General features: G+C 58.9%; 203 protein-coding genes and 5 tRNA genes (2 of these 208 cut by a window edge). 133 read left to right on the top strand and 75 right to left on the bottom strand.

Annotated features, from left to right (window positions below; genetic code table 11):
• From accC to AAF739_13725, 5 genes are all read right to left on the bottom strand, one after another.
• Nucleotides 1-809 carry the 5' portion of an acetyl-CoA carboxylase biotin carboxylase subunit gene (gene accC / locus AAF739_13745; protein MEM6383732.1) on the bottom strand. It extends 550 nt beyond the left edge of the window, so only the first 809 of its 1359 coding nucleotides appear in the window; it begins with the start codon at nucleotides 807-809; the stop codon falls past the left edge of the window.
• A gap of 10 nt (nucleotides 810-819) precedes the next feature.
• Nucleotides 820-1305: an acetyl-CoA carboxylase biotin carboxyl carrier protein gene (accB, locus tag AAF739_13740; protein MEM6383731.1), complete on the bottom strand. Its 486-nt coding sequence runs from the start codon at nucleotides 1303-1305 to the stop codon at nucleotides 820-822.
• 92 nt (nucleotides 1306-1397) lie between these two features.
• Nucleotides 1398-1835 (bottom strand): type II 3-dehydroquinate dehydratase, encoded by a 438-nt coding sequence (aroQ, locus tag AAF739_13735; GenBank protein MEM6383730.1) that lies wholly within the window; start codon nucleotides 1833-1835, stop codon nucleotides 1398-1400.
• Nucleotides 1836-1892: 57 nt separating this feature from the next.
• Nucleotides 1893-2780 carry a DsbA family protein gene (locus AAF739_13730; GenBank protein MEM6383729.1) on the bottom strand — a complete coding sequence of 296 codons (888 nt, stop codon included), beginning with the start codon at nucleotides 2778-2780 and terminating at the stop codon, nucleotides 1893-1895.
• A 34-nt stretch (nucleotides 2781-2814) separates the two neighbouring features.
• Nucleotides 2815-4155: a M48 family metalloprotease gene (locus AAF739_13725; GenBank protein MEM6383728.1), complete on the bottom strand. Its 1341-nt coding sequence runs from the start codon at nucleotides 4153-4155 to the stop codon at nucleotides 2815-2817.
• 394 nt (nucleotides 4156-4549) lie between these two features.
• Between AAF739_13725 and AAF739_13720 the strand changes: the two genes are divergently transcribed.
• Entirely contained in the window at nucleotides 4550-5725 is a 1176-nt protein-coding gene (locus AAF739_13720) for an aminotransferase class I/II-fold pyridoxal phosphate-dependent enzyme (GenBank protein MEM6383727.1), read from the top strand.
• Here the strand turns inward: AAF739_13720 and AAF739_13715 are convergent.
• Both AAF739_13715 and AAF739_13710 read right to left on the bottom strand, forming a co-directional pair.
• The gene (locus AAF739_13715) at nucleotides 5722-6144 is read right to left on the bottom strand and encodes an NUDIX domain-containing protein (protein MEM6383726.1); all 423 of its coding nucleotides are present in this window, start codon (nucleotides 6142-6144) and stop codon (nucleotides 5722-5724) included. The genes AAF739_13720 and AAF739_13715 overlap by 4 nt on opposite strands.
• A gap of 91 nt (nucleotides 6145-6235) precedes the next feature.
• The gene (locus tag AAF739_13710; GenBank protein MEM6383725.1) at nucleotides 6236-8851 is read right to left on the bottom strand and encodes an Rne/Rng family ribonuclease; all 2616 of its coding nucleotides are present in this window, start codon (nucleotides 8849-8851) and stop codon (nucleotides 6236-6238) included.
• A gap of 927 nt (nucleotides 8852-9778) precedes the next feature.
• Here AAF739_13710 and AAF739_13705 point away from each other — a divergent pair.
• From AAF739_13705 to prfB, 3 genes are all read left to right on the top strand, one after another.
• Nucleotides 9779-10999 (top strand): N-acetylmuramoyl-L-alanine amidase, encoded by a 1221-nt coding sequence (locus AAF739_13705; GenBank protein ID MEM6383724.1) that lies wholly within the window; start codon nucleotides 9779-9781, stop codon nucleotides 10997-10999.
• 400 nt (nucleotides 11000-11399) lie between these two features.
• Nucleotides 11400-13829, top strand: coding sequence for a penicillin-binding protein 1A (locus tag AAF739_13700; protein ID MEM6383723.1), 2430 nt, complete (start codon nucleotides 11400-11402; stop codon nucleotides 13827-13829).
• Nucleotides 13830-13864: 35 nt separating this feature from the next.
• Nucleotides 13865-14993 (top strand): peptide chain release factor 2 gene (gene prfB, locus AAF739_13695; GenBank protein MEM6383722.1). Its coding sequence is split into 2 segments (ribosomal slippage): nucleotides 13865-13933 and nucleotides 13935-14993, totalling 1128 coding nucleotides; the frame shifts between segments, so codons are not numbered across the junction.
• 48 nt (nucleotides 14994-15041) lie between these two features.
• On the opposite strand, the gene AAF739_13690 is transcribed toward prfB, so the two are convergent.
• The 3 genes from AAF739_13690 to AAF739_13680 form a co-directional block, all read right to left on the bottom strand.
• A complete protein-coding gene (locus AAF739_13690) occupies nucleotides 15042-16373 on the bottom strand; it encodes a M23 family metallopeptidase (GenBank protein ID MEM6383721.1) in 1332 nt (443 codons plus the stop codon).
• A gap of 94 nt (nucleotides 16374-16467) precedes the next feature.
• Entirely contained in the window at nucleotides 16468-17274 is an 807-nt protein-coding gene (locus AAF739_13685) for a ferritin-like domain-containing protein (protein ID MEM6383720.1), read from the bottom strand.
• A gap of 12 nt (nucleotides 17275-17286) precedes the next feature.
• A complete protein-coding gene (locus AAF739_13680) occupies nucleotides 17287-17763 on the bottom strand; it encodes a peroxiredoxin (GenBank protein ID MEM6383719.1) in 477 nt (158 codons plus the stop codon).
• Between the two features lie 222 nt (nucleotides 17764-17985).
• On the opposite strand from AAF739_13680, the gene AAF739_13675 reads away from it, so the two are divergent.
• Nucleotides 17986-21447 (top strand): DUF3971 domain-containing protein, encoded by a 3462-nt coding sequence (locus tag AAF739_13675; GenBank protein MEM6383718.1) that lies wholly within the window; start codon nucleotides 17986-17988, stop codon nucleotides 21445-21447.
• Between the two features lie 9 nt (nucleotides 21448-21456).
• On the opposite strand, the gene tyrS is transcribed toward AAF739_13675, so the two are convergent.
• Nucleotides 21457-22710 (bottom strand): tyrosine--tRNA ligase, encoded by a 1254-nt coding sequence (tyrS, locus tag AAF739_13670; protein MEM6383717.1) that lies wholly within the window; start codon nucleotides 22708-22710, stop codon nucleotides 21457-21459.
• Between the two features lie 146 nt (nucleotides 22711-22856).
• Here tyrS and AAF739_13665 point away from each other — a divergent pair, with 146 nt between their 5' ends.
• Nucleotides 22857-24002: an anhydro-N-acetylmuramic acid kinase gene (locus AAF739_13665; GenBank protein MEM6383716.1), complete on the top strand. Its 1146-nt coding sequence runs from the start codon at nucleotides 22857-22859 to the stop codon at nucleotides 24000-24002.
• On the opposite strand, the gene AAF739_13660 is transcribed toward AAF739_13665, so the two are convergent.
• On the bottom strand, nucleotides 23999-24652 hold the full coding sequence (locus AAF739_13660; protein ID MEM6383715.1) for an alpha/beta hydrolase: 654 nt from the start codon (nucleotides 24650-24652) through the stop codon (nucleotides 23999-24001). The two genes, AAF739_13665 and AAF739_13660, sit on opposite strands and share 4 nt — an antisense overlap.
• A gap of 183 nt (nucleotides 24653-24835) precedes the next feature.
• Here AAF739_13660 and AAF739_13655 point away from each other — a divergent pair, with 183 nt between their 5' ends.
• The 9 genes from AAF739_13655 to AAF739_13615 all read left to right on the top strand — a co-directional run bounded on the left by AAF739_13655 (nucleotide 24836) and on the right by AAF739_13615 (nucleotide 32314).
• Nucleotides 24836-25981 carry a cysteine desulfurase family protein gene (locus AAF739_13655; protein ID MEM6383714.1) on the top strand — a complete coding sequence of 382 codons (1146 nt, stop codon included), beginning with the start codon at nucleotides 24836-24838 and terminating at the stop codon, nucleotides 25979-25981.
• A gap of 225 nt (nucleotides 25982-26206) precedes the next feature.
• Complete coding sequence (gene sufB / locus AAF739_13650; GenBank protein MEM6383713.1) at nucleotides 26207-27721, top strand: Fe-S cluster assembly protein SufB; 1515 nt, start codon at nucleotides 26207-26209, stop codon at nucleotides 27719-27721.
• Nucleotides 27722-27725: 4 nt separating this feature from the next.
• Nucleotides 27726-27893: a hypothetical protein gene (locus AAF739_13645; protein MEM6383712.1), complete on the top strand. Its 168-nt coding sequence runs from the start codon at nucleotides 27726-27728 to the stop codon at nucleotides 27891-27893.
• Nucleotides 27890-28114 carry a hypothetical protein gene (locus AAF739_13640; protein MEM6383711.1) on the top strand — a complete coding sequence of 75 codons (225 nt, stop codon included), beginning with the start codon at nucleotides 27890-27892 and terminating at the stop codon, nucleotides 28112-28114. Before AAF739_13645 ends, AAF739_13640 begins: the two co-directional genes overlap by 4 nt.
• 2 nt (nucleotides 28115-28116) lie before the next feature.
• Nucleotides 28117-28872, top strand: coding sequence for a Fe-S cluster assembly ATPase SufC (sufC, locus tag AAF739_13635; protein ID MEM6383710.1), 756 nt, complete (start codon nucleotides 28117-28119; stop codon nucleotides 28870-28872).
• Nucleotides 28873-28882: 10 nt separating this feature from the next.
• Nucleotides 28883-30172, top strand: a complete 1290-nt coding sequence (gene sufD, locus AAF739_13630) for a Fe-S cluster assembly protein SufD (GenBank protein MEM6383709.1) — start codon at nucleotides 28883-28885, stop codon at nucleotides 30170-30172.
• Nucleotides 30173-30198: 26 nt separating this feature from the next.
• A complete protein-coding gene (locus AAF739_13625; GenBank protein MEM6383708.1) occupies nucleotides 30199-31446 on the top strand; it encodes a cysteine desulfurase in 1248 nt (415 codons plus the stop codon).
• A 148-nt stretch (nucleotides 31447-31594) separates the two neighbouring features.
• The gene (locus AAF739_13620) at nucleotides 31595-31936 is read left to right on the top strand and encodes an SUF system Fe-S cluster assembly protein (GenBank protein ID MEM6383707.1); all 342 of its coding nucleotides are present in this window, start codon (nucleotides 31595-31597) and stop codon (nucleotides 31934-31936) included.
• A gap of 27 nt (nucleotides 31937-31963) precedes the next feature.
• Nucleotides 31964-32314, top strand: coding sequence for an iron-sulfur cluster assembly accessory protein (locus AAF739_13615; GenBank protein ID MEM6383706.1), 351 nt, complete (start codon nucleotides 31964-31966; stop codon nucleotides 32312-32314).
• Nucleotides 32315-32409: 95 nt separating this feature from the next.
• Here the strand turns inward: AAF739_13615 and AAF739_13610 are convergent, their stop codons facing one another.
• The gene (locus AAF739_13610) at nucleotides 32410-33468 is read right to left on the bottom strand and encodes a GGDEF domain-containing protein (GenBank protein MEM6383705.1); all 1059 of its coding nucleotides are present in this window, start codon (nucleotides 33466-33468) and stop codon (nucleotides 32410-32412) included.
• A gap of 113 nt (nucleotides 33469-33581) precedes the next feature.
• Nucleotides 33582-35045: a DEAD/DEAH box helicase gene (locus AAF739_13605; GenBank protein MEM6383704.1), complete on the bottom strand. Its 1464-nt coding sequence runs from the start codon at nucleotides 35043-35045 to the stop codon at nucleotides 33582-33584.
• A gap of 469 nt (nucleotides 35046-35514) precedes the next feature.
• On the opposite strand from AAF739_13605, the gene AAF739_13600 reads away from it, so the two are divergent.
• Entirely contained in the window at nucleotides 35515-35967 is a 453-nt protein-coding gene (locus tag AAF739_13600; GenBank protein MEM6383703.1) for a fasciclin domain-containing protein, read from the top strand.
• Between the two features lie 72 nt (nucleotides 35968-36039).
• Here the strand turns inward: AAF739_13600 and parE are convergent, their stop codons facing one another.
• Entirely contained in the window at nucleotides 36040-38013 is a 1974-nt protein-coding gene (parE, locus tag AAF739_13595; GenBank protein ID MEM6383702.1) for a DNA topoisomerase IV subunit B, read from the bottom strand.
• A gap of 304 nt (nucleotides 38014-38317) precedes the next feature.
• Between parE and AAF739_13590 the strand changes: the two genes are divergently transcribed.
• Nucleotides 38318-39883, top strand: a complete 1566-nt coding sequence (locus tag AAF739_13590; GenBank protein ID MEM6383701.1) for an alkaline phosphatase — start codon at nucleotides 38318-38320, stop codon at nucleotides 39881-39883.
• A 131-nt stretch (nucleotides 39884-40014) separates the two neighbouring features.
• Here the strand turns inward: AAF739_13590 and glnA are convergent, their stop codons facing one another.
• Together glnA and AAF739_13580 are read right to left on the bottom strand one after the other, a co-directional pair.
• Complete coding sequence (gene glnA / locus AAF739_13585) at nucleotides 40015-41424, bottom strand: type I glutamate--ammonia ligase (GenBank protein MEM6383700.1); 1410 nt, start codon at nucleotides 41422-41424, stop codon at nucleotides 40015-40017.
• A gap of 104 nt (nucleotides 41425-41528) precedes the next feature.
• A complete protein-coding gene (locus AAF739_13580; protein ID MEM6383699.1) occupies nucleotides 41529-41867 on the bottom strand; it encodes a P-II family nitrogen regulator in 339 nt (112 codons plus the stop codon).
• 530 nt (nucleotides 41868-42397) lie between these two features.
• On the opposite strand from AAF739_13580, the gene AAF739_13575 reads away from it, so the two are divergent.
• The 48 genes from AAF739_13575 to AAF739_13340 all read left to right on the top strand — a co-directional run bounded on the left by AAF739_13575 (nucleotide 42398) and on the right by AAF739_13340 (nucleotide 96895).
• Nucleotides 42398-42482 (top strand) — tRNA-Leu (locus tag AAF739_13575).
• A gap of 86 nt (nucleotides 42483-42568) precedes the next feature.
• Nucleotides 42569-43921: a trigger factor gene (gene tig / locus AAF739_13570; protein MEM6383698.1), complete on the top strand. Its 1353-nt coding sequence runs from the start codon at nucleotides 42569-42571 to the stop codon at nucleotides 43919-43921.
• A gap of 275 nt (nucleotides 43922-44196) precedes the next feature.
• Nucleotides 44197-44829: an ATP-dependent Clp protease proteolytic subunit gene (locus AAF739_13565; protein ID MEM6383697.1), complete on the top strand. Its 633-nt coding sequence runs from the start codon at nucleotides 44197-44199 to the stop codon at nucleotides 44827-44829.
• 347 nt (nucleotides 44830-45176) lie between these two features.
• Entirely contained in the window at nucleotides 45177-46448 is a 1272-nt protein-coding gene (clpX, locus tag AAF739_13560; protein MEM6383696.1) for an ATP-dependent Clp protease ATP-binding subunit ClpX, read from the top strand.
• Between the two features lie 437 nt (nucleotides 46449-46885).
• Nucleotides 46886-49354 (top strand): endopeptidase La, encoded by a 2469-nt coding sequence (gene lon, locus AAF739_13555; GenBank protein MEM6383695.1) that lies wholly within the window; start codon nucleotides 46886-46888, stop codon nucleotides 49352-49354.
• Nucleotides 49355-49578: 224 nt separating this feature from the next.
• On the top strand, nucleotides 49579-49854 hold the full coding sequence (locus AAF739_13550) for an HU family DNA-binding protein (protein ID MEM6383694.1): 276 nt from the start codon (nucleotides 49579-49581) through the stop codon (nucleotides 49852-49854).
• Nucleotides 49855-50119: 265 nt separating this feature from the next.
• Nucleotides 50120-50195: transfer RNA gene (locus AAF739_13545), tRNA-Val, on the top strand.
• 203 nt (nucleotides 50196-50398) lie between these two features.
• On the top strand, nucleotides 50399-51781 hold the full coding sequence (locus tag AAF739_13540) for a DUF3422 domain-containing protein (GenBank protein MEM6383693.1): 1383 nt from the start codon (nucleotides 50399-50401) through the stop codon (nucleotides 51779-51781).
• Between the two features lie 120 nt (nucleotides 51782-51901).
• Nucleotides 51902-51978: transfer RNA gene (locus AAF739_13535), tRNA-Asp, on the top strand.
• Nucleotides 51979-52288: 310 nt separating this feature from the next.
• Nucleotides 52289-52654: an NADH-quinone oxidoreductase subunit A gene (locus tag AAF739_13530; GenBank protein MEM6383692.1), complete on the top strand. Its 366-nt coding sequence runs from the start codon at nucleotides 52289-52291 to the stop codon at nucleotides 52652-52654.
• A complete protein-coding gene (locus tag AAF739_13525; GenBank protein MEM6383691.1) occupies nucleotides 52645-53262 on the top strand; it encodes an NADH-quinone oxidoreductase subunit B family protein in 618 nt (205 codons plus the stop codon). Before AAF739_13530 ends, AAF739_13525 begins: the two co-directional genes overlap by 10 nt.
• A gap of 125 nt (nucleotides 53263-53387) precedes the next feature.
• A complete protein-coding gene (locus tag AAF739_13520) occupies nucleotides 53388-54023 on the top strand; it encodes an NADH-quinone oxidoreductase subunit C (protein ID MEM6383690.1) in 636 nt (211 codons plus the stop codon).
• 12 nt (nucleotides 54024-54035) lie between these two features.
• The gene (locus tag AAF739_13515; GenBank protein MEM6383689.1) at nucleotides 54036-55241 is read left to right on the top strand and encodes an NADH-quinone oxidoreductase subunit D; all 1206 of its coding nucleotides are present in this window, start codon (nucleotides 54036-54038) and stop codon (nucleotides 55239-55241) included.
• Nucleotides 55238-56251 (top strand): FkbM family methyltransferase, encoded by a 1014-nt coding sequence (locus AAF739_13510; protein ID MEM6383688.1) that lies wholly within the window; start codon nucleotides 55238-55240, stop codon nucleotides 56249-56251. Before AAF739_13515 ends, AAF739_13510 begins: the two co-directional genes overlap by 4 nt.
• 7 nt (nucleotides 56252-56258) lie before the next feature.
• The gene (gene nuoE / locus AAF739_13505; protein MEM6383687.1) at nucleotides 56259-57347 is read left to right on the top strand and encodes an NADH-quinone oxidoreductase subunit NuoE; all 1089 of its coding nucleotides are present in this window, start codon (nucleotides 56259-56261) and stop codon (nucleotides 57345-57347) included.
• 6 nt (nucleotides 57348-57353) lie between these two features.
• On the top strand, nucleotides 57354-58667 hold the full coding sequence (gene nuoF, locus AAF739_13500) for an NADH-quinone oxidoreductase subunit NuoF (GenBank protein MEM6383686.1): 1314 nt from the start codon (nucleotides 57354-57356) through the stop codon (nucleotides 58665-58667).
• A gap of 60 nt (nucleotides 58668-58727) precedes the next feature.
• Nucleotides 58728-59594 (top strand): hypothetical protein, encoded by an 867-nt coding sequence (locus AAF739_13495; protein MEM6383685.1) that lies wholly within the window; start codon nucleotides 58728-58730, stop codon nucleotides 59592-59594.
• A 3-nt stretch (nucleotides 59595-59597) separates the two neighbouring features.
• Nucleotides 59598-60047 (top strand): DUF3291 domain-containing protein, encoded by a 450-nt coding sequence (locus tag AAF739_13490; GenBank protein MEM6383684.1) that lies wholly within the window; start codon nucleotides 59598-59600, stop codon nucleotides 60045-60047.
• Between the two features lie 32 nt (nucleotides 60048-60079).
• Entirely contained in the window at nucleotides 60080-62152 is a 2073-nt protein-coding gene (gene nuoG, locus AAF739_13485) for an NADH-quinone oxidoreductase subunit NuoG (protein ID MEM6383683.1), read from the top strand.
• 13 nt (nucleotides 62153-62165) lie between these two features.
• The gene (gene nuoH / locus AAF739_13480; GenBank protein MEM6383682.1) at nucleotides 62166-63212 is read left to right on the top strand and encodes an NADH-quinone oxidoreductase subunit NuoH; all 1047 of its coding nucleotides are present in this window, start codon (nucleotides 62166-62168) and stop codon (nucleotides 63210-63212) included.
• 25 nt (nucleotides 63213-63237) lie between these two features.
• Nucleotides 63238-63726 (top strand): NADH-quinone oxidoreductase subunit NuoI, encoded by a 489-nt coding sequence (nuoI, locus tag AAF739_13475; GenBank protein ID MEM6383681.1) that lies wholly within the window; start codon nucleotides 63238-63240, stop codon nucleotides 63724-63726.
• Between the two features lie 125 nt (nucleotides 63727-63851).
• Nucleotides 63852-64466, top strand: a complete 615-nt coding sequence (locus AAF739_13470) for an NADH-quinone oxidoreductase subunit J (GenBank protein MEM6383680.1) — start codon at nucleotides 63852-63854, stop codon at nucleotides 64464-64466.
• Between the two features lie 66 nt (nucleotides 64467-64532).
• On the top strand, nucleotides 64533-64841 hold the full coding sequence (gene nuoK / locus AAF739_13465) for an NADH-quinone oxidoreductase subunit NuoK (protein MEM6383679.1): 309 nt from the start codon (nucleotides 64533-64535) through the stop codon (nucleotides 64839-64841).
• 7 nt (nucleotides 64842-64848) lie between these two features.
• Nucleotides 64849-66849 (top strand): NADH-quinone oxidoreductase subunit L, encoded by a 2001-nt coding sequence (gene nuoL, locus AAF739_13460; GenBank protein ID MEM6383678.1) that lies wholly within the window; start codon nucleotides 64849-64851, stop codon nucleotides 66847-66849.
• Nucleotides 66850-66852: 3 nt separating this feature from the next.
• Nucleotides 66853-68373, top strand: coding sequence for an NADH-quinone oxidoreductase subunit M (locus AAF739_13455; protein MEM6383677.1), 1521 nt, complete (start codon nucleotides 66853-66855; stop codon nucleotides 68371-68373).
• 18 nt (nucleotides 68374-68391) lie between these two features.
• Nucleotides 68392-69825, top strand: coding sequence for an NADH-quinone oxidoreductase subunit NuoN (nuoN, locus tag AAF739_13450; GenBank protein ID MEM6383676.1), 1434 nt, complete (start codon nucleotides 68392-68394; stop codon nucleotides 69823-69825).
• 6 nt (nucleotides 69826-69831) lie between these two features.
• Nucleotides 69832-70557 carry a biotin--[acetyl-CoA-carboxylase] ligase gene (locus tag AAF739_13445; GenBank protein MEM6383675.1) on the top strand — a complete coding sequence of 242 codons (726 nt, stop codon included), beginning with the start codon at nucleotides 69832-69834 and terminating at the stop codon, nucleotides 70555-70557.
• Nucleotides 70558-70599: 42 nt separating this feature from the next.
• Nucleotides 70600-72282 carry a ribonuclease J gene (locus AAF739_13440; protein MEM6383674.1) on the top strand — a complete coding sequence of 561 codons (1683 nt, stop codon included), beginning with the start codon at nucleotides 70600-70602 and terminating at the stop codon, nucleotides 72280-72282.
• Nucleotides 72279-72683, top strand: coding sequence for a methylmalonyl-CoA epimerase (mce, locus tag AAF739_13435; protein MEM6383673.1), 405 nt, complete (start codon nucleotides 72279-72281; stop codon nucleotides 72681-72683). Before AAF739_13440 ends, mce begins: the two co-directional genes overlap by 4 nt.
• Before the next feature lie 85 nt (nucleotides 72684-72768).
• Nucleotides 72769-73041, top strand: coding sequence for a DUF1467 family protein (locus AAF739_13430; protein ID MEM6383672.1), 273 nt, complete (start codon nucleotides 72769-72771; stop codon nucleotides 73039-73041).
• Nucleotides 73042-73923: 882 nt separating this feature from the next.
• Nucleotides 73924-75246, top strand: coding sequence for a proline--tRNA ligase (gene proS / locus AAF739_13425; protein ID MEM6383671.1), 1323 nt, complete (start codon nucleotides 73924-73926; stop codon nucleotides 75244-75246).
• Between the two features lie 207 nt (nucleotides 75247-75453).
• Entirely contained in the window at nucleotides 75454-76728 is a 1275-nt protein-coding gene (locus tag AAF739_13420) for a lipoprotein-releasing ABC transporter permease subunit (protein ID MEM6383670.1), read from the top strand.
• Nucleotides 76721-77431 carry an ABC transporter ATP-binding protein gene (locus tag AAF739_13415; GenBank protein MEM6383669.1) on the top strand — a complete coding sequence of 237 codons (711 nt, stop codon included), beginning with the start codon at nucleotides 76721-76723 and terminating at the stop codon, nucleotides 77429-77431. The genes AAF739_13420 and AAF739_13415 overlap by 8 nt, the downstream gene beginning before the upstream one ends.
• 287 nt (nucleotides 77432-77718) lie before the next feature.
• Nucleotides 77719-81255 (top strand): DNA polymerase III subunit alpha, encoded by a 3537-nt coding sequence (gene dnaE, locus AAF739_13410; protein MEM6383668.1) that lies wholly within the window; start codon nucleotides 77719-77721, stop codon nucleotides 81253-81255.
• 319 nt (nucleotides 81256-81574) lie between these two features.
• Nucleotides 81575-82450 (top strand): 30S ribosomal protein S2, encoded by an 876-nt coding sequence (rpsB, locus tag AAF739_13405; protein ID MEM6383667.1) that lies wholly within the window; start codon nucleotides 81575-81577, stop codon nucleotides 82448-82450.
• 194 nt (nucleotides 82451-82644) lie between these two features.
• A complete protein-coding gene (tsf, locus tag AAF739_13400) occupies nucleotides 82645-83571 on the top strand; it encodes a translation elongation factor Ts (GenBank protein MEM6383666.1) in 927 nt (308 codons plus the stop codon).
• Between the two features lie 139 nt (nucleotides 83572-83710).
• A complete protein-coding gene (gene pyrH, locus AAF739_13395; GenBank protein ID MEM6383665.1) occupies nucleotides 83711-84424 on the top strand; it encodes a UMP kinase in 714 nt (237 codons plus the stop codon).
• 86 nt (nucleotides 84425-84510) lie between these two features.
• On the top strand, nucleotides 84511-85062 hold the full coding sequence (frr, locus tag AAF739_13390) for a ribosome recycling factor (GenBank protein MEM6383664.1): 552 nt from the start codon (nucleotides 84511-84513) through the stop codon (nucleotides 85060-85062).
• A 106-nt stretch (nucleotides 85063-85168) separates the two neighbouring features.
• Nucleotides 85169-85975: an isoprenyl transferase gene (locus tag AAF739_13385; GenBank protein MEM6383663.1), complete on the top strand. Its 807-nt coding sequence runs from the start codon at nucleotides 85169-85171 to the stop codon at nucleotides 85973-85975.
• A gap of 76 nt (nucleotides 85976-86051) precedes the next feature.
• Nucleotides 86052-86978 carry a phosphatidate cytidylyltransferase gene (locus tag AAF739_13380; protein ID MEM6383662.1) on the top strand — a complete coding sequence of 309 codons (927 nt, stop codon included), beginning with the start codon at nucleotides 86052-86054 and terminating at the stop codon, nucleotides 86976-86978.
• Nucleotides 86978-88216, top strand: coding sequence for a 1-deoxy-D-xylulose-5-phosphate reductoisomerase (gene dxr / locus AAF739_13375; GenBank protein ID MEM6383661.1), 1239 nt, complete (start codon nucleotides 86978-86980; stop codon nucleotides 88214-88216). Before AAF739_13380 ends, dxr begins: the two co-directional genes overlap by 1 nt.
• 64 nt (nucleotides 88217-88280) lie before the next feature.
• A complete protein-coding gene (gene rseP / locus AAF739_13370; GenBank protein ID MEM6383660.1) occupies nucleotides 88281-89414 on the top strand; it encodes an RIP metalloprotease RseP in 1134 nt (377 codons plus the stop codon).
• Between the two features lie 225 nt (nucleotides 89415-89639).
• Nucleotides 89640-92036, top strand: a complete 2397-nt coding sequence (gene bamA, locus AAF739_13365) for an outer membrane protein assembly factor BamA (protein ID MEM6383659.1) — start codon at nucleotides 89640-89642, stop codon at nucleotides 92034-92036.
• A gap of 256 nt (nucleotides 92037-92292) precedes the next feature.
• Nucleotides 92293-93330, top strand: a complete 1038-nt coding sequence (lpxD, locus tag AAF739_13360) for a UDP-3-O-(3-hydroxymyristoyl)glucosamine N-acyltransferase (protein ID MEM6383658.1) — start codon at nucleotides 92293-92295, stop codon at nucleotides 93328-93330.
• Between the two features lie 140 nt (nucleotides 93331-93470).
• Nucleotides 93471-93944 carry a 3-hydroxyacyl-ACP dehydratase FabZ gene (gene fabZ / locus AAF739_13355; protein ID MEM6383657.1) on the top strand — a complete coding sequence of 158 codons (474 nt, stop codon included), beginning with the start codon at nucleotides 93471-93473 and terminating at the stop codon, nucleotides 93942-93944.
• Nucleotides 93941-94747, top strand: a complete 807-nt coding sequence (lpxA, locus tag AAF739_13350) for an acyl-ACP--UDP-N-acetylglucosamine O-acyltransferase (protein ID MEM6383656.1) — start codon at nucleotides 93941-93943, stop codon at nucleotides 94745-94747. The genes fabZ and lpxA overlap by 4 nt, the downstream gene beginning before the upstream one ends.
• 37 nt (nucleotides 94748-94784) lie before the next feature.
• Nucleotides 94785-95702 (top strand): UDP-2,3-diacylglucosamine diphosphatase LpxI, encoded by a 918-nt coding sequence (gene lpxI / locus AAF739_13345; protein ID MEM6383655.1) that lies wholly within the window; start codon nucleotides 94785-94787, stop codon nucleotides 95700-95702.
• Nucleotides 95699-96895 (top strand): lipid-A-disaccharide synthase, encoded by a 1197-nt coding sequence (locus AAF739_13340; GenBank protein MEM6383654.1) that lies wholly within the window; start codon nucleotides 95699-95701, stop codon nucleotides 96893-96895. Before lpxI ends, AAF739_13340 begins: the two co-directional genes overlap by 4 nt.
• Before the next feature lie 60 nt (nucleotides 96896-96955).
• Here the strand turns inward: AAF739_13340 and gltA are convergent, their stop codons facing one another.
• Together gltA and gltX are read right to left on the bottom strand one after the other, a co-directional pair.
• A complete protein-coding gene (gltA, locus tag AAF739_13335; GenBank protein ID MEM6383653.1) occupies nucleotides 96956-98248 on the bottom strand; it encodes a citrate synthase in 1293 nt (430 codons plus the stop codon).
• A 240-nt stretch (nucleotides 98249-98488) separates the two neighbouring features.
• Nucleotides 98489-99922 carry a glutamate--tRNA ligase gene (gltX, locus tag AAF739_13330; protein MEM6383652.1) on the bottom strand — a complete coding sequence of 478 codons (1434 nt, stop codon included), beginning with the start codon at nucleotides 99920-99922 and terminating at the stop codon, nucleotides 98489-98491.
• A 184-nt stretch (nucleotides 99923-100106) separates the two neighbouring features.
• Here gltX and AAF739_13325 point away from each other — a divergent pair, with 184 nt between their 5' ends.
• Nucleotides 100107-102380, top strand: coding sequence for a ComEC/Rec2 family competence protein (locus tag AAF739_13325; protein MEM6383651.1), 2274 nt, complete (start codon nucleotides 100107-100109; stop codon nucleotides 102378-102380).
• Here AAF739_13325 and lipB read toward each other — a convergent pair.
• Nucleotides 102377-103135: a lipoyl(octanoyl) transferase LipB gene (lipB, locus tag AAF739_13320; protein MEM6383650.1), complete on the bottom strand. Its 759-nt coding sequence runs from the start codon at nucleotides 103133-103135 to the stop codon at nucleotides 102377-102379. The two genes, AAF739_13325 and lipB, sit on opposite strands and share 4 nt — an antisense overlap.
• A gap of 74 nt (nucleotides 103136-103209) precedes the next feature.
• Between lipB and AAF739_13315 the strand changes: the two genes are divergently transcribed.
• Together AAF739_13315 and AAF739_13310 are read left to right on the top strand one after the other, a co-directional pair.
• Entirely contained in the window at nucleotides 103210-103500 is a 291-nt protein-coding gene (locus AAF739_13315; GenBank protein ID MEM6383649.1) for a FliM/FliN family flagellar motor switch protein, read from the top strand.
• 88 nt (nucleotides 103501-103588) lie between these two features.
• Nucleotides 103589-103675 (top strand) — tRNA-Leu (locus AAF739_13310).
• Nucleotides 103676-103724: 49 nt separating this feature from the next.
• Here AAF739_13310 and ggt read toward each other — a convergent pair.
• The gene (ggt, locus tag AAF739_13305) at nucleotides 103725-105515 is read right to left on the bottom strand and encodes a gamma-glutamyltransferase (protein ID MEM6383648.1); all 1791 of its coding nucleotides are present in this window, start codon (nucleotides 105513-105515) and stop codon (nucleotides 103725-103727) included.
• Nucleotides 105516-105638: 123 nt separating this feature from the next.
• Nucleotides 105639-106637 (bottom strand): ester cyclase, encoded by a 999-nt coding sequence (locus AAF739_13300; protein ID MEM6383647.1) that lies wholly within the window; start codon nucleotides 106635-106637, stop codon nucleotides 105639-105641.
• A 170-nt stretch (nucleotides 106638-106807) separates the two neighbouring features.
• On the opposite strand from AAF739_13300, the gene ugpC (AAF739_13295) reads away from it, so the two are divergent.
• The 11 genes from ugpC (AAF739_13295) (at nucleotide 106808) to AAF739_13245 (ending at nucleotide 117335) form a co-directional block, all read left to right on the top strand.
• Nucleotides 106808-107857: a sn-glycerol-3-phosphate ABC transporter ATP-binding protein UgpC gene (ugpC, locus tag AAF739_13295; GenBank protein ID MEM6383646.1), complete on the top strand. Its 1050-nt coding sequence runs from the start codon at nucleotides 106808-106810 to the stop codon at nucleotides 107855-107857.
• Between the two features lie 102 nt (nucleotides 107858-107959).
• Complete coding sequence (locus AAF739_13290) at nucleotides 107960-109204, top strand: extracellular solute-binding protein (protein ID MEM6383645.1); 1245 nt, start codon at nucleotides 107960-107962, stop codon at nucleotides 109202-109204.
• Nucleotides 109205-109314: 110 nt separating this feature from the next.
• Nucleotides 109315-110349, top strand: coding sequence for a sugar ABC transporter permease (locus AAF739_13285; protein MEM6383644.1), 1035 nt, complete (start codon nucleotides 109315-109317; stop codon nucleotides 110347-110349).
• Nucleotides 110350-110433: 84 nt separating this feature from the next.
• Nucleotides 110434-111285, top strand: coding sequence for a carbohydrate ABC transporter permease (locus tag AAF739_13280; GenBank protein ID MEM6383643.1), 852 nt, complete (start codon nucleotides 110434-110436; stop codon nucleotides 111283-111285).
• 134 nt (nucleotides 111286-111419) lie between these two features.
• Nucleotides 111420-111974, top strand: a complete 555-nt coding sequence (locus AAF739_13275) for an ester cyclase (protein MEM6383642.1) — start codon at nucleotides 111420-111422, stop codon at nucleotides 111972-111974.
• Nucleotides 111967-113031: an ester cyclase gene (locus AAF739_13270; protein MEM6383641.1), complete on the top strand. Its 1065-nt coding sequence runs from the start codon at nucleotides 111967-111969 to the stop codon at nucleotides 113029-113031. Before AAF739_13275 ends, AAF739_13270 begins: the two co-directional genes overlap by 8 nt.
• Complete coding sequence (locus AAF739_13265) at nucleotides 113028-114002, top strand: nuclear transport factor 2 family protein (protein MEM6383640.1); 975 nt, start codon at nucleotides 113028-113030, stop codon at nucleotides 114000-114002. Before AAF739_13270 ends, AAF739_13265 begins: the two co-directional genes overlap by 4 nt.
• Nucleotides 113989-114573, top strand: coding sequence for a DUF6653 family protein (locus AAF739_13260; protein ID MEM6383639.1), 585 nt, complete (start codon nucleotides 113989-113991; stop codon nucleotides 114571-114573). The genes AAF739_13265 and AAF739_13260 overlap by 14 nt, the downstream gene beginning before the upstream one ends.
• A gap of 5 nt (nucleotides 114574-114578) precedes the next feature.
• Complete coding sequence (locus tag AAF739_13255; GenBank protein ID MEM6383638.1) at nucleotides 114579-115559, top strand: cupin domain-containing protein; 981 nt, start codon at nucleotides 114579-114581, stop codon at nucleotides 115557-115559.
• 1 nt (nucleotide 115560) lies between these two features.
• Nucleotides 115561-116202, top strand: a complete 642-nt coding sequence (locus tag AAF739_13250; protein MEM6383637.1) for a class I SAM-dependent methyltransferase — start codon at nucleotides 115561-115563, stop codon at nucleotides 116200-116202.
• 11 nt (nucleotides 116203-116213) lie between these two features.
• Nucleotides 116214-117335, top strand: a complete 1122-nt coding sequence (locus AAF739_13245; GenBank protein ID MEM6383636.1) for a cobalamin-independent methionine synthase II family protein — start codon at nucleotides 116214-116216, stop codon at nucleotides 117333-117335.
• On the opposite strand, the gene AAF739_13240 is transcribed toward AAF739_13245, so the two are convergent.
• A complete protein-coding gene (locus AAF739_13240) occupies nucleotides 117332-118180 on the bottom strand; it encodes a fumarylacetoacetate hydrolase family protein (protein MEM6383635.1) in 849 nt (282 codons plus the stop codon). The two genes, AAF739_13245 and AAF739_13240, sit on opposite strands and share 4 nt — an antisense overlap.
• Before the next feature lie 161 nt (nucleotides 118181-118341).
• On the opposite strand from AAF739_13240, the gene AAF739_13235 reads away from it, so the two are divergent.
• Genes AAF739_13235 through AAF739_13225 form a run of 3 tightly spaced genes read left to right on the top strand, consistent with a single transcriptional unit; the run spans nucleotide 118342 to nucleotide 121006 of the window.
• On the top strand, nucleotides 118342-119106 hold the full coding sequence (locus AAF739_13235; GenBank protein ID MEM6383634.1) for a GntR family transcriptional regulator: 765 nt from the start codon (nucleotides 118342-118344) through the stop codon (nucleotides 119104-119106).
• Nucleotides 119106-120101, top strand: coding sequence for a TIM barrel protein (locus AAF739_13230; protein MEM6383633.1), 996 nt, complete (start codon nucleotides 119106-119108; stop codon nucleotides 120099-120101). Before AAF739_13235 ends, AAF739_13230 begins: the two co-directional genes overlap by 1 nt.
• Complete coding sequence (locus AAF739_13225; GenBank protein ID MEM6383632.1) at nucleotides 120101-121006, top strand: PfkB family carbohydrate kinase; 906 nt, start codon at nucleotides 120101-120103, stop codon at nucleotides 121004-121006. Before AAF739_13230 ends, AAF739_13225 begins: the two co-directional genes overlap by 1 nt.
• Nucleotides 121007-121028: 22 nt before the next feature.
• On the opposite strand, the gene AAF739_13220 is transcribed toward AAF739_13225, so the two are convergent.
• Nucleotides 121029-122069, bottom strand: coding sequence for an aldo/keto reductase (locus AAF739_13220; protein ID MEM6383631.1), 1041 nt, complete (start codon nucleotides 122067-122069; stop codon nucleotides 121029-121031).
• A gap of 128 nt (nucleotides 122070-122197) precedes the next feature.
• On the opposite strand from AAF739_13220, the gene AAF739_13215 reads away from it, so the two are divergent.
• Genes AAF739_13215 through AAF739_13205 form a run of 3 tightly spaced genes read left to right on the top strand, consistent with a single transcriptional unit; the run spans nucleotide 122198 to nucleotide 125579 of the window.
• Nucleotides 122198-123004, top strand: a complete 807-nt coding sequence (locus AAF739_13215; GenBank protein MEM6383630.1) for a BtpA/SgcQ family protein — start codon at nucleotides 122198-122200, stop codon at nucleotides 123002-123004.
• Complete coding sequence (locus AAF739_13210) at nucleotides 123001-124089, top strand: M42 family metallopeptidase (protein MEM6383629.1); 1089 nt, start codon at nucleotides 123001-123003, stop codon at nucleotides 124087-124089. Before AAF739_13215 ends, AAF739_13210 begins: the two co-directional genes overlap by 4 nt.
• Nucleotides 124086-125579, top strand: a complete 1494-nt coding sequence (locus tag AAF739_13205; GenBank protein ID MEM6383628.1) for an FGGY-family carbohydrate kinase — start codon at nucleotides 124086-124088, stop codon at nucleotides 125577-125579. Before AAF739_13210 ends, AAF739_13205 begins: the two co-directional genes overlap by 4 nt.
• Before the next feature lie 7 nt (nucleotides 125580-125586).
• Here the strand turns inward: AAF739_13205 and AAF739_13200 are convergent, their stop codons facing one another.
• The 3 genes from AAF739_13200 to AAF739_13190 form a co-directional block, all read right to left on the bottom strand.
• Nucleotides 125587-126507: a carbohydrate ABC transporter permease gene (locus tag AAF739_13200; GenBank protein MEM6383627.1), complete on the bottom strand. Its 921-nt coding sequence runs from the start codon at nucleotides 126505-126507 to the stop codon at nucleotides 125587-125589.
• A gap of 7 nt (nucleotides 126508-126514) precedes the next feature.
• Nucleotides 126515-127504 (bottom strand): sugar ABC transporter permease, encoded by a 990-nt coding sequence (locus AAF739_13195; protein ID MEM6383626.1) that lies wholly within the window; start codon nucleotides 127502-127504, stop codon nucleotides 126515-126517.
• 224 nt (nucleotides 127505-127728) lie between these two features.
• Nucleotides 127729-129405, bottom strand: coding sequence for a twin-arginine translocation signal domain-containing protein (locus tag AAF739_13190; protein ID MEM6383625.1), 1677 nt, complete (start codon nucleotides 129403-129405; stop codon nucleotides 127729-127731).
• Between the two features lie 339 nt (nucleotides 129406-129744).
• Between AAF739_13190 and ugpC (AAF739_13185) the strand changes: the two genes are divergently transcribed.
• From ugpC (AAF739_13185) to AAF739_13155, 7 genes are all read left to right on the top strand, one after another.
• Nucleotides 129745-130818: a sn-glycerol-3-phosphate ABC transporter ATP-binding protein UgpC gene (gene ugpC / locus AAF739_13185; GenBank protein ID MEM6383624.1), complete on the top strand. Its 1074-nt coding sequence runs from the start codon at nucleotides 129745-129747 to the stop codon at nucleotides 130816-130818.
• Nucleotides 130815-131462 carry an SGNH/GDSL hydrolase family protein gene (locus tag AAF739_13180; protein MEM6383623.1) on the top strand — a complete coding sequence of 216 codons (648 nt, stop codon included), beginning with the start codon at nucleotides 130815-130817 and terminating at the stop codon, nucleotides 131460-131462. The genes ugpC (AAF739_13185) and AAF739_13180 overlap by 4 nt, the downstream gene beginning before the upstream one ends.
• 20 nt (nucleotides 131463-131482) lie before the next feature.
• On the top strand, nucleotides 131483-131938 hold the full coding sequence (locus tag AAF739_13175; protein ID MEM6383622.1) for an RbsD/FucU family protein: 456 nt from the start codon (nucleotides 131483-131485) through the stop codon (nucleotides 131936-131938).
• Between the two features lie 19 nt (nucleotides 131939-131957).
• A complete protein-coding gene (locus tag AAF739_13170; protein MEM6383621.1) occupies nucleotides 131958-132890 on the top strand; it encodes a ribokinase in 933 nt (310 codons plus the stop codon).
• Nucleotides 132891-132956: 66 nt separating this feature from the next.
• The gene (locus tag AAF739_13165; GenBank protein ID MEM6383620.1) at nucleotides 132957-134288 is read left to right on the top strand and encodes an enolase C-terminal domain-like protein; all 1332 of its coding nucleotides are present in this window, start codon (nucleotides 132957-132959) and stop codon (nucleotides 134286-134288) included.
• A 23-nt stretch (nucleotides 134289-134311) separates the two neighbouring features.
• The gene (locus AAF739_13160) at nucleotides 134312-135061 is read left to right on the top strand and encodes an SDR family oxidoreductase (GenBank protein ID MEM6383619.1); all 750 of its coding nucleotides are present in this window, start codon (nucleotides 134312-134314) and stop codon (nucleotides 135059-135061) included.
• On the top strand, nucleotides 135054-136751 hold the full coding sequence (locus AAF739_13155) for a thiamine pyrophosphate-binding protein (protein MEM6383618.1): 1698 nt from the start codon (nucleotides 135054-135056) through the stop codon (nucleotides 136749-136751). The genes AAF739_13160 and AAF739_13155 overlap by 8 nt, the downstream gene beginning before the upstream one ends.
• A gap of 25 nt (nucleotides 136752-136776) precedes the next feature.
• Here the strand turns inward: AAF739_13155 and AAF739_13150 are convergent, their stop codons facing one another.
• Complete coding sequence (locus tag AAF739_13150; protein MEM6383617.1) at nucleotides 136777-138210, bottom strand: FAD-linked oxidase C-terminal domain-containing protein; 1434 nt, start codon at nucleotides 138208-138210, stop codon at nucleotides 136777-136779.
• 271 nt (nucleotides 138211-138481) lie between these two features.
• On the opposite strand from AAF739_13150, the gene mgtE reads away from it, so the two are divergent.
• Nucleotides 138482-139894 (top strand): magnesium transporter, encoded by a 1413-nt coding sequence (mgtE, locus tag AAF739_13145; protein MEM6383616.1) that lies wholly within the window; start codon nucleotides 138482-138484, stop codon nucleotides 139892-139894.
• 18 nt (nucleotides 139895-139912) lie between these two features.
• Here the strand turns inward: mgtE and AAF739_13140 are convergent, their stop codons facing one another.
• The gene (locus tag AAF739_13140) at nucleotides 139913-140386 is read right to left on the bottom strand and encodes an isoprenylcysteine carboxylmethyltransferase family protein (GenBank protein MEM6383615.1); all 474 of its coding nucleotides are present in this window, start codon (nucleotides 140384-140386) and stop codon (nucleotides 139913-139915) included.
• A gap of 193 nt (nucleotides 140387-140579) precedes the next feature.
• Here AAF739_13140 and AAF739_13135 point away from each other — a divergent pair, with 193 nt between their 5' ends.
• Nucleotides 140580-140945 (top strand): hypothetical protein, encoded by a 366-nt coding sequence (locus tag AAF739_13135; protein MEM6383614.1) that lies wholly within the window; start codon nucleotides 140580-140582, stop codon nucleotides 140943-140945.
• Between the two features lie 411 nt (nucleotides 140946-141356).
• Here the strand turns inward: AAF739_13135 and AAF739_13130 are convergent, their stop codons facing one another.
• The gene (locus AAF739_13130) at nucleotides 141357-141683 is read right to left on the bottom strand and encodes a metalloregulator ArsR/SmtB family transcription factor (GenBank protein MEM6383613.1); all 327 of its coding nucleotides are present in this window, start codon (nucleotides 141681-141683) and stop codon (nucleotides 141357-141359) included.
• Nucleotides 141684-141919: 236 nt separating this feature from the next.
• On the opposite strand from AAF739_13130, the gene AAF739_13125 reads away from it, so the two are divergent.
• Nucleotides 141920-142360, top strand: a complete 441-nt coding sequence (locus tag AAF739_13125; GenBank protein MEM6383612.1) for a DUF1489 family protein — start codon at nucleotides 141920-141922, stop codon at nucleotides 142358-142360.
• 4 nt (nucleotides 142361-142364) lie between these two features.
• Here the strand turns inward: AAF739_13125 and panC are convergent, their stop codons facing one another.
• On the bottom strand, nucleotides 142365-143198 hold the full coding sequence (panC, locus tag AAF739_13120) for a pantoate--beta-alanine ligase (protein MEM6383611.1): 834 nt from the start codon (nucleotides 143196-143198) through the stop codon (nucleotides 142365-142367).
• 227 nt (nucleotides 143199-143425) lie between these two features.
• On the opposite strand from panC, the gene AAF739_13115 reads away from it, so the two are divergent.
• Both AAF739_13115 and AAF739_13110 read left to right on the top strand, forming a co-directional pair.
• The gene (locus AAF739_13115) at nucleotides 143426-144007 is read left to right on the top strand and encodes a VWA domain-containing protein (GenBank protein ID MEM6383610.1); all 582 of its coding nucleotides are present in this window, start codon (nucleotides 143426-143428) and stop codon (nucleotides 144005-144007) included.
• Nucleotides 144004-144723 carry a DnaJ domain-containing protein gene (locus AAF739_13110; GenBank protein MEM6383609.1) on the top strand — a complete coding sequence of 240 codons (720 nt, stop codon included), beginning with the start codon at nucleotides 144004-144006 and terminating at the stop codon, nucleotides 144721-144723. The genes AAF739_13115 and AAF739_13110 overlap by 4 nt, the downstream gene beginning before the upstream one ends.
• A gap of 87 nt (nucleotides 144724-144810) precedes the next feature.
• Here AAF739_13110 and AAF739_13105 read toward each other — a convergent pair whose 3' ends face one another.
• Nucleotides 144811-146175 carry a D-alanyl-D-alanine carboxypeptidase gene (locus AAF739_13105; protein ID MEM6383608.1) on the bottom strand — a complete coding sequence of 455 codons (1365 nt, stop codon included), beginning with the start codon at nucleotides 146173-146175 and terminating at the stop codon, nucleotides 144811-144813.
• Between the two features lie 293 nt (nucleotides 146176-146468).
• On the opposite strand from AAF739_13105, the gene AAF739_13100 reads away from it, so the two are divergent.
• The 3 genes from AAF739_13100 (at nucleotide 146469) to clpA (ending at nucleotide 150042) form a co-directional block, all read left to right on the top strand.
• A complete protein-coding gene (locus AAF739_13100; protein MEM6383607.1) occupies nucleotides 146469-146801 on the top strand; it encodes a phasin family protein in 333 nt (110 codons plus the stop codon).
• A 352-nt stretch (nucleotides 146802-147153) separates the two neighbouring features.
• Nucleotides 147154-147573 carry an ATP-dependent Clp protease adapter ClpS gene (clpS, locus tag AAF739_13095; protein ID MEM6383606.1) on the top strand — a complete coding sequence of 140 codons (420 nt, stop codon included), beginning with the start codon at nucleotides 147154-147156 and terminating at the stop codon, nucleotides 147571-147573.
• Between the two features lie 9 nt (nucleotides 147574-147582).
• Complete coding sequence (gene clpA, locus AAF739_13090) at nucleotides 147583-150042, top strand: ATP-dependent Clp protease ATP-binding subunit ClpA (protein MEM6383605.1); 2460 nt, start codon at nucleotides 147583-147585, stop codon at nucleotides 150040-150042.
• A gap of 51 nt (nucleotides 150043-150093) precedes the next feature.
• Here clpA and AAF739_13085 read toward each other — a convergent pair whose 3' ends face one another.
• The 3 genes from AAF739_13085 to AAF739_13075 are packed head-to-tail and all read right to left on the bottom strand — an operon-like array spanning nucleotide 150094 to nucleotide 152510.
• A complete protein-coding gene (locus AAF739_13085; GenBank protein ID MEM6383604.1) occupies nucleotides 150094-150546 on the bottom strand; it encodes an HIT family protein in 453 nt (150 codons plus the stop codon).
• A gap of 27 nt (nucleotides 150547-150573) precedes the next feature.
• Nucleotides 150574-151749: a GNAT family N-acetyltransferase gene (locus tag AAF739_13080; GenBank protein ID MEM6383603.1), complete on the bottom strand. Its 1176-nt coding sequence runs from the start codon at nucleotides 151747-151749 to the stop codon at nucleotides 150574-150576.
• Complete coding sequence (locus AAF739_13075) at nucleotides 151746-152510, bottom strand: glycerophosphodiester phosphodiesterase family protein (GenBank protein ID MEM6383602.1); 765 nt, start codon at nucleotides 152508-152510, stop codon at nucleotides 151746-151748. The genes AAF739_13080 and AAF739_13075 overlap by 4 nt, the downstream gene beginning before the upstream one ends.
• Before the next feature lie 284 nt (nucleotides 152511-152794).
• Here AAF739_13075 and AAF739_13070 point away from each other — a divergent pair, with 284 nt between their 5' ends.
• Nucleotides 152795-153685 carry a DUF1849 family protein gene (locus AAF739_13070; protein MEM6383601.1) on the top strand — a complete coding sequence of 297 codons (891 nt, stop codon included), beginning with the start codon at nucleotides 152795-152797 and terminating at the stop codon, nucleotides 153683-153685.
• Here the strand turns inward: AAF739_13070 and AAF739_13065 are convergent.
• On the bottom strand, nucleotides 153613-154974 hold the full coding sequence (locus AAF739_13065) for a DNA polymerase IV (protein MEM6383600.1): 1362 nt from the start codon (nucleotides 154972-154974) through the stop codon (nucleotides 153613-153615). The genes AAF739_13070 and AAF739_13065 overlap by 73 nt on opposite strands.
• Entirely contained in the window at nucleotides 154965-155228 is a 264-nt protein-coding gene (locus AAF739_13060; GenBank protein ID MEM6383599.1) for a DUF3572 family protein, read from the bottom strand. The genes AAF739_13065 and AAF739_13060 overlap by 10 nt, the downstream gene beginning before the upstream one ends.
• Nucleotides 155229-155422: 194 nt before the next feature.
• Here AAF739_13060 and AAF739_13055 point away from each other — a divergent pair, with 194 nt between their 5' ends.
• Nucleotides 155423-155794: a response regulator gene (locus AAF739_13055; protein ID MEM6383598.1), complete on the top strand. Its 372-nt coding sequence runs from the start codon at nucleotides 155423-155425 to the stop codon at nucleotides 155792-155794.
• A 20-nt stretch (nucleotides 155795-155814) separates the two neighbouring features.
• Nucleotides 155815-157176, top strand: a complete 1362-nt coding sequence (locus AAF739_13050; protein ID MEM6383597.1) for a PleD family two-component system response regulator — start codon at nucleotides 155815-155817, stop codon at nucleotides 157174-157176.
• Nucleotides 157177-157483: 307 nt separating this feature from the next.
• Here the strand turns inward: AAF739_13050 and rpmG are convergent, their stop codons facing one another.
• From rpmG to topA, 4 genes are all read right to left on the bottom strand, one after another.
• Nucleotides 157484-157651 (bottom strand): 50S ribosomal protein L33, encoded by a 168-nt coding sequence (gene rpmG / locus AAF739_13045; GenBank protein ID MEM6383596.1) that lies wholly within the window; start codon nucleotides 157649-157651, stop codon nucleotides 157484-157486.
• Nucleotides 157652-157813: 162 nt separating this feature from the next.
• Nucleotides 157814-158464 (bottom strand): NUDIX hydrolase, encoded by a 651-nt coding sequence (locus AAF739_13040; protein ID MEM6383595.1) that lies wholly within the window; start codon nucleotides 158462-158464, stop codon nucleotides 157814-157816.
• The gene (rnr, locus tag AAF739_13035) at nucleotides 158454-160766 is read right to left on the bottom strand and encodes a ribonuclease R (protein ID MEM6383594.1); all 2313 of its coding nucleotides are present in this window, start codon (nucleotides 160764-160766) and stop codon (nucleotides 158454-158456) included. The genes AAF739_13040 and rnr overlap by 11 nt, the downstream gene beginning before the upstream one ends.
• Nucleotides 160763-163357: a type I DNA topoisomerase gene (topA, locus tag AAF739_13030; GenBank protein ID MEM6383593.1), complete on the bottom strand. Its 2595-nt coding sequence runs from the start codon at nucleotides 163355-163357 to the stop codon at nucleotides 160763-160765. Before topA ends, rnr begins: the two co-directional genes overlap by 4 nt.
• 352 nt (nucleotides 163358-163709) lie before the next feature.
• Between topA and AAF739_13025 the strand changes: the two genes are divergently transcribed.
• Nucleotides 163710-163949 carry a hypothetical protein gene (locus tag AAF739_13025; GenBank protein ID MEM6383592.1) on the top strand — a complete coding sequence of 80 codons (240 nt, stop codon included), beginning with the start codon at nucleotides 163710-163712 and terminating at the stop codon, nucleotides 163947-163949.
• Nucleotides 163950-163978: 29 nt separating this feature from the next.
• Here the strand turns inward: AAF739_13025 and dprA are convergent, their stop codons facing one another.
• The 7 genes from dprA to AAF739_12990 all read right to left on the bottom strand — a co-directional run bounded on the left by dprA (nucleotide 163979) and on the right by AAF739_12990 (nucleotide 172621).
• Nucleotides 163979-165145, bottom strand: coding sequence for a DNA-processing protein DprA (gene dprA / locus AAF739_13020; GenBank protein MEM6383591.1), 1167 nt, complete (start codon nucleotides 165143-165145; stop codon nucleotides 163979-163981).
• 40 nt (nucleotides 165146-165185) lie between these two features.
• Nucleotides 165186-165830, bottom strand: coding sequence for a glycerol-3-phosphate 1-O-acyltransferase PlsY (gene plsY / locus AAF739_13015; protein MEM6383590.1), 645 nt, complete (start codon nucleotides 165828-165830; stop codon nucleotides 165186-165188).
• A 79-nt stretch (nucleotides 165831-165909) separates the two neighbouring features.
• Nucleotides 165910-167244 (bottom strand): dihydroorotase, encoded by a 1335-nt coding sequence (locus tag AAF739_13010; GenBank protein MEM6383589.1) that lies wholly within the window; start codon nucleotides 167242-167244, stop codon nucleotides 165910-165912.
• Nucleotides 167244-168278 carry an aspartate carbamoyltransferase catalytic subunit gene (locus AAF739_13005; protein MEM6383588.1) on the bottom strand — a complete coding sequence of 345 codons (1035 nt, stop codon included), beginning with the start codon at nucleotides 168276-168278 and terminating at the stop codon, nucleotides 167244-167246. Before AAF739_13005 ends, AAF739_13010 begins: the two co-directional genes overlap by 1 nt.
• Nucleotides 168279-168376: 98 nt before the next feature.
• Nucleotides 168377-170524, bottom strand: coding sequence for a hypothetical protein (locus AAF739_13000; GenBank protein ID MEM6383587.1), 2148 nt, complete (start codon nucleotides 170522-170524; stop codon nucleotides 168377-168379).
• Nucleotides 170525-170635: 111 nt separating this feature from the next.
• Complete coding sequence (gene ruvX, locus AAF739_12995; protein MEM6383586.1) at nucleotides 170636-171118, bottom strand: Holliday junction resolvase RuvX; 483 nt, start codon at nucleotides 171116-171118, stop codon at nucleotides 170636-170638.
• 6 nt (nucleotides 171119-171124) lie between these two features.
• The gene (locus AAF739_12990; protein MEM6383585.1) at nucleotides 171125-172621 is read right to left on the bottom strand and encodes an AMP nucleosidase; all 1497 of its coding nucleotides are present in this window, start codon (nucleotides 172619-172621) and stop codon (nucleotides 171125-171127) included.
• A gap of 168 nt (nucleotides 172622-172789) precedes the next feature.
• Here AAF739_12990 and gatC point away from each other — a divergent pair, with 168 nt between their 5' ends.
• From gatC to AAF739_12960, 6 genes are all read left to right on the top strand, one after another.
• Nucleotides 172790-173077 (top strand): Asp-tRNA(Asn)/Glu-tRNA(Gln) amidotransferase subunit GatC, encoded by a 288-nt coding sequence (gene gatC / locus AAF739_12985; protein ID MEM6383584.1) that lies wholly within the window; start codon nucleotides 172790-172792, stop codon nucleotides 173075-173077.
• A gap of 90 nt (nucleotides 173078-173167) precedes the next feature.
• Nucleotides 173168-174646: an Asp-tRNA(Asn)/Glu-tRNA(Gln) amidotransferase subunit GatA gene (gene gatA / locus AAF739_12980; GenBank protein MEM6383583.1), complete on the top strand. Its 1479-nt coding sequence runs from the start codon at nucleotides 173168-173170 to the stop codon at nucleotides 174644-174646.
• Nucleotides 174647-174650: 4 nt separating this feature from the next.
• Nucleotides 174651-175454: a GNAT family N-acetyltransferase gene (locus AAF739_12975; protein MEM6383582.1), complete on the top strand. Its 804-nt coding sequence runs from the start codon at nucleotides 174651-174653 to the stop codon at nucleotides 175452-175454.
• On the top strand, nucleotides 175451-175678 hold the full coding sequence (locus AAF739_12970) for a hypothetical protein (protein ID MEM6383581.1): 228 nt from the start codon (nucleotides 175451-175453) through the stop codon (nucleotides 175676-175678). The genes AAF739_12975 and AAF739_12970 overlap by 4 nt, the downstream gene beginning before the upstream one ends.
• 35 nt (nucleotides 175679-175713) lie before the next feature.
• Nucleotides 175714-177207: an Asp-tRNA(Asn)/Glu-tRNA(Gln) amidotransferase subunit GatB gene (gene gatB, locus AAF739_12965; GenBank protein MEM6383580.1), complete on the top strand. Its 1494-nt coding sequence runs from the start codon at nucleotides 175714-175716 to the stop codon at nucleotides 177205-177207.
• Nucleotides 177208-177234: 27 nt separating this feature from the next.
• Complete coding sequence (locus AAF739_12960) at nucleotides 177235-177720, top strand: DM13 domain-containing protein (GenBank protein ID MEM6383579.1); 486 nt, start codon at nucleotides 177235-177237, stop codon at nucleotides 177718-177720.
• Between the two features lie 6 nt (nucleotides 177721-177726).
• On the opposite strand, the gene AAF739_12955 is transcribed toward AAF739_12960, so the two are convergent.
• On the bottom strand, nucleotides 177727-178389 hold the full coding sequence (locus AAF739_12955; protein MEM6383578.1) for a putative metalloprotease CJM1_0395 family protein: 663 nt from the start codon (nucleotides 178387-178389) through the stop codon (nucleotides 177727-177729).
• A 141-nt stretch (nucleotides 178390-178530) separates the two neighbouring features.
• On the opposite strand from AAF739_12955, the gene AAF739_12950 reads away from it, so the two are divergent.
• Nucleotides 178531-179226: a glutathione S-transferase N-terminal domain-containing protein gene (locus tag AAF739_12950; GenBank protein MEM6383577.1), complete on the top strand. Its 696-nt coding sequence runs from the start codon at nucleotides 178531-178533 to the stop codon at nucleotides 179224-179226.
• A gap of 6 nt (nucleotides 179227-179232) precedes the next feature.
• Here AAF739_12950 and AAF739_12945 read toward each other — a convergent pair whose 3' ends face one another.
• Nucleotides 179233-179820: a YqgE/AlgH family protein gene (locus tag AAF739_12945; protein ID MEM6383576.1), complete on the bottom strand. Its 588-nt coding sequence runs from the start codon at nucleotides 179818-179820 to the stop codon at nucleotides 179233-179235.
• 44 nt (nucleotides 179821-179864) lie between these two features.
• On the opposite strand from AAF739_12945, the gene AAF739_12940 reads away from it, so the two are divergent.
• The 15 genes from AAF739_12940 (at nucleotide 179865) to mazG (ending at nucleotide 195023) form a co-directional block, all read left to right on the top strand.
• Nucleotides 179865-180815, top strand: coding sequence for a protein-disulfide reductase DsbD domain-containing protein (locus AAF739_12940; GenBank protein ID MEM6383575.1), 951 nt, complete (start codon nucleotides 179865-179867; stop codon nucleotides 180813-180815).
• A gap of 88 nt (nucleotides 180816-180903) precedes the next feature.
• A complete protein-coding gene (locus AAF739_12935; protein ID MEM6383574.1) occupies nucleotides 180904-181392 on the top strand; it encodes a peroxiredoxin in 489 nt (162 codons plus the stop codon).
• A 258-nt stretch (nucleotides 181393-181650) separates the two neighbouring features.
• Nucleotides 181651-181923 (top strand): sel1 repeat family protein, encoded by a 273-nt coding sequence (locus AAF739_12930; GenBank protein MEM6383573.1) that lies wholly within the window; start codon nucleotides 181651-181653, stop codon nucleotides 181921-181923.
• 127 nt (nucleotides 181924-182050) lie between these two features.
• Entirely contained in the window at nucleotides 182051-182242 is a 192-nt protein-coding gene (locus AAF739_12925; protein ID MEM6383572.1) for a hypothetical protein, read from the top strand.
• Between the two features lie 67 nt (nucleotides 182243-182309).
• Nucleotides 182310-182402: transfer RNA gene (locus AAF739_12920), tRNA-Ser, on the top strand.
• 167 nt (nucleotides 182403-182569) lie between these two features.
• Entirely contained in the window at nucleotides 182570-183583 is a 1014-nt protein-coding gene (gene deoC / locus AAF739_12915) for a deoxyribose-phosphate aldolase (protein ID MEM6383571.1), read from the top strand.
• Between the two features lie 6 nt (nucleotides 183584-183589).
• Entirely contained in the window at nucleotides 183590-185968 is a 2379-nt protein-coding gene (locus AAF739_12910) for an aldehyde dehydrogenase family protein (protein ID MEM6383570.1), read from the top strand.
• 149 nt (nucleotides 185969-186117) lie between these two features.
• The gene (locus AAF739_12905) at nucleotides 186118-187614 is read left to right on the top strand and encodes a septal ring lytic transglycosylase RlpA family protein (GenBank protein ID MEM6383569.1); all 1497 of its coding nucleotides are present in this window, start codon (nucleotides 186118-186120) and stop codon (nucleotides 187612-187614) included.
• A 101-nt stretch (nucleotides 187615-187715) separates the two neighbouring features.
• The gene (locus AAF739_12900) at nucleotides 187716-188897 is read left to right on the top strand and encodes a D-alanyl-D-alanine carboxypeptidase family protein (protein ID MEM6383568.1); all 1182 of its coding nucleotides are present in this window, start codon (nucleotides 187716-187718) and stop codon (nucleotides 188895-188897) included.
• 2 nt (nucleotides 188898-188899) lie between these two features.
• On the top strand, nucleotides 188900-189718 hold the full coding sequence (tmk, locus tag AAF739_12895) for a dTMP kinase (GenBank protein ID MEM6383567.1): 819 nt from the start codon (nucleotides 188900-188902) through the stop codon (nucleotides 189716-189718).
• Between the two features lie 39 nt (nucleotides 189719-189757).
• The gene (locus AAF739_12890; protein MEM6383566.1) at nucleotides 189758-190801 is read left to right on the top strand and encodes a hypothetical protein; all 1044 of its coding nucleotides are present in this window, start codon (nucleotides 189758-189760) and stop codon (nucleotides 190799-190801) included.
• Nucleotides 190802-190836: 35 nt separating this feature from the next.
• Nucleotides 190837-192387 carry a methionine--tRNA ligase gene (metG, locus tag AAF739_12885; protein ID MEM6383565.1) on the top strand — a complete coding sequence of 517 codons (1551 nt, stop codon included), beginning with the start codon at nucleotides 190837-190839 and terminating at the stop codon, nucleotides 192385-192387.
• A 3-nt stretch (nucleotides 192388-192390) separates the two neighbouring features.
• Nucleotides 192391-193173 (top strand): TatD family hydrolase, encoded by a 783-nt coding sequence (locus tag AAF739_12880; GenBank protein MEM6383564.1) that lies wholly within the window; start codon nucleotides 192391-192393, stop codon nucleotides 193171-193173.
• Complete coding sequence (locus AAF739_12875) at nucleotides 193170-193979, top strand: MBL fold metallo-hydrolase (protein MEM6383563.1); 810 nt, start codon at nucleotides 193170-193172, stop codon at nucleotides 193977-193979. Before AAF739_12880 ends, AAF739_12875 begins: the two co-directional genes overlap by 4 nt.
• Nucleotides 193980-194213: 234 nt before the next feature.
• Entirely contained in the window at nucleotides 194214-195023 is an 810-nt protein-coding gene (gene mazG, locus AAF739_12870; GenBank protein MEM6383562.1) for a nucleoside triphosphate pyrophosphohydrolase, read from the top strand.
• A 29-nt stretch (nucleotides 195024-195052) separates the two neighbouring features.
• Here the strand turns inward: mazG and hflX are convergent, their stop codons facing one another.
• The 9 genes from hflX to dusB form a co-directional block, all read right to left on the bottom strand.
• Nucleotides 195053-196456 (bottom strand): GTPase HflX, encoded by a 1404-nt coding sequence (hflX, locus tag AAF739_12865; protein MEM6383561.1) that lies wholly within the window; start codon nucleotides 196454-196456, stop codon nucleotides 195053-195055.
• Nucleotides 196457-196534: 78 nt separating this feature from the next.
• Complete coding sequence (gene hfq, locus AAF739_12860) at nucleotides 196535-196780, bottom strand: RNA chaperone Hfq (GenBank protein ID MEM6383560.1); 246 nt, start codon at nucleotides 196778-196780, stop codon at nucleotides 196535-196537.
• 244 nt (nucleotides 196781-197024) lie between these two features.
• Nucleotides 197025-198425: a potassium transporter TrkG gene (locus AAF739_12855; protein ID MEM6383559.1), complete on the bottom strand. Its 1401-nt coding sequence runs from the start codon at nucleotides 198423-198425 to the stop codon at nucleotides 197025-197027.
• Nucleotides 198426-198493: 68 nt separating this feature from the next.
• Nucleotides 198494-199870 (bottom strand): Trk system potassium transporter TrkA, encoded by a 1377-nt coding sequence (gene trkA, locus AAF739_12850; protein MEM6383558.1) that lies wholly within the window; start codon nucleotides 199868-199870, stop codon nucleotides 198494-198496.
• A gap of 78 nt (nucleotides 199871-199948) precedes the next feature.
• Nucleotides 199949-201316, bottom strand: coding sequence for a sigma-54 dependent transcriptional regulator (locus AAF739_12845; protein ID MEM6383557.1), 1368 nt, complete (start codon nucleotides 201314-201316; stop codon nucleotides 199949-199951).
• Nucleotides 201313-203622, bottom strand: coding sequence for a PAS domain-containing sensor histidine kinase (locus tag AAF739_12840; protein ID MEM6383556.1), 2310 nt, complete (start codon nucleotides 203620-203622; stop codon nucleotides 201313-201315). The genes AAF739_12845 and AAF739_12840 overlap by 4 nt, the downstream gene beginning before the upstream one ends.
• A gap of 259 nt (nucleotides 203623-203881) precedes the next feature.
• Complete coding sequence (gene ntrC / locus AAF739_12835) at nucleotides 203882-205339, bottom strand: nitrogen regulation protein NR(I) (protein MEM6383555.1); 1458 nt, start codon at nucleotides 205337-205339, stop codon at nucleotides 203882-203884.
• 34 nt (nucleotides 205340-205373) lie between these two features.
• Nucleotides 205374-206552 (bottom strand): ATP-binding protein, encoded by a 1179-nt coding sequence (locus tag AAF739_12830; GenBank protein ID MEM6383554.1) that lies wholly within the window; start codon nucleotides 206550-206552, stop codon nucleotides 205374-205376.
• Complete coding sequence (gene dusB, locus AAF739_12825; GenBank protein ID MEM6383553.1) at nucleotides 206552-207670, bottom strand: tRNA dihydrouridine synthase DusB; 1119 nt, start codon at nucleotides 207668-207670, stop codon at nucleotides 206552-206554. Before dusB ends, AAF739_12830 begins: the two co-directional genes overlap by 1 nt.
• A gap of 121 nt (nucleotides 207671-207791) precedes the next feature.
• On the opposite strand from dusB, the gene ispF reads away from it, so the two are divergent.
• Both ispF and AAF739_12815 read left to right on the top strand, forming a co-directional pair.
• Nucleotides 207792-209087, top strand: a complete 1296-nt coding sequence (gene ispF, locus AAF739_12820) for a 2-C-methyl-D-erythritol 2,4-cyclodiphosphate synthase (protein MEM6383552.1) — start codon at nucleotides 207792-207794, stop codon at nucleotides 209085-209087.
• The gene (locus AAF739_12815) at nucleotides 209077-209583 is read left to right on the top strand and encodes a CinA family protein (GenBank protein MEM6383551.1); all 507 of its coding nucleotides are present in this window, start codon (nucleotides 209077-209079) and stop codon (nucleotides 209581-209583) included. The genes ispF and AAF739_12815 overlap by 11 nt, the downstream gene beginning before the upstream one ends.
• Here AAF739_12815 and AAF739_12810 read toward each other — a convergent pair.
• The 16 genes from AAF739_12810 to tpiA form a co-directional block, all read right to left on the bottom strand.
• Complete coding sequence (locus AAF739_12810; GenBank protein ID MEM6383550.1) at nucleotides 209569-210033, bottom strand: SRPBCC family protein; 465 nt, start codon at nucleotides 210031-210033, stop codon at nucleotides 209569-209571. The two genes, AAF739_12815 and AAF739_12810, sit on opposite strands and share 15 nt — an antisense overlap.
• A 153-nt stretch (nucleotides 210034-210186) precedes the next feature.
• Nucleotides 210187-211152, bottom strand: a complete 966-nt coding sequence (gene lipA, locus AAF739_12805; GenBank protein MEM6383549.1) for a lipoyl synthase — start codon at nucleotides 211150-211152, stop codon at nucleotides 210187-210189.
• A gap of 25 nt (nucleotides 211153-211177) precedes the next feature.
• The gene (locus AAF739_12800) at nucleotides 211178-211429 is read right to left on the bottom strand and encodes a GlsB/YeaQ/YmgE family stress response membrane protein (protein ID MEM6383548.1); all 252 of its coding nucleotides are present in this window, start codon (nucleotides 211427-211429) and stop codon (nucleotides 211178-211180) included.
• An 81-nt stretch (nucleotides 211430-211510) separates the two neighbouring features.
• The gene (locus tag AAF739_12795; protein MEM6383547.1) at nucleotides 211511-211960 is read right to left on the bottom strand and encodes a hypothetical protein; all 450 of its coding nucleotides are present in this window, start codon (nucleotides 211958-211960) and stop codon (nucleotides 211511-211513) included.
• A 44-nt stretch (nucleotides 211961-212004) separates the two neighbouring features.
• Nucleotides 212005-213444, bottom strand: coding sequence for a dihydrolipoyl dehydrogenase (lpdA, locus tag AAF739_12790; GenBank protein ID MEM6383546.1), 1440 nt, complete (start codon nucleotides 213442-213444; stop codon nucleotides 212005-212007).
• Between the two features lie 32 nt (nucleotides 213445-213476).
• Nucleotides 213477-213719, bottom strand: coding sequence for a YdcH family protein (locus AAF739_12785; GenBank protein ID MEM6383545.1), 243 nt, complete (start codon nucleotides 213717-213719; stop codon nucleotides 213477-213479).
• A 105-nt stretch (nucleotides 213720-213824) separates the two neighbouring features.
• The gene (locus AAF739_12780; protein ID MEM6383544.1) at nucleotides 213825-215174 is read right to left on the bottom strand and encodes a pyruvate dehydrogenase complex dihydrolipoamide acetyltransferase; all 1350 of its coding nucleotides are present in this window, start codon (nucleotides 215172-215174) and stop codon (nucleotides 213825-213827) included.
• Between the two features lie 9 nt (nucleotides 215175-215183).
• On the bottom strand, nucleotides 215184-216572 hold the full coding sequence (locus tag AAF739_12775) for a pyruvate dehydrogenase complex E1 component subunit beta (protein MEM6383543.1): 1389 nt from the start codon (nucleotides 216570-216572) through the stop codon (nucleotides 215184-215186).
• An 11-nt stretch (nucleotides 216573-216583) separates the two neighbouring features.
• On the bottom strand, nucleotides 216584-217675 hold the full coding sequence (gene pdhA / locus AAF739_12770) for a pyruvate dehydrogenase (acetyl-transferring) E1 component subunit alpha (GenBank protein ID MEM6383542.1): 1092 nt from the start codon (nucleotides 217673-217675) through the stop codon (nucleotides 216584-216586).
• Between the two features lie 395 nt (nucleotides 217676-218070).
• The gene (locus AAF739_12765) at nucleotides 218071-218385 is read right to left on the bottom strand and encodes a septum formation initiator family protein (protein MEM6383541.1); all 315 of its coding nucleotides are present in this window, start codon (nucleotides 218383-218385) and stop codon (nucleotides 218071-218073) included.
• Between the two features lie 366 nt (nucleotides 218386-218751).
• Nucleotides 218752-220023 carry a phosphopyruvate hydratase gene (eno, locus tag AAF739_12760; GenBank protein ID MEM6383540.1) on the bottom strand — a complete coding sequence of 424 codons (1272 nt, stop codon included), beginning with the start codon at nucleotides 220021-220023 and terminating at the stop codon, nucleotides 218752-218754.
• A 98-nt stretch (nucleotides 220024-220121) separates the two neighbouring features.
• A complete protein-coding gene (kdsA, locus tag AAF739_12755) occupies nucleotides 220122-220952 on the bottom strand; it encodes a 3-deoxy-8-phosphooctulonate synthase (GenBank protein ID MEM6383539.1) in 831 nt (276 codons plus the stop codon).
• Nucleotides 220949-221833: a VOC family protein gene (locus tag AAF739_12750; GenBank protein ID MEM6383538.1), complete on the bottom strand. Its 885-nt coding sequence runs from the start codon at nucleotides 221831-221833 to the stop codon at nucleotides 220949-220951. Before AAF739_12750 ends, kdsA begins: the two co-directional genes overlap by 4 nt.
• 21 nt (nucleotides 221834-221854) lie before the next feature.
• Nucleotides 221855-223486 carry a CTP synthase gene (locus AAF739_12745; protein ID MEM6383537.1) on the bottom strand — a complete coding sequence of 544 codons (1632 nt, stop codon included), beginning with the start codon at nucleotides 223484-223486 and terminating at the stop codon, nucleotides 221855-221857.
• Between the two features lie 135 nt (nucleotides 223487-223621).
• Entirely contained in the window at nucleotides 223622-224008 is a 387-nt protein-coding gene (gene secG, locus AAF739_12740) for a preprotein translocase subunit SecG (GenBank protein ID MEM6383536.1), read from the bottom strand.
• A 211-nt stretch (nucleotides 224009-224219) separates the two neighbouring features.
• On the bottom strand, nucleotides 224220-224999 hold the full coding sequence (gene tpiA, locus AAF739_12735) for a triose-phosphate isomerase (protein ID MEM6383535.1): 780 nt from the start codon (nucleotides 224997-224999) through the stop codon (nucleotides 224220-224222).
• A 194-nt stretch (nucleotides 225000-225193) separates the two neighbouring features.
• On the opposite strand from tpiA, the gene AAF739_12730 reads away from it, so the two are divergent.
• The 5 genes from AAF739_12730 to trpC all read left to right on the top strand — a co-directional run.
• The gene (locus AAF739_12730) at nucleotides 225194-227089 is read left to right on the top strand and encodes a peptidylprolyl isomerase (protein ID MEM6383534.1); all 1896 of its coding nucleotides are present in this window, start codon (nucleotides 225194-225196) and stop codon (nucleotides 227087-227089) included.
• Nucleotides 227090-227116: 27 nt separating this feature from the next.
• Nucleotides 227117-228637, top strand: a complete 1521-nt coding sequence (gene trpE, locus AAF739_12725; GenBank protein MEM6383533.1) for an anthranilate synthase component I — start codon at nucleotides 227117-227119, stop codon at nucleotides 228635-228637.
• A 136-nt stretch (nucleotides 228638-228773) separates the two neighbouring features.
• A complete protein-coding gene (locus AAF739_12720; protein MEM6383532.1) occupies nucleotides 228774-229400 on the top strand; it encodes an aminodeoxychorismate/anthranilate synthase component II in 627 nt (208 codons plus the stop codon).
• Between the two features lie 11 nt (nucleotides 229401-229411).
• Complete coding sequence (gene trpD / locus AAF739_12715) at nucleotides 229412-230446, top strand: anthranilate phosphoribosyltransferase (GenBank protein MEM6383531.1); 1035 nt, start codon at nucleotides 229412-229414, stop codon at nucleotides 230444-230446.
• A protein-coding gene (trpC, locus tag AAF739_12710; protein ID MEM6383530.1) for an indole-3-glycerol phosphate synthase TrpC crosses the window boundary here: on the top strand, nucleotides 230446-230686 show its beginning. The gene runs 560 nt beyond the window's last position; only the first 241 of its 801 coding nucleotides appear in the window; it begins with the start codon at nucleotides 230446-230448; its stop codon lies off the right edge, out of view. Before trpD ends, trpC begins: the two co-directional genes overlap by 1 nt.

The raw sequence follows: 230686 nt of genomic DNA, 5'->3' as shown, positions 1-230686 counted from the left end.
CCAGAATAGCCGAGCGCTGCGATGGCATCGGCCGCGATGCCGCCAATTTCCGCGCGTTGCTCGGCAGTGATCGCCGGTGAAAGCGCTTCTTCCCAGACCTTTTGGTGCCTGCGCTGCAGCGAACAATCGCGCTCGCCCAGATGGATACCCGCACCCTTTCCATCGCCAAAAACCTGCACCTCAATATGTCGAGGATTGCCGAGGTACTTCTCTAGATAAAGCGCATCGTCACCGAAGGCGGCGCGTGCCTCCGCTCGCGCTGTTTCAACCGCGTTCGCAAGGTCGTCAGCCGTGCGCGCAACCTTCATGCCGCGACCACCACCGCCAGCTGCCGCCTTGACGAGCACGGGGTAGCCCATGTCATCGGCGAGCTTCTTTGCGTCAGCAACCGAATGAATGGCCCCTTCGGAGCCAGGAACCACCGGTATTCCAAGGCGTTTTGCGGTCTCTTTCGCCGCAATCTTATCGCCCATGGTGTCAATGTGCTCAGCCGTCGGCCCAATGAAAGTGACATTGTGCGCGGCCAGGATCTCCGAGAAGCGCGCGTTTTCCGAAAGAAAGCCGTAGCCCGGATGCACTGCGTCTGCTTCGGTGATTTCACACGCCGCCAAAATCTGCGGGATATTCAGGTAGCTCTCGGCGGCCGCCGGTGGCCCGATACAAACGCTTTCGTCGGCCAAACGAACGTGCATGGCGTTGGCGTCGGCTGTGGAGTGAACCGCCACAGTACCGATTCCCATTTCCTTGCAGGCGCGCAGCACACGAAGCGCGATCTCGCCGCGGTTTGCAATCAGAACTTTTTTGAACATGGCCGTAGCCTCACCGGATCACGACGAGAGGCTCGCCGAATTCGACGGGCTGCTTGTCGTTGACCAGAATGTCCTCAATGACGCCCGCGCGCGGCGCCTCTATCTGATTCATGGTTTTCATTGCTTCGACGATGAGCAAGGTCTGCCCCTCGCGGACCTCATCGCCAACTTTGATGTAGGCGTCAGCCCCCGGCTCTGGAGACAAGTAGGCGGTGCCAACCATCGGTGACCGCACCGCTTCGCCATCAGCGCTCTGCCCTGCCGCTGGTTGATCGTTGGCGCTGGTTCCGGCTGCGGGCGCTGGCGCAGACGGAGCTGCCGGTGGTGCAATCGGTGCAGCCACATGGGTGGTCTGCGCGATAGGAGCCGGCGTGCGGGCGATACGCACCCGCATCGAATCCTGCTCAACCTCAATTTCCGTCAAATCCGTCTCATTGAGAAGTAATGCGAGCTGACGGATAAAATCGGGATCGAGCGTGGCTTTGGATTTCGACATGGGAACGAACAAACTGCTTGTTGAAAATCAGAACGAAGGCCACCCACCAGTGCGGTGAAGCTGACAGCTGGCGGGGTATAGCGACTTGCTCGCTAGCCGTCCACCAACTCAGCCATTGCTGTAAGTGCCAAGCGATAGCCTTCCGCGCCCAGTCCCAGGATTGCTCCGGTCGACGCTTGGGCAGTCAGACTGTGCTCACGAAACGCTTCGCGTGCGTGAATATTGCTCAGATGAACCTCGATGATCGGAATTTCGAGTGCCCTTAGTGCGTCATGAAGCGATATAGAGGTGTGGCTCAGTCCGCCAAAATTGCAGATCAAGCCATCGGCAACGCGCCGCGCCTCATGGACCCAGTCAATCAGGACACCTTCATGGTTGGATTGGCGAAAATCGACCTCCATATCGAGCGCCGCTGCGTGATCGCGGCACATGGCTTCGATGTCGTCCAGCGATTGATGGCCGTAAACGTCCGGTTCACGCTGTCCAAGCAGGTTGAGGTTTGGACCGTTGAGTATGGTGATGGTTGCCATGGCTGACCCTAATTCGTCGATCGGGTCAGGCGTTGGCGAGCCTCAGCCCGTTACCGATCAATTTGAACCGTCTTCGATAAGCGGTTCTGTACCCAGCGAAGCTTGCGCTGTTTGGATCGCCATTGCCAGCCGCTCGAAACCGACGGCTCCCATGATCAGTTCGTTGCCCACAACAAACGCAGGCGTGCCAGTGATACCAAGAAGCTCCGCAAGCCCATAGGATGCGCTGATGCCCTCCAATATGGCGTCATCTGTGGCGAGCGTTTCCAGCTCCCCCTGATCGGCACCCAGTGAAAGGGCGACCTCGGTTGCAAGGGTTGCGTCGGCTCGGCGATCTGTCTGCGCCATCATCGTGTCGATGAAAGCAAGCATATCGCCGCCACTCTGGCGGAAGGCGATTGCGACGCGCGCTGCTTCAAGCGAGCCTGGTCCCAACACAGGAAAGTCCTTCACAAGGACCCGCAGGTTGGGTTCGCTTTCGATCAGGGCCAGGACGTCTGCATGCGCCCTTTTGCAGAAGCCGCAATTGTAATCGAGAAACTCGACCAGCGTGACGGTACCGTCTGGATTGCCCAGAACACTCGCATGCTGTGTCGACAGAAGCGCTTCAGCGCTTTCCGCTATCAGCTCTGAACTGCGGGCTTCGGCCTCAGCGAAACGAAACGCCTCAAGGGCGTTGATCGCTTCCTCAAGAATGGAAGGGTCTGCTAGAAGGGCGTTGCGGACCAGCGCCATCGCGGCCTGGGGATCAGCCGCCGCCAGCGACGCCAATGCGCTGGGCTCGTCCAGCAAAGCGATTGGCGGCTCGCTGGTCTGGTTGGAAGGAGCATCCGCCACCGGCGCGCTGGGTTCGCGTGGATCAGATGCGGTAATAAGTATACCGGTCGCAACGGCGACGGGCACAACGACCGCAGCCACGGCGCAAATAGCGATCACAGCTCGCATACGCACTCCTTGGCCGGCTGGTCAAACGTCATCATTATGGATCATAGGCTATGATATCCTGCGCCCGTAACCAGCCCGACGAGCCGCGGCTCAGCCCCTGCTGGGCTCGACGTGCGAACCCCTTTGCGCCCTCGATGTCACCGCGAGCAAAGGCCTCCAATCCCGATGCCAGTTGGGCCATCGCTGTGTTGCCTTGGCGCGCATAAGCCTGGCCGAGGAAGCGGAAGCCGAAGGCAAGGCCTGGATCAGCACCCAGGCCTCTTTCGAGCTGCGCAATCGCGTTGCCAAGCAGACCGCTGTCGCCCGTCTCGGCTAGCGCGGCACCGTAATAGACCCGTAAGATCGGATTGTCAGGCGCAAGCTCCAAAGCCCGCGCCCAGCTTTGGGCCGCTTCTCTGGGATTGCCCGATTCAAATTGAACGGTGCCGCGTTGCTCCCAGAAAAATGGGTTGCTGGGTTGTTCGCGGATCAGCTGGTCAAACTCCCGGACCGCCTCGTTGGCTGGCCTTGTCTGCCCGGTAACGATGGCGCGCGCGTACCGTGCCGCCAAGGACCGATCGGAGTTCGGATAGCGTCGTGCGACTGTACGCGGACCATCGATCATTGCCGTCAGCCGAGCAACGGCGAGATCGTGGCGTTGCTGTAATTCGGGGGCGTCTCGCCGACCGAAGTGCGGGCTGCGCTGCACCAATCGCTCGATTTGAGAGATCCGATCCCGCGCCATCGGATGCGAGCGGATATACGGATCGACGAAGCGTCCAGTGAACATGGTTTGGTCGGCGAAGCGCTCAAACACCCGGAGCATACCTTCGCCAGACTGCCCGGTCGCATTCAGGTAAGAGATCGCTGCCCGGTCCGCCGCCAATTCTTCCTCACGCTGATAGGCCAGAAGCGTTCGGTTGGCGAGCTCACTGCCACCCAAGGCTGCGCCTTGAGCTGCACGCGCGGCTTGGCCGTCGCCAGATGCAACTGCCGCGCCGGCCGCTATCGCGCCAGCGATCATAGACGCCGCGGAAATCAGTTGTGCTCTCGCCACCTGTTGGCGTAGCCGTGAGAGGTGCGCGCCGGCCAAGTGGCCGGTTTCGTGCGCCAGCACGCCGATGATCTCGTTCGGCGTATCGGCCTGCATGATAGCGCCGACATTGATAAAGATACGGCGGCTATCAGCCACAAACGCATTGAAGTCACGATCGTTGACAATGACAACTTGGGTCGATCCTCCGCCCAGGTTCGCTGCCCTGAGAATTGGCCTCATATAGCTGTTGATCAGGGCTTCCACTTCAGCGTCGCGGAGCACAGAGATCCGAACCTGCGCATCGGCGCGGCTGACCCAGACCGAGGTCAACGATAGCGCCATGACGAGTGAGAAGATCACCGCCCTCGCGCAAGCCGCGCCCAAGCGATGCGCGATTGAAACCCGTGGGCTGGGGCCGGTCGTTGACCGTAGAGCCGATGCAGGGGAATGGCAGGATGCGCGATAAGTCTGTGTCATGCGTAGCGTTTTGTGACCGCCGAGTGGCCGTAATTAGGCACAAAGCGGCATTGTTCCTCCCAATGATCGTCCAAAGCTAACATCCACCTCGACCGCGTCAATCTCGCGCCGCTCTGCGAACGCACGTCGCCCGCTTCGTCATACCGGTTGCAAAGCCTGTATAGGTCAGCCATTCAAACCCATCTTCCGGAGCCCGCCTGTGCCAATCACTTGCGCACGTCACCAGGATGTCACCTTGTCTCGTACCCATCCCAACCCGCACCGCCAACACCGGCATATGAGTGTCCGCGCCGTCGCTCGCTCGCGTCGGGTGGAGCCGTTCTTGGCGATGGATATTCTAGCAGCTGCAAACGCACGCGAAGCCAAGGGCTTGCCGACGTTCCACCTCGAACTTGGCCAACCGGGCGTTGCTCCGCCGGAGGCCGTGCAGCAGGCAGCAGTTGAAAGGCTGCAAAGGGCACCTCTGGGGTACACTGAAGCGTCGGGCCGCGCCGACCTGCGTGCGCGCATCGCGCGTTTCTATCGTGAGCGGTTCTCCATGGATCTTGATCCGCAGCGGGTCATGGTCACCACGGGCTCATCGGCCGGCTTTTCACTGGCGTTTCTTCTGCTCTGCGAGCCAGGTGATCGGATTGCCTTGCCGCGTCCAGGCTACCCCGCCTACCGCAACATTGTTCAAGCCTTAGGCTTAGAGCCTGTCGAAATTGATTTGTCGGCCGAAACCGGCTGGGTGGTCACCCCTGAGGCACTGACGGCGCAGCATGAAAAAACACCGATCAAAGCGATTCTGATTGCCTCACCGAACAACCCGACCGGAACCGTAATGCCCGCCAATGCGCTGCGAGCACTTGCGCAAACCTGTCGAGATGCTGGTATCTGGTTCCTTTCTGACGAAATCTATCACGGGCTTGTTTTCGAAGGTGAGGAGCACTGCGCCCTCGAGTTCGATCCCGATGCGATCGTCATCAACTCATTCAGCAAATACTTCTGCATGACCGGCTGGCGGATCGGATGGATGGTGTTGCCCGAACGGCTGGTTCGTCCAGCTGAAGCCCTTGCCCAGAACCTGTTCATCTGCCCGCCAACGCTCGCTCAACATGCTGCGGAAGTCGCGTTTGAGATGACGGCTGACTATGAGCGCATAAAGGCCGGTTATGCGCGCAATCGTGCAACCCTCATGAAGGTTCAGGAACGCCTGCACATCCGCGGTAATCCTCCAGCCGATGGGGCTTTCTACCTGTATTGGCCGATCGAGCGCTTCCTACGCTCCGGTGAAACGTCAATCGAGCTATGCCATGCGCTTCTCAGCGAGACCGGTATCGCGATTACGCCCGGAGTTGATTTCGACCCGCGTTTTGGGGCGTCCGCTGTCCGCCTTTCCTATGCGGGGCCGCACGAGCAAATCGAACCGGCGGCCTTGATGCTTGCGGACTGGTTGGAAGCGCGGCTCTAGCGGACAATCCGTTCAAGCGGATCGTAGCGCGCGGTACCGACATCGAATGCCATGCGCGCAAGTGCGTCCGGCTTGTATCGAACGGCGCGCATCTCCTCTGGCGAGAAAAAGTGGCGTTTGGAGACGATTTGGTCAAGATCACGCCACGCAGGATCCAGTGCGCCCGCCGCAATGCGCGCATGGAAGAAGATCTCAACCTGATGGAATGAGCCGGCAGGATCGTGAAACTCGTTCACCCCTGCCAGATCGCCAACGTGAACCGTCAGCCCCGTTTCTTCATGGACCTCTCGCATCAGATTGTCGTGCAGTGATCCGTGAAGCTCAACGCCGCCGCCGGGCGCACACCAAAGGTCAGAATCGCCTTCGCGGTACGCGTTCACGAGCAGCAGCCGACCGTCTTGGACGATAAGGGCGCGCACTGCGACTCTCGGGCCAGTATTGGCGGGTAGCGCGTTCACGGTGAAACAAGTGGAACGGTTACGTCAAACACGAACGCGAAGGTCGAGCCTATCAGAAGAAGGATCGGCGCTGCCACCATCCTTTGCGCTTCGGTCCCTCATCCTCTGGTTGCGAGCTTTCAAGCACAGGCTCAGGCTGCCGTTCGGGAGCTGGCTCTGGCTCTGGTTCTTTTTCGGCTGGTTGCGTTTCCGCCACGGCCGATCCGTTTGTCTGCGCGTTACCAGCGTCCTCGGCGGCGACTTCCTCAGCCGCACTGTCTGTCTTGTCAGCTAGTGTGATCTCGACCGCATCGCCTTCGCTCGGCTCTGCGTCTGCCAAGCTGTCTTCAACCTGTGCGGCTGAGGCAGCGTCCCCGACCAGTTCCTCACTAGCCTGGACGTCGTCATCGGCTTCGCCAGCGGTCTCACCATTTGCACTTTGGGCACCACGACCCCCGCGACGGCGGCGACCACCACGGCGCGAACGGCGCTTACGTTTGGGTTCCGCCTCTTCGTCGGTGTCAGCGCTTTCTGCGTCCACGCTTTCGGTCGCGCCTTCCGGGTCCCCTGCTGCGTCGGCGACTTCCGTCGTTTCGGCTTCGGTATCCTCATTGCGACGACGTCTGCGACGCCTGCGTTTGCGGCGGCCATCTCCGTTTTCGCCGGTATTTGCGTCGTCGCTTCCTTCCACTTCCTCTGCCAGTTGTGCGGCTTCAGCAGCTTCTGCGGCGGCGTCAGCTTCCTGATCATCATAGTCCACACTCATTGGCTGGACGGCCGCGGTTGGGATCGCCTTGATGTCGCGCGGGTCGGCTGCTTCGCCGCGCGAGACGGTGAACGCATCAGCTGCGAGGCTGGGGTCAATCGAGAAATGGACCCGCCGGCCATAGCGCGCTTCAAGATCCGCCAGCATGTCTCTCTTTTCATTGAGAACATACACGGCAATTTCCGAGCGCAGGCTTACCTGCGCATGGTGCGCAGTATGCTTCAGAAGTTGGGACTCAGCCTGACGCAAGACCTGCAAAGCAACAAAGGACGGCGTGCGGATGAAACCCGTGCCGCCGCAATCAGGGCAGGGCTCCATGGTGCTTTCAAGCAGCGATGTGCGAATGCGTTGCCGAGACATCTCAAGCAGGCCGAAATGCGAGATGCGGCCAACCTGGATGCGCGCCCGGTCTGCCTTGAGCGCATCTTTCATGCGCTTTTCGACCGCTCTGTTGTTGCGCTTCTCCTCCATATCGATGAAGTCGCAAACGATGAGGCCGGCGAGGTCGCGCAGCCTTAATTGCCGCGCGATTTCGTCGGCAGCTTCGAGATTGGTTTGGACGGCGGTGTCTTCAATATTGTGCTCGCGCGTGGACTTGCCCGAATTGACGTCGATCGCGACCAGCGCTTCGGTCTGATTGATGACCAAGTAACCGCCTGATTTTAGCCGAACGGTCGGCTCGAACATCGTATCGAGCGCTTCCTCAACACCATGGGCGGTGAACAACGGCGTGGGTTCACGATAAGCTTGTACGTTCTTGGCGTGGCTGGGCATCAGCATGCGCATGAAGTCTTTGGCTTCGCGGTAGCCGTCTTCGCCAGCGACCAGCACGCTATCGATATCGCGCGAATACAGATCGCGGATTGACCGCTTGATGAGGCTGCCTTCCTCGTACACCAGCATCGGGGCTGCTGACTTCAAAGTCAGGTCGCGTACGGTTTCCCAAAGCCGCATCATGTACTCAAAGTCGCGTTTGATCTCGGTCTTGGTGCGGTTCGCTCCTGCCGTTCTCAGAATGACGCCCATCCCGTCCGGCACGTCGAGATCGCTGACGACCTCTTTCAGGCGCTTGCGATCCGATGCAGACGTAATCTTGCGCGAGATGCCGCCGCCCCGCGGCGTGTTGGGCATCAGGACCGCATAGCGTCCTGCAAGCGAAAGATAGGTCGTTAGCGCAGCGCCTTTGTTGCCGCGTTCTTCTTTGACGACCTGGACCAAGATGATCTGCCGCCGCTTGATCACTTCCTGAATTTTATAGTTGCGGCGCGTGTTACGGCGACGCGGACGCACTTCTTCAAGCACATCATCGGAACCCGCATCGTCGACGCTCTCGGCGGCTTGATCCGCGATGTCGTCCGAGGAGGTCAACTCAATATCGTCGATCCCATCGGCTTTCAGTTCGATGACGGTGTCGTCAGCGGGTTCATCTGTACCTGTCTCAGTCGCGTTTTCCTCTGCTGCGCCTTCCTCCGCTGCGTCTTGCTCGTCTGCGGCAGCCTCGGCCAGATCTTCTGTATCGTCGTGATCGTTGTCATCGGCGGGTTCGTCTGCGCCGCCTTCGTCTGCGGGCGAAGCATCGATCTCAGGCTCTTCTATCTCTGAAAAAGCTGTTGACGCATCCTCGTCCTCGGCTTGCTGCTGGCGCTCATACTCGAGCAACGCGTCGCGGTCGGCCTGGGGTATTTGGTAGTAGTCGGGATGAATTTCGGAGAAAGCGAGGAAGCCGTGCCGATTGCCGCCATAGTCGACAAACGCCGCTTGCAGCGACGGTTCGACCCGCGTGACTTTGGCTAGATAAATGTTCCCGCGAAGCTGTTTCTTCGCCTGGGTTTCAAAATCAAATTCCTCAACACGATTGGCGCGTTTGACCACCACACGGGTTTCTTCCCGGTGGGTGGCATCGATAAGCATTTTCGATGACATGAGATGGATAATCCTTGCGCCGCCGGGGCGGTGCGGCGTCTTTGAAGCCGCTTCCGCCGGGACGCTTGATGGGTGACATGTGGAAAAGTGCCGTGGTCGCCTGGGCGCGATGCTGTCGCATTCCCCAAGCGAACTGGGCACAAGTGAGATTGCCGGTGAAGTCGTGGCTGCTACGCAACGTGTACCGCACGATGCCGGAGACGGCATGCGGCTGCGCGCTACCCTCTCGCCGATATGGGCCATTCACATTTTGGCCGGCTGTCGCGCGGAAATCCGCCATTCAAAGTCCGGTTATTCAGGCGGCAAAGGTTCCCTATTAAACCTTGCCGCAAATCGTTTGGGCGCGAGCCCGTTTTCGTGTGTTGCATCCGCCTACCAATGGTTCGCAGAGACCTGCAAACACCGACGCTACACAAAACCTATGCTCAAGCGTCCACGTGGATGGTTGAGCTGGGCTATTGGCGACACTGTTGCCGATTGCGCAAGGTCGCTGCTTAGCCGTTTGAGCGTCGGGCAGTATCTGCGCCGATTCGTAGCGGAAAGGGCCACACCCTTAAACGGCAAAGTTTTCACTCCGCCAACTTCACATGTACGCCTGCGAAAACGCCAATGCAAGGCTTCGACCATACGGAAGGAAGCGTGACCCAATTGCCTCAGCGGGCTGGAACTCGAAATCGCGCACAAGCTGGTTGTCTGTTTCCCTTTGGTTAAGTTCCGGCGGACAGGATATGACTTTGCTCAGCGTTGCCTGCTGCCGCCCCAATTTCTGAAGAGAGCTTGAGAGAAACCGTGCGTTCTTGCGAACCCTTTGCCCGTTTGTCGCGGATTATGCGCGACAACTTGCGTGCGGAAAGTTCGACTGTTTCCGGGCTATGCGCACCAACAACTTCGTATTTCTTGCGTCTGCCGTCCTCGCTCCTTGTTGTCATGTTTGCGCTTCTTCTCTCAGTTGCGGCAGGTTCGGGCGTTCGAGCGCAAGACGCCGACGTGGAGCGCGAATTCGAGCAGTCGCCCGTGTCCCAGGCCTCGGGTGCTCGGATTGCTGGTGATGCGGAGCGGACGCGGTTGGTTGTCGATTTCGACGGCGAGCTCGATCCGCAGATTTTCTTTCTTGCTGAACCTCGGCGCATGATCATCGATCTTCCTGGTACCGATTTTGTGGCCATGGAAGGCGCCGATATTGAAGCGCGCGGACTGATTTCAGGCTTCCGCTTTGGGCCATTTGCGCCCGGTCGCGGGCGAATTGTCGTTGATCTCGCATCGTCAGTTGCGCTGGATGAGACGATTATTCTGCCCGCTTTGGATGACCAACCGGCTCGATTCGTTCTGGATCTCGTCGCAGCCGAGCCTGCTGGTTTCGCGGCCGAGGTGGAGCGCACACGATCTGTTTTCCTCGCCAGCGTCGAAGCGCCGAAGGGCGATCGCCTCGATTTCGCACCAACAGAAACGGGGCGCCCGACGATCGTGATCGATCCAGGTCATGGCGGCATCGACTCGGGCGCTGTAAGCCGTTCCGGCGTGCTGGAAAAAACCGTCGTGCTCGCCTACGCCCGTGAACTGGCGGACCTTTTGAGGGAAACCGGGCTTTACGACGTCTATCTCACCAGAGACGACGACACGTTTATCCCACTTGCGGGACGCGTTCGCTACGCTCAGTCGAGGCGCGCAGACCTTTTGATCTCGATCCACGCTGATTCTTTGGTGCGTCACCGCGAATTGCGCGGAGCGACGGTGTACACGCTCTCGGACCGGGCATCGGACGCGATTGCGCGTCAATTGGTGGAGAACGAAGCGCGGTCGGAAATGCTTGCAGGTATGGACGTCACCGAGACCGCAGATGAGGGTGTTGCGGACATTCTGGTTGATCTCACGCGGCGAGAAACCGTTCGGTATTCGTTGGGCTTTGCCGAAGAGCTTGTCGATGAGTTGTCAACGGCGACCCGCATGGTGACAAATCCCCACCGTTCCGCTGGTTTTAGGGTCTTGAAGGCGCCTGAAATTCCCTCTGTTCTGTTGGAGTTGGGTTTTCTGTCGAACGCGGAAGACGAGCGCCTGTTGGTCGATGCGAGTTGGCGTTCGAGAACGGTCGCGGCCCTAAAGACAGCGGTCGATAGATATTTTGAACGTCGCGTCGCGCAAGCTGAATAGCTGGATGCTGTCCGTACAAGCCGACAATCTTACCCGTTCCAAGTAGTCTTGATCAGGTAGCCTTACTGCTGCGTTTGCGCACGGTTCGACCCGTGGCAACAGTTGGCATCGTGTCAGGCTCAACCACGACCCTGATCGCCGCTGGCCAAACGGTCGCATGCTGTTAGGCTGTCGAAATCGCTTTTTGTGCCGTAATTTCGCCGCAGCAGCAAAGCTTTCAGGGTGAGGTTGCTCCTCGGACGCCAATCCTTACCTTGTGTTAACCACAAACGGCTTGTTGTGGTTCAGACAGGAGTGAAAGAGTTTCGGCGATGAATTGGGACGCTAAACTGTTCGGGGTGCGGCGGAAGCGTTTACATCACCCTTGTCAGGTGTCGATGTTTGGGAATGGGATAACTGCATGTTTGCACGGTTGATCGGCTATCTCTTCGGAATTGGTGCAGTGGGTGCACTGATCGTTGCCGGGGTCGTGGCATACGGGATCCATTACTATTCGCAGGACTTGCCGGACTATACCGTGCTCAGTGATTACGCGCCGCCGGTCATGACCCGCGTCCATGCGTCAGACGGCGAATTGATCGCCGAGTATGCGCGCGAGCGTCGGCTTTTCCTGCCGATACAGTCCGTTCCTGACGTTCTCAAAGCGGCGTTCTTGTCCGCCGAGGACAAGAATTTCTACAATCATGGCGGACTGGATTTCACCGGCATCGCGCGTGCGGTAGTCGTCAACATCGAGAACCTGGGGTCCGATCGGCGTCCGGTGGGCGCGTCAACCATCACCCAACAGGTCGCCAAAAACTTTCTCCTCACCAGTGATGTTGCCATCGAACGTAAGATCCGAGAGGCGATACTGGCGCTGCGGATGGAGACAGCGTTCTCCAAAGACGAAATCCTCGAACTGTATCTCAACGAGATTTACCTTGGCCTTGGCGCGTATGGCATTGCCGCGGCCTCTCTGGTGTATTTCGATAAATCGGTCCACGAGTTGACACTGGCAGAAGCGGCTTACCTTGCCGCGCTGCCGAAGGCGCCAAACAATTATCACCCCTTCCGCCAGACCGAACGGGCGATTGAGCGGCGCGACTGGGTCCTCGATCGAATGCTTGAAAACGGCTACATCACCGTTGACCAGGCGGACGCTGCCCAAGCGGAGGCCTTGAATGTCCTGCCGCGTTCAACTGGTACGTTTCTCGCAGCGTCAGATTACTTTGCCGAGGAGGTGCGCCGCCAGATCGCCCAGCGCTATGGTGATGACGGTCTGTACACAGGTGGTCTTTCCGTCCGCACAACCCTCGATCCTGTGCTTCAGTCTTATGCGCGGCGGGCGATGCATGATGGCCTGATTGGCTACGACCGCAATGCAGGTTGGCGCGGCCCCATCACGCAGATCGATCCTACCGGCGACTGGGGGGTTACCCTGAGCGAAGTCGAACGATTGTCCGACCTTGATGAATGGATGCTCGCAGTTGTTCTCGCCAAAGGCGCCGATGGCGTGCAGATTGGTCTTCAGCCCCGACGGTCGGCATCTGGACAGCTTCTTGAAGAACGACTGACCGGGATGATCCCGTCGTCCGGTCTGAGCTGGGCGGGTGACGACCCTCTCAACGTCGGCGACGTGGTTTACGTTGAACCGCAAACCGCTGAAAGCGGCAGCGTTACATTTGCACTCCAGCAAATACCCGAAGTGTCCGGCGGAATGGTCGTGATGGACCCGTTCACCGGGCGCGTCCTGGCTATGGTCGGCGGCTTCTCCTTCGATCAAAGCCAGTTCAACCGGGCCACACAGGCTCAACGGCAGCCCGGATCGGCGTTCAAGACGGTTGTCTACGCGGCTGCCCTCGACAATGGCTACACACCATCCAGCGTCGTGATGGATGCTCCGATCGAGATCGACCAAGGCGGGAGTTTGGGCGTTTGGCGTCCCCAGAACTATTCGGATCGCTTCTATGGCCCGCAGACGCTCCGCGTCGGTATTGAACAATCGCGTAACGTTATGACGGTTCGGCTCGCCCGCGATATGGGGATGCCTTTGGTCTCCGAATATTCACGGCGCTTTGGTGTCTATGACGATCTGAGCCCAGTCCTTGCCATGTCCCTTGGTTCAGGCGAGACCACCGTGATGCGCATGGCAGCTGCGTACGCGGTCATCGCCAACGGTGGCCGGTTCATTGAGCCGACCTTGATCGACCGGGTGCAGGATCGTTACGGCCAAACAATTTTCCGGCATGATGCGCGCGTGTGCGAAGGCTGCCAGGCTGAGGCTTGGCAGAATCAGGAAGAGCCAGCCATCATCGATGAGCGCGCTCAGGTGCTTGATCCCATGACGGCCTACCAGGTCACATCGATGCTTGAGGGCGTCGTTCGCCGCGGTACCGCGCGGGGTATTTCCGGCCGTCTCGAAAACTGGGCGATTGCAGGCAAAACTGGCACGACCAACGACAACCGCGATGCCTGGTTCGTGGGCTACAGCACTGATCTGGTGGTCGGTATCTACGTTGGATACGACACCCCGCGGAACATGGGGCGTCCGGCGACGGGCGGCGGCCTCGCCGCACCGATCTTCGCCGATTTCATGGAAGAAGCCCTGGAAGGCCAGCCCCGTACGGAGTTCCAGATCCCGCGTGGTCTGGATTTGATACCCATCGATCGACGCACCGGGTTGCAGGTCGCTGCCGGGACGGAAGGCTCCATCCTGGAAGCTTTCCGCCCAGGCACATCACCGCCGAGCACCTATTCGATCATCGGCTTCACCGACAATATGGGTCGCGAGCTGACCGTTGATCCGCAAGCAGATCGCGCGGTTGTATCGGGGACCGGCGGGCTCTATTAGGGGCTCACCCAACTCACACATTTGTGGAATGAACCATGCGCGCTGAAGCCCAGCGTCTCGTAGACGACATCGAGCAGGCGCTCACCCTGCTAAGGAGGCATCTTTGACTGGGATGCAGCCAACAAACGCCTTGATGAGCTAAACGCGCTCGCCGAAGACCCACGTCTATGGGATGACCCGCAGAAAGCTCAGGAGGCCATGCGCGAGCGTCAGAAGCTTGAGAACGCCATTTCGGGCATCTCCACCATGACCGCAGACCTCACCGATACCGCTGAGCTTATCGAGCTTGGGGAGGTCGATGGCGATGATGAGATGGCTGAGGAAGGGGTTTCGGCTCTCAAGACCATGGCGACCAAGGCGCGCCGCCTGCAGATCGAAGCGCTGTTGTCCGGCGAGGCCGACGGAAACGACACCTATGTGGAAGTGCATTCGGGCGCAGGCGGTACGGAAAGCCAGGATTGGGCGTCGATGCTACTGCGCATGTATACCCGCTGGGCGGAAGGTTCCGGGCGCAAGGTGGAGCTTCTCGAAGAGCAGTCCGGTGAAGAAGTAGGCATCAAATCGGCAACGCTGCTCGTGAAGGGCGACGACGCCTACGGTTGGCTGAAGACCGAAGCGGGCGTGCACCGGCTGGTGCGCATTTCTCCGTTCGATTCGAATGCACGGCGTCACACGTCTTTTGCCAGCGTTTGGATTTATCCGGTCGTTGACGACACCATCCAGATCGAGATCAACGAAAGCGACTGCCGGATTGATACCTACCGGGCTTCCGGTGCTGGCGGGCAGCACGTTAACACCACCGATTCTGCCGTTCGGATCACGCACAATCCCACCGGTATTGTGGTCCAGTGCCAGTCTGAGCGATCACAGCACAAGAATCGGGCGACCGCATGGAACATGCTTCGTGCTCGGCTTTACGAACTTGAACTGCAAAAGCGCGAGGAAGCTGCCAACGCCGAAGCCGCCGCCAAGACTGATATAGGCTGGGGACACCAGATTCGCTCCTATGTCCTGCAGCCTTATCAACTCGTGAAGGACCTGCGCACCGGCCATGAAAGCACCTCGCCGTCGGACGTGCTCGACGGGAAGCTTGACGCTTTTATGGAAGCGACGCTCGCGCAACGGGCGTACGGCGGCGGTGCCGAAGTCGAAGATATCGACTAACTTTGGGAAGCAGGGCGCAAACGCCGGTTAGGTGATGCAACCGACCTGTCAGAGCCCTTGGAGCGAACGCCCGGCTTGCACAAACGGCATGGGATCAATTGCGCGGTTGCCGCGCCGAACCTCGTAATGGAGATGAGGACCTGTGCTACGGCCTGTTGAGCCCATGCGCCCGATCAACTCTCCAGCTTCGACCCGGGTCCCAGTCGAAACCAGCATCCTGCTCAAATGCGCGTAACGGGTGCTTAGACCATTGGGATGGTCGATCTCAATCATGAGCCCGTAGCCACCAGCACGTCGTGCGCGGGTAACCACGCCATCGGCCGCAGCGTAGATCGGATGGCCAGTCGGCGCAGCGTAGTCGATGCCGGAATGAAAAGCCGTGCGCCGCGTAAAGGGGTCACGCCGATTGCCGAAACGCGATGATAACCGTGCGCCATGTGTTGGAGCGGCGACTGGTACATCATCGACAACCTCACGAACGGCTTCGAGATCGGCCAAAGCCCTCATCGCATCGCCCACAGCGTCAGCCAGTGCGCCTGGATTGCCCGTCGCGGGGAGAAGCGGTCCACCAATTCCATCAAACAGATATGAGGTCGATGTCGTCGCTTGGGCGCTCGGTAATGACGGCCGGATTCCAACCGCTGAAAGATTGGATACGATCTGATCGACCCGAGACTGGCTGGTCGCCGCAAGCCCCTGTATCGCGACCAGCTGATTGTGCGCCTGAACTTCAAGCGTTTCTTCGATGCTCGTCAGCACGCTGCCAGGATCGGAGCCTGCCGACGCCGTTGAGACGCCGTACCCATCAACTGGAAGGCGCGGCACGCTACCGGTGATCAGATTGTCATCGCTCAAGGGCGCAAACGACGAGCCAAATCGCGCAGGATTGTTCGGCGGAACGATGGGAGAGGGCGGTGCTTCCCGCGGCATAAGTCCCAGTGCGCCGGCCTGATCAAGCAGGGTGTCTAGGCGCGCGCTTTGTGCGCTCAATGCGTGGTGCTCGCCCAGAAGGCGTTCGACGCGCGCCTCATAGGCCTGCTGGTTCAGGAGCTGTCGGCTGGTGATCCGGTCAATCTCCCGCCGCAATTCGGAAATTCGGTCCTCATAGGCCACCTGTATCTGGTGCTGTCGTTTGATACTGGCGGTGAAAAGCTCATCGCGAAAAAACAGATAGCTCGCCGACCCAATGATCGCGGTAGCTCCTGCTAGAATGACCAGAACGATCAGCAAGCCGACAATGGGCGGTACGCGAAGAACCTGCACATGCTGACCATGCGCAAAAATAATGCGACGCTCATTACGGGCTCGCCGCAACTGCTTGGCATGGACCGACTGTTGAAAGTTGGTTGAACCGTTCGAGTTCGAAGCTTGAGACGCCATTGAGCCCACCACTACACACGCTTATTCCATGTGACCCTATGATGGTTAATGGAGGGTTGCGCTCGTCACCGAACGCTGCGGTTCCACTGCGTTCTTACGTCCCAACCACTGGCATCAGAGGCTTGTAGAAACCGGGGGTGAGGCCAGCTTCGGATCGCGCGCGATCGTTCGTGGGCGGCTTGATGGCACCACGGAAGTGGCGGCGGACGAGGTGGTGGAAGGTCGGTTCGGGAGCTTTGCCATCCCGATCGCACAAAAATCGGAACCATTTTGCTCCGAACGCCACGTGCTTTTTCTCATCGCGATAGATGATGTGCAAAATGGCTGCGCTCTGCTCGTCGCCGGATGCAACCAGCTGGTCGATGGTGCTGGGCGTGACATCAAGCCCCCGTGCTTCGAGAACGAGTGGGATAATCGCAAGCCTTGCCGTCAGATCATCGCCGGTGGATTGCGCTGCCTCCCACAGCCCAGCATGGGCTGGCAAAGCTCCATAGTGGCTGCCAAGCTCCTCCAGCCGGTCGGCCAGCATCTTGAAGTGCTTCGCCTCCTCAAGGCCGACCTGGACCCAATTGTTGAAGTATGACAGTGGCAAGCGCTCTCCCGCCGATCGGGCGATCATGTCCCACGTCAGGTCGACAGCATTGAGTTCGATGTGCGCCAACGCATGCAGCAGGGCTATCCGACCTTTCAGGCCGCCCTTCGAGCGGCGGGGCATGCGGCTGGGCGGCAGCAGGTCTGGCTTGGGGGGACGCCCCGGATCGTCGGGAAACGCGCCTCGCACGTGTCCCGTCCGTATCGATCCGCCGAACCAAGCTTTCGCCACCGCGTAGGCGTGCCGGGACTTGTTCGCGAGATCCGGTTCTGAGACGACGCGAACCGCTTCTTCGGCGAGGGACTGCACCGGGCGTGATTGCTACAGCGCTTTGACGGTCGCCAGAACATCCTCGACGTGGCCGGGGACCTTCACCTTGCGCCATGCCTTGGCGATTTTTCCGTCGCTGCCGATAAGGAAGGTGGACCGCTCAATGCCCATGTACTTTTTGCCATACATCGATTTTTCGACCCACACCCCATAGGCCTCCGCGGCCACCTTTTCTTCGTCGGCGGCCAGGTGAACGTCGAGATTGTGCTTGGCTTTGAACTTGTCGTGGCTTTTCACGGAGTCCGGTGAAACGCCGAGCAAAGTCGCGCCCGCCGCGTCGAAGTCGCCCTTGTGTTCCGTGAAGCCGATCGCCTCCTTTGTGCAGCCGGATGTGTCGTCTTTTGGATAGAAAAAGACCACCACCGGTTTGCCTGCAAGTGCAGAGAGTGTCACCGATCCACCTCCGTCGGTCGGCAGGGAGAAATCTGGCGCTTGATCGCCTTCTTGAACGCGCGTCGTGTCGGTCATGGGAACTCCAAAACAGGGTATGGGCTGGGGGGACTGTGGTCTGATCGAGCCGATGTATCGCCGTGGCAGGGAAAGACAAGGTGAGTTTTGCCGATGCATCGCTTGAGGTGTGCTTGCCCTGCGTGCCCGCAGTGAGGCACAGTGCAACGAATGCGAGGATTCCCCGCTGGCCGACGCTGTGTTTGCTTGTCGTGCTCGGACCTCGATAAACATGGGATAACCGTGACACACAGCGATGCGCGCCATGCAGACAGGCCGTCACCGCCTTCCGGTGGCGGTCAGCGTGTTCGACCCACTCGGCGCAATCGGTGGATCGTCTGGTCGCTTTTGGCCCTGCTGTTGGTCGCGCTCGCGCTACCGGTCTTTGCGCTGACGACGGAACCTGGTCAACGTGTGACGGCCAATTTGATTGAAGAGCCTCTGCTGGCCCGCATCAAGGCAGCGATACCAGAACCCTATGAGCTCAACGTCGATGGCCTGACCACGAACATCGGACCATCGGCATTTGATGTTCGCCTCAGCGGTCTGACCGTCTCAGGCCCCGGCATTCTGGTTAGCGCCCGCGACACGCATGTCAAAGTGCTGTTCAGGGACGTGTTGCGCCGGGCGCTCGTCCCCAAGGCTGTCACCATTGGCTCGATGGACGTCGATCTCGATCCGCAAGCTTTGGAGTTCGCATTCACCGGTGTTCAGGAAGCAGACCACATCTCGACCAGTGCCCGCCTGGAGAGGCTGTTGGCAGGATTGGGCGACGTTGACGCCGCGCTTGCGCACGTGACCACTCATCCCAGCTGGGCCAGCCTCGAGCAGATGCAGATTGCCCGAATTTCGGTGATGGACCGCGCACAATCAACTCTGCCAATCGCACGCGACCCGCCAGACCTTGAGCTCTCAATTGAACGGCACAGTGCAGACGAAGTGCGCCTGACCGCTTCAACGCTCGATCGGGCGGTACCAACGCAGGTCCTGCTCCGGCATGCCCACTCCGATCCCCCACAGGGACCGGTGGCGTTGGCCGATATCAAACGCAGCCGCGGGTTTGATGAGACCGCCTTCACCCACGCCATCGTGCTCGATGTTCCTTTGTCGGATTTAACGACGGCTCTTTCGGGCGCTGGTCCCGTTACGGTTGATGGTCGTATCGGCGCGGAAATGGTTGTGACCCGAGACCCTGCAGATGGCCGGGTTGATCAGCTGTCGCTGACACTGGAATCCGAGGGTGCAACGCTTACTGCGAGCGACGGGCAATCGACGCGTTTCGAGCTTGTTTCGCTACCCATGCTCTATTCGCGCGCAGAGGCACAGGACACCTCCGTACAAAGCGCTGACGCGCCAACTGACGATTTTGCCGGCGGTTTTCGGATCCTCGGCGCCCAATTACGTTTCCCCCAAACCGGTGGAGCGTTTCAAGGCGCCATCGTGCCCGCTGAGCAGGATGGCGTATCGGGCCTCGATATCATGCTGGCCTCACCCGATTACCAGCTGGTGGTGCCCGCTTCGGAGGTGCTTCAACGCGATGCGCGACCTCTTGATGCGACCGTTTGGCTGAGCGCATTTTTACCCGATGATGCCGACGATTTGCATGTTCGGCTCTTCGAGCTCCAACAGGAGAGCGCCTCGGTCGTCTTATCGGGCTTTCTGGAGAACATGGCCGAACGCCCCGTCGTTTCTCTGGCCGGCCAATCCAGTCCCATGAGCGCCGAACAATTGGCAGCTGTCTGGCCTTTGCCGTTGGCGCCGGGCGCGCGCAACTGGTTCGGAAACACCATCTCTGAAGGATCGATCGCCGCAGGACGCTTCACCTTTGCCGCCGCCCTGGAGGATATCGAGATCCGCGACGGTCGTAGCTTCATGCGTGATGACATGATGAGGTTTGCGTTGCCTTACGCGAACCTGGTGATGCGTACGGTCGGCGATTTGCCCCCTATATTCGGCTTGGACGGTGATCTCTTGGTGACGGGCAGGACGTTGACATTGACTGGAGAAAACGGCGCAGGACGGATGACGGGCGGTGAGACCATGTCGGTCGACAGCCTGAACTTCCATATTCCGGACCACGCCCTGCGCAATCCTGATGCGAGCCTTCAGTTGGATTTGGAAGGTCCGGTTTCCGGCTTCCTTCAAATGGCAAGCCTCGACCCGATCTCCCTCGATCCACGGACGCTGCCGCTTGATGCGGATAGTGTTTCAGGACGAATGCAAATGACAACCGAGCTACAAGCGCGTTTGGCCGATACGCTTGACCGCGAAGCCGTTCAAACCTCTTTCGAGGCCACTGTGTCGGACCTGGCGTCATCTCAACCGATTGATGGGCGACAGCTCAGCGGCGGGGACTTTCGCCTTACAGGCGATCGCCAGGGCGTATCGATAGAAGGGCGTGCGCTTATCGATGGCGTGCCAACTGATCTGTCTTTCTCAACGGCGCAGGGAGATGATCTGCAACTCAGTATGCGCCTGGACGCGCAGGCGCGAGAACGGATTGGGCTGGACTTCGGATCCTACCTTAACGGCACCATCGAGGTTCGCCTTGGTAGCGAAGCGCCCGGTGGAAGCCGGCCCGTTGACGTCGATCTGACGGACGCTGGTCTGACGATTGCCGAACTTGGTTGGTCGAAGCCAGCCGGTACGCCGGCGCAGGCACAGTTCGATATGGTCGAAGACGGCTCGACCATCCGCGTAACAAACCTCGTCGTTGCCGCAACAGGCCTTGTTCTGCGCGGCAGCCTCGACCTGTCCAACGGTCAGCTGCGCAACGCACAGTTCGATTCCATTGCGCTTGAAGGCGTTGGGAGTTTTGCGCTGGCGCTGACCCGCAACGACAACCAGACCGCTGCGCGCATCACCGGGGACCGGTTTACGCTTCTGCCGGATGTTTTGCGAGGGAACCCGGAGGCAGCTGGCGACCTCTCGGTGGAAATTGACCTTCAAGAAGTGCGAACCAAACAGGGCGAAACACTGAGCGGTGTCAGGATGCGGTATGTCCAGAACGCGGACCGGATCATGGCGTTTGATCTGCGTGCCAGCCACAGTGACGGTTCCGAACTGGTCGGAACACTTGCCCAGCAAGATGGGGGCAGGGGCCTCGTGATCTCATCGGGGAACGCGGGTACGTTTCTACGATTTCTTGGGCTGTACGAGAAGGCTTTTGGTGGGCGCGCAACACTCGTACTCGATCCCGAGTCGGTGGGAGGCCGCATAGCGGGGCAGCTCTTACTCAACGACTATGTCATTGCAGACGAGCCGGCCATGGCCCGCATATTCAATGATGCGCGCTCGCAGGGTTCGAGCAGCGAAATCGTTCTGCCTGGAGCAGTTGAGACATCCGATCGGGTTCAGATTGATGTGACCAATGTCTCCTTCGACCGCACGCCAGAGAGGCTCGTGATCCGTGAGGCCGAAGGCTGGGGCCCGTCACTGGGTGGCAATTTGCGAGGTGTGATCGACTACGCCGGTAACGAGGTCAACCTCGCTGGTACCTACGTCCCATTTTTTTCGATCAACAACTTTTTCAGCCGGATCCCGATTCTCGGCACGGCGCTGGGAAATCGTCAAAGTGAAGGGCTGTTGGGGATCACCTTCGAGCTTGTTGGCTCGGTGGATCAGCCGGAATTGCGGGTCAATCCAATCTCGCTGCTTGCACCAGGAGTATTTCGCAATATTTTTCAGTCAGAACAAGGCGGTTAAAGCCAAAATCTAAACTGGTTTGACAAGGACATGCCGTTTCTTACCCAGCGACAGCTTGATGACCCCCTCACGCACGTCCGCTCCGCTCAGAACACGCCGCTCGTCAGTGTTCGGTTCATCGTTGATGCGTACTGAGCCGCCTTTGACGTGGCGCCGCACCTCACCGTTGGACTGAGCGAGCCCGGCCCGCACATAAGCGCCCAGAAGGCCGATGCCTTCCTGCAACTCTGAGGCGGGAACTTCCAGCGTCGGCAGATCTGCAGACACGGTGCCTTCTTCGAAAGTCTTTTGCGCTGTTTGTTGTGCAACCTGCGCAGCATCCTCACCATGCAACAGCCCGGTCGCCTCGTTGGCCAGGACTTTCTTGGCTTCGTTGATCTCGGCACCAGCCAGCTTTGCGAGCCGATTGACCTCATCCAACGGCAGGGTGGTGAACAGTTTGAGGAAGCGGCCAACGTCGGCGTCCTCAGTGTTGCGCCAGTACTGCCAATAGTCATAGGGCGAGCACTGCTCGGCGTTCAGCCAGACGGCACCGTCAGCAGTCTTGCCCATCTTTGCGCCTGAGGCCGTTGCAAGCAGCGGTGTGGTTAGCGCGAACAGGGAGGCATCGTTCATGCGGCGACCGAGATCGACGCCTGAAAGAATGTTGCCCCACTGATCCGAGCCACCCATCTGCAGGCGGCAGCCAGTTCGCCGGTTCAGTTCCACAAAGTCGTAGGCCTGCAAAACCATGTAGTTGAATTCCAGCAGCGAGAGATGCTGCTCGCGTTCGAGCCGAAGCCGAACGGAATCCCGTTGCAGCATTTGATTGACCGAGAAATGGCGTCCCACGTCTCGCAACAGGTCAACATAGTGCAGGCCGAGTAGCCAATCCGCGTTGTCCATCATCAGCGCATCGCTGGTCCCTTCACCGAAGCGCAAGAAGGGGTCGAAGTTCGTCTTGATGCTGGCCTTGTTGGCATCAATGACTTCAGCGGTCAGAAGCTTTCGGCTTTCGTCTTTGCCCGAAGGATCGCCAACCCGCGTTGTCCCGCCGCCCATCAAAACGACCGGTTGGTTGCCAGTCATCTGGAACCAGTGCAGCATCATGATCTGCACCAGTGAGCCGACATGCAGGGAAGGCGCTGTGCAATCGAATCCGATATAAGCGGTTAGCGGACCCTGTTTCAGCGCCGCGTCGAGCGCGTCTGCGTCCGATAGTTGGTGGATAAAGCCACGTTCATCGAGCGTGTTGAGAAAGTCGGATTGGAAACGCGCAGCCATGGCGTCTGGCCTTCGAGAAGCAAAATTTGGAAGTTGTCACTCGAGCGGTCATGCGCTGAGCAAAGGGTTTGGCGGCTCTTGCCACGCGTTGCTGCGCTTTGCAACGCGCCGTCGCGGGTCGAGCAGAAGTGTCAGCGGTTAGCGCGATGGCGAACAAGCAAGCTGAGTATGCGCTGACACTCGCCCTGGGCACGATGAGTGGCACGTCCATGGATCGTGTCGATGTTGCTGCGGTCCTGACGGACGGCGTGGATCGTGTCGAAACGTTGCCTCATGTGACGGAGAGCCTTGCTTACTCAGCGTCGCAGCGCGGCCTTTTGTTCGACGCGGTGGAGCGGGCTCTCGAAATCGACAGTCCGGCGCTGCGAGACGACCCGCTGATCCTCAGTGCGGAACGGTTGGCGACCGATATGCACATCAAGGCCATAGCTGCCTGCATGCAGCGCGCGGATCGCCGGCCCGACGTCATCGGTTTTCATGGTCAAACCGTTCTTCACCGACCGAACCCCAATGATCCCTCCCGCGCTTTTACCGTGCAGCTTGGCGATGCGGATGCACTTTGCCAGGCACTCGCCGTACCGGTCGTCCATGATTTTCGCCGTGCGGACGTGGAAGCGGGCGGTGAGGGGGCGCCTCTTGCACCGCTTTACCATCAGGCTCTTATCGGCAGGCGAACCGGGTTGCCGGCGGCAATTTTAAATCTTGGCGGAATCGCCAACATCACCTTCATCCCCGATAGCGATCCGCAAAGCCTGCACGCTGCCGACATCGGCCCGGCAAACGTTTTCATGGACGATTTGATGCGCCAGCGGACGGGCGCGGTCTTTGACGAGGGCGGGCAAGTGGCGGCAAGCGGGTTAGCGGATCACGCGATCGTGGCACGCTTCTTTGATAGGCCGTTCTTTGACCTTGATGGCCCAAAGTCCCTTGATCGCTACAGCTTTCCGCCGCCGGACCTCTCGGGCTTATCGACCCCCGACGCGATGGCAACGTTGCTTGAACTGACCGTTGGATCTATCAGGCGCGCGATCGAGCTCCTCCCGGCTGTCCCAAAGGCGTTGTTCGTCGCCGGCGGCGGTGCCCGCAATGGCTATCTGATGCAGCGGATCACGGATCAGTTTTCATTCCCGGTACGAAGCCTTGATGCTTTGGGTGCCAGCGCGGCGATGCTTGAAGCGGAAGCCTTTGCCTATCTCGCTGTTCGCCACCTGCGGGATCTGCCGATCAGCTACCCTTCAACGACCGGCGTGGCGCAGCCACAGCTTGGCGGACGTCTCGCGAGGGCCATTTAGCGCATGCCGGGATTTGCCAGCCGGTAGTCGAGATAGTCCTGGCAACGCTGGTCAAGCTCCTCAAGCTTGTCTTCGAAGAAATGGTTCGCGCCCTGAACCGTCTGGTGGTCGATGGTGATCCCTTTTTGTGTCTTCAGCTTATCGACGAGCGCTTGCACATCTTTCATGGGGACGACTTTATCCTGATCGCCGTGGATAATCAGTCCCGATGAAGGGCAGGGGGCAAGGAATGAGAAATCGTGAAGGTTTGCCGGTGGCGCGACCGAGATGAAGCCGGCGACCTCGGGCCGGCGCATCAGCAACTGCATGCCGATCCAAGCGCCGAATGAGAATCCGGCAATCCAAGTGAACCGGCTGTCAGGATTGAGGCTTTGCAGCCAATCAAGGGAGCCGGCAGCATCGGCCAACTCGCCTACACCATGATCGAAGTAGCCCTGGCTCCGCCCGACACCGCGCGAGTTGAATCGCAGAACCGAAAAGCCGCGTTCCACAAACATGTAGTACATCTGATAGACGATAGGGTTGTTCATGGTTCCGCCAAACTGCGGGTGGGGGTGCAGAAGAATGGCGGTCGGCGCGCCGCGCTCGGGCGCGGGATGCAGACGCCCTTCAAGCCTGCCGGAGGGGCCTTGGTAGATCTGTTCGGGCATGTATGGGGAGCCTTTTGTTGGTCTTTTGCCGCATGCCGGGCGCTTGACGGCGAACCGTGATCATCCCTACCTCGCGGGCTTGGCGCGCACTTAAACACGATGATGCCTTCGGAAAACAAGGTTTTTCGCAACGGTGAGCGAGATCGCCTGGACTTGGCGCCAAGGAAGCAAGGGCTGGCAACGATGGATGCGCGCACAAGCGTCTACTGCGACTACAACGCGACAGCTCCGCTGCGTGACAGCGCGCGGCAGGCCATGCTTGGCGCGATGGCGGTCGACGGCAACCCCTCGTCGATCCATGCCAACGGTCGTTCGGCCCGCCGTACGATTGAAGACGCCCGTAAGACAATTCTTATGGGGCTCGGTGCTGAAGACTATCGGTTGGTGTTCACCTCAGGTGCGACCGAAGCGCTGGCGATGGTTCTGCGCCCGACCACGAAAAGGGCGCACGACAAGGCAGACATGGCCCTGCCATATGGCCGGAATTCGCGCCTGTTTGTCGCGACAACCGAGCATGTCGCAGCGCTAGACGGACACGGCTTCGAGTCGCCAACCAAGTTGGCAGTCGATCAATCCGGTGTCGTTGATCTTGCCGCTCTCGATGCGCACCTCGATAGGGCGAGCGATGATGACGCGCTAGTTTGTGTTCACGGCGCGAACAATGAGACGGGCGTTGTTCAGCCAATCGCGGATATTGCTCGCCGGTGCCGAGAGGCGGGGGCGCTGTTTGTCAGCGACCTCGTCCAGTGGATTGGCCGCGAACCTATCCCCGACCCGCTGCCTGACGTGATGATCATCTCCGCGCACAAACTTGGTGGACCGGCGGGGGTCGGTGCTCTGGTGTACAACCCCGCAACCGTCGAGTTTGGACCGGCGCTGATCCGTGGTGGCGGCCAGGAAATGGGTGCCCGCGCGGGGACCGAGAACCGCGTTGGCATTGCGGGATTCGCGGCCGCGGTCGCCGAGGCGCTCGGCGAGCAGGAGGCAGAGGCAAACCGGGTTGCGGGGCTACGCGATTCGTTCGAATTGGCTCTCAAGGAGGCTTTTCCGTCGGCTATTGTGTTTGGGGATGGCGCGCATCGCCTGCCCAACACAAGCTGCTTCGCCCTTGAGGGCAGGCAAGCCTCAACAACCCTCATGCGGCTTGACCTAGAGGGGATCGCGCTTTCCTCCGGCAGCGCCTGTTCATCGGGAAAGGTCAAGGCGAGCCATGTACTGGCTGCGATGGGCGCAGACGACCTGCTGGCCAACTGCGCGCTGCGCCTCAGCCTTGGCTACGGCACGACCGAAAGCGACATAAGGCGTGTCATCGAAGCCCTGCGGCGTTGACGACTGCAGCGATCCAAACCGGTTTCTTCGACGTATCTTCGATTAGCAATAAATAAGCTGCGAAAAAAATGCAGCTTTTCCGTTTTTGGGGGTTGGGCTTCTCGCTAATCCGCATTATGTAGATTGGAATGATTTTAAGGTAGATCAGGATAGCCCCTCATCTATCGCCCAGTGAATGCCCCATGAGGCCGACAGTTTCGGCCAGTGCTTAAAGGAGCGCCGTGAATGCCAGCGGTTCAGGAAACCATTGAGCAGGTCCGTGAGATCGATGTCGACAAGTACAAATATGGCTTTGAGACCGACATCGATATGGAGTTCGCACCAAAGGGTCTGAACGAGGATATCGTTCGGTTTATCTCGGGCAAGAAGGGCGAGCCCGAATGGCTTACCGAGTGGCGACTGGATGCCTATCAGCGATTCCAGACTATGAGCCGACCGGAGTGGGCGCGCGTTGATTATCCAGAGATCGATTTGCAGGAGCTGCATTTTTATGCCGCGCCGAAGTCGACCGACGGCCCCAAGAGCCTCGATGAGGTCGATCCGGAGCTGCTGCGCACCTACGAAAAGCTGGGTATTCCGCTCAAGGAGCAGGAAATTCTCGCTGGCGTGCGCAAGATGGATGAGCCGTCACACCTCGACGAGGAAAGCGGTTCGCTCGAAGGTAAGGTCGCCGTCGATGCGGTGTTCGATTCCGTCTCCGTTGTCACGACCTTCAAGAAAGAGCTGGCAAAGCACGGGATCGTCTTCTGCTCCATTTCCGAGGCGGTCCATACCCACCCGGAACTGGTGAAGAAGTATCTCGGTTCAGTGGTTCCGGTCACCGACAACTACTATGCCACGCTGAATTCGGCGGTCTTCTCCGATGGCTCGTTTGTCTACATCCCCAAGGGCGTGCGCTGCCCGATGGAGCTGTCGACCTACTTCCGGATCAACGCTGAGAACACTGGCCAGTTCGAGCGCACGCTCATCATCGCTGACGAAGGCGCGTATGTGAGTTACCTCGAGGGTTGCACGGCGCCCATGCGCGATGAAAACCAGCTGCATGCCGCTGTTGTTGAGCTTGTTGCGCTCGACGACGCCGAAATCAAATATTCCACCGTCCAGAATTGGTATCCGGGCGACGCGGACGGCAAAGGCGGCATCTACAACTTCGTCACCAAGCGTGGTGATTGCCGCGGCGATAACTCCAAGATTTCCTGGACGCAGGTTGAGACCGGCTCGGCGATCACGTGGAAATATCCCTCGTGCGTCCTTCGTGGCGACAACTCGGTTGGCGAGTTTTACTCAATTGCCATTTCCAACGGTCGCCAGCAGGTCGATTCGGGAACCAAGATGATCCACATCGGCAAAAACACGTCGTCAAAGATCATCGCCAAGGGCATCGCCGCAGGGAAGTCGGACAACACCTATCGCGGCTTGGTGTCGATCGCGCGGAACGCGAAAAATGCGCGCAACTTTACCCAGTGTGATTCGCTCCTGATCGGTGACACCTGCGGCGCGCACACCATCCCCTACATCGAGGCGAAAAATTCCAAAGCCGTCCTTGAGCATGAGGCGACGACATCAAAAATCTCCGATGATCAGATGTTTTACTGCCTGCAGCGTGGGCTGAACGAGGAAGAGGCCGTGGCGTTGATCGTAAACGGCTTCGTCAAAGACGTGCTGCAAAAGCTGCCGATGGAATTCATGGTTGAGACGCAGAAACTCATCGGCATCTCACTCGAAGGCTCGGTCGGCTAGGTCTATGGCTTTCGACCCCACGACGATTGCCTACTACGCTGTGATCTGCGGCGCGCTTTCGGCGCTTGCCCCCAGTTTGCGCACCCACATCAGGCGGATCGTTCTGGGAGCGGCGGTCGGTGTTCTCGCCGCCACGGTCTTTCCGTCGATCCGTGGCACGATCGGTGTTTGAGGCTTCGCGTGGAGTTGGCAACGCTCATCGGCCGCCAGGTGGCTTTTATCGGGTTGTTGGCCGGGCCGATCATCGTGGTGGTGCTTTTGGGTCGCAAGCGTGGCTGGAACCAAACAGTTGTTTTTGCAGTGATCCTGGGTTGGGCGCTGCTGTTTTTGGGTTTGAATGCGATGATGGCGAGCGATCCTGCCGCCGCCGCGCATATGTTTGAGGGAGCATAGGCATGCTTGAGATCAAAAACCTCCACGCTCGGATCGCCGATGACGGCACCGAGATCCTCAAGGGTATCGACCTGACGATCCCCGACGGCGAGGTACACGCGATCATGGGGCCCAACGGCTCAGGCAAGTCGACGCTGTCGTATGTGCTGGCTGGCAAGGAAGACTATGAAGTCACCGAAGGGGAGGTGTTGCTGGATGGCGAAAACATCCTCGAGATGGATCCGCATGAGCGTTCGAATGCAGGTCTCTTCCTGGCTTTCCAATATCCGATCGAGATCCCCGGTGTGGCAACCATGACGTTCTTGCGGACGGCGCTTAACGCCAAGCGGAAAGCGTCTGGCATGGCCGAGCTGACCACGCCTGAGTTCATGAAAGTGGTTAAGGAGAAGGCGGGCGAGCTGAACATTACCACCGACATGCTCAAGCGTCCGCTCAATGTTGGCTTTTCCGGCGGCGAGAAGAAGCGCAACGAGATCATGCAGATGGCGCTTCTAGAACCCAAGATGGGTGTCCTTGATGAGACGGATTCGGGTCTCGACATCGATGCGTTGAAGGTCGTGGCCGATGGCGTCAACGCGCTGCGCGGTCCGGGTCGATCCTTCCTGGTGATCACCCACTATCAGCGCCTTCTTGACCACATCGTGCCCGACGTCGTGCACGTTCTGTCTGCGGGCCGGATCGTCAAGACCGGCGACAAGGACTTGGCGCTTGAGCTCGAAGCCAAAGGCTACGCTGATATCATCGCCAACGCCGCGTGAGGATCTGACGATGAACGCTTATTTGAAACGAATCCGCACCGACGCCGAGACCGCGGTCCTGAACGCGTTTTCAGGGATCGAAGATGATCTTCCCGGTCGGGCGGAAACCCACGCGGCACGTCGGTCGCGCATGGCGCTGTTTGAGCGCGTTGGGCTTCCACATCGCCGCATCGAGCAGTGGAAGTATACTGACCTGCGCTCGCTCATGCGGACCTGGGCTCCGCTAGCCGAAGTGGCTGGCGATGTCGAGACGCCATTGCCGTTGCTTGATGGGGCGCTGCAGATTGTGATTGCGGATGGCTTCGTCCAGAAGATGGATGACCTTCCTGCCGGTATCGCCGTGCGCTCTCTCGGCGACGCCTTAGCCGATGGCGAGGCGGCGCTTGATGGTGCCGATACGCCGGACCGGGCAATCGACGCCCTAAACGCAGCGTTTGTGCGCGATGGGATTATTCTGGCGGTCGACGCAGGCGCGAAAATCGAAACGCCGATTGAACTGGTCTTTGTCGGCTCCGATCAAACCGCGATGCGTCATAGCCGTGCGCACATTGTTGTCGGTGAGGGCGCGTCCTTGACGATGGTTGAGCGGCATACGACCCCGGAAGGGGCGAGCGCTCAGTGTAGCTGCGTTGCCAAATATGCCATCGGCGACGGTGCCGTGCTGGATGTTTTGCGCTTGCAGGACGAAGGCGGGGAGGCGGTTCATCTCGGTGAAAGCAGTTTTGACATTGCCGGCGACGCGCGCGTTCGTGTCTTGCACATCAATGCAGGGGCCAAACTGGCGCGGGTAGAGACCCGGGCGAGCTTCATGGGTGAGGGCGCACGGTTTGACGTGGCCGGCCTGACCATGGCGTCCGACCGCCAGCACCTTGATCAGACATTGTATGTCGACCATTTGGTGCCGCATTGCGAGAGCACCGAAACGTTCAAAACGGTGATCGATGACGCTGCGAAGGCGGTGTTTCAGGGTAAGATCGTCGTGGCGCAGGACGCCCAGAAGACAGATGCGCAAATGGCTTCCGACGCGCTTTTGCTGTCTGAGACGGCGGACATGATCGCCAAGCCTGAGCTGGAGATCTTCGCCGATGATGTCAGCTGTGCGCACGGCGCGACGTGTGGCGAGATTGACGAGGACCTCATGTTCTACCTCTCCGCACGCGGTATTGCGCCGCCTCAGGCGCGAAAACTGCTCTTGCAGGTTTTTTTGTCCGAAGGGGCGGAACTGTTTGAGGATCATCCGTTCGAACAGATAGCGATAACGGCTGTCGAGCGGTGGCTTGAGGAGCATGCCGGCCGGTAGGGGCGGCGAGCGTTTGCGGGGACGATATGAGCGTTGCTGAGAGTACCGCGCCACACGGCTTTGATGTGGATGCGATCCGTGAGGATTTTCCAGCCTTGCGGACCGTCGTAAACGGGCACTCGCTCGTTTATCTCGATAATGCCGCCTCGGCACAAAAGCCTGACCATGTGATCGAGGGAACGGCAGAATTCTACCGGACGTCCTATGCGAACGTGCACCGCGGGCTTCATTATCTGTCCAACGCGGCGACGGACGCCTACGAGGCAGCGCGTGGCAAGGTTGCCGCTTTTCTGGGTGCTTCAAGCGCCGATGAGATCGTGTTCACTCGTTCGGTGACCGAGGCGCTTAATCTGGTCGCGCACGGGCTTGGTCAGGATATCCAGCCAGGCGACGAGATCATCCTGTCGATCATGGAGCACCACTCCAACATTGTGCCGTGGGACTTCCTCCGCACAGGCAAAGGCGCGGTCATCAAATGGGTGCCAACCTTAGAAGACGGCAGCTTCGATCTCGACGCATTCGACGGCTTGCTCAGTGATCGCACACGCATCGTTTCGCTGACCCACATGTCAAACGTTCTGGGTTCGTTGACCCCTGTCCGGGCTGTTGCAGACCGGTTGGCAGACAGGCCCGATGTAACGTTCGTTGTTGATGGTGCCCAGGGAGCCGTGCACCTGCCGGTGAATGTGCAGGCTCTGGGCTGTGATTTTTATGCCGTGACCGGCCATAAGCTGTACGGCCCCTCAGGGATCGGCGCGCTTTGGGGCAAGGCGTCCAAACTCGCGGACCTACCGCCCTACATGGGTGGTGGCGAAATGATCGACGAGGTACGCGAAGATGGGGTAACTTTTGCGGAGCCGCCAGGGCGCTTTGAAGCAGGGACGCCGCCGATTGCACAAGCGGTAGGGCTGGGTCTGGCTCTCGACTATATCGAGCAGGTCGGCCGCGAAGCCATTGCACGCCATGAGACCGAGTTGTTGACCTATGCGATGGAACAGATCGGGGCCATGAACTCGGTGCGGATCATGGGTGAAGCGCCGGGAAAAGGTGCGATTGTGTCCTTCGAGGTGGAGGGTGCGCACGCCCATGATGTGTCGACGCTGTTGGACCGTTACGGCGTTGCGGTGCGGGCCGGGACGCACTGCGCGCAGCCGCTGCTGAAGCGCTATGGCGTCAGCAGTTCCTGTCGTGCGTCCTTTGGGATGTATAACAGCTTTGACGATGTTGACCGCCTCGTTGGCGCGCTGGGCAAAGCTCAGGCCTTTTTTGGGTAGCAAGCCTTCTGGCGCGTTTCGAAGACAGCGTTTGGTCCAGCGCCGCTTCCGACAACCAGTGGAACTCAAGCCCGTTATCTTGTAAGACAAAGCTATGACTGAAGCGACTGCATCACCTAGCGAAACTGAAACGCCGAACTCCCCGCAAATGCCGGGCGCTGGCACGGCTATCCCTCAGCAGGAACTTGAGAAGATCACCGACGATATCATCGCGGCGCTCAAGACGGTGTACGATCCGGAAATCCCGGTTGATATCTATGAGCTTGGGCTGATCTACAAGGTCGACATTGATGATGACCGCAAGGTTCTGATCCACATGACCCTCACGGCACCGGGTTGCCCCGTCGCCGGCGAAATGCCCGGTTGGGTGGAAAACGCGGTCTGCACCGTTGCAGGTGTATCAGATGTGCAAGTCGAAATGGTCTTTGATCCCCCCTGGTCACCTGAGCGCATGTCCGAGGAAGCTCAGGTTGCAATCGGCTGGTTTTAACGCGTGATTAGCATGGCGAGGTAACCGATGGGTTTCGCCCTTTTGACCCTTTCAGACACGGCCAAAGAGCACATTGGCGCCCTGCTCGCCGATCAGGGTGCTGAGGCAGGCCTGCGGCTGAGCCTGAAAAAAGGCGGCTGCGCTGGGATGGAGTACAAGCTCGACATCGCCGAGACCAAACCTCAGGGAGATGATGCGCTCGAAGATGGACCGGCGCGGGTGTTTATCGAGCCGTCTGCGATGCTGTACCTTTTGGGCACACACATCGATTATGAAGTTACCAAGATGCGATCTGGGTTCGTCTTCAAAAACCCCAACGAGGTTTCTGCTTGCGGGTGCGGCGAGTCGGTCGAATTGAAGCCTGCACAAGCGGTGTAGCCCGACAACAGTCGAGACCACGTCCGCGGGTAAAATTCGTCACACCATAGGCGCCATTGCGCCTTCCCCATGTCACGTGAACCAGAGCGGTGCGTTTAGGCTGCGTCCGCGTCTGTACCCGCTGGCATCTGGGACTCTGTGATGACGCGATTGCGCCCAGCATTTTTGGCGGCGTAGAGGCACTCGTCGGCGCGCTCAATGATTGCCGGTATCGTATCGTTTGCGCGGCTTTCGGCAACGCCGATGGAAATGGTCACACGCCCCAAAGTTTCGCCGGTTGAGCGCTTAACCAGCTCCTTGCCCATGACCGCTTTGCGAATCTCTTCAGCCAATGCGCTGGTTTCGGCAAGCGAGGCACCCGGTAAGATGACGGTGAATTCTTCCCCACCATAGCGGCAGGCGATACCACGGGTTTCAACGAGCGCCTTCAGCGTGCTTGCAACCAGGCGCAGAACCTGATCGCCAGTCTGGTGGCCATGCGTATCGTTGAATTTCTTGAAATGATCGATATCGGCGACCATCAGACCAAACGCTTCGCCGGTCGCCGCGAAGTTCGTGATGGCTTCTTCAATCGCCCGATCAAAGCGTTTGCGATTGCCAATGCCCGTCAGCTGGTCGGTCATAGCCTCGTAGCGAACAGATTCGAGCGCTTCTTTCAGAGTGGCGATCTCTTGCTCGCTTTCGAGAAGTTTATTCGACATCGAGCGGTTTAACTTTTCCGCTTCATCGGTCTTCTCGATCAAGCCCGTCACGATCGAACGAACGGCATCGGTGTCCGAGCTTTTTGCAAGGCTCTTTGACGCGCCACGCAGCTCTTCGCTGTAGCCACTGGTCTGCCCGGCCGCATCGTTGATCATGCCCATCAGCTCGGTGACCTTGCCCGAAAGCTTGCCGCCAACCTCATCCACGCGCTCTTCAAACGAACCCGATCCAAAGAATTCGTCGCGAATGGCTTCAAGCTCGTCTTGGGTAAGGTGCCGCCCTTCGCGTAGAATCGCGTTGATGCGCTTGTTCAGAGCCGGATTAAAGCCGGCAGCATACGCAAACCAGATTTCGAAATTGGGGGGGAAGGCCGCTAATTCATTCGCCTTGATCTTCGCCAGAGCGTGATCGGCAATTGAATGCGTGCGCGCAATATCGTCAGGCAACGCCATGCCATGAAATCCTTTGGCAGAATACTTCATGGCTAAAATGTGATGGGAACCCTTGCGAACCGGTTAATGAGCCGGAGAACAATTATCGCCGAGGGCATATTTTAAGTGAATTCTTATGCAACCGCGCGGCGAATTGGTCGAAGCAGAAAGGCGGGTACAAAGTCGGTCTCGCCAAATGGCCGCCGATCATCAGGCAGCGAGTCGCCGCGATCTCTGCCACCCCGGCCACGCTTCGACTTTGAACGTGAAGGTGCCTTGTCTGAGGTCGGCAAATCCGCTGTCTGCTCCATGGCGGCGACATCAACAGCGGCTTCCTCTGTCTGCTTACGGCGCCCGCGACCACCGCGGCTACCACGAGACCGACGGCTTTTGCTCTCTTTGCCGCTGGTATCAATTGCTTCTTCCTGCGCAGGCGCGTCTTGCTCGATGGTGCCCGCAGCTTCGCCGCTCGCATTGTCAGCTTCCACCTGCGGGATGGGCTGGCCAATCATCGCCTCGATCGCTTTGACATATTTGCCGTCGGCTGACGTTGCCAGCGTGATGGCGGTTCCCGTCCGTCCAGCGCGACCGGTACGACCAATTCTGTGCACATAGTCTTCAGCATGTGTCGGGACGTCGAAATTGAAGACGTGGCTAACCGCTGGGATATCCAAACCGCGGGCCGCGACATCGGACGCGACAAGCAGGGTCAGTTCATTGTTGCGGAACGCATCAAGTGTCTGCATCCGCGAGCGTTGATCCATATCGCCGTGGAGGCAGCCAGCATTGAAACCGTGGCGTTTGAGCGAGCGTTCAACAACGGCAACATCGCGTTTGCGGTTGCAGAAGATGATCCCGTTGGTCAGCTCTGAGGCACCATTAATTTGGTCGCGCAAAACTGCCCGCTTGCCAGCGGGAACGTTAGGCGCCGATACAAGGCTCTGCGCGATGGTATCGCTGGTTGACGATGCCTTTGAGACCTCGACCCGGACAGGTGCGTGCAGGAACGTGTTGACGAAACGTTCGATCTCCGGCGGCATTGTTGCGGAGAAAAACAGGGTTTGGCGCGTGAACGGTACAAGCTTAAAGATCCGTTCGAGATCAGGCATGAAGCCCATATCAAGCATCCGGTCCGCTTCATCGACGACCATATATTCGACGCCGGTGAGCAGAAGCTTGCCGCGCTCGAAATGATCGAGCAGGCGGCCCGGCGTGGCTATGAGAATATCGGCGCCGCGCATGAGCTTCTTTTCTTGCTCATCGAACGAAACGCCGCCAATCAGCAGCGCCATCGTGTACTTGTGGTTGACACCGAAGGTTTCAAAACTTTCGGCCACTTGTGCAGCCAACTCTCGAGTTGGTGCAATGACCAGGGAGCGAGGCATGCGAGCCCGTGCCCTGCCGCGTTCCAGTAGCGTTAAAATCGGAAGTGAAAAAGCAGCCGTTTTACCCGTGCCCGTCTGAGCCAGTCCGAGCACATCCTTGCGCTCAAGAACTGATGGTATCGCCTGGGCCTGAATTGGTGTCGGTTCGCTGTAGCCAGCCTTGTCGACGGCGGAGACAACTTTTTCGGAAAGGCCAAGGTTTGAAAAATTCATGGGGGAGAAGGTCTGCTTTCTACAGGATGCGCCGCCGTTTGCGACGTCGGTTTGCTTTGAACGGGCGAATTAGAATTGGCTCGCGGTAAGGTCATGCAAGTAAGCATAGCGGTGACCGAAGCGAGCGATCATCAAGATCATAGTTCGCTGCAAGCCAAACAATCGCGGGCCGTATTTTAAGCCCGCATGGTTGCGCGCATGTGCCCTGTCGCTGCGCGAAAGTCAAGAAAACGGGGGCGTGCATGCGCATTTACGGTCAATGACCTGCCCGAAAAGACCAATGGTGGCGAAAATGTGCGTCAAGGGTTGAGGTGGTCGTCGACTTTCGTCGTATCGAAGGTGAACCAAACAGAGGTCTTGAACGTTCCCTAAGCGGCTGTGGGAAAAAACCCCGCACGCAGTTTCGCGAAAACAGGAGAATTCCATGCGAATGATGAATTGGATTGGTTCGATCGCTCTGGCCGCCGCTATGGCGCTGTCGCTCAGCACGCCGTCGAAAGCGATGGATGCCGATATCGTCGATACCGCCGTTGCCGCTGGTAGCTTTGAAACGCTCGTCGCTGCCGTTCAGGCTGCAGGCCTTGTCGAGACGCTGAAGGGCGAAGGGCCGTTCACAGTGTTTGCGCCGACCGACGACGCTTTCGCTGCACTTCCCGAGGGCACGGTTGAGAGCCTGCTGATGGAAGAAAACCGTGACCAGCTTATCGCCATTCTGACCTATCACGTCGTCCCCGGTAAGGTGATGTCCAGCGATCTGTCGGGCGAGATGATGGTCGGCACGGTCGAGGGCTCGGAAGTGACCATTGATGCCACCAGCGGTGTTACCATCAATGGCGCCAATGTTGTCACCGCCGACATTGAGGCAAGCAATGGTGTCATCCACGTGATCGACGCCGTGATCCTGCCGCCTGAAGACATGTAAGGCTGCAGCATACTGCCTAATGAAGGGGTCGAGCGTCGCTCGGCCCCTTTTTTCATGGCAGCACAGCGCGGATCAGATATCGAGTTCCTCGGTGAACTGCGCGTTTTCCTGGATGAACTGAAATCGCATCTCCGGCTTGTTTCCCATCAAGGCCGTGATGGTGTCACCGGTTGCCTGCTTGTCGGCTACCTTCACCCGCAGCAGGGTTCGTTTGGCCGGGTCCATCGTGGTTTCCTTCAGTTGGGCTGGCAGCATCTCCCCAAGCCCTTTGAAGCGTCCAATCTCGACGTTGCGCTTGCCCTTGAAAACAGTCGTTAGCAACTCGTCGCGGTGCTCATCGTCGCGCGCGTACTCGACCACGCCGCCTGCTGACAGCCGGTACAGCGGCGGGACGGCGATGAACAGGTGCTCATTGTCGATAAGCTCTGGCATTTCGCGGTAGAAGAACGTGATCAGCAATGACGCGATATGCGCACCATCGACGTCGGCATCCGTCATGATGATAACGCGCTCATAGCGAAGATCGTCGTCGCGATAGGCCGAACCTGTGCCGACACCCAGCGCTTGAAGCAAGTCAGACAGTTGCTGGTTGGCACTGATCTTCTCGCGGCCAGCGTTGGCGACGTTGAGGATCTTGCCCCGCAAGGGTAGCACGGCCTGGGTGTCCCGCCGCCGGCCCTGTTTGGCTGAGCCACCCGCCGAGTCGCCCTCGACGATGAAAATCTCCGAACCTGCGGCACCGGCCTTCGAGCAATCGGCGAGCTTGCCTGGAAGCCTCAGTTTGCGTGTGGCGCTCTTGCGGGCGATGTCCTTTTCCGCGCGCCGGCGCAGGCGCTCATCGGCACGCTCAACCACCCATTCGAGCAGCTTGTTCGCCTGGTTGGGCGAGCCGGTCAGCCAGTGATCGAAGGCATCGCGCACGGCTGTCTCGACGATCCGAGCCGCCTCCTGCGTCGCGAGCTTATCCTTGGTCTGCCCCACAAACTCAGGTTCGCGCACAAACACCGAGAGCATCGCGCCCGCCGAGGTCATGACGTCGTCGGCGGTTATCTGGCTGCCCTTCTTCACGCCGGTCAGTTCGGCATAGGCGCGCAAGCCGCGCAGGAGCGCCATGCGTAGGCCTTGCTCGTGCGTGCCACCATCGGGGGTGGGGACCGTGTTGCAGTAGGATGCGATTGAAGCATCCCCCACGTGCCAGCAGACTGCCCACTCGACGCCGCCATGCTTGCCGGCATTGGGTGTCCGACCAGCGAAGACCTGTTCGGTCACCCGACGTTCGGTGCCGAGCTGTTCTGTAAGGTAGTCCTGCAGCCCGCCGGGGAACGAGAAAACGGCTTGCGCGGGCACATCTTTTGCGGCTTCCGCAAGTTCAGGCGCACACGTCCATCGAATCTGAACTCCGGCAAACAGATAGGCCTTGGAGCGCGCCATTTTGAGAAGCCGCGCGGGTTTGAACGCCGCGCCCTTGCCGAAGATCTGATGGTCTGGATGGAAACGAACGGTCGTTCCGCGGCGGTTCATCGTTTCACCGATAACCTCAAGGGGGCCGAGCGGTTTGCCGCGCGAGAACTGCTGCCGGTAAAGCTTCCGGTCGCGGGCAACCTCAACTTCAAGGCCGTCCGACAGCGCATTCACCACCGAGACGCCAACGCCGTGAAGCCCACCGGATGTCTCGTAGACCTTGCTGTCGAATTTTCCGCCTGCATGAAGCGTCGTCATGATCACTTCGAGCGCAGATTTATCCGGCATCTTTGGGTGGGGGTCGACAGGAATGCCGCGACCGTTGTCGGCCACCGACAATGAGCCGTCGGCGTGCAGCTCCACATCAATGCGGCTGGCATGGCCAGCGACAGCTTCGTCCATCGCATTGTCAATCACCTCGGCAAACAGATGGTGCAGGGCGCGTTCGTCGGTCCCGCCAATATACATCCCCGGGCGACGCCGAACCGGGTCCAAGCCCTCCAACACCTCAATGGCTGATGCGTCATAGCCATCATCGCTTGCGGGCGTCGGAGACTTGCCTTTCGAAGCGCCACCGGCCTCCATCTTCGCAGCGATGGATGCGAGCTTGTCCTTTGCAGCTGCCATCTCGTCCTTCTTTGAGGGCTTCGGCTTCCCATCGCCATCACCGATATTGGGCGCGGTGTTTCCAAACAAATCAGCGGTCATGACGGGCTACGCATCCTTGGCGAAGTGCAGGGCGAATCGGCAACCAAGATGCCACGCAAGCAGGTGCAAAGGCAAAGCACGCCCGCGCGGCCAGCGGTCACGGAACCGTCATGGAGCTGCAATCGTGCTGTCACCGGTCACGTGCACCCATCGGCTCATCACCTAGCATGAGGAGGAATCGATGAGGCTCTCAAAATTTCTGGTAGCGACCGCAATCACCACCGTCCTGGCAGTTCCAGCCGTGGCGCAGGATGCTGGCGCCCGCAACGTTATCTTGATGGTATCAGACGGTATCGGTTTCAACGGCTGGTTGGCGGCTGATTATTATCAGGGTCTTGCCGGTCAACAGTCTTATCAAGTCGTGCGTCCGGACGGTACCGCACCCGTTGTCTTCGGCCTTGACCATCATGGGCTAAACCTGATCGACGCCGCAGGGAATGTGCTGCCCAATGGTGCCGATGTTGCTCAGGCGGTCGGAGCGGTGGCGCAGGGTTATGATCCGGTTCGTCGCTGGGACAGCTTCGAAGCGACGATCCGCAACGATTTTCCCCCAATTGAAGAACGCTACACGAGCTACACCGATAGTGCGGCCGCCGGTACCGCGCTGATGGCGGGGCGCAAAACGTCCAATGGCCGCATCAACATGGATTGGACGGGGACCGAAGAATTTCGCACCATCGCAGAGATAGCCTCCGACCGTGGCATGGCGACTGGCTCGGTGATTTCGGTCATGGTTTCGCATGCGACCGGTGCCGCAACGATCGCTCACAATATTTCACGTAACAATTACGTCGAGATTTTCAACGAGATGGTGGAAAGCGAACTCGACGTCATCATGGGCGCTGGGCATCCCCTGTTCGATAACAGCGGAAATGAGGTCCAGCCAGAAGATGAGGATGCCTATCGGTTTGTGGGCGGCTCGGAGACTTTGGCGTCATTGACGAGTGAGGAAGGCCTCAACGGTTTCACCTTCATAGACGCGAAGGCGGATTTCGAAGCCTTGGCCGAGGGAGGAGACCTTCCCGAGCGCGTTGTCGGCATCGCGCAAGCGGGGTCTACCTTGCAAGCGAGCCGCGAAGACCTGCCACAGGCTGATACGCCTTCAGGAATGGCGTTCAATCCGCTGACGCCTGACCTGGCGACGATGTCGGTTGGCGCGCTCAACGTCCTCAATCAAGACGAAGATGGGTTCTTTGTCATGATCGAAGGGGGTGCCGTCGACTGGATGGGCCACGCAAATAATATGCCGCGGTTCATTGAAGAGCAGGTCGATTTCAACCTTGCTGTCGATGCGGTGATCGAATGGGTTGAAGAGAATTCCAGCTGGGATGAGACGCTGCTGATCGTGACCTCTGACCATGAGTGCGGCGGTATCTGGGGCGAGGGAACCTGGGTCAATGGCGAAGGCGGAACGGTCGCAGCTGACCGAAGTGATGAGGCGTTGCTATCGGCACGCTACGATCCCACCGAAGACCTGTTCGTCGAATATCTCGCGGTTCAGGATCGCGGGGAAGGCAATATGCCTGGCTACATGTTTTCCTCGCGCAACCACACCAACGAGTTGGTGCCCTTATGGGCCCTGGGTGCTGGTTCTGAGATGTTCGCACAGTTCACGCGTACTGATCTGCGCGCGGCCGAGCTATGGGGCCCGCAGTATGACTGGGACGGTGACTTTGTCGACAACACGGCGGTGTTCCATGTCATGCATGAGGTTTTGCCAGCCGGGAATGCGTCCGGAGCGATGTAGGCATCCCCGTTTGTGCGGCTCGGCAGGTCTCAACCGTCCTGGCATTCGCGAGCAGTCCTAACAAAAAGGGCGCCCGACACGGGCGCCCTTTCTGCTTGAGCTTAAAGCTCTTGTGATCGACGGTATTACCGTCAGACCGAGTAGTACATATCGAACTCGACCGGGTGAGGCGTCTGCTCGTAGCGCTCGTTCTCTTCCATCTTCAACTCGATGTAAGCTTCGATCTGATCCTTGTCGAAGACACCGCCTTCGGTCAGGAATGCGTGATCGGCTTCCAGGCTTTCGAGCGCTTCGCGCAGTGAACCGGAGACCGTCGGGATTTCCGAAAGCTCTTCGGGCGGAAGGTCGTACAGATCCTTGTCCATCGGATCGCCGGGATGGATCTTGTTCTTAATTCCATCGAGGCCAGCCATCAGCATGGCCGAGAAGGCCAGGTAGGGGTTGGCAGAGGGATCGGGGAAGCGAATCTCCATACGCTTTGCCTTCGGCGAGGCGGTGTACGGAATGCGGCACGATGCTGACCGGTTGCGTGCGGAGTAAGCCAGCAGGACCGGTGCTTCGTAACCGGGAACCAATCGCTTGTACGAGTTGGTCGACGGGTTGGTGAAGGCGTTGATGGCCTTGGCATGCTTGAGGATGCCGCCGATGTAGTACAGGCAGGACTCCGATAGATCAGCATATTCAGAACCTGCGAAGACCGGCTCGCCGTCCTTCCAGATCGACTGGTGGCAGTGCATGCCCGTTCCGTTATCGCCGAAAACCGGCTTCGGCATGAAGGTTGCGGTCTTCCCGTAAGAATTCGCAACCTGGTGCACGACGTACTTGTAGATCTGCATCTTATCGGCGCAGATGGTCAGCGGGCCAAACTTCATACCGAGCTCATGCTGTGCGGCACCCACCTCGTGGTGATGCTTTTCTGTGTCGACACCCATCTGCGACATCACGCTGAGCATCTCGGAGCGAATGTCCTGGCAGCTGTCGACCGGTGGGACAGGGAAGTAGCCACCTTTGGTGCGCGGACGGTGGCCGAGATTGCCCATCTCATAGTCGGTGTCCATGTTGGACGGCAGTTCGGACGAATCCAGCACAAAACCGGTGTTGTAGGGATCGGCCTTGAAGCGCACATCGTCAAAAATGAAGAATTCGGCTTCGGGGCCAAAGAAGACCGTGTCGCCGATTCCGGTGGACTTCATATAGGTTTCGGCCTTTTTCGCGGTCGTGCGAGGATCGCGATTGTAAGGGTCGCCCGAGCCTGGCTCCAGGATATCGCAGAAGATCGCCATGGTCGGCTGCGCGAAGAACGGGTCCATGTGCGCGGTTTCGGTATCGGGCATCAGGACCATGTCCGACTCGTTGATCGCCTTCCATCCCGCAATCGATGAGCCATCAAACATGATGCCGTCCGCAAACATGTCCTCGTCGACTTCTTTTACGTCCATGGTGACGTGTTGCATCTTGCCGCGCGGATCGGTGAAGCGAACGTCGACGAATTTGACGTCGTCATCCTTGATCGACTTTAAAACATCGGCTGGTGTGGTCATGCTAACTGCTTTCCTTGCTATTGGATTGAAAGGTTTTGATTGGTTGAGGTGTGGCGGTCGAGGCCGCCGTCGGCAGCGCGCGCCGGATGCCTTTTAGGGCGCCGTTATACGGCGTCTGCTCCTGTCTCTCCGGTGCGGATGCGCACAACATCCTCGACCGGTGAAACGAAGATTTTGCCGTCCCCGATCCGCCCTGTTTGGGCGGCATCGCGGATGGCGCTAACTGCACCATCGAGCAACTCATCCTGCAGCACGACTTCGACTTTCACTTTTGGAAGGAAATCGACGACATACTCTGCGCCCCGGTAAAGTTCGGTGTGACCTTTTTGGCGGCCAAATCCCTTTGCTTCCGTGACGGTGATGCCTTGAAGGCCCACCTCTTGTAGCGCTTCCTTCACCTCATCGAGCTTGAATGGCTTGATGATGGCTTCGATCTTTTTCATCGACCCCTCAATGCGTAACGACGTGCGCAGCTGCGCGCACACCTCATCGCAAGCAGATATCGTGCCAAAACGCCGGCCCCTAACGACCCGGACCTGGCGAGCCGTGCCATGATTTGAAGGTGGGTGGCCGCAGCCCCCAGCGGCACGGCGCTTTGGCTTTCCTTTGGTATTGCCTCTTGGCTGCCAGTTCCGAGCGCGATCATGATCGCAAATGCAAGGGATCAGGCGGTACTGACCTTCAAGCGCCAAAATTGCCTAGCAATCAGGCATACGCGCGATCCGTCATGCGTTTCAGTCGGGAGTGATCGCCCCAGATAGATTAAACATTAAGCAAATGCGCAATACGTAGGCATTTTTATACGCGTTTAGCCGGATAGCTGTCCACCGATGCGTGCCGATGTCGTGGCTGCAACTCCCACCGAAAGCTGCCCTCCACGTCTCTTGGGTCGGCGATTACTCGAATGACCGCTTTTTCCTTGAAGCCGATGATGTCTCTGTTATAGACCCGCGACCACCGCGCAGCGTGCCTTGCGGGCGTGGTGGAATTGGTAGACACGCTGGTTTTAGGTACCAGTGGCGCAAGCCGTGGGGGTTCAAGTCCCTCCGCCCGCACCACACTCACTCTTCTATGGTGGCATTTTGGTGAAGCGCACCGCGCCCGCCGCTACGCCGCCGCTCACTAGACAACGGGAATGACACCCATGCAGGTCACTGAAACGCTCGCCGAAGGCTTGAAGCGCGAACTGACAATCAAAATTCCGGCCGGCGACTTGTCCGCCAAGCTGGACGACAAGCTCTCGACCCTGAAGTCCCAAGCCCGTCTGCCGGGCTTTCGGCCGGGCAAGGTGCCCGTTTCTCACCTGAAAAAGATTTACGGTAAGCAGGCCATGGCCGAGGTGATCAATGACACTCTGTCAAAGAGCACCAACGACGCGATTGCTGAGCGCAATGAGAAGCCGGCGAGCGAGCCGAATTTTACCTTGCCCGAAGATGAGGCACAGGCTGAGAAGATCATTGCGGGGGAAGCCGACCTCGAGATCGCCGTTTCCTATGAGATCATCCCAGAGTTCGAGGTGAAGGACTTCTCAGGCATCCAGATCGAGCGTCCGGTCGTGGACGTGAGCGACGACATGCTTGACGAACGCCTCAAGCAGGTTGCGTCGTCGAACATGACCTACAAGGACGTCAAGCGTAAGGCCAAGAAGGACGATCAGGTCACGATCGATTTTGTTGGCAAGGTCGACGGCGAACCGTTTGAGGGCGGCTCCGCCGAGGGCTTCAAGCTGGTTCTCGGTTCCAATCAGTTCATCCCTGGATTTGAGGACGGTTTGATCGGTGTGAAGGCTGGTGAGGAGAGGGCGGTCGACGTGACCTTCCCCGAGACCTATCAGGCTGAACATCTGGCCGGTAAGGCATCGGTCTTCGATGTGACCGTGCATGCGGTGGGCGCGCCCGAAGAACCAACGGTGGACGAAGCGTTTGCCACCAGTCTCGGTTTGGAATCGCTTGATAAGCTCAAAGAAACCGTCAAGCAGCAGATCGAAAACGAATACGGTCAGCGGACACGCATGAATGTCAAACGCCAACTTCTGGATGCGCTCGACGATGCCTACGATTTCGAGTTACCGCCGAGCTTGGTTGAGCAGGAATTCGACGGTGTCTGGAAGCAAGTGACGGACGACCTCGAAAAAGCCGGCCGGACGTTCGAAGATGAAGACACAACGGAAGACGAGGCCAGGGAAGAGTACAAATCTCTGGCCGAGCGTCGTGTGCGGTTGGGGCTGTTGCTCGCCGAAGTTGGTGCCAAAAATGATGTTCAGGTGACCAACGAGGAGATCCAACGCGCGGTTGTTACGCGGGCACAGCAGTTTCCCGGGCAGGAGCGTGAAGTCATTGAGTTCTTCCAGAAGAACCCACAGCAGCTCGCAGGACTTCGCGCGCCAATCTTCGAAGACAAGGTCATTGACTTCATTCTTGAGCTGGCAAACGTGACGGATAAGTCGGTCACCGCTGCCGAGCTGGAAGCGGACGATGAGGACGAAGAGGCGGCGTGATCGGTGCCTGAGGCGCGCCGCGTTGAAGCGGCCTTGAACAGGTCAACAGCTTAACCATATGCACAGTCCATTGGGTAAGATCAGGCTCCTTTGTGCGCGCTGCGCGTATTTGCTGGTGTCGCCGACTTGCCGATCCCATAGAACGCAGTAGGGTCTGCGTGGCGTTGAGTCGGCCGGGCTCGGCTGGCCCTCTGCCCATCCGCCTTTTCTGGAAATCGACCTCGGCGCGCTGCTGAAAAGGCTCCCGTCGCATGTCAATCAAGGACCAATACGCAATGCGCGATCCTCACGACCTTACGATGAACACGCTCGTACCGATGGTGGTCGAGCAGTCAAACCGTGGCGAGCGGGCATTCGATATCTACTCGCGGCTTCTGCGCGAGCGCATCATCTTTCTCACCGGTCCGGTTGAGGACTACACCGCGTCATTGATATGCGCCCAGCTTCTTTACCTTGAGGCTGACAACCCATCAAAAGAGATCGCGCTGTACATCAATTCGCCCGGTGGCGTGGTGACGTCCGGTATGGGCATCTATGACACCATGCAGTTCATCAAGCCCGCTGTTTCGACCATCTGTATCGGTCAGGCCGCGTCCATGGGTTCGCTTCTTCTGACGGCGGGTGAAAAGGATGCGCGATTCATTTTGCCCAACGCACGGGTTATGCTGCATCAGCCGTCTGGCGGTTTTCAGGGGCAGGCCTCAGACATCGAGCGCCATGCTGCCGATATCTTGAAAATGAAGCGGCGCCTGAACGAGATTTACGTGACCCACACGGGCCGCGATTTTGAGACCATAGAGGCGACGTTGGACCGCGATCATTTCATGACAGCGGAAGAAGCCAAGGACTTCGGCATCGTCGATGAGGTCATCACCTCCCGTGCGGCGCTTGAAGGTGGGAGCGATTGACGCTTTAATCCACGCAAAGGCATGGGCCTCACCGCTCATGACTAAACTCTACGCGCTTGGAATCTCAGCGCTTGGCGCAACGGCTTCACGTGCGGTTCAGCCGCCGTTTACGTATGCGGGGAAATTGCTGTGAACGCCTGTCGTGCGTTAACGATTGAGGCGGACGAAAGGTCTACAGTATAGGCGACTCTCAGAGGGTACGCCCGGCGGCTCGCGATGAGGTGATGTTCGCAGGCTGCTTAGGTTGTTGACGAGCGTGGCCGAAACGGGCCAACTGCGATTGTAAGGGGGCGCGCGGGAGCGTGCACAACAGCGGCAGAAAAGGTGCCGCTTCGGAGAACGTGAATATGAGCAAATCCAGCGGCGGCGATTCAAAGAACACTCTGTACTGTTCGTTCTGCGGCAAGAGCCAGCACGAAGTGCGAAAGCTCATCGCCGGACCGACAGTTTTTATCTGCGATGAGTGCGTCGAGCTGTGCATGGATATCATCCGCGAAGAGAACAAGACCTCGATGGTCAAGTCTTCGGACGGAGTCCCGACGCCGCAGGAGATTCTCCAGGTCCTTGATGATTACGTGATCGGCCAGCCCCAAGCGAAGCGTGTTCTGTCTGTCGCTGTGCACAACCACTACAAGCGTCTGCATCACGCATCGAAGAATGCCGACATCGAGCTGGCGAAGTCGAACATCATGCTGATCGGGCCCACCGGTTGTGGCAAAACACTGCTGGCGCAGACCCTCGCTCGGATCATTGATGTGCCGTTCACGATGGCAGACGCAACCACGCTGACTGAAGCGGGGTATGTTGGTGAAGATGTTGAGAACATCATTCTGAAGCTGCTGCAGGCCGCTGACTACAACGTCGAGCGCGCGCAGCGCGGAATCGTTTACATTGATGAGGTCGACAAGATCTCGCGGAAATCGGACAATCCATCGATCACCCGCGATGTGTCAGGTGAGGGCGTCCAGCAGGCGCTTTTAAAGATCATGGAAGGGACCGTGGCGTCTGTTCCGCCCCAGGGGGGCCGGAAGCATCCGCAACAGGAATTTCTTCAAGTCGACACCACCAATATTCTGTTCATTTGTGGTGGTGCGTTCGCTGGTCTCGACAAGATCATCTCCGACCGCGGGCGGCAAACGTCAATCGGCTTCAAGGCCGCTGTCGAAGATCCCGACGCCCGAAAGGTTGGAGAACTGTTTGCCGAGGTCGAACCGGAAGATCTGGTCAAGTTCGGCCTTATCCCAGAGTTCGTCGGCAGGCTTCCCGTAGTCGCAACGCTCATGGATCTTGACGTCGAAGCGCTCGTTTCGATCCTCAAGGAGCCAAAGAACGCCCTCGTCAAGCAATACCAACGCCTGTTCGAGATGGAGGAAGTTCAGCTTACTTTCCAGGAAGAGGCACTCGAGGCTGTGGCCAACAAGGCTATTGAGCGGAAGACAGGCGCGCGCGGGTTGCGGTCGATCATGGAAACGATTTTGCTTGATACCATGTTCGAGCTGCCGGCCATGGACGGCGTGGAACAGGTGGTTATCTCCGACGAAGTTGTCTCCGGTTCGGCCCGTCCGTTGTACATTTACGCTGATAAGGAAGAGCCGCAGAAAACGGCTGACGCTTCCTGATATCCCACCGTTAAAGCGATCGAATGTGACAGTGGCGTACCTCGGCGAGGGCTGAGGTGTGCCAGCGTCAACACCGCATGCTCCGCCCTCACTTTCGTCGCGCACCACGCGGTTCGGGTGAGGCGTCAAAAACACATGTTTGGGATGCGTGCCTTCGTCCAGTTGAAAATCGTGCCGCTTGCGCCCAAGTTCGTTGCAACAACGCTGAGAGCGTGATTCTCTGCTGGTACTAGAGTTGGCGTCCGACTCGCGTGCCGTGCCCCTCTCGTGATGACGGGCACCATGCAGCTGCGTAAAACGCCTAGTCGCGTTCCCGGCAGTTCCCCTTGCGGCCCACAGAACCGCAGGGCACCAAGCACGCAAATGCTTCGTTTTGGGTCTGATTGCTTCTCAAACCCCGCGCGTGTGCCATGGTGTCCGTACCAAAGGCTAAGATTATGACTGATCAAACCACCGACTATTCTGCCGCTTATCGCGATGCCGAACCGAGCGCGCATCCGGTACTTCCGCTGCGTGATATTGTGGTGTTTCCCCATATGATCGTGCCGCTGTTTGTCGGACGAGAGAAATCGATCGCCGCCCTTGAGGAGGTCATGCGCTCAGACAAGCAGATTGTGCTTGCGACCCAGATGAGTGCATCGGACGATGATCCTGGACCGGACGGCATTTACACGATTGGTACGATCGCCAACGTGCTCCAATTGCTGCGGCTGCCCGATGGCACAGTGAAGGTGCTCGTCGAGGGCACCGATCGGGTCGAAATTGTGCGCTACCATGAGCGTGAAGAGTTTCATGAGGCGGACATTCACGCGCTCATTGAGGACCATGGCGAAGAGGTCGAAGTTGAGGCTTTGGCGCGCTCGGTGACAGCTGAGTTCGAAAACTATGTGAAGCTCAACAAGAAGGTCTCGCCGGAAGTTATTTCTGCAATCACGCAGATTGAGGGCTTCTCAAAGCTCGCCGATACGGTTGCCTCACACCTTGCGGTCAAGATCGCTGACAAACAGCAAGCACTCGCGACGATTTCGGTTGCAGCGCGGCTCGAGCAGGTGCTCGCGCTCATGGAGAGCGAGATATCTGTTTTGCAGGTCGAAAAACGCATCCGTAGCCGGGTCAAGCGGCAGATGGAGAAGACCCAGCGCGAGTATTACCTCAACGAGCAGATGAAAGCGATCCAGAAGGAACTCGGTGAGGGCGAGGACGGCAAGGACGAACTGTCCGAACTCGACGAGAAGATCGAAAAGATCAAGCTGTCCAAGGAGGCCCGCGAGAAGGCTCGTGCGGAGATGAAGAAACTGCGCGCAATGAGCCCAATGTCCGCCGAGGCGACGGTCGTGCGCAATTACCTCGACTGGCTGCTCGGCTTGCCGTGGGGCAAGCGCTCTCGGATTTCCGTCGACCTGGAGAAGGCGCAACGCATCCTTGATGACGACCATTACGGTCTCGATAAGGTCAAGGAACGGATCGTTGAGTATCTTGCCGTGCAAGCGCGGTCGAACAAGCTTCGTGGCCCGATCCTGTGTCTCGTCGGCCCTCCGGGCGTCGGTAAGACGTCGCTTGGCAAGTCGATTGCGACGGCCACCAAGCGGGAGTTCGTGCGGATTTCGCTCGGTGGTGTTCGCGATGAAGCCGAGATTCGCGGCCACCGGCGCACCTATATCGGTTCGATGCCCGGCAAGGTCATCCAGTCGATGCGCAAAGCCAAGAAGACCAACCCGCTCTTCCTTCTCGACGAGATCGACAAGATGGGCATGGACTTCCGCGGTGATCCGTCATCGGCGCTCTTGGAGGTGCTCGACCCTGAACAGAACTCGACATTTGCCGACCACTATCTTGAGGTCGACTATGACCTGTCGAATGTGATGTTCGTGACGACGGCGAATACGCTCAACATTCCCGGACCTTTGATGGATCGGATGGAGATCATTCGCATCGCCGGTTACACCGAAGATGAGAAGATCGAGATCGCGCGTCGCCACCTTATTCCGAAGGCCATCAAGAACCACGGGCTGAAGCCCGAGGAGTTCACAATTGATGATGAAGGCCTGCGGATGGTTATCCAGCGCTACACGCGCGAGGCTGGCGTGCGTAATCTCGAGCGTGAGCTGTTCTCGCTGGCGCGCAAATCGGTCAAGGCGATCATGCTTGGAACGATGCAGACTGTTGATGGCCAGACGATCGATATCGAGCGCGCTTCAATCACCGTCGACAATGTACCCGATTTTCTCGGCGTGCCGAAATTCCGGCATGGTGAGATCGAGGATGATGATCAGGTCGGTGTGGTCACGGGTCTGGCATGGACCGAGGTTGGCGGTGAGTTGCTGACTGTTGAAGGTGTCATGATGCCCGGCAAGGGTAAGATGACCGTCACGGGCAACCTGCGTGACGTCATGAAGGAATCGATTTCCGCAGCGGCGTCCTACGTGCGCTCTCGGGCGGTTGATTTCGGTATTGAACCGCCGGCGTTCGACAAGACTGATATCCACGTCCACGTGCCTGAAGGCGCGACACCGAAAGATGGACCGTCTGCCGGTGTCGCTATGGTGACGGCGATTGTGTCCATGATGAGTGGCATTTCGGTGCGCCATGATGTGGCGATGACCGGGGAGATCACCTTGCGCGGTCGGGTACTCCCGATCGGCGGACTGAAGGAGAAATTGCTGGCTGCGCTGCGCGGTGGGATCAAAAAGGTGCTCATCCCCGAAGAGAACGCCAAGGACCTTGCAGACATCCCCGAGACGGTGAAAAACGCTTTGGAGATCGTGCCGGTTGCGCGCATGGATGAGGTTCTTGAGCACGCGTTGGTCTCCAAGCCAACGCCGATTGAATGGTCTCCTGAAACGGTGGCCAGTGAGAATGAGACGACCGAAGAGGTGGACCAGTCCGGAAGCCTCGTGGCGCATTAGGCGCTCTCAGCCGTCTAATCATCCACAGGTCGGGCCCTTTGGCCAAGAAAAAGTGCAAAAAACCCCGGTTTTCCGGGGTTTTTTGTTGTCTTTGATAAATAAGATCGACATTGTCACGTGGCTAAAGGCGGCTCGATTCGGTCGCCAATAATTGGGTGTGTCTGGCTGCCAGGCCGTGCGGGTCTAAGGAATAGCGATCGCCCCCGACATGGAGATTTTTGAGAATGAACAAGAGCGAATTCATCACAGCCGTGGCTGACAAGGCGGGCATGGCGAAAGCTGACGCTACAAAGGCTGTGGACGCTGTTTTCGACACCATTTCGTCTGCGTTGGCGTCTGGCGACGAGGTACGCATGACCGGATTCGGCAACTTCACCGTCACACATCGCGCCGAGAGCAAGGGCCGTAACCCCTCGACAGGCGCGGAAATCACGATCCCGGCATCCAAGCGGCCGAAGTTCTCGGCGGGTAAGGCCCTTAAGGACGCTGTCAACACGTAGAGACCTTGCGAAGCTCTCGTAAGCTTGACGAGCAAAACAGCATGTATCAACGCCCGGCACTGCCGGGCGTTTCTGTTGTGCCTCACTGTCGCGTGCAGTCAGCGGTGAGGCTGCCCTCTTTTGGCTGCAGGCGGCACGCTGCGCAGTTTGGCGGTTGCGAGCAACCAACCTTTGCCAATGCGGCGAGGTATCTTGATGTTGCAATTGATCGCTGGCGCTTCTAAGCACGAGCGTAGCGATGAACGTTGTTCGTCGCCAGGACAGTGGGCGGTTAGCTCAGCTGGGAGAGCATCTCGTTTACACCGAGAGGGTCGGGGGTTCGAGCCCCTCACCGCCCACCATCTGTCCATTTGCTCGTGTTTGACTGGCATGGCTGACCACCACAACAGGGCTTTGCATGCGACTGCTAACCTAACCAGGCGCGGGTACCGACGGATGAGCGATAAGAGCCAAAGCGCTCATCCGGAAACATGCTTCAAGCGTACAGGTCGGGTGAGGGTTGGTGTGATGCGCGTTGCCCGTCATTCATGAGGTAGACGCCTATATGCCGTTTCACCAAGATGTTTCGCTTCATCCGGACTTTGAGGCTGCCGTCCGGGCGACGCATTCTCGGCCTGCGCTACCGGTCGCGCTCCCTTCGATCGTTGATCACGCCGTCATTTTGGTTGGTGAAACCGGCCCGAGCCAGGATCACGCGCGCATCCTTTCTGCAATCGAGCACCTGAAGAATTTTGCGATCGAGAAGGATGCGCACGGGGAGGTGGTAGCCACCGACGGGGAGAGCCAGATCAAGTGGGAGCGGCACACCGAGTTCATCGCGCTCACGCAAATTACACCGAACAAGCAACAGCATGCGACGGAGCTCGCGACAGCGCGCTTTCACGCTATCGTTGCGGAGCTTGCACCCAAAGAACACCGGGACGAAAACGCCCAACAGGGCGCAAGCCTGTTTTCGCGCACCCGTGTCAATGTCGATCTGGCGCCAGAAGGTGATGACCTGCGAACACGCAGCGTTCCAGCAACCGACAAGTTGAGCGGCGCGTTCGATCCCAACGAGCGAAACCTGTTGCAGGTCATCATGAGCGGCGGCGCAATCCGGCTCAGTACGACGCTTCACCACACATCCGAAGGATTGATCGCTTACCAGGCCGAACTCAAACGCACCGATGGCCAGGCTGCCAGCCCCAATCGCGTTGGCAGATATGTGCAGCGGGTCATCGAAGTCGAAAGCTACCGCTTGCTTGCCTACCTCGCGGTGCCAATGATGCAGGAGTTGGGCTCGCGTGTGTCGGAACTTGAGGCCCGGGTGAACGCGATTGCGCAGCGCGCAACGCAAGATCCAAAGCCGAAAGAGGAAGCGGCCATCCTAACCGAACTGACCATGGTTTCCGCGGAGCTGCAATCGATCGGTTCGGCTTCGGAGTTTCGCTTTGCGGCATCGCTTGCCTATGCGGCCATTGTCGACGAGCGGATTGCCAGCCTGCGCGAAGAGCGGATCGAGGGCTACCAGCGACTTTCAACCGCTGTGAAGCGGCGGCTCGACCCGGCCATGCGTAGCGCCAAGGCGTTGCTTGCACGGCAAGAACAGATTGCTGGCCGCATCGGGTATGTGACTGATCTGCTGCGCACACGCGTTGACCTCAGTCTGCAAGACCAGAATGCCAAGGTGCTGCGGTCGATCGATGATCGCGCCAACGCTCAACTGCGGTTGCAGAGGGCGGTCGAAGGCCTGTCTGTGGTTGCGATAACCTACTACATGCTGGGGATACTCTCTTACCTCGTCGATGGTGCCTTCGGTGGGCCGTTCGGCTTGACGTCAAACTGGGTACAGGCGGCGCTGGTCATCCCTGTCGTGGCGCTGGTCTTTTTCGGCGTGCGGCAGGCGCGCATCCGCGCCGAAGCGGCAGATGAAAAGCGAGAAGAGTAGCGCCTGAAACTGGACCGATGGGAAGCGACGCAAGAGCGGTTTCAGACTGGTCATTCCAGCTTGACTTGGCCTATACCCTGCCGTATCCCGGCGCATCTCTAACGCCTTACAGCGTTTTGCGCGGCTGTAGCTCAGTTGGTTAGAGTGCCGGCCTGTCACGCCGGAGGTCGCGGGTTCGAGCCCCGTCAGCCGCGCCACTTTGATTTTCAATCCATACGTTGCCCGATTACAGCTGCCGGAGTGCGTGTACAGGACTGCTCTGCGTGATCGAGATTCGTCTGGATCCGTTCCTCACATCAACACCTTTGCGCGCCAAGCTGTTGCGGTGAAATGACCCGATGCGGTCCCCGGACGAATGGTGGTAACGAAACGTAAGCATATCCGCGTACTGATGCGTACGCGTGAAAACGTTTTCGCTTTTGCCAAAGGCAGGATTGACCCTACATGTGAGTGCGGTAAGCACCGTGTATCGGGAATACAAAATTTAGCAGTTTGCGGAGGTGGCGCGTGGAAGCGTTGCTGGCGGAATATCTGCCTATTCTGGTCTTCTTTGGCCTATGTTTGGTCATCGGGTTGGCGCTTTTAATCGCGCCTTTTGTCATTGCTTATAAAAATCCTGACCCGGAGAAGCTATCGGCCTATGAGTGCGGCTTCAACGCGTTCGACGACGCACGGATGAAGTTCGATATCCGGTTCTATCTCGTAGCCATTCTTTTTATCATTTTCGATCTCGAAGTTGCGTTCCTGTTCCCATGGGCTGCGACCTTCGGCGATCTGGGTCTTTTCGGCTTCTGGTCGATGATGATCTTCCTTGGGGTGCTGACCATCGGCTTCATCTATGAGTGGAAGAAAGGGGCCCTCGAATGGGATTGATCGACCCGAGCGGCAAGCCGCTACGCCCTTCGCCGCTTTATGCCCAGGCTGAGCCCGCGATTGCCCCAGCACCTGTCGGTGCCACCGACCCTTCTGGCAAACCTGTCGGCTGGGACGACCCATTCTTCACTGGCGTCAACGATGAACTGGCGGACAAGGGTTTTCTCGTTACCTCCGCCGACAAGCTCATTCAGTGGGCTCGGCAGGGTTCGCTGATGTGGATGACGTTCGGGCTGGCGTGCTGCGCTGTCGAGATGATGCAGATGTCCATGCCGCGTTATGACGCCGAACGGTTTGGTTTTGCACCGCGGGCGAGCCCGCGCCAGTCAGACGTGATGATCGTTGCTGGCACGCTGACGAACAAGATGGCTCCTGCCTTGCGCAAGGTGTACGACCAGATGCCTGAGCCTCGTTACGTGATCTCGATGGGCTCGTGCGCCAACGGCGGCGGATACTATCACTACTCGTACTCAGTCGTGCGTGGGTGTGATCGTGTCGTCCCAGTCGACATTTACGTTCCCGGTTGCCCGCCAACGGCCGAAGCACTGCTCTACGGCGTTTTGCTCTTGCAGAAGAAGCTGCGTCGCACGGGAACCATCGAACGGTAGGCGCGTTCGAAGATTGAGCTGCGCATGCCTCATCATAACTTGCTGAAGACGTCAGAGTTCTGAAAGATGCATACGGGCAAATACGAATCTATCGGCAAGACCAAGGCAAACAGTGGGTATCGATAATGGCAGATATGCTCGCCCCGCAGGATGAAACGCTCGACGAGTTGGCAGATATGCTGGCAAATAGGCTGGGCGTTGAACGCGAGGATATGCGCGTCGACCATGGCCATGTTTCGATCGCGCTGGGGCTGGGAGATCTCTTATCGGCAGTCCGCACGGTTCGGGATGACCCTCAGCTGGGCTTTGTCAACATTATTGACATTTGCGGTGTCGACCACCCGGCGCGCGAACGCCGCTTTGACGTGGTCTACCATTTCCTGTCGCCAACACAGAACGCGCGGCTTCGGCTGACGGTCCAGACCTGTGACCGGACACCCGTGCCCTCGCTGACAGAGTTGTTTCCCGGTGCCGACTGGTTCGAGCGGGAAGCTTACGACATGTACGGCATTCTGTTTTCCGGACACCCGGATCTGCGCCGCTTGCTGACCGATTATGGGTTTGATGGTTATCCGTTGCGCAAAGACTTCCCGCTTACGGGCTTCGTCGAGGTTCGCTACGACGATGAACAAAAGCGCGTTCTTTACGAGCCGGTCCGCCTCAACCAGGAGTTCCGCGACTTTGATTTCGTATCACCTTGGGAGGGCACCGATTATGTCATCCCCGGCGATGAAAAAGCGACAGACGAGAAGGCTGGCTGATCGATGAACGTGATGCCAACCAACACGACGGGTGAGACCCAGGTCCGTCAGTTTAACATTAACTTCGGCCCGCAACACCCTGCCGCCCATGGCGTTTTGCGTTTGGTGCTTGAACTCGACGGCGAGATTGTGGATCGCGTTGATCCGCATATTGGCCTGCTGCATCGCGGCACCGAGAAGTTGATCGAACACAAGACCTACCTGCAAGCCGTCCCGTATTTCGATCGCCTTGATTACGTCGCGCCGATGAACCAGGAGCATGCATTTGCTCTGGCCGTCGAGCGCATGTTGGGCATCGAGGTGCCGCGGCGCGGGCAATTGATCAGGGTGCTTTATTCAGAGATTGGTCGAATTCTGTCGCACCTCCTGAACATCACCACACAGGCGCTCGACGTCGGCGCGCTGACGCCGCCGCTTTGGGGCTTTGAAGAGCGTGAAAAGCTAATGGTGTTCTACGAGCGGGCCTGTGGTGCCCGCATGCATGCGGCCTATTTCCGGCCCGGCGGTGTGCACCAGGACCTGCCGCAGGACCTCATCGATGATATCGAAGCGTGGTGCGATCCGTTCCTTGAGATCGTCGACGACATTGATCAGCTTCTGACTGGCAACCGTATTTTCAAGCAGCGCAATGTCGATATTGGTGTCGTGCCGCTTGACGAGTGCTGGGCGTGGGGCTTCTCCGGCGTCATGGTTCGCGGTTCGGGAGCTGCATGGGATTTGCGCAAGTCCCAGCCCTACGAATGCTACGAGGAATTCGAGTTCGACGTTCCCATTGGCAAGAACTGTGATTGCTACGACCGGTATCTGATCCGCATGGAGGAGATGCGCCAATCGGTTTCCATCATGAAGCAGGCCATAGCCAAGCTGAATGAGCCCGAAGGGAAAGGGCCTGTCGCGTTCACCGACAATAAGGTTGTGCCGCCCAAGCGCGGTGAGATGAAGCGCTCGATGGAGGCCTTGATCCACCACTTCAAGCTTCACACCGAAGGCTACCATGTTCCGGAGGGCGAGATTTACGCTGCCGTGGAAGCGCCCAAGGGCGAATTTGGGGTCTATTTGGTCGCTGATGGATCCAACAAACCCTACCGCTGCAAGATCCGCGCTCCAGGCTTTGCCCACCTGCAGGCGATGGATCACATTTGCCGCGGTCACCAGCTGGCCGACGTGTCTGCAATCCTGGGGTCACTCGATATTGTTTTCGGCGAGGTCGACCGATGAGCGTATCAGCGTCATCTGCTGCTGTCAGTGAAGCGATAACAGCGCCGGATATCAGCGGTGATATTGTGGTCGACTACCGTACGGGCGCGGTTACGGGCGCAGCACCACACGAGCGTCTTGCCTTGTTGGGTTTGCGGATTGCGGCGTCCCTGCTTGTGCCCTTGGAGAACCTTGGGTTTTCTAAGATTGCCAAGCTCGTTCGTATTGTGCTGCCCAGCAAGAAAATGGTGCTCATGCGCCTCGATGACGATGCGCTGCTTCGGGTTCCCTATTGCGATCCCTATTGGGGCTCCCTTGTGCGCCCACAGCAGGACGAACACCAGGAGATCAACACGTTTGTGCGGATGATGCGTGAGGTTCCCTATGCGTTCCTCGACTGCGGCGCCAACTATGGCATCTGGTCGGTCCGGGTCACCGGCAACGCAGCCGGTCATAAACCGTCTGTGGCGATCGAAGCGGCGAGCGATACGTTCGGCATCCTGGAGGCTAACCAGGCGCTCAACGGCAACCGCTTCCGGATCATGAACAAGGCGATTGGCAAGGTTAGCGGCGAGCACGTGAAAATCTACGGCGAAAAGCATGAAGCCCGCTCAACCGTCGCGCCGGACGAAACCAGCAAGCCCATTCTCGACTGCGAGACCATCAGCCTCAATGATGTGGCAGCGCTTGATGATTTCGAAGGGTTCGTGACGTTTGTCGTGAAGCTGGACGTGGAAGGGGTTGAGATTGAAGCTCTGGAGGGCGCGCAACAATTGATCGACTCCGATACCGTCGTTTTGTTTGAGGAACACGGCTCAGACCCCACCCACGAGGTTTCAGACTTTGCGATGAACACCTTGGGTATGAGGCTCTTCTTTTTTCACAACGACCAGGTGCGCGAAATCACCGAGCTCAAGCAGATCGACGCCATCAAAACGTCAAAGCGCCAAGGATACGACATGGCTGGGACGACGAGCCAAAAATGGATCGATCGCATCACGCCGCTGATCAGAACCGGAACGGAGGGCTAGGCGACCAATGGCCGTTCGAAGATTAGCTCCCGCTGAGGTTCAACCAGCTGAGTTCGGTTTCACACCGGATAATGCCATGTGGGCCGAAAAGCAGATCGCAAAATATCCCGAGGGGCGCCAAGCGTCTGCGGTCATTCCCCTGCTTTGGCGGGCGCAGGAGCAGCATGAAGGCTGGCTTCCAGAGCCGGCTGTTCGCAAAGTGGCCGAGATGCTGGATATGCCGTTTATCCGCGTGCTCGAAGTTGCCACCTTCTACACGATGTTTCAGCTCAAACCCGTAGGCAAGAAAGCGCATATCCAGGTGTGCGGCACGACGCCGTGTATGCTGCGGGGTGCAAATGAGTTGAAGGATGTTTGCCGCCGCAAGATTGCCCATGAGCCATTCGAGCTGTCTGACGATGGCGATTTTTCGTGGGAAGAGATGGAGTGCCTGGGTGCCTGCGTAAACGCGCCCATGCTCCAGATTTTCAAGGATACCTACGAAGACCTGACCCCAGACAAGCTGGAACAACTGATCGACGATATTGCCGCCGGCAATCCGGTGACACCAGGTCCGCAGAATGGTCGGCATTTCTCGGTTCCCGAAGGCGGTCTGACTACGCTCTTGGATCTCGATGGCGGCGAAGCGGGCGGCAAACCCGTTCCGCACGTCGTCGACGGTGCGCCGGCAACGATTGGCTCTGTGGCCGGGTTCTCCATAAACGGGGAAGGTGGCATGCCCGCTGGCGCGGTGACGCCGAAAACACCGGCCAACAAGGCAAAAAAGAAAGCGGCGCCAGCCAAAGCCGCAACAGCGGCCCCTGTTTCCGGTCCCTCGGCAAGCGAAAAGGCTGCTTCCAGCCAACCCGTGGCGCTGGACGCCGCGCGCGATGGCAAGGCGGACGACCTCAAGCGGATTAAGGGCATAGGCAAGGTGCTTGAGGGCAAGCTCAACGGTCTTGGCATCTGGCATTTTGATCAGATCGCAGCGTGGGGTGATGAACAGACCAACTGGGTCAATTCGCACCTGAGCTTTTCGGGCCGCATCCAGCGTGAGGACTGGATCGAGCAGGCAAAGGCGCTTGTTGAGAGCGCAGCGGATGAGGAGAAAGGGTAAGCCTCTATGCTTGAGGATAAAGACCGCATCTTCACCAACATCTATGGCCTGCATGATTGGGGGCTTAAGGGCGCGATTAAGCGCGGCCATTGGGACGGCACGAACGCCATCCTCGAGAAAGGGCGTGATTGGATCATCGACGAGATGAAGGCATCTGGTCTGCGCGGTCGTGGTGGCGCTGGTTTTCCGACCGGCTTGAAATGGTCGTTCATGCCAAAAGAGGTTGGCGAGCGGCCGCACTATCTTGTCGTGAATGCCGACGAATCCGAGCCCGGGACCTGTAAGGACCGGGAGATCATGCGCCACGATCCGCACACGCTGATCGAAGGCTGCCTGATTGCCAGCTTCGCGATGCAGGCGCACACCTGCTATATCTACATTCGGGGCGAATATATCCGCGAGCGCGAGAGGCTCGAAGCGGCTATCGATCAAGCCTATGACGCGGGGCTGATCGGCAAGAACAACAAAAACGGTTGGGATTTCGATATCTACGTCCACCACGGCGCGGGCGCCTACATCTGTGGCGAAGAAACGGCGCTTCTTGAAAGCCTCGAAGGCAAGAAGGGGCAGCCGCGTCTCAAACCGCCATTCCCGGCCAATGTTGGCCTCTACGGTTGCCCGACAACGGTAAACAACGTCGAATCGATCGCTGTCGCACCCACGATCCTCAGGCGCGGCGGCGCTTGGTTTGCGGGCTTCGGCAAGCCCAACAACACCGGCACAAAACTGTTTTGCGTGTCCGGCCACGTGAACCAACCGGCGACATTCGAGGAAGAGATGTCTGTTCCCTTCCGCGAGCTGATCGACAAACATTGCGGTGGCATGCGCGGCGGCTGGGACAATCTTCTGGCTGTCATACCAGGTGGATCATCGGTACCGTGTGTGCCGGCTGATCAGATCGTTGATTGTCCGATGGACTTTGACAGCCTGCGCGAACTGAAGTCTGGTCTGGGGACCGCGGCGGTCATTGTCATGGACAAGTCGACCGATATCATTCGCGCGATTGCGCGCATCTCCTATTTTTATAAGCACGAGAGCTGTGGGCAGTGTACCCCGTGTCGCGAAGGTACTGGCTGGATGTGGCGGGTGCTGGAACGGATGGCGCGCGGCGAAGCGCAAAAGCGCGAAATCGACATGCTGCTCGATGTGACCTATCAGGTTGAGGGGCACACCATCTGTGCCCTCGGTGATGCGGCGGCTTGGCCGGTTCAGGGGCTTATTCGCCATTTCCGCCCTGAGATTGAGGCGCGGATCGACAGCTACACCCATAACGCCGGTAATGGCGAGAAACTCGAGGAAACGCTTATTGCAGCGGAGTAGAGGCCCAACGCCGGCAACCGGCGATGGTTCACAACGATTTGCAATGAGAAAGGATGCATCATGATGGATGCCTGGATCAAAAACTGGACGTCTTCGTCCGAAACAAACGTCACCCCTTGGTCGCTGATGACCGATACGGTGCCGAGCCTAACCGATGGGACTCCGCCGATCTGGCTGAGCACCTTCAGCGCGCCTGCGCTTATGTCTGCGGCGGCGGTGAGCACGGCTGGAGCGACCTGGCTCGGCCTCTGGATGAGCACCGCAACGGCTCCGATGGCGGCTTACAGCGCTTTGGTAAGTGCTCCTGACGCCATCAAACCCGCCAAAGTCACCAAGAAAGCTCCGGCGAACACCGCAGCGAAATCTGCAACGGCAAAAACACCGACCCCAAAGACACCCGCTGCTAAAGCGTCGGTATCGAAGGCACCAACAACCAAGAAGCCCGTTGGCAAAACCGCACCTGTCGCCAAATCTGCAGCCACAAAGACATCAGCTGGAAAGCCATCAGCCGCAAAGACAACGGCTGCCAAAACAGCGGCTGCCAAGTCAGCGGTTGCTAAGTCAGCGGTTGCCAAGGCAACGTCTACAAAGTCGACCGCCGCCAAGGTAGCCCCGGTCAAAGCCGCCAGCGCGAAGGCTGCTACCAAAGGTGCGCAACCGAAGAAGGCGGCGACCAAGCTCAATGATCGTCCGTCTGGTCTAGACGCTCCGCGGTCGGGTGGCGCCGATGATCTTAAAAGAATTTCCGGCGTCGGGCCGAAGTTGGAAACGGTTCTCAACGATCTTGGCATCTACCATTTCGATCAGATCGCATCGTGGAAAAAGGCGGAGATCGCATGGGTCGACGATTATCTCCGTTTCAAGGGTCGCATTGAGCGCGACGGCTGGATCAAACAGGCGAAAGCTTTCGCCACCGAAGCGGCCTAAGGCATGCAGCTAGCCGAGGTGAACATTGCCGAATGGAAGGTGCCTCAGGATAGTCCTGAGGCCCGCACCTTCTTGGGAGCGATCGACAAGGTGAATGCCGTTGCCGAACGCTCTCCCGGCTTTGTTTGGCGGCTGACCGACCCGGGTGTTCATGATCCGTGGCGTGGCCAGAACGTGATCGTGAACCTGAGCGTTTGGGAAAGCCCAAAGGCGTTAGAGAACTATGTTTGGAACACCGTTCATCGTGCGATCTATCGCAAGAAGGAACAGTGGTTCAGCGCCATGCGCATGGCGCATTTTGCAATGTGGTGGGTGGATACGGGACACCGACCAAATTTGATCGAGGCCAAAGACCGACTTGATCATATGCATGCGCATGGCAACTCAGATCGGGCATTTGGTTGGGAACATCTGCCCCACATCAAACTCTGGCAAAACCAGCGCTGCGGTTAAGGGCCGTACGGGAAAGAAATCGGGCAAAATTGATGAGCGATACGCGCACCATCATCGTCGACGGTAGTGAAGTTGAGGTTCCGGATCACTACACGCTTCTGCAGGCGTGTGAGGAGGCGGGCGCCGAAGTACCGCGCTTCTGTTACCATGAGCGTCTGTCGGTGGCCGGCAATTGCCGCATGTGCCTTGTTGACCTTAAAGGAGCGCCCAAGCCGATTGCGTCATGTGCCTGGGGCGTACGTGATTGCAGGCCGGGTCCCAACGGCGAGGCGCCTGAGGTCTCCACTCGTTCCCCGCGGGTCAAGAAAGCGCGGGAAGGGGTGATGGAGTTTCTCCTCATCAATCACCCGCTTGATTGCCCGATCTGCGACCAGGGCGGGGAGTGTGACCTGCAAGACCAGGCGATGGCGTACGGCGTCGACAAGAACCGCTTTGAAGAGAACAAGCGCGCCGTTGAAGACAAGGATATCGGGCCGCTCGTCAAAACGATCATGACGCGCTGTATCCATTGCACGCGCTGTGTGCGGTTCACCACGGAGGTTGCCGGGGTTTCGGATCTCGGCGCGACCGGTCGCGGCGAGGATATGGAGATCACCACCTATCTCGAAGCGGCGATGGCTTCCGAGCTACAGGGGAATGTGATTGATCTGTGCCCCGTCGGCGCCCTGACATCGAAGCCTTACGCTTTTAAGGCGCGCCCTTGGGAGCTGACCAAGGTCGAGAGTATCGATGTGATGGACGCGGTTGGTTCTGCGATCCGGGTCGATGTGAAAGGCCGCGAGGTGATGCGGATCATGCCTCGGTTGAACGAGGCGATCAACGAAGAGTGGATCTCGGACAAGACCCGTTTTGTTTGGGATGGGCTTCGCACCCAGCGGCTCGACCGGCCCTATGTCCGCGAAAACGGAAAGCTGCGAGCCGCGAGCTGGGGCGAAGCGTTTTCGGTTATTGCTGAGAAGGTAAGTGGCACAGCCCCGGACCGCATAGGCGCCTTGGCGGGCGATCTGGCCGGCGTTGAGGAAATGTACGCGCTCAAGCGGCTCTTGGCTTCGTTGGCTTCACCCAACATGGACTGCCGAACTGATGGCACGGCGCTCGACCCTGCCCATGGCCGCTCAAGTTACCTGTTTAACGCAACCATTGATGGGATCGAGGATGCGGACGCGATTGTGCTTGTCGGCACAAACCCACGGGTCGAGGCGCCGATCGTCAACGCCCGCATTCGCAAGGCATGGCGGGCTGCACCCCTTCCCATTGCCTTGATCGGTGAACCCGCTGATCTCACCTACGATTACGAACATATTGGCGAGGGTGCGCGTGAGCTTGCTGCCCTTCTTGATCGCAAGCCGGCCAAAGCCGAACGACCGATGATGATCGTCGGGCAGGGCGCTTTGAGCGGCCCCAATGGGGCAGATGTTCTCGCGCTCGCGGTGAAGGTCGCCCAGAAGCATGGCGTCATCACAGACAGCTGGAACGGGTTCTGCATTCTGCACACCGCAGCTGCGCGCGTCGGTGGGCTCGATGTGGGGTTCGTGCCTGGTGACGGCGGCAAAGGTGCGGGTGCTATTGCCGCGGGCGGCGTGGACGTCCTGTTCAATCTGGGAGCCGACGAGCTGGAAATCGATCCGTCCGTATTCACGGTCTACATTGGAACACATGGGGATCGGGGGGCGCACCGCGCCGACGTGATCTTGCCTTCGGCTGCCTACACGGAAAAGTCCGCGACCTATGTGAACACGGAAGGGCGCCCGCAGCAGACGCAACGTGGCGCTTTCCCGCCCGGTGAAGCGAAGGAAGACTGGGCGATCATTCGCGCACTTTCGGCGCGCCTTGCACACACATTGCCTTTCAATTCACTCGATGAGCTGCGCGCAGCGCTTTACGCGGAGGTACCGCATTTGGCCAATCTCGAGACCGTCGAAGCCGCGGACACAAATGGGTTGTCCGCCTTAGCTGCCGGCGCGCCACAGACGGTCAAGGCAGCCAAGTTCACACCTGCCATCAATGATTTTTATTTGACCAACCCAATTGCCCGGGCATCGAAGGTGATGGCGGAGTGCTCTGCAACGCTCACGCCAGCACCGCTGGCGCAAGCGGCGGAATAGCGGGGTAGTGGGTATGGAAGGTTTCTGGGCAACCTACGGCTGGCCGTTCATCGTGATGCTGGCGCAGAGCTTGCTGCTGCTTGTCGTGCTGCTGGTCACGATAGCCTATGTGCTGCTGGCCGATCGCAAAATCTGGGCGGCCGTTCAGCTGCGTCGCGGGCCGAACGTTGTCGGGCCGTGGGGACTGCTGCAATCCTTCGCCGATCTGATGAAGTTCGTCTTCAAGGAGCCCGTAATCCCATCGGGCGCCGACAAGACTGTCTTCATACTTGCGCCGCTGATCACTGTAACGCTTTCGCTGCTCGCCTGGGCGGTCATCCCGGTGGCGGAAGGCTGGGTCATTTCCGACATCAATGTCGGCATCCTGTATGTGCTCGCGATCTCGTCGCTTGGCGTTTACGGCGTGATCATGGCCGGCTGGGCATCAAATTCGAAATATCCTTTCCTGGGCGCTTTGCGCTCTGCCGCGCAGATGGTCTCTTACGAGGTGTCGATCGGCTTTGTGATTATCTGCGTCCTTTTGCTCGTGGGTTCGCTTAATCTGTCCCAGATCGTTCTGGCGCAGGACGCAGGCATTGGGACAAGGCTAGGCTTACCGCCGTCGTTTCTTGATTGGCATTTCCTTCCGCTCTTCCCGATGTTCATCGTGTTCTTCATCTCCGCGCTGGCCGAGACGAATCGGCCACCCTTCGACCTGCCGGAAGCGGAATCGGAACTTGTTGCGGGCTTCATGGTCGAATACGGCTCGACGCCGTACATGATGTTCATGCTTGGCGAGTATGTCGCCATCGCACTGATGTGTTCGCTAACCGCGATCCTGTTTCTCGGCGGCTGGCTTCCCATCATCGACATTCCGCCGTTTTCTTGGATTCCGGGCGTTGTCTGGTTTCTGCTTAAATCCTTCGCGGTGTTCTTCATGTTCTCCATGGTGAAGGCGTTTGTGCCGCGTTACCGGTATGATCAGCTCATGCGGTTGGGGTGGAAGGTCTTCCTGCCGCTATCGCTGTTCATGGTTGTCGCAACCGCCGCGTTCCTGCAATTCACCGGTACAGCTCCTTGAGCGGCCTCGTTGGGAGAAAGATCTGATGCAGCTTGATCAAGCCGCCAAATCACTACTCCTGAAGGAGTTTGTCGGCGCTTTTGTGCTGTCGATGCGCTACTTCTTCAAGCCGAAGGCGACGTTGAATTATCCCTTCGAGAAGGGGTACGTTTCGCCGCGTTTCCGCGGCGAGCACGCGCTGCGTCGCTATCCCAACGGCGAAGAGCGTTGCATCGCCTGCAAACTGTGCGAAGCGATTTGCCCGGCGCAAGCCATCACGATCGAGGCTGGCCCGCGCCGCAACGACGGAACGCGCCGAACGACGCGCTACGACATCGACATGGTCAAATGCATCTATTGCGGCCTTTGCCAGGAGGCTTGCCCGGTGGACGCCATTGTTGAAGGTCCAAACTTTGAGTTCGCGACGGAGACGCGCGAAGAGCTGTATTACAACAAGGAAAAACTGTTGGAGAACGGGGAGCGTTGGGAGCGAGATATCGCCAAGTCGCTGGAACTTGATGCCCCCTATCGCTAACACCGCAACGGTGCGTGTCAGCTTGGCGCGCTCGATGAAGATGTCGCGCGCCACCGCACAAAGCATGAATGTTCAAGCTTGCGCGCCGAGATAAACTCCAAAAAGGGCCGCCACTGGGCTGATCGATGGTTCTGACCGCACTTTTCTTCTACCTGTTTGCAACAATAACCATCGCATCCGCGTTCATGGTGGTCGCTGCGCGCAACCCCGTGCACTCGGTGCTGTTTTTGATTTTGGCGTTTTTCAACTCCGCCGGCTTGTTCATGCTGGCTGGTGCCGAGTTCCTCGCGCTGCTTTTGATCGTCGTCTATGTCGGCGCGGTCGCGGTGCTCTTCCTGTTCGTCGTCATGATGCTCGATGTCGACTTTGCCGAGTTGCGGCAAGGGTTTCTCCAATATCTGCCAATCGGTGCGCTGGTCGCCATCATCTTGGCGCTCGAACTGGCGCTGGTCCTGGGCGCCACGGTGCTCGACGCCGAAGTGGCCCTGGAGACGGGCATGCCGATGCCGCCGCTTGAGGAAATCAGCAACATCGAAGCGCTCGGCCTCGTGCTGTACACCGATTACGTCTATTTCTTCCAGGCGGCCGGCATGATCCTGCTGGTCGCCATGGTCGGCGCAATCGTGTTGACGCTGCGCCAGCGTGAGGGCGTGAAACGGCAGGTCATTGCGCGCCAGAATGCGCGGACGCCGGAAACGGCAATCGAAGTGGTCAAGGTAAAGTCGGGGCAGGGTCTGTAGCAGGCCCTTCCAGCAAGATTTGCGCGCCTCTAGAGGCGTTCGCAAGCGGGGGATAGAACACAAGCGATGGCAATCGGACTAGGCCATTACCTGACAGTTGGTGCGATCCTGTTCACGCTGGGCGTGTTCGGCATCTTCATCAACCGCAAGAACGTCATCATCATCCTGATGTCGGTCGAGTTGATCCTGTTGGCGGTCAACCTCAACCTCGTTGCCTTCTCCTTCTATCTGCAGGACATGGCGGGGCAGATCTTCGCACTGTTTATCCTCACGGTCGCAGCCGCCGAGGCGGCGATCGGCTTGGCGATCCTGGTCGTTTTCTTCCGTAATCGCGGCACCATCGCCGTCGAAGACATCAACATGATGAAGGGCTGAGCGGGCCATGCTGTCAGCCATCGTTTTCCTTCCGCTCATCGGTTTCCTCGTCGCGGCGTTTTTTGGCAAGCTTCTCGGACATAGGCCCGTTGAGATCATTACGACCTCACTCGTGGGCTTGGGGGCCGTTCTTTCCTGGGTGGTGTTCATCCAGACTGGCTTTGGGCATGGCGAAGCGGCGGAGGCGGTCGAACATTCCGGGCTGATGTCGCTGATCGGTACCGCTGGTAACGGCCATGCCTACGAACGGGTCCAGGTGCTGCACTGGATTTCGTCGGGTGACTTCACTGTCGATTGGGCGTTCCGCCTCGACACGCTGACGGCGGTGATGCTGGTTGTCGTCAATTCGGTTTCGGCGCTCGTTCATCTGTATTCGATGGGCTACATGAGCCACGATCCGCATCGCTCACGCTTCTTCGCGTACCTGTCGCTTTTCACCTTCGCCATGCTGATGCTCGTGACGTCCGACAATCTCCTGCAGATGTTCTTCGGCTGGGAAGGCGTGGGCGTTGCATCGTACCTACTTATCGGTTTCTGGTACAAAAAGGCGTCGGCCAATTCGGCTGCGATGAAGGCGTTTATCGTTAACCGCGTTGGCGACTTTGGCTATCTGCTCGGAATTTTCGGGATCTTCGTCCTGTTCGGCTCTGCCGAGTTCGAAGTGATCTTCCGCGAAGCGCCGGAATTTGCGGATGCGACCTTCATGTTCCTGGGAATGGAGGTTCACGCGCTGACCGCTTGCTGTCTGCTGCTGTTCATGGGCGCGATGGGTAAGTCGGCGCAGTTTCTGCTGCACACCTGGTTGCCCGACGCCATGGAGGGGCCCACACCTGTTTCGGCACTCATTCATGCAGCAACCATGGTTACCGCTGGCGTGTTCCTCGTGGCGCGTATGTCGCCAATCTTCGAGTACGCGCCCAACGCTTTGGCATTCGTCACCTTCATCGGCGGAACGACGGCGATCTTCGCGGCGACGGTTGGTCTCGTTCAGAATGACATCAAGCGCGTCATTGCCTACTCAACCTGCTCGCAGCTGGGCTATATGTTCGTCGCTCTGGGCGTCGGAGCTTATTCGGTTGGCATCTTCCACCTGTTCACGCACGCCTTCTTCAAGGCGCTTCTGTTCCTTGGTGCCGGATCGGTAATCCATGCGGTCAGCAACGAGCAAGACATGCGCAAGATGGGCGGGCTGTGGAACAAGATCCCGTTCACCTACGCGATGATGATCATTGGCACGATCGCCCTCACAGGATTCCCGTACACGGCAGGGTACTTCTCAAAGGATGCCGTCATCGAAGCGGCCTATGCCGCCGGACCGGGGATCGCGCGCTACAGCTTCTGGCTCCTCGTCATCGCAGCGGCGCTGACCAGCTTCTACTCATGGCGGCTGATTTTTCTAACATTTCACGGCGCGCCGCGCGCCTCGGCCGATGTCATGAGCCATGTGCATGAGTCGCCCAAGGTGATGACAGTTCCGCTCGCGCTCCTGGCAGTCGGAGCGCTTCTTTCGGGGATCGTCTTCGAACATTCGTTCGCCTACGAAGACGGGTTCGAGCACTTCTTCCGCGAGAGCATCTTCATGCTGCCGACCAACGAGATACTTCACGATCTGCACTATGTGCCCCAGTGGGTGATCCGCTCGCCGCTTGTGATGATGATCCTGGGATTTGTCGTCGCCTACGTGATGTACATTCGGGCGCCGCATCTGCCCGGCCAGCTCGCAGCGAGGCACGATCTCGCCTACAAGTTCTTGCTCAACAAATGGTACTTTGACGAGCTCTACGACATGGTCTTTGTGCGGCCCGCCAAATGGCTTGGCGGCCTACTGTGGAAGGGTGGCGACGGGAAAGTCATTGATGGGTTCGGCCCGAACGGCGTCGCCGCGCGTGTTCTCGACGTGACGGGGAGGGTGGTAAAGCTGCAGACCGGTTTCGTGTATCACTACGCCTTCGCGATGCTGATCGGCGTGGCGGCCTTGATTACCTACTTCATGTTCGCGGGCCTGTAAGCGATGTTCGACTGGCCCATTCTTTCGATTGTTACGTTTCTGCCGCTCGTCGGTGTGCTGCTGATCCTCTTGATCCGCGGCGACGATGAGATTGCTGACCGGAACATTCGCAATACAGCGCTGTTCACGACGATCGTCACCTTCATCGTATCTCTGTTCATCTGGGGCGGTTTCGATCCGACGAACCCCGGTTTCCAAATGGTGGAGGAGACGGCATGGCTCGGCGGTCTGATCACCTACAAGATGGGTGTTGACGGCATCTCTATGCTGTTTGTCATCCTGACGACCTTCCTGATGCCCGCCTGTATCCTTGCGAGCGCCGCGATAAAGACGCGCGTCAAGGAATACATGATCGCGTTTCTCGTTCTTGAAACGCTCATGATAGGCGTGTTCTGCGCCCTAGATATCGTAATCTTCTACATCTTCTTCGAAGGTGGCCTGATCCCGATGTTCATCATTATCGGGGTTTGGGGCGGCAAGCGCCGCATCTATGCGAGCTTCAAGTTCTTCCTCTACACGCTGCTCGGCTCGGTGCTGATGCTGCTTGCGATCATGGCGATGTATTGGAACGCCGGATCGACCGATATCGAGGTGCTGCTTGCGCACGATTTTCCGGCCGACATGGAATTCTGGCTTTGGCTCGCCTTCTTCGCGTCGTTCGCGGTCAAAATGCCCATGTGGCCCTTCCACACCTGGTTGCCCGATGCGCATGTGGAAGCGCCAACCGCTGGTTCGGTCATCCTAGCCGGTATCCTTTTGAAAATGGGCGGTTACGGCTTCCTCAGATTCTCGCTGCCGATGTTCCCCGAAGCAAGCGAACTGTTCGCGCCGCTCGTCTTCGTGATGTCGGTGGTGGCGATCATCTACACCTCGCTGGTCGCGATGGTGCAGGAGGATATCAAGAAGCTCATCGCTTACTCGTCGGTCGCGCATATGGGCTTCGTGACGATGGGCATCTTCGCGCTGAACGAGCAAGGGATCCAGGGCGCGATCTTTCAGATGATCTCCCATGGCTTCATCTCGGGCGCGCTGTTCCTGTGCGTCGGCGTTGTCTACGACCGGATGCACACGCGCGAAATCAAGGCCTATGGCGGCCTGGTTCATCGGATGCCGCTTTACGCTACCATCTTCATGGTCTTCACCATGGCGAATGTCGGGCTGCCAGGTACATCGGGATTCGTTGGCGAATTCCTGACCCTCCTGGGCGCGTTTCAGGCCAACACCTGGGTCGCTCTTTTCGCCACAACGGGTGTTATCTTGTCGGCCTGCTATGCGCTGTGGCTGTACCGTCAGGTCATCTTTGGTCCGCTCGAGAAAGAGAATCTCAAGGCTATCAGCGACGTCAATGCGCGCGAATTGGTCGTGCTCGTGCCGCTCGTGGTGCTGACGATCTTCTTTGGCGTCTACCCATCGCCAATCAATGACGTAACGGCTGCGACCGTGGCCTTGGTTGTCGACCAAGTGGACTCAGCGTTGGCAGCGGCGGAGTTGGCCCGGGACGCGCTCAGTGCGACCGCACCATAGATCAGGAAGACACATTTCATGTTGCAACCTGCTGTTCCTGACTTGATGCCCGCGCTGCCGGAAATCGTTCTGGCGATCGGTGCCATGGTGCTGTTGATGCAGGGCGTGTTCCGCCGCGATGACACCACAAACTTGCTGACGGGGCTCACCATCGGCCTGTTCATCGTTGCGTTGGTGCTTGTGCTGCTTGTGCCCGGCGGTACCACTATGAACGGCGCGTTCGTCATGGACGAGTTCGCGCGGACGATGAAGGTGCTGATCTTTGGCTCGGCGGCAATTGCCTTGTCGCTGGGGGTCGATTTTGTTCAACGGGAGGGCTACGGGCGCTTCGAGCTCCCCATTTTGCTGATGCTAGCGACATTGGGCATGAGCATGATGGTGTCAGCCAACACGCTGATCGCGCTGTATCTGGGCCTCGAACTGCAGGCGCTCGCGCTCTACGTAACCGCTGCGATCAACCGGGACTCGGCTCGGGCGGCGGAGGCGGGGCTGAAGTACTTCGTTCTTGGCGCGCTTTCATCGGGGATGTTGTTGTACGGCGCGTCGCTCGTTTATGGCTTTACCGGCCACACGGAGTTTGGCGCGATAGCTGAAACCCTCGGAACCGGTGGCGTACCTGTTGGCGTTGTCTTTGGTCTGGTCTTCATGATGGCCGGCTTTGCGTTCAAGATCTCGGCCGTTCCCTTCCACATGTGGACGCCGGACGTTTACGAAGGGGCGCCTACACCCATCACCGCATTCTTCGCCGCCGCACCAAAAATCGCAGCAATGGCACTCCTTGTGCGGGTCGCAATTGATGCCTTCGAACCGGCAACGCGGGAATGGCAGCAGGTTCTGTCCTTCATCGCCATCGCCTCGATGGTGCTTGGTGCCTTCGCGGCCATTGGCCAGAACAATATCAAGCGGCTGATGGCCTATTCATCGATTGGCCACATGGGCTTTGCGTTGGTTGGCCTGGCCGCTGGAACCCAGGCCGGAGTGCAAGGTGTCGTTATCTACATGGCGATTTATGCCGCGATGACGCTTGGGACGTTCGCGATCATCCTGTCGATGCGGCGCACGAACGGCATGGTTGAGGATATATCAGAGCTTTCAGGGCTCGCGCGAACCAACCCGACGCAAGCGTTCTTTCTTGCGATGCTCCTGTTCTCGCTTGCTGGCATACCCCCGCTCGCCGGGTTCTTCGCTAAGTATTTCGTGTTTTTGGCAGCCATCGAAGCCGAGTTGTATGTCCTGGCGGTGATCGGCGTTCTGGCCAGCGTTGTGGGGGCCGTCTACTATCTGCGGATCATCAAGATCATGTATTTTGATGACCCGCTGGAAGCTTTTGAGCCCGCTGCCATAGAACTGCGAACCGCGACGCTCGCGTCCGGTTTGTTTGTCGTCTTTTTTGTCTTGGTTGCCGGGCCGATCACTGCGTGGGCTGGCCGTGCGGCGGCGAGCCTTTTCTGAGCCCTCGTGTCCGGTCTGCCGCATCACCACGTTCCGCAAGTCGGATCGACCATCACTGCGAGCTGGGATCTGGCGGAGGCTGGCGCGGATGTCCCGTTCTGGTTGACCGCAGATGAGCAGCTCGCCGGTCGGGGCCGTGGCGGTCGGCTATGGTCGTCGAAACCCGGAAATCTGTACTCAACCTATCTTGGACCTGCACCCACGGTTGATGGGGCCGCGTTGCTACCGTTCGCGGTCGCCTTGGCCGTGCATGATGCGATTGCACCCGCCTTGCCTGAACAGCTGCAACCTGCGTTACGGCTCAAATGGCCGAACGATGTCCTTCACGACGGCGCCAAGATTGCCGGCATTCTGATCGAAAAGCGTCAGGGGCGGGTGGCTATCGGCATCGGCATCAACGTAGCGCATGCCCCTCAAATACCGGGGCGGAGGACCATAGGTATTTCGGCGTTAGGGGCGCCTGCGAACGTCAGCGATATCTTCGAGGCTCTCACCGCGGCAATGGCCAAACGACTAACGCAGTTGGATACAAGGCCGCAGACAATCGGGCCGGCATGGACAGCTAAGGCGGTCGGTGTGGGAGCGCCCGTTGTCGTTGATCGCGGTGAAGAAACCTGGGAGGGGACATTTGACCATCTTGCGGCCGATGGGGCGCTTATGCTGCGTGTCGCCTCGGGAGCGATGCGTCCAATCTACGCGGGCGATCTCTTCATTAGCGATCAGTCCGCTTAGCGCGCCGAGCTTGCTGATAACGCCCGATAAACAGGAGGCCACATGGCCAGCGATCCGACCCTGACATTCATGCCGCTCGGCGGCGTCGGTGAGATCGGGATGAACCTTGCGCTTTACAGTTACGGCGTAGGGCGCGACCGGCGGTTCATCATGATCGATTGCGGAGTGAGCTTCGCCGGCCCTGATCTGCCAGGCATCGACCTTTTAACCGCTGATATCAGCTACATCGAAGAACGGCGCAGGTCTTTAGACGCAATCATCATCACTCACGCTCATGAGGATCATATCGGTGCGCTTTTGACCCTCTGGCCGCAGTTGCAGGCGCCGGTCTACGTCTCGCCGTTTGCCGAAGCGCTGCTTGAAGCGAAGAACAGTTCCAACCCCGTTCTCAAGGCGATTGAATTTCGTCATTTCGGCTTGCATTCGCCCTTCTCAATAGGGCCATTCACGGTCACAGCTGCCCCCGTCTCCCATTCGATCCCCGAAAGCCACTCGCTGCTTATTGAAGCGGGTGAACGGCGGGTGGTGCACACCGGCGATTGGAAGCTTGATGCGGACCCAGTCATCGGCGCGCCAACCTCGCTTGAAGACTTCAAGGCCTGGCGCGACTCTGGTCCGATCGACGCGGTGATGTCGGATTCGACGAACGCTATGCGCGATGGTGAAAGCCCAACCGAAGCGCAGGTTGGCAAGGCGCTGGCGCGGGTTATCAGCGAGGCGGAGCAGCGAGTGTGCGTCACGCTGTTTTCGTCCAACATGGCGCGTATCAAATCTATCCTGGACGCAGCGCGCGATGCTGGCCGAACCGTCATTCTGGCGGGCAGGGCGTTGCAGCGCGTTATCGGGGTGGGGCTCGATCTTGGGCTGCTGACAGATCCACCTGAGATCGAAGATATGCGCGGGTTTGACCGCATTCCGCGCAAAGACGTTATGGTGTTGTTGACTGGTTCCCAAGGTGAAGAGCGCGCGGCTCTTTCGCGGATCGCTGAATTCGACCATCCGCATCTGTCGCTTTCACGTGGTGACACGGTCGTGTTTTCATCACGTATCATTCCAGGCAACGAGCGCGGTGTGCTGCGGATCATGAACAAGCTGGCTGCGACCGGCATCAATCTGATCACAGATGCGGACGCGCCCATCCACGTATCAGGCCACCCCAGACGTGGTGAGCTGATCCAGCTTTATGAAGCCCTCAAGCCCACGACTGTGGTTCCGGTTCACGGAGAAGCGCGGCACCTTGCTGCCCACGCTGAGCTTGCAAGAGACAATGGGTGCGGTGCCGTCATTGTAAACGATGGCGATATTTTGGAGATACGCGCCAACGGTGCTGAGATAACCGGCGGGATCGAGTCGAGTATCTACGTTAAAGACGGCGATCTGGTCATGCCGCCGGCTAAAAGCGGTGTGTTTGAACGGCGTTCGTTAGCGGAGGTCGGGGTCATTACAATCGGGCTTGGTTTGTCCGGCGGCGGCAAGCTGGTGTCGGACATTGAGGTGATCGTGGACGGCTTGCCCGACCAGCTTGATGGCCTCGATGCAGATGAGTTCGTTTTGAACGCCACAAGCGAGGCGCTGCGCTCTCTGCCCATGCCGCGACGGCGGGATGCTGACGCGACTGCCGACAGCTTGCGCAAGGCTGTCCGCAACAGGGTGCGCGATGTCTGGGGCAAGCGACCGGTTTGCCACGTCCATGCGCTTCTCATCGATAAGGATGCAACATCATGATTGGACGGTTGAACCACGTCGCCATAGCTGTACCGGACCTTGAAGCCTCTACCGCTCTTTACCGCGATCAGCTTGGGGCCACGGTTTCCGAACCGCAAGCCGAACCTGACCACGGCGTGACGGTCGTGTTTGTCGAACTGCCCAACACGAAGGTCGAATTGCTCGAGCCGCTTGGTGAGGGTTCCCCCATTCAAGCCTTCCTTGATCGCAGCCCGGCTGGCGGCATCCACCACGTGTGTTTTGAAGTGGACGACATTCTCATGGCACGTGACAAGCTCAAATCGGAGGGCGCGCGTGTGCTTGGGACGGGCGAACCCAAGATAGGCGCTCATGGCAAGCCGGTGCTGTTCCTCCATCCAAAAGATTTCAACGGGACACTCATTGAGCTCGAACAAGTCTAGTCGTGGCGCGCATGCGTAGTCATGCAGTGTGCGGCCAGCGCACACTTCTCACAATGCGATCAAATGGGAAGAGCGGAGGACGCTCATGAGCCTTGGCAGCGCACTCGCCATCTATTTCGTGGTGTGGTGGATCACGCTATTTGCGGTCTTGCCTTTCGGCGTCCGTACCCAGGAAGAGGCCGGCGACGTCGTGCCAGGCGCTCCTGCGAGCGCGCCGTCGCACCTTTCGATTCCGCGCATCATTGTGCGCAACACGATCGTTGCCAGCATCGTTTTTGCAGCGATCTACTGGCTTTTGGCACATTCCGGTTTATCGATTTTGGAAATACCGCTGCCAGATGTCAGCATTCCACGATAAATAATAAAGTAATATCAATCAGATATCACTAAATTTTCAGAGATCGATTGAATATTGCAATTGGACAAAAAGAAAGAGGCAGGGAAAACCCTGCCTCAGTCAAATCCAAATAACCCCGCGTCTCCCCCCGAGACTTGAGCCACTGGCTTTTATTTGTGCGATTTGTCATCGCTTATGCGCAGTATGTAGGCGTTTTTACCGTTCGGTGTCACGTAAAAAATGTGCTGCACCGCACAAATCGTGCACCCGGTGTGCATTGGTCGAAATGCGATGCTATTATCAACCAAATCAAGGATTTGCGCTTGCGTGTCTATTCTTGCCGCGCGCAAAAATAACCGCTTGCGTCGCGGTGACATGATGCCGGCGATGGCGCGCCGGACGACAGGCGGAAAACGATGGAATGGTGATCAAAAATGCGTCTCTCTTTATCTCTTTTAGCGGTTGCGATTGCCTTGCCGATGATGGTCGACGACGTCGCAGCACAGTCGGTTAGCAACAGGCACCATCTGGAATTTCAAAGAAACTGCTACGGCAGCTCGCCCAGCACGCGGGCCGTAGTTGTACCGCATGCGACCCACAGAGCGCGACCGCTGCGGCTACCGGCCCAAACACCGAACACTTGGACCGGGTCCGCCATTATCGGAGCCGAAACCTCACGGCCAGCTGGCACCCAACGCGCTGTCCGAACAGCTCCGCGCCGCTTCACGACGGGCGTGACACCAATCGTTCCCCAACGCGTCTTGCCAGACTGCTAGGTTAGCAACGTCAGATTTGATGCTCGGTGGACGAAGCCCTGCTTGCTAATCGCGGCTCAAATCGTCACAAGCGCCCCTTGATCGGCGCGCAGCGCCAAAACCTTCCCCGTTGAAGCGAGGCTTTCGTATGCGCCTGTCGCGTTACTTCCTGCCCACCTTGAAAGAAACACCGCGCGAAGCGGAGATCGTGTCCCATCGGTTGATGCTGCGTGCAGGCCTCATCCGGCAAGAGGCAGCAGGCATTTATTCATGGCTGCCGCTCGGCAAGCGCGTGCTCGACAGGATCTGCGGTGTTGTGCGCGAAGAACAGGACCGCGCTGGCGCGCAGGAAATCCTGATGCCGACCTTGCAACCCGCCAACCTGTGGCAGGAATCCGGCCGCTATGACGATTACGGCCAGGAGATGCTGCGCGTCACCGACCGTCATGATCGGCCCATGCTGTATGGCCCGACAAACGAGGAGATGGTCACCGCAATTTTCCGCTCGGCCGTGCGGTCATACAAGGACCTACCGCTCAATCTCTACCACATCCAGTGGAAGTTTCGCGATGAAGTTCGCCCTCGTTTTGGGACAATGCGGTCGCGCGAGTTCCTGATGAAAGATGCCTATTCGTTTGACCTAGACGCAGATGCTGCGCGCGCCGCATACTACCGGATGTTTATAGCCTATCTGCGCACCTTCGACCGTCTGGGCCTTAAGAGCATTCCCATGGTTGCTGACACGGGTCCAATTGGCGGTGATCTCAGCCACGAGTTCATCATTCTGGCCGACACGGGCGAAAGCGCCGTTTTCTGCGACAAGGCCCTGCTTGATCTCCCCATTCCACCGGCAGATGTGAACTTCGATGGTGATCTTTCGAATTTGGTGCAGCAGTTTACGAGCGGCTACGCAGCCACTGAAGAGAAGCACGATGACGCTGCTTTTCATGAGCAGGTTCCCGAAGAGCGTCGGATCGCGGCGCGCGGAATCGAAGTTGGCCACATCTTCTATTTTGGAACCAAATATTCCGAGCCGATGAAGGCGGTTGTGACCGGCCCGGGCGGACAGGACGTGCCGGTGCATATGGGCTCTTACGGGATCGGCCCAACCCGGCTGGTGCCTGCGGTGATCGAAGCCTCGCACGACGATGCGGGGATAGTCTGGCCGGAAGCCATCGCGCCGTTTGATGTGGGGCTGATCAACATGCGGGCGGGGGACGACGCCTGCGATGACGCATGTTCAACGCTGTATCGGGAGATGACATCGGCCGGAATCGATGTGCTATATGATGATACCGACGCACGCGGCGGGGCGAAGTTTGCGCAGATGGACCTGATCGGGCTGCCCAAGCAAGTGATCGTCGGGCCCAAAAGCCTTGCTGACGGTTCGGTGGAGATCAAAGACCGCGCGACCGGTGCCCGGCAAATGGTACCACTGGACAACGCGGTTTCAGCACTTCGTAGTCCGTAGACGCAGGGCGCCTACCGCAATTCGGCCAAGCTTTTCTTCGATAGGCGTCCACGCTGCCGCGTTTAGCGACCTCGAATCGCAGCGCCGAATCATGGCACAGACTACGTTCTAAACCCGCGACAAGCTCGGCAATGGAGCCACTTCTTGGCCACTGAAACTACGTCCTCCCCCGCTGGCTATGACGCGCAAAGTGCTGCTGAGCCCCAAATCCGCACGTCGCAACCCTTTGGCTTGTTCGAGCGAATGATCGCGCTGCGCTATCTGCGGGCGCGCCGCAAAGAGACCTTCATATCGGTCATTGCGGGCTTTTCCTTTGTCGGCATCATGCTGGGCGTTGCCACGCTCATTGTGGTCATGGCGGTGATGAACGGTTTTCGCGCGGAGTTGCTCGACAAGATCCTTGGCATCAACGGCCATCTGGTCCTGCAGGCGATCGATCGTCCGCTAGATGATTTCGACGCTGTCCAGCAGCGAGTGGCCGAGGTTGATGGCGTTCAGATTGTGGTGCCGTTTGTTGAAGGTCAGGCCTTGGCGTCGGGTGCAAATGCCAGCAACGGCGTCATCGTCCGCGGCGTCAGCGAAGATGATCTTCGGGCGCTGCCTTCGCTGTCTCAATCCATCAGGTCGGGCACGCTGGACGGCTTTGGGGGCATTGAAGGTTTGCCCGCAGAGACCATTGTGATCGGCTCACGGCTCGCATCGACCTTGGGTGTGACCGTCGGCGACAGCGTCACAATCGTGACGCCACGCGGTTCGGTCACGCCCTTCGGCGTCACGCCTCGCGTCAAGGCGTACCAGGTGCAAGCGATCTTCGAGATCGGCATGTCCGAATACGATCTGGTGTTCGTCTATATGCCACTTTCTGAAGCGCAGGCATACTTTAATTTGGGCGAGACGGCGTCGGGTATCGATGTTTACGTCGATGACCCAGACGCGATCGGGCAATTGCGTGCCGAGATCGAAAATGCCGCTGATCGTCCGGTTTTTTCCATCGACTGGCGCCAACGCAATCTCACCTTTTTCTCGGCGCTTGAGGTTGAGCGCAACGTGATGTTCCTGATCCTGACGATGATCGTTCTTGTTGCGGCGCTCAACGTTGTCTCAGGCATGATTATGCTGGTCAAAGATAAGGGCCGCGACATTGCCATTCTTCGCACCATGGGTGCGTCTCGCGGTGCGATCCTGCGGGTCTTTGTCATGACGGGGGCCAGCATTGGCCTTGTCGGCACGGTTTGCGGCTTTGTGCTCGGCACCATCATCTGCCTCAACGCAGAGAATATCCGGCAACTGATCTCCAGTTTGACGCGCACGGAGCTTTTCTCGCCTGAACTGTATTACCTCTCCCGTCTGCCGGCGGATATGGATCCGGTCGAGACCACTGCGATTCTGCTGATCGCTCTTGTCCTCTCCCTGCTTGCAACGCTTTATCCTGCCTGGCGCGCGGCGCGACTCGATCCGGTTGAGGCCCTTCGCTATGAGTGAAGGTGAGCCGCGGCTCCAGCTTTCGAGTGTGTCGCGCGGATTTCAGAGTGGGGTGGGGCGCCTTGAGATCCTTGAAGGGGTGGACTTCACCGTGCAATCCGGCGAGCTGGTGGCGCTTGTTGCGCCTTCTGGTGCCGGTAAGTCCACCTTGCTGCACCTTTGTGGGCTGCTGGACCGGCCCGACACCGGTAACGTCTTCATATCGGGCCAGCGCACCAGCGGCCTTGATGATGCCCAGCTTAGTGCCATGCGGGGCAGGCAAATCGGCTTTGTCTACCAGTTTCATCATCTGCTTCCCGAGTTTGACGCGCGGGAGAACGTGATGATGCCGCAACTGATTGCGGGCCTCGACAGAGGTGAGGCTGCCGAGCGCGCGCAGGAGCTTCTTGAGTATTTGCAGATTGGGCAGCGAGCCGATCACCGCCCTGCTGAGCTTTCGGGCGGTGAGCAACAGCGCGTAGCCATTGCGCGCGCGATGGCAAACGCTCCGGATCTGCTTCTGGCCGATGAGCCAACCGGCAACCTTGACCCAACAACCTCTGACCATGTCTTCAGGGTGCTGTTGTCCCTTGTGCGCGCAGCAGGTGTCGCCGCTCTAATCGCGACGCATAACATGCAGCTGGCCGCCAAAGCCGACCGTATCATCACATTGAAGGATGCGCAGATCGTTCCTGGCGATGATCTTGTGACGCTGCCAGCGTAATCAGCTTCCCCCGCGCGGCCCGATACTCCGACGGGGCTTGACGACAGAACAAAATAGGAACATAGTTCTTGTATTGTTCTTATTGGAGGTTGTGATGCTTGTATTGCGTGACGGATGTGCCCTGTGTGTTGTCGCTGCAATGATGATCTGCATCAGCCTGATTGGCTGAGCTGTGGACACATACATTAAAGCGGTGCTGTGCGGTTGGTGCTTGGCATCGGCACGATAAAGTGGAGATGAAACGGCTGCGGGTCGTTGAGTTGTGACCAGCTTGTGTGACTGTCTGCATGTCTGAGCTTCCCTTTGTCCATTTACGCACGCATTCCGCCTACTCGCTACTGGAGGGTGCGCTCCCCATCGCGAAGATGATCGCTCTGGCAAAGGCTGATCGGCAGCCAGCTTTGGGAATCGCGGACACCAACAATCTTTTCGGTGCGCTTGAGTTCTCCGAGAAGGCGGCAGCAGCTGGTATCCAGCCGATTATCGGCTTGCAGATTGGCGTCACGTTTGACGGCCACGACGGCCCACAGGATGTTGCCATTGGCCAGACCAAGCGGAGGGAGCCGCCACCCGGACTGGTTTTGCTGGCGCAATCGAGTGATGGTTTCGAGAACCTCATGCACTTGGCGTCACGGGCCTATGAACGGGTTGAGGAGCGGGGGCCGTGTCTCCAGCTAGATGATCTGCCCGGGTATACTGCGGGCATCATCTGCCTTACCGGCGGAGCATTCGGGCCAATCGGGGAGGCGCTATGGAACGATGACCGCGACCGTGCAGCGGCGCGCTTGGCCTGTCTAAGGCAGCCGTTTGAGGGTCGCCTTTATGTGGAATTTGGCCGCCATGGCATGGAGCGGGAAGCAGCGACCGAGGCTGATATGCTGGCGATCGCATACGACAACGGGCTACCGATCGTCGCAACGAATGAGAGCTTCTTCCCTGACCGAGACGATTACGAAGCCCATGACGCACTGCTTGCCATCGCCGAGGGGCGGCTGGTTTCAGAAGATGATCGAAGGCGGCTGACGCCGCTGCATGGTTTTGCCTCGCAAGAGGAAATGCGGGAGCGGTTTTCCGACCTTCCCGAGGCTATCGAAAATACCGCGCGTATCGCAATGCGTTGCGCCTCTCGGCCGAAGACATCTGAACCACTTCTGCCACGTTTCACCGCTGGCGATGCAAACGACGGCGCGTCGTTCCAGTTGGCCGCGGAGGCTCAGGCACTGCGGCAGATGGCGACGGAGGGTTTGAAGGCTCGGGTCGAAACCAACGAACTAGCGCCCGGCCATAGCCAGCAGACGTACGAGGAAAGGCTTCAGATCGAGCTATCGATCATCGAGGGGATGGAGTTCCCCGGTTACTTCCTGATCGTTGCGGACTTCATCCAGTGGGCCAAACGTCAGGGCATCCCGGTGGGGCCAGGCCGGGGGTCCGGCGCCGGTTCAGTCGTCGCTTGGGCTTTGACGATCACCGATCTCGACCCGCTGCGATTTGGTCTTCTCTTCGAACGGTTCCTCAATCCCGAACGCATCTCGATGCCGGACTTCGACATCGATTTTTGCCAGGATCGCCGCGACGAAGTGATCGGGTATGTTCAGGAGCGCTATGGGCACGACCGGGTTGCGCAGATCATCACGTTCGGAACCCTGCAGGCCCGGGCTGTGCTGCGTGATGTCGGGCGTGTGCTTGAGATGCCCTATGGTCAGGTCGATAGGCTTTGCAAACTGGTACCGGCCAATCCCGCTGATCCGTACACACTTGAACGCGCTCTGGCGGAAGTTGAGGCCCTTCGGAAAGCGCGCGAGGAGCCGATCGTCGCGAAGCTTCTTGACCTGTCTTTGCGGCTCGAGGGGTTGCACCGGCATGCATCAACCCATGCTGCTGGGGTGGTGATCGCAGATCGTCCGCTTGAGCACTTGGTGCCGACGTACCGGGAAGCGGGGACGGCGATGCCTGTTACCCAGTATTCCATGAAGTGGGTTGAGCCCGCGGGCCTCGTAAAGTTCGACTTTCTCGGGCTGAAGACCCTGACGATCATCCAAGAGACGTTGGCGCTGTTATCGAAGCGCGATGTCGAGATTAATCTCGACACGTTGCCGCTCGATGATCCGGCGGCCTACGATCTGTACACGCGAGCCGACACCGTTGGGGTATTTCAGGTGGAATCGGCTGGTATGCGCCGCACGCTTTTGAGCCTGCGCCCCGACCGATTTGAAGATATCATCGCGCTCGTCGCGCTGTTTCGCCCCGGTCCAATGGCCAACATTCCCCGCTTTGCGGCGGTCAAGCATGGCCAGGAGGAGCCCGATTACATGCACCCGCTCCTCGAGCCGGTGCTCAAAGAAACGTACGGAATCATTGTTTACCAGGAACAGGTGATGGAGATCGCCCGGGTCCTGTCGGGCTTCTCACTTGGCGAAGCGGATATGTTGCGTCGCGCGATGGGCAAGAAGATCCGCGCTGAAATGCAAAAGCAAAAAGCACGGTTCCTGAAAGGCGCTGAAGAGAAAGGGCACGATGCCGCGTTGATCAGCGACATTTTTGAGAAGGTCGCGAAGTTTGCGGACTATGGCTTCAACAAGTCACACGCGGCAGCCTATGCGCTGGTGTCCTATCAGACGGCTTATCTCAAGGCGAACTATCCCACCGAGTTTCTCGCTGCGTCCATGACCTACGACATGGCCAACACCGAAAAGCTTGCGGACTTCCGACAGGATGCCATCGCTCGCGACATCGTGGTGCATCCGCCTTCGATCAACCACGGAGGCCCACGCTTTGATGTTCGCGACGGCGGCATTGATTATGCGCTGTCGGCGATCAAGGGCGTCGGCGAGCAAGTCGCACAGCATATTGTTGACTTGCGCCAAGAGCACGGGCCGTTCACGTCGATCGAGGATTTTGTTGCGCGCATCAATCCGCGCCTGATTGGCAAGCGCCCGCTTGAGAATCTGATCGCAGCAGGCGTGTTCGACCGCTTACATCCTTCGCGGGCGCAGTTGACCGCGTCCGTCGACAGGATCCTTGGCGAGGCGGCGCGACAGCATGATGACCGCGCTCAAGGTCAAGGCGGTCTGTTTGGCGACGCGCCGACGCCTGCGCGTGATCTGATCTTGACGTGCAACGAATGGCCTCTGGCCGAGCGCCTGCAAAAGGAGCTCGCCAGCCTCGGCTTCTTCTTTTCGGCTCATCCACTCGATGATTATGAGCAATTGCTCAAGCGCATGCGCGTACAGACCCACCAGGAGTTCATCGAAATGATGCGCGGCGCGGCCGCGGGTAAAGCGGTGCCGGGCAGGGATGAGGCTTCTGGCGGTGAAGCCGATGATCGGCGCGGTGCTCTGCACGCTGCGCGCCTGGCGGGAACCGTGGCCGATGGCTTCGAGCGACGCACCCGCGATGGCCGGAGTATGGCCATCTTGAAGTTGACCGATCACTCAGGCCTGTTCGAAGTTGCGGTGTACGAAGAGGATATCGAAAGCTTCCGCACCATGAACAAGCAAGGTAACAATCTTTTTGTGCATGTTGCTGGGCGTTTGAACGATGGCGATATCCGCCTTCGTGCCACGCGGCTGGAGCTTTTGGACGAGCTGGCGGTCTCAACCCCGCAACGGTTGCAGGTTTTTGTCAACAGCGTTGAGGCCATCACGACGTTGCACAAACGGCTTGAGCCGGGGTCTCGCGGCGAGGTCTCGGTGGTCATCAGTGACCGTGACGCTGGACAAGAGATTGAGATGCTGCTCCCTGGTAGCTTCAAGGTCGACCCTGCTCGCGCCAGCGCGCTGCGCTCTCTTACAGCGCAAGGTATCGAGCACGCAGAACTGATCTAACTGGTAGTCTGTCTTGCCCTCTGCGTGCTCAAGTCGCGGTTCAACATAAAAAGCGAGCGTCTGTTCAGCCCTGGCATGTGCCATGACGCTGTAGGCGGCGCGCTGAGGAGCGACGACGGTCGGCTGCATTGCCGCTAAGGCTGGTTCTGCGTTTGAAAGCTGATCGCGTGTTCCTGTTCTTGCCATGAACGATAAAAGCCGCTAAGCGACGCGGCATTCCACACGCACCGACCGGTCGACGGCAGATGATCGACCATCCGGTGGTCGCCTTTCAGGCGTCCAACGGTGCGCTAGGGTCAACCGGAAAAGGAACATACGCATGGCACTTCCTGCCTTCACCATGCGTCAGCTACTGGAAGCTGGCGCTCATTTTGGACACCAGACGCATCGCTGGAACCCGCGCATGGGGACCTACATTTTCGGCGAGCGCAACGGCGTCCACATCATCGATCTTGGCCAAACCGCGCCGATGCTGCAGCGCGCGCTACAGGCCGTTTCCGACGTTTTGGCCGATGGCGGCCGAATTTTGTTCGTCGGGACGAAACGACAAGCGTCCGAGCCGATTGCTGAGGCTGCACGCAACTCAGCCCAGTACTTTGTGAACTCTCGCTGGCTTGGCGGCATGCTCACCAACTGGAACACGATTTCCAATTCAATCAAGCGACTGAAGAATCTCGAAGAGGTGCTCGTTGATCCTGAGTCGGGCCTCACCAAGAAAGAGCGGCTTCTGCGCACCCGTGAACGCGACAAGCTTGAGCGTGCGCTCGGCGGCATCAAGAACATGCCGGGTTTGCCGTCGATGATTTTCGTTATCGACACCAACAAGGAGTCGATTGCGATCAAGGAAGCCAACCGTTTGGGCATTCCGGTCGTAGCGGTTGTCGACACCAACTGCGATCCTGACGGCATAACGTTCCCAATCCCGGGCAACGACGATGCTGGTCGCTCTGTCGCCTTGTTCTGCGATTTGGTGTCTCGTGCCGCTCTTGATGGTATTTCGCGCAACAAAACCGGTCTGGGTGAAGATCTGGGCGCGGCGATCGAAGCGCCCGTTGAGCCGGCGCTTGAAGGGGCACCTGTTGAGAAGCCCGAGGCGCAACCAGAAGCGCCGGAAGCTGCTCCAGAGGAGACGGTTGCTGCCGCAGATGGTGCGGACGCCACGGCCGACGAGAGCGCGCAGGCACAGCCGTCCTGATAGGGCTTGGCTCATCCCCGAGGCGCTCTATTGAAACGCCGTCTCGGGGAACGCACATAAGCCGTCAACCAGACCCCTTTGATAGGCGTCGCGAACCTCCCGGACTGACAACCGATCGCGGATAGTACCAAGCGCTCAATACACTGGGTGCGAAGGTTGGCCGGGCAAACCCAAGACAACGATGGAGATGATCCATGGCCGCTATTACAGCAGCTGCAGTCAAACAACTTCGTGAAACAACCGGTGCCGGCATGATGGATTGCAAGGCGGCGCTCGTTGAAACCGATGGCGATATGGAAGCGGCCATCGACTACTTGCGCACCAAAGGTCTGGCCCGTGCCGCCAAGAAAGCCAGTCGTGTTGCCGCTGAAGGGCTTATCGGCATTGCCGAAGGTGACAAATCGGCCGCCATGATCGAGTTGAATTCGGAGACCGATTTCGTTGCGCGCAACGAGCAGTTTCAGGGGCTTGTCGGCGCTACGGCAGCGACTGCCCTCGGCACATCCGACGACGTGGCCCAGATACTGGCCGCCAACCTTGCTGGGACGGACAAGAGCGTCGAAGACACCATCAAGGACACGGTTGCCACGATCGGTGAGAATATGTCGCTTCGTCGGGCAGCGCGGCTGTCGGTCGGCGAGGGCGTCGTGGCGTCTTATGTTCACTCGGCGATTGCCCCCGGCCTGGGCAAAATCGGTGTTTTGGTTGCGGTCGAATCGTCAGGAAGCGCCGAAGCGCTGCAGACGATTGGTAAGCAGGTGGCAATGCATGTTGCAGCGACCAGCCCACTGTCCCTGTCTGTCGATGACATGGATCCGGCGGTGGTGGAGCGCGAGCGTCACGTGTTCTCCGAGCAGGCGCGCGAGTCGGGGAAGCCGGACAACATCATCGAGAAGATGGTCGAGGGTCGTATCCGCAAATTTTTTGAGGAAAGCGTTCTGTTGAACCAGAGCTTCATCATGAACCCCGATGTTACCGTTGCTCAAGCAATCAAGGATGCAGAAGCCGAAGCGGGCGCACCGGTTTCCGTGACCGCCTACGCTTTGTTCAAGCTCGGCGAAGGTATCGAAAAGGAAGAGGCCGATTTTGCCGCAGAAGTTGCAGCGGCTGTGCAGGGCTAATTCTCAACGACGAGAAAACCTTTTCAACTGGTCGATTATCAAAGGCAGGGCGCCGCGTGACAGCGTGGCGCCCTTCCTGTACGTGACACGCGACAGCGGCGAGTGAACGGTCGTCGCGAGCTCTATCTCAGGTTCACAGATGCCCGAAAAGCCTCCCCGTTTTCTCATCAAGCTGTCGGGAGAAGCCCTCCAAGGTGACAAGCCCTCCGGCCATGACCCTGAGGTCCTGACACGCATCGCGCGCGAGATCGTTTCTGCCGCCAAAAGCGGGGCGCAGTTGGCGGTTGTCGTGGGAGGCGGCAATGTTATCCGCGGTGCGCGGCTTGCTGCGCAAGGCGGTGACCGTGTGGCCGGCGACCATATGGGCATGCTGGGAACGCTCATAAACGGTATCGCGCTTCGCGAAGCGATAAGGGAGGCTGGTGCCAGCAGTGAGCTTTTCTGCGGTTTTCCCGCACCGACGATGTGTGAGACGTTCTCCCAGCGAGCTGTACTTGCAGCATTGGATGACGGCCAGATTGTGGTTCTTGCTGGCGGTACCGGCAGTCCTTTTTTCACCACCGATACCGGCGCAGCGCTGCGTGGTGTGGAAATCGGTGCCGATGCACTCCTCAAGGCGACACAGGTCGACGGTGTCTATACCTCCGATCCGAAGGTGGACCCTCACGCGAAACGCTATAAGCAGCTGACCTTCGACGAGGCGATCGAACGTGGACTTGCCGTTATGGATACCGCTGCTTTCGCCCTTGCGCGCGACAATGCTCTGCCGATAATCGTGTTTTCGATTCACGATCCAGGCGCCCTACCCAAGGTCGTAACCGGCAACGATGTCGGAACGCGTATCTCGCCCTGAGCGTGGCGTCACCCAATGGCGGGCACGGTCCCGGGTAGCTTTACGGCGTTGCTGCGGACCACAACATAGATGAATGAGGTGACGCGATGAGCGATACAATTGATCTTGGCGACCTCGAGCGCCGCATGACGGGGGCTTTGACCAGCCTGAAAAACGAATTTGGTGGGCTGCGAACAGGTCGGGCGTCTGCGAGCCTTGTCGAGCCTTTGGTGGTCGATGCCTACGGCAGCCAAATGCCGCTTCCACAGCTGGCAACCATTTCTGTGCCGGAGCCGCGGCTGATTTCGATCCAGGTCTGGGACAAGGGCACGCTTATCGCTGTTGAAAAGGCGATCCGCCAATCAAGCCTCGGTCTCAACCCCGTTGTTGATGGCCAAAACATCCGGTTGCCGATCCCTGAGCTGAACGAAGAGCGGCGGACCGAACTGGCGAAAGTCGCACAAAAATATGCCGAACAGGCTCGCGTTGCGATCCGGCATGTTCGGCGTGACGGCCTTGATCAGGTGAAGAAAAGCGATGATTTGTCTGAAGACGAGCAGCGCAACATGTCTGATCGGATTCAGAAATTAACCGACAAATATGTTGGTGAGGTCGACACCATGACCAGCGCGAAAGAATCGGAGATTATGCAGGTCTAAATTTGGTCGTTATCGCCGCCCAACAGTCCTAACGCTTTGGACACCCTTCGCTGCTAACTCTCTCCAAACGGCCCGGCTCTGGGCGCAAATGACGGTTCCCCGCACAATGAACAAGCCGATCGTTTTGCCCGTTGAAAAGGCGCGCCTTCTGAACAGCAGTGGCTGTTCACGATTGCCTTGCCACATCGGCATCATCATGGATGGAAACGGTCGCTGGGCGGCGGCGCGGGGCTTGCCGCGTGCAGAAGGGCACCGGAAAGGCGTCGAGGCCCTGCGGCGGATTGTACGCGCGTTCAAGGACCGCGGGATTGATCACCTGACGCTGTTTGCGTTCTCATCGGAGAATTGGAAGCGCCCCGCGGGCGAAGTTCGCGATTTGATGCGGTTGTTGCGGGTGTTTATCGAACGCGATCTGGCAGAACTCAAATCGAATGGCGTCCGGGTGCGGATCCTCGGTGAACGCCAATCCCTGCAGCCAGATATTCTGGCTTTGCTCGAACGGGCGGAACGGGAAACGCAGGACCAGACCGCGCAAAACCTCTATATCGCTTTCAACTACGGCGGGCGCGACGAAATTGTTAGGGCCGCTCGGCGGATGGCGGAACAAGTCGCACGCGGGGAGTTGCGGCCCGAAGACATATGCGAACAACAGTTTGCAGGCTCGCTTGATACAGGCGGCATACCGGACCCAGATCTGATCATTCGCACGAGCGGTGAAATGCGCCTTTCGAATTTTTTGCTTTGGCAGGGCGCTTACTCCGAGCTGGTATTCACCCCCTGTCTCTGGCCGGATTTTGACGAGACGGCCCTTGAGCAGGCGCTTGCAGACTACGCCAGTCGAGCGCGTCGGTTTGGTGGGCGGCCCGAGGAGGTTTCGGTCGATTTGCCTTTGCGTAAGGTAGCCGGGGCTTAGCTTCTGCGAGAGCGTGGGCGCTTAGGCCTGCTGGCTGACTCGCCAAAGCAGCCAATTCCTTCTATTCCAGCGTCGCATGACGGCCAGCCCACGAACCCCGAACACCTCCGGTCGCCGCCGGATGCGTCGTCCCGAGTTTTCCCCGATGACCGAGCTGGCCAAGCGGGTCGTCTCAGGAATCCTGTTGATCGTTCTTGCCCTTGTCATTAGCTGGGCTGGCGGGCTGTTGGCCGTGCTTGCAGTGGCACTGCTGGGTCTGTTTGTTTTGGTTGAATGGGAGCGATTGACGGGCCTGACATCGCAGAGGCGCATTGTTGTCGGTGCGGCCCTTGTGATCCTTGCTGGGCTACTGGCCCATTTTGTCGGACCCGAAGTCGCGGTCGTCCTTGCAACCGGGCTGCTTTTCCTGGCTTTGGCGAGCGCACTGTTGGAGAGCAAACGCCGGTGGTCACTCACTGGGATTGCCTACGCGGTCTGGCTGGTCGTTTCCCTCGTCAGCCTCAGAGGCCACGACAGCGGCGGGCTTTCAGCTTTACTTTTGGTCTTTGTTGCCGTTTGGGCGACGGATATTGCGGCGTATTTCGGTGGCCGAGCGATTGGCGGCCCGAAGCTTATGCCCCAGGTTTCTCCCAACAAAACATGGGCGGGCGCACTGTGTGGGGTCGCGGCGACCGTCCTCCTGTGCGTCGGTTACCTCGTCTGGGCGGATGCTTTGGTCACTCAAGCGGCCACCCATGGCAGAACGACTACTATTGCTCTGGTGATGGCCGCATTGCTCGCCGCATCGCTTAGCATTGTCGCCCAGGCGGGCGATCTGTTTGAATCGGGTCTCAAGCGGAAGTTTGGTGTGAAGGACAGCGGCAGCATTTTACCAGGCCACGGAGGCTTCATGGATCGGGTAGACGGTCTCGTTTTCGCAAGTACCGCCGCTTTTCTTCTTGGATTGGCGCGCAAGGGTGATGGAACAGTGGCCCAGGGCCTGCTGACTTGGGGCGTCGCTTGATGACGCCTGTCCAAAGCAGCCGAAGAGATGGACAGGCCAAGCGGCTGTGTTTGCTCGGTGCGACTGGATCCATCGGCGACAGCGTTTGCGACATTGTCGAGGATAACCGCCGCTCTTTTTCTATCGAGACCGTCGCGGCACATTCCAACGTCGATAAGCTTGCGTATCGTGCAAAATCACTGGGTGCGCGCCGAGCGATCATTGCCGATCACGCATCTTTCTCCTCCCTGAAAACCGCGTTGTCTGGGACTGGGATCGACGTTCAAGCTGGACCCGAAGCGATCATTGCTGCGGCGAGGGAGCCGGCGGATATTGTCGTCTCGGCCATGGTTGGCGCAGCTGGCATGCGGCCCAGCATGGCTGCCGTCGAAGCTGGTAATACGCTAGCACTCGCCAATAAGGAGGCCCTTGTGTGCGCGGGTCATCTGATGATGGATGCCGCGGAGCGCAACGAGGTCACAATCCTGCCGCTCGATTCGGAACACAATGCCCTGTTTCAGGTTTTTGAGGCGAGGAACTTTGGGGCCATCGACAAGGTTACTTTGACAGCTTCAGGAGGGCCTTTTCGAGCGTGGTCGAAGGCGCAAATCGAAGGGGCAACCCTCAATGACGCGCTCAATCATCCCAATTGGACGATGGGTCAGAAGGTGACCATCGATTCGGCCAGCCTTGCCAATAAGGGTCTGGAGGTGATCGAGGCGCATCATTTGTTTGCGCTTCCGCATGGCCAGATTGATGTTGTCGTGCATCCACAATCCATCGTCCACGGTATGGTGCATTACTCCGATGGCTCGGTGCTTGCGCAGCTGGGCATGCCAGACATGAGAACACCGATTGCGGCGGCCCTGTCCTGGCCCGGCCGGTGCGAAGCGCCGCGGGTGGAGCGCCTCGATTTGGCTGCCATCGCAAAGCTGACCTTTGAGCCGCCTGATCTGGAGCGCTTTCCGATGCTGCGCATGGCGTTTGAGGCGATCGAGCAGGGCGGCATGCTGCCGGCTGTCTATAACGCCGCTAACGAAGTTTGTGTGGAGGCTTTCATTGCGGGAAGACTAGCTTTCCATCAAATTGCCACCATTGTTGCCATGACGTTTGACGAGGCACATAAGGGCTCGTCGACGCTGACCGCGCGGGCGCGAGCGATTGAGGATGTGGAAGCCGCAGACCGGCTCGGTAGAGGATTTGCTAACGCTATGATTGGGAAGCTTTTGTCCGGCACGCGCACAATGTCGTACACTTAAGCATAGCTTAACGAACCTTATCGATATCTAAACATCGCGTGACGCGAAATCAGGACGACTGAGAATGGAATTGCTTGCCGGTAGCGGCGCCTTCATCATTGGGATTGTGGTCCCCTTTCTGTTTGTGCTGACGATCGTCGTCTTTTTTCACGAGCTGGGGCATTTTGCGGTCGCGCGGTGGTGCGGTGTTGGCGTGAAGGCCTTTTCTGTCGGTTTTGGGCCGGAATTATTCGGTTGGACCGACCGGTGTGGGACGCGTTGGAAATTCTGCGCAATTCCGCTCGGCGGTTACGTCAAATTCGAGGGCGATGAGAATGTCGCCAGCGTGCCGGATCAGCAAAGCCTCAAGTCCATGACCGGCGACGCCAGAGCACGAGCGTTCCATCTCAAGCCGGTTTGGCAGAGGGCCGCCGTCGTGGTGGCAGGGCCATTGGCCAACTTCATTCTGGCAATTGTGATCTTCGGTGCGATCTTCTTTACGCTTGGCGAGCGGGTCACCGTGCCGCGCGTTGATGAAGTCCAGCCCGGTTCCGCTGCAGCAGAGGCGGGGCTGCTGCCCGGCGATATCATTGTATCGATCGAGGGTGAGGCGATTGAGAGCTTCGCCGGTATACAGCGCATCGTCACGTTCTCGGCCGAGCGCCCGCTCGATTTCACAATTGATCGGGACAACGAGCTGATTGACGTGATCATCACGCCGCAGCGTCGTGAGATGGACGATGGTTTCGGCAATATTCAGCGTATTGGTGTCATCGGCATTGTCCACGCCCCAAGCGAAACCGACACGCGCGTCATAGAATATGGTCCGATCGGCGCCACCGTTCGCGCAGCGGAGCAAACGGGAACCGTCATCACTCAGTCGCTGACCTATATCGGTCGTATTTTGGTTGGGCAGGAACCGCCCGACCAGCTTTCAGGGCCCGTTCGCGTGGCGAAACTGTCTGGCGACGTCGCGACGTTGGGTATCTTGCCGTTACTGCAGCTTGCCGCGATCATTTCGGTTTCGATTGGTCTCGTGAATCTGTTTCCCATCCCGATGCTCGATGGCGGTCATTTAATGTTTTACGCCATTGAGGCGCTGAGAGGCCGACCGTTAAGCGAGCGTAGTCAAGAGTTGGGCTTTCGCTTCGGCCTTGCGATGGTGATGGGGTTGATGGTGTTTGCGACATGGAACGATATCGTCAATCTGATGCGTTAACACCGCTGTGTGGAAGGGTGAATCGACCGTTGCGTCAGTGCAACGAGATGATAGAAAGGCGCGGGTTTTCCGTGCCTTGTGTGGGAATTTCTGGTCTGCGGCTTGCTTGGGCAAACGCGACCGGTAGAACAAATGCGTAATAAAATTGCGACTCGCTGAGTCGTAGGCGTAGCGCTTAATGGTCTTGAAGCTTGTGCATCGAGGCTAGCGCTCAAAGGGTTTCTGATGGTGTTGAACCGGTTTGGTCTGAGTGTTTGCTTGGCGCTAGCTTTTGTGGCGCTACCTTTAGGCCTCAAGACACAGCCCCACGGGGTGAGCATTGAAGTGGCAGCCGCAGAGGCAGCTACGGTGTCCCGCATCAATGTTGTTGGTAATCAGCGTATCGATGAGGCAACGATCCTCTCCTACATCACGGTAACGCCAGGGCGTTCGTTCACTGCGGGCGACCTCAATGATTCACACCGGTCCTTGTCGGCCACAGGATTGTTTTCCTCTATACGCCTTGAGCGCTCCGGGAACGTCCTCGTCGTAACCGTCGTGGAGAATGCAATCGTTCGCCAGGTGGTTTTCGAGGGCAACCGGCGTATTGACGACAGTGCGCTGCGCACTGTTGTGCAGCTAGAGCCTCGGAGGGTCATTTCAGAGTCTGCTATCCAATCGGACACGCAACGTATTCTCGAATCTTACCGCCGCAACGGGCGCTTTGCTGCGCGCGTTGAGCCCAAATTGATCGATGTTGGGGACAACCGCGTCGATCTGGTTTTCGAGATTGAAGAAGATGAGCGCACAACAGTGTCGCGCATCACCTTCATTGGTAATCAGGCGTTCAGCGACGGTAAGCTGCGCAGCACGATTTCCACTGAACAGCGGACCTTGCTGTCGTTCCTGTCGGCATCGGATTTTTATGATCCTGACCGGTTGGATGCTGATCGTGAGCTATTGCGCAGGTTCTATCTCGATGAAGGCTACGCTGATTTTCGCGTTGTTTCTGCTGTTGCCGAGCTGGATCGTGAGCAAAATGTCTTTTTCATCACCTTCACGGTAGATGAAGGACCACGGTACGATTTCGGCGCCATCGAAATCGACTCGTCGCTTCGCGAGTTGGATATTGAGAGCCTTTATCGCGTAATAGAGACGCGGCCCGGACAGGTTTATGACGCTAGCGCCGTGGAGCGCTCGGTCGAGGCCCTGACTTTGGAAGTGTCTCGATTTGGCTACGCGTTTGCTACCGTTCGGCCGCGCGGTGAACGCAACGTTGCCGACGGTACGCTCGATGTCACCTACTTCATTGACGAGGGCGTACGGACCTACGTTGAGCGCATTAACATCACCGGCAACACGCGCACCCGGGATTATGTCATTCGGCGTGAATTCGATTTTGCTGAAGGCGATCCCTTCAATCGCGTTCTCGTTGACCGAGGGGAGCGCAGGCTCAACAATCTGCAGTTTTTTGAGCGCGTCCGCATAACGACCGCGCAGGGATCTGCGCCTGATCGGGTCGTGCTAAACGTCCAGGTCGTGGAGCGGTCGACTGGGGATTTCTCCTTCGGTGCGGGCTACTCAACGTCTTCAGGTTTCACCGCTGAGATTTCTATCACGGAGCGTAACTTCCTCGGGCGCGGTCAGTTTGTTCGCGCCGCAATCGGGGGTGGTCTTGATGATAATCGCAGCTACGAGTTTGCCTTTACCGAACCGTTCTTCCTCGGTCGGCGTTTAGCGGCAGGTTTTGATCTGTATCGCAGAGAGTCCGGGGAGGCGCTTGATACGGTTTATACAACCGTCGCTACGGGCGGGGCATTGCGTCTCGTGGCTCCGGTTACCAATAACCTGACGTTCGGTGTCGCATACACGCTCGATTCCTCAGAGTTTGACCTTGAGGCAACGAACGCGAATGTTTCTGCTGCGGTTGAACAGTTGGTGGGTGCGCCGTTCGGTCGACCAACGGTTGCTGACCGGGCAAGGTCCTACAACAATGACAGGATTACCTCGAGCCTCGCATGGACTTTGACCTACGACACGGTTGATAACCGCACCGTGCCGCGTGACGGATACTTTGCTGTGTTGCGGCAGGCGGTTGCTGGTGTGGGCGGTGATGCCGAATACGTCCGGACCACTCTTGATGCACGGGCGTACCGCACGCTTTCGAGTGATTTTGACTTGGTGGGTAGCGTTCGTGTTCAAGCCGGTAACGTATGGTCGTGGGACGACGACAACCTCCTCCTGACGGATGCGTTCTATCAGGGTCCGAATCTTGTACGCGGGTTTGAGAATATTGGTCCGCGCGATCAGTTGACCGGGGATCAGCTTGGCGGAACGACTTATGCGGGCATTTCGGCCGAGCTGAATTTCCCCTTTCCGCTCATTCCTGAACCTTTTGGTTTGCGGGGTGCGGTGTTCGCGGACGCCGGCACGTTGTTCGGGACGGTCGGCAGCGTTGATATTCTGGAGCAGAATGGTCTCGTTGTTGTCGTTGATGATGAAGCTATCCGTTCATCTGTGGGTGCGAGTGTCATTTGGCAATCGCCTTTCGGACCGCTCCGTGCTGACTACGCGTTCATCTTGAGCGATGGCACGGGCGATGAGGAGCAAGCGTTCCGCTTCAGTGGCGGTACGCGCTTCTAAGGAGCATTTTTGTCCTCATCTAAGCGTATGAAATGACAAAACGGGCGCCATTTTGGCGCCCGTTTCTGTTGGTGACAGTGCATGCTTGTATGACGGGAGCCACATGGCTCCGGTGACCGCTACGATGCGTCATATGACTTGATGTGTACAGACTGTCGCAGGCGGGTGACGCGCTTACGCATCGGGCCTATAGACTCAATTTGAGTTTCCGGGGCATCACTGCTCGAGCCCCAAAAGGTATGTGGTTTCGTCAGCAATGTCCGACAGTCCGGCGTTTTTCCCTCCAATCCAGAGCTTTACAGCGTCACAATTGGCGCAGGTGCTTGGCCTCGATATGGTGAACGCCTCGACCTGTGAGGCGACCACCTTCACGGGTGTTGCGCCGCTCGAAGATGCTGGCCAAGGTCAACTCACATTCCTCGATAACAAGAAGTATGTGCCTCACTTGGAAGCGAGCCAAGCTGGTTGCGTCATATTGGGCGCGCGTTACCTCGATGCGCTCCCTGAGGAAACGATCGGTTTAATCTCGACTGAGCCGTATCGGGATTTCGCGAAGGCGGCTGCCTTGCTTTTCCCTGCGGGAACCGCGCTACGTGGCGCTATCCTTGAGGCTGGGATTTCGCCGGACGCCTCCATTCATCCTGACGCCGATATCGAGGATGGTGCAACCGTTGAGGCCGGCGCTGTCATCGGGAGCGGTGCAGCAGTCGGCGCTGGGGCGATCATCTGTGCGGGTGCTGTCATCGGCCATCACTGCCAAATTGGCCGGGGCAGCTACATCGGCCCGCGTGCCAGCGTTCAGCACACGCTTATGGGGGATCGTTGCATCGTCCATTCGGGCGTCTGTCTCGGTCAAGATGGTTTCGGCTTCGCAATGGGTCCCCAAGGGCATCTGAAGGTCCCGCAATTGGGACGTGTCATTGTCCAAGACGATGTTGAAATAGGTGCGGGCACGTGTATCGACCGGGGTACCAATCGCGACACCATGATTGGCGAGGGGACCAAGATCGATAATCTTGTGCAGATCGGTCACAACGTGCAGGTCGGACGGCATTGCGTCATTGTTGGACAGGTTGGGATAGCGGGGTCGACGACGCTTGAGGACTTTGTTGTGCTTGGCGGTCAGGTTGGCGTTGCCGGTCATTTGCGCATTGGAATGGGCGCGCAGATCGCCGGGTCGTCAAATATCAAAGACGACGTACCGCCTGGTGCCAGATGGGCTGGAACGCCAGCCAAGCCTGCGCGCACCTTTTTCCGCGAGTTGGCCGCCATCAAGCGTCTCGCAGAACGTTAGACATGAGCGCGCCACGTGCGATAGAAAAGGCACCCCTCAACCCGTTCACGATCTTTGATGGCCGGCACGAAACCGGTGAAACCGATCGTGCCGAGCAAAATGTAGATATCCGCAGATAAATTTGAAGGCCATCGCCTGCAATGACCGACCCAATCACGAAGCTTGAAACCCTTGATATTCAACAGATTTTGGCCAGCATGCCACATCGTTACCCGTTCCTGCTGGTGGATCGGATTGTCGATATCCGCAGTGATGAATTCGGTATCGGAATCAAAAACGTCACGGTGAACGAGCCACACTTTATGGGGCACTTTCCCGGTAATCCGATCATGCCCGGTGTCTTGATTGTCGAGGGGATTGCGCAAACCGCCGGTGCACTATGCATCGCGGCGCTGCCACCGAGGGAAAAGACCCCGCTGGTGTACTTCATGACAATTGATGAAACCAAATTCCGCAAGCCAGTCGTGCCAGGAGATCGGCTAGAATACCATGTAACCAAGTTGCGACGCAGGGGCGCCATCTCCAAGTACTCGGCGGAGGCATTGGTCGACGGAACAAAGGTCGCGCAGACCGTCATCAGCGCGATGATCGTCGATCAGGACGCCGCCGAATGAGCACGGTCATCCATCCGACCGCCATCGTTGAAGACGGTGCCAGTCTTGGCGAAGGGGTCTCAATTGGACCCTTCTGTGTCGTTGGGCCGGACGTTGAACTTGGTGATCACGTCAAGCTTGAGAGCCATGTTGTGGTGGCCGGGCGAACGAATATCGGCGCGGGCGGCCATCTGTTCCCTTTCGCTTCGATCGGCCATCGCCCCCAGGATCTGAAGTACCATGGTGAGCCATCCACGCTCGAGATCGGTACCCATGCGATGATCCGCGAATATGTGACCGTTCAACCAGGTACCGAACATGGTGGTATGCACACACAAGTCGGCAGTCACTGTCTGTTGATGGCCTCGTCCCACGTTGCGCATGACTGCACCGTGGGTGACCATGTGATCTTGGGTAACAACGCCATGATTGCGGGGCACTGCAAGATTGAGGATCATGTGATCGTCAGTGGAGGATCCGGCCTGCACCAGTATGTCCGGATTGGTGAGCACGCCTTCATCGGCGGCATGACGGGCGTGGAAAACGACGTCATTCCATTTGGGATGGTGATCGGCAATCGCGGATCGCTCAGCGGTCTCAATGTTATTGGCCTGCGTCGGCGCGGCTTTGACCGTGACGAGATCCATACGATACGAAAAGCGTACAGGCTCTTGTTCTCCAACGAGGGAACACTGGCAGAGCGCCTCGACGATGTGTCGAAGATGTTCCCGGACAGTCCAAGTGTGACCAGAGTGCTGGACTTTATTCAGTCACGAAGTGACAGAGCTTTGTGTTTGCCCGATAGCGTTGACGGGCCGGCCTGATGTCGCCGTCCCATGATGGGCCTGATAATACAGCCTCATGACCGTGGAGCAGACCGGAGCCAATCACAGCGAAAGCACGGGGATCGCGATCCTTGCTGGCGGCGGATCATTGCCTGTTGAAGCCGCCCATGCTGCCAGAGCTGCTGGCCATCGGGTTCTCATGATTGCCCTTGCGGATGAAGCTGACCTTGATCCGCTCGATGACAGCTTCACCAAGGAGCGCGTCGCTTGGGGCCAGTTCGGCACACTCTTCAAGTTGCTGGATACATATGGCGCAAGCCGGTTGGTCATCGTCGGCAGTATCACGAAACGCCCAGAATTTGGTGATGTCAAACTGGATTGGGGCGCTGTTCAGCTGCTTCCAAAATTGACCGCTATCCTATTTGGTGGCGGCGACACCGTGCTTCTCGACCGACTGGCGAAGCTGTTTTCCGACCGCGGGGTCGTTCTCGCTGGCGTCCATGAGATCGCACCCGATCTTGTGGCTGGCGTCGGACATTTGGCTGGCCCCAAGCCAAGTTCCGCATTGATGGAGGACGCCGAAAAAGCTGCGCATGCGGCGTGGACGGCAGGTGCCATCGATCTGGGGCAGGGCGCAATAGCTGCTGGTGGTCGGTTGATCGCCATGGAGGGCGCAGAAGGTACCGACGGTCTTCTAGAGCGGACCGCGCACATGCGTTCAGCGAAGCGCTTCAGCATACAAGGAAAAGTCGGAGCCATTGCAAAGTGTCCGCGACCCGATCAGGACTTGCGGCTTGATATGCCTGCGATCGGGCCCAAAACGGTTGTTGGCGCTACGCGGGCTGGCTTACATGCGATTGTCGTCGAAGCCGGCAAAGTCCTGGTTTCCCTTAAGGGCGAGACGATGGAAGCGTGTGTCGAACACGGCGTTAGCCTCATCGGTCTTCAGCGCGCAGACTTTGTGCCTCCCGGCCGTACCGACAAGCTGCAATGAGCCAGCCGTTGGTCAACACCGGTGAACCGAAACGCATCTTCTTTGTCATAGGGGAAGCTTCCGGTGATCAGCTTGGGGCCTCGCTGGTTGACAGCTTACGGGCGCGCTTTGGTGGTGAGATCGCGTTTGAGGGGCTCGCGGGCGATTTGCTTCAGGCTCGCGGCGTCCAAACGGTCTTCGACATTGAAGACATCGCCGTTATGGGGCTTGGCCCTGTGATTGCCCGCCTGCCGACGATCCTTCGGCGGCTGCGAACCACCGTCGAGGCTATTGTGAGCGCCAAGCCCGACCTCGTAGTGGTCATCGATAGCCCGGACTTCTGCCATCGCGTCGCCAAGCGCGTGCGGGCGCGCGACGCGTCAATTCCGATTGTCGGCTGGGTGTCCCCTTCGGTCTGGGCATGGCGACCTTCGCGCGCGATCAAGATGCGCGCCTATATCGATCATCTGCTGGTTCTGCTGCCGTTTGAAGTTGAAACGCATGCCGAACTGGGCGGTCCGCCAGCGACGTATGTGGGACATCCTCTTGTGAGCCAACAGGGGGCATTGGCATCGGCCGAAGACATGGAGCAGCGTCAGGCAAGCCCGGTGCTGCTCGTCCTTCCCGGTAGCCGCAAGGGCGAGATCACGCGCCACATGCAGATATTCGGGCAAACCGTTGAGCGGGCGTCTGGCTTGGTTGAGCAAATGGGCAGCCAAATGCCGCCAATTGTTCTGCCAACCATCGAAAAGCACGCTCATCTTGTTCAAAGCCTCGCAGCCTCCTGGCAGGTCCCGACCACCGTTGTTGCCGACCACCAAGGCAAGAAAGATGCGTTCGCTCGCGGGCACGCAGCGCTTGCCGCGTCGGGTACTGTTACGCTTGAACTTGCCCTCAAGAAAGTTCCGATGATCGTGGTCTATCGGCTCGACTGGCTCGCAAGCCGCTTCCGGTTCCTGATCAAGGTCTGGACCATTGTCTTGCCCAACTTGATCATCGGACGGCCAGTCATCCGTGAGTATGTCGAGGAGTTCGCGAGGCCCGAAATCTTGGCTCGGGGACTTGCATCGCTGATTGTGGAAACGCCGGAACGGCTCGCCCAGTTGGCCGCGTTCGAGGAATTGTCGACGATCATGCAGGCGAAGGGCGATGCCGACTTTGGTCCTGCCGACCGCGCAGCGGATGTTGTCGCAAATCAGCTTGGGCTGTCGTAGCCATTAAAAGGGCCGGTCCCGAAGGGCCGGCCCGCTGGCGTTGCAAGTGATGGGTCGTCGCTATTTGCGCCGCGACATCGGAATGTAGTCGCGTTGGACCTGCCCGGTGTAAAGTTGGCGTGGCCGACCGATGCGCTGCTGTGGATCCTCGACCATTTCTTTCCATTGAGCGATCCAGCCGACTGTGCGTGCGAGCGCGAACAGCACGGTGAACATGTTGGTGTTGAACCCCAGTGCCTTGAGCGTGATACCCGAATAGAAGTCGATGTTCGGGTACAGCTTCTTGTCGATGAAATATTCGTCGGTCAGCGCGATCTGCTCGAGCTCCATTGCCACTTCCAGCAAGGGGTCATCGGTAATGCCAAGCTCGCCAAGCACCTCGTGGCAGGTTTTCTGCATGATCTTGGCGCGCGGGTCATAGTTCTTGTAGACCCGATGGCCAAAGCCCATGAGCCGGAACGGATCGTCCTTGTCCTTTGCGCGGGCAACATATGTTGAGATGTTCTCTACCGAGCCGATCTCCGCCAGCATATTGAGCGCCGCTTCGTTGGCTCCGCCGTGCGCCGGTCCCCAAAGGCAGGCAATACCCGCTGCGATACAGGCAAAGGGGTTCGCACCCGACGAGCCGGCCAGCCTGACTGTCGAGGTCGACGCGTTTTGCTCATGGTCGGCGTGCAGGATGAAAATACGTTCCATCGCACGGGCGAGCACAGGATTGACCTTGTACTCCTCGCACGGCACCGCAAAGCACATGTGCAGGAAGTTTGCCGCGTAATCGAGGTCGTTGCGCGGATAGATGAACGGCTGACCAATCGAATATTTCAGGGCCATTGCTGCGATGGTTGGCATCTTTGCAATCATCCGCAAGGAGGCAACCATCCGCTGGTGCGGGTCTGAGATGTCGGTTGAATCGTGATAAAACGCCGATAACGCGCCCACGACGCCGCACATGATGGCCATCGGGTGGGCGTCGCGCCGGAAGCCGGTAAAAAACCGCGACATCTGTTCATGGATCATCGTGTGATGGGTCACACGGCTGTCGAAGTCTGCCTTCTGCGCCGGCGTCGGCAACTCGCCGTAGAGCAGCAGATAACAGGTTTCGAGGAAGTCGCCATGTTCGGCCAACTGATCGATGGGATAGCCGCGATGCAGCAGAACACCCTTATCTCCATCGATGTAGGTGATCTGAGATTCGCACGAACCAGTCGATGTGAAGCCCGGATCATAGGTAAACGCGCCGGTATTGGCGTAGAGCTTCGAGATGTCGATCACGTCGGGGCCGATCGTCCCCGCGCGTACCGGAAAATCGATGTTCTTGCCTTCCACGCTTAGGCTAGCCGCCTTATCGGACATGGTGGGTCCCCCTTGCTGATGTTGAGGACCGACCGGCGCCCCCTATGGCGCCCTTTGTCCGGCTCATCGACAACGATTTCTGCCGTGCCTTTTGCGCCGCACAATAACGGTCCATTCCCGACAGGAGGTAGCGCATGGGCGCTGGCGCCACAAGCCGCCAAAGGGTTGAGACGAGATGCGATACGCACCAGTACTATCGGTGAAAACTCGTATAAATTCAGAGGTTTGTCAGTTATTCGGCTAGATCAACTGATCGGCGATCCTCGCCAGACTTTCCCCGCGGTCCAGCGCCACGAGAACATCGTAGATGCCGGGACTTGTCTTGCTGCCTGTGAGCGCAGCGCGAAGTGGTTGTGCAATTGCACCGAGCTTAACGCCTGCCTTCTCGGCATACGCCTTCAAAGCAGTTTCGAGGGTTTCCCGATCCCAGGTTTCGAGCGCACTCAAAGTTGCATGCAAGCCTTTCAGTCCAGTGCGCGCTCCTTCTGTCAGGAGCCCTGCGGCCTTTTCGTCCATCGGCAACGGTCTGGTGGCAAACAGGAAAGCAGCGCTGTCGACAAGTTCGATCAACGTACGTGCGCGTTCGCGCAAACCATCGAACGCTAGGTCCAATCGCTCTGCATTTTGCTCTGTCATGGGCCAGGGCATGCGCGCCCGGTTAGGTAAATGCGATAAACTGCGATGCAGTTCGACCTTGAGGCTCTCAGCTTCCAGGGACCGCATATAATGGGCGTTGAGTGCCGTGAGCTTTTGCACATCAAAGCGCGCCGCCGACTTTCCCATTCCATCGAAGCCAAACCAGCTGATGGCCTGTTCATCGGAGAAAATTTCGTCGTCGCCATGGGCCCAGCCAAGCCGAGCGAGGTAATTCCGGAGGGTGTGCGGCAAATAGCCATCGGCGCGATACGCTTCTGCGCCGACTGCCCCATGGCGTTTGGAGAGTTTCGCGCCGTCCGGGCCGTGAATGAGCGGTATATGGGCGAAAACCGGACGCTCCCACCCCATTGCATCGTAGATGATCGATTGGCGGGCGGCATTGGTGAGGTGGTCGTCTCCGCGGATCACGTGGGTGACCCCCATATCGTGGTCATCGACAACCACTGCCAGCATGTAAGTGGGGGTTCCGTCCGAGCGCAGGATGATAAAATCATCGAGATCCTTATTGGGTGTTCGAACGAGGCCTTGAACCTGATCATCGATTGCGGTCTCGCCATCTTGTGGAGCCTTGATCCTGACGGCGAAAGGCGTCCCCTCCGGAGCGTCGCCGGGATCGCGATCGCGCCACCGCCCGTCGTAACGTGGAGGCCGGCCCTCAGCGCGGGCCAATTCCCGCATCGCCGTAAGCTCTTCCGCGCTCGCAAAGCACTTGTAGGCTTTTCCTGCGGCCAGCAGTTCCTGCGCAACGCTGGCATGCCTGTCTTGCTGCTGAGACTGAAAAACGACCTCTCCGTCATGATGAAGGCCGAGCCAATCAAGGCTGTCCCGGATGGCTTCGATGGCTTCCGGTGTGCTGCGCGCACGATCGGTATCCTCAATGCGCAGCCTCATCACGCCACCGGTCGACTTTGCGTAAAGCCAGTTGAACAGGGCCGTCCTGGCGCCTCCAATGTGAAGAAAACCGGTAGGCGAGGGCGCAAAGCGCGTCACAACGGACGAAGGTGCAGATGAAGCCATTGGGAAAGTGCCGAGCCTGTGCAAAAGTAAAGGTAAGTTGACGCAGCGCTGTGGTCGACCGGCTTGGCAATGCGGCAACCGGCTTGTCCGCGTCTTGATGCGCTGCCTGTAACACGGGGCTGCTGTCGATCAAGTGTTGTCGGTCGGCGATGGCTGAGGTGGGTCGACGTAATCGGCGAGGAGCATGGCAGCAAACCAGACCCGCGCACGTCAGATGTCCGACGCTTCTTCGGATGCATCTGTCAGACCGCCTTCAAGCGAAAGGCCGGTCGCAGATCTCGTCTTTGATGAAGACTATGCCAGCCCTTGGCCTCGCCAAACGTTCGCGCAGAAATGCTTCGAAGGGGTGTTGGCGGCGGTTGATGCAAGCCTATCGCGCGGAAACGGGATTGGCTGGTTGGCGGTGGCGCTCGGAACGGGGATTAGCGTCTATTATGCGCTGGCTTATGAGCCGAAGCTGTGGGCGACAATCGGCGTCGCCCTTGCGCTAGCCGTTGCGGCGTGGCGGCTCAGAAATGGAGCCGCTTTCACCGCTGCCTTGGCCGCCGCGATGGTTGTTGCCGGTGTTGCCCTGGCCGGCCTGCATACCTGGCTGGCGGATGCGCCGCAGATCCTTGAAGAAGACGTCATGCGCGTGGAAGGGCGTGTTGAGAGTGTCGAGCAGCGCCAGCCCAATCGCGCGCGGCTTGTTCTGCGCGATCTCACGCTTGAGGACCGAACACCCGAACAGACACCGAGGCGGATACGCATCACCGCCCTGGCCGAACCAGGTGACATTCAGGCTGGACAGACCATCAGCGCGTTGGTGCAACTGGGACCCCCACCGGAACCTGTGATGCCTGGTGCTCGTAACCTCCGGCGCGAACTCTTTCTGCGGGGGATTGGGGCAACGGGCTTTACCTACGGCCGTCCCGAAGTTCTCGAGGCAGCGAGCGGCAGCGATCCGCGGCTCACCTTGAGAGCACAGGTTCAGCGCCTGCGCTCTGGGCTGGCGGAACGCTACACGCAGCAGGTCTCAGGTGACGCCGGAATCCTGGTCGCAACTCTGCTGGTCGGCAAACGCGAGGGTTTGCCGGAAGACACTTATGAGGCGCTGCGGCGGGCGGGTTTGGCGCACCTGCTCGCGATCTCCGGCATGCACATGGCGCTTATGACCTTCTCGGCCATCATGCTGGTCCAGATCGTTCTCGCCTTCAGCCCAAACCTATCGACCTCCCAGAATGCAGTGCGGCTATCGGCGATCGCTGCACTCGCTTTGGCGGCTGGTTATCTGGTGCTGTCGGGCGCCGGAACGGCGACGCAGCGCGCGTTCGTGATGATAGCTTTGGCGTTGACTGCGTTGATGCTTGGCCGGCGCGCGCTGACCATTCGAGCGGTGGCGTTGGCGGCGATCTGCGTCATGGTCATAAAGCCCCACAGCATTCTGGGGCCGAGCTTTCAGATGTCCTTTGCGGCAACCACGGCATTGGTGGCGGGCTATGCCGGTCTGAGCAGGTCGCCGTTCGTCTGGCGTATGCGCTCAGCGTCAAACAGCCTTGCGCCCGCCGCGCGTTGGACCATGACGCCTTTTCGCGCTTTGCTTGGCATAGCCCTGACGTCTCTTATCGCGGGACTGGCAACAGCTCCGTTTGCGGCGTTCCACTTTTCCGCCGCAGCCCCACATAGCCTGGTGGGCAATCTTCTCGCTATGCCGATCGTTTCGCTCATCGTCATGCCGGCTGGGCTGCTGACACTGCTGGCGACGCCTTTCGCTCTGGAAGCTGTGCCACTTTGGCTTATGGCAAACGGGATCAATGGTATTCTCGCTATCGCACATGAAATTGCCCAATGGCCGAGCGCGCGCCTTGCGGTTCCCGCGCTCCACAGTGGCGCAGTTATTGCGCTGGCGGTATCAGGGCTCTGCGCCGCGCTGCTTGCCGGAAGCCATCGGTGGGTGGCGGTGGTGCCTTTAGCCGTCACGTTGCCGCTTACCGGTATTTTTCTTCCGACCCCGGACGTGTTGATTGACCGGACCGGTTCAATGGTGGCGCTTGTTCGCCATCTGGATCAAGGGACTGTTATAGATCGAACGCCAGGCCGGGGGCAGCGATTTGCGTTTGAACGGTGGCAGGAACGGCTCGCCGCGCCGCCAGCCGGCGTTGGCGCGGGTGGCAGTTTGTGGTCGTGCGATGATTTGGGCTGCGTTGCGGACCTGCCCAGCGGTGGACTGATAGGGTATGCGAAGACCGCAGCGGCGCTTCAGGAAGACTGTCGCGTGGTGGACGTCATGATTACGACACTGCGTGACACAGGCGGCTGTGTCGCGCCGCTAGTTGTCAGTGCGGCAACGCTAGAGCAGCACGGTGCCGTTGCTCTGGTCCGTCAGGCCGACCCCGATGCGCTTTGGCGCGTCTGGCAGAGCTTCCAGCAACGCCATAGGCCTTGGCAAGAAATCGCTTCGTCACCTCAGCGGGACTAGCCGCCAGACACGATGGGGCCGAACAGTCGCTCGGCTTCGGTCCGCAGCGCGATATCGACCTCGTGAAGCGTCACCGGAAGGCCCAAATCCACAAGGCTTGTCACACCGTGATCGGCCACGCCGCACGGTACGATCCCGCTGAAGTGCTCGAGCTCGGGTTCCACGTTGATCGCGATTCCGTGGAATGAAACACCCTTACGCACCCGTATCCCCAGCGCTGCTATTTTGTCTTCGCTCACCCCACCTTTGGCGGCTTTGCCCTTTTCAGGCCTTTGAACCCATACGCCGACCCGGTCCTCACGACGCTCCCCCCGAACGTTAAACCGTTCAAGTGTTGCGATGATCCAGTCTTCCAGCGCTGCAACAAAAGCCCGGACATCCCCACCGCGTTGGGTCAGGTTGACCATGATATACGCGACCCTCTGCCCGGGTCCGTGATAGGTGTACTGGCCGCCGCGCCCCGTTTTGAAGACGGGAAAGCGGTCCGGATCCACAAGATCTTCGGGCTGCGCGCTGGTACCTCCCGTGTATAGCGGCGGATGTTCCAGCAGCCAGATCAATTCTCGCGCTTCACCAGCAGCGATCGCCGCAACGCGTGCATCCATCTCAGCTAACGCCGTCTCATAGGGCACGGCGTCGTCGCTCACCCGCCACTCAATTGAGCGATCGGCAAGGCGGAGTTCACTGCGGCGCGCGCCCAGCGCTTCCCGAGCGATTGGCTGCTTGATCGTGGATCTCTTTGGGGTGTGCAACATGCTCCCACAAGCTCTCCAAACGGGTTCGTTTAAGGCGCTGTTAACCGCGTTGCCACAGTGTGCCGACATGTCATGTGACTGGTCTGGGGCCGGTCATCAAGTGGTACAAGTACGAGACCAATTCGCTGATGAGCAATCCTGTCGAGCGTATCTCCGTTGATATCGCCGTTGAACTTGGTGCGGCAAATATGCCGGTGCATCAGCTGCTTCGTATGGGGCGCGGGGCGGTAATCGAGCTGGAGACACTGGAAAACGAGCACGTCGTTGTCCTGGCCAACGGCGCGCAGATTGCTGAAGGCGAGGTTGTCGTATCGGGCGAATCGATTGCGGTATCAATCACGCAGCTGGGCAAGCGAGAAATCTAGCTGACCTGATATCGCCGGTTTTTTATTGGCGGCACTTGAGCGCCAGGCGTCGCTTTGTTATGTGCGCCGCTGGCTTAGCCAACAATTTGCGGTCGTGGCGGAATTGGTAGACGCGCAGCGTTGAGGTCGCTGTCCGGTAACACGGGTGGAAGTTCGAGTCTTCTCGACCGCACCACATAAAAATGCTCTTGGCCTTACCGCCTCACGCTGGCGGCTTAGGCGCGTCAGTCGCCGAGCGCGATGCCTTCGCGTCTCGGGTCTGCCCCGCCGATAAGGCCGTCCCCGGTGACGACGATGGCGTGGAGCCCGGACGTCAGGCCGCGCGCATTGACCTCATAACCCAACGCTTCGAGATCGGCAGTCAGGTCCTCAGCGGCTGTGCCTTCCTCAACATCGTAGGTGCCGAAACGGTTCACCAGATGCGGCATAGCGATGGCCTCCTGGATATCCATGCCCCAGGTCAGATGGGCGATAATTGTTTTGGCCACATAGCCGATGATCCTGCTGCCGCCCGGTGACCCGATGACCAGGACCGGCTCGCCTTCTTGCATGACAATTGTCGGTGACATGGACGAGCGCGGCCGCTTGCCCGGTTCCAACCGGTTGGCAATCGGGAGGCCGTCGCTGTGGGTTCGGAAGGAAAAGTCGGTCAGCTCGTTATTGAGGAGAAATCCGCCCGGCGCCATCAAGCGTGAACCGAAGCCATTCTCGATCGTTGTCGTCATGGACAGGGCGTTGCCGTCTTGATCGACGATTGAGATGTGGCTGGTGGAAGGCAGTTCGAGCGATTCATCGTCCGCCCAAAGGCTTGCGTGGCTCCAGGATGGGTTGCCCGGTTCGACCTCTGGTAGCGCCATATCCGTGTCAAGAAGCTGCGCGCGCTGCTCAAGATAGACAGGATCGACCAGGCCTTCGGTCGGCATGGGCACAAAATCGCTGTCAGCCATGTACCGGCCACGGTCGGCGAAGGCGAGCCGCGACGCATCCCCTATGATCCGCCAAGCGCCAGCGCTGTCGGGTATGAAATTTTCAAGGTCGTACCATTCCGCCATGCCGAGGATTTGGCCAACGGTCAAAGCTCCCGATGAGGGTGGACCCATTCCGCAAACATCATATCCGGTGTAGCCAGCGCAGACCGCGGGCCGCTCGATGACGCGGTAAAGGTCGAGATCGGTCAAGCTAAGATGGCCGGGGTTGCCCTCAGCCGAGCGGACCGTGGAGACGATGCCTTCAGCAATCTCGCCAGCGTAGAAGGCATCTGTCCCGTCCGCCGCTATCGCGCGCAAGGTCTCGGCATAGGCGGGATTGGTCAGGGTGCTTCCTTCGGCGATCGGCTCGCCGCCGGGTAGAAAATAGGCTGCGGTCGCCGGGAAGCGGCTCAAACGGTCCTGATCGCCCGCAACCGAACTGGCTAGGCGCGGTGAAACGGTAAAGCCGTCTTCCGCCAGTGCAATGGCTGCATCGAACAGGTCACCCCAATTGGCGCGGCCCCACCGGCGATGGGCATCTTCCATCAGGGCCGGCGTGCCGGGTGTGCCGACAGAGAGCCCGCCAACCACCGCATCGAAAAAGCCAAGCGGCTCACCGCCGTCGGTCTGAAACATGGTGGGGCGTGCTGCCAAGGGTGCGGTCTCACGCCCATCGAGGGTCGTCAGTTCGCCCGATGCGGCGTCGTACCAAACCAGAAAAGCGCCGCCGCCGAGCCCTGACGATTGCGGTTCGACGAGCCCAAGAACCGCTTGCACGGCAACCATAGCGTCCGCAGCCGTTCCTCCGGCGCGCAGAACCGCCGCGCCGGCTTCGACGGCCAGTGGATTTGCGGCTGAGACCATCCAATTGTCTGCGGTGACGGACTGACCGGCTGCCTTGGCTTCCTGGGCGGCCTGCGCGGCAGCCGAAAGCTCGGTCAGTGTGCCGGCACCTGCGCCTTCAGGGGCGACGGCGTCTGCCGCTTCTTGTGCCAGGGCGGTTGAGCAGGCGAGCACGAATGCAGCTGCGATGATCTGAGGACGCATAGCAGAACCTTCCACTTTGTTTGCCGGCACAGTGTGACAATCGGCAGTGGGTTCTGACAAGAGAAAAGGTGTGGGTTGCCTTTTTACCGCTTCGCCAGCGGAGCGTTAGATGTCTCGCGGGCGCTAGGCGGCCTCGCTCTCCTGGCTGCGTGCAATCAAATCGATGCCCATCTGCGCCATGAGATCATTGTAGTCGAGTAAAACCCAGTTCTCCATGATTTTGCCGTCAGCGCAGCGGTAGAAATCCATCACGCGTAATGTGAGGGGGCGACCATCACCCTTCACACCGAGATATTCGCCCTGAAAGGTCATGGTCATCGATGGCCAGCCGGAGATGGCGGCATAATTGCCGTCACCAATTCGGCAGAAATGGTTCCCACCTTTGCGGTCTGGGAAGGCTCTTAGAAACGCTTCGCGATGGTCTTTGACAAAGCCCTCCCAAAGGTAATTTGAGCCGATCCCAGCGGGGCCGTACCACAGCATGTCTTCGTGCCAGTAGCCATGGGCGCCTGTTTGATTGGTGGACGAAAAGTTCGTTGGATCAAATTTGTGCAGGTCAGCCAACATACCCTCAACGATGTCTAGTGATTGACTGCCAAGCTCAGGTCCACCTTCCGGCAAAACGCCATCGTGTGTTGCCGGACCTGGGAACATGGTCTCAAGGCCGTAAGACATGCCAAAGGGATCGAGACCGGCCTGCCGCATCATATCGGGCACATCAATGATGATCCGTGCCTTGGTGATCTTGCCGCCATCGAGCCGGTAAAACTCGCCGGAACGCAACATCATCATGTGGTTGGACGGCCGGATGCCCAGAAACGGTGCATCGAAGTTCCCCAGATAGTGGGTCACGGACGCAACCCAGCGACCGCCTTCCTCCCGCCGGTTGTCGCCTCCGATAAAAACTTCATCACGTCGCTGCAGGCGGGTGAGCGCACTGCGAAGCGGTCGAATGAAGCCTTCGAGCACAGCCTTCGGGCCGACCAACTGGTTGATCGGGTGCGAAACATCCCAGACGCAATCGGCGTCGAGATGCTCAGCCACCAAATCATCGAGTACGCTTTCCGGGGCGCGGATAAGAGTATTGAGAAAGGTATGTGTCGCTGCGCGATAGTCGGACATGGGGAACTTTTCGGAAGACGATATAACGGGCTTCGGGATGACGTGTCGCAGGCGTGTTCTAGCGCCGCTTTGCATTGGTATTCAATTCACCTCTTGCCATGCTTTGGATTGTGGTGAAAGCTACTGTTGCGGCGCACATAACTTTGGCCTTGCCGCTAGGGGGAACGTGTATGGCAGAGATCGTCCTGCGCAATGTCTGCAAACGATGGGGATCGTTTGTTGGTGTTGATAACTTCGATTTGACAATCGGCGACCGTGAATTTCTCGTCCTTCTGGGTCCATCGGGTTGCGGCAAGACAACCACCATGCGGATGATTGCGGGTCTTGAAGACGCAACCTCCGGGGATATCGAGATTGCTGGCGAGCGGGTGAATGACCTCGACCCCAAGGATCGCGACATTTCGATGGTGTTCCAAAGCTACGCGCTTTACCCGAATATGAATGTTTACGAGAACATCCGCTTTCCCTTGAAGGTTCGGAAGATACCACAGGACGAGCACGACGCGCGGGTGCGCAAAGCGAGCGCGATGGTCGAGCTGGATGAATTCTTGCACCGTCGGCCGGCCGAGCTTTCTGGCGGTCAGCGGCAGCGCGTCGCTTTGGCCCGTGCAATCGTTCGCCAGCCAAACGTCTTCCTTATGGACGAGCCGTTATCGAACCTCGACGCGAAACTGCGGGTCTCGACCCGCGCGCAGATCAAAAACCTCAGCCACGAGTTGGCGGTTACCACCGTCTACGTCACCCATGACCAAATCGAGGCGATGACGCTGGCCGATCGTGTCGTGGTGATGAAGAAGGGCGTCGTCCAACAGGTGGGCACCCCGACCGATATTTACGACAATCCAGCCAACACGTTCGTTGCCAGCTTCATTGGCAACCCAGCCATGAACCTCATCGAAGGGTCCGTTTCAGGCGGAGTTTTCACGGCGGAAAACGTTGAAATCGGCGGCCTTTCCGCGCCCGATGGTGCCGTTACTTTGGGCTTCCGCGCCGAAGACGCGACAGTTGTGGAATCTGGCGGCCAGATCAACGCCCCCATCTACACGCTCGAGCTCTTGGGCGACGCCACCATGGTCACGGTCCGCATCGGCGGCGCCCTGGTCAGCGTGCGGGCGGACAAAAACTTTTCAGCGGCCATCGACGAAACGGTTTCGATCGCTGTGCCGGACAACATTTGCCATGTTTTCGATGGCGATAGCGGTGAGCGCGTACGCGCTTAAAACGATAAGGCTCGCCTGCCGCCGCGTATGGCGCGTGGGCAAGTTGATAAAGCAGGGCGTGCACAAAAGTCGCTTCGCCGATCCAATACGAGGGAGAACCTAATGAACGTCAAGACACTCGCCCTATCAGCCGCAATGGTCGGTTTGATGGCGCCAGCTGCCTATGCACAAAGCTGCGGGCCCGAAGGGCAATCCGTGCGCATTCTGGCAAACGACTTTCCAGCCATCCAGGCGGTGGTAGGCGCTGCGGAGGAGGCCTGCGCCTCCAGCGCGTCGGAATTCGTTCGCAACCATACAAATGAGTCGCGCAATATCATGAATGCCGCTCTCACGCCGGACCCGGCAGAGTACACAGGCGTGGTGGTTGCGAACGCGACGCTGACGCAGCTGATGAATGACGGTTTGCTTCGGCCGCTCAACGATTTGGTGGCCGAGTATGGCGAGAATATTCCGTCGAACCTGCAGATTTCCATCGGCGGCGACGTGATGGCGATTGCCTTTATGGCCAACTCGCAGCACCTGTATGTTCGGACCGATGTGCTTGAAGAGGCGGGCGTTTCGGACATCCCGACCACGTATGGAGAGTTGATCGCTGCGGCTGAGGCCATCCGTGAGGCTGGCATCATGGAACACCCTATCGTGATCAACGCACAAGTTGGCTGGAACCTCGCTGAGCTGTTCAACACGGTCTACATGGCCCACGGCGGTCAGTTTTTCGAGCCCGGGTCTGCTGTGCCGTCCATCAACAGCGAGGCCGGTGTTGCAACGCTGGAAACCATGGCTGCGCTGGCTGAGTTCGCCAACCCTGACTATCTGAGTCAGGCGTCAAACGAGACGCAAGCGACTTGGGAAGCAGGTCAGGCGGCCCTTGGGCTCATGTGGGGCTCGCGTGGCAATGCTCTTCTTGACGATGAAGGCTCAACAGCCGACATCACAGGCAGCACTGTGCTTGCAGCTGCACCGGTGGTAGAGGGCGTCGGCATCCCCGGCGCGACCTTGTGGTGGGATGGCTTCACCATCGCAGCCAATGTGCCCGATGAAGAAGCGGAAGCATCGTTTGCCGCCCTCGCCACCGCGCTCAACCCTGAAATGGTGATGGCGAATAATGATGATGCGGTGTGGCTGCTGGAAGGTTTCGAACCGGGTCCAGCGGCTGCAGGCGTGGCTGCCACTGCGCAAGCCGGCGCCCGGCCATACCCGATGGTTCCGCAGATGGGTCTGTTGCACACCGCGCTGGGCAACGAGCTTTCTGACTTTATGCAGGGCACGGAATCAGCCGAGCAGGCACTGGCTGACGTTGAGGCTGCCTACACGACGGCTGCGACTGAACAAGGTTTCCTCGAGTAAGCCTTGCTGCATCATTTCCGGCGGGGCCAGATTGGCGCCCTAAGCTTGGCTCTCCATGAGGCCCCGCCGGATCAAACGATACAACTGAGTGTGCGATCCAGGGTACTGCGATGAAACATAAGACATTTTTCTGGTTCATCCTGCCGACCTTATCGGCGATGGTGCTGTTCATTGCGTTCCCCATCGTGTCGGTGGTCATCCAGTCGCTCCACGTCGAGCACGAACAGGTTTTGATAACAGTTCAAAACTGCGGCCCGTTTGGCTGCGAGGATACCGTGACGGTTGATCAGGAAGCGACGGAAGCGCTCCGTGAAGCAGCGCCGCTTGGCCAGTTCAATGGCCTGGGGACCTACACCAACCGCGCGCACCTTGCCTTTGCTGAGTTGGGCGAAGCGTGGAACACGACCGAAACGTGGGGTGAGTTTTGGACCCGTGTGATGAGCTTGCCATTCTACGCGGCGCTCGCCTTCACATTGACCTTCACGTTTGTGGTCACGCCTTTTGTGCTGGTTTTGGGTCTCGCCATCGCGGTGGGTGTCAACAATCTGCCCAAGATTTACAAAGGCCCAACGATCTTTCTGTCGCTGTTGCCGATGATGGTTCCGCCGGTGGTCGGCTCGCTGATCATTCTTTGGATGGTCGACGCGGAAGGCATAATCGGCGCCACGATCCAAAATATTTTCAATGATCCTTCCCTGAGTGTTCGGGCATCGGCACCGCTGATGTGGATCATGTTGATCGTCTACGGCATCTGGTCATCAATCCCGTTCAGCTTTATCGTCTTCTACGCAGGTCTGCAGACTGTTCCGGAAGATACGATGGAAGCGGCGCAGATTGATGGCGCGACCAAGTGGGAGCGGATGCGCTACGTGGTCGTGCCGCACCTCATGCCGCTGGTCGTGTTCATCACGCTTATCCAGCTGATGGATAATTTCCGCGTCTTTGAACCGATTGTCAGTTTTCAGGCGGGCGCCTTCGCACAATCGCTCAGCACGATTATCTTCAACGATCTCCGAGCCTCCGGGAACCCGCTGTATGGATCGGCTGGCGCGACCTCGATCCTGACCATCCTTGGCGTGGTCATTCTGCTCTCCCCAGTATTGGTGCAGACCTACCGCGACTTCACGCGCAAATCGACCCACTAGGAGGGCTGGATTATGGCGACCACGGCAAACGTTAGCGCTACGCCCACAGACATTGTTGAGAACAAACCGCGGTCACGCGTAACGATGCTCACCTATTTTTCAGTGGGCTTCGTTATCCTTTGGCTGATCATCGCGTCTTTCCCTTTCCTATGGACGCTCTGGGGCAGCTTTAAGGTTCAGGCTGACTTTTTCTCCCGTGCTGATTGGACCAACGCGCTTTATGGCGTGTTTACGCAGCAGGAGACGGGCGGCGCCTTCACAACGCAGGCGTATTCGGGCGCGTGGATCGACGAGGAGTTCTGGAAAGCGGTCGTCAACACCTCCATCGTTGTGTTTTTCACGGTCGTTATTTCGCTGACGTTCGGCACTTTGGGTGGCTACGCGCTTGCGCGCTCAGGGTTCCGCTATGCCTTCTGGCTTTTGATGCTCGCCCTGGTGTTTCGTGCGATGCCGCATATCACGCTGGTTTCGGGCTACCTGTTGCCGTTCTTCGAGTGGAATATCTGGGGCATTCTGCCGACCACGATCATCGTGCTTGTGGCGATCAACCAGCCTTTCACGCTTTGGATGTTGCATTCGTTCTTCAAGAACATCCCGAAAGACCTGGACGAGAGTGCAATGGTGGACGGGTGCACGCGGTTCCAGGCATTTCGCTATGTCATCATCCCGGTGATGTGGCCGGGCGTTATCACAACAGGGCTGTTCTCGTTCCTGCTTGCCTATAACGACTTCGCCGTCACAGCGATGCTCCTAAGCTCGGAAAATCAGACCATGATCCCGGCAGTTGTGAGTTTCCTCGGTACCACACAGGAGCAAGGCAACGTCATGTTTGCCGTCGCCTCAGTGGTCTCGGCGACGGTGCCCCTGTTTATCCTTGTGCTGTTTTTCCAGCGGCAGATCGTTTCCGGCTTGACGGCTGGGGCTGTGAAGGGCTAGCGCGCAGCTATGAGCAAAAATGCCCGCCACGGCGCACTCCTGCGCCATCCCTGCCTGAACAGGCTTCCGCGCGACTTCATAGCGGTGTGATCGACCAACCCTCTGATCGATCACACTTTTATGGAGGTAGGGGCATGAAAGGCTCACGTCCCGAGCAAGCGGTTCTCAGCCGCGACACCGATTTATCCAAAACCGACGAGACGCGCCGCGTCATCGAAGGCATGGTCGATGGTCTGAACGATCATCGCATCCATGACATCCACGAATTCTTCCACGACGCCTTCCGTTGGATGGGCAATTTCGGCTGCGGCTCGAAGAACGGCGTCAACGAGTTCAACGAAAACTGGCAAAAACCCTTTCAGGCCGCCTTCAAGGACAAGGTCTGCACCGATGAAGCCCGGCTGTATATGGGCGAGTGGGCGGCAGCGTTCGGCCGTCAGGAAGCAACCCATGCTGGCACCTTTATGGGCGTCGAGCCGACCGGCAAACGGATCGAAATCCGCTACATGGATTTCTGGAAAGTGGTTGATGGCAAGATCGTCGATAACTGGGTCATGGTCGATTTTCCTCATGTCCTCAGTCAGTTAGGCGTTGATGTCTTCAAGGGTGAAGGCTGGGAAGCCTTCGACCGTGGCGAACGCCAACCTCCCGCGCCGGATCATGAGACGCCGGACGGTTTCCATGCTTGACCGGCACTCCCAGAACAAGGCGTTGCTCGCCCAATGGCGGGCGGCGCTGTACGATTTCGAACCGGCGCAAGCACTCGAAGCGCTGACAAAAATAGCGGCGCCCGACATGTCCGCCCATATGGCCGAGCCATGGGGTGATCTTGTCGCGACAAGACCGTTCTTTGTCGCGACAATCGGGTCGCTCGCCGACGCGATGCCGGATTTTGAGCGACGCGATCAGATTGTGGTCGCAGGCACGGATGATCATGGCGCCGACTGGGTCGGCTGCGCGGGCTTCTACCTCGGGACGTTTGAGCGGCCGCTGTTTGATATCCCGTCGACGGGTCATATGGCGCATATGCGCTTTCATGAGTTCTACCGCATCGAAGATCAGCGCATCGTCGAGATACAGGCGCTATGGGACCTGCCTGAACTGATGATGCAGGCAGGTGCCTGGCCGCTCGCGCCTTCACTTGGTCGCGAATGGCACGTTTCCGGACCAGCTCCCCAAGATGGTCTGGTGCCCGGTCCCTACGATGAGGCGCGGTCCAGAGCTTCCTGCCAGCATATCGTTGACATGCTGACCTACCTCAAAAAGCATCCGTCCGAAGGCGGGCCTGAGGTCATGGAGATGGAACGCTTCTGGCACCCGAAGATGAGCTGGTATGGACCTTCTGGGATCGGTACCGGGCGGGGCTTCGACGGCTTTCGCAAATGGCACCAGATCCCCTTCCTCGAAGGGATGCCTGATCGCGGCCAGTATGTGGACGACGTTACCTACCATTTCTTTGGGGACGGCGATTACGCAGCGGTCACCGGATGGCCGAACATGATCCAGACGCTCACCGATGATGGCTGGCTCGGTATCGCCCCCTCCGGCAAACGCATCACCATGCGGTCGCTCGATTTCTGGCGGATCGAAAACGGTCTTATCCGCGAAAATTGGGTCATGGTCGATCTGATGGACATGTACCGTCAGATAGGGGTAGACGTGCTGGCCCGCATGCGCAGCTTCAACAAGGCGCGGACCGGTTTCGACAAGGAAACTGGGCGGGCGATACCGGGGGCATTTCAATGAGAGGTTTCAGCCAGCGCTGGGCCGATTTTCCCGATTACATTCTGGGGATCACAAAGGAAATCTGGGAAGATCGCGGTATCGCGACCCTGGAGCATTCCTACGCGCCGGACGTCATCGTCCGCATGCCGTCCGGCATGTCGATCGGCAACCGCGCGTCGATCAACTCGACGATGGCGGTTCTCTCCGAGCTGCCGGACCGCCAGCTCCTTGGCGAGGATGTCATCTGGTCCGGCAGCCCGGAAAAGGGCGATCTGTTGTCGTCGCACCGCCTGATGTCGACAGCGACCCACAGCCGCGATGGCTTCCATGGGCGAGCGACGGGCAAGAGGCTCCACTACCGGATCATTGCTGACTGTGCGGCCCGTGACGACGCGATCTACGACGAATGGCTCATTCGCGACAATGGCGCGATCGTCCGGCAGGTGGGCTGGGACATTCCGGACTTCGTGCGTGATCTGATCGCCCGTGAAGGCGGCGTGGAGCAGGCTTCAAAGCCTTACCGACCGACACCTGACGAGCCCATCCACTACACCGGGCGCGGCAACGATCACGAGGTGGGCGAGCGGTACGCGACCACGCTGCGCAATCTGATGCGCGCGAATTTTGCGACCATCGAGCGCGACTATGACCGAGCCTGCCAGATCGACATGCCCGGCTATCAGACCGGCCACGGCTGGCCGGCAGTGGATGGTTTTTGGCTGCCACTGCGCGCGGCCATGCCCGACGCAGCGTTCGAGATCCACCACCAGATCGGCCGCGATGATGGCGATGGGTTTCCCGCGCGTGCCGCCATCCGCTGGTCGCTCACCGGTAAGCATGAGGGATACGGGCCGTTTGGCCCGCCATCAGGCGCTGATATCCATATCATGGGCGCAAGCCACGCTGAATACGGCCCGTGGGGTCTGCGGCGCGAATTTGTGCTGTATGATGAAGTGGCGATCTGGAAGCAGATCATTCTTGCAACGGGCTAGCGAGATGACGGCGATCGGCGTGTTCGGTTTTGCCGAAAAACTGATGAGCATGGATGACGCAACCTGGCGTCGCCACGCCAACCCGTGGAGCGTCTGGACGCGCTTCACATGCCTGCCGTTGTTGGTGCTGGCGCTTTGGTCGCGCCAATGGCTGGGCTGGGGCGCGCTGCCGCTGTTTATCCTGGCTGCCGCATGGACATGGTACAACCCGCGCGCCTTTCCGCCGCCTCGGTCGTTTGCAGGCTGGGGGTCGCTGGCAACGCTGGGTGAGCGTGTCTGGCTGGCCAAAGATCGCGTCTCAATCGACGCACATCATCTCAGGGCCGCGAACGTGCTGGCGGCGCTGTCGGCTATCGGCCTCCCACCGCTCATATACGGCATCTGGGTCTACGATGTCTGGGCAACTCTTGCTGGCATTTGCCTGACTGTGCTGCCGAAAGTGTGGTTCTGCGATCGCATGGTTTGGATCCATGCTGACACGACGGGCCATACGCCTGGAACCGAGCTTGCTGAACCGCTTTTGCCCGAACCCTTATCTTCCGAAACGTCCCAAAACACCGCGAAAGGATAGCGATCGTGACGCCCGCCGAGATGGAAAGCCGGATTGTCCGCTATGGCGATCTTCAACCTTGCCGTACCGCCTTCATCGATGCCCATACGCCGGGCTCGGACCAGAAGGAGAACTTCACGATTATTGGCGGTGGCGTGTCTGAAAGCGCCGATCAGCACGTCCACATCAGCATGCCGCACGGCTTCAATATCGGGGCGGCGGGCCAGCCGCCTAAGTGCCGAAACTCGCTACACTGCCACCGCACGGCGGAGGTCTTCTTTGTCCTGAAGGGTCGCTGGCGCTTCTTCTGGGGCCGGTGGGGCGATGCTGGCGAGGTGACGCTGGAAGAAGGCGACATCTTCAACATCCCGACGGGCATCTTTCGGGGGTTCGAGAACATTGGCGATGACTATGGGATGATCATGGCCATTCTCGGCGGGGACGATGCCGGGGGTGGCGTGATATGGGCGCCACAGGTGATCGAGGACGCCAAGGACCATGGGCTGGTCTTGTCCGAGAAAGGAAAGCTCTACGACACGTTACGTGGCGAGAGCCTTCCCGATGGTGAGAAGCCTATGCCCCTTTTGACCGATGAGGAGCTTAAGGCGTTTCCGGAGCCGACCACGGATGATGTGATACCCAATTACGTTGCCCGCTATTGGGATCTGATGGCGCTGTCGGATCGGACGCCTGCAAAGGTGATCGGCGAAAATGGGAAGCTGCGCGACAAGCCGGGCTTCGAAGTGGATTTCGTCACGCGAGCGTCTGCTTCCGATGAGATGCACAGTCACGATAAACCGGCCGTCCTCATGCCTGTGACGGGCCACTGGCGTGTCGATTGGGCGAACGGCGTGAACAATGGCACGGTTACGTTGGCCCCGGGCGACACGATGAGCGTGCCGGAAGGCATTGCTCACCGTAGTCAGCCTTCGATGTCCGGCGACGCCGCGCTGTATCACATCGTCGCCACCGGCGATCCTGCGGGGGCGACCTGGGTGCCTTCCTAGCGTGAGACCCGCGGCCGCCTCGATCACACCAGACCTGGTTGCGGTCCATGCCGCAACCCGCGCCATCTATGACAAGGCGGCTACGGGTTACGACGCCCATCGCGCTAAGTTCCTCTTCGAACGGCCATGGCTAGATCGGTTTCTGGGTGCGCTGCCTGACCGGCCGACAGTCGCAGACGTCGGTTGCGGGGCAGGGGAACCGATTGCGCGGTATCTGATTGGAGCGGGTTGCCGTCTGACCGGCATCGATTGCGCACCGGCCATGTTGGCCATCGCCCGAAAGCGCTTTGCGGATCACACCTGGATCGAAGCGGACATGCGGACCCTTGCGCTCAAGCATCACTTCGATGGGCTGATCTCATGGGACGCCTTTTTTCATTTGAGCCGCGCTGAGCAGCGCCAGACCATTCCGCGTCTGGCGGAGCACGTTGCGCCAGGCGGCGCGATGATGCTGACCGTCGGGCCCAAGGATTGCGAGGGCTCAGGCACCGTCGAAGGTGAGGCCGGCTATCATGCGAGCCTCGACCCGGCCGAGTATGAAAGCCTGCTGACGCGGTCGGGATTTTCCGATATCCGGTTCGTAAAGGAAGACCCCGAGTGCGACTTTCATTCGGTCGTGCTTGCAAGCAATAAGAAGCCCTGAAGGAGCCACCCATGACCATCGCTACCACCCATGTGGGCTCGTTGCCGCGCAGCCAGAAAGTCGTCGACTTCATCTTCGCACGCGAGAAAAAGCAGTCATACGACCAAGCGGACTTCGATGCGGCGATGACAGAGGCGGTCGATGAGGTTGTGAGGCGGCAGAACGAAGCGGGTATTACGGTCGTCTCCGACGGGGAGACCTCCAAGATCAGCTACGCGACCTATGTGAAGGATCGCTATTCCGGCTTTGATGGCGACAGCCCGCGAAACGCTCCGGCCGATCTCAAGTTGTTCCCAACATTCCTGGAGAGGCTTCGCGATGACGGGGGGACGCCGACTTATGCGCGGCCCATGTGTGTCGGCGAGGTCAAGTCGCTGGGGCAGGGTGAGCTTGAAAAGGACATCGCCAACCTTAAGGCCGGAATGGCCAAATATGGCGTCGAGCGCGGCTTCATGAATGCGGCATCCCCCGGCGTGATTTCGCTGTTTTTGCCCAATGAGCATTATCCGAGCCGAGAGGCCTATCTAGCGGCGCTGGCCGATGCGATGCGGGATGAATATCGCACGATTGTCGAAGCCGGGCTCGATGTTCAGCTCGACTGTCCCGACCTCGCCCTGTCGCGCCACATGCTGTTCACCGATCTGAGCGACGAGGAATTCGTGCGCGTCGCGCAGCAGAATGTGGATGCGCTCAACCATGCGCTGGAGGGTATCGACCCGGGACGCGTCCGCATTCACATCTGCTGGGGCAATTATGAAGGCCCACACGTCTGCGACATCGATATGGCGACCATGTTCGATACGCTGATGAGCGCCAATGCGCGCTATGTGCTGTTCGAGACATCGAACCCGCGCCACGCGCATGAATGGACCGTGTTCGCGGACCGCAAGTCGGACATCCCCGACGACAAGGTTCTTGTGCCCGGCGTTGTCGATACGACGACGAACTTTGTCGAGCACCCCCAAGTGGTGCGTCAACGCATCGAGCGCTTCGCCGGGATTGTGGGCGAAGACCGGGTCATCGCCGGTTCGGACTGCGGTTTCGGGACGTTTGCGGGCTTTGGCGCTGTCGACCCGGAGATCGCCTGGGCGAAGCTCAAGACGTTGGCCGACGGCGCCGCTCTTGCGAGCTAGCCAGAATAAGCAACGGTCGTCTGCACCTGCTCGCCAAGCCCCTCAATCCCGAGCCGCATCGTCTGACCGGGCTTGAGGTAGGTTTGCGGGTTCTGGCCCATCCCGACGCCCGGTGGCGTGCCGGTCGAGATGATGTCGCCTGGTTGCAAGCTCATGAACTGCGAGATGTAGTGGACGAGATGGCGAACGCCGTAGACCATCGTTTTGGTCGAGCCGTCCTGGTAGCGGTGTCCATCAACCTCAAGGAACATCGACAGGTTTTGCGGGTCCGGGACTTCATCGCGGGTCACCAGCCACGGCCCGATGGGGCCGAACGTGTCGGCTGATTTGCCTTTGACCCACTGACCGGCGCGCTCGATCTGAAAGTGCCGCTCCGACAGGTCGTTGATGACGCAGTAGCCTGCAACATGGTCCATCGCGTCGTCTTCAGAGACGTAGCGCGCTTCCTTGCCGATCACGATGCCAAGCTCGACCTCCCAATCCGATTTCTCGGACCCCTTCGGAATGATCACATCATCGTTTGGGCCGGTGATGGCACTGGTCGCCTTGAAAAACAGGACCGGTTCGGGCGGCACATCCATGCCGGACTCGGCGGCATGGTCGGCGTAGTTGAGGCCAACGCAGATGAATTTGCCAACATTCCCGACGCACGGACCCATGCGCGGTGTACCGTCGACCGCCGGCAGCGACGCAGCGTCGAGGTCGGCGAGCCGTGCAATGCTGGCATCGCCAAGCGTGTCCCCAGCGATGTCCTCTACATGCGCTGAAAGGTCCCTTAGGGTGCCCCCTGCATCGATAAGCCCAGGTTTTTCAGCGCCGGACGCGCCGTATCGAACGAGCTTCATAGTCTATCTCCCGGAAGTTTTTTGGATTGGGGCCGCGATGATCCGTCCGTCCGCTGCCCTGGGTGGTTGATCTGTTGCGGTCTTAGGCCTTGCTTGACCGGCCAAGCGGGGCTTCCTAACATGCTAGAATGCTACAGCCGCACAAGCCCAGCGCGCAAGCCATGCCCAAATCTGAAGCACACTTAAAGACTGATCGCCAAAATGGCGGAGCGGGCCTGTCCATACCCAAAGCAACCGAAGAAATCCTTGCGCCATTGGACGCGTTTTCAGGTACGCTCGCACAGCGCACCTATGCGTCTCTGAAACAGGCAATCCTTTCGCTGGCTCTGAAGCCCGGAGAGGTCCTCAGAAAGCCGGAAATTTGCGGCATGCTCGGCGTCTCGCGTTCACCCGTGGCCGAAGCGCTTGCCAGACTGGCTGGCGAAGGGCTGGTGGATGTGGTCCCGCAGGCCGGCACCTTCGTGGCCCGTTTCTCGGTCGAGGAAATCCGCGAGGGCGCATTTCTGCGTGAAGCCTTGGAAACAGCGGCCGTCGAACGGCTGGCCGAACGGATCACCGAGGCGCAGCTCGCCGAGCTTCGACGTACCTTGCGCATCCAGAAAGTGTTCGTGGACGATGGCGATTTCCCTGGCTTCTACGAACAGGACCGCGCCTTTCATGAACAGATGATGTCGTTTACGGGCTTCAAGCGGCTCGGCCAGTTGGCGCAGACGAGTTGGGTGCATGTTGATCGGGCACGACAGTTGCTGTTGCCCGAACCTGGGCGGGTCGAGGCAACCATTGTCGAGCATATGGCGATCATCGACGCGTTAGCCGCCCGCGACCCGCACGCGGCGCGTCTTGCCACCCGCGCTCATCTACGGCAGCTCATCACCGTGCTTGAGCCGATGATGCGCGATCGCCCGGAATTGTTCACGAGCTTATGATGCAGCCACTGTCCCCGGGCCAGCGCCCAAACGCACCGCGTTACGCCGCGCGCCTGAATGCGTTCAAGATCGGCCTGCCCGGCAAACCGACCATTGAGGATATGCTTCGTGGGGCCGCGAGCGTTGAGGGTCTGAATGCGGCGGACCTGAACTATCCGGACCATTTCGAGACCCACACCGCCCGCGACGTAGCAAGCGTCCTCGATGGGCTTGGAATAGCGCTCAATGGGCTTGCGATGCGCTACTACACCGATCCGGGTTTCCGTCTTGGCGCATTCACGCATCCGGACCGTGCGGTCCGCCAAAACGCCATCGACCTCACCAGGCGCGGCATCGACACACTCTCGGAGATGGGTGGCGATCTGATGACGCTATGGATGGGGCAGGACGGGTTTGATTATGCCTTCCAAGGCAACTATCGGCAGATGTGGGACGACACCATTGATGCCATTCAGGCCGTATGCGCGCATAACCGCTCGGTACAAATTGCGATCGAATACAAACCGAACGAGCCGCGCGCCTACGCCCTGATGCCCGACATCGGCACCACGCTTCTGGCCGTGAAGGAAGCCGGCAGCCCGAACCTTGGCGTGACGCTGGACTTCGCCCATGTCCTGTATGCCGACGAGATGCCTGCCCACACGGCGCATCTGATCGAGCGTCATTCAAAGATACTGGGCGTTCATCTCAATGATGGTTACGGCAAGCGTGACGACGGCCTGATGGTTGGTTCGGTGCACCCCATTCAGACCGTTGAACTGTTTGTGGAACTGGCGCGGGCGGGCTACGCCGGGGCGATCTATTTCGATACCTTCCCCGACCATGGCGGCCTTGATCCATGCGAGGAAGCGCGTGCGAACATTGCGGCGACGGATCGCCTGCGTGCCGTCGCCGAAGGCCTGATGGACAACGTCGACCTTGCTCAAGCCATTGCGGCGCAGAACGCGGCAGCCAGCCACACAATCATCTCACGCGCGCTGTTCGGGGCGGGTTGATGCGCCCAATCGTGGTTGTCGGCGCGGTCCACCACGACGTGATTGTGGATGCTCCGCGACTTCCAAAAGTCGATGAGACGCTGGTTGGTCAGTCGGTGCGCTACGCGTTCGGCGGAAAGGGGGGCAATCAGGCGGTCGCCGCCGCCCGTTTCGCGTCGGGCTTTGGCGCAAGCGTTCACTTTGCGGGGTGTGTTGGGTACGACGAACCGGGCGCGGATGCGGTTCGAACTCTTGCAGAAGCGGGCGTCGATGTGACGGGGCTTCAGCGTGTGGACGAGCCGACGGGCATGAGCGTCGCCATCAGCCTGCCGGACGGCAACTACGGAGCCGTGATCGTCTCCTCCTCCAATCTCGCGTTCGACCCGCTCAAGCTCGTGCTTCCACCTGAACCAGCTGTTTTGGTATTGCAAAACGAACTCTCACCGGCGATCACGCTTGCCGTTGCGCAGATGGCCTCGAAACGCGACGCAACGATCATCATGAACGCGGCACCAGCGCGGCCACTGCCAGCCGCACTGGATACCTTGGTCGATGTGCTTGTGGTCAATCGCGTCGAGGCAGCCGGACTTCTGGAGCGCGACGGACGCCACTTGAAGCCTATCGAAGCCGCCACCGAGCTTCGTGGTGACCGGACCGCGGCGATTGTAACGCTGGGGGGCGGGGGGCTTTGCGTTGCGACAGCCATAGGTGTGGAGGCGCTGCCGCCTCACACGGTCGCCGTTCAGTCGACCCATGGAGCAGGAGACGCCTTCATTGGTGCATTGAGCGCAGCAATCGCGGCTGGCGGAGAGCTTATCGAGGCGTGCCGGTTTGCGAACGCCGCTGCCGCGCTGCATGTCGCCAGCCCACCCGCGTTGCGCGACCGGGTAACTGAGCGTGAGGTACGCGCTTTGATGGCGCAATAACGCCTACGCTTTGTTTATCGCTTCAAGCAGGGGCATCGGCGCGCAGGAGGCCTTGGTCTTTGAGGTCCGCCCAAAGCGCTTCGGGTATCGAGGCTCCTGCCGCCACCAGGTTTGACTCCATCTCCGCTACACCCTGACCGCCGGGAATGACCGAAACCGTGGTTGGGTGCCGCAGTGGAAACTGAAATGCCGCGTCGACCATGCGCACCTGGTGGGCGTTGCAGACCTTTTCGATCCGCTTGACCTTCTCAATGACGTCATCCGGGGCGGGGTTGTAATTGTAGAACGCCCCGGGCTTTGGCCCGCTGGCGAGAATGCCGGAATTGTAGGGGCCGCCGACGACCATGCCGATGCCGCGTTTTTCGGCCAGAGGCAGGAAGCTGTTGAGAGCCTCTTGCTCAAGCAGCGTGTAGCGGCCCGCAAGCAGGAAGATATCGAAGTCGCCTTGCTCGGTGAGGGTCTGGCAGGTCTGCCACTCATTGACGCCCGCACCGAACGCCTTGATGACACCTTGCTCGCGCAACTCGCTCAGCGCCTTGTAACCGCCATCGTTCATTAGCTCGGCGATTTTCGCATCCAAAGCCTCCTGGCTTCCATGATTGAAGATGTCGAGGTCATGGGCAAAAAGGATATCCACCCGGTCAACGCCAAGACGCTCAAGCGAAAACTCAAGTGAGCGCATCACGCCATCATAGGTGTAGTCGTAGACCTCGTTCCGGGCAGGAACATCGAAAAACTTGCCGATGCAGTCGCGCTTGTCCTGCGTTGTCACCTTGAACCAGCGCCCGATCTTCGTGGACAGAACATAATCGTCCCGAGGCTTGGTCCGCAGGAAGCGGTTCATCCGCGTTTCCGATAGGCCAAGGCCATACAGTGGTGCCGTATCATAATAGCGCACGCCCGCTGCCCAAGCGGCTTCCAGAACCGCGTGGGCGTCGTCGTCGCTGATCGCTCGGTAGAGATTGCCGATGGGGGCTGCACCGAATCCGAGTTCCGTGAAGGTCAGTCCGCCATTGCCAAGACGATCCCAGCTTCGTGTCTTGAGCGGTGTTTCGATTTGCATCCCGGCCTCCCGAAGGCGTATCTGTTTGTTGCGTGTTTGACTGACATGTTAGTTGAACCTTCGCGGAACACAAAGCGCCGAAGAAAGGGCCGAGCGGCGCCCGGCCAAAGAGCGTGACGGGGATACACATGCCAAAGTTTGAAGCCTTGTTCGGCACGCGCAAACCGGTGATCGCGATGGTGCACCTCGGCGCGCTCCCCGGTACGCCGCTTTACGATGATGCTGCTGGCCTGCAGGGGTTGATTGATAGCGCGCGGGCCGACCTGAAAGCGCTGCAGGCAGCTGGCGTTGATGCGGTCATGTTCGGCAACGAGAACGACCGCCCCTATGAGCTTGCGGTGGATGTTGCGTCGACCGCGACGATGGCCTCAATCATTGGATGCTTGCGGCCGGAGATCAGGGTCCCGTTTGGAGTCAACGTCTTGTGGGACCCGATGGCGACAATGGCGTTGGCCGCGGCGACTGGCGCGAGCTTTGCGCGTGAAATCTTCACGGGCACCTATGCCAGCGACATGGGTCTGTGGGCGCCTGATGCGGGTAAAGCGCTGCGGTACCGTCGGCAGCTGGGCCGCGATGACTTGCTGGTTATGTACAACGTAGCCGCCGAGTTCGCAGCCAGCCTCGATACCCGGTCCCTAGCGGATCGTGCCCGCAGCGCAGTGTTCTCGTCTATTCCGGACGCCGTCCTGGTATCTGGCCAGATCACCGGCGAGGCGGCGCGCATGGAGGACCTGGAGGCCGTTAAGGCTGTTCTTCCCGAAACGCCCGTTCTCGCCAATACCGGTGTAAAGCATGAGACGGTTGCGGACGTGTTCAGGATTGCCGATGGCTGCGTGGTCGGGTCGGCGCTCAAGGTGGATGGGCACACATGGAACGCGGTCGATGCGGATCGAGCGAAGGACTTCATGGAGCGGGTTCAGGCAGCGCGTGAATGACCATACGAGACGATCTTGAAACGCTCATGATGATCCCCGGACTGTCGGGCCATGAGGAGCGGGTCGCCGCTGCCATTCGAAACCGTCTGTCGGAAATGGACATCGAGCATCGCACGGATCGGCTCGGCAATGTGATCGCGACGCTTGAAGGCGATGCGGCGCGGCCCGCCGTGATGCTGTTCACCCATATGGACCAGCTTGGCTTCGTTGTCCGCAAGGTTGATGCCGATGGCTTCATCCGGGTTGAGCGGCTCGGCGGGGTGCCGGAGAGGGCGCTTGCTGCCCAGCCGGTCGTGCTGTGCACCGCTGGTGGCGATGTGCCCGCCGTCATCGCGAACAAAGCGCACCACGCGACCACGCCGGATGAAAAGTACACGGTCGTGCGCGCCCCGGACCTGCAGATCGATGCGGGCTTTTCGAGCGCCGGGGAGGCGGCAGAAGCCGGTGTGCAGATCGGGACGCCTGTGGTCTACAAGCCCGCTTTCGAGGCGCTAGACGAACACCGGATCGCCGGGACCGCCGTCGACGATCGGGCAGGCTGTGCAGTGCTGCTTGCGGTCGCGGCCAGTCTCGTTGAGACCTACAACCGATCAACAGTCCATCTGGTGTTTTCGGTACAGGAAGAATTCAATTTACGTGGGGCGGTGGTGGCCGCGCAGTCGCTGCGCCCGGACATCGCGATCCAGATCGATCTGATGCTTGCGACCGATACCCCGGATATGATCGACCGTGGGGACATGGCGCTTGGTAGCGGGCCGGGCATGAGCCTGTATTCTTTCCATGGGCGCGGAACCCTCAACGGGGTTATCCCGCACCCGTCGCTGGTGGCGTTGATGGAGCGCACGGCGGCTGATGTCGGGTTACCGTTGCAACGCTCCGCCCAGACTGGCGTGCTCACCGATCTGAGCTACGTTCAGCTGGTAGGCGAGGGTGTGGCCAGCATCGATGTAGGGTTCCCCATGCGAGCGTCGCATTCGGCGCGCGAAGTTTGTGATGTGCGCGATCTTGAAGCTCTCGCCACGCTTTTGACCGCTGCCATTCCCGCGATCGGGCCGGACTTTTCACTCAATAGGGATCAGCTATGACCACCTACACACTTGGGGTCGACATCGGCACGTTCGAGTCCAAGGGCGTGTTGGTTAGCGAGACCGGGACCATTGCAGGGCAGGCGGCAAGACCGCACAAGATGCTGGTTCCGCAAGCAGGCTGGGCCGAGCACCGGCCCGACGAGGATTGGTGGGGCGATTTCGTCCACATCACGAAGACGCTGCTCGCCGAGACCGGAATCGATCCAAGCGCTATCAAGGCGATCGCGTGTTCCGGTATCGGGCCTTGCATGCTGCCGGTCAACGCCGCTGGCGAACCGCTCATGAACGGCGTTCTGTACGGTGTGGACACGCGCGCTGCTAGGCAGATCGATGCTTTGAACGCCAAGTTGGGCGAAGAGGCGATCCTTGCTTTTGGCGGTAATGCCCTGACCAGCCAGTCGGTTGGGCCGAAGATCCTTTGGCTCAAGGAGGAACGCCCGGACTTGTGGTCGCGGACGGCCAAGATCCTGACCTGTTCGAGCTATCTGACCATGAAGCTTACCGGTGCGATCGTGATCGACCATTACACAGCGTCGAGTTCGACCCCGCTGTACGACCTCAATGCGCAAACATGGTCCGACGCGTTGGGCTCGGACATTTGCCCGCTGTCCATGATGCCGGACCTGATGTGGTCGGCTGAGATTGCCGGCACGGTCACCGCCGACGCTGCTGCTGAAACTGGGCTAGCTGAGGGCACGCCAGTAACGTGCGGCACCGTTGATGCAGCCTCCGAGGCGGTCAGCGTCGGCACGCTCGCACCTGGTGACATGATGATGATGTACGGTTCGACCATCTTCATCATCACCGTCACGGAGAGCCAGCTTTCCGACCCGAGGCTGTGGCATGCGCCATGGCTGTTTGAAGGCGAGTATGCCGCGATGGCGGGGCTCGCCACATCGGGTACGCTGACCCACTGGTTTCGCGACCAGTTCGCCAGAGAGCTCTCCAAAGAAGACGCGTTCCCGGTGCTTGCAAGCGAAGCGGGCGCCTCGCCGCCCGGTGCCAAGGGCCTTCTATGCTTGCCGTACTTTTCGGGCGAGCGGACGCCCATCCACGACCCGCATGCAAAGGGCACCTTCTTCGGCCTCGACCTGACCCATGAGCGCGGGGACATCTACCGCGCGGTGATCGAAGGTATCGCTATGGGGACGCGTCACGTCACGGAGACATACGCTGAGGCGGGTCAGGTGCCCAGGCGGCTCCTTGCCGTGGGTGGCGGCACGAAGAATGAGCTTTGGTTGCAAGCGACATCGGACCTGACGGGCCTTGACCAGATCGTCTGCTCGGTCACGACCGGTGCGAGCTATGGCAACGCGTTCCTCGCGCGTATGGCTCTGGGTGAGGTGATCAAGGCCGACCTGCCGAACTGGAACCCCGTCGATCGGACGGTGAACGTGCAGCACCATGACGCGTATGAGCGGCAGTACCCGCTGTTCAAAAGGCTCTATGAACAGACCGCCGACGTCGCGCACGCCCTGCGCGGCTAGCACACCTCTACTTCACGGCCCCCGCAGCCATGCCCTTGATGATGAAGCGTTCAAGGATCACGCCGATCACGATCAGCGGCAGGATCGCCGCAAATGACAGCGCGGCCATCGACCACCAGCTGATGCCTTGAGAGCCGGTCTGGCTCGCTACCATCACGGGTAAGGTGTTGGCGTGGGTCGAGGTCAGAAGCGCGGCGAAGAAATACTCGTTCCAGGTTAGCACCAGCGAAAGGATGAAGGCCGCAACCATGCCCGGTAGGGCAATGGGTAGAATAATGGTGATGAACGCCTGCCAGACCGACAGGCCGTCTACCAGCGCCGCTTCCTCCAGCTCCGTCGGGATACCGGCAAATTGGTCACGCATGATCCAAATGACGATGGGTAGAACTGTGAGCGTGTAAAGGAGGATAAGCCCGATCCGCGTGTCGAGCAGATCAAGCTCGCGGTAGAGCACGAGAAACGGCAGCGCGAGGACCACCGGCGGCAAGATCAGCTGCGACAGGAAGAAGAACGAGATGTCAGAATTGCGCATGAAGCCGAACTTGAAGGAGAAGCGCGACAGGCCGTAAGCGGCAAGGCTCCCTAGCACCACGGCCAGCGTCGAGGCGGACAAAGCAGTAATCATCGAGTTAAAAAACCGCTGTAAGAACTGCTCTCTAACTGTTGATTCTGCTGCAATAGTTTCCGGCGACAGACCCAGCGATCGCCACCCGAGCCAAGCGGGGCGGTAGTCGACCCAGGGGATCATGTTCCCGCGCATGACGTCCGGCGCCATTTTGAAGCTTGTGGTGATCGTCCAGTAGATCGGAAACAGGCACACGATGGCCCAGGCGATCAGGATGCCGTAAATAAGCGCGCGCGACGCGAACCATTTCGCCTTGTAGGTCGCGTCCGCTTCGGTGTCGTAGAAGATCTGCTGCTCGGCCATCGCTGCGTCACTGCCCCCCGGTCTGGGGCCGCATCCATCGGTCGGCCAGTTTCATCAGGATCGTCATCGCGATGACGATGATGACGAGATAGACCATGGCGAGCATGGTGCCATAGCCGACGTTCGAGCGGTCGCGATATTCGCGGAAGATGAAGCTCGTAACCGAATCCGTCGCGCCACCGGGGCCGCCGGACGTCACGTTGATGATGATGTCGGCCAGCTTCAGTTTGAAGATAATGCGAATGAGGATCGCCGTCAGCGATACCGGAAGCATCAACGGGAACGTCACCTCCCAAAAGCCGCGCCAGCCCGATGCGCCATCGACCTTTGCCGCTTCCTGAACCTCTTTGGGGATGGCCTGAAGTCCCGCCAGTATCATGATCATCATGAAGGGGATGAAGGTCCACGCATCCATGACCATGATCGTGAGGCGCGCCAGTTCCGGGTTTCCAAAGAACGACACCTGATCGACGCCCAGTTCGCGCAGAAGCCGCGAGATTGGGCCGAAGCGCACCTCCAGCATGGATTTGCCGATCATCCAGGAAACAGCGACAGGCGAGAGCATGAGCGGCAGGAGGAAAGCCACCCGAAAGAATTTGCGCGCCTTGATCTGGCTGTTGAGGAGGAGCGCAAGGCCAAAGGCGATCGTGTACTCGACGAGGATTGCGAGCGTGTACCAGACCATGTTGGTGAGCGCGTTCCAGTAGAACGGGTCGTTCCACATTTGAACGACGTTGTCCCAGCCGTTGAACTGTCTTCCATCGGGCGAAGACAGGTTCCAATCGGAGAACGCGATGGTCAACCCGAACAGCAACGGGAAGACGACCATGGATACGACAAACAATGTCGCCGGTAGAACAAACAAGACCCGCTTGCCCTGTTCGCCGCGGATCAGCACCTGTCCAACGCACAGGCAGATGGCCCAAAGAACGTAGGCGTAGAGCGTCGGTCTCCAGTTATCGGCTATCGGAGCGATGACGCCCCTCTGCCCGAGCATCTGGACCGCGGCGACGAGAACCAGCAGCGCGAACGAGCCCCATATGATGACCTTACCGAACCGTGCTCGCTGGTCGGAAATGTCATCATTGGTGACGACGTGAAGGAGATCACCTTGTGCGGACACCAGCAGGCTCGTGATTCAGTTGGGGGGCGTACTGACAATCAATAATGCGCAAGCGTGCTGGCGGGTTGGGGTTCCCGCCAGCAGGCATTGTGATGGTGTTAAGCGAGGCCCAACGACGCCCGGTAGAGCGCGATCTGGCTTTCGCGACCGATCTGGTCGGTGATCCGCTCCCAGGCAGCGGCGATGGCGTCCGCCGTTTCCTGTGCCGAGCCGTATTCGCCCGCAAAGCCCTTGGCCAACTCGTCTTCCGCCACCGAGTAGTATTGGAAGATACCCGGAATGCGCGGTTCGATCGCCGCATTCGGGTGATTGTAGCTGTCGGAGTTGGACCCCAGATAGTCTTCCACATAGGCGCGGTCGTAGCCCGCTTCCTCCCACTCCTCGAACTGGAAGTGCGAGTTGCGGTATGGCTGGAAGCCCGACGGGTAGGCCGATGCCCACAGCGACAAGTCTTTGCCGCCCAGATGGGCCGCTGCCGACCAGGCCGCCTTGCGTTTGAGGTCGTCGCCTTCGACACGATTGGTGACGTAGATGCCCCAGCCGATATAGGCGTTGTTGGGCGCAACATTCGGTGTGTCTTCCCATGCGCCAGCAGATGCGTTGTAGACGCGCTGAGATCCCGGGTTAATGTCGAACCCGACCACGTCGCCGACGACTGATGTGTCCGACGTACGGGCCGAGGAGCCCACATCGCCCCACCAGTTGAGCATGCCGCCGGTACCAGCGAGGAACTGCTGGAACGCAGTGGTGCCCGGATCGGCGTTGATCTGATCGGCCGGGTAGGCGCCTGGGGTGTTGATCAGGTCCATCACGTCCTGAATGGCCTGCACCCAACCGGGATTGTTGACGCGCGGCGCCATTGTCTCCGGATCGAACAGCCATGCCGGATCGTCCGGGTGCTTCACATACGGTGCAGCACGGTTCTCCAGGAAGTAGAAGCCGAAGCCGCCCCAACCTTTGAGTGGATCGAGATAGCCGTGCGCATCAAGACCCGTGAGCGGGTCGGTCTTGCCGGCGAGGAACTTCGAGTGGGCGTTGACCATCTCCCACGTGGTCGGCTGCTCCCAAGCGGAGCCGTCGCCCTCCGATGCCCAGGCTTCCGCCAGCTCTTCACTCTCGTAATAGTCAGTGCGGTACGCAAAGGTGTGACAATCGCCATCGATGGAAATCCGATAGGTCTTGCCATCCCAGGTTCCGACAGGGGCTTTGAGATAGTCCACATAGTCGTCCATATCGATCAACTCGGCGACCCAGTCCGGCATCTCGTTGAGGAGGCCACGCCCGGCGGTATCACCTTCAAACGGAGCGCCCATTTCGATTATGTCGAAATCAACGGTTCCGGTGGCAATCGATTGCTGCAGGCGCGCATTGTAGTCTGCTTGCGCAAGGTCGATCCAGTTGATCGTCGCGCCGGTGTACTCTTCCCATGACCGCAGAAAGCCGCGGAAGAGGAAGTTGTGTAGGTTTTGGTTATTCAGGCCCATAAAGGTCAGCTCGACACCTTCGAACTCACCTTCGGCGACCGTCTCGCGCGTTCCGCCGAGGCACATTTCGCCGACCTTCTGCCAATCCGCGTCAGTCGGGGATCCCATGCCGACCCCGGGAATCTTGAGGATTTCGGCGCGAACATCGTCCATTGCGAACGAACGGGCCGGTTTCAAAAGCCCGCCAGCGCCTGTTAGTGCAGCTGCTCCAGCAGCGGCTGTCGTACCTTGAAGAAAGCGGCGGCGGCTGAGCCCCACGCGCATCGCATGCTCATACAGTTCACGTTTCATCGAAAACCTCCCTGGTGCGCCCGCCGGCGTTGACCCCGGATTGGGCTGGTCGCTTGGACCTGTTTCGAGCCCCTTGGCAGGGCCTTTGATTGATCGGCTACCTTGGAAAGTGCATACGCCAAGGCCGCGCCCGGTGGAGCCTCTCGCCCCTTACCGCTTGCGACTGTCTCAATGATCCCAGATCAAGTCAAGCGACTGACATGTTAGCATACAGCGAATGGACAAGCGTTTTTTCCTACGCTACCCATTGCGCGAACGGGGGTGCTCCTTAAGCCATGATGGAGCGCCCGAAAAGATCGCTTAAGCGGCCTAAGGCAAGGGGCGGGGAACAGCATCCCGATGGCACAAGTCACCATCCGCCAAGCGCGAAAATCGTATGGAACGACGGAAGTCCTTCACGGCATAGACGTCGATATCGATGACGGGCAGTTCGTTGTGCTTGTCGGTCCGTCCGGCTGCGGCAAATCCACTTTGCTGCGCATGATCGCAGGGCTCGAAGGGATCACCGGCGGGACGATCGAGATCGGCGACAAGGTGGTGAACAACCTGCCGCCAGCCCGGCGGGACATCGCGATGGTGTTTCAGAATTACGCGCTGTATCCGCACAAAACTGTCGCTGCAAACATGGGCTTTGCGCTGAAAATGCAGAAGATGCCCAAAGCGGAGATCGATGCGCGGGTTGAGCGGGCGGCGGATATTCTTGGGCTGGAACCCTATCTCAAGCGCTATCCGCGTCAGCTATCCGGGGGGCAGCGCCAGCGCGTCGCCATGGGACGCGCGATCGTCCGTGACCCGCAGGTTTTTCTGTTTGATGAGCCGCTTTCAAACCTCGACGCAAAGTTGCGCGTTCAAATGCGTTCGGAAATCCGGGAACTCCACCAACGCCTGAAGACCACGACGGTTTATGTTACGCACGACCAGATTGAAGCGATGACGATGGCCGACAAGATCGTGGTGATGCGCGACGGACATGTCGAGCAGATCGGCGCGCCGCTGGAGCTGTACGACAGGCCAGCGAACACGTTCGTCGCCGGGTTTATCGGGTCGCCTTCCATGAACCTTATCGGCGCGGCTACGGACGGCGGCAACCTTGCGGTTGGCGGTACCGGGACAGGCATCCCATCGCCCGTTGAAGCCGGGCAGTCCATTACGCTTGGCGTGAGGCCCGAACATCTGGTGCTCGCCGACACCGGCCTCCCAGCGAAGATTGCCGTGATCGAGCCGACGGGTTCGGAAACCCATGTCGTTGCCCGTCTGGGCTCCAGCTCCGCAAATGGTGCTGATGCCGAAGGGCTAGAGGTCGTTTCGATCCTGCGCGAACGCATCCCTCTTTCCGTAGGCGAGACCGTGCATTTGCAGCCTGACCCGAACCATGTGCACCTGTTCGATGCCCAAGATGGCCAAAGGCTATGAGTGCAAAGACCGTTCTCTGCTTTGGCGACAGCAACACGCACGGATCGATGCCGGTGAAGCACAGAGGCTTCAAGGACCGCTACCCGGACGATCAGCGTTGGCCAAGTGTGATGGGCCAACGCCTTGGCCCTGGCTGGACAGTGATCAATGAGGGTCAGCCGGGCCGGACAACGGTGCTCGATGATCCGATTGAGGGACCGCACAAAAATGGCAGCAGGGCCTTGCCCATCCTTCTTGAGACCCACCGGCCCATCGATTTTGTCATCATCATGCTGGGCACAAACGATCTGAAGCGGCGTTTCAGCATCGGCGCCTACGAAATTGCGCAGGGCGTTGAGAAACTGATCGTCTCCACTCGCGCGGCCGCTGCCGGACCAAATGGCGGCTTTCCGCAGCTATTGGTGGCAACGCCGACCCCGGTTGTGGAGACCGGCCCACTGGCCGAGCCGTACGCAGGGGCGCAGGACGAGTCCAAACGGCTTGCTGAGACCTTCGTCGCGATGGGTGAGCGGGCTAACGTTGAGGTCATTGATCTTGACCCTGTGGCCAAGGTTTCGCTGGTGGATGGCATCCATTTCGAGCCCGACGCGCTTGCTTCGATTGGTCATGCGGTCGCTGACAAAGTAATAGAAATGACCGCCTAAGGCGGCGAGGGAGGGAAGCGATGCTCAAGGGACTGGACCCAAGGCTGAATGCCGAGGTGTTGTACACGTTGGCCGCGATGGGTCATGGCGATATGCTCATCATATCTGACACGAACTTTCCCGCCCAATCCATTGCTAATCAAACAGAAATTGGCGAGTTGTTGCGGATTGGAAACGTCACCGCAGGCGAGGCGGTGGAGGCTGTTCTGTCCGTCCTGCCGCTCGACACCTTCGTCGATGACTTCGCGGGCCGGATGGAAATCGTCGGTGAGCCCAACACCGTCCCGCCGGTCCAGCACGAGGTGCAAGCGGCAATCAACGCGGCGGAAGGCGCGGAGCGACCGATGGTGAGCATCGAACGCTTCGCCTTCTATGACCTTGCCAAGCAGGCCTATGCGGTTATCCAAACCGGCGAACGCCGTTTTTACGGTTGCTTCATGTTGCGCAAGGGTGTGATCCCGCCGGGCGACGCCTAGGGACGCGGAGAAGAGCGCCATGGCCAATGTCGTGATCTTGGGCGTCTTCGTCGCTGACACCAGCTACCGGGCAAGCCGACAACCGAAAATGGGTGAGACCATCCTCGGCGAAAGCTTTGCGCTCGGACCCGGAGGCAAGGGATCCAATCAGGCTGTCGCAGCCGCGATGGCCGCCGGCGGTGGATCGGTGGACGTGCATTTTGTGTCTAAGCTTGGCCGCGACCCGTTCGCCGATATGGCCATGGCGGCGTGGACGAAAGCGGGCGTGCAGCCGGCAGTTGCGGTTGATGAAAGCAGCTACACCGGCGCCGCGTACATATTCGTTGATGCGGCGAGCGGCGATAACGCGATCATTGTCTGCCCTGGCGTTGCGGGAACGATTAGCCCCGCGGATATGGACGCACGGGCGGAATTGCTCACGTCAGCGGACGTGTTCGTCACGCAGCTCGAACAGCCCATGGATGCGGCGGTTCGGGGTTTGGAAATTGCAAAACAGGGTGCCGCGAAGACGGTTCTCAACCCCGCACCAGCGGCTGATTTGCCAGACGGGATGCTATCCCTCTGCGATTTCGTCACGCCAAATGAATCCGAGGCGGAGAGTCTGACCGGCCTTCCTGTTCAGTCGGTGGACGACGCCAAGTTGGCGGCCCGGCGGCTCCGCGAGATGGGGGCTGGGGCGGCCATCGTTACACTGGGTGAACAGGGCGCGCTGTTTGACGATGGTGAAACGGTCGAGCATGTGCCCGCGATTGTTGCCGGCCCGGTGGCCGAGACGACTGGGGCGGGCGACGCATTCAACGGCGGCTTCGCCACCAAATTGGCCGAGGGCGCGTCCCCGCTGGACGCGATCCGCTTTGGTTGCGCGACCGCCGGCATTTCCGTAACCCGGCCCGGTACCGCGCCATCGATGCCCGCGCGCGAGGAAATCGAAGCGCTGTTGGCGAAGACGTGATTAAGGCTCCCTGGCCAATTGAACACAACACGGTCGGGACGAGAGTTTGGAACATGGGGTGCTACCATGAGTGACGTGTTCTCGAAGGACGGAGCGCAGATACGGATCAAGTCCGTCCGCGCGCAGGACATTCGCTTTCCGACATCGCGCGAGCTCGACGGTTCCGACGCCATGAATCCAGCGCCGGATTACTCAGCGGCGTACGTCACCATCACCACCGACCACGGTCCTGAGGGCCATGGACTAACGTTCACGATCGGGCGCGGGAACGAAATCTGCGTTGCGGCGGTCAAAGCGATAGAACCGCTTCTGGTGGGCGCGTCGCTCGAAGAGCTCTTCACCGATCTCGGCGGCATGTGGAGACGCGTTACCGGCGACAGCCAATTGCGGTGGTTAGGCCCTGATAAGGGAGTGATCCACCTGTCCAGCGCCGCCGTCATCAACGCCCTTTGGGATCTCTACGCCAAGTGTCTCGACAAGCCCGTCTGGCGCATTCTCACCGAGATGGCGCCGCAAGAGATCGTTGACCTTGTCGATTGGCGCTACCTCCGTGATGCCCTCGACCCCGGGCGGGCGCGTGAGCGCCTTGAAGAACAGATGGCAGGCCGGAAAGCGCGTACTGATGAAATGCTCGCCGACGGCTTTCCCGCCTACACGACCTCCGCGGGCTGGCTTGGTTATTCCGACGACAAGATGCGCACTCTGCTCAAGGAGGCAATGGAAGAGGGCTGGACGCACTTCAAGATGAAGGTCGGCAAAGATATTGACGACGATCTGCGGCGTGCAGCCCTCATCCGGGAGGTGATCGGTCCGGATCGTAAGCTGATGATGGACGCCAACCAAGTCTGGGGGTCGGGCGAAGCGATCGCCAACATGGAGCGCTTGGGCGTCTACAACCCAATCTGGATCGAAGAGCCGACAAGCCCCGACGACATTCTTGGCCACGCGAGGATCGCGCGCGCCATACCTCCCATAGGCGTTGCCACAGGTGAGCATTGTCACAATGCGGTTATGTTCAAGCAGCTGTTGCAGGCCAAAGCGATCAACTTTTGCCAGATCGATTCCTGCCGCCTCGCTGGACCCAACGAGATCGTTGGGGTGCTCCTGTTGGCCGATTATTTCGGGGTGCCCGTTTGCCCGCATGCCGGCGGCGTGGGCCTGTGTGAATATGTCCAACACCTGTCTTTGTTCGACTACATCGCGGTGTCCGGTTCGCTCGACAATCGCGTCCTCGAATATGTCGATCATCTGCATGAGCATTTTGAGCATCCCGTGGTGATGCGCGCCGGGCGGTATATGCCCCCCAAAGCGCCGGGATATTCAATCACCATGAAACCGGCGAGCCTGAAGGAGCATAGCTATCCCAGTGGCACCGCCTGGAAGAAATCATCAGGCTAAAGGAAGCCGAGGGGGACGCGACGATGGGACGACTGGAAGGCAAGACCTGTCTGGTTTCGGCTGCAGGGCAGGGGATCGGCAAAGCCAGCGCATTGGCGATGGCGCGCGAGGGTGCCAAGGTTTGGGCAACCGATGTTAATGAACAGGCGCTAGGCGCGCTTCAGGACGGCGGTTGCGTTGTGCGCCTGCTCGATGTCCGCGATCCCGCGAGCATTGCTGCTGCCGTCGAGGCGACAGGGCCTTTGGACGTACTGTTCAACTGCGCTGGGTTCGTTGCGCACGGCGGTATTCTGGACTGCGACGAGGAGCAATGGGCGTTCTCGCTCGATCTGAACATGACCGCGATGTACCGCATGATCCGCGCCTATTTGCCTGGGATGCTAGACAATGGCGGGGGCACGGTCATCAATATGTCATCGGTGGCCTCAAGCGTGATCGGAGCGCCCAATCGTTTCGTCTACGGCGCAACGAAGGCCGGGGTTATCGGCATCACCAAGGCGCTGGCGGCGGATCATGTCACCCAAGGCATTCGCGCCCATGCAATCTGTCCGGGAACGGTGGAAAGCCCGTCGCTTGACCAGCGGATGGAGGCGCTGGGCCAGCAAATGGGCAGCTTTGAAGCGGCAAAGAACAGCTTCATTTCGCGTCAGCCGATGGGACGTCTGGGCACGCCCGAAGAAATCGCCTCACTTGTTGTCTATTTGGCGTCCGATGAAGCGACTTACTCCACCGGCACGGTCCATGTGATCGACGGCGGATGGAGCAATGTCTGACGCGTTGGGCGACAAACATTCTGGAAGCTGCCATGGCGGCCGAGTTATTGTCGATGCGCTGGAGGCAAACGGCGTCGAGCGGCTTTTTTGCGTGCCCGGCGAGAGCTTCCTGGCCGTCCTCGACGCACTTCACGACTCCCCGATCCAGACCGTCATAGCCCGGCACGAGGGCAACGCCGCGATGATGGCGGAAGCCCACGGCAAGTTGACCGGGAACCCTGGAATTGCGTTTTGCACACGCGGGCCCGGCGCGACGAATGCGGCCTCAGGCGTCCATGTGGCGTTCCAGGACTCGACCCCTATGATCCTTTTTATCGGGCAAGTGGCGACGGACCAGCGTGACCGGGAGGCCTTTCAGGAGGTCGATTACACCAAGATGTATGCGCCGCTCGCCAAGTGGGTGGCGCAGATCGACCGGACTGATCGGATCCTGGAGTATCTCAGTCGGGCGTTTCATCTCGCGCAAAGCGGTCGGCCGGGGCCGGTTGTCCTCGCGTTGCCTGAGGACGTTTTATCGGCACACGTTTCGGAGAGGCCGGAGTCCTTGTCGCCGGCGGTACCGGTGCAAGCTGGCGCAACACCCGGAGATGTTGAAGCCGTCATAGCCGAGCTTGATGCGGCGGAGCGCCCATTGGTCATCATCGGCGGCGGGGGATGGTCCGCGAAAGCGCGTGATGCGATGACAAGCTTTGCGGAGGCCGCGAATGTCCCGGTCGCAGTGTCCTTTCGATGCCAGGACTACATGGACAACCGGCACAAGCACTATGTCGGCGACGTTGGGATTGGCATCAATCCGGCGCTGGCTGATACGGTACGCGATGCTGACCTGATCGTGGCGTTGGGTCCCCGACTGGGGGAGATAACCACATCTGGCTACACCTTGCTGACGCCGCCTAAGTCCGCCCAAAGGCTTGTGCATGTGCACGCCGACGCTGACGAGCTTGGGCGCGTCTATCATCCTGACTTGCCGATCTGCTGTCGCCCTGCGCAGTTCGTGGTCTCGCTGGCCGACATGGCGGCCAAGCGCCCAACTTCAGTCAACCCAGATCGCATGGCCCATGTCGCGCGTTGCCGAGGCAGCTATGATGCATGGCAACAACCACAGCCGACGCCGGGTGCGCTAAAGCTTGAACAGGTGATGGTGCATCTCAATGCGGTGCTGCCGGACAATGCGATCCTGACCAACGGTGCGGGGAACTACACCGCATGGCTGCATCGCTACTACCTGTACCGGGGATGGCGCACGCAGCTCGCGCCGACCTCAGGCTCCATGGGTTATGGGCTGCCGGCAGCCATCGCCGCGAAGCTGCATGATCCGCACCGGACAGTTGTCTGTCTTGCGGGCGACGGGTGCTTCCAGATGGTGGCACAAGAATTCGCGACTGCATCCGAGCACGGTGCTGCCGTTTTGGTGCTTGTAGCGAACAACGGCATGTATGGCACGATCCGCATGCACCAGCAGAGGGCCTACCCCATGCGCCCCAGCGGCACGACATTGGGAAATCCTGACTTTGCTGCGCTTGCGCGGGCCCATGGTGGCTTCGGCGCGGTCGCGAGGACCAACCAGCAGTTTATCGAGGTCTTCGATGCCGCGCGCCAATCTGGGCTTCCCGCGATAATCGATCTGCAGATGGACCCAGCTGCCTTGTCTCCCAAGCTGCGGTTGGAGGGCCAACAACCGGGCCGGTAATCGGTCAGCGGAGACGGGTCACTGATCAGATTATTTTGCCAGGATTGAACAGGTTCTGTGGGTCGAGCGTTTTCTTGATCTGCGCCATCACGTCCACGGCGCCGCCAAGCTCCTGCCGCAGATAGGTGCGCTTGCCCTGGCCGATGCCATGTTCGCCTGTGCAGGTCCCACCGGCTTCAATCGCCATGGTGTTAAGCCATCCAAGATAGGTATCTGCCCGCTCCAACTCATCTTGATCGGTGTCGTCTATCAGGAGCAGAACGTGGAAATTTCCGTCCCCCGCGTGCCCGACGATAGGCGCGATGAAATCGAGTTCCAACGCCTTGTCCTGCGCGGCGCTAATACAGTCCGCCAGTTTTGAGATGGGTACGCAGGTGTCCGTCGAAATCCCCTTAGCTCCAGGACGCAGCTGCAGGCTTGCCCAATAGGCATCATGGCGTGCCTGCCATTGCCGGTTGCGCTCTTCGGTAGAGTTAGCTGCAGGCGACGCTGTGCCGCCGTGCTCATTGACAATCTCCGTGAAGACGGAGGTCTGCTCCTCAACGGTCAGCGGCGAGCCGTGGAACTCGACCAACAGGAGTGGTTGTTCGGGGAAAGTCAGATTGGCGTAGGCGTTCACCGCGCGGACGGTCAAAGGGTCGAGAACCTCGATGCGCGCCACCGGTAGACCGAACTGAATGGTCGTTATGACCGTCGCGGCAGCATCGTGAAGCGTTTCAAAGGATGCAGCAACGCTGCCCACAGCCTCAGGGATCCCGTGAAGGCGAAGGGTCAGTTCGGTTATGATGCCCAATGTGCCTTCAGACCCGATCAAAAGGCGCGTCAGGTCGTAGCCGGCCGAGCTTTTGCGCGCTCGTGTTCCGGTTCGGATCACCTCGCCGGATGGCAGGACGGCCTCCAGCGAAAGGATGGCATCTTTCATGGTGCCATAGCGGACCGCGTTCGTCCCTGACGCGCGGGTTGCGGCCATGCCGCCAAGGCTCGCGTCCGCACCGGGGTCTATCGGGAAGAACAAGCCGCTGTCGCGCAGATAGTCGTTCAGCTGCTTTCGCGTGACCCCCGGCTCGATAACACAATCGAAATCGTCTGTGTTCACGGTCTTGATCGTGGCCATCTGTGACAGGTCAATGCAGATGCCCCCCTGCAACGCGTTCACATGGCCTTCGAGGGAGCTTCCAACGCCGAACGGCACAATCGGCACATTGGCCGCGGCGCAAGCCTTCACCGTCGCCGCCACCTCCTCGGTACTGCGGGCGAAGACCACGCCGTCAGGTGGGGCGTTCTCGATCCAGGTCGTGGTGTGCCCATGCTGGCGGCGAATCGCTTCGCCTTGCTGAAACCGTGGGCCGAAAACATCGGTAAGGATGGTCGCAAGTCCCTGCCAAGCCGTGTCGGTAAATCGGCGCTGGGCGGGAGTGTTGGGTTGGTCCGGGTTGAGCATGATGCCGGTCGCAATCATTTCCAAAATTGCCATACGAGGCGAGGGCAGCACATTAGGCTTGTCAGCCAGCCCAAACAACAGGTGTAGCCTGTGGCACATTTGTGCCGAGCTGGAAGGGTTGGCAGCGGCGGGTGAGAACTGACACGACAACCGTCCGACGCCGCCCTATAGTGGGCGCAATTGCGCTGTCTTGCCAGACCTAAGACCGCTCACTGCCTTAGGCGAGTGCCTGATGCAAGCGGTGCGGCGCGCGCTGAGCCGAAGTTAAACCTGTTGCGGACCTGACCCGATGGCCATGCCAGAACCCTCGCTTGACCCGCGCGCAGCGCCGCCGGTGGACGTCGAAGCGATCCGCAACGAGAAAAACCATTTTCAGCGAGAGTTCATCGATGCAATCCGCGCCAGCCTGGACAATCAGGATCGCGAGGAACTGATCGCGCTGACCGACCAACTGTACACCACAGAGTTGGGTGAGGTTCTGACAATTCTCGCTGACGTTGAGCGCCCGGCGCTGGTGATGCTCATGGGCGAGGCGTTCAGCTTTGCAGCGCTTACCGAGATCGATGAGCAGATCAGGGTCGACATCCTTTCCGAACTGCCACTGCCGCTTATCGCAGCTGGTTTTGTGGAGCTTGAAAGCGATGACGCGGTCTACATTCTTGAAGACCTTTCCGAAGACGCTCAGGCCGAAATCCTCAGGACTGTCCCAACGTTGGATCGCCTCGCCTTGCAGCGGGCGCTGGACTATCCCGAGGAATCGGCCGGTCGGCGCATGCAGTCGAACTTCATCGCCGTGCCACCGTTTTGGACCGTTGGTCGCGCCATCGACTATATGCGCGAAGCGGAAGACCTTCCCGAAGAGTTTCTCGACCTTTTTGTCGTTGACCCCGGCTATCGGCTCCTCGGTTTCGTCAAGCTCAACCGTATGTTGCGGTCCAAGCGCCCTGTCGTGATCTCCGATATCATGGAAGATGTGCAGGAGATCGAAGCGGAGACCGACCAGGAGGAGGCCGCTCACACCTTCCAGAAGTACGACCTGACGTCCGCCGCCGTCGTTGATACCGGCGGTCGGCTGGTGGGCGTGTTGACCGTCGATGATATTGTTGACGTCGTTCAGGAAGAAGCTGACGAGGACATTCGCGCGCTCGCCGGTGTTGGCGATGAGGAAGTGTCCGATAGTGTGCGTGCGATCGTGCGCTCGCGCCTGCCATGGCTCTGCGTCAACCTTGCGACCGCGATCCTCGCTTCTCTTGTCATCGGTCTGTTTGACGCAACGATTGAACAAATGGTGGCGCTCGCAATCTTGATGCCGATTGTCGCTTCCATGGGCGGAAACGCCGGGACTCAGACTATGACGGTTGCAGTGCGCGCAATTGCAACCCACGAACTTGACCCTTACAACATCGGGCGCGTGGTGCTGCGCGAAACCTATGTTGGGCTCCTCAATGGCCTTGCCTTTGCTGTGCTCATGGCGGCAGTGGCGGTCATCTGGTTCGGCAGCGCGGGTCTGGGCTTCGTCATTGCAATTGCGATGGTCGTCAACATGTTGGCCGCTGCTCTCGCGGGTATCCTCATTCCGCTGGCACTGGATTACTTCAAGGTCGATCCCGCCATTGCGTCGAGCGTTTTCGTTACGACGGTGACCGATGTTGTCGGTTTTTTCGCGTTCCTGGGCCTTGCAGCCATTTACTTTGGAATTTGAGGCGTTTTTGCCCGCCGATCAGACCCAACGCCGCACGCGCTGCGCATAAGCGTTCCACTGTTCAGGGAATTTGGCAGCGAGATGCGCTTCTTCGCGGGCAATCGCGAGCCGGTTGATTGCAATGCCGAGCGGCGCGACGAGTGCGATGTGCCAGACCGAACCCACCAACAGCCCGATTCCGCCAAGAATCAATAGATTGCCAAGGTAGATCGGGTTGCGTGAGTAAGCGAATGGACCGGCTGTGACGATCGTGTCCGTCCCGCGGTGCGGCAAGATCGTCGTTCTGGCCTTTCGGAAGGTTAGAGAAGCCCAGACGTCCAGCCCTAAAGCACAGGCGATCATGACAAAGCCTATTGCCTGACTTGTCGGGCTCGATGCGACGGCGATAGGCGCCAACTGTCCGAGTGCAAACCCGCCCAGTATGGCGATCCCAAGCAAGACCGGCGGCCAAGGAAATAGATTGGGCCGATCTTTGATGTCCCAAGGGGTCATTGGTGCCCTCTCATGCGGTTAACCATTGCCATTTCGCAGATACCGTTAGACGGCATGTGACCGCTCGGCAACAACGCCAGTAGAACGCTTAGACCCACAAAAGTGTACCCGATTAAAGCTTTCGGAAACCGATTGATGTGCTAGGTGACGCGGCGGTCGATTTTAGGCAAATAAATCGTGAAGGGCCTTACGCATGTTGAAGCGGATTGTTGTGTTTATTGCTGCGCATGCTGCCTTTTTTGGTGTTGCCGCCGCCATCGTTGTTGCATCGACTGCCGAGGCGGATGCACAAACGGACAATCCTTACATGCTCAACTTTGAGGTGCGCGGCGACACGCCACTGCGCTCTGGTCCGGAGGCTGACGCTCCGATGATTAGCACACTCGCCAGTGGGACTGGCGATGTCCGCTTGCGTTGGTGCCGGCCAGAGTTTGCGATCGAACACTGGATGTTTGGCTCAGCCAACCGCCAGCGCCAGCTTCTCGACGAGCGTGTCTGCGAGGTCAGCGCGGGTGGGCAGGTTGGTTTCGTACCGGGCCGCGCACTGAGCGTTCAGTAGCGCTCAACTCTCTTACAAAAAGTCAGAACAAATCCCTGCAACGCGCCCATGCACCGGTACTTGCGAGCATGCGTGCGCCACGGTTGCCTGCGCGATCTGCCGCACTGCAAACGTGAAATGCTGCCATGCAAAAAGATAAGTTGCAGCACGGTAAACACTTCGTTAAGGACCGCCAGCCACTTTTGTTAGGTCACGTGGCTTTGGAGGTTACATGGAAAGCAATGATACCGTGTCGTGCTGGTCCGCAGCACGTTGGATGGTTGCAACATGCCTGGGAGTTCTCTTGATCGTTTGGTTGTTTGGCGGATTTGAGCCGGGCGTTTTACCATCCACACGCTAGTCCATGAAAAAAGCCGCGCACTGCGCGGCTTTTCTTATTGATGCGGACAACGCTTACAGCTGGCGTGAGCCTTAAGTGAAAATCTCACCCAAACGAAGCAGCAGCTCCTCTACGCGTTGATCTGCGATCCGATAGAACGCCATCTGTCCTTCCTTGCGGAATTCCACAAGATTATCCGCCCGTAAACGGGCCAGATGCTGCGACATCGCCGACTGACCCAAGCTGACCGATTGCGACAGGAACGAAACGGTCGCTTCCCCCTTTGCAGCCAAAAGGCAGAGGATCATCAAGCGCCGTTCGTTTGCGATCAGTTTGAGATATTGAGCCGTGAGGCCGGTGTTAATCTGCAGCGGATCGTCGTCAAAAGTGGACGAAGCGATTGGTGCTTGATCATTCATGGGCGTATCGCGTTACTGAAATGGTTAGGGCCGAAAAAGCGCATAAACACGATTCAATCGGTATCAGGTGATTACGCTAGCGTTCTCAAAACGGTGCGCCAATCCGTGGTTACACACCTAGGTGAATTACGCAGGGCGTTTGGCGATGGCCAAAAGTATCAGCGTTTTGTGGATAGCGGCGCTTAGACCGTTGAATCAGGGTTGGACGGACGTTTTCTCCGCGCCAAATAACTCGAATGGGGAATCTCCATCTGATCAAGCTGTGCGTCGGCGCCGAGTCATTTGATGACCATAAACGGTGGATCGATACGATGCTGGCGGCAAAACGGCAGCGCGGTATCGAAGCCGAGCAGCGCCACACGACGCGCATGGTGCCCAAAAGGACTGCCGAGCTGCTCGATGGAGGATCGCTCTATTGGGTGATCAAAGGGCAGGTGCAGGCTCGGCAGGCGATCATCGATATTCGACCGTTTGAAGATATCGACGGCATCAACCGTTGCCATCTGGTGCTTGAACCAAATCTGATTGCAACGCGACCGCAGCCGCGCCGGCCATTTCAAGGCTGGCGATATCTCAAGGCGGACGACGCGCCAGCCGACTGGGCCGATAGGCCCGAGAGCATGGATGACCTGCCGCCACAGATGCGCCGCGATTTGGCTGATTTGGGCCTGTTGTAGCGCCCTAAGCCAAGGCGACATTGTCGATCAGTCGCGTCGTTCCAAGCCACGCCGCTGCAAGGAGCCGTCCACGCGCCACCTGTTTAAGCGGCCCCAGTGTCTCGCCGTCGCGTGCTGAAAGATAATCGGGCTTGAACCCCGCACTTGTAAGCCTTTCCAGTCCCTCGGTCAGCGCCCTGTCAACATCCTCGCCGGACTGCAGCCGCTCACGGACCCTTTGCAGCGTTGCGTGGAGCATTGGGGCAATGGCCCGTTCGTCGGCGGACAGGTAGGCGTTGCGGGACGACAAGGCCAAACCATCGGGCTCCCGGACGGTCGGCGCGCCGTGGATAATGGTCGGGATGTTTAAATCGGCAACCATGCGTCTGATCACCTGTAGCTGCTGATAATCTTTCTCTCCGAAGACCGCCATGTCGCTTAGGGCAGCTAGAAGGAGCCTACTGACCACCGTTGCGACACCGGAGAAGAAGTGGGGGCGGTGATCCGCTTCGAGACCCAATGCAGGTCCAGCCATCGAGACCGTCGTCGCATCACCGGGACCGTAAATCTCCTGCACGGTTGGTACGAAGACCGCGTGAACGCCATTGTCTTCGAAAGTGGCAAGGTCTTTGGCTTCTTGCCTCGGATACCGATCGAGGTCCTCGTTGGGGCCAAATTGTGTCGGATTCACAAACAGCGTAGCGATGGCTTCGTCGGCGTGTTCGCGGGCGTAAGTAACCAGCGACAGATGGCCGGTGTGGAGCGCACCCATTGTTGGGACGAGGCAACTGGTGCGCTTGTGGTTGCGCAACTCGGCCTGCACCGCGCGCAACTCCTGAACGGTTCGAACAACATGCATGCGGCTTTGCCTTCTGACGTGCGGTGCGGGTTGAAGCAATTTGCGACACTCTTACCCTTTCCAATCGCGTCCGAGCATCCCACATCTGGTGCATGAAAGGTTCCAAAGGCTCTTTGCAGCAGTCCAGCGGGCGCAAACAGGTCAAAGAAACGTCCGCCAGTGGCGACGTTGACGCGTTTCTAGGCGCGCTCTCCCAAGCACCCAAAGCGGGTGGGCAGGGGCGGCTGTTGTTTGCGCTTGATGCCACCATGTCGCGCGAGCGCACGTGGGACACCGCCCTGCACATCCAGGCGCAGATGTTCCACGAGGCTGATTCGATCAACGGGTTGGCGATGAAGCTGATTTATTTCCGTGGCTTTGATGAGTGCCGCGCTTCGGCGTGGAAGACCGACGGCAAATCGTTGGCGCAATCCATGGCAAAAATTCAGACACTTGGTGGTCATACCCAGATCGCCAGGGTGCTTGGCTTTGCGCGCAAGGAAGTGGGAAAGGGGCCGGTGCCGGCGCTGGTCTACATTGGCGATGCGGTGGAGGAGAGCCCCGACAAGCTCTCTGATCTGGCGGGACAGCTGGGTCTTTTGGGGTGCAAACTGTTCATGTTCCACGAGGGTTCGGACCGGCTGGCGGCGCAAACCTTCCGATCGATGGCCAAAGCGTCCGGCGGCGGCTACTTCCACTTCGACGAACGGTCCGCCGAGACCCTGTCAGGTTTGTTGCGGGCAGTTGCGCGTTACGCATCGGGCGGGCGCAAGGCGCTGGAAAGTGGCAGTACGCGTGAAAACCGCCTCCTGCTGGAGCAGATGCGATGATCTATCTGATAATGGGGCTTGTCGTTCTGACGGCGTTCTTGTGGCTCGGCAACGCATTGACACGCATCTCGCCTGCTAAGATCGCGCGGCACGCGCGCTTTGGTGGCGTTGCCGTACTCGTTGGGCTTGCGGCGCTGCTGATGCTCACCGGCCGTTTTCACATGGTATCTCAGGTCATGGCACTGGCTGGGCAGGCCATGCGGCACCGACGCGCTTTCTCGCGCGCGCCGGGCTTTGACGATGTCGACGATGCGACCGCGCAGGGCGGCAGTTCTGCCGTTAAGACCCGTTATCTCGAGATGTCGCTCGATCAAGCCACTGGTGACATTGACGGGCAGTTCATTTCCGGGCCGCTTGCCGGTCAACGCCTTGGTGCTCTCGACCAGCAGACGCTGGTCAGCGCGCTTGTCGGTGTCGCGGACGATCCTGAAAGTGTGAGGCTCTTAGAAGCGTACCTTGACCGCACGTTTGCCGGTTGGCGTGAAGACCATGACCAGCGGACGGGTTCGCGGAGCGCTGGCGCGCCGGATGCGGGCGGCATGGGAGAAGACGAGGCCTATGAGATCCTTGGCCTTGAGCCGGGTGCCGAGCCCGACGCCATTCGTGCGGCGCACAGGCGCTTGATGGCCAACATTCATCCCGACAGAGGTGGATCGACCTATCTTGCTGCGAAGGTCAATCTCGCCAAAGAAGTTCTTCTGAAGCTTCATGGCTAACTCCTAAGGTACGCTTTGGGCGGCGCTCTGCCGCCCGATACACATCCCAGCCGCCGGTTGGCGGCCGGGTCTTACGTCAGTTTGCCTCTACCGATCGGGGCGGACGGCAATGCAGGCAAAATCTTGCGCTTCGAGCGCGCTGCAAGCTGCTTGAGCAATCTCTCTTTCAATGAAACCGCCGAACCTGGCCCGCCAAAGCGTTGTGCCATTCGCCTGGACGGTCTGCGTGTAGGGTGATCGCTGGTTCAGCAGACTCGTCGCGTCTCTGGCCCGCATCAAAAGCCCGACAGCACCCTCCTGGGTTGGAACGGCGCCAATTTGAATCGTCCAGCCGGATATCGGCACTGAACCCAATTGCAGGGATCCCGGCTGATCGACTTGAGCTTGGGTTGGCTCAAACGTACTCATCGCGCTCGCCGTTTGCGCCGGCGACAGGCTCGCTACTTCGGCCCTGGGAAGCGGTGGTGCCAGTTGCGCAGCGACGGTTCCTGGAACGCCAGGGATCGTCGGTGTTCCAGCCGGCACCGGTACCGGCGCAGGCGCGGGGGCCGGAAGTGCGGCATAGGCTGTGGCTACGGTCGGGAGGGACGCGGGATGCGGCACGGGTGAGGGCACCTGGAAGGGTTCCCGCCGGATCGCGATCACAGAGGTTCGAGGACCCGTTGAAGCGCGCGGTAAGTGCCTGGCGATCAGGTCCCGCATGTGGGCGTTGCGGCTTGCACCCGTCCGCCCACCCATGACAACGGCAACCAGATGGCGACCGCGATCCTGAACCGAGCTCAGCAGGTTGAAGCCCGATGCGCGGATGTAACCCGTTTTGATGCCGTCGACACCGCGTACGGAGCCCAGCAACCGATTGTGGTTGCGGTAGGTGCGTCCGCGATACGTGAAGCGTTGCGTGGAAAACATCTGGTAACGCTGTGGGAAGCGTTGATGGATCGCGCGGCCCATCAGGACCATATCCCGAGCTGTGGTGCGCTGCTCACGATTCGGCAGACCAGAAGCGTTCCGGAATGTCGTGGACCGCATACCGATATTGCGCGCTGTTTCCGTCATGCGGCGAGCAAATGCGCGCTCGGAACCGGAAATGTGTTCCGCCAAAACAGCGGCTGCATCATTTGCAGATTTTGTGACGAGTGCCAGCATGGCGTCACGAACCGTGATTGTCTGGCCGGCGCGCAATCCAAGTTCCGAGGGCGGCTGTGCCTGCGCATGGCTGGAAACATTCATCCGGTCAGAGGGCGAAATCCGACCAGCCTGAAGTTCTTCGAACGCCACATAGAGCGTCATCACCTTCGTCAAGGACGCAGGGAAGCGCGGGGCATCAGCATGACGGGAAAACAGCACATCGCCGTTGCGCGCATCGACGACGAGCGCTGCATATCGGGGATTTGCCTGTGCTGTGGAAGGGCCGACGAACGACCCGAAAAAAACGGCGACACCAACACACATCGCCAGGCTCAATCGAGCCCACATTACGCTACGCAACTTACTCACCCATAATTCCCAGCCAAAACAACGGCTGGTACGCCCCACGGCCCGACCGCATTACGCGACCAGAACCAACTGCTGGGAAACTAGGTGTGGCTTGGTTTCAGAATCCTTAAAAAATGCCGCGAAAAATAGGTAAGCAAAAGCTAAATTGTGCGGCGCACAAAAACCGTTGACAAATATGCTGCAATGCACCTATACATGTTGCACCGCACTAACGCGGCTCGTTATTCCCTGAGATCGTGGAGCTAAAGATGATGAACACATTTGAAGACATTCAAAAAGCCGGCAAGGACAATATGGAACTCGCCACCGAATCGATGACAGCCGTTTCCAAGGGCATGCAGGCCCTGGCAATGGAAACCCAGGACTATTCGAAGAAGGCTATGGAAACCGGCTCAGCTGCGATGGAACAGCTGCTGGCGGCCAAGTCCCTCGACAAAGCTGTTGAGGTTCAGTCCGATTATCTCAAGTCTGCTTACGAAGCGTTTGTTGGCCAGGCTACTAAGGTCAACGAAATGATCGTCGACATCGCCAAAGAGTCTTACAAGCCTTACGAAGGCATGCTTGCCAAGGTTGGCAAATAAGCCGCACAGCGGTCCTGAAGTTTTGGCAGTTTACCGGCGGCACTTAAGCACGATCCGGTCCGCCCAACAAAGCTAAGGCTGGGCAGGAGTTTCTCCTCCCGCCGCTCCAAAGTCTCAAAGAGGGTCGGCCGAAAGGTCGGCCCTTTTTGATGTCCGGGGACCAGTACGCGCGATCTAGGCACAGGTTTTCGGTCCGTAACTGCTGTGGACGAATGGCCCAAGCGGCGCCTCGGCCCTTTAAAACTGGCTTGGGCGGCATAGATGGTAGGCAGTCGGCGACGGAAAAATGGTCTTGAAGGCCTGCCGAATGTGTTTCACCATCCCTGCAAATTCGACGCAAATCGCAGCCCCCATGCTCTTGCTGAACTCAGAACTAGCTTTCAACCGTGATGCTCGCGCCCTCTCTGGGCGCGCTGCAAAGGTCACAGCGGCCTTCCCCGATGATCCCGACAACGGTCGCGACGATAATGTTGGTGACAACGGAACCGCTGTCATCACACGGACAAAGCCCAAGGTTAAACGCCCGCATCTGTACCGCGTGTTGCTGCTGAACGATGATTACACGCCCATGGAATTCGTCGTGCATGTCCTCGAGCGGTTTTTCCGCAAAAGCCGAGAAGAAGCGACTCAGATCATGTTGCACGTTCACCAGAACGGTGTCGGTGAATGCGGCGTCTACACGTACGAGGTTGCCGAAACGAAGGTCACCCAAGTGATGGATTTCGCTCGGCAACATCAACATCCCCTCCAATGCGTCATGGAAAAAAAGTGAGAGGCTCCTGTGCCAACCTTTTCCCGCAGTCTTGAAAAAGCCCTTCATCGCGCTCTTGCTGGCGCCAACGAGCGTCACCACGAGTACGCAACGCTGGAGCATTTGCTTCTGGCGCTGCTTGAGGATGAGGACGCCCTTGGCGTGATGCAGGCCTGCAGCGTCGATGTGGGCATGCTGCGCGAAGCTGTCGCGGACTACGTGGACCACGAGCTTGTTGATCTGGTTTCCGATGATGGCGACGAGGCAAAACCGACCGCGGGTTTCCAGCGCGTTATTCAGCGGGCCGTCATTCATGTGCAGTCATCCGGCCGCGATGAAGTGACCGGGGCGAATGTCCTGGTTGCTATCTTCGCGGAACGCGAAAGCCACGCAGCCTACTTCCTGCAAGAGCAGGACATGACCCGCTACGACGCGGTCAACTACATTTCTCACGGCATCGCAAAGCGGCCTGGTGCGTCGGAGAGCCGTTCACCGCGCGGATCCGAGGACGAGATGAGCGACGATGGTGACGGGCAGGATGCGAAGAAAACAGAGGCCCTTGAAGCCTACTGCGTCAACCTCAACGATAAGGCACAGGACGGCAAGATTGATCCGTTAATCGGGCGTGCCAAGGAGATTCAGCGGACGGTTCAAGTGCTGTGTCGCCGGCAAAAGAACAACCCGCTGCTGGTTGGCGACCCGGGCGTCGGCAAGACGGCCATTGCTGAAGGGCTCGCCAAGCGCATTGTCGATGGTGATGTCCCGGAGGTGCTTTCCGATGCCACGGTTTTCTCACTCGATATGGGTGTCCTGCTGGCAGGCACGCGCTACCGCGGTGACTTCGAAGAGCGTCTCAAGCAGGTGATCAAGGAGATCGAGGCCTATCCCGGCGCGATCATGTTCATCGATGAAATTCATACCGTGATCGGTGCGGGCGCCACCTCTGGCGGCGCGATGGATGCGTCGAACCTCCTGAAACCGGCTCTCGCGTCTGGTTCTCTGCGCTGCATCGGCTCAACGACCTACAAGGAGTATCGCCAGTTTTTCGAGAAGGATCGTGCGCTTGTCCGCCGCTTCCAGAAAATCGACGTGACCGAGCCGACGGTTCCGGACGCCATCCAGATCCTCAAGGGCCTCAAGCCCTATTTCGAGGACTATCACAACGTCCGCTACACGAACGATGCGATCAAAACGGCGGTGGAACTGTCCGCTCGTTACATCAACGATCGCAAGCTGCCCGATAAGGCCATTGACGTCATCGATGAGACCGGTGCGTCACAGCAGCTTGTTCCCGAGGCGCGTCGGCGCAAGACGATCGGCGTGAAGGAAGTCGAGAACGCGATTGCCTTGATGGCGCGGATTCCGCCGAAAAACGTGACCAAGGATGATGCAGCCGTCATTCAGGGACTGGAGGACAGCCTCAAGCGCGTTGTCTTCGGGCAGGATGCTGCGATTACTGCTTTGTCTGCCGCGATCAAGCTGGCTCGCGCGGGCCTTCGTGAGCCTGAAAAGCCGATTGGCAATTATCTGTTTTCCGGGCCCACCGGTGTCGGCAAAACGGAGGTCGCCAAGTCGCTCGCCAACCTGTTGGGCGTTGAGCTTCTGCGATTTGATATGTCCGAATACATGGAGCGCCACGCCGTCTCGCGGCTGATTGGTGCGCCTCCGGGCTATGTCGGCTTCGATCAGGGCGGGCTTCTGACCGATGGCGTCGACCAGCATCCTTACTGCGTGCTGCTTCTCGACGAGATCGAGAAGGCGCACCCGGATCTGTTCAACGTCCTGCTGCAGGTCATGGACCACGGCAAGCTGACCGACTCAAACGGCAAGGAAGTCGATTTCCGGAATGTCATCATCATCATGACGACAAACGCCGGCGCGGCCGATCTCGCCAAGCCTGCCATCGGGTTCAAGTCCTCACGCCGCGAAGGCGAGGACATGGAAGCGATCAACCGGCTGTTTGCACCGGAGTTCCGCAACCGGTTGGACGCGATCATCCAGTTCGGCCACCTGCCGCAAGAGGTGGTTTTCCGGGTCGTCGACAAGTTCGTTCTGCAGCTCGAAACGCAGCTGTCCGACCGCAATGTCGTCATTGAACTGACCGATAAGGCCCGAGAATGGCTCGCCATCGAAGGTTATGATGAGCACATGGGTGCCAGACCGCTCGGCAGGGTTATCCAGGAGCACATCAAGAAGCCGCTGGCGGACGAAGTGCTGTTCGGCAAACTTGTCAAGGGCGGCGTCGTTCGCGTCGAACTGGATCAGAACGAGAAGGGCAAGACGGTCGGCCTAAAGCTTGAGGCGGTTGCCGAAGTAGCCAAGCCGAAGCGGGAAGTGCCCGCCAAGCCCAAGCGTAAGCCGGCTGCGAAAAAGAAGACGGCTGCGAAGGCAACGGCGAAAGCCACGAGTGCCAAGAGCACCAACCGAAAGAAGCCGGGCGGGTCGGGCGGTGCGCGCAGCGCGGTGCCGAAAGTTCCGCTGAAGACCTAAGAGAGTAAAAGAAAGCCCGGCCAAGCGCCGGGCTTTTTTCTGCTTCAGGGTTTAGCCAAGGACACTGCGATAGCGCTCGGCGTGCTCCGCCAGCAAATCCGGATCCGCCATTCCGCCAGCGTGGCCACGCAATGTCACGCCCTCATGCCGCGGGATGACATGGACGTGCAGGTGAAAAACGGACTGCCCGCCCGCAGCCTCGTTGAATTGCTGGACCGTGACGCCATCCGCGTCAAAGGCGCTGAGCGATGCGATCGCGATTTTTTGCGCAACTGCCATGATGTGACCGAGGCTCGCGGGGTCTGCGTCAAGAAGATTGCGTGATGGTGCCTTAGGAATAACCAGCGCGTGCCCATCAGCTTGCGGCATCACATCCATGATGACCTTCGTATGCTCATCTTCAAAGATGGTCTGACTTGGGATTTCTCCTGCCAGGATCTTGGCGAAGATATTCGCCGGATCATAGGGTGGAGACTGTATCATCGCTTTGATGGGGCTGGGCATGGGGAAGCCACCTTCTGTCGAAAAACGTCAGCCTGACTTAAACGGTGTGCGCCGTTCAAGATAGTCAGCGTCGAACAACACCTGTTCCCGCTCGTGTTCGAGATAGTCGGCCACTGCGCGCCGGAAGCCTTCATGGGGGATGTAGTGCATCGAGGTTGTCACAACGGGTGCATAGCCTCGGGCGAGCTTATGGGCACCTTGAGCGCCTGCTTCGACCCGAGACAGGCCGTGCTGAATGGCGTAATCGATCGCCTGATAGTAGCAGACCTCGAAATGCAGAAAGCGGTGATGCTCGGTGCATCCCCAATGGCGGCCAAAGATGGTGTCCCCGCCGATGAAGTTGAGTGCGCCGGCGATGTAGTTCCCATCGCGCTTGGCAAGAATCAGAACCGTGTGGTCCGGCAGACGCTCGCCGATCAACGAAAAGAAGCTGCGGGTCAGGTACGGCCGGCCCCATTTGCGCATGCCGGTGTCCTGATAAAACACCCAGAATGCGTCCCAATGCGCTTCGGTCAGATCTGAGCCCGTAACCCACTCGATCTCGATGCCGTTTTCCAGCGCTTCACGCCGTTCGCGCCGCAACTGCTTGCGCTTGCGCGATGCTAGAGCGTCTTCAAAGGCGCTGAAGCTGTCATAGCCATCGTTTGCCCAATGAAACTGCTGGTCGTGTCGAACCATGTAACCGGCGTCTTCAAGGACGGATCGCTCCGCCTCATCCACAAAGGTGATATGGGCTGATGACAAATTCAGCTTTTCGGCAACGGCCTTGCCTCCATGAGCGAGCAAGGCCCCAACGCGGGCCTTGTCGGCTCGTCTTGCGCTCAGTAATTTTGGAGCGCTCGCTGGCGTAAACGGGATCGATGACTGGAGCTTCGGGTAATACCGCCCGCCGGCCCGCTCGAATGCATCGGCCCAGGCATGGTCAAACACGTATTCGCCCTGGCTATGAAGCTTGAGATAGGCCGGCATGACACCGTCCACCGCGCCATCTTCGTTTTTCAAGACGATGTGCGAACCAATCCAGCCCGTCTCGGAAATGGCCGAGCGCGAGTCTTCCAGCGCGGAAAGGAAGGCGTAGGAAACGAATGGGTTAAAGTCGGCGTCCGATGATCGCGAGCCTTCCAGACCGCCCCATGCCTCTTCGCCGATGTCCGCGAGCGACTCGACGGTTTCGATGGTGCGATTTTCAAGCGGCGCCGTCATGCAGCACTACCCGCATGCGGATCGAAGCCCTCGAAGATGATTTGGTGGACGTAGCGGCGTATGCGTTTGGCGGTTTGCGCATCCTTCACGGTCCACGACAGCAGCGCCTTGCCCCCAAGATACCGTGCCGCAAAAGGAGCAGGGGCGGGTAAGCTTCGCTGGTCGTAGGCGATGAAATCAGCTTTGAAAGCGGTTGGCGAAAGCAGCAGGCCATTGAGCAAGCGTTTGATGGGCGAGACGTGCGGCCAATCATCTGCGCGCATAGGCATAGCGACTATGCCGACCGGATGGCCTGTCTTGTGGGTCTTGAACCGGGCAACCAGCGCCGGGTCAAACGACATGACCGCCTCGGGCCCCGAATAGGCACCAAGCGCGCCAGCGACTGCATCAGCGAGCTTTGTCACGCCGTTAAACCGGCTTTTCATCTCGATCAAAACCGGCGTCCGACCGCCAACCGCTGCAAGGAAGCGCGCGAGCGAGAGGATCGTTGAGCCTGAACCCGTGACGTCAATGCCCGCCAGCGCGTTCAATGGGCGCTCGACGACTGCGCCGCTCTCAGAGGTCAACCTGTCGAGCGTATCGTCGTGAAAAACGACGGCCTGTGCATCCGCGGTCAGCTGCACATCGCATTCAATTGCAAAGCCGCGCGCTATGGCAGCCTCAAACGCGGGCAGCGTATTCTCCACGCGGCCAGACGAGGCATCATGAAGGCCCCGATGCGCAACCGCCCGTGCGGTCAACCAGGCCGGTCTGGAAATCACTGTGCGGCAGCCCAATGTTTGGGACCAAAGCGGGTAGCTGGCCGGCTTACCGAAACAGTCAGCCGATTAACGTCACTTTCGCACCAATATTGCCCGACGATCATGGGCCGTGTATCTCCGCTTGCTGTACCAATTGCGAAAGTCATACCACCTCGATGAGCGGGCCAGCCCTTCAAGCGCGATCCAAGTTCACCAATACCAGGTGCACTTTCAGAGCTTCATCCAGTGACATAGCTGGGACAGCATCACTGTCCAGTGCTTCAACGGCGGCTCGCGAGCATCGTGTGCCGTTTTTGGGTGCGGCCAAATGGCTGCTGCTCGGCGGTTTGCTTGGTTCCAACCTGGCGTTTGCGCAGCCGGCTACTGCGTCCGAGCAAGGGGGAGACCTTTTGGCGCATCGGGCTGTCTATGAGCTGTCGCTGGAACGTGCGGATCGCGATACGAGCGTTCAGGATGCAGCTGGGCTATTTGTATTTCAGGTCAAAGGGTCATCCTGTGCCGGATGGACCATCCTCAGTGATATCGTTCTAACCATTGGGGACCGCGCGGGCGGGACAATCCGGACGGAGACGCAATACCGCGCGTTCGAAGCCGCCGATGGCGGTGTTTTCACCTTCCAAACCGAAACCCGCTCGGGCGCAGATGATGAGGCGATGGTCACTGGCGCTGCAGAGCGAGCGGAGGATGGAGGCTTGTCCATACGCCGCTTCGATAGCGGGGAATTGCAGGCCTCCGCGCCCATGGACACGCTTTTTCCAAATCAGCTGACCCACGCGATCCTCGACGCAGCAAGGGCGGATGAGCGGCTGGTTTTCGCAACCGTCTTCGATGGCAGCCATGAGTCAGGGCAGGCCCAGCCCGCAAGCGTTATCATCGGTGCGCCCGTCGCGCCCACAGTCATCGACACCATCGCCGCCAACGGAACCGCGCCCGGTGATGGTGCGCCTGATGCTGGAGAGCGTTGGGACGATTTTCCCACCCCTAGCAGGGCCTGGCCCGTCAAGTTGAGTTACTTCGATCCAACGGCGACCGATAGCGGCCCAAGTTTCGTCGTGAGCTACACGCTCGATACAAACGGCGTGTCGGATGATCTCATCCTTGACTATGGCTCATTCTCGTTGCGCGGTGTGCTGTCTGACTTTACAGCCTTCCTGCCGTCGGCCTGTCCCGAGTAACCAGCAGGGCTTGCCTTGGTCGGCTGAGGCATGAGCAGTCCCACTTGAACCGCTTCGCGCCCAAAACGGCCACGGACGCGATCCATGGCGGCTTCGGCTTGCGAACGTTTCATGGCGCCATCGTCAGCAAGGTCCCTGTCATCTGCGTCTTCTCCGGCATGCAGGTCGGAGATACCAACGCCGAGCAACCGGTACGGTGTGCCATCGGCAAGGGGCCGCAACAGCGCGTCGGCGGTTCCGAACAGCCGATCCGCGCTCTGGGTTGGGCGGTCTAACGAGTGCGCACGTGATACGGTTTTGAAGCGGGCGGTCTTGATCTTGAGCGTAACCGTCCGTCCGGCAAGCTGTTTGTCTTTGAGCTGTTGAGAAACCCGTTCGCAGGATGCACGCGCATGCACACGCAACGCCTCCAGCTCAGACACATCTTCAGAGAAGGTTCGCTCACTGGAGACGCTTTTTCGGCCTCTTTCCGGTCTGACTGGACGCGGATCAATCCCCGAAGCAAGGTCCCGTAAATGCAGGCCATGCTCGCCAAACTTGCGCATAAGTGCCGATGTGTCTGCTTCCTGCAAATCGGAAAGTGTTCGGTAGCCTGCTGCCTCGAGCTTTCCGGCCATTGCTTCGCCGACACCGAAAAGCGCACGGACAGACTGAGGGGCCAAAAAGGCAGTGCTCTCCCGCTTACCTATGACCGTAAAGCCGCGCGGTTTATCCCGGTCAGACGCCATCTTCGCCATCGACTTGTTGTAGGACAGGCCGATCGAGACGCTTATCCCGATCTGCTCCTCGACGTCGCGAGCAAAGCGGCCCAATGACAAAGCGGGAGACGCGTTATGCAGCTTCTGGGTCCCTGACAAGTCGAGGAACGCCTCATCGATGGAAAGCGGTTCCACCATCGGCGTCAACGCAAGCATCATCGCACGCACCTTCTGGCCGACTTCGGCGTAACGGTGCATCCTCGGCTTGATGATTTGGGCGTCCGGACAGAGTTTGCGCGCCTTGAACATAGGCATCGCCGAACGCACACCGTGGATTCGGGCCAAATAGCAGCACGTTGTCACGACACCGCGCGTCCCGCCTCCAACAATCACAGGCTGGTCGGCAAGCGAAGGATTGTCGCGTTTCTCTACTGCTGCGTAAAACGCATCGCAATCGATGTGCGCGATCGTCAGGTCGAGAAGCTCCTCGTGCTCCACAACCCGTGGCGAGCCGCACACGCCACAACGCTCACCGTTCGAAAGGCCGTTGACCGTTAGGCAGGAGCGGCACAGACGATGCACTACATCCACCGACCTTCTTGCCTGGCAAGCGCAGATAGACGCGCAGGATCGTGGCCGGCCTCTTCGCAGAAAGCCAAGAGAAGGGGTTCATTCGAAACGAGGTAGTCGATCGCCCCCGACTGGAAGCTTTGGTCTTCAAGCTGATTGCGGATGCTCTGCGGCTCTGCACCAGTCTCTGCGAAAAACCGCGCAAGCTCCTCTGGTCTTGCAGAAAGAAAGACCATCAGATCGCCTGTGATACTGCCAAGCGATGGGGGCATCATGCTCTCCAACTCTCTCACACGTTATGGCCTATTTAACCGGCCTGGAAACAGACCCGGAAGCAGATCCGCAACCCGCCTTTGCATTTTCTTCAAGATTTAGGCGGCATAACGATTCTCAAGGGGTGAATCGTCTCTATTGTGATGGTCGCCCCGGCTCGCGCCAAACCGGTTGGCGGCGGGCCAAGGAGACCAAAATGAGCAAAACCATCCTGATCGTTGAGGACAATGAGCTCAACATGAAGCTGTTCAGCGATCTGTTGGAGGCCAAGGGTTACCAGACGGTCAAGACCGGCAACGGGATGGACGCAATGGAACTGGCGCGTACGCATCGCCCGGATCTCATTTTGATGGACATTCAATTGCCTGAAGTTTCCGGCCTCGATGTGACACGCTGGCTCAAAGAAGATGATGAGCTGCGGCACATTCCGGTTGTCGCTGTCACGGCCTTTGCAATGAAGGGCGATGAGGAGCGTATCCGGTCGGGTGGATGCGAAGCGTACATCTCAAAGCCGATCTCGGTGCATCATTTTCTCGATACCGTGCGAACATTCGTTGGCGAGACCTGAATGCGGGAAGGGGACCCATCATGACCGCGCGTGTTTTAGTGGTCGATGACATTGTTGCAAACGTGAAGCTGCTCGAAGCAAGGCTGAAGGCAGAGTATTTCGAGGTTTTGACAGCCACCAGCGGCTTTGAAGCTCTCGATGTCGCGGCTAAGTCATCTTGCGATATCGTTATCCTCGACGTGATGATGCCTGGACTTGACGGTTTCGAGACCTGCCGCCGTCTGAAGTCCGACCCCGCCACTGCGCACATTCCCGTCGTGATGGTGACAGCTCTTGATCAGCCCAGTGACCGGGTAACGGGTCTTGAGGCTGGTGCGGATGATTTTCTTACCAAGCCGATCCGCGATGTGGCCCTTCTTACCCGTGTGAAGAACCTTGTCAGGCTGAAGCGCCTGCTTGATGAGTTGCACGGACGTGCGACATCGCGCGGCAACAGTGGCGATGACCATCCCAATGTTTTTACCAGCGAGGTCAGCGGCCAAATCCTCATCGTGGACGACCGCGCCAGCTCCTATGAGCGGCTGCGGCAAACGTTGAGCAAACGCTTTGAAGTCGATGTGCACACCGACCCGGAATCGGCTTTGTTCACGATCTCAGACCACAATTATGATCTTATCATCGTGTCACTTTCGCTGAGCAGCTATGACGGGCTACGCCTTTGTTCCCAGCTGCGAAACATCGAGAAGACGCGTTCACTTCCGATCATCATGATCGCCGACCCCGAAAATGACGCCAAGCTTCTGCGTGGTCTTGATATGGGCGTGAATGACTATCTCATGCGCCCAATCGATCAAAACGAACTCATGGCGCGCACCGTCACCCAATTGCGGCGGAAGGCGTATGCGGATGAGCTGCGCCATTCGGTCGAGCAGACCATGGAAATGGCCATCATGGACCGTCTTACCGGGCTGCATAACCGTGGATATTTCGATACCCATTTCAAGACGCTGACCGCGCAGGCCATTACCCGCAACAAATCGCTGTCTGTCGTCATGACGGACATCGATTTCTTTAAATCGATCAACGATAGTCACGGCCACGATGTTGGTGACGATGTGCTGCGCGAATTCGGTGATCGGATCCGTCGTTCAGTTCGGGGCGCAGACCTTGCCTGCCGCTATGGTGGGGAGGAGTTCGTTCTGGTTTTGCCCGATACGCCAAACGACGTGGCGGCCTCCATCGCTGAACGTCTGCGCGCAAGCATGGAAACGGACCCGATACCCGTCGCTGGCGGGCAGAAGTCGCTCAGCATCACCGTCTCATTGGGTGTCGCGAGCGTGAAGGGCACGCATGATACGCCCGAAGCGGTTCTCAAACGTGCTGATGAAGCGCTGTACAAGGCTAAGCGCGAGGGCCGCAATCGTGTGATGCTTGCCGCCTAGAGTTAACAAACTGTTTTAACCTCAATGAGCAAGGTTAACCGCTCAAAGCACGCTGCTTAGCCCCCTAAATACTAGGCTTTTGCTTGAACTTTCGTGCTGACGCGAGCCTTATGAGCCACCGCCATGTGCGGGTCCCATTTGCGCTTCGGGTCCGCCGCACACCCCGAAGTGTTTGGGATGGCTGGTGCCGAGCTCCACATTCCGGCCTCCTCAAGCCCGGAGAGCGGCACCAGCCTCTTTTTTCTGCTCGCCAGAATCAAAAAACGCGCCACCAGGCGCGTTTTCATCTTTGCAGCTGGGCTGCGATTTATTTGATTTTTGCTTCTTTGAACTCGACGTGCTTGCGCGCGACGGGATCGTATTTCCGCACAACCATTTTCTCGGTCATCGTACGAGAGTTTTTCTTCGTCACGTAGAAGTAGCCGGTGTCGGCCGTAGAGACGAGGCGTATCTTGATGGTGGTAGCCTTAGCCATGATGAAGAGCCTTCGAAAAGTTTGTTCGGCCAGTGAACGAGCGGCCGCAAAAGCATTAAGTGCGCGGTATCGCGCATTTGAGCCGGTGCTATCGCCGGGAGCCCCGTGAAAGTCAAGAGGAACAGCCGCCCTAGCGCTCATATGCCAGACGGCGGCCAGTGTTTATGTGCGAAGATCCTTGGATCGCAGAGCGGGACGGCCGTGCCAGTTTCTGGGGGTCCGGTCTGCTATGAGGATTGGGGCTTCGTCACGGCTGAAACCGGCGGTCATCACCTGATCATAGATGGCACGGGTTACGTGATGCATTTCGGAGCGATCAAGGTCGCCAGGGGCGTACCAGCCGACGTCGAGCAACTCGCCGTCTCCTCCTGGCGATGACCGAGGGCTCCAACCATCTTCGATCCGAGCCAAGAGAAAACGCGTGTCGTAGCGCTTGGGAAATCGGGCAGGCGTGATCGCACGGGCCACATAGGACAGCGATCCCGCCAAACACCGGGCGAGGTCGAACCCTGCTTCCTCGTTGGTCTCACGGATTGCGCAGGCGGCAAATCGGAAAGGGTTGCCACGAGCTCCGATTTCCTGGCTCAGCCTATCGTGTGCGTGCGGGGAGAGTTCGGCTACCGATTGTCGATCCCGTGCCTCAAGCCGTCCGCCGGGAAACACCATTACGTTGGGAAGGAAGGCCAAATCTGGGTTCCTGCGACCCATCAGGACCCGTTGTTCACCACTTCCCACCCATAGCGCGATGAGGCTGGCCGCTGGCTGAGCCCGCACGACAGGTTTGTTGGAGGTGTCCGCTGTCCTAGCGGCCACGCGCCTTGCGGACCTTTGTGCGCGCATGGCTGGCCGCCGATTTGTTGCGGGGTTTTTCCGCGCTGCGCTTGCCGCGTTTGGGCGTCGTCCGACCACGTTTGTTGGCATGCCCTGCGGCTTTGCCCGCTTTGCCATCGGTCAACATTTCAAAGCGTAACGCGCCGGCAACTGGTGCAGCTTCGGTCAAGCGCACATCCACCTCATCACCAAGCTGATACGTTGAGCCGGTTGCTGCACCGATGAGGGACTGCTGAACGTCGTCGTAACGGAAATAGTCCGCTCCAAGCGTGGCAACCGGCACAAACCCATCTGCACCGGTCTCATTGAGGCGAACAAAAAGCCCAGCGCCGACAACCCCGGTAATCCTGCCAGCGAAACGGGCACCGATCTGATTGGCCAGAAAGGCGGCGATCAAGCGATCTGTCGTCTCCCTTTCGGCGAGCATGGCGCGCCGTTCGGTGCCCGAAAGGTGGTCGCCCAGCCGCTCCAACGCCTGAAGATCGGCTTCCTGAGCTTCCTCGGGCGTACCAAGGCTGTAGGCAGCCAGTAGGGCGCGGTGGACGAGCAGATCGGCGTAGCGCCTGATGGGCGACGTGAAGTGGGCATAGCGCCCGAGGTTAAGGCCGAAATGGCCGATGTTTTCGGGGGCATATTCTGCTTGCGCCTGGCTGCGCAGAACCATCTCGTTGATGAGCGGCTCATTGGGCGAGCCCTGCGCTTTCCGGAGGATGCCGTTGAAGTCGGCGGGTCTCAGCGACGATTGGCTGGCGATGGAGATGTTGATGCTTTTGAGAAACTCTCTGAGGCCCTCGAATTTCGCGCGGCTCGGGGCATCGTGCACCCGATACAGGCATACTCTCTTTTTTGCTTCCAACAGCTCGGCGGCGGCAACATTCGCCTGGATCATGAATTCTTCGATCAGCCGATGGGCATCGAGACGCTCCGGAACCCGCACGCGGCTGACCTCTCCAGCCTCGTTCAGCACAAGCTTGCGCTCCGGCAAATCCAAGGCAAGGGGGCTTCGTTTATCGCGCGCAACGCTCAGCGCCCGATACGCCGCCCATAAAGGTTTTAGAACGGGTTCGATGAATGACGGTGGGCAAGGCTCGATACCTTCGGCGGGCTCGCCCCCATCGATAGCGGCCTGCGCGGCTTCGTAGGCCAATCCTGCATGCAGCCTAATCCACACCCGGTGGAGGCTGTGCCGGAGCTTCCGCCCGTGGCGATCGATGACAATGCGGATTGCGAGAGCCGGGCGGTCCTCACCCTCGTGGAGTGAGCAAAGATCAGTCGAAAGCTTCTCAGGGAGCATGGGTATAACGCGGTCGGGGAAATAGACCGAGTTGCCACGTGTCCTTGCCTCACGGTCGAGCGCCGTATGCGGGCGGACGTAATAAGCTACGTCGGCGATCGCCACAGTGATGACGTAGCCGCCTTCATTTGATGGGTCGTCGTCCAGTGCCGCGTGTACGGCATCGTCATGATCCTTCGCATCAGCAGGGTCGATTGTAATCAGCGGGAGCTTGCGCCAATCCTCGCGCGTGCCCTGCGTGGCAGGCTCCAAACCCTCCACTTCGGCGATAACTTCCGCGGGGAAGGCATCAGGCAAGTCATTGCGCAGGATCGCGATTTGACTGATCGCCCTTTCGGTACCCAGCTGTCCGAACACTTCATCGACCTGAGCCTGCGGGTTATGCCTCCGTGCACCCGCAAGCCGTGTGGCAGCCACCAGATCACCCGCCTGTGCATCGCCAATAAGATGCTCAGGAACGGTCAGAACCTCAGACTTGCGATCCACCGGTTCAAGAAACGCGACGCCTTTGGATGGCCGGCGCAAAACGCCGAAATGTCGACCCTTGGGCTTGCCGATCACCTTGATGAGTTGAACCGTACCAGGCTCATCCGCATCGGGCTCGCTGAGCTTGCGCACCAGCACCATATCGCCAACGCCTGGGGGCGTCTGGCTGCCCGCGCTTCGTCGACCGCCACGCTTTTCTTTCAAGACAAACCGTAAACCCGTGTAGGCTTCACGGTCCAGCTTCGGCTGGACGAGCAAATCGCCCTCGTCATCGACCGACACGATGGTGGCCGGGAACACCGACGGTAGCTCGTCGGTACGCTGTAGATGCGCACCTTCTTTGACGATGAGGCCGCGATCGCGCAGTGACTTGAGTTGCTGCTTCAAGGTGATCCGTGCGGCACCTTTGACGCCGAATGCGCGCGCAATCTCGCGTTTGCCGCTTTGACCGGGATTATCGCGCAGGAAGCTGAGAATCTCGTCGTCCGACGGAAGCCGACTCATTCGGCGGTGGCCGCCTTTTTCGGTGCAGCCTTCTTGCTGGCCGCCTTCTTCGCAGGCGCTTTCTTTTTGCTGGCGGTTTTCTTGCCACCGGCCTTCGAAGCGCGAGCTGCAATCAACTCCAATGCCTGCTCAAGAGAAACGTCCTCAGGTTTGGTGTCTTTGGGGATCGTGGCATTGATCTTACCGTGTTTCACATAAGGGCCGTAACGGCCTTCATGGACGGTAACTGGTCCGCCGTCGGGATGGTCGCCCAGTGTCTTGAGCGCAGCCGGTGCTCCGCGCCGCGCACCACGACCGCCGCCAGCCGCTTTCTCCGCAAGTGCGGCTACGGCACGATTAAGACCGACCTCAAAGACTTCATCGACCGAGTCGAGATTGGCATACATGCCATCATGCAGAACGAAGGGGCCGTAACGGCCGATACCGGCCATGATGTCTTTCTGAGTTTCTGGGTGAGCACCCACCAATCTTGGCAACGATAGAAGGCGCAAGGCCTTTTCAAGGTCCATCGACGCTTTGCTCCAACCCTTCGGCAGGCTTGCTCGCTTGGGTTTTTGCGCTTCGCCGAGCTGCACATAGGGTCCGAAGCGCCCGTCGCGTAGCGTGATCTGTTCACCGGTTTCGGTGTCCTCGCCCAAAACGATCGGTCCCGTTTGCGCGTCGTCTTCGTTGTCGTTCGAAGCTAGCTGGCGGGTGTAGTTGCATTCGGGATAGTTTGAGCAACCGATAAACGCCCCGTATCGCGATATCTTGAGCGAGAGCCTGCCGTCCGCGCAGGCGGGACATGCGCGCGGGTCAGCGCCATCGCCTTTATCGGGAAAAACATGCGGTCCAAGGAGATCGTTAAGCGCATCGATGACCTGAGAAATCCTTAACTCGGAGATATCGTCAACTGACGACGAAAAGGCGGTCCAAAACGCCCGCAGCACGTCGCGCCAGTCTTTTTCGCCCGCAGATATCTCATCGAGCTGCTCTTCTAGCGATGCGGTGAAGTCATACTCAACGTAGCGCTTGAAAAACGCTTCAAGGAACGCGGTGACCAGACGACCCTTGTCGCTCGCGTAGATGCGACGCTTGTCGATGGTCATATAGTCCCGGTCCTGAAGGACCGCGAGCGTGGCTGCGTAGGTCGAGGGTCGACCGATACCCAGCTCCTCCATCCGCTTCACCAGGCTGGCCTCGGAATAACGCGGTGGCGGCTCGGTAAACTTCTCAGTTGCCTCGATCTTTTCCTGTGTGATCCGGTCGCGCTCGGTTATCGGCGGCAAGCGCTTGTCGTCTTCGTCCTTCGATGAGCCGCCAGTGTCGTAAGCAGCTAGAAACCCGTCGAAAGTGATGACCGAACCTGTGGCACGCAGCGACGCGGAATGGCCGTCGCCGGTCGCCACAAGGTCGACGCTTGTGCGCTCAGAAACGGACGCTGCCATCTGGCTCGCTACCGTCCGGGACCAGATCAACTGGTAGAGCTTCGCCTGGTCCGCATCAACGAAGCGTCGAACCATATCGGGTGTTCGGGACAAATCTGTGGGACGGATGGCTTCGTGCGCTTCCTGAGCGTTCTTGGCCTTTGACGAGTACATGCGCGGCGAGTCGGGAAGGTAGCGGTCGCCGTATGTTTCGCCAATCAACTGGCGCGTCGCGCGGATTGCTTCAGGCGCCATCTGAACGCCATCGGTCCGCATGTATGTGATGAGCCCGACGGTTTCGCCATTTATTTCCGTGCCTTCGTAAAGGCGCTGCGCCAGCCGCATGGTGATGGACGGCGATAGGCCAAGGCGTGAGGATGCATCTTGCTGCAGCGTTGAGGTCGTGAAGGGCGCGTATGGGTTACGGCGAACAGGTTTGGCCTCAACCTTCTCGACGGCGATTGACGCCTTTTCGAGCATCGCCTTGATTGTCGACGCCAGTTCCGCGTCAGTGAGGTCATGGCGGCCATATTTCGTCCCATTGAAACTTTGCAGCCGCGCCTCGAAGGGGGCGTTGGCACCGTTTTTGAGGTGAGAAAGGATCGTCCAATAGGCCTGTGGAACGAAAGACTCGATCTCTTGTTCGCGTTCGCAAACAAGGCGCAGCGCAACCGACTGCACGCGCCCTGCCGACCGCGAGCCAGGCAGCTTGCGCCACAGAACTGGCGACAGGGTGAAACCGACAAGATAATCGAGTGCCCGACGGGCGAGATAGGCGTCCACCAATGGTGCGTCGATCGCGCGGGGATTGGCCATGGCATCGAGCACAGCGCTCTTCGTGATGGCGTTGAAAACGACCCGGTCAACGGGTTTGTCTTTCAGCACCTTCTTCGATTTGAGAATCTCGAGCACATGCCAGGAGATCGCTTCCCCCTCGCGGTCGGGGTCCGTTGCGAGGATCACGCGATCCGCCTCTTTGGCGGTTTTTGCAATTTCGGTGATGGTTTTGGATTTGCCGCCATCATTCTGCCAGCGCATGGCAAAGTCGTTGTCTGGGTCTACGGACCCATCTTTCGAAGGCAAGTCGCGCACATGACCCATCGAAGCGAGAACCTTGTAGTTCTTGCCAAGGTATTTGTTGATGGTCTTCGCCTTTGCAGGCGACTCGACAATGACCAGATCCATTCTCGGGCTTTCTCTATCAGTCAAAGTGCTCGGTTTGACCGAACAGATTTCGCTTGAAGGTCCATCCTGACCGCGGCTGCCCGTCGGGGTACCTTCGTGCTATTGAAACAATCAAACAGGATGTCCGGAGCGTTTGGCGAACATGATGACGGCCTCCGTGATTGTCAAACCGGCATACGCGCTAAATATTCAAGCAGTTCGAAAAACTATCTAAGGTTGTGTAATAAACTATATACACCTATCGTGATTGAAGCTTGCCTCCTGTGGTTTAAGGAAGCTTCACTAGCTTAGTGTTCCGGCTAATCTGCAAATGGTTTGCACAACGGGTGGGGGGCCGTTTACGGCCATCGGTATGACGAAGTTCAACGATACTGAAGCAGTACGGCGCGCAGATGATGTCGAGTTAGGCGGATCAGGCGACATGGTAGACGGGGGTTCTAGTCCAACGCGGGCTGAAACCGCCCGTTATATTGTGTCGATGTTGGAGCAACTCGAAGAAATGGCCCACGCCGGTCGGCTGGATGTCTTGGGTGTCATGCTTGCAATGGCGCTTGAGCAGGCTCGCGATGAGGCAAGAGATTCGCCAACCTAGCACGGGATGTGCTGGCTGCGGCATTCAGATTATGAGCCCTGCGGAGGCGCGCACGCGAATCGATCGCCGGGATAGCGTACAACCTCACCCGCTAGCTCGTGCTCCAGCAGCCATGCCCGGGCAGGGCCGGGGGCAACGCCAGCAGCCTCAACAATCAGGTCAAACGTTGTCGGGCTGATGCTCAAGGCACTCGCCATCGTCCCATCCAATTCTTCCCATCGCTGGCTGTTTTCTCCTCCAGTGAAGTCCTCCGAAAAGCCGTTCGTATCGTTTGATGTGTCGGTGTTTTGTGCAGGCAGGCTAGCAAAGGTCTCCCCCGCATCCTGCTGATCAAGCATAGGCCCCAAATCTTCAAGAATGTCCTGGGCATTGCGAACAAGGTTCGCGCCATCGCGCAACAACTGATTGGGACCGACACTGCGCGGATCAAGCGGGAAGCCTGGCGTGGCCATGACGATGCGACCGAGATCGTTGGCTTGCCGTGTGGTGATCAGCGACCCCGAACGGATGGCCGCTTCCACGACCAAAAGCGCCAGAGACGCGCCTGCAACAAGACGGTTGCGGCGCGGGAAATCCTGCGCCCGCGGCGACCAGTTCAGGGGCATCTCCGAGTAAAGGGCACCGCCACTATCGGCAATCGAATCGGCAAGGCTCTGGTGCTCTGGCGGATAGACTTCACCAAGCCCGCCGCCGAAGAAGGCGATGGTCCCACTGGAGAGTGCTCCCAGATGCGCTGCAGCGTCGATGCCGCGCGCCAGACCGGAGACGACAATAATTCCTGCCGCGCCAAGGTCTGCGGCAACCTGCTTGGTATGCGCCAGCGCACCGGCGGACGCGTTACGCGAACCGACAATGGCAACCATGGGTCGGTTCGCCACGGCCTGCGCCGCTCCGCGTGTGCACAGCAGGGGAGGTGGCCGATCCGTTGTGGCAAGAGCGATTGGATAGCCCGCTTCCCCACGCGCCACGAAATGTGCGCCAAGACGTTGAGCGGCTTCCATCTCCGCCTCAATCTGCGCCACGGCGGGCGGATGCAGCGGCTGCCCCTTTCGCGCTGTGAAGCTGGGAAGCCTCGACAATGCCTCTTCGGCGCTACCGAACAGATTGATCAGTTCCTGAAAGCGAACAGGGCCGATCCGCGGCGTGCGCGCAAGCCGTAACCAGTTAAGACGCTGCGCGTCAGACAGTAAAGGCATTGCTCTGGCCATCACAGTGCCCCCGGCCAACACAGCGCGTTCAAGGTTTGCTGCCGGTCTTCGAGCCGCCAATCCGGCTCTCTTCGCCTGTCAGCAGCCGGCGAATGTTCTCTCGATGCTTCCAGAAAATAAGCACGACCATCACAAGGAAAACCTCGCCAAGCGCGATCGAGCCCAAAGGAGTGCCCGATAGAAAGAACGCGCCCAGAACGACGACGAGACCAGCGGTAAGCGCAGCAAGCGATGAATAGCGAAGCGTGACCGCCATTCCGATCCAGATAACCGCAAAAAGCGCTGCGTGCGGCCAGCTAAGCCCAATGAGAACGCCGAGAAAGGTTGCGACCCCCTTGCCACCCTTAAAGCGTAGCCAGACCGGGAAGCAGTGACCAACGAGGGCGCCGATGCCAGCAATCGCAGCGGTCGCGGGGCCGAACTGAGCGGCGAGCAAGACCGCGGCCGTGCCTTTTGCAGCGTCAAGAAGGAGCGTGGCGGCTGCAACGTCCTTCCGCCCGGTGCGCAAGACGTTTGTCGCTCCGATATTGCCTGAGCCGATCGTCCGGACATCACCCAGTCCAGCGAGTTTTCCTAAAATGAGCCCAAAGGGAATGGATCCAAGCAAATAGCTCAAGAGGAAGGCCGCCCCGTAGTAGGGCAAGGACGCGACAAGGTTGATGGGATCGGGCATGAGGGTCGGTCTTCAAACAGGCATGCGCAATCGGCTCGGCAGCCTATGTTCAGTAGCATGGCTTTGTTCCGGCTGCACGCTAGGCGACGATCTCCGCCGCGCCATCCATGGTGTATCGCGCGACAAGGCGACCGCCCACGAAGGTTGCCTTGATACGGCCGGAGAATCTCGCCTCCTCGAACGGCGAGTTCTTGGAGCGCGACAGAAGACTCTTGCGATCGAGAACCCAGGGCTCATCGGGGTCAAACACGATGACGTCGGCTGGAGCACCTGGCTTCAGCGTGCCCGCGTCAATGCCCAGTATTCGCGCCGGTGCCGTCGACAGCTTGGTCAAAAGGTCAGGCAATGTGAGGTACCCGTTATGAACCAGCCTTAAGGCCGCGGGCAGCAACGTTTCGACACCGACCGCACCATCATGTGCCTCAGCGAAGGGGTGTCGCTTGCGTTCGACGTCTTGCGGATCATGGTTCGAGACGATGACGTCGATGGTTCCGTCTGCCACGCCTTCAATCAGCGCCAAGCGATCATCTTCGGTGCGTAGCGGCGGGGACAGTTTGAGGAAGGTCCTCCACATTCCGATGTCGAGCTCGTTGAGAGAGAGGTGATTGATTGAAACACCTGCAGTCATCGAAACACCGGAAGCCTTGGCTCGGCGAACAGTATCAACACTTGTTGCGCAGGAGATCTGTGCCGCATGGTAGTGGCCGCCGGTGAGCCGGGCCAAGCGGATGTCGCGGTCCAGCATCACAAGCTCGGCTTCCTCGGGAATACCCGGCAATCCATAGCGTGTTGCGCGTTCTCCCTCGTGCATAACGCCATCGCCCCGCAGGTGGGCATCTTCGACGTGGTGGATGACCAGAGCCTCAAAGTCGCGCGCATAGGTCAAAGCGTGGCGAAAAATCGAGGCATCAGCGACCGCAGTCCGGCCGTTCGAAAAAGCCACCGCGCCAGCCTCTTGCAAAAGACCGAGCTCCGCCATTTCAGCTCCAGCGAGCCCTTTGGTAAGCGCAGCGATCGGGTGAATGTTGACGATCGCTGTATCGCGCGCGCGCCGCATCACGAAATCGACAAGCGCAGCATCATCAATCACGGGGTCCGTGTCCGGCAGCAGGCCCAGGGAAGTGACGCCACCTGCGGCTGCAGCTTGGCTAGCAGACGCCAAGGTTTCGAGGTGCTCGGCGCCCGGCTCTCCGGTTCGCGCTTGCATGTCGACAAGGCCCGGCGCGGCTACCGCCCCGTCTCCATCAAGCACAAGGCAGCCATCGGGTGTGCCCATGGTAAGGGCGTCAGGCCCCGCCGCGATTATCCTTCCATCCAGGATAAGGATCGCGCCGTGCGCATCGAGGTCTCGAGACGGATCGATCACCCGCACATTGGTGATTTTTACCGGTTGGCGTGCGCTTGATTGTTCCATCAATCGTCAAAGCCACGTTCGTTGCTCTGGGCATCGCCATTGGGCAGATGATGCGCAAGTGCATCAAGTACCGCCATGCGCACGGCCACGCCCATCTCAACCTGCTCGTTGATGACGCTCTGCGAGCTTTCGGCAATCTCCGGATCAATCTCTACACCGCGGTTCATAGGACCGGGGTGCATCACCAAGGCATCGTCCTTTGCGAGCGTCAGCTTATCTTGATCAAGACCGTAATAGCGAAAATACTCGCGCGTTGAGGGTACCAGCGCGGCGTTCATACGTTCGCGCTGCAACCGCAGCATCATCACGACGTCCGCGCCCTCAAGTGCTTTGCGCATTGAGGTCGTTACCTCGGCACCCAGGCGCTCCGCGTCGGCGGGCAGCAGCGTGGAAGGCCCGCAAAAGCGAACCGTAGCGCCCATTGCGTGCAACAACAGCAGGTTCGAGCGTGCAACGCGGGAATGCTTGATGTCGCCGCAAATGGCCACTGTGAGCCCTTCCAGCTTTCCCTTGTGGCGCCTGATTGTAAGGGCATCCAACAACGCTTGGGTGGGGTGTTCATGAGCCCCGTCGCCGGCATTGATCACCGAGCAACCAACCTTCCGTGCCAGAAGCGCCACGGCGCCTGCAGCATGGTGGCGCACCACAATAATGTCGGGCCGCATGGCGTTGAGCGTTGCCGCTGTGTCGACGAGTGTTTCGCCCTTTTTCACCGAAGATGATGCAACCGACATGTTCATAACGTCGGCACCGAGCCGCTTGCCGGCGAGTTCAAAGGACGATTGCGTGCGCGTTGAGGCTTCAAAAAACAGATTGATCTGTGTGCGCCCGCGCAGCTTCAGACTTTTTTTCTCGACCCGCCGGCTGACGGCTATTGCTTCTTCGGACAGATCAAGAAGGGCCTGAATGTCCCAGGGCTTCAGTCCGTCGATTCCCAACAGATGCCTGTGCGCAAAGCGCGGACCATCTGCAGGCGCAAGGGGTTCCGCCGGGGCGCTGGCCACGACCGAACCGGGCGAAGGTACGGATGTCATAAAAGTGGGTCTTAAACCCTGGGTACGCCTTTAAACAAGCGCCCAATTGCATCTGGTAGCGTTTTTACAAAGCTAGTTTGGGCGGGGCGCGTTTGGTTTCAACGCGGTGCAACCCAAACGCTCGATTGTGACGCGAAGACGTCTTCCAACGCACCGGTTGGCCGGTCGGTCTCAAGGTGAACCACCACCGTACCGTGGACCGCAGCGTGCTCAACCAGGTAGGTTGACAGCTTCTCCATGCTCTCCTCGTCCAACTGGGGTGCCAGACCCAAAATGGCATGGTGCGGCACATTCGGCATCGACGCCACGGGCAGCGAGAACACCCAAGCCTCTGCAAGTCCTGCAGCGTTATCGAATAAGTTCATGAGGGTCAGCTGATCCGCCTCATCCATCGCCGGCGGTTGCAAACGATCGAGGTCAATTCCCGCCCGCTCCTGAGCAATTCCGATGGAAAGCGGTTGCAGTTTTTCGATTGCGAGACGCAGGGGCTCTTCTTCCAACGGGCTGACCATCGCCAACGAACCACTGAGCGTCTCAAGAATTGTGGGCAGAGCACTTGGCAAGGTCTCCGCACTTGCCATGAGATGCTCAACGCCCTCGGCATAGCCGCTTTCAACGAGCGCCTCACCCAGGCGCAAGCGAGCCAACGCCCAACGCGGGTTTGCATCAAAAAGCGTCTTGTAAGCCTCGATGCCCGTTACAGTATCCTCTTTGAAGAGCTCATCGGCTTCGTAGAGTGGAGCGTGGGCCTGCAGAACACCTTCGGCTGAGTGTGCCTTGGTCGAACGGGGTTTCAGGATCGAGGAGAGGAGGCCGCCCTTACGTGATTTGCCAACTGTTGGCGCCGCTGACGATTGTTCAACGCTTGCCGGCTCATTGACATATTCCTGGTCGGAAGGCGCAAGCGGCGGAGGGGTCAGCGGACCGCCCTGCGTTGCAAGAACCGATCCCTTGCCAAGCAAGCGTTTTTGAACGGCCTTTTGGACCTTAGGCTCGAGCTCACCCCAGGCTGCCTGCGGGGCTGGCAGAGATGGGATCGGGCAATTAGCGCCGAGTGCGGAGATGCGGTTGAACACATCAATTGGAATACCCGCATTGTGCGCTTGAACGTCAGGCATCTGATGTTGGCTGAGGTAGCGCAGGGCGCTGTCCCGTGTCTGGCTGCTCCATCGTTGTGACACGCCGGCAAGCCATTGGTCGAAAGACTGACCAGATTTCATGGCTTCAAGGAGCGTCACGGCAATCAGCGCGTTGGTCAAAAGCGCATCAGCGAGACTTTCGCGGGCGATTGATATGGTGGCGAGCTTGTCACTCTCCTTGGCGCGATGGAGCGCCTCGGTCTGGTACCATTGGTGGGCGGAAGCGCTTGCTGCATAAAGATTTGCCGGTCGGTTGAGTTGGACCAGCGCGGGGCGTTTTTCGAGATTGTTGGCAAGCGTGGTAAGTTTCGAAGCGGTGTCGAACGATATGTCTAACCCGCCCGTTTGCTCGTCGTAACGTGCGGCCGTGAAGTTTTGGGCGAACAGCGCTACGATTTGCGATTGAGACATCAGCCGCAAAAGGCCGATACCGATGGACGCTTTGATCATTCCCTTTCCGCCGCTGATGGACGCAATGTGCACGGCAGCATTGTCGGTGATGGAAAGCGTCAGGCGGGCCTTCTCCTGGCCAAGCTTGCTTGCGATCTCAAGCATCTCTTCGCGCATGCGCGGCATGGCCTTTGGTCCGAGCTGCACATGTTTGACGCTCGCGACACTTAAGGACTGGGCGTTCTGGCCGATGAGCCGTCCACCAAGACCGCCGAGAACGAGGCCCGCAGACAAGCCGACAAGACTTCCCGTGCCTGCAACCCCCGCAATGCCCGCCGCCAAGCCGCCCACCAAGGTATGGCGTAACAGACTGGAAGGTAGAAGTTTCGCTGCGTCGTCGGCGGAGATATCGACAGTCGGCTGAACCGCAGTCACTGTCGGAGAGACCGCAGGTGCCTCTACTTCAGCAGGCGGGTCCGGCTGGGGCAGTGGCACTACTTCGGCTCGATCGACGAGTACAGCGGAAGCAGTCGTCTCCTCAGCGGTGGCGCGTGTGCGCTCAACGGTTGCCTGGGTGGCCTGAGCCGGCGCACCCATCGGCTGCTTTGGTCGCCGTATCGACTTAAGAAAGCCGCCGGATTTCGTTGATCGGGTCTGAGCTTCCTGGTTGCGCTGCGTCCCTATTCGACGCATTTCGGCCAACGACAAACCGCTCATGGTGTATTCTTTCCGTACGCAAAACTAGATCGATCTGGGCGGTGGCAATACGCGCGCAACCGCAACATGCAGATCGTAAAGCGGATTGCTTACTGAAAGGTTCAGCCAGCCTTACCGATTGAGGGCACGCAGCGCACGCATAGCATCAGTAAGAATCTCGGCTGCGGCGGCAGCGTCGAGCAGACGTTCACGGGCCTGCCTCGACGCGCCACCTTCACGCAGTTTGTCACCCGCGGACGCCGAGGATAGCCGCTCATCCCATAACAGCATCGGGAGCGCGATATGCTCGGACAGCGACCTGCGAAAGCCACGAACGGACTGAGCGCGAGGGCCGGAACTTCCATCCATGTTGAGGGGCAAACCGATCACAAGGCCGCAAACGCCTTCTCGATCAATGATCGAGGCCAGCGTGTGCGCATCTTGGACTAGTTTTGTGCGCCTGATGGTCTCCAGAGCCGATGCTAGCGTCCAATCGACATCGCTGATTGCCACTCCGATTGTCCTCGTGCCGGGGTCAAGTCCCAGCAGCGGCCCTTTGGTGCCGACCGCCTGCTGGAAAGCCCGAGGGTCGGTGAGCCAAGCAGGTGGTCCCATTATAAGCTACTGGAATGCCGATTCGGAAAAACTGCGCAGCTTGCGCGAGTGCAAGCGTTCATTGGGCATCGCGCGCAAAAGCTCCATGGCGCGAATGCCGATCTGAAGGTGCTGATTGACCTGCGTCTTATAAAACGCGCTCGCCATGCCCGGTAGTTTCAGTTCGCCGTGAAGCGGCTTGTCGGAGACGCACAAAAGCGTCCCATAGGGTACACGAAACCGGAACCCATTCGCGGCGATCGTTGCCGATTCCATATCCAGCGCCACGGCGCGAGACTGCGAGAACCGCTCGACGGGCTCTGAGAAGTCGCGAAGTTCCCAATTCCGATTGTCAATCGTCGCGACCGTACCAGTCCGCATAATTCGCTTGAGATCATAACCCGACAAGTTGGTGATTTCCGCAACAGCCTGCTCAAGCGCAACCTGCACTTCCGCGAGCGGGGGAATAGGAACCCAGGGTGGCAAGTCGGCATCCAGAACGTGGTCTTCGCGCACATACCCGTGCGCCAGAACGTAATCTCCCAACCGTTGCGAATTGCGCAGTCCGGCGCAGTGCCCAAGCATCAACCATGCGTGCGAGCGCAAAACGGCCACATGGTCGGTGATGGTCTTAGCGTTCGAGGGACCAACCCCAATATTGACAATCGAGACGCCGCCCTGATTGGCCGTACACAAGTGGTAGGCGGGCATTTGCGGCACACGCGCCGCGGCGGTCCCTTCCGCCTGTTTGTTCAACCGCACGTGAAATGTGGTTTTACCACCTGGTTCGACGAAGTGGCTGTAGACGCTATCTGGTTTCGATAGTTCGTTTTTCGAAAATTCAATGAATTCATCGATATAGAATTGATAGTTCGTGTAAAGAACAAAGTTTTGGAATGCGTCCGGCGGCGTCGCGGTGTAGTGCTTGAGACGATAGAGCGAATAATCGATGCGCGGCGCGGTAAACAGCGATAGCGGGTAGGGCTCCATTGATAACGACGGTGCTACCCCATTGACGATCGCGTCGTCCGTGATGCCAAGATCGGGCACATCGAAATAGTCTCGCAGGGGACGGTCGTCTTCGACGGTCCCATCCCCGCTTAAGACCATACCATCAGGGAACGCAAAGTGGATGGGAATCGGCGTTGATGATAGCCCGACCTCAACCGGCATTTCGTGATTGGCGATCAGCGCGCCGATCTGTTCAAGCAAATAGTTCCGGTAAAGTCCCGGTTGCGTGATCGTGGTTTCGTGGGTGCCCGGCCTTGTGACGTGCCCATACGCCAAACGGGAATCGACATCGGCATAGGTTTGGGTCGCGACCCGTATAAACGGGTAAAAACCGCGAACTTTGCCGCCATGCGCCTTTTGCGTTGAACCGCTGCCAGCCTCCATATGGGCATAAAAAGCGTCACGAAGACGCGCTGTTTCGTCCTTGTAAATCTCGTCTAGCGCGTCGACTGCTTCGCGCGCATCGTTGGTGGTCAGCGTTGAGTGCGAAGGATCTGCATGTGCTATCGCCATGAGAGCGTGAAGCCTTTCGAGTCGGAAGGAAAATACCCCGCGTGCCGAGCATATATCATCGTTCAGGTGTGCGTTGAAGCCATTGAAGCGCCACCAAGGCCGCGCTATCACCGCAATCGAAGGGGCGTCACAACCGCCCGCTTGGCCACCCACAATAGGATATCAACCTTGAGCGTCGATTCCGATACCGTCCACCGGATTGCTAACCTGGCTCGCATTCGGCTTCCCGAAGAGCGTGTTGAGCCGATGCGCGAGCAATTGAACACGATACTCGCTTTCGTCGAACAACTCGATGAGGTCGATACCGAGGGCGTTGAACCGATGACCTCGGTCGTTGAAACAACGATGCGTTTGCGCGCCGACGCGATCACCGATGGTAACAAGGCTGATGATGTCGTTGCAAACGCCCCATCAAGCGAAGATGGGTTCTTCATGGTTCCCAAGGTTGTGGAATAGAGCAGAGCGCGCAGCCTGCATCTAAACGCGACACCAGACCTGCATCCCGGCCGAAGAGGGCCACTCCCAGTTACGGCGATAAAAGACTGCATGACCGACCTAACCAACCTCACTCTTGCTGAAGCGCGTAGTGCACTGAAGGCGAAACAGTTTTCTTCGAAGGAGATCACGCAGGCCTATCTGGACGCGATAGAGCAGGCGAACGGGCGCATGAATGCCTATGTCGCCGTTACGGCGGATCGTGCTCTTGAAATGGCTGCCGCCTCGGATGAGCGTCTTTCCAGAGGCGACACTGGTTCGCTTGAGGGCATCCCCTTGGGTATCAAGGATCTCTTTGCGACCAAGGGAGCGCATACGCAGGCAGCGAGCGGCATTCTGGACAGTTTCAAGCCGCCGTATGAATCCACCGTCACGCAGAATCTGTGGGACGACGGCGCGGTTATGCTGGGCAAGCTCAACATGGATGAGTTTGCCATGGGCTCATCCAATGAGACGTCGGTCTACGGACCGGTTGTCAATCCTTGGCGCTCGCAGACGTCGAACGCTGATCTGGTCCCCGGTGGTTCATCGGGCGGGTCAGCCGCTGCGGTTGCCGGGTGGTTATGCGCAGCTGCGACTGCGACAGACACAGGCGGGTCGATCCGCCAGCCGGCCGCGTTCACCGGGACCGTCGGCATCAAACCTACCTACGGCCGATGCTCCCGCTGGGGTGTTGTCGCGTTTGCGTCATCCCTTGATCAGGCCGGACCCATCACCCGGGATGTGCGTGATTCAGCGATCATGCTGCGGTCGATGGCCTCGGTCGACCACAAGGACACGACAAGCGTGGATCGTGAGGTGCCGGATTACGAAGCGGCGCTCGGTAAAACCATCGCAGGCATGACGATCGGCATCCCCAAAGAGTACCGGATGGATGGAATGCCGGCGGAAATCGAAGCGCTCTGGCAGACCGGCATTGGTTGGCTGAAAGATGCAGGCGCGACTATCAAAGACATAAGCCTCCCGCACACGAAGTATGCGTTGCCCGCATACTACATTGTCGCACCTGCCGAAGCGTCGTCGAATCTGGCCCGTTATGATGGGGTCCGCTATGGAAAACGCGCCGGCGCGACCGATGTTATCTCCATGTACGAAAACTCCAGGGGCGAAGGGTTTGGTGATGAGGTGCAAAGGCGCATCCTGATCGGCACCTATGTCTTGTCTGCAGGCTATTACGATGCCTACTACAAGAAGGCACAACGCGTCCGCACACTGATCAAGCAGGATTTCGAGACGGTTTATGCCGATGGTGTCGATGCGATCCTGACACCGACGACGCCATCTGCCGCTTTCGGCGTTGACGCCATGTCGACGGCCTCGCCAATAGAAATGTACCTCAATGATATTTTCACTGTGACAGTGAACATGGCCGGCTTACCGGGCATCTCCGTCCCCGCAGGCCTTTCTGGCGAAGGTTTGCCGCTGGGCCTGCAGCTTATCGGTCGTCCTTTCGACGAGGAGACGCTTTTCACCCTCGCAGACGTCATTGAAAAGCAGGCTGGCCATTTCTCGCCGTCCAAATGGTGGTGAGTGGATGAGATTCGACCCTGTCACGATCAGGAAGGCTCGGGAGGACGATGTCGATGTTCTCATCGACGTGGCGCTTGCTGCATGCCTTTCGTCCATTGCTCATCTGCCCGAGTTCCGTGATCGTCAGCACGAGATGCGCGGAGCTTTTGAGCGTTTTGTGCCTGAACAACTCGACAGCACCATACTCATCGAACGCAACGGCGAGACCGCTGGGTTGCTTTCTGTGGAGGTTTCCCGCGGCGAGATAACCGATGTGTGGGTTCGGCCCGACCATCAAGGAATGGGCATCGGCGCATCTTTGATGGCTGCAGGGGAAAGTGCAGCGCGGCAGGCAGGCCAAACATGTACCTGGCTGACTTGCCACCACGAGAACCAGCACGCCCTTAGGTTTTATCGCGCGCAAGGCTACGCGCTTTTGTCCATCGAAGAGCACGACGCGGAAAGCCTCGTCGGCGTGCGCTACCCGCGTGCGTTGCTCGGCAAGCAGCTATCAAGGCCCCATGCGCCCACCGCAGCTGATATGGCCGGTGTCCGCGCTGGCATAGATATGCTTGATCCTATGCTCGTCTCCCTTATCGCGGAGCGATTTGCCTTCATTGATCGGGCGGCTGAGGTGAAGGAAGGAACGGCCATTCCTGCCAGGGTGACGCCGCGGGTTGAGCAGGTTGTTAGCAATGCGCGGAAGCAAGCGCTTGCGATCGGTTTTGATCCCGACCTCACCGAAACTTTGTGGCGAACCATGGTCGAACTCGCGATCGCGCGCGAGGAAATCCATCTTGGCGGTGATCTGGCTGATACCGGATCATGAGCAGACTGCCGCTATCACGCATGCTGTTTGGCACATTCACAGGTATCCTTGCGGTCTTGATGCTCGTGATTGCGGTCCTTCTGGCAATCCTGATCACTTTGAACACCATGCGCGGGGAAGACGCTATGAACGGCCAACTGATGGTCACGGCGATCTTCTTCGTGATTGGAGCTTTGGGGTTTTACGGCCTCAAGCGCTGGGTGAGGGGCCTTGAAAACAAATAGCCCCTCGGTACGCATCCGATAGGACGAACGCTAAAATGAACCAACATGTTCAATTGCCGGAGAACCGGCAGGCTGACCCCAAGAAGTTTATTCCCGGTTCGACCGGGGACTGGGAGCTGATCATCGGTCTTGAGGTGCACGCCCAAGTTACCAGCGAGTCCAAGCTTTTCTCCGGTGCATCGACCCAATTCGGCAACGCGCCAAATTCAAACGTCTCGCTTGTTGACGCGGCGATGCCTGGGATGCTGCCCGTTATCAACGCGGAATGCGTGAAACAGGCCGTCCGAACCGGGCTTGGCCTCAAGGCCCAGATCAACCTTCGGTCGGTCTTTGATCGCAAGAACTACTTCTATCCCGACCTGCCGCAAGGCTACCAGATTTCCCAATTTCTCGACCCTATTGTGGGTGAAGGAGTCATAACCGTCGACCAAGCAGACGGTACGAGCTTCGAGGTCGGCATTGAGCGGCTTCACCTTGAGCAGGACGCGGGCAAGAGCCTGCATGATCAGCACCCGACCATGAGCTTTGTCGATCTTAACCGGTCTGGCGTCGCGCTGATGGAAATCGTTTCCAAACCCGACATCCGTTCGTCGGAGGAAGCCCGGGCCTATCTGACCAAGCTGCGGTCAATCCTTCGCTATCTGGGCACCTGTGACGGCAATATGGAAGAAGGCTCCATGCGGGCCGATATCAATGTCTCGGTGCGGCGACCGGGCGAGGGGTTTGGCACCCGTTGCGAGATCAAGAACGTGAACTCCATGCGCTTCGCCGTGCAGGCCATCGAATATGAAGCCCGGCGTCAGATCGCCATTTTGGAGGACGGTGGAGAGATCGATCAGGAAACGCGCCTGTTTGATCCGAGCAAGGGTGAGACCCGCTCCATGCGCTCAAAGGAAGAAGCGCACGACTACCGATACTTCCCCGATCCCGACTTGCTGCCGCTTGAATTCGACCAGGCCTTTGTCGATGGGCTTGCTGATGACTTGCCCGAACTACCTGATGACAAGAAGCAGCGCTTCATCGCCGACTATGGCATCACCCCGTATGACGCCTCGGTGCTTGTCTCTGAACGAGAAACCGCCGATTTCTTTGATCAAGTGGCCAGAGGGCGGGATGGTAAGCAAGCAGCGAACTGGACAATTAATGAGCTTTTCGGTCGTCTGAACAAGGAAGGCTTGAGTGTTTCCAACAGCCCGGTCTCATCCGAACAGCTCGGCGCGATCATTGATCTGATCGGCGAACAGGTGATCTCCGGTAAGATCGGCAAGGAGCTGTTTGAGATCGTCTGGTCCGAGGGCGGCGATCCGCGTCAGATCGTGGACGATCGTGGCATGAAGCAGGTGACCGACACCGGTGCGATCGAGGCTGCCGTTGATGAGGTGATCGCGGCCAACCCCGATAAGGTCGAGCAGGCGAAAGCCAAGCCAAACCTCGCAGGATGGTTTGTCGGTCAGGTCATGAAAGCGACAGGTGGCAAAGCCAATCCGCAAGCAGTTCAACAGATGGTGCGCGACAAGCTGGGCCTGTAGGCTGCCTAAAAAACAGGGGGTAGCGCCATGAAGAGATTTCTCGCAATCGCCATTCCGGTTTTTCTGATCGGGTTCGTCGCCGGTAATGCATTTTGGTATCTCGCATCGCCCCTGTGGATCGATCAGGTTGTCGATGAAGCACTGCCAGATGAGTTGATGGTGTCGGTGATACGTGCGGGGACGTTTCAGGGCGCCGACCGGGCACACCAAGGCGCTGGAAACGCTATGCAGCTCGAAACCGCCACTGGCGCGCCGCTCATTCGCTTCACCGAGTTCGAAGTGACCAACGGGCCAGATCTTGAGGTTTGGCTCGTCGCTGATCCTGCCCCGGCGAACTCGCGTGCAGTCCTTGAGAGCGAGTGGGTTTCTTTGGGACTGCTCAAGGGCAATATCGGCGACCAAACCTACACTGTGCCAGAAGGCGTAGACCTGAGCGAATATGGCTCGGTCGTGATCTGGTGCGAGCAGTTTTCGGTTTTATTCGCGACCGCCACGCTTACGGCCACGCAGTAGAGCACCCTATCCGCCCAGGCCGTAAAGATTGGCAGACGCCTGATAGGCCTGCACTGCGGCTTCCATCGCCTTCTGCGCTTGGGCAGCAGTCGCCGTGCTGTCCCACGATGAGGATGTTGCTTGCGCCGCCAGCGGGGAAGTGAGTGCGCTCATGCCGCCAGCAGCCTCTGTATCCACTCCAGCCGCCCGCTGTTTGGCAAGTTCCATTTGAGCTTGTTGTTTGGTTGCCTGCGCCTGGCGCGCTACTGCCTGATCCTGGGTCGATGGCTCGGCTGGCGCGAGCGCGGCACGGATCACGACCTCCATCTTGCGGATGGTGGCCTCTGGGGTGCGTTCAGGCGACGAATCGATCTGGACCTCGCCAGATGTTGCGTATTTTTTGCCGTCGGGCCCCTTGGTGTATTGATAGGTTGGGGCGCCGGCGTAGGAACCACCAACTTGCGCGTGGGCTTGCTCGTGCGCGCGCACTTCGGCGTCGCGTTTCTTGAGTTTTTCGACCTGACGTTCCTGGGCCTCGGTCAACTCACCGTCTGGCGAACCGGCGCGCACGGAAGGGCTTTCCCCTGCTGCGCCAGCGGGGGATTTCAAACTGGCTTGCCCATTCACCGGACTCTCACGCCCGATGTTGCCAGCCATTCCAATTGCAGGGAGGTAGGTACTCAGCTCCACCGCATACTCCGTACTTGTCGGTTCCGAAACTAGCTTCCAAAGATCAGGAAAACGTTACCGGGCCGCCCTTTCATCCGCTGGCGCATACCCGTATGTCAGGTCGACGCTCCAGGCCGTGCGGCCTCCAAATGAGAGATCATGATGACCGAACAGAAGACGCCGATTGACCTGTTTTTCTGGCCGACGCCCAATGGGTTCAAAGTCACAATCTACTTCGAGGAAACGGGTATTCCTTACACGGTGTATCCGATCAACATCGGTAAAGGTGACCAGTTCAAGCCCGACTTTCTGAAGATCGCCCCAAACAATCGTATGCCCGCCATTATCGACCCGGAAGGTCCGGGCGGTGAACCGATATCGATCTTTGAGTCCGGCGCAATCCTGCAATATCTGGGCCGCAAATTTGGGCAATTTTACCCAACCGACGAGCGGTCGCGTGTGCAGGTCGAGGAATGGCTGATGTGGCAGATGGGCGGCTTCGGCCCGATGCTTGGCCAGAACCATCATTTCAACACCTACGCGCCCGAAGATGTGCCCTACGCGAAGAAACGCTACACCGATGAAACGCATCGGCTTTACGGCGTCCTGAACAAGCAGCTCAATGGTCAGGACTACATTGCTGGCGACTATTCCATCGCCGATATGGCCTGTATCGGTTGGGCGAGGGGATGGGAGAAGCAGCAGATGGACATTGCCGAGTTTCCCAATCTTGAACGTTGGATGGCCACGATGATGGATCGGCCCGGCGTCAAGCGCGGGCTCGAAGTCGGGGCCGATTTCCGCAAGCCGATGAGTGAGGAGGACAAAAAGGTGCTATTTGGTCAGCGTGCGCGCTGACGGCGCTCAGCCGCGCCCGGCCGTTGGCGACAACTGGTGAAGGTCGACCCCCAGACCTGAAAGGCTGGCTGCGTACAGGAGAGGGGCAGGCGTGGTGAATAATTCGTCAGCAGACATCTCCGCGTTCAGCCAGACGTTGTTCAAAATCTCTGTGTCGAGTTGTCCAGCGGTCCAGCTTGCAAAACCGACAGCCAGCAAAAAGCGCTCAGGACCCTGGCCGCTGCCTATCTCGCGCAAGGTGTCGAGGGTCGTGCTCAACTCGACGCCGTCCGCAACTTTCACAGTTCCTTCTCGCGTAACGCCCGAAGGCGCATGCAGAAGGAAGCCTCTGCTCTTCTCAACGGGCCCACCCAACAATAGCGGCGCGGAGAGTGTATCGGGCTGCTCGGTTTCCTCGCCGGGTAGCAGGTCTAGCTCTCGCATGATGTCGGCGATGCTGCGCTTGGGGTCCGGCTTGTTGACCACTAAACCCATCGCCCCGTTGGCATCGTGCATGCAAAGATAGATGACCGTGCGCTGAAAGCGGCTATCCCCTATGGTCGGCATCGCGATAAGCGCTTGTCCGGCAAGGCTGGGAAAGGTTTGATCAGGCATGCGGCTGGTGACCGGAATGGTGATGAGGGAGAGACAACGTTACGATGCGAAAAGTTGGGTCTGAGACCTCAGCCGTCAAGCGTGTGGTGATTCCCAAGCAGGAGTATCGTGCCTCGCAAAAACCCGACATGCAAAGTTCCGCTCGCAGGCCCACCCCATTGTTGGTCTTTTGTGATTGCGTTCAGCAGATCGGAACCACCGTCTTCCAGATCGTCTACGGGCAAATGCCACGGCTTCCATCGGTGTTTGCTCTCGTCGGCGTGACGTTTGCTGGCAGCGCATCGGCTCAAGATCAGCACGCGGTACGCTTCGCCGGGGCGGAGCTGTCGATTGAAGCCGCACCCGCTGTTGTTGTGCCAATGCTTGCCGATGCGCTGATGCTTGAGGAGGGCGACCAGCTCGCCTTTTTGCACGTTGAACTCGATGAAGGTTGGAAAACCTATTGGCGAGCGCCAGGCCGCTTTGGCTTGGAGCCCAGCTTCGACTGGTCGCACAGCGGCAATTTACTGAACGTGCGCGTCGCATTCCCGGCGCCACAGCTTTTTGACGAAGCGGACGGGCAGTCAATCGGCTACACAAACGACACGATCTGGCCTGTTGTGTTGACCCCTTATGACGCGGACCAGCCTATCGATGTCGATCTCAGCTTCACGATCGGCTTGTGTGAGGTTCTTTGCGTGCCCGCTTCTGGCGCGTTGCGGATTAACCTCGGGACTGATGTGGCAGCTAGCCCCCCCGATGGTTCCAGCCTGTCAGGCTATCTGACCCTTCTGAGCCGCCTGCCAGTAGTGGTCGATGATCTGACTATGGGCACAGCTGACGTTCTCGACCGGTTCTGGATCCTTGAGCGCTTCGATGGGCATGCTTCAAAGGTCTGGAACACCATGCCCTCGGCTGAAACACTTTCTCATATTCCCCGGCCCATCAACCTGTTGGAAGTCGTCCCAGGGCGAAGCGTGAGGGTTCAGGCCTTCCCATCGCACAGCGGCGGGTGAGGGGTGGTTTCTGCGACGTGTCAGCTTATGTTGCGAAACAGGAAATTGACGTGCTCACCAGAGCGCAACACATAAGCGAGGAAGCCCAATGCCCCTTTCCGTCGGCGATGCCCTACCAGATGTCCCACTCACCGCTATCACAGCCGAGGGTCCAGCTGAAATGAGCAAAAGCGATCTTTTTGCTGGTAAGAAGGTTGTCCTTTTTGCTGTACCGGGCGCGTTCACGCCGACCTGCAACAACAACCACCTGCCGAGCTACGTGAAACATGCCGGTGATCTGAAAGCCAAAGGCGTAGACGCCATCGCTGTGGTCTCAGTCAACGATCCGTTCGTGATGGCCGAGTGGAAGAAAGCCGGCGATCCGGATGATGCCATCACTTTCCTTGCCGACGGCAGCGCAACATTCACAACTGCGGCTGACATGGTCCTTGATGGGTCGGCGTTCGGCTTGGGGTCGCGTTCTCTGCGTTATGCCGCGGTGGTGGATGATGGCGTAATCTCTGCGTTGGCTGTGGAGGACTCGCCTGCCGAAGCGAAGGCTTCAAGTGCGGATGCAATCCTCACTATGCTTGACTGAGTGTAAACCCAACCGTTGCGACGGCGTTTACAAGTGTAAAGGCGGGCGCCAAGCCCGCCTGCGTTTTCGGCGCAATAGCGCGGGTCGTATGGTTACCCGATTTTATAGCGTTACCAACGCCTTAAACTTCGATTCAAAGAGAATTAAGCGCAAGTTTTAGCCAGCTATTCAAATCATTCAGGCCAGTCTGTCTGCAACGAGGCCAAGGTATCGCCAGGAACGCGAGACCGCCTCCGGACAAGACAGGAGTCGTCAACAATGGCACGTTTTGCCTTAAACGAGTTTGAAGCCGGTTTCATAGGAACGCGCACGCCGGATGCGAAGATATTCTTTGATCTGGGCATGATGTATGCGGTGGGTCGTTCGGTTCCCGTCGATCTCGTCGCCGCCCACAAATGGTTCAATCTGTCCAGTTTGCGCGGCAGCGAAGCGGCAAAAGCCCAACGCGAATCTGTTGCTGCGGAGATGTCCCCTACGGATGTGCAGTCGGCGCTTCAGGCGGCACGCCAGTTCCTTGCAGCGAACCGTTAATGCATCTTAATGCTGCATTGCACAATATGCATGGCTGAGTTGCGTCCGGGCACCTGCAAAAGCGGTGCCCGGTATCGTATGTGGGCTTCAGATCAACCCCCCAAAGCGATCTGAAAGGAACGCCCCAATGCCAATGCTCAAAAGGATTGCTAGCCCGTTCGAACGTCTGGTTGGCGCATATGCAGAACATCGTGCACGCCAGGAAGAAGAGCGTCGTACCGAATTCCAATATGCTCGCGAGATGCGCGCCCGCTCGGTCTACGGTACGCCCCAATATTACTACTACAACGCCATCGTCGTGAACCTCGGCGGCCGCTAAGTCGGCCGTTAGGATCCGCGCAGCCGCTGGTTGACAATTTGCCCTTGCCACATAACAAGCAGGCCGAGGGCATGTGGCCGAGTGGCTGAAGGCGCTCCCCTGCTAAGGGAGTATGCGGTGTAGAGCCGTATCGAGGGTTCGAATCCCTCCATGCCCGCCATTCGAATTTGATCGTTTGGTACGTTTGGGCCCCTCCTGGTGAGGGGCCCTTTTCTTTTGAATGGACGCTGATTGCGCGAAGAAATCCATGGTGGAGCTGCACTCCCTGTGCGCCCAGCGCAGTGCGTGCTAGAAGAGGTGCGTATCGTCCTAAGCTGTGGTTTTGCCATGAGTTCGAATGTCACCGCCCTGTCTGGAACCCCGTCATCGGCGGCAGTTGGGCACAACGCTTCACACGCACGCAATCAACCGATTGACCTCGATTTGAGTTGGGTACGTGATGTGCGGGTCAACCTCTCAGCGACACAAAGGCGCGTCGCGACGTTACCTGGGCGCAGAACCGTCAAAAAGGCCGCTCAGGCCGCGTGGCTCCTCAAAGGTGTGACATGCATCGATCTGACCACGCTCAACGGTGACGACACCGCGGAGCGCGTGAAGCGGCTGTGCGGGAAGGCTATGCGGCCCATTCGCAACGATCTGCTCGCTGCGATGGGTATGGGCGATCATGAGATCCAGACCGGGGCGGTCTGCGTCTACCATCGCTTCGTTGAGACAGCGGCGAAGGCGCTGGAAGGCAGCAATATTCCGGTGGCCGCAGTTTCAACAGGCTTTCCGGCTGGATTGTCGCCACATCATCTGAAAGTCCAGGAGATCAAGGAATCCGTCGCCGCTGGCGCAAGCGAAATCGATATCGTGATCACCCGCGAACATGTTCTCACGGCCAACTGGCAAGCGCTGTACGATGAGATGCGCGAGTACCGCGAAGCGTGCGGGGCCGCGCACGTAAAGGCCATTTTGGCCACCGGCGATATCAAGACGATGCGAAACGTTGCGCGGGCGTCGCTCGTTTGCATGATGGCTGGAGCGGACTTCATCAAGACATCGACCGGCAAAGAAGGCATCAATGCCACCCTTGGTGTTTCCCTCACCATGGTCCGGTGCATACGCGCCTTCGAAGAGCGCACCGGGATAAAAGTCGGCTACAAGCCGGCGGGCGGTATCTCAACTGCCAAGGACATGCTGACCTATCAGTTTCTCATGCGCGAAGAGCTTGGTAAGCGCTGGCTCGAGCCAGACCTTTTTCGGCTCGGTGCTTCAAGCCTGCTTGCCGATATCGAGCGGCAGCTCGAACATCATGTTACCGGCGCATACTCCGCCTTCAATCGTCACGCGATAGGATAAGCGCACATGAGCGTTGCCGAGTTTTTCGAAACGATGGACTACGGTGCAGCACCGGAAGGTGACACCGAAGCGCGCGGATGGATCAAAAGCCATCAAGGCGCTTTTGGGCACTTTATCGACGGACGCTTCACAGAGCCTAGCAACCCGATTGATACCTTTGAGCCTGCAACAGGCGCTGTGCTGGCCACGATTTCGAAAGGTTCCAGGGCCGACGTCGATAAAGCGGTGAAAGCAGCCAAGGCCGCGCAAAAGAAATGGGCAACGATGCCCGGTCGCGACCGCGCAAGGCATTTGTATGCACTTGCCCGCATGGTGCAGCGGCACGCACGGCTGTTTGCCGTTCTTGAAGCGCTTGATAACGGCAAACCAATCCGTGAGACGCGCGACATTGATGTGCCATTGGTCGCTCGACATTTCACCCACCATGCGGGTTGGGCACAACTGCAAGAAAAGGAGTTTCCCGGGTACGCGCCTGTCGGCGTCGCCGGCCAGATTATCCCGTGGAACTTTCCGCTCCTCATGCTCGCTTGGAAAGTTGCTCCCGCCTTGGCGTTTGGCAACACGGTCGTTCTCAAGCCGGCGGAGTGGACCTCACTGACAGCGTTGCTGTTTGCCGAACTCGCAACGCAAGTAGGCCTGCCACCGGGCGTTCTTAATATCATCACCGGGGAAGGGGAGACGGGCGCTCTGCTGGTGGACCATCCCGAAATCGACAAGGTCGCGTTCACTGGTTCGACGGAAGTTGGCAGGCTGATCCGCAAACAAACGGCAGGAAGCGGTAAGGCGCTGACGCTCGAACTGGGCGGCAAGTCGCCTTTCATCGTTTTTGACGATGCCGATCTTGATGGTGCCGTCGAGGGGGTTGTCGATGCCATCTGGTTCAACCAGGGCCAGGTGTGCTGCGCAGGCTCGCGTCTGCTGCTCCATGAGCCAATCGCCGAGACTTTTCTGGCGCGTCTGGAAAAACGCATGGAAACCCTACGTGTCGGCGCGCCGCTCGACAAAACAATCGACATGGGAGCCATTGTCGCTCCAGTTCAGCACCAACGCATCGCGGATCTGGTCGATGAGGGCGTCAAGGATGGTGCGAGACTGGTCCAGCCAACCGTGGGGCAGGTTCCGACGTCGGGATCGTTTTATCCGCCAACCTTACTGGCAAACGTGGTGACGTCTTCGACGGTTGCAACTGAGGAAATCTTCGGCCCGGTTGCCGTCTCAATGACCTTCCGGACGCCGGATGAAGCCGTCCAGCTTGCCAACCACTCGCGTTACGGCCTTGCCGCATCGGTTTGGTCGGAGAGCATCTCGCTTGCGCTCGAGGTCGCGGCGCGAATGGATACAGGCATCGTCTGGGTTAACGACACCAATATGATGGACGCCGCTTGTGGCTTCGGCGGCAAAAAGGAGTCTGGTTTTGGACGAGAAGGCGGGCGCGAAGGAGCGTTTGCTTACCTCAGATCTCCCTTGTGGTCGAAAGCGAAGCTGCGCGCTGCATGGACGCCACCGGAACCTATGCCAGTGGCGGGTGGTTTCTCGGCACCGGCGATCGATCGTACGGCGAAACTTTACATCGGAGGCAAGCAGATTCGGCCAGATGGTAATTATAGCCGCCCGGTCCTGACCTCCAAGGGCGCCCACGTGGCCGATGTCGGCGTTGGAAACCGCAAAGACATTCGTAACGCTGTGGCGGCTGCCCGAAAGAGCGACAGCTGGACCAAGGCCAGCGCGCACAACCGCGCGCAGGTGCTTTTCTACCTGGCTGAAAACCTCGCGGCTCGAGAGCAAGAATTCATCGAGCGCTTAGCCTCTGTAAGTGGCGGCGGAAAGACGAAGGCGCACAAGCAGTTCGAACAGAGCCTTGATCGACTGTTTCTTTATGCCGCATACGCCGACAAGTTCGAGGGCAGGGTGCATGAGCCACCACTGCACGGCGTCGCGATTGCCATGCACGAACCGTTGGGCGTCGTGGGGGTTGTCTGCCCGCATGAAGAACCGTTGCTGGCAATGGTCTCGCTGGCAGCGCCGCTGCTTGCGACCGGCAATCGCGTCGTGGTTGTTCCAAGCGAAGCCAACCCGCTTATCGCGACCGACCTTTACAGCGTACTCGAAACCTCTGATGTTCCTGCTGGTGCATTCAACATTGTCACCGGCAGTTCGAACGAACTCGCGGCCGTGCTGGCCTCGCATGCGGACGTTGATGGCCTTTGGGCTTTCGGGTCACCGGAGCTTTCAGCACAGTGCGAAGCGCTCTCGGTCAGCAATCTCAAACGGACATTTGTGGATTATGGCCGGGCTACGGACTGGTACAGCGACGATGCAGCAGGCGAAGAATGGCTCCGCCGCTCTGTGGATGTGAAGAACGTTTGGGTGCCTTATGGCGAGTAACAGTTTATTAGGGGTGCTGTTTAACAGCACCTTCACGTGATTCCTTGAATGTCGCCCTATGAATTCATGCTTTGTGAACACTCCGGTTCCCGGCGCCAAGATGCGTTGGCTGGCCGTGTTTACGGCCATTTTGTATCGAGTACGGCATCATGATGAGCTTTAGTGGCGTGCTTGCGCGTCTTGCAACGGGGGGCGCGCCGCTCGCCCGGATTATCTGCGTGAACATGCCCTACAAAAAGGCGTTTGCGAGCCTTGCCTGCGCGTTTGCCTTAGCTGGTTGCGCTGCTTTTTCCGATCTTGAAGGCAGCGGACGCAACAATACAGAAGCACTTTCTGCGGCTCCCGGTGGCGGCGACGGCATCGATGACGATGCGCTTGGTGTTTCTGCCAGCCCGGTTGTGACAACGCGTTACCGGAACCTGCGGCGCGGGGGTGGGCGTGATCAGGTTGGGCGTCCCTATCGCATCGGCGGACGCCTCTATACGCCGCGGGAAGATCCCAATTACGATCGCACAGGCATGGCCTCTTGGTATGGTCCAGGATTTCACGGACGCCTAACCGCGAACGGCGAGGTTTTTGACCAGTACACACTTTCGGCTGCGCATCCGACATTGCCCTTGCCCAGCTATGTCCGTGTAACCAATCTCGACAATGATCACTCGGTTGTCGTTCGGGTGAATGATCGCGGGCCGTTCGCTCATAATCGTATCATCGATCTGTCAAAACGTGCCGCCGATGTTCTGGATATGCGAGCCGATGGTGTGGGCCGCGTCCGTGTTCAATATCTTGATCGCGCTCCCTTGCATGGGCAGGACGTCGAGTGGCTGGAAGCCAGCGCGCGCATTCCGGGTAACGCGCCGCAAGCATCCGATACGATGTTTGCTTCCGCTCCAGTCTTTGCTCCGGTCCGCCAAGCGGCAGCAGGCGCGGTCAGCGCGCTCACGCCCACACCCGCACCACAACCAGTCCGAACGGCGACACGTGCTCCGGCTACGGCTGTTCCGGCCCTCGCGTCTGCGCCCGAGCCAACCGCAACGTCCGCGCCGCTTGTGTTGGCGCCACCCATTGCGCCCCGCGCTGTCTCAGCCGTACCAAGTTTCGCACCAATTGCGCCAGGCCGTGACCCGCGTGCGCCAATTCCTAGCGCTACTGTCGGGCTGATGCCTATCGCGCCCGGCGCGGAGCCTATTGAAACGCGCGCAGGCCATAGGGGGGGTCTTGCGGCAGGTTTCACACAGCGCAATCAGGATGCGCGCGCCCACAGCGTTCGCATTGCTTCAGCCCATGGGACTGCCACCGCTCACGCGTTAGATGCAGCATCGGCGTTGGCGCTGCAGTCTCAAACGCTCCTGCACGCCCAGACGTTAGCCCAAGTCCCCGCTACAGCTCCCGTAGCTGTTGGCGATCAAACAGCCTCATTCCAGATCGGTGTCTTTGGGGATGCAGCGAATGTGGTTCGTGTTCGTGGCCAGTTGGGCGAATTCGGTCGGGTGGTCACTGAGCCGATTTCCTCGCGCGGACGAACTCTGACCCGCGTCGAACTGCAAGTCCGGGTTGCCGATCGCTCTGCTGCAGATGTTGTCTTGCAACGTCTGGCGGGCCAAGGTTACACCGACGCTTACCTGATCGACGTTACGCGTTCCTGATTCGAGGCCCGGGCCGGGTCACCGGAGAGGTTGACGGTCGGCAGACCCATTGCGTTTAGTAAGTAAGCGTCGCGGTCATCAACGTCACTCTGCCGGAGCCCATGGTACGGACAGTTCGCCTTACGTGCGCGGTCATCGCAGCGGTTGCGGCCCTTGGGGTCTCGAACCTTCATGCGTTCGAGAGCAGGCCGCAGCGCGCCTTCCTTTATGACATGAACACTCGAACGGTGCTTTATGCACAGGGCGCGGAAGAGCGGTTTGCACCAGCCTCCCTATCGAAGTTTGTGACCGCAGCCGTTGTCCAAGAACTGCTCGACGGCGGCGTACTTGAGCTCGACGATACATTTCCTATGACCGAGGATGCGTGGCGCCGGGGCGGTGCGCCTTCAGGCCGAGCCACAATGTTTGCAGAGTTGGGCTCCGATGTACCCATCTCCGCTCTGCACGCTGGCGTCATCGTTCTGACGGCCAATGATGCCGCCATTGCCCTTGCGCAGGGAATTGATGGCACAGAAGCGGCCTTCTCCGACAGGATGAATGCAAGAGCATCCGCGCTCGGTGCACTTGATAGCAATTTCACAAACGCGACCGGCGCCGATGATGCGGCTATGCACACGACTGTCCGCGATCTGGTCACGATGGCGATCGAGTTGCTCGAAACCGAGCCCCGATCGGTGCAGTTGTATGCCCAACCGGCAATGACGTGGAACGACATTTTCCAGCGCAACCGCAATCCCTTGTTCCGCGAAATAGATGGGACCGATGGTTTCGTTGCCGGATACACCGAAAGCGCTGGCTATGGCGCTCTGGGGACGGTCGAACGTGAGGGACGCCGCATTGTTTATGCCCTGTCGGGCGTAGACACAGCAGAAGGCCGCGTCGCGGAAGCAGAACGTTTGGTCGAATATGCCTTTTCCGATTTCCGCACAATTCGCGTCGCCAACCCTGGCGAGACCGTTGGCAGCGCGCGCATTTACGGCGGCGAGGTTCGCACCGTGGACTTGGTGGCGGACGGAGGAGCGCTCGATATCCTGCTGCCGCGCGAGGGAGAAGAGCGCGTTCGGGCGCGGGTCGTCTACGATCATCCGTTTCCCGCGCCGGTGGAGGAAGGTCAACCGATTGCGCGGTTGTTGGTCGAACGAGACGGAACCATCATTCAGAACACACCGCTAGTCGCGGCTTCGTCCGTTTCGGAAGGTAACGTCGTGCAGCGTGCTCGGGACGGCTTCTTCGAATTGCTGACCGGTTGGATTCCGCCCATCAGTTTTGCGGGATCGTTGTAGCCATGGCGCGGCGGACAAGTGAAAACGCGGAGAGTGTGAGCGAGAACGAGCCCACTGAGAGCGGGCAGCGAGGCGGTTTGTTTGCCGGTTTGAGGCGCACGAAAGGTGTCGTTGAGAAGCTCGAACCCTCGATTGAGGAAGCGGAGGAAAAGCCCGGACACGTCGGCAGCAAGCCTATATTCATAAGCTTTGAAGGCGGGGAGGGGTCGGGCAAGTCTACGCAGGCTGCTTTGCTGCAGGATCGCTTGCGAACCGCGGGACATGAGGTTGTTCTCACCCGAGAACCTGGAGGTTCACCCGGAGGCTCAGTCGTGCGGGAGGTTATTTTGGGAGGGTATGCCGCAGAGTATGGGCCGATGGCCGAGGCTGGGCTTCTGTCGAGCGCCCGCCGGGACCATGTTGAGCATTTGATCCGCCCGGCGCTTGAGCGCGGTCAAGTGGTTTTGTGCGATCGTTTTGCAGATAGCACCCGTATCTATCAGGGATACGTTGGCGGGCTGCCGATGCAAACAATTGACGCGTTGGAAGCGGTCGGCACCGACGGGTGCTTGCCGGATCTGACGCTGGTCTTTGACGTCTCTCGCGCGGTGGCCGATCAACGTCGGCGGGCGCGGTTGGACGAAGACGCGGCTGCTCATGACCGCTTCGAGCAGGAAGACAGCGATTTTCACGACAAAGTAGCAGAGGGGTTCCGCTGGCTCTGTGAAACGTATCCCGAGCGTTGCGTCCGCATCGATGCTGACCAGAGTGTTGAAGAGGTTGCCGAGCAGATCGATGCAATCCTTCAATCGCAAGGTGTTCTCAGGCGTGCGGGAAGCTAAGCGGCTGCCAAAAGAGCGCATCGAGCATCTGGCTGGGAAATGAGTACAGAAAACCCCGGCCAAGGTTCTTTGAGACGTCCACTGATCGGCCACGCACAACCAGTGCAGGCGTTCGCCAGCGCGGTCGAATCCGGCCGGCTGCACCACGCGTGGCTGCTGCATGGGCCCAAGGGCGTCGGAAAGGCCACATTTGCTCGCCGCGCGAGCGCATGGATGCTTGCGCCGCAGGCGCGGGCCAAGGGTGGGTCGTTAGCGTTTGACACCCATGCAGAGGCTTTCGGGCTTATCGAAAGTGGCGCGCATCCTGACGCGGCCTGGCTTGATCTCGATACCGGTAGCGACGGAAAGCGGCGACCGACAACGATTCCCGTGGCGCAGGTCCGCAAGGTCTTGGCGTCTCTGACGAACACGCCAGCGGCAGGTGGCTGGAGAACGATGGTTCTCGACAGTGTGGATGATCTCAATCGTGAGGGTGCGAACGCCCTGTTGAAACCACTCGAGGAGCCTCCTCGGAAGACCGTACTGTTTCTTGTCGCGCACAGCCTCAGCGCTGTCTTGCCCACGATTCGCTCGCGTTGCCGTCATCTGGCCTTCTCGCCGCTCGAGATTGAGGACATCAATAAGTTCGCCGCCGGTTGGACAGAGCTTTCAGGCGAAGCCGTGCCGCAACTTGCGATGGATTTGGCAGATGGGCGGCCTGGCCTGCTTGTAAGCTTGCAGGCCAACCAAGACGCGTTGGAGCTCTTCACGCGCTTTACACAGCTGGCAAGTGGAGCAGCGAACTTATCTGACAGGCTGGCGCTCGCCTCCCGGATCAATCAGACAAAGGGCGAGGGGAGGACGGTATTGTTAAGTTTGATAGATGACTGGCTATCGAGGCGAGTGCGCGGGTTCGGTGAACCTGCTGGGTTGTACGCGCCTGCAGGCCAGCTATCCCACAGAGCGCGTTCCGACATTGCGACCCTCTGGTCGAACAATAGCGAAGCGCTCCATATCCGCCAGGCGATCAACCTCGATATCACCGAACGCGTCATGACGCTTTTCGCTGGGATCGATCAGGTCTATAGCATCCCCACGGCGTAGTCCCGCCGGCCTTGTCCCCTCCAGCGCCTGTTACGATGCCACGTTCATTCTACATAACAACCGCCATCTCATACCCTAACGGTGCACCCCATATCGGGCATGCCTATGAGGCGTTGGCGACCGATACCATAGCCCGCTTCAAGCGCCTTGATGGCTTTGATGTTCGCTTTTTGACGGGCACCGATGAGCATGGATTAAAGATGCTCAAGACCGCCCGCGACCTGGGCATGTCCGCTGCCGCGCTTGCCGACCAAAACGCTCCGCGTTTTGAGCAGATGGTGGAGGCGTTGGGCTGTACCAATGATGATTTCATCCGCACCTCTGACGAGCGTCATCATCATGCCGCGCAAGCAATCTGGAAGCGAATGGAAGGTGCAGGGTACATTTATAAGGATAGCTACGCTGGGTGGTACTCGATCCGCGATGAGGCCTATTACGGTGAGGATGAGACACAGCTCACCGAAAGCGGTGAGCGGCTTGGTCCGCAAGGCACCCCTGTCGAGTGGGTTGAGGAGGACAGTTACTTCTTCAAACTCTCGGAGTTTGGTGACCGTCTGCTTGCGCACTACGCTGCAAACCCTGAGTTTATCGGACCCGATGAACGTCGCAATGAGGTCGTGCGGTTTGTTGAAACTGGCTTGAAGGATCTGTCGATCTCTCGCACGACGTTCGACTGGGGCGTTAAAGTGCCGGGCGACGAACGCCATGTGATGTATGTCTGGGTCGATGCTCTGACCAACTACATTACGGCCTTGGGGTTTCCCGATGAAACGGACGCGCTGTGGCGCTACTGGCCCGCCGACGTTCACATCATCGGCAAAGACATCGTCCGGTTCCATGCGGTCTATTGGCCCGCTTTCTTGTTGGCGGCTGGCCTGCCTCTACCGAAGCGGGTCTTTGCGCATGGATTCCTGTTCAATCGCGGGGAGAAGATGTCGAAGTCAGTCGGCAACGTCATCGACCCGTTCGCGATGGTCCGGCACTATGGGCGGGACCAGGTTCGGTACTTCTTTCTGCGTGAAGTGCCATTCGGGCGCGACGGAAACTATAGCCATGAGGCGATTGTGGGCCGGATTAACGCCGACCTCGCGAACGATCTGGGCAACCTCGCACAACGCTGCCTGTCGATGGTTGCCAAGAATTGTGAAGCCCAGGTCCCCGCGCCAGGCCCGATACTGGAGGAAGACGATGCGGTCCTGAAAGCATCAGAAGACCTGCTTGATCTCGCTCGCAGCGCCGTCGACCGCCAGGAGTTGCACAATGTTCTGATCGCAATCTGGTCGGTTGTATCAGACACCAATCGCTACTTCGCATCGCAAGAGCCGTGGGCGCTCAAGAAGTCCGATCCAGACCGGATGCGGACGGTTTTATGGGTCACGATGGAAGTCTTGCGCCGGGTCGCGATCCTGACTCAGCCGGTGATGCCGGGCGCATCCAAAGCACTCCTCGACATGCTCGCTGTGCGCGAAGATGCGCGTACCTTTGCCCATCTGGTCGATAGCTTGGACAGTGGTGCCGACTTGCCGAAGCCGGTTCCGGTCTTTCCGCGTTATGTTGAAGCCGACGATGCAGGCGAGGGGGCCTAAGCCTTGCTGGTCGACAGCCATTGCCATCTCGACTTTCCCGATTTCGATGGCGAACTGGACGACGTGCTGACGCGCGCAAGGGAACGCGAGGTGGGACACTGCGTAACGATCTGCACAAAAGTCCGGAATTTTGACCAGATTCGCGTTGTCGCAGAGTCGAGCGACATGCTCAGCTGCTCTGTCGGCACGCACCCGCACAATGCCGATCAGGAGCTTGATGTCACAGCCACCGATCTCATCCAGTTGGCAGAGCATCCAAAGGTTGTTGCAATCGGCGAGGCGGGGCTCGACTATCACTATGACAACGCCCCACGTTCCGCGCAGGCGACGGGCCTCCGACGCCACATTGATGCCGCGCGCCAAACCGGATTGCCTTTAGTCATCCATGCAAGATCAGCCGACGAGGATATGATCTCAATCCTTGAGGAGGAGACCGCAAATAGCGGTCCGTTCCCGATGGTGTTGCATTGCTTTTCATCCGGAGCTGAGCTGGCTCGCCGCGGTGTAGCCCTAGGCGCTTACGTTTCGTTTTCCGGCATTGTGACGTTCAAGAAGTCCCATGACCTGCGAGCAATCGCCAAAGATGTGCCAACCGATCGCCTTCTGGTCGAGACCGATGCGCCATACCTTGCACCGGTGCCCAATCGTGGAAAACGCAATGAACCAGCTTTTGTTGCCGAAACGGCGTCTGTCCTTGCCCAGGTTCGTGGCGTGAAGGATGCCGAATTGGCTGATGCTACGACCGAAAATTTCTATCGTTTGTTCTCAAAGGCAAAGCATCCGTGAGCCTGAGGTTCACCATTCTAGGCTGCGCATCATCAGGGGGCGTACCGCGGGCAGGGGGGCTCGGCGAAAAGGGACGTTGGGGTGCATGCGATCCGAATGAACCTCGCAATACAAGGCGACGGTGCGCCCTCCTCGTCCGAAAGGAAGGTCAAGGCGGCACGACGACCTGCGTGATCGATACCGGCCCAGACTTTCGCCAACAAATGTTGGCCGCCAACGTCGAACGGATCGATGCGGCTGTTTATACCCATTCCCATGCCGACCATTTGCACGGAATCGACGACCTGCGGCCCTTTGCTCTTTCCGCTCGTGCGCGGATAAAGGTCTATATGGACGAAGCCACCTTCGAACGAGCTGCGCACGCATTTAACTACTGCTTCCAAGCGCCACCGGGATCGAGCTATCCACCTATTCTGGATCGCCATTTGATTACACCGGAAAGGCTGGTCGAAGTCGACGGCGACGGTGGCACCGTTCCATTCCTACCTATCCCAGTCCAACATGGTGACATCACAGCTCTGGGCTTCCGTGTTGGCGCCGCCGCATACATTCCCGACGTAAGCGCCATCGACGAGGCGCAGATCCGCAGCCTGCATGACCTCGATGTCCTTATCATTGATGCCCTGCGCTACCGGGCACACGGTAGCCACTTCACGGTCGAGCAAGCGCTCGAGCTAAGCGCGCGCATACGGCCAAAGAGGACCATTCTAACGAATATGCATGTTGACCTCGACTATCGAACCCTCGCAGCCGAGCTCCCGTCCACTGTAGAGCCGGCTTATGATGGGCTGGAGATCACGCTGTAGCAACGCGCTGCGTATCATTTTAAGTTCCATAATATATCTTATCGGAATCATATGGATTTTGTTGGGGATGGCTATGTGCGCACGGGGCACGGTCCAACGTTGCAGCCCCGCCCTCCCGTATAATGCTGGCACGTCACTGAGCCCTGCAGCCGCACAGAAAGGTACGCCGTGAGTTTGGCAGACACAGATGGATTAGCCGACGCTTCCAACCAGCCCCTCGGTCAAGCCAATCAGATCGAGACGCTGCTTGCGATCATGAAAGCGTTGCGAGATCCCGAAAGCGGTTGCCCTTGGGATATCGAGCAAACTTTCTCTTCGATCATGCCATACACAATTGAAGAGGCCTATGAAGTCGCCGATGCGGTCGAACGCAATGATATGGATGATCTTTGCGATGAACTCGGTGATCTGCTGTTGCAGGTCGTTTTTCATGCTCGCATGGCTGAGGAGCTCGGTGCGTTCCGCTTCGATGATGTTGTGGCCGCTGTCACGAGGAAAATGATCCGCAGGCATCCCCACGTGTTTGGCGATCTTGATCGTGACGATGCCGCGGCCGTCAAGCAACGGTGGGAAGCTATCAAAGCCGAAGAGCGCGCGGAAAGGGCGCTGAAACGTGCTGAACGCGGGCAGGTGGCTCCGATGGCTGAAGGCGCGCTTGGATCTGTTCCAGGCACCCTGCCCCCGGTGCAGCGAGCGCTGAAGTTGCAGCAGCGAGCGGCGCGCGTTGGATTTGATTGGCCGGACGCTGCCTCGGTCCTCAGCAAGCTGCGAGAGGAGACGGCGGAAGTCGAAGCGGAGCTGAGCGCGCCAAAACCTGATCCGGACCGGGTAGAGGACGAGATCGGCGACGTCCTCTTTGTGGTCGTCAACCTTGCGCGAAAAGCTGGGATTGACCCCAACAGTGCTTTGGCGCGGACCAACACGAAGTTTTTGGAGCGCTTTCGAGCTGTCGAAGAGACGCTAGGGGAAACCCAAACGCCTGTTGGTAAAGCTGATCTGGAAACGATGGAGGCTGCTTGGCAGGCCGCCAAGGGCATACGTTAGCCCGTTCAGCGCGGCCGCGAGATATCGGTTCAGCGTTGGAATCGTTCGCGCGCATGCGCAAGATCGCGCGCGGTCAGCGCGACGCGCATGCGACATGACCCGTCTTCAAGAAGCTCTTCTTTGAGGATTGTCGCGTGACGAAAGAGCCACGCGCGCCCTTCCCCGTCACTTGAGTCCAGGTGGAACTCAGCCTCATTGCGGGATGCGGTGATCGCGGCCTCCATGACGTCTTCAAGGAGAGAGACGCCCTCCCCGGTTATCGCGGAAACCGGGATGATGGTATCGCCCAAACGCTCCGCAGTTCGGAACAGTGTATCGCGCTCGTCCTTTCCGATTGTATCGATTTTGTTCCACGCCTCGATCATCGGTGGAGCGACACCGGCATCGTCGGGCCCGATCTCAAGCTGCTTCAGCACCGAAAGAACATCGGCTTTCTGAACTTCGTTGTCGGGGTCGGTCATATCGCGCACATGCACGATGAGGTCAGCCTCTTGAACCTCTTCCAAGGTCGCGCGAAACGCAGCAATCAGCGATGTCGGCAGATCTGAGATAAAACCCACCGTGTCCGATAACACAATTTCGGTCCCACGCGGCAGCGTTACACGCCGCAGCGTTGGGTCAAGCGTGGCGAACAACAGATCCTCGGCCATCACATCGCTGCCAGCCAGCCGGTTGAACAGCGTCGACTTTCCGGCGTTTGTGTAGCCAACCAGCGCAACCGTGGGCGCTGGAACGCTTTGGCGCCTTGCCCGGTGAAGCGTGCGCATGCGCCGAACGTCTTCTATCTGCTTTTGCAGCCGTGTGATCTTGGTTTGGATGACCCGTCTGTCAGCTTCGATCTGCGTCTCACCGGGACCACCCAAGAAGCCCTTCCCGCCCCGCTGGCGTTCCAGGTGGGTCCATGAGCGCACCAGACGGCTTTTTTGGTAGCTCAAGTGCGCAAGTTCGACTTGAAGGGTTCCCTCCCGCGTCTGTGCGCGGCGGCCGAAAATCTCGAGGATGAGCCCCGTGCGGTCAAGAACCTTGGCGTGAAGAGCTCGCTCAAGATTACGCTGTTGAATGGGTGTCAGTTCATGGTCCACGAACACCAGCTCGATTGAGTCTGCACGGACGTGTTCAACAATTTCGTCAACCTTGCCCCTACCCAAGAGCGTCGCTGGCCGCAGGTTTTGGAGCTGAACAACGCGCTGAAACACCACATCGAGATTGATCGCCGCTGCTAGACCGACAGCCTCCTGCACCCGTGCGTCTGCACTGCGTTCGAGTGTTGCCGCCTGCCCCGATGCCCTCGTTGTGCCAGGCTTGCTGCGGGCGGAGAGTATCGGAACAATGATGCAGGTGCGCGTTTGCCGGGCTCGCGTATCCTCGATCTGAAAACGTGGCTTGCCCTGCCGACTGCGTGCCTTGTCGTCCTGTTCGGAGTGGTCGCTCATATTGGACCTGCCCCAAAGCTCAAAGCGAATGGGATGGCGTTGCCTTCCCGAAAGAATGATCGGCCCGTTGCCTCACCTTCAGGAGGCGTCCTCGTCGGGATCGAACAATTGAACCGGCTGAGCGGGCATGATCGTGGAAATCGCATGTTTGTAGACAAGCTGGGAATGTCCGTCTCGGCGCAACAAAATGCAGAAGTTGTCGAACCAGGTCACGATGCCCTGAAGTTTGACCCCGTTTACCAGAAAGATCGTCAGAGACGCCTTCTGCTTGCGCACGTGGTTCAGGAAAGCGTCTTGCAAGTTTGGCGTTCTATCCTGTGCCATGGTTTCCCCCGGTCTTGTTTAATCCGCCCTTGATGGACGGTTTGAGGCGCCGATGAATGTCACGGCTCAGTAACTCATTGTGCGTGCGGGGGAAGTCTTGAGCGCTTCACAGCTCAAGCGCCTAGCCAGATAAAGCCACGACTGTGGTCATCATTGCCCGCACTGCGCGTACAAAAGACCTGATCACACGCGCTTTTGCAATCCGCCACGAACCGGTTTTTGCTTTCCAGCGTGGTCCGGCCGTCTATTGGCGCAGAAATCTGCCGCTGAAGCCCGCTATCAACCCTATAACTTCAAGTCGCCCCGCAACCATCGCGATACTCAAGACGACGGCAGCCAAAGGCTGCATTTCGCTGTAGCCTGGCCAGGCCTCGGGCGGTGCCCAACCAAATTCATAAAGCGGGCCAATGTTCACGATAGATGCCAAGGCAGCTACGACCGCTGCTGCTGCGGGGAAACCCGAGATAGCAACAGCCATCGTCGTCAGGGCCCAAAAACCCAAAAGTAGAACGAGCGCGGTCCAGATCGCCCGCATACCATCGGTGTCATAAGCGAACCGTCCCATGTGATCTGTGTAGACCGCATGGGGATAGATAATGTGCTCGAGCTCTTTGACCGCGTGTTGCCCCATGTAGGCCGCGCGATATAGCTTCAGGCCGCCGGCGGTGGAGAACATGCCACCACCGATAAGAACGACGACGAGGGCAAGGGAAAGCGGCAGAACGGTCGCCCCAGCGTTACGCGCTTCGAAGCCTGTCGTTGAAACAAGCGATGCCGCCGTAACGAAACCTTCTCGCAACGCATCAAGCGGCCCCAGAACCAGGCCAGAACCGGCTGCAGCGGCAAAAGCGATTGCGTATGCGACGCCCAAGACGGCCGCAATAGCTGCGATGGACAGGCTCTCTATCAGTGTTATGGAGCGACCCAGTCGGCCTGTAGCCACCAACCGGTGCCATGTCAGGCTCGTGGCACCGATAAGCATAAAAAACCCGATGACCCATTCAGCCAGGGGCGCACCAAAGTCGCTGAGGCTTCCGTTGCGGGGCATCATGCCTCCAGTGGAAACGGTCGAGAGCGTCAGCGTGAAGGCGTCAAAAACTTCAAGGCCTGCGATAACGAGCAAAGCGAAGCATGCCACGGTGATCGCCCCGTACATGGTCACAACACCGCCCAACCGGTGACGAAGAATTTGTTGGGAGTCGCCGCCAAACCGCAAGACCGGTGTCCCCCCTGCCCCCGACGGAGCCAGAACAACAATAATCGCGGCAAGGGTAAGCAAACCACCAAGCCACTGGAGTAAGGCGCGCCAGGCTATGATGGCGGCCGATACGTCGCTGAGGTCGCGATAAACCGTTCCACCGGTGGTGGTGAGGGCCGACGCCGCTTCGAAGAATGCAAGGTGAAGTGGCACATCCGTCAAGATCCAGAACGGCGGCGTTGCTGCCGCGATGCCGAACAGCCACAACAGAATGAGAACGCGAAAGCCAATCTGACGATCAAGGTGCATATGGCGTTCTGAAAAACCTATCCTGACGCCCAGCGCCAGAAATAGCAGAATGCCCGCCTGCCCGGTGAACAGTGACGTTCCCGCCATATCGCCGAGGGCCAGCGCGATAGCGGCACATAGGACCGCAGCGATAGCCATAAGGCCGGCCAACGAAGCCGATGCACGCAGCACCGCTAACATTGGCTTAGCCTCTCAATTGACACGGCTCAAAAGAACTCAAGCGAGACACGGAACAGCTGCTCCACCTGCTTCACCTGTCCCGCCAGTGCAAACATCACCACCCGGTCACCAGCTAGGACCGTGGTGTCACCGTCGGGTATAAGAACATCTTCCTTCCGCAGGATCGCACCTATCCGCAGGCCGTCCGGCAGATCGAGGTCACGGAGGTGTTGACCGACCAATGGCGAGGTCTCGAGCGCTTCGGCTTCGATCACTTCTGCTGCGCCGTCCATCAGCGAATGCACCTGACGGATGCGGCCCTTGCGAACATGCTGAAGAACGCGGGAGATGGTGACCTGCCGCGGATTCACGTACGCGTCGATGCCCAAGGACTGCGCGAGGGGCGGATAGGACGAGTTATTGATCAGAGCTAGGTTTTGCCGGACACCCAAACGCTTGGACATCACGCAAGACAGAATGTTGACCTGATCATCATTGGTCAGCGCGATCAGGGTATCGGTCTGGCTGATATCGGCTTCGTTCAGGATTTCCTGGTCGAGAGCGCTGCCGTGCAAGATGACCGAACGCGATAGTCGATCGGCGATCTGCACCGCGCGGTCGCGGTTTTCCTCAATGATTTTGATCTTGGTGCGCGACTGCCGGGTTTCCAGGGCGTGTGCAACATACATTCCGATGTTGCCCCCACCCGCAATGACAACACGATCCGCCTCAGCTTCCTGCCGTCCAAAAATCCCAAGGGTTCGTCGGACCTGTTCGCGGTCAGCTGCAAAATAGACGGTGTCACCCGCAAGCATCGCATCATCGGAGCGTGGGACGAACATGTGATCGCCACGTAGAATGCCGACCACCGTTGCTGCGAGCTCCGGAAACAGTCCGGAGAGTTGGCGCAGCGGCGTATCCACAATCGGTGTGTCTTCCAGAAGGTACACGCCGACAACCGATATTCGGTCCTCTGCAAAGCGCGCGGAATCAAGCGCCCCGGGAAGTGCCAGCCGGCGTAGAACCATCTCGCCAACTTCGATCTCTGGCGAAATGATCACGTCGATCGGCATGTTCTCGCGGGAGAACAGGGTCGCATATTGTTTCTCGAGATAGCTCTGCGCGCGAATGCGGGCGATTTTTGTGGGCACGTTGAACAGAGAGTGCGCAACCTGGCACGCCACCATGTTCACCTCGTCATACAAAGTGACAGCGACGATCATATCGGCCTGTTCAATCCCAGCTTGAACGAGCGCATCAGGATGCGAGCCGTGGCCAACAACGCCGCGAACATCGAGCGTATCGCGAATGGCCTGGATAAGCCGCGCGGACGTATCGATGACGGCTACGTCGTTGTTCTCGCGCGATAGGCGTTCAGCGATGCCGAAGCCGACTTGGCCGGCCCCGCAAATGACCACTCTCATGAAAGCCCCTGCCCTCTTTTTACGATCAAACCGATCGTTACTGCGCAATGGCTATCCCGGCCATCGCGCCTATGGAGGCTAGCCATTAAGCCCAAGAGATTTCAATTTTCTATGCAGCGCAGACCTTTCCATCCCAATGAACTCAGCAGTCTTGGAGATGTTGCCGTTAAAGCGGTTGATCTGGGATGAAAGGTAATCGCGTTCAAACACTTCGCGGGCTTCGCGCAGCGGCATACTCATGAGGTTTTCTGCACCTTCACTCGCCGTTTTGGGAAGCAAGGATGAAACGTCAGGCGGCAACAGCTCCGCGGTCACATGGCTGCCGTTCTCGCCGCGAGCAAGGATCATCATGCGCTCCACATTATTGCGCAGTTGTCGCACATTGCCCGGCCAATCATGGGTTTGCAGGATGGTCAGCGCATCGTCCGCTATCTGGCGGATGGGCAAACCGCTCGATCGGGCGAGCTGCTGCATAAAATAATGAACGAGTTCAGGAACATCGGACCGGCGCGAGGCGAGCGGCGGTACGTTCAGCGGGACGACCGCAAGCCGGTGGTAAAGATCGGAACGGAACGTCTCCGCTTCGATCAATGGCTCAATAGGAACCGAGGAAGACGACAGAACCCGTACGTCAACCTGAACGCGTGTTGAGCCACCGACGCGGGTAAAGGTTTGGTCCACCAGGACCCGCATGATTTTCGCCTGGGTATCGCGCGGCATCTCTGAAACTTCGTCAAGGTAGAGCGTGCCCCCGTGCGCTTCTTCCAAGGCGCCCACTTTGCGCGGTGAGCCAGGCTCGCTTTCCGTTCCAAAGAGCTCAAGCTCCATTGTTTCCGGTGCGATACTAGCACCGTTGAGAATGACGAAAGGACCACTGGCGCGTCGTGATTTTGCGTGGATTGCGCGCGCAACCAGCTCCTTGCCGGACCCCGACGGTCCGAGGATCATGACACGGCTATTTGTCGGCCCCAGGCGATCGATCTGCGTTCGAAGCGCGTTCATTTCCTGGCTTGAACCCACAAGTTCATAGTCCAACCCAGATGAGTGCTTCAGTGAGCTGATCTCGCGCTTCAAGGCCGTTGTCTCGAGCGCCCGCATGGCGACCAGAAGCAACCGGTCGGACTGAAACGGCTTCTCTATAAAATCGAACGCGCCGGTCTTGATGGCACTGACAGCGGTGTCAATCGTACCGTGTCCCGAGATCATAACGACCGGAAGGTCCGGATAAGTCGTCCGTAGGACTTCGAGAAGTTGCATACCGTCAAGCCGGCTGCCCTGCATCCAAATATCGAGAAAGACCAGATTAGGGCGGCGCGCCTCAATGGCGGTCAACGCGGAATCTGCATCCGCAGCCAGGCGCGTGGTGTAGCCCTCATCTTCCAGGATGCCGGCCACCAGCTCCCGAATATCAATTTCGTCGTCAACGACCAGTATGTCGCCACTCAAAGCGCTTCTCCTGTCAGCAATTCGCCCTCCGCGATTTCCTGTTGCCCGAACACCAACTGCACCAAAGCGCCCTTGAGAGGGGTCCGCGCATCCTTAGCATCGAGAAGCCGAAGCGTACCGCCATGGTCCTCGACAATTCGGCGTACGATCGCCAGACCAAGACCGGTCCCTTTTTCGCGGGTCGTCATGTAGGGTTCGAGCAATTTGGCGCGTCCGCCCTCGGGAAAGCCTATCCCAGTGTCGGTGATCTCAATGATCAGATGATCGTCCTGATGAAAGGCTTCGACGTGAATGCGGTCTCGTGTTTTCACCGTCGCCTCGGCCGCGCTGCCGTCCTCTCCGGTAGTCGATATTTCAGACGCGCTTTCAATGCCTTCTGCAGCGTTCTTGATTAAATTTGTGAAGACCTGGCTCATCAGACGCGAATCGATGGGCATTGGCAAGCCGCCCTCTGGAAGTGTCGCCTCGATGTCGATGGCCGGAAAGCCATTACCCATCAAGAACACCGTCTCGTCGATAACCTTGGCAAGATCAGCGGGGGCGAACTCCGGCTTGGGCATACGGGCGAATGATGAGAACTCGTCCACCATTCGGCCAATATCTCCGACCTGCCGGATAATTGTGTTGGTGCACTGCTCGAAGACTTCGGTGTCTTCGGTCAGCTTGCGGCCATAACGACGCTTCAGCCGTTCCGCCGACAGCTGAATGGGTGTCAACGGGTTTTTAATTTCATGTGCGATTCTGCGCGCAATATCCGCCCACGCGCTTGATCGCTGCGCCGCCATAAGATCGGACACGTCATCGAACGTCAGAACGGCGCCCCTGGCTGAGCCATCGTCGGCGTGTTCGATGGTGAGGGTTACGGTGAGGATGCGTAACTGACCGTCGCGCTCCAAACGAACCTCGCGGGGATTCTTGCGCGCTTGGCGACTATCGAGGCGGTCGGGCATCACTGACGCAAACTCGGGGATAGCCGCTGATATCCGGCGGCCAAGAAGGTCGTCGACACTGGAGCCCAGCAAGGCCGCCGCCGACCGGTTCACCAGCGAGATATGCATGGCTCGATCAATGCCGATCACGCCCGCCGAGACGCCAGCAAGGACTGCCTCGGTAAATCGGCGTCGCGCATCAAGCTGCTCGTTGGTATCAACCAATTCGTTGCGTTGGGAGCGCAGATCATTGGTCATGCGGTTGAAGGTTTGCCCCAGGACCGCAAGGTCACCTTCTTGCTTTCGTATGGGCACCTGCACATAGAGGTTCCCCGATGAAATCTGCTGGGCTGCCATCATCAAACGGCGCACTGGCAGGACCAGCCGGTCTGCGAATGCAATGGCGATCCACATGGCCGCCAACAACATGATCAGCGCGAGGCCGAGGAACATGAAGCCGAACGATACCTGAACGCCGAAGCGTCGGTCTTGTAGCTGTTCGAATTCAGCCGCGTTTTGCTCCGTCACCAGTAGGTACTGGACGACCCTGGGGTCCACCGCTCTGGCGATGAACACATAGTGGTCTTCAAACTCCGATAGCCGCATGATCCCGGCTAGCTGGTTTGTCGTCCCCGGCGGAATTAAAACCGGCGTATCATCGGTAACCCGTGCGATGATCGATGGATCGGGCTGGCGGTATTCGTCGGAAAAACGTGTCTCGGCGCGAAGCAACTCAATCCCGTCGCCGCCGACCAGCGACATGTAAGGTATGTTTCGGATCGTCGCGAGGTCCGACATGAAAGCCTGGAAGCGCTCCGGGTCGAACTCGTAGATGCCCTGGGAACGGTTGAGTTCACTCGCCGCTGAATTCAGTTCGATGCTCAGCACTTGCCGGTATTCATCAAGGTAGGCCCTAGCGACAACACGGGCAAAATCCACCATTGACTGGGTGCGTTCGGAGAACCATCGGTCCAAACCGCGGTCGAGGGTGATGGTCGCCACGACTGCAACAAGAATTGCCGGTACTGCCGCAATGAGACTGAACAGCGCCAACAGACGCAAATGCAGCCTCGCCCCGGCCCGGCGGTCCTTGCGCGCCTTGAGAATCTTGAAGATCTCGATCCCAATCAGCACAACCAAAGCTGTGACGGTGACCGCGTTCACCACCATCAGCCTGAGGACAACTTCCCGCGTTGGAATAATGGGTGTCGAACCGGTCAGGATCGCGAACGACCCGATACCCGCTACGATTGCGAGCACAATGAGAAACGGGCCCAGAAAACGCCTTACCAGCTTGTGGCCGTCGGAAGGCGCTCCTGAAAGCGACGCCGATTGCAGCATCCGCTTACCACCGTCCTGTCCGACCGTTTCAACCATAGATTGGATTTGCTCCATCGATCGGCAGCACACAAGACCCACGCCGCATGAACGTTGCGTGGGAGCTACACCACTGTTGTCAATTTATGACAAAAAAGCGGTCGAAGGCCAGATTGCGCCCGAGAATTGCCGCCAGATGATAAACGGCCTGCAGTTTGGCTACGGCACACTCTGTCGTGGGAAGCCTGTGCAAAACTGGGCATTGATTTGGCTGAGGTTGCGAGGCGCCAGAGGTCAAACTCAAACTATCGAGGTTGGTTCAGCGCCCACCCCGTATGACCTGAATATCGAGGTCCCTGATTTTCTTCCGCAACGTGTTGCGGTTCAGGCCCAAAAGCTCAGCAGCCTTGATCTGATTGCCACGGGTGGCGGCCAGGGCGACGGAGAAGAGCGGAATCTCCAATTCCTTGAGCATCCGATGATAAAGCCCTGGGGGCGGCAGGTCATCGCCGAAATCTTTGAAATACTTGACCAAATGCCGTTCAACGGAGACCGAAAGCCCCTCGTCAGCTTCAGCTTGTGCGCCTGCTGGCGCAAGCCCGGCAACCGCGGACCGTAACTCATCCTCTACGATCGGCGCCGTGATGACGTCCTGCGGATAAAGCGCGGCCAGCCGGCGTACCAGGTTTTCAAGTTCGCGAATGTTCCCCGGCCAACGATACTGTCGCAGCACGTCCAGCGCAGCTCCGTCGATCTGCTTGGCCGGTAGCCCTTCGTCAGCTGCCTGCGCGAAGAAGTGTCGAACAAGGTCCGGCACATCCTCGGTTCGTTCTCGCAGCGGGGGCAGGCGAAGCGGAACGACGTTCAACCGGAAAAAGAGATCTTCCCGAAACAGACCCTGATTGATCAGCTGGCGCAGGTCCTTGTTGGTCGCCGCGACGATGCGCACATCTGAGCGAATCGCCGTGCGCCCACCGACCGTTGTGTATTCGCCCTGCTGCAGAACCCTGAGGAGCCGCGTCTGAGCATCCATCGGCATATCGCCGATCTCATCAAGGAACAGTGTTCCACCCTCGGCTTGCTCGAATCGGCCCACGACACGGGTCTGCGCACCGGTAAAGGCGCCCTTCTCGTGCCCAAACAGCTCCGTCTCTATCAAGTCGCGCGGAATAGCTGCCATGTTGATCGCGACAAAGGGGCCTTTCGACCGGCGTCCAAACTCGTGCAGCGCCCGGGCAACCAGTTCCTTGCCGGTCCCGGACTCACCTGAAATCGTCACCGTCAGGTCGGTCTGCATCAACCGTGCGAGAATGCGGTAGATCTCCTGCATCGCGGCCGAACGCCCGACAAGCGGCATGTTCTCGGCGTTTTCATCAGGCGACGGCGCTCCATAAGCTTTGCGCTTGGGCTCGGACATCGCCCGGCCAACGATCGAGATCAGTTCTTTGAGATCAAAAGGCTTGGGCAGGTAGTCGTAGGCCCCTTTCTCGGAGGCGCGAACGGCGGTCATGAACGTGTTCTGCGCGCTCATCACGATAACCGGTAGCTCTGGCCGGGCCTTTCGCATCCGCGGAAGCAGATCGAAGGCGTTTTCATCAGGCATGACCACATCGGTGATCACCAGATCACCTTCGCCCTCACTGACCCACCGCCACAGCGACGCCGCGTTGGAGGTGACGCGCACCGAATAGCCCGCACGGGTCAGTGCCTGGTTGAGCACGGTGCGGATGGCAGCGTCATCATCAGCAATAAGAACCGTTTGGCTGGCTTGCGGCATAGTCTAGTGGGTCCTGTAGGCGAGAGTAGTCATGTCAGGAGAGTGTTGGCTGCAGCGGATCTTCAGGGTCAGGTGTGTAAACGGGCATCATCACCCGAAAGGTTGCCCCACGCCCGGCGCTTTCGCACTCAACAATGCCGCCATGGTCGCGGATGATCTTGGCAACCAATGCCAAGCCGAGACCCGAGCCATTGGATTTGGTCGTGACGAACGGGTCGAACAGGTTGGGCAGCAAATCGCGCGGGATGCCTGGCCCGTTATCGCGGACCGAGAACTCAAGCGGCAAGGTCATGCGCCGCGCGCTTCCTGGCACAGAGAGCCGGATACCGGGCTTGAACGCTGTTGATAAAACGATCTCGCCCTCAGCGGCCTGCCCAATGGCTTCGCTGGCGTTCTTCACCAGGTTGAGGAACACCTGAACCATCTGATCGCGGTTGGCGAGCAGCATTGGCAGCGATGGATCGTAACGCTCAATAAAAGAGATATGGCTGGCAAAGCCGGTCTCGGCGAGCCGCTTCACGTGCTCGAGTACCGTATGAATGTTGACGGGGCCGCGCTCGACAGGTCGCTCATCGGAAAACACTTCCATACGATCGACCAGTTTGACGATCCGATCAGCCTCGTCAGTGATCAGCTGAGTCAGCGCGCGATCATCTTCTTCAACCGAACCCTCGAGCAACTGCGCTGCGCCCCGAATGCCCGAAAGCGGGTTTTTGATCTCATGCCCAAGCATCGCCGCGAGCCCGCTCACCGATCGCGCGGAGGATTGCGAGGTGAGCTGGCGATCGAGTTTTTGAGTTCGTGCCTGCGGGTGCAGCATAAGGCCGATACTCGTCGGCGCGCTGGTTCCCTCGCTTCTGCCCGCAAAGATCGGGGTGGCGTACACGTCCACGAGCATGTCTTCAGGATGACGCGGGGTAGCCAGGTCGACCCCATAAGCGGTCATAGGCGCCTGGTCGGACACCACTTGATCAATGGCGTCGAACAGTGGGCTTCCAAAAGGCACAAACGCTCGAAGTCCCTCTCGCCGCATGATGGCAAGGCTCGTGCGAAAGAACATCTCAGCCGCATCGTTGACTTCCAGAACATTGCAGTCCCGGTCTATCAGGATCGCCGGGTGGGGAAGAGCATTGAGCAGTAGAACCTGCCGAGCCGCCTTGTCGTCGCCCGATAGTTCCAGTTCGGCCTCTTTATTGGCAGTGGGCGCTACCATCAGGCGGCCTCCGCAACCAGATCGTGCGCTGGCGCAGCGGTCTCCCGACCCTGTGGGATGCGCCAGCGCGAGTCAGCCCAAACAGTCTTGATAGCCGCTGTGACTGCGTTGCAATCGTCGCTGCGCATCAGTGTGGCCCGGTCAACCTCGGTTGGCGCGTGCGCAAGCTCGGTCGTCTCCAAATACCAGCCGAGATGCTTGCGGGCGTTGCGGAGCCCAAGCGGTCGGTCCTTATACGTTCCATAATGCGCGACCATGCTTGCATGGTGCTCAAGGATTAGGTCCGCGGGCTCGGGCAGCCGCTGAAGGAATTCGGTTGGATCCGGGGCTGCTAGGTAGCCGGGCAGCCAAGGCCGACCATAGGCCCCTCGCCCGGTCATGAAACCGTCCGCTCCACTCGCAGAACCCATCGCAGCAAGGTCATGCAAGGAAATCAGATCGCCATTCGCGATCACCGGGATACTCACCCGTTCCTTGACCCTCGCAATCGCATCCCAATTCGCCCGCCCTTTGTAAAACTGGCAGCGGGTCCTGCCATGGACCGTCAGCATCTGGATGCCCGCGTCTTCGGCGCGGCGGGCCAGCTCGGGCGCATTCAGGGTGGTATCATCCCAACCGAGCCGCATTTTCAGAGTGACAGGAACGTCGACAGCCCCAACCGTCGCATCGATCAAGGTCAAAGCGTGATCAAGGTCCCGCATGAGTGCTGATCCCGAGTAACCGCTGGTCACTTTTTTGGCAGGGCAACCCATATTGATATCAATGATCGAAGCTCCGGCCCCTTCTGCAATTTTGGCCGCCTCCGCCATCCATTGGGCCTGTCTTCCGGCAAGCTGCACAACGCTGGTCGGTAATCCGCTTACGTCCATCCGCAAGCGGCTATCTGGATTGTCGACAACCAACTCCTGACTTGCGACCATCTCAGAAACGACAAGTCCGGCACCGTAGCGGTAAGCCAGCTGGCGGAACGGAAGGTCACTCACGCCCGACATGGGCGCAAGGACAACCCGATTGCGCGCCTCAGCCCGCGCAATGGGCAGAGGCGTGCGCAAGCTGTCTGGGAACGCGAAGGAATTGGGCGTGGCCCCGAAGCCATGCGCCCGGGAAAAATTGTTCATTCCTTATGCATGACTAATATTTAAACAAATTGCAATCCTCGCCCCCGGCGTTGCACCACTTCTGAGCATAGGTCATTGGTCCAGAGTTAACATGGTCCACGCGGCGGGTTAGGTGACGGGGATGAATGGACCAAAGACCGAAGAAGCTGACGTCGTTCGGCCAGTTTGTGCCCTGGTTGTGGCGGGCGGTTCCGGGCTGAGGGCGCGCACGTCGGATCGCGATACAGCAAAGCAGTTCGAGGATCTTGCCGGGCTACCAGTTTTCGCCCACGCACTACGGACACTTGCTGCGCACCCACGGGTGGAGTGTTTGATTTGCGTTCTGCCCGCAGACCAGATCAACAATAGTGAGGTGCGCGATGCCGCCCATCGCGCGGCCGGTGCTTCGGTCAACCTCATATTCACCGTCGGGGGCGCATCGCGCCGGGCGAGTGTGGCAGCGGGTTTGGTCTGCGTGAGCGGGTCTTACCGGACCGTTCTGATCCATGACGCTGCGCGCCCCTTCTTGACCGCACCATTGATCGATACGGTGCTCGCCGGCCTTTCGCGGGCTGAAGGCGCGGTCCCTGCCCTGCCTGTTTCAGACACGCTGAAGCGTTCCAACGATGGCCTGATTGTTAGCGGCCCGGATCGTTCCGACCTTCTCACTGTCCAAACGCCACAAGCTTTTCGGACGGACGCCATAAGCGGAGCTCACCGGAAGCTTGAAGCGGCTTTGGAGCAGGGTACTGTGGCCGAAGCTGCCTTTACGGATGATGCCAGCGTTCTGGAATGGGCTGGCGGGGCTTGCGTCGCCGTCGCCGGTGATCCTGACAATATCAAGATCACCAATCCCGCAGACTGGGCGCGGGTTACACGGGCCATCGCCTACCAACAGGAAGGATTGGACATGGCACCGAGTATCGGTCATGCCAACGCGCACATTCAAAGGGAAACCCGGGTCGGCGTCGGCTATGACACACACCGGCTGGTGCCTGGCGACGGGGTTTGGCTCTGCGGGCATTTTATCGCGCACACGCACAAGCTTGACGGCCATTCGGACGCTGATGTCGGGCTGCATGCTCTCACCGATGCTCTCCTGGGTGCCATCGGCGCCGGGGATATCGGCACGCATTTCCCGCCCTCGGATCCTCAGTGGAAAGGTGCGGCCTCGCATCAGTTTCTGACGCATGCCGGCAAACTGGTCGGCGAACGCGGCGGTCGTATCGTCAACCTTGACGTTGTGATTATCGCTGAGGAACCCAAAGTCGGGCCACATCGCCCGGCGATGCTGACAGCGGTTTCCCAGGCGCTGGGGATCGAGCAGTCTCGGGTCAGTATCAAAGCGACGACCAATGAGCGGATGGGCTTTGTCGGACGGTCAGAAGGGATCGCTGCATTTGCAACAGCTTCGGTGGAGTTGCCCAATGACCCCTGAGTTGCTCGAGCGGGCAGAGGCACTTCTCAATCTGGCCCAGGCTAACGATCGGATGATCGCGACCGCGGAAAGCTGCACCGGCGGCCTGATCGCCGCAACACTGACCGAGATCGCCGGGTCTTCAGCGGTCGTTGACCGCGGTTTCGTCACCTATTCCAATGAAGCCAAACAGGACATGCTTGGAGTGCCGATAACCCTTATCGCCAGCCACGGCGCGGTCTCAGAACCAGTTGCGCGCGCCATGGCCGATGGCGCACTAGCCCGCTCTGAGGCGGACTTGGCAATCTCTGTTACGGGCGTTGCAGGACCTTCGGGTGGTTCACCCGACAAGCCGGTGGGGACCGTCCATTTCGGCTTGGCGCGCCGCGGCGGCCTGACGCTGCATGATCACAAGGTTTTTGATGACGCCCGCGCGCATGTGCGTACGCTGACAGTTGCGCATGCGCTTACTATGCTTGTGAATGCGCTGAAGAGTGAGGTATCAGGCGGCGGTTGATGCGCCGTATAATGCGTCCGCCCTCTCCTCGAAAGCTGTCGAGAACTTCCGGAACGCACGGTCAAACATCGCACCCATAAGCGAACCAAGGGTCCGTGAGCGGAACTCGTAGTCGATATCGAAAACGACCGTGCTTGAGGCCGGGCTAATCTCCTCAAACGACCACTGATTTTCCATTTTCTTGAAGGGCCCATCAAGATAGGTGACAAGGATCTTGCGGGCTTTGGGGTCTAGTTCGACACGCGAGGTAAAGGTCTCTCGGAACATCCGATAAGCCACGGTCATGTCGGCGACGATGACCCGCTTTCCGTTAGACAGGTCGCTTTCACCACGAACGCGAAGCGCCTGGCACAACGGCACAAACTCGGGATACTTGCGAACATCAGCGACAAGCGCAAACATATCGTCTGCACTGTGCGCTACTTTATGCCGGGTTTTAAAATGCGGCACTGCAGGCCCCCAAGCTACTCGTCACACCGTAACATACTATGGGATGGGCATAAACATTCTGTAAGTCCGCCGATCAACGTACAGAGCTGTCGCGCGGCATTGTGTCCGTAACGTACGCCAAGACGAATTCACTGGGCAGATGATCCGGCTTACTTAGAAGCCGTGGGTCTGGAGACGAGCTGCTTTGAGCTTCGCGAAATCATCACCGGCATGGTGCGACGAGCGGGTCAAAGGGGACGACGACACCATGAGAAAGCCCTTAGCGTAGGCGATCTTTTCAAAAGCCTTGAACTCATCGGGCGTTACAAAGCGCTTGATCGGATGATGCTTTCGGGTGGGCTGCAAATACTGACCAATCGTCAGGAAATCGACGTCTGCGGCACGCAGATCGTCCATCACTTGCAAGACTTCGTTCCGTTCCTCACCGAGACCAACCATGATGCCCGATTTCGTAAAGGTGGTCGGTTCCACCTCTTTGACCATCTGCAGCAGACGGATTGAATGGAAGTAGCGGGCGCCAGGGCGGACCTTCAGATAGTTGGAGGGAACAGTTTCAAGGTTGTGGTTGAACACATCCGGCTTCGCCCGAGCCACGGTCTCAATGGCACCTGGTTTGCGCAGGAAGTCCGGCGTTAGGATCTCGATGGTGGTTTCCGGCGATTCCGCACGCACCGCTTCGATAACCTCGACAAAGTGCTTGGCCCCGCCGTCCTTGAGATCATCTCGGTCGACTGAGGTGATCACGACGTGTTTGAGGCCCATCTGCCGCGTCGCTTCCGCAACGCGCCGAGGCTCATCGAAATCAAGCGAAGTCGGAACGCCCGTTGTAATGTTGCAGAAGGCACAGGCCCGGGTGCAGATCTCACCCATGATCATGAAGGTTGCGTGCTTCTTATCCCAACATTCGCCTATGTTGGGGCAACCGGCCTCTTCGCAAACGGTGACGAGCTTGTTCTCGCGAACAATCGAGTTCGTTTCCTGGTAGCCTTTTGAAACCGGTGCGCGCACGCGAATCCAGTGCGGCTTTTCCAGTCGCTCGCTATCGGGCTTGTGCGCCTTCTCCGGATGGCGTGGCCGCGCCTTGCGGGCCGCCTGCGTGCGGTCGATCAGTGTGACCATGGTTTCTCCCAAAAACCCGAGTTGCCTAGCGACGACCCTTGATCATTCCCAAAAGGAACAAGAAGACAATTGCGCCAACTGACGCGACTACAAGGCTGCCCAGGAAGCCGTAAAAGCTGATCCCAAGGACCCCTGCCAGAAAGCCGCCAAGGTAGGCACCAATGATCCCGACGATCAGATTGGTCAGCAGACCGTGGTTTGACTTCATCACCTTTTCGGCGATGAAACCGGCGATCAGGCCGATTACGAGAAAGCCGATCAAACCTACGCCCTGCATGGCAGTGTTTCCTCAATTAGCTAGAACTTATTCGATACCAGAAAATAAGGCTGTTTGCGCAAGGCGCAAGGAGAAGCCGCATCAGCATTCACGCACGAAACGAAAAACGAGCGTGTCGGTGACCATACGGCCGGTTGCCGCACACTGGTCGTTTGCATCGCGTGTTCCGCGCATGGTGATGGTGATCTGTCCCGACGGCCGCGTGACCGGCCCTTCCACCCCGTAAAGCAGTGGGGAACCTGGGCAAAACCGCGAGAAGACGCGGGCAGTTCCGGTGTAATAGTCCCCAACGTTACGACCTTCAAACAGAACAGTACCCCGTCTCACACCCGCCGCACCCTGCCAGCTGTGCGGCGTCGTCTCGTACATCATAGTCCGGTTTTGCCCGTTGGCCGTCAGCCGCATCAGCGACCCGTTGTGATCCCAGCAGCTATCGGCGTTCGCCACGGTCGCGGACATCCCAAAAAAGCTGCCTGCCGCGACAGCGAGGCAGACAAAGGCTGCACCAATCTTCGATGGTCGTGTTCGCACGCGTTCTTCCCCAACAGTTCCGGATTTTTGTTTTGTTCGTTGTGTCAGGTGTGGATGACACGGTCATAGGCGTCGAGAACGCTCTCATGCATCATTTCCGACAGGGTCGGGTGCGGGAAGACGGTGTGCATGAGGTCTTCCTCGGTGGTCTCAAGGTTCATCGCGACCACATAACCTTGGATGAGCTCTGTAACCTCGGCGCCTACCATGTGGGCGCCCAAAAGCTGGCCCGTGTCGGCATCAAAAACGGTCTTCACAAGCCCATCGGGCTCGCCGAGCGCGATCGCTTTGCCGTTGCCAACAAAGGGAAAGCGGCCAACCTTGACCTTGTGCCCGGCGTCCTTGGCTTTCTGTTCCGTGAGCCCCACTGAAGCGACCTGCGGATTGCAGTAGGTGCACCCTGGAATTTTTGCCTTGTCCATTGGGTGGACATCCATGCCCGCTATCTTTTCCACGCAGATGACGCCTTCATGCTCGGCCTTGTGAGCAAGCATGGGCGGCCCAGCGACATCGCCGATTGCATAAATCCCCTTCACGGACGTATTGCCGTACCCATCAACGGAGACGATCCCGCGATCGGTTTTCACACCAAGCTTTTCAAGACCAAGGTTCTCCGTGTTGCCAACAACACCGACAGCGGAGATCAATTTTTCGGCTTCGATAACCTGGCTCTTGCCATCTTTCGTCTCGACGGTTGCCTTGATACCGGCGCCCGCCTTTTCGACCTTGCCGACCTTGGCACCGGTGATGATCTTCATGCCCTGCTTCTTGAACTGTTTGGCCGCGATGCCGGCGATTTCAGCGTCCTCAACGGGCATGATCTGATCCACCATCTCGACCACGGTCACGTCCACGCCCATCGTTGCGTAGAAGCTCGCAAACTCGATGCCGATTGCGCCCGAACCCATCACCAGCAGTGACTTGGGCATGGATGGCGGCACCATGGCCTCAAAATAGGTCCAGATGGTCTTGCCGTCTGGTTCAATCCCAGGGATCACCCGTGGGCGCGCGCCGGTTGAAATGATGATGTGTTTGGCGCTGTAAGTCCCCTCGCCTTTTGTGCCCTTGGGCGCGGGGTGTGCAGGTTCTACGGCAGGCTTGCTGGGCTTGCCGACCTTGACTTCGCCGACCTTCGTGATCGACGCTTCGCCCCAAAGAACATCGACCTTGTTCTTTTTGAGCAGGAAACCAACGCCGCCATTGAGTTGCGCCGACACACCACGCGAGCGCTTGACGACCGCAGCGGCATCGAAACCGATACCCTGCGCGGAAAGACCGTAGTCCTTGGCGTGCTCCATATAATGGTAGATTTCCGCCGACCGAAGAAGCGCCTTGGTCGGAATACAGCCCCAATTGAGGCAAATGCCACCAAGATGCTCGCGTTCAACAACGGCGGTCTTCATACCGAGCTGCGCAGCGCGGATGGCTGCCACGTAGCCCCCTGGCCCGCCGCCGATCACGATTACATCATACTGGTCTGCCACAGCGTTTCTCCCGTTTCGCCGGGATGATGCGCCTAGCTTGCGGCGGACAGCATCCCGTAGATTTCATCCTTGAGCTGCATCCGTTCGCGGCGCATCGAGTCCATGTGCGCATCGTCGGTCGGCTCAACATTTGTTTCGGCTCTGTGAACGGCCCGATTCACGTCGTGATAGGCATCGAAAAGCTTCGCAAAATGGGCATTGCTTACCTTGAGTTGATGCATCAGGTCTGTGTGATCGGGAAATTCCTCGGCCAGTTCGTGGGGCACGTGGGACATGGGCATCTCCATTGAAAACGGTTTAATTTGCCCACTTTATCGCCTCGTTAAACGCACCCCAACCGTTGCTTGATCGTGTTGAACACGTATGCGAGCGGCGCGCCGCTACACCAACATGCTCATCGGGTTTTCGATGTAGCCTTTGAATGCCCCCAAAAGCTCCGCGCCCAGCGCACCATCGACGCAGCGATGGTCGGTCGACAAGGTCACCGTCATGACGGTAGCGATTGCCAACGCGCCATCTTTCACGACGGGGCGCTGTTCACCTGCGCCAACCGCCAGGATCGTTGCGTGCGGCGGGTTCACGACCGCCGAGAAATTCGACACACCCATCATCCCCATGTTCGAGACCGCCGTCGTTCCACCCTGATATTCATTGGGTGCGAGCTTGCGATCCTTCGCGCGCTTGCCGAGGTCTTTCATCTCGTTGGAAATGACGGACAGAGGCTTCTCCTCGGCTCGCCGGATGATCGGCGTGATCAAACCACCGGGAATGGATACGGCAACACCGACATCGGCGTGCTTGTGCTTGACCATGTCGCTCGACGTCCAGGATACGTTCGCTTCCGGTACATCGCGAAGCGCCAGCGCGAGCGCCTTGATCACCATGTCGTTGACCGACAATTTGTAAGCGGGCTTGTCGTCGTTCACAGGTGCAGACTTGTTCAGTTGCGAGCGCAGAGCCAGGAGTTCATCGAGCTGGCAATCCACCGATACGTAAAAGTGTGGAATGGTTTGCTTGGACTCGGTTAGTCGGCTCGCAATCGTCTTGCGCATCCCGTCATGGGCTACCAGTTCGTAAGAGCCTTCCTCGAAGTTCTTGAGGACCGCATCATCCGACATGCCCGAAGGGACGGCTTTCGCGGCCGCGGGGGGCGCGGCGGCAGAAGAGGTCGTCGCTTGCGACGGAGCGCTGCCGGAAGAGATGGCGGCTTCGATATCGGCTTTGATGATCCGCCCACGCGGGCCCGAACCCGAAAGAGCGGCCAGATCGATCCCGTTCTGCTTGGCCAGACGACGCGCCAACGGAGAGGCGATGATGCGGTTGCCGCCAACGACCGGCGCAGGCGGTGTCGGCTCCGCGGGATGCGTATGGACATGGCTTGGCAGTCCAGTCTGCGTCTCGCCACCACCGACGGTCGCCGCAGGTCCGGCGGACGGTTCTGGCGCTGACGGAGGCGCAGGTGCGGCATCCATAGCTGAGGCGTCTTCGCCGTCTTCCAGGAGTACGGCGATCAACTCATTGACCTTTACGCCCGCCGTCCCATCCGGAACGACGATCTTTCCGACCGTCCCTTCATCGACAGCTTCAACTTCCATCGTCGCCTTGTCGGTTTCAATCTCGGCCAGAACATCGCCGGAGGTGACGCTGTCACCCTCTTTGACCAGCCATTTGGCGAGGTTGCCCTCCTCCATCGTGGGAGACAGGGCGGGCATCAGAATATTGATGGGCATCTGTCTTCCTTACGCTTTGTATGTCACAGCTTTGACGGCCTCGATCACCTCGCCAACGTTCGGCAAGGCAAGCTTTTCTAGGTTGGCCGCATAGGGCATGGGCACGTCTTTGCCGGCAATCCGGATAACCGGAGCATCAAGATCGTCGAACGCGCGCTCCATTAGCTGCGCGGTAATCTCCGAGCCGATTGAACAGACCGGGAAACCCTCTTCGATCGTGACGCAGCGATTGGTTTTGCGAACCGATGCGATGACCGTATCGAGGTCCATCGGCCGCAAGGTGCGCATATCGATCACCTCCGCAGAGATGCCCATACCGGCTAACTCGTCGGCTGCCTTTTCGGCATAGGTCATCCCGATCCCGAACGAGACGAGTGTTACATCCGAGCCAGTTCTTGCAATCCGCGCTTTGCCGATCGGCAAAACGTGATCATCGAGCTTGGGCACATCGAAGGTTTGGCCGTAGAGAATCTCGTTTTCAAGAAACACGACCGGGTTCGGATCGCGGATGGCAGCCTTCAAAAGGCCTTTTGCGTCGGAAGCCGTGTAGGGCTGGATAACCTTCAGGCCGGGTATAGACGAGTACCACGCCGCGTAATCCTGGCTGTGCTGGGCCGCAACGCGCGCCGCCGCGCCATTGGGACCACGGAACACCATGGGTGCGCCCATCTGGCCGCCAGACATGTACAGTGTCTTGGCTGCCGAGTTGATGATCTGGTCAATCGCCTGCATGGCGAAGTTGAAGGTCATGAACTCAACGATGGGCCGCAGTCCGGTCAGCGCAGCACCAACGGCGATGCCAGTGAAGCCATGCTCGGTGATCGGCGTATCGATGACCCGCTTCTCTCCGAATTCCTGCAACAGCCCCTGCGAGATTTTGTAAGCGCCTTGATAGTTGGCGACCTCCTCACCCATGAGGAAGACATCTTCATCATGCCGCATCTCTTCGGCCATGGCGTCGCGCAGAGCCTCGCGCACCGTTGTCGGCACCATTTCCGTGCCCTCGGGAATGTCGGGATCGGAGGCGACCTCACTGGTAACCGGCGCAGCAGGCACAGATGGCACAGGCCCTGGTTCAGGCGTGGTAGAAGCGGGCGCTTCAGCTGCCGCCGGCGCAGGCGCACTGCCACCTGAACCAATAGCCGTTGCATCCTCCCCGTCTTCGAGAAGAACAGCAATCACCTCGTTGACTTTGACCGCATCTGTTCCCTCGGCAATGAGGATCTTTCCAATCTTGCCCTCATCGACGGCCTCGACTTCCATCGTGGCTTTGTCGGTTTCGATTTCGGCGATCACATCGCCGGAGGTAACGTCATCGCCCTCGGCTTTGAGCCATTTGGCGAGTTTGCCCTCTTCCATCGTTGGAGAGAGAGCGGGCATCAGAATATCAATAGGCATAATGCTCCCCCTTAAAGCGTGATGTCTGTGAACAGTTCCGACGGATCGGGTTCAGGATCGTTCTGGGCAAACTCCGCGGCATCTGTGACGATGGCGCGCACATCCTTGTCGATGGCCTTGAGGTCGTCCTCGGACGCAAGCCCGGCTTCGATCAGGCGGGATTTCACCTGTTCGATCGGGTCGTGCTCGGCACGCATTTTCTGCACCTCGTCCTTGGTGCGGTACTTGGCCGGGTCCGACATCGAATGGCCGCGATAGCGGTAGGTCAGCATTTCTAGGATGTACGGACCTTTGCCTGAACGGGCGTACTCAAGGGCCTTCTTGCCGGCAGCGTAGACCGCGCGGACGTCCATGCCGTCGACCTGCTCACCGGGGATGCCAAACGAGATGCCACGCTGCGACAGATCGGTAGTGGATGACGAGCGCTCAATGCTCGTCCCCATCGCATATTTGTTGTTTTCGATGATGTAGACGACAGGCAAATCCCAAAGCTTCGCCATGTTGAAGCTCTCGTAAACCTGCCCCTGGTTCGCCGACCCGTCACCGAAATAGGTCACCGACACATTGCCATTTTCGCGGTACTTGTTGGCGAAGCCCAGGCCCGAGCCAAGCGACACCTGCGCGCCGACAATGCCATGGCCGCCATAGAAGTGTTTCTCGCGACTGAACATGTGCATCGAGCCGCCCTTGCCCCGCGAATAACCGCCACTGCGCCCGGTCAGCTCGGCCATAACGCCCCGGCTCTCCATGCCGGTCGCCAGCATGTGGCCATGATCACGATAACTGGTGATGACCTGATCGCCCTCGATCATCGCCATCTGCATGCCAATAACGACCGCTTCCTGGCCGATATACAGGTGACAGAAACCGCCAATGAGACCCATGCCGTAGAGCTGACCAGCCTTCTCCTCAAAGCGGCGAATCATGAGCATTTCGCGGTACGCGTGCAGCTCCTGATCCTTATCGAACTCCGTAATGGCAGGGCTGGTTTTTGCGCTTGAGCGCCGCGTCGTCTTTCTAGCTGTCCTGGGAGCGGTCTTAGAGGCCGTCTTGGACGCTGTCTTGCTGGTTGTTTTGCTCGTCGAGCGGGCGGCTCTCGCCATGGGCACACTCCCTGATGACACACCTTACTGGCGTGCTTTGGCGCAACAGATGCGCAGGTTTCAAAGTCGGGGGTGCAGCCTAAGGCCGAAAATGCGAAGTATCGCGCCGTTTTCGGCATCGAAGGATGACGCCTCCCGAACGTCTATTGCTTGACACGTATCGAAGAATTGGGCGCAGGAAAAGCCCAACGGAGGGCGCATTTGGGACCGTATAAATGCGTAATTTCAGCAACTTGAGCGAATTTAACTGAATAGTGATTAATTTTGCTGCGCCGCACATCTTATATGCCGCAGCGCACACAAAAATGGGTTTAGGTCATCACAGGGAGGTGGTTTTGCGCGCCTGCTCGACATTCGTGCCTGCTTGGCCACGTTCATGGCCGAGGGATCACCTGTTATGGCAGGATGATGCGCTCGCCGTCAGCGATCAACGCAAGGTTGCTCCGTGCTCGCTCATCAAGCAAGTCACCATCCAACGCGCTGGCATGAAGGGCGCGAACCCGAACTTCCAACGCCTGCTTACGTTCCGTGAGTTCAGCCAGCTCGCCTTCCAACTCGACGACACGTTGCTCAACCTCGGCAAACGCAAAGAGACCATGGTCACCGTGGAAGGCGTGATACGCGAAGTATAAGCCGAAAGCGAACATCGACACGCGAAACAGATACAGCGTTCGGCGCGAGCGACGTTTGTGGCGGGTTAGCATGACCATTGCGGGCGAAAAGCTCCTGCCCCGGTACGCAAAACAAAATCCGAAGCACCCTCACCATCACCATGCGACGTTAGCCGCTTGCTAAGGGGAATGGTTAATGGGCAAATTTTGCCGAGTTAACGATTTAAGTGTGCAGGTCCAGTGTACGAGATGGCCGATCGACGGGCGTGGTCATCACCGGTTTGGCCTTGCGATGAACGGTTCTCAGAAGGGTAAAGCGCCCCGTGTGAGCCAGTAACCGAAGCCGACGGCAACAGAAACCACAGCGACAAACACCGTCATCTCTCCCATAACGATACTGATGACTGAAAAGCAAAGCACAGCCAAAGCCACGGCAGTAAGCGCATGCGCACGATTGGACATTTGCTACTGTTTCAACACATTCCGACCATGATAGACGGCAGCGTCGCCGAGCTCTTCCTCTATGCGGATGAGCTGGTTGTACTTTGCGAGCCGGTCCGAACGCGCCAGCGATCCTGTCTTGATCTGCCCGCAATTGGTCGCAACGGAAAGGTCTGCGATCGTCGCGTCTTCGGTTTCGCCAGAGCGGTGGCTCATGACCGCCGTGAAGGATGCCCGGTGGGCCATATCAACGGCGGTCAACGTTTCTGTCAGCGTACCGATCTGGTTAACCTTCACAAGGATTGAGTTCGCTGATTTCTGGTCAATGCCTGTCTTGAGCCGCTTGGGGTTGGTGACGAACAAATCATCGCCCACAAGCTGGACCTTGTCGCCGATTTTGGCGGTCAAAGCCGCCCAGCCATCCCAATCGTCTTCGGCCATTCCATCTTCAATTGAAACAATTGGATATTTGCCAACAAGCTCAGCGAGAAAGTCGACCATATCAGAGGACGACAGCGTTTTGCCCTCACCTTTCATCGTGTAGGTCCCATCGGCGTAGAATTCCGTCGACGCGACATCAAGCGCCAGCATGACGTCGTCGCCGGGACGGTAGCCGGCAGCCTCGACCGCCTTCATCACGAAATCCAAGGCCCCGGCTGTGTCGAGGTCAGGCGCGAAGCCACCCTCGTCTCCAACATTCGTGTTCTGACCCGCGTCTGACAGCGCTTTTTTGAGGGTATGGAAGATCTCCGTGCCCATTCGCACAGCATGGGCAAGGGTCTCCGCCCCCACCGGCATGATCATGAATTCTTGAAAGTCGATCGGGTTGTCGGCGTGCTCGCCGCCATTGATGATGTTCATCATTGGTACAGGCAGCACCCGCGCCGAAGGCCCGCCCAGATAGCGGTAGAGCGGCAGATTGCAGGCTGTTGCTGCCGCTTTTGCGTTGGCGAGTGACACCCCAAGGATAGCATTGGCCCCCAAGCGTCCTTTGTTGTCCGTCCCGTCAAGCGCGATCATCGTATTGTCGATGTCGATCTGGTCTTCGGCATCAAAGCCCAGAAGCGCCTCACACAGTTCGACGTTGACGTTGTCGACCGCTCCCATAACGCCCTTGCCTTTGTAGGCGTCGCCGCCATCGCGCAGTTCGACCGCTTCATGCGCACCCGTTGACGCACCAGATGGGACCGCAGCCCGGCCGAGGGTACCGTCTTGAAGTTCGACATCGACTTCGACCGTTGGATTGCCCCGGCTATCAAAGATTTGGCGCGCGTGGACGTCGACAATGGCTGTCATGGATGGTTCCCCCCGGAAAAGCGGCTGCGTTGGTGAAGCCTTGCTTGGCTCTGGTAACGTGAAATAGGCCTAGCGACCAGCCCAGTTTGATCGAGCGCTCACAGCGCTTTTGCTGCCGCGTCGATCATCTTGAGCCGCGCCAACAGCGCCCTCATATCAGAAAGTGGAATCATGTTGGGCCCATCGGACGGAGCGTTCTCAGGGTACTGGTGTGTTTCGATGAACAGCCCGGCAATACCGGTCGCGAGCGCCGCCCGCGCCAAGGGCTCCACGAACTCCCGCTGGCCGCCGGTCGAGCCGCCCCGCCCGCCCGGCTGCTGAACCGAGTGTGTCGCATCGAAGATCACCGGCGCGCCCATCGCCGCCATGGTCGGTAGTGAGCGCATGTCGACCACCAGCGCGTTGTAGCCAAACGACGCGCCTCGCTCGGTAAGCAGGACATTTGCGTTGCCTGACCCCGTGAGCTTGTCGAGAACATTCTTCATGTCCCAAGGCGCGAGGAACTGTCCCTTCTTTACGTTGATCACGGCACCGGTTTCCGCAGCCGCAATAAGCAAGTCTGTCTGGCGGCACAGGAATGCCGGTATCTGCAAGATATCGACCACGTCTGAAACGGGCTTGCACTGCTCAGGCAGATGAACGTCGGTCAGAAGCGGAACACCGAGTTCACCGCGCAAATCCGCAAAGACGCCCAGCGCCTTGTCGAGGCCGACGCCCCGTTTGCCGGAAAGGCTCGTGCGGTTGGCCTTGTCGAAACTGGTCTTGTAAACGAGGCCGATGCCGAGATCGGAGCATATCTCCACCAGCGCACCGGCCATATCGAAGGCATGCTGGCGACTTTCCATCTGGCAAGGCCCGGCAATCAGGGCGAATGGCGCGGCGTTATCAAAAACCACATCACGTGCGGCAACTTGCGGGTTTGGCGTCACGCGTCCGCCTCCATGACGATCAGCGTACAGCCGAAAGGGTCTTGCGGCGGAATGATAAGCGATCCGTCACGCTCGGCGTAGCTAACCGAATTGCCTTCGAGAATGGTCTGCATCGCCCCAAGATCTTCCACCACAATTTCACAGGCCATGATGCGCGGCCCGCGGCCCCAGGGCGCAACAGCCTGATCGGTCATGGCCTCATACGCGTCTGGTGACAGCACGGAAACATAGGCGTTCGGCAGGTCCATCTCGATGCCAACGGACGTTGTGCGCAGATCGCGGTCCCCGGTTGCTCGTTGAAACATGTACTGGAAATCGCTGGGGTTGGGTTCGACCGCGATAAGCCTGCCAATGCCGATGGCACCGTTGGGATGTTCGGTGCGTTCTGGCCGCCAGAGTATCTCGCGCGTCAGGTGCTCGCAGGCGAACAAGGTGATGTCCGGCGCACGATCCCAGCTCGAAACCGCCAGATGAACGCCAATGGTCGTCTCGCCACCTTCGGGCATCGCTTGTTTGCGTGTGAAGGACAGGATGTCTCCAGCGCTTATGCCATCCGCCTCGAACCGCTCCTGCATCTCGCGGGCACTATGCGTCGTAAACGCCGCCATGACGGGACCGTATCCATGGCGGAACCGGAACGCGTCATACCGACTGATGAAGACGTTGGGCTCTTTGAGCGCAGCCAACTCGGCATCCCGATCCGTCACGGCGAGCGGTTCGAAATAGGTATCGTTGGCAAAAAAAACGTTGCAATTGCCGGTGCCGAACGGGTGATGCGCATCAGGCTGAACCTGAAATCCCAGCGCTTCGAGCCGCAAGCGCGCCGACGCCAGATCAGGCACGCCGACAACGACGTGGTCGAGTGCATTTTTTGGGGTCATGAATGCGCCTTGGGTATCCCGCTACACCAGCCGGCTCTGTTCTATCGCCGCTTCGATGAAGGACGCAAATAGTGGATGCGGCTCGAAGGGACGCGATTTGAGTTCGGGATGGAATTGAACCCCTATGAACCAGGGATGATCCTCATATTCAATGGTCTCCGGCAACACGCCATCGGGCGACAAGCCGGCCATCGTCAGGCCTGCATTCTCAAGGGTCGGGCGGTAGTCGATATTGACTTCATAGCGGTGCCGATGGCGCTCCGAGATTTGGCTGGTGCCATAGATCGATGCAATCTTTGAGCCTGGTGCGAGTGTTGCATCATAGGCGCCAAGTCGCATCGTTCCTCCAAGGTCACCTTCGGTGGCGCGCGTTTCCAGCGCGTTGCCCTTGAGCCATTCGGTCATCAGCCCGACGACAATTGGCCCCTCACCGGTCTCGAACTCAGAGGACCGTGCGCCGGAAATGCCGGCCAGGTTGCGAGCCGCGTCAAGCACGGCCATCTGCATGCCGTAACAGATGCCAAAATAGGGAATGCCACGTGTCCGCGCGAAGGACGCTGCGTTGATCTTGCCTTCCGCGCCGCGCAGGCCAAAGCCGCCGGGCACAAGTATGCCGTTCACGCCCTCAAGGTAGGGGCTGGGGTCTTCGCGCTCGAACACCTCGGACGCGATCCACTCGATATCGACTTTCACGCGATTGGCGATACCGCCATGGGTCAGCGCCTCGATCAGAGATTTGTAGGCATCCTTCAGGTCGGTGTACTTGCCCACGACTGCAATCTTCACCGAGCCGTCCGTGTTCTTCACGCCGGTTGAGATTTGCTCCCACCGTGACAGGTCGGGCGGAGGCGCGTCGTCGATACGAAAGGCGGCAAGAACCTCCTCGTCGAGACCTTCGTCATGGTAGGCAAGCGGCACGTCATAAATGTGCGGCACATCAAGTGCGGGGATGACGCTTTGCTCACGCACATTGCAGAACAGTGACAGTTTCTTGCGTTCACCAGGCGGAATAGGCCGGTCGCACCGCACCATCAGGATATCCGGCTGTATGCCGATCGAGCGCAACTCCTTGACGGAGTGCTGCGTCGGTTTCGTTTTCAACTCGCCGGCGCTGGGGATGAACGGCATCAAAGTCAGATGCATATAGATGACATCACCGCGGGGCAGTTCATTGCCGAGTTGGCGAATGGCTTCAAAGAAGGGCAGCCCTTCAATATCGCCAACCGTTCCGCCAATTTCGCAGATCACAAAATCATAGTCATCGTTTCCTGACAAAACGAAGGCTTTGATCGTATCGGTGACGTGTGGGATGACCTGCACGGTCGCGCCAAGATAATCGCCCCGGCGCTCTTTTGCGATGATCGTCTGATAGATTTTGCCGGTTGTGATGTTGTCGTGCTTGTTGGCCGAACGGCCCGTGAAGCGCTCATAATGACCGAGATCGAGGTCGGTCTCCGCCCCGTCGTCGGTGACGAAGACTTCTCCGTGCTGGGTTGGAGACATGGTCCCCGGATCGACGTTGAGATAGGGGTCGAGTTTCCGGATGCGGACCTTATAGCCACGTGCCTGCAGCAAAGCTCCAAGAGCCGCCGCAGCGATGCCTTTTCCAAGAGAAGAAACCACGCCGCCGGTGATAAAGATGTATCGCGCCATGGGACTCAGGGTCTAGCGAACAGCACTGCATCCGACAAGCACTCATTGCCAGCTGTTTGTGCATGGCTGCAATGCCGCACAAAAAAGCCCGCCGACAAGCGGCGGGCTCTAAGGAGGTTCGCGTCTTTCGGCCGTTTACTGCGACGTCGGGACCTGCGGTTCGGCGGGCACCGTCGCATCCGGCGTGACCGGCTCGACCTCGCCGCCGATCTGTTCAAGCAGTGTGGTGCCGGGCCCGGACGGCTGCGCGTCGGGAATCGAATCAAGGATGGACGAAGGACCGGCGGTTGTCTGTGCCAGGATGGTCAACGAGATCGAGGTGGCGAAAAAGCCGATCGCAAGGAATCCGGTCGCCCGCGTCAACACATTCGCCTGACCTCGGCTCGACATGAAGTTGCCGCCTCCGCCGCCACCGCCGATACCCAGTGCGCCACCCTCTGAGCGCTGCAACAACACCACAGCGACAAGGGCAACAACCACCAGCAGGTGGACAACGATCAAAACAGTCTCAAGCGTTTCCATACGCGCTTCCCAATTTCTTCCGGTCGGGCATCACCGTTTCGGCAACTGCTCGATAGATGTGCATCGTGCTTTGCAGTGCAAGTGTTCTAAGGGCTGCAGGTCCTTGGTGACTGCGCTCTTCCCTCTCGCTGGCGATTACACCAAGGCAATCGTCAACGCAAAACCTTTCAGACCAAACCGCTGACCATGATCCGTGCCAAGTCTGCGAGCATTACATCCGAACAAGGTCACGCACGGCGGTCGCGATACCCATGAAGTCACTGGCGGACAGGCTTGCCCCGCCGACCAAGGCGCCATCGACATTGGTTGGGCTCAAGACTTCAGCCGCGTTCGCTGGTTTTACGGAGCCGCCGTAAAGGATGCGCATCGCCGCACCCGCATCGCCAAAACGTTCCGCAAGGGTCCTGCGAATTGAGTCATGCATTTGGGCGATGTCATCGACGGTGGGTGTTAGCCCCGTGCCAATCGCCCACACCGGCTCGTAAGCAACCACCGTGTTTTCAGCCGTCGCGCCGTCGGGGATGGACGCCGCCAACTGGCCGGAAACAATCTCAACCGCCTGGCCCGCTTCGCGCTCATCCTTGGTTTCACCAACACAAACGACAGCACACAATCCAGCGCGCCACGCCGCAAGCGTCTGGGCGTTCACCTCAGCATCGGTCTCGCCATGGTCAGTACGGCGCTCGGAGTGGCCCGCCAGAACAAAGTCGACGCCAAGGTCGCAAAGCATCTCCGCAGAGATGTCGCCGGTATGCGCGCCGCTTTCTGCAGCATGGCAATACTGTCCGCCGATATGCACGGGCACGGTGTCGACGGTTTTGACGGCAAGCGCAGCAAGGGTTGCCGGCGGGCACACCAGAAGGTCGAGCGCCTCGAGCACACCCTCTTCGGCTGCGCGGCGCATCACCGCTTCGATCGTATCGAGCGAACGGCGCAGTCCGTTCATCTTCCAATTTCCCGCAACGAGGGGCCGGATTGCTTGGGTTGGCATCGCGCTTTCCAAATCTGGGGCCAAATTCTGGCCCAACTGTCCTGTAAATCGCGGGCCTGCTAGCAGGTTTGGCAAAAAGGTGCAAAAGGCGCGCGCATGCGCAGTGTGCTTGCGAGGCGGCTGCCCTTCTGATTATAGTCCGGCTTCATCAAGCCATCTCGTTGAATAGTACGATATAACAAAAGCTTAGACCCATGCTCACCAGGATGCGCGAAGGCGCCAAGGGCACCGTTGCCAAAGTCTTTTTGATTCTCGTGTCCGTCGCCGTCGTGGCTGGGTTGGGTTTTGGCAGCTATTTTGGGGGTATCGGCCAGCGGACGGTTCTTGCCGTCGGCGATGCTGAAATCTCCGCCGAAACGTTCGAGATTGCCCTGCGGCGGCAGCTTAACCAGCTGAGCCAGCAGATCGGCACGGGGCTGACGATGGAACAGGCTCGCATGTTCGGCCTTGATCGGCAGCTCCTGAGCCAGCTCGCGTCGGAAGCGGCGCTCGATTCCGAAGCTGACCGCCTGAATATCGGGGTTTCCGATCCCCGCCTTGCCGAGCGCATCGCGTCCGACCCCATTTTTCTTCAGGTTGGCGGGTTCAACCGGCAATTCTTCCAGCAAGTTCTGCGCAGCTACGGCATATCCGAAGATGATTTCGTTGCCGACACGCGCTCTTTTGCAGCACGGCAGCAACTCGCAGAGGGTGTGACCGGCGGCCTGCAACCGCCACAATTCATGCTGGAGGTGGCCAACACGTACGCCAACGAATTGCGCAAGGTCAGCTATTTGAGGCTGACCGAAGAGAACCTTGAGCCGCCAGCACCACCAACAGACGAAGAGCTTGTGGCGTTCTACAATGAGCGGACATCGGACTATCGGGCTCCCGAATATCGTAGCGTTGAGATGGTCGTGCTGTCGGAGGCGGCGCTTGCCGATCCCGCCGGTGTGCCGGAAGATGAAGTGCGTGCCGCCTATGAGCAGGAGCTTGGTGCGCGGGCGGCCGCCGGTCAGCGTGACGTCACGCAGCTCCTCTTCACGGATGCCGCTGTTGCATCGAGGGCGCGCGACAGGCTGGCCGCCGGCGAAAGCGTCTCCGATCTGCAAGCCGATGATGGCTTCAGTTTCACCGTGACCGAGCTTGGTTCTGTTCGCAGAGATGCCATCCTCGACGATAGCGCAGGCGACGCCGCATTTGCCCTGGCCGCTGCCGGTCCTACCGGCGTGATCGAAGGGCGCTTTGGCAACATCATCATGGTGGTCAACAGCATCGGCAGCGAAAGCACGGTAGCGTTCGAAAATCTCGAAGGTCCGCTTCGTGACGAGCTGGCACGCGCGCGGGCACGCGATGATCTGTTCAACCTGTTTGACGCCGTTGAGGACGCGCGCGCGGGCGGCGATACGCTGGCGACCATCGCGGAGCGCTTCGATCTTGAGCTGGTTACGGTGGCGGCCGTCGATTCCAACGGCTTTGACCGCGAGGGCAATGATGCCGGACTTCCCGAGACCGACGATCTGCTGGGCGAAATGTTTGAAACCGATGTCGGCCTCGAAAACGATGTCGTTGATACGGCCGATGGCGGCTTTGTCTGGTACGACGTGACGGGGATCGAAGCGGCCCGCGACCTGACCTTCGAAGAGGCCGAAAGCCGGGTACGCGACGATTTCATCGCCGACCAGCGTGACAACCTGCTGCGCGACCGCACGGCCGAACTCGTTGACGAACTCGAACGCGGTCGCACGCTGGAAACACTCTCGCTCGCGCTTGATGTCCCACTCCAGCAGACCGAACCTTTCACCCGGGGCGAAGCGCCTGATGAGCTTGGTGGTCCCGCAACGGTGGCAGCATTTGAGGGGGCTGAAGGCCATTTTGGCGATGTTGAAGCTCCCGACCGTACCAGCCGGCTGGTCTTCGTCGTCACCGATGTGGCGCGGCCCGCCTTTTTCGAGCAAGCGACAGACGTCCAGCAGCTTGCCGAGGAACTCGGCCCGTCGATCGAGAACAGCATTCTGACGCAATATGTAGGGGCGCTGCAGGCTAGCCTGGGCGTGCAAGTCAACCAGGACCTGCTAAATCAGCTCTTGGTGGGCGGCATCGCCCGGTAATCCCCAAACAGTTGCAAACCGCCAGCCATGCTCATCGAACCCGCCTCAGACGCGTTTAACGCACGCTATTCCGCGGGCCAGGCCCAGGTGGTCTACACACGCCTTGTGGCTGACCTTGAGACCCCTGTTTCTGCGATGCTGAAACTCTCCCAAGGTGGGGCAAGCACCGCGTTCTTGCTGGAGTCTGTTGAAGGCGGCGCGGTTCGGGGCCGCTATTCGATGATCGGGCTACGCCCGGACCTGATCTTCCGGGCGGACGGCAACCGCGCGGCCGTCGCCCAGGTGTCTGGCGACGGCAAGGTCGGCGGCTTCGATGAACTCGACGCCCCTGCCCTTGATGCGCTGCGGACCTTGATCGATGACAGCCGTATCGATTTGCCCGACGGGTTGCCGCCAATGTCGGCGGGCGTCTTCGGCTATCTGGGCTACGATACCGTGCGCCTGATTGAGCGCCTGCCGCAACAGAACCCGGATGTCCTGGGCGTCCCGGACATGCTGCTGATGCGACCGACGGTTATCGTTATCTTCGACGCTGTGCGCGATGAAATCACCATCGTCACGCCCGTCCGGCCTGACGACGCGGTTTCTTCCTCAACCGCTTATGCGCGTGCCATTGACCGACTGACCGAGGCTGTTGACCGCCTCGATACCCCACTGCCGCGCTCCAGCGATCCCATAGAACTGCCAATGCCGACGGTGACATCGAACACCTCGCCAGAGGACTACAAGGCTATGGTTGAGCGCGCGAAAGAGTACATCCGCGCCGGCGATATCTTTCAGGTGGTCCTGTCGCAGCGCTTCGAAGCACCCTTCCCGCTTCCCGATTTTGCGCTTTACCGCGCCCTGCGCCGCACCAACCCTGCCCCTTTTCTCTACTATCTGTGCTTCGATGGCTTCACCATCATAGGCTCAAGCCCGGAAATTCTGGTGCGCGCGCGCGATGGCGAGGTGACCATTCGTCCAATCGCCGGCACGCGGCCGCGCGGAGCGACGCCCTCTGAAGACAACGCCCTCGCTGACGAGCTACTGGCCGATCCGAAGGAATGCGCTGAGCATCTGATGTTGCTGGATCTTGGCCGGAACGATGTTGGCCGGGTCGCCAAGATGGGCACCGTTAAGGTCACCGATCAGTTCTTTATCGAGCGCTATAGTCACGTCATGCACATCGTCTCAAACGTGGTCGGCGAGCTGGATGAAGGCCGGTTCGACGCGCTCGACGCGCTCGGCGCAGGCTTTCCCGCCGGCACGGTTTCCGGAGCCCCAAAAGTGCGCGCGATGGAAATCATCGACGAATTGGAGCGGGACAAGCGCGGCATCTATGCTGGCTGCGTCGGCTATTTTGATGCCTCTGGTGCTATGGATACGTGCATCGTGCTGCGCACAGCGGTAGTGAAAGACGGCGTCATGTATGTTCAGGCAGGCGCCGGGATCGTCGCCGACAGCGATCCGCAGTCGGAACAGGACGAATGTGTGAACAAGGCCAAGGCTCTGTTCCGTGCCGCTGAAGAAGCTGTGCGCTTTGCGGCCACGTCGCAGCGGGGGCAGTGATGGGCTGTCGGCAAACCTTCCCGGTAAAGCATCACCCCACCCCTAGCCCCTCCCCACCAATGGGAGGGGTACGCGAGAATGCCACGTGGCGTCTCGCTCCCCCTTGTGGCGAGGGATCAAGGGTGGGGGGCCTGCAATGACCGGCACCTATCTGGTCATCGATAACTACGACAGTTTCACCTACAACCTCGTGCATTGCCTCGGTGCAACCGGTGTGAAGATGGATGTGGTGCGCAACGACGCGACGACGGTCGATGCGATAGCCAAGCGACGCGCAAGCGGAGAGCTTGAGGGCATCGTCATCTCACCAGGCCCTTGTACGCCCGACGATGCCGGCATGTGCCTTGAACTGATCGAAAAGCTAGGCGCGAGTACACCGATGTTTGGTGTGTGCCTGGGGATGCAGGCTATGGGCCAGGCTTATGGCGGCAACGTCATCACGGCCAGCAAGCTTATGCATGGCAAAGTCTCGCCCATAACGCCCGCAGCCGAGGCGGACGTCTTCAGCGGGATCAACGGCCCCTTCGATGCAACGCGTTACCATTCTCTGGCGGTCGAGCGCACATCGCTGCCAACGACGATGGCGATTACCGCGCGTGCCGATGATGGGGAGATTATGGGCCTGAGCCACACATCCCACCCCGTGCACGGTGTTCAATTCCATCCCGAAAGCATAGCCTCGCAGCATGGTGAGCGGATTCTGGCGAACTTCGTGGCGATCGCGACCCGCTTCAACGACGCCAAAAAGCGTTCCGGCGCATAACAGAGGTCCCGATGACCGACAGCTTCAAGCCGCTTCTTACTAAGGTGTGCCAAGGAAATGCGCTAACCCGCGAAGAAGCCTCTACCGCTTTCGATGCGATCATGTCCGGCTCGCTTGGTATGGCGCAAATAGCGGGGTTCCTGATCGCGCTCAAAGTGCGCGGCGAAAACGTCGACGAATTGGTCGGTGCGGTCAGGACGATGCGATCGAAAATGACCCCGGTGGACTTGCCCCCGGACCTTGCGGCAAGCGCGATCGACATTGTGGGCACCGGCGGCGATGGCAAGGGCAGCTATAATGTTTCAACGGCGACTGCCATCGTGGTCGCCGCGTGCGGTGTACCCGTCGCCAAGCATGGCAACCGGGCAGTTTCATCGAACTCAGGCGCTGCGGACGTTCTCAAGGCGCTCGGGGTCAATATCGAGCTTTCTGCCGACCAAATCGCTCTTTGCATTGAACATGCCGGAATCGGGTTCATGTTCGCACCCATGCACCATTCGGCGATGAAGCATGTCGGCCCGACCCGCGCAGAACTGGGGCAACGGACGATCTTCAATCTGATAGGTCCGTTGTCGAATCCTGCACGGGTCACCCGTCAGCTGGTGGGTGTCTATGACGAACGCTGGATGATGCCCATGGCCGAGACGCTGCATGCTCTTGGCTGCGAAGCCGCTTGGGTTGTTCACGGGTCAGACGGGATGGACGAAATCACCACCACCGGCATCACGCAGATGGCCAAGCTTGAAGAAGGCACTGTGAGCCTCGCAATGCTCGATCCGCGCGACGAGGGTATTGATCTGGTCGACGAACGGGAGCTTGTCGGCGGCGATGCCGACCATAACGCAAGCGCCTTGCAAGCGGTGCTGGCTGGCGAGCCAAGCGCTTATGCCGATATCGTGCTGCTGAACGCGGCTGCATCCTTGTGTGTCGCTGGCGCGGTGACCTCGGTTGAGAAAGGCCTCAACGTAGCGCGTGAAGCCATTGAGACCGGCGGGGCGGAACGAACGCTCGCACGCCTCGTCGATGTATCCAACGGCGGCGTCTGATGGCCGACATTCTCGAAAAAATTGCTACTTACAAACGGCAGGAAGTTGAGGAAGCGAAGCGGGTTGCATCGATTGCAACGCTTGACGCGGAGATCCGGGCGCAGAGCGCACCAAGGGGCTTCCTGCACGCGTTGAAGACAAAGCGTGACGCCGGCACCTATGGTCTGATCGCAGAGATTAAGAAGGCGTCGCCTTCCAAGGGCCTAATCCGTGCGGACTTCGATCCTCCGGCCCACGCCA

It is taken from the genome of Pseudomonadota bacterium (genome assembly GCA_039024915.1).
GTDB lineage: Bacteria > Pseudomonadota > Alphaproteobacteria > Rhizobiales > MH13 > MH13.
This window is presented reverse-complemented; position numbering and strand designations above follow the sequence as displayed.

Bases quoted from the DNA above. Each gene is read 5' to 3' on its own strand.
- accB (MEM6383731.1), bottom strand. From the start codon at position 1,305: ATGTCGAAATCCAAAGCCACGCTCGATCCCGATTTTATCCGTCAGCTC.
- aroQ (MEM6383730.1), bottom strand. From the start codon at position 1,835: ATGGCAACCATCACCATACTCAACGGTCCAAACCTCAACCTGCTTGGA.
- AAF739_13730 (MEM6383729.1), bottom strand. From the start codon at position 2,780: ATGCGAGCTGTGATCGCTATTTGCGCCGTGGCTGCGGTCGTTGTGCCC.
- AAF739_13720 (MEM6383727.1), top strand. From the start codon at position 4,550: ATGAGTGTCCGCGCCGTCGCTCGCTCGCGTCGGGTGGAGCCGTTCTTG.
- AAF739_13710 (MEM6383725.1), bottom strand. From the start codon at position 8,851: ATGTCATCGAAAATGCTTATCGATGCCACCCACCGGGAAGAAACCCGT.
- AAF739_13705 (MEM6383724.1), top strand. From the start codon at position 9,779: ATGTTTGCGCTTCTTCTCTCAGTTGCGGCAGGTTCGGGCGTTCGAGCG.
- AAF739_13700 (MEM6383723.1), top strand. From the start codon at position 11,400: ATGTTTGCACGGTTGATCGGCTATCTCTTCGGAATTGGTGCAGTGGGT.
- AAF739_13690 (MEM6383721.1), bottom strand. From the start codon at position 16,373: ATGGCGTCTCAAGCTTCGAACTCGAACGGTTCAACCAACTTTCAACAG.
- AAF739_13680 (MEM6383719.1), bottom strand. From the start codon at position 17,763: ATGACCGACACGACGCGCGTTCAAGAAGGCGATCAAGCGCCAGATTTC.
- tyrS (MEM6383717.1), bottom strand. From the start codon at position 22,710: ATGGCTGCGCGTTTCCAATCCGACTTTCTCAACACGCTCGATGAACGT.
- AAF739_13665 (MEM6383716.1), top strand. From the start codon at position 22,857: ATGGCGAACAAGCAAGCTGAGTATGCGCTGACACTCGCCCTGGGCACG.
- AAF739_13660 (MEM6383715.1), bottom strand. From the start codon at position 24,652: ATGCCCGAACAGATCTACCAAGGCCCCTCCGGCAGGCTTGAAGGGCGT.
- AAF739_13655 (MEM6383714.1), top strand. From the start codon at position 24,836: ATGGATGCGCGCACAAGCGTCTACTGCGACTACAACGCGACAGCTCCG.
- sufB (MEM6383713.1), top strand. From the start codon at position 26,207: ATGCCAGCGGTTCAGGAAACCATTGAGCAGGTCCGTGAGATCGATGTC.
- AAF739_13645 (MEM6383712.1), top strand. From the start codon at position 27,726: ATGGCTTTCGACCCCACGACGATTGCCTACTACGCTGTGATCTGCGGC.
- sufC (MEM6383710.1), top strand. From the start codon at position 28,117: ATGCTTGAGATCAAAAACCTCCACGCTCGGATCGCCGATGACGGCACC.
- sufD (MEM6383709.1), top strand. From the start codon at position 28,883: ATGAACGCTTATTTGAAACGAATCCGCACCGACGCCGAGACCGCGGTC.
- AAF739_13625 (MEM6383708.1), top strand. From the start codon at position 30,199: ATGAGCGTTGCTGAGAGTACCGCGCCACACGGCTTTGATGTGGATGCG.
- AAF739_13620 (MEM6383707.1), top strand. From the start codon at position 31,595: ATGCCGGGCGCTGGCACGGCTATCCCTCAGCAGGAACTTGAGAAGATC.
- AAF739_13615 (MEM6383706.1), top strand. From the start codon at position 31,964: ATGGGTTTCGCCCTTTTGACCCTTTCAGACACGGCCAAAGAGCACATT.
- AAF739_13610 (MEM6383705.1), bottom strand. From the start codon at position 33,468: ATGGCGTTGCCTGACGATATTGCGCGCACGCATTCAATTGCCGATCAC.
- AAF739_13605 (MEM6383704.1), bottom strand. From the start codon at position 35,045: ATGAATTTTTCAAACCTTGGCCTTTCCGAAAAAGTTGTCTCCGCCGTC.
- AAF739_13600 (MEM6383703.1), top strand. From the start codon at position 35,515: ATGGCGCTGTCGCTCAGCACGCCGTCGAAAGCGATGGATGCCGATATC.
- parE (MEM6383702.1), bottom strand. From the start codon at position 38,013: ATGGAGGCCGGTGGCGCTTCGAAAGGCAAGTCTCCGACGCCCGCAAGC.
- AAF739_13590 (MEM6383701.1), top strand. From the start codon at position 38,318: ATGAGGCTCTCAAAATTTCTGGTAGCGACCGCAATCACCACCGTCCTG.
- glnA (MEM6383700.1), bottom strand. From the start codon at position 41,424: ATGACCACACCAGCCGATGTTTTAAAGTCGATCAAGGATGACGACGTC.
- AAF739_13580 (MEM6383699.1), bottom strand. From the start codon at position 41,867: ATGAAAAAGATCGAAGCCATCATCAAGCCATTCAAGCTCGATGAGGTG.
- tig (MEM6383698.1), top strand. From the start codon at position 42,569: ATGCAGGTCACTGAAACGCTCGCCGAAGGCTTGAAGCGCGAACTGACA.
- AAF739_13565 (MEM6383697.1), top strand. From the start codon at position 44,197: ATGCGCGATCCTCACGACCTTACGATGAACACGCTCGTACCGATGGTG.
- clpX (MEM6383696.1), top strand. From the start codon at position 45,177: ATGAGCAAATCCAGCGGCGGCGATTCAAAGAACACTCTGTACTGTTCG.
- lon (MEM6383695.1), top strand. From the start codon at position 46,886: ATGACTGATCAAACCACCGACTATTCTGCCGCTTATCGCGATGCCGAA.
- AAF739_13550 (MEM6383694.1), top strand. From the start codon at position 49,579: ATGAACAAGAGCGAATTCATCACAGCCGTGGCTGACAAGGCGGGCATG.
- AAF739_13540 (MEM6383693.1), top strand. From the start codon at position 50,399: ATGCCGTTTCACCAAGATGTTTCGCTTCATCCGGACTTTGAGGCTGCC.
- AAF739_13525 (MEM6383691.1), top strand. From the start codon at position 52,645: ATGGGATTGATCGACCCGAGCGGCAAGCCGCTACGCCCTTCGCCGCTT.
- AAF739_13520 (MEM6383690.1), top strand. From the start codon at position 53,388: ATGGCAGATATGCTCGCCCCGCAGGATGAAACGCTCGACGAGTTGGCA.
- AAF739_13515 (MEM6383689.1), top strand. From the start codon at position 54,036: ATGCCAACCAACACGACGGGTGAGACCCAGGTCCGTCAGTTTAACATT.
- AAF739_13510 (MEM6383688.1), top strand. From the start codon at position 55,238: ATGAGCGTATCAGCGTCATCTGCTGCTGTCAGTGAAGCGATAACAGCG.
- nuoE (MEM6383687.1), top strand. From the start codon at position 56,259: ATGGCCGTTCGAAGATTAGCTCCCGCTGAGGTTCAACCAGCTGAGTTC.
- nuoF (MEM6383686.1), top strand. From the start codon at position 57,354: ATGCTTGAGGATAAAGACCGCATCTTCACCAACATCTATGGCCTGCAT.
- AAF739_13495 (MEM6383685.1), top strand. From the start codon at position 58,728: ATGATGGATGCCTGGATCAAAAACTGGACGTCTTCGTCCGAAACAAAC.
- AAF739_13490 (MEM6383684.1), top strand. From the start codon at position 59,598: ATGCAGCTAGCCGAGGTGAACATTGCCGAATGGAAGGTGCCTCAGGAT.
- nuoG (MEM6383683.1), top strand. From the start codon at position 60,080: ATGAGCGATACGCGCACCATCATCGTCGACGGTAGTGAAGTTGAGGTT.
- nuoH (MEM6383682.1), top strand. From the start codon at position 62,166: ATGGAAGGTTTCTGGGCAACCTACGGCTGGCCGTTCATCGTGATGCTG.
- nuoI (MEM6383681.1), top strand. From the start codon at position 63,238: ATGCAGCTTGATCAAGCCGCCAAATCACTACTCCTGAAGGAGTTTGTC.
- AAF739_13470 (MEM6383680.1), top strand. From the start codon at position 63,852: ATGGTTCTGACCGCACTTTTCTTCTACCTGTTTGCAACAATAACCATC.
- nuoK (MEM6383679.1), top strand. From the start codon at position 64,533: ATGGCAATCGGACTAGGCCATTACCTGACAGTTGGTGCGATCCTGTTC.
- nuoL (MEM6383678.1), top strand. From the start codon at position 64,849: ATGCTGTCAGCCATCGTTTTCCTTCCGCTCATCGGTTTCCTCGTCGCG.
- AAF739_13455 (MEM6383677.1), top strand. From the start codon at position 66,853: ATGTTCGACTGGCCCATTCTTTCGATTGTTACGTTTCTGCCGCTCGTC.
- nuoN (MEM6383676.1), top strand. From the start codon at position 68,392: ATGTTGCAACCTGCTGTTCCTGACTTGATGCCCGCGCTGCCGGAAATC.
- AAF739_13440 (MEM6383674.1), top strand. From the start codon at position 70,600: ATGGCCAGCGATCCGACCCTGACATTCATGCCGCTCGGCGGCGTCGGT.
- mce (MEM6383673.1), top strand. From the start codon at position 72,279: ATGATTGGACGGTTGAACCACGTCGCCATAGCTGTACCGGACCTTGAA.
- AAF739_13430 (MEM6383672.1), top strand. From the start codon at position 72,769: ATGAGCCTTGGCAGCGCACTCGCCATCTATTTCGTGGTGTGGTGGATC.
- proS (MEM6383671.1), top strand. From the start codon at position 73,924: ATGCGCCTGTCGCGTTACTTCCTGCCCACCTTGAAAGAAACACCGCGC.
- AAF739_13415 (MEM6383669.1), top strand. From the start codon at position 76,721: ATGAGTGAAGGTGAGCCGCGGCTCCAGCTTTCGAGTGTGTCGCGCGGA.
- dnaE (MEM6383668.1), top strand. From the start codon at position 77,719: ATGTCTGAGCTTCCCTTTGTCCATTTACGCACGCATTCCGCCTACTCG.
- rpsB (MEM6383667.1), top strand. From the start codon at position 81,575: ATGGCACTTCCTGCCTTCACCATGCGTCAGCTACTGGAAGCTGGCGCT.
- tsf (MEM6383666.1), top strand. From the start codon at position 82,645: ATGGCCGCTATTACAGCAGCTGCAGTCAAACAACTTCGTGAAACAACC.
- pyrH (MEM6383665.1), top strand. From the start codon at position 83,711: ATGCCCGAAAAGCCTCCCCGTTTTCTCATCAAGCTGTCGGGAGAAGCC.
- frr (MEM6383664.1), top strand. From the start codon at position 84,511: ATGAGCGATACAATTGATCTTGGCGACCTCGAGCGCCGCATGACGGGG.
- AAF739_13385 (MEM6383663.1), top strand. From the start codon at position 85,169: ATGAACAAGCCGATCGTTTTGCCCGTTGAAAAGGCGCGCCTTCTGAAC.
- AAF739_13380 (MEM6383662.1), top strand. From the start codon at position 86,052: ATGACGGCCAGCCCACGAACCCCGAACACCTCCGGTCGCCGCCGGATG.
- dxr (MEM6383661.1), top strand. From the start codon at position 86,978: ATGACGCCTGTCCAAAGCAGCCGAAGAGATGGACAGGCCAAGCGGCTG.
- rseP (MEM6383660.1), top strand. From the start codon at position 88,281: ATGGAATTGCTTGCCGGTAGCGGCGCCTTCATCATTGGGATTGTGGTC.
- bamA (MEM6383659.1), top strand. From the start codon at position 89,640: ATGGTGTTGAACCGGTTTGGTCTGAGTGTTTGCTTGGCGCTAGCTTTT.
- lpxD (MEM6383658.1), top strand. From the start codon at position 92,293: ATGTCCGACAGTCCGGCGTTTTTCCCTCCAATCCAGAGCTTTACAGCG.
- fabZ (MEM6383657.1), top strand. From the start codon at position 93,471: ATGACCGACCCAATCACGAAGCTTGAAACCCTTGATATTCAACAGATT.
- lpxA (MEM6383656.1), top strand. From the start codon at position 93,941: ATGAGCACGGTCATCCATCCGACCGCCATCGTTGAAGACGGTGCCAGT.
- lpxI (MEM6383655.1), top strand. From the start codon at position 94,785: ATGACCGTGGAGCAGACCGGAGCCAATCACAGCGAAAGCACGGGGATC.
- AAF739_13340 (MEM6383654.1), top strand. From the start codon at position 95,699: ATGAGCCAGCCGTTGGTCAACACCGGTGAACCGAAACGCATCTTCTTT.
- gltA (MEM6383653.1), bottom strand. From the start codon at position 98,248: ATGTCCGATAAGGCGGCTAGCCTAAGCGTGGAAGGCAAGAACATCGAT.
- gltX (MEM6383652.1), bottom strand. From the start codon at position 99,922: ATGGCTTCATCTGCACCTTCGTCCGTTGTGACGCGCTTTGCGCCCTCG.
- AAF739_13325 (MEM6383651.1), top strand. From the start codon at position 100,107: ATGGCAGCAAACCAGACCCGCGCACGTCAGATGTCCGACGCTTCTTCG.
- lipB (MEM6383650.1), bottom strand. From the start codon at position 103,135: ATGTTGCACACCCCAAAGAGATCCACGATCAAGCAGCCAATCGCTCGG.
- ggt (MEM6383648.1), bottom strand. From the start codon at position 105,515: ATGCGTCCTCAGATCATCGCAGCTGCATTCGTGCTCGCCTGCTCAACC.
- AAF739_13300 (MEM6383647.1), bottom strand. From the start codon at position 106,637: ATGTCCGACTATCGCGCAGCGACACATACCTTTCTCAATACTCTTATC.
- ugpC (MEM6383646.1), top strand. From the start codon at position 106,808: ATGGCAGAGATCGTCCTGCGCAATGTCTGCAAACGATGGGGATCGTTT.
- AAF739_13290 (MEM6383645.1), top strand. From the start codon at position 107,960: ATGAACGTCAAGACACTCGCCCTATCAGCCGCAATGGTCGGTTTGATG.
- AAF739_13285 (MEM6383644.1), top strand. From the start codon at position 109,315: ATGAAACATAAGACATTTTTCTGGTTCATCCTGCCGACCTTATCGGCG.
- AAF739_13280 (MEM6383643.1), top strand. From the start codon at position 110,434: ATGCTCACCTATTTTTCAGTGGGCTTCGTTATCCTTTGGCTGATCATC.
- AAF739_13275 (MEM6383642.1), top strand. From the start codon at position 111,420: ATGAAAGGCTCACGTCCCGAGCAAGCGGTTCTCAGCCGCGACACCGAT.
- AAF739_13270 (MEM6383641.1), top strand. From the start codon at position 111,967: ATGCTTGACCGGCACTCCCAGAACAAGGCGTTGCTCGCCCAATGGCGG.
- AAF739_13265 (MEM6383640.1), top strand. From the start codon at position 113,028: ATGAGAGGTTTCAGCCAGCGCTGGGCCGATTTTCCCGATTACATTCTG.
- AAF739_13245 (MEM6383636.1), top strand. From the start codon at position 116,214: ATGACCATCGCTACCACCCATGTGGGCTCGTTGCCGCGCAGCCAGAAA.
- AAF739_13240 (MEM6383635.1), bottom strand. From the start codon at position 118,180: ATGAAGCTCGTTCGATACGGCGCGTCCGGCGCTGAAAAACCTGGGCTT.
- AAF739_13235 (MEM6383634.1), top strand. From the start codon at position 118,342: ATGCCCAAATCTGAAGCACACTTAAAGACTGATCGCCAAAATGGCGGA.
- AAF739_13230 (MEM6383633.1), top strand. From the start codon at position 119,106: ATGCAGCCACTGTCCCCGGGCCAGCGCCCAAACGCACCGCGTTACGCC.
- AAF739_13225 (MEM6383632.1), top strand. From the start codon at position 120,101: ATGCGCCCAATCGTGGTTGTCGGCGCGGTCCACCACGACGTGATTGTG.
- AAF739_13220 (MEM6383631.1), bottom strand. From the start codon at position 122,069: ATGCAAATCGAAACACCGCTCAAGACACGAAGCTGGGATCGTCTTGGC.
- AAF739_13215 (MEM6383630.1), top strand. From the start codon at position 122,198: ATGCCAAAGTTTGAAGCCTTGTTCGGCACGCGCAAACCGGTGATCGCG.
- AAF739_13210 (MEM6383629.1), top strand. From the start codon at position 123,001: ATGACCATACGAGACGATCTTGAAACGCTCATGATGATCCCCGGACTG.
- AAF739_13205 (MEM6383628.1), top strand. From the start codon at position 124,086: ATGACCACCTACACACTTGGGGTCGACATCGGCACGTTCGAGTCCAAG.
- AAF739_13200 (MEM6383627.1), bottom strand. From the start codon at position 126,507: ATGGCCGAGCAGCAGATCTTCTACGACACCGAAGCGGACGCGACCTAC.
- AAF739_13195 (MEM6383626.1), bottom strand. From the start codon at position 127,504: ATGCTCGGGCAGAGGGGCGTCATCGCTCCGATAGCCGATAACTGGAGA.
- AAF739_13190 (MEM6383625.1), bottom strand. From the start codon at position 129,405: ATGAAACGTGAACTGTATGAGCATGCGATGCGCGTGGGGCTCAGCCGC.
- ugpC (MEM6383624.1), top strand. From the start codon at position 129,745: ATGGCACAAGTCACCATCCGCCAAGCGCGAAAATCGTATGGAACGACG.
- AAF739_13180 (MEM6383623.1), top strand. From the start codon at position 130,815: ATGAGTGCAAAGACCGTTCTCTGCTTTGGCGACAGCAACACGCACGGA.
- AAF739_13175 (MEM6383622.1), top strand. From the start codon at position 131,483: ATGCTCAAGGGACTGGACCCAAGGCTGAATGCCGAGGTGTTGTACACG.
- AAF739_13170 (MEM6383621.1), top strand. From the start codon at position 131,958: ATGGCCAATGTCGTGATCTTGGGCGTCTTCGTCGCTGACACCAGCTAC.
- AAF739_13165 (MEM6383620.1), top strand. From the start codon at position 132,957: ATGAGTGACGTGTTCTCGAAGGACGGAGCGCAGATACGGATCAAGTCC.
- AAF739_13160 (MEM6383619.1), top strand. From the start codon at position 134,312: ATGGGACGACTGGAAGGCAAGACCTGTCTGGTTTCGGCTGCAGGGCAG.
- AAF739_13155 (MEM6383618.1), top strand. From the start codon at position 135,054: ATGTCTGACGCGTTGGGCGACAAACATTCTGGAAGCTGCCATGGCGGC.
- AAF739_13150 (MEM6383617.1), bottom strand. From the start codon at position 138,210: ATGATTGCGACCGGCATCATGCTCAACCCGGACCAACCCAACACTCCC.
- mgtE (MEM6383616.1), top strand. From the start codon at position 138,482: ATGGCCATGCCAGAACCCTCGCTTGACCCGCGCGCAGCGCCGCCGGTG.
- AAF739_13140 (MEM6383615.1), bottom strand. From the start codon at position 140,386: ATGACCCCTTGGGACATCAAAGATCGGCCCAATCTATTTCCTTGGCCG.
- AAF739_13135 (MEM6383614.1), top strand. From the start codon at position 140,580: ATGTTGAAGCGGATTGTTGTGTTTATTGCTGCGCATGCTGCCTTTTTT.
- AAF739_13130 (MEM6383613.1), bottom strand. From the start codon at position 141,683: ATGAATGATCAAGCACCAATCGCTTCGTCCACTTTTGACGACGATCCG.
- AAF739_13125 (MEM6383612.1), top strand. From the start codon at position 141,920: ATGGGGAATCTCCATCTGATCAAGCTGTGCGTCGGCGCCGAGTCATTT.
- panC (MEM6383611.1), bottom strand. From the start codon at position 143,198: ATGCATGTTGTTCGAACCGTTCAGGAGTTGCGCGCGGTGCAGGCCGAG.
- AAF739_13110 (MEM6383609.1), top strand. From the start codon at position 144,004: ATGATCTATCTGATAATGGGGCTTGTCGTTCTGACGGCGTTCTTGTGG.
- AAF739_13105 (MEM6383608.1), bottom strand. From the start codon at position 146,175: ATGTGTGTTGGTGTCGCCGTTTTTTTCGGGTCGTTCGTCGGCCCTTCC.
- AAF739_13100 (MEM6383607.1), top strand. From the start codon at position 146,469: ATGATGAACACATTTGAAGACATTCAAAAAGCCGGCAAGGACAATATG.
- clpS (MEM6383606.1), top strand. From the start codon at position 147,154: ATGCTCTTGCTGAACTCAGAACTAGCTTTCAACCGTGATGCTCGCGCC.
- AAF739_13085 (MEM6383604.1), bottom strand. From the start codon at position 150,546: ATGCCCAGCCCCATCAAAGCGATGATACAGTCTCCACCCTATGATCCG.
- AAF739_13080 (MEM6383603.1), bottom strand. From the start codon at position 151,749: ATGACGGCGCCGCTTGAAAATCGCACCATCGAAACCGTCGAGTCGCTC.
- AAF739_13060 (MEM6383599.1), bottom strand. From the start codon at position 155,228: ATGATGCCCCCATCGCTTGGCAGTATCACAGGCGATCTGATGGTCTTT.
- AAF739_13055 (MEM6383598.1), top strand. From the start codon at position 155,423: ATGAGCAAAACCATCCTGATCGTTGAGGACAATGAGCTCAACATGAAG.
- AAF739_13050 (MEM6383597.1), top strand. From the start codon at position 155,815: ATGACCGCGCGTGTTTTAGTGGTCGATGACATTGTTGCAAACGTGAAG.
- rpmG (MEM6383596.1), bottom strand. From the start codon at position 157,651: ATGGCTAAGGCTACCACCATCAAGATACGCCTCGTCTCTACGGCCGAC.
- rnr (MEM6383594.1), bottom strand. From the start codon at position 160,766: ATGAGTCGGCTTCCGTCGGACGACGAGATTCTCAGCTTCCTGCGCGAT.
- topA (MEM6383593.1), bottom strand. From the start codon at position 163,357: ATGGATCTGGTCATTGTCGAGTCGCCTGCAAAGGCGAAGACCATCAAC.
- AAF739_13025 (MEM6383592.1), top strand. From the start codon at position 163,710: ATGACGAAGTTCAACGATACTGAAGCAGTACGGCGCGCAGATGATGTC.
- dprA (MEM6383591.1), bottom strand. From the start codon at position 165,145: ATGCCTTTACTGTCTGACGCGCAGCGTCTTAACTGGTTACGGCTTGCG.
- plsY (MEM6383590.1), bottom strand. From the start codon at position 165,830: ATGCCCGATCCCATCAACCTTGTCGCGTCCTTGCCCTACTACGGGGCG.
- AAF739_13010 (MEM6383589.1), bottom strand. From the start codon at position 167,244: ATGGAACAATCAAGCGCACGCCAACCGGTAAAAATCACCAATGTGCGG.
- AAF739_13005 (MEM6383588.1), bottom strand. From the start codon at position 168,278: ATGACATCCGTACCTTCGCCCGGTTCGGTCGTGGCCAGCGCCCCGGCG.
- AAF739_13000 (MEM6383587.1), bottom strand. From the start codon at position 170,524: ATGAGCGGTTTGTCGTTGGCCGAAATGCGTCGAATAGGGACGCAGCGC.
- ruvX (MEM6383586.1), bottom strand. From the start codon at position 171,118: ATGGGACCACCTGCTTGGCTCACCGACCCTCGGGCTTTCCAGCAGGCG.
- AAF739_12990 (MEM6383585.1), bottom strand. From the start codon at position 172,621: ATGGCGATAGCACATGCAGATCCTTCGCACTCAACGCTGACCACCAAC.
- gatA (MEM6383583.1), top strand. From the start codon at position 173,168: ATGACCGACCTAACCAACCTCACTCTTGCTGAAGCGCGTAGTGCACTG.
- AAF739_12975 (MEM6383582.1), top strand. From the start codon at position 174,651: ATGAGATTCGACCCTGTCACGATCAGGAAGGCTCGGGAGGACGATGTC.
- AAF739_12970 (MEM6383581.1), top strand. From the start codon at position 175,451: ATGAGCAGACTGCCGCTATCACGCATGCTGTTTGGCACATTCACAGGT.
- gatB (MEM6383580.1), top strand. From the start codon at position 175,714: ATGAACCAACATGTTCAATTGCCGGAGAACCGGCAGGCTGACCCCAAG.
- AAF739_12960 (MEM6383579.1), top strand. From the start codon at position 177,235: ATGAAGAGATTTCTCGCAATCGCCATTCCGGTTTTTCTGATCGGGTTC.
- AAF739_12950 (MEM6383577.1), top strand. From the start codon at position 178,531: ATGACCGAACAGAAGACGCCGATTGACCTGTTTTTCTGGCCGACGCCC.
- AAF739_12945 (MEM6383576.1), bottom strand. From the start codon at position 179,820: ATGCCTGATCAAACCTTTCCCAGCCTTGCCGGACAAGCGCTTATCGCG.
- AAF739_12940 (MEM6383575.1), top strand. From the start codon at position 179,865: ATGCGAAAAGTTGGGTCTGAGACCTCAGCCGTCAAGCGTGTGGTGATT.
- AAF739_12935 (MEM6383574.1), top strand. From the start codon at position 180,904: ATGCCCCTTTCCGTCGGCGATGCCCTACCAGATGTCCCACTCACCGCT.
- AAF739_12930 (MEM6383573.1), top strand. From the start codon at position 181,651: ATGGCACGTTTTGCCTTAAACGAGTTTGAAGCCGGTTTCATAGGAACG.
- AAF739_12925 (MEM6383572.1), top strand. From the start codon at position 182,051: ATGCCAATGCTCAAAAGGATTGCTAGCCCGTTCGAACGTCTGGTTGGC.
- deoC (MEM6383571.1), top strand. From the start codon at position 182,570: ATGAGTTCGAATGTCACCGCCCTGTCTGGAACCCCGTCATCGGCGGCA.
- AAF739_12910 (MEM6383570.1), top strand. From the start codon at position 183,590: ATGAGCGTTGCCGAGTTTTTCGAAACGATGGACTACGGTGCAGCACCG.
- AAF739_12905 (MEM6383569.1), top strand. From the start codon at position 186,118: ATGATGAGCTTTAGTGGCGTGCTTGCGCGTCTTGCAACGGGGGGCGCG.
- AAF739_12900 (MEM6383568.1), top strand. From the start codon at position 187,716: ATGGTACGGACAGTTCGCCTTACGTGCGCGGTCATCGCAGCGGTTGCG.
- tmk (MEM6383567.1), top strand. From the start codon at position 188,900: ATGGCGCGGCGGACAAGTGAAAACGCGGAGAGTGTGAGCGAGAACGAG.
- AAF739_12890 (MEM6383566.1), top strand. From the start codon at position 189,758: ATGAGTACAGAAAACCCCGGCCAAGGTTCTTTGAGACGTCCACTGATC.
- metG (MEM6383565.1), top strand. From the start codon at position 190,837: ATGCCACGTTCATTCTACATAACAACCGCCATCTCATACCCTAACGGT.
- hflX (MEM6383561.1), bottom strand. From the start codon at position 196,456: ATGAGCGACCACTCCGAACAGGACGACAAGGCACGCAGTCGGCAGGGC.
- hfq (MEM6383560.1), bottom strand. From the start codon at position 196,780: ATGGCACAGGATAGAACGCCAAACTTGCAAGACGCTTTCCTGAACCAC.
- AAF739_12855 (MEM6383559.1), bottom strand. From the start codon at position 198,425: ATGGCTATCGCTGCGGTCCTATGTGCCGCTATCGCGCTGGCCCTCGGC.
- trkA (MEM6383558.1), bottom strand. From the start codon at position 199,870: ATGAGAGTGGTCATTTGCGGGGCCGGCCAAGTCGGCTTCGGCATCGCT.
- AAF739_12840 (MEM6383556.1), bottom strand. From the start codon at position 203,622: ATGGTTGAAACGGTCGGACAGGACGGTGGTAAGCGGATGCTGCAATCG.
- ntrC (MEM6383555.1), bottom strand. From the start codon at position 205,339: ATGCCGCAAGCCAGCCAAACGGTTCTTATTGCTGATGATGACGCTGCC.
- AAF739_12830 (MEM6383554.1), bottom strand. From the start codon at position 206,552: ATGGTAGCGCCCACTGCCAATAAAGAGGCCGAACTGGAACTATCGGGC.
- dusB (MEM6383553.1), bottom strand. From the start codon at position 207,670: ATGAACAATTTTTCCCGGGCGCATGGCTTCGGGGCCACGCCCAATTCC.
- ispF (MEM6383552.1), top strand. From the start codon at position 207,792: ATGAATGGACCAAAGACCGAAGAAGCTGACGTCGTTCGGCCAGTTTGT.
- AAF739_12815 (MEM6383551.1), top strand. From the start codon at position 209,077: ATGACCCCTGAGTTGCTCGAGCGGGCAGAGGCACTTCTCAATCTGGCC.
- lipA (MEM6383549.1), bottom strand. From the start codon at position 211,152: ATGGTCACACTGATCGACCGCACGCAGGCGGCCCGCAAGGCGCGGCCA.
- AAF739_12800 (MEM6383548.1), bottom strand. From the start codon at position 211,429: ATGCAGGGCGTAGGTTTGATCGGCTTTCTCGTAATCGGCCTGATCGCC.
- AAF739_12785 (MEM6383545.1), bottom strand. From the start codon at position 213,719: ATGTCCCACGTGCCCCACGAACTGGCCGAGGAATTTCCCGATCACACA.
- AAF739_12780 (MEM6383544.1), bottom strand. From the start codon at position 215,174: ATGCCCATCAATATTCTGATGCCCGCCCTGTCTCCCACGATGGAGGAG.
- AAF739_12775 (MEM6383543.1), bottom strand. From the start codon at position 216,572: ATGCCTATTGATATTCTGATGCCCGCTCTCTCTCCAACGATGGAAGAG.
- pdhA (MEM6383542.1), bottom strand. From the start codon at position 217,675: ATGGCGAGAGCCGCCCGCTCGACGAGCAAAACAACCAGCAAGACAGCG.
- AAF739_12765 (MEM6383541.1), bottom strand. From the start codon at position 218,385: ATGGTCATGCTAACCCGCCACAAACGTCGCTCGCGCCGAACGCTGTAT.
- eno (MEM6383540.1), bottom strand. From the start codon at position 220,023: ATGACAGCCATTGTCGACGTCCACGCGCGCCAAATCTTTGATAGCCGG.
- AAF739_12750 (MEM6383538.1), bottom strand. From the start codon at position 221,833: ATGACCCCAAAAAATGCACTCGACCACGTCGTTGTCGGCGTGCCTGAT.
- AAF739_12745 (MEM6383537.1), bottom strand. From the start codon at position 223,486: ATGGCGCGATACATCTTTATCACCGGCGGCGTGGTTTCTTCTCTTGGA.
- secG (MEM6383536.1), bottom strand. From the start codon at position 224,008: ATGGAAACGCTTGAGACTGTTTTGATCGTTGTCCACCTGCTGGTGGTT.
- tpiA (MEM6383535.1), bottom strand. From the start codon at position 224,999: ATGCCAACCCAAGCAATCCGGCCCCTCGTTGCGGGAAATTGGAAGATG.
- AAF739_12730 (MEM6383534.1), top strand. From the start codon at position 225,194: ATGCTCACCAGGATGCGCGAAGGCGCCAAGGGCACCGTTGCCAAAGTC.
- trpE (MEM6383533.1), top strand. From the start codon at position 227,117: ATGCTCATCGAACCCGCCTCAGACGCGTTTAACGCACGCTATTCCGCG.
- AAF739_12720 (MEM6383532.1), top strand. From the start codon at position 228,774: ATGACCGGCACCTATCTGGTCATCGATAACTACGACAGTTTCACCTAC.
- trpD (MEM6383531.1), top strand. From the start codon at position 229,412: ATGACCGACAGCTTCAAGCCGCTTCTTACTAAGGTGTGCCAAGGAAAT.